This window comes from Aminobacter sp. GW821-FHT11F06 (genome assembly GCF_058808215.1).
On sequence record NZ_JBXARL010000007.1, the window covers coordinates 54,067 to 281,692 of the forward strand.

207 protein-coding genes and 3 tRNA genes (1 of these 210 cut by a window edge) are annotated in these 227,626 nt (G+C 62.3%); 84 read left to right on the plus strand and 126 right to left on the minus strand.

Features of this window, described 5'->3' with window-relative positions:
• Window positions 1-78: 78 nt before the first annotated feature.
• The gene (locus tag AC1RTB_RS17630; RefSeq protein ID WP_492880242.1) at window positions 79-822 is read right to left on the minus strand and encodes an SDR family oxidoreductase; all 744 of its coding nucleotides are present in this window, start codon (window positions 820-822) and stop codon (window positions 79-81) included.
• 98 nt (window positions 823-920) lie between these two features.
• Here AC1RTB_RS17630 and AC1RTB_RS17635 point away from each other — a divergent pair, with 98 nt between their 5' ends.
• Entirely contained in the window at window positions 921-1,823 is a 903-nt protein-coding gene (locus AC1RTB_RS17635; RefSeq protein ID WP_492880241.1) for an AraC family transcriptional regulator, read from the plus strand.
• A gap of 52 nt (window positions 1,824-1,875) precedes the next feature.
• Here the strand turns inward: AC1RTB_RS17635 and era are convergent, their stop codons facing one another.
• The 7 genes from era to rpoZ all read right to left on the minus strand — a co-directional run bounded on the left by era (window position 1,876) and on the right by rpoZ (window position 8,538).
• Window positions 1,876-2,805 (minus strand): GTPase Era, encoded by a 930-nt coding sequence (era, locus tag AC1RTB_RS17640; RefSeq protein WP_492880240.1) that lies wholly within the window; start codon window positions 2,803-2,805, stop codon window positions 1,876-1,878.
• Window positions 2,802-3,524 carry a ribonuclease III gene (rnc, locus tag AC1RTB_RS17645; protein ID WP_492880239.1) on the minus strand — a complete coding sequence of 241 codons (723 nt, stop codon included), beginning with the start codon at window positions 3,522-3,524 and terminating at the stop codon, window positions 2,802-2,804. The genes era and rnc overlap by 4 nt, the downstream gene beginning before the upstream one ends.
• 2 nt (window positions 3,525-3,526) lie before the next feature.
• A complete protein-coding gene (gene lepB, locus AC1RTB_RS17650) occupies window positions 3,527-4,273 on the minus strand; it encodes a signal peptidase I (protein ID WP_476798864.1) in 747 nt (248 codons plus the stop codon).
• A gap of 77 nt (window positions 4,274-4,350) precedes the next feature.
• Window positions 4,351-4,767 (minus strand): holo-ACP synthase, encoded by a 417-nt coding sequence (gene acpS, locus AC1RTB_RS17655; RefSeq protein WP_492880238.1) that lies wholly within the window; start codon window positions 4,765-4,767, stop codon window positions 4,351-4,353.
• 265 nt (window positions 4,768-5,032) lie between these two features.
• The gene (pyrE, locus tag AC1RTB_RS17660; protein WP_492880237.1) at window positions 5,033-5,611 is read right to left on the minus strand and encodes an orotate phosphoribosyltransferase; all 579 of its coding nucleotides are present in this window, start codon (window positions 5,609-5,611) and stop codon (window positions 5,033-5,035) included.
• A 36-nt stretch (window positions 5,612-5,647) separates the two neighbouring features.
• A complete protein-coding gene (locus AC1RTB_RS17665) occupies window positions 5,648-7,873 on the minus strand; it encodes a RelA/SpoT family protein (protein ID WP_492880236.1) in 2,226 nt (741 codons plus the stop codon).
• Window positions 7,874-8,142: 269 nt separating this feature from the next.
• The gene (gene rpoZ / locus AC1RTB_RS17670; RefSeq protein WP_492880235.1) at window positions 8,143-8,538 is read right to left on the minus strand and encodes a DNA-directed RNA polymerase subunit omega; all 396 of its coding nucleotides are present in this window, start codon (window positions 8,536-8,538) and stop codon (window positions 8,143-8,145) included.
• 268 nt (window positions 8,539-8,806) lie between these two features.
• Between rpoZ and AC1RTB_RS17675 the strand changes: the two genes are divergently transcribed.
• On the plus strand, window positions 8,807-9,388 hold the full coding sequence (locus AC1RTB_RS17675; RefSeq protein ID WP_476785869.1) for a LabA-like NYN domain-containing protein: 582 nt from the start codon (window positions 8,807-8,809) through the stop codon (window positions 9,386-9,388).
• Window positions 9,388-10,053, plus strand: a complete 666-nt coding sequence (locus AC1RTB_RS17680; protein ID WP_492880234.1) for a uracil-DNA glycosylase — start codon at window positions 9,388-9,390, stop codon at window positions 10,051-10,053. Before AC1RTB_RS17675 ends, AC1RTB_RS17680 begins: the two co-directional genes overlap by 1 nt.
• 76 nt (window positions 10,054-10,129) lie before the next feature.
• Here the strand turns inward: AC1RTB_RS17680 and AC1RTB_RS17685 are convergent, their stop codons facing one another.
• Entirely contained in the window at window positions 10,130-11,869 is a 1,740-nt protein-coding gene (locus tag AC1RTB_RS17685) for a sensor histidine kinase (protein ID WP_492880233.1), read from the minus strand.
• Window positions 11,870-11,998: 129 nt separating this feature from the next.
• On the opposite strand from AC1RTB_RS17685, the gene AC1RTB_RS17690 reads away from it, so the two are divergent.
• The 14 genes from AC1RTB_RS17690 (at window position 11,999) to AC1RTB_RS17755 (ending at window position 24,977) form a co-directional block, all read left to right on the plus strand.
• Window positions 11,999-12,658, plus strand: a complete 660-nt coding sequence (locus AC1RTB_RS17690) for a response regulator (protein ID WP_492880232.1) — start codon at window positions 11,999-12,001, stop codon at window positions 12,656-12,658.
• Between the two features lie 166 nt (window positions 12,659-12,824).
• The gene (locus AC1RTB_RS17695; RefSeq protein ID WP_492880231.1) at window positions 12,825-13,442 is read left to right on the plus strand and encodes a LysE family translocator; all 618 of its coding nucleotides are present in this window, start codon (window positions 12,825-12,827) and stop codon (window positions 13,440-13,442) included.
• A gap of 223 nt (window positions 13,443-13,665) precedes the next feature.
• The gene (locus AC1RTB_RS17700) at window positions 13,666-14,247 is read left to right on the plus strand and encodes a DoxX family protein (protein WP_492880230.1); all 582 of its coding nucleotides are present in this window, start codon (window positions 13,666-13,668) and stop codon (window positions 14,245-14,247) included.
• A 505-nt stretch (window positions 14,248-14,752) separates the two neighbouring features.
• Window positions 14,753-16,291 carry an ABC transporter substrate-binding protein gene (locus AC1RTB_RS17705; protein ID WP_492880229.1) on the plus strand — a complete coding sequence of 513 codons (1,539 nt, stop codon included), beginning with the start codon at window positions 14,753-14,755 and terminating at the stop codon, window positions 16,289-16,291.
• Window positions 16,292-16,430: 139 nt separating this feature from the next.
• A complete protein-coding gene (locus tag AC1RTB_RS17710; RefSeq protein ID WP_492880228.1) occupies window positions 16,431-17,372 on the plus strand; it encodes an ABC transporter permease in 942 nt (313 codons plus the stop codon).
• Window positions 17,372-18,235 (plus strand): ABC transporter permease, encoded by an 864-nt coding sequence (locus AC1RTB_RS17715; RefSeq protein WP_492880227.1) that lies wholly within the window; start codon window positions 17,372-17,374, stop codon window positions 18,233-18,235. The genes AC1RTB_RS17710 and AC1RTB_RS17715 overlap by 1 nt, the downstream gene beginning before the upstream one ends.
• A gap of 6 nt (window positions 18,236-18,241) precedes the next feature.
• Window positions 18,242-19,465 carry an amidohydrolase/deacetylase family metallohydrolase gene (locus AC1RTB_RS17720; RefSeq protein ID WP_492880226.1) on the plus strand — a complete coding sequence of 408 codons (1,224 nt, stop codon included), beginning with the start codon at window positions 18,242-18,244 and terminating at the stop codon, window positions 19,463-19,465.
• A gap of 8 nt (window positions 19,466-19,473) precedes the next feature.
• Complete coding sequence (locus tag AC1RTB_RS17725) at window positions 19,474-20,481, plus strand: ABC transporter ATP-binding protein (protein ID WP_492880319.1); 1,008 nt, start codon at window positions 19,474-19,476, stop codon at window positions 20,479-20,481.
• A complete protein-coding gene (locus AC1RTB_RS17730; protein ID WP_492880225.1) occupies window positions 20,478-21,473 on the plus strand; it encodes an ABC transporter ATP-binding protein in 996 nt (331 codons plus the stop codon). The genes AC1RTB_RS17725 and AC1RTB_RS17730 overlap by 4 nt, the downstream gene beginning before the upstream one ends.
• A 14-nt stretch (window positions 21,474-21,487) precedes the next feature.
• Window positions 21,488-21,970 (plus strand): RidA family protein, encoded by a 483-nt coding sequence (locus tag AC1RTB_RS17735; protein ID WP_492880318.1) that lies wholly within the window; start codon window positions 21,488-21,490, stop codon window positions 21,968-21,970.
• A 33-nt stretch (window positions 21,971-22,003) separates the two neighbouring features.
• A complete protein-coding gene (locus tag AC1RTB_RS17740; RefSeq protein ID WP_492880224.1) occupies window positions 22,004-23,203 on the plus strand; it encodes an aminotransferase class V-fold PLP-dependent enzyme in 1,200 nt (399 codons plus the stop codon).
• 63 nt (window positions 23,204-23,266) lie between these two features.
• Window positions 23,267-24,088 (plus strand): IclR family transcriptional regulator, encoded by an 822-nt coding sequence (locus AC1RTB_RS17745; protein ID WP_492880223.1) that lies wholly within the window; start codon window positions 23,267-23,269, stop codon window positions 24,086-24,088.
• Window positions 24,089-24,403: 315 nt separating this feature from the next.
• Window positions 24,404-24,613 (plus strand): cold-shock protein, encoded by a 210-nt coding sequence (locus AC1RTB_RS17750; protein WP_476783785.1) that lies wholly within the window; start codon window positions 24,404-24,406, stop codon window positions 24,611-24,613.
• Between the two features lie 139 nt (window positions 24,614-24,752).
• Window positions 24,753-24,977, plus strand: coding sequence for a hypothetical protein (locus AC1RTB_RS17755; protein ID WP_492880222.1), 225 nt, complete (start codon window positions 24,753-24,755; stop codon window positions 24,975-24,977).
• Window positions 24,978-25,170: 193 nt separating this feature from the next.
• Here AC1RTB_RS17755 and AC1RTB_RS17760 read toward each other — a convergent pair whose 3' ends face one another.
• The 3 genes from AC1RTB_RS17760 to dapA form a co-directional block, all read right to left on the minus strand.
• Window positions 25,171-25,584 (minus strand): hypothetical protein, encoded by a 414-nt coding sequence (locus tag AC1RTB_RS17760; RefSeq protein ID WP_492880221.1) that lies wholly within the window; start codon window positions 25,582-25,584, stop codon window positions 25,171-25,173.
• Window positions 25,585-26,436: 852 nt separating this feature from the next.
• Window positions 26,437-26,916 (minus strand): SsrA-binding protein SmpB, encoded by a 480-nt coding sequence (gene smpB, locus AC1RTB_RS17765; RefSeq protein ID WP_492880220.1) that lies wholly within the window; start codon window positions 26,914-26,916, stop codon window positions 26,437-26,439.
• A gap of 154 nt (window positions 26,917-27,070) precedes the next feature.
• Window positions 27,071-27,952, minus strand: a complete 882-nt coding sequence (gene dapA / locus AC1RTB_RS17770; RefSeq protein ID WP_492880219.1) for a 4-hydroxy-tetrahydrodipicolinate synthase — start codon at window positions 27,950-27,952, stop codon at window positions 27,071-27,073.
• Between the two features lie 230 nt (window positions 27,953-28,182).
• Here dapA and AC1RTB_RS17775 point away from each other — a divergent pair, with 230 nt between their 5' ends.
• Together AC1RTB_RS17775 and AC1RTB_RS17780 are read left to right on the plus strand one after the other, a co-directional pair.
• Complete coding sequence (locus tag AC1RTB_RS17775; protein ID WP_492880218.1) at window positions 28,183-30,225, plus strand: lytic transglycosylase domain-containing protein; 2,043 nt, start codon at window positions 28,183-28,185, stop codon at window positions 30,223-30,225.
• 97 nt (window positions 30,226-30,322) lie between these two features.
• Window positions 30,323-31,204, plus strand: coding sequence for an alpha/beta fold hydrolase (locus AC1RTB_RS17780; RefSeq protein ID WP_492880217.1), 882 nt, complete (start codon window positions 30,323-30,325; stop codon window positions 31,202-31,204).
• 203 nt (window positions 31,205-31,407) lie between these two features.
• Here the strand turns inward: AC1RTB_RS17780 and AC1RTB_RS17785 are convergent, their stop codons facing one another.
• Both AC1RTB_RS17785 and AC1RTB_RS17790 read right to left on the minus strand, forming a co-directional pair.
• On the minus strand, window positions 31,408-32,520 hold the full coding sequence (locus AC1RTB_RS17785) for a porin (protein WP_492880216.1): 1,113 nt from the start codon (window positions 32,518-32,520) through the stop codon (window positions 31,408-31,410).
• 147 nt (window positions 32,521-32,667) lie between these two features.
• Window positions 32,668-32,758 (minus strand) — tRNA-Ser (locus AC1RTB_RS17790).
• Window positions 32,759-33,210: 452 nt separating this feature from the next.
• Here AC1RTB_RS17790 and AC1RTB_RS17795 point away from each other — a divergent pair.
• The 10 genes from AC1RTB_RS17795 to AC1RTB_RS17840 all read left to right on the plus strand — a co-directional run bounded on the left by AC1RTB_RS17795 (window position 33,211) and on the right by AC1RTB_RS17840 (window position 44,052).
• Window positions 33,211-34,356 (plus strand): porin, encoded by a 1,146-nt coding sequence (locus AC1RTB_RS17795; protein ID WP_492880215.1) that lies wholly within the window; start codon window positions 33,211-33,213, stop codon window positions 34,354-34,356.
• Between the two features lie 313 nt (window positions 34,357-34,669).
• Window positions 34,670-35,545, plus strand: a complete 876-nt coding sequence (locus AC1RTB_RS17800) for a tyrosine-type recombinase/integrase (RefSeq protein WP_492880317.1) — start codon at window positions 34,670-34,672, stop codon at window positions 35,543-35,545.
• Window positions 35,546-35,784: 239 nt separating this feature from the next.
• Window positions 35,785-36,894 carry a pyridoxal phosphate-dependent aminotransferase gene (locus AC1RTB_RS17805; RefSeq protein WP_492880214.1) on the plus strand — a complete coding sequence of 370 codons (1,110 nt, stop codon included), beginning with the start codon at window positions 35,785-35,787 and terminating at the stop codon, window positions 36,892-36,894.
• Between the two features lie 131 nt (window positions 36,895-37,025).
• Entirely contained in the window at window positions 37,026-37,670 is a 645-nt protein-coding gene (locus AC1RTB_RS17810; protein ID WP_492880213.1) for a TetR/AcrR family transcriptional regulator, read from the plus strand.
• A complete protein-coding gene (locus AC1RTB_RS17815) occupies window positions 37,636-38,799 on the plus strand; it encodes an isovaleryl-CoA dehydrogenase (RefSeq protein ID WP_492880211.1) in 1,164 nt (387 codons plus the stop codon). Before AC1RTB_RS17810 ends, AC1RTB_RS17815 begins: the two co-directional genes overlap by 35 nt.
• 68 nt (window positions 38,800-38,867) lie before the next feature.
• Complete coding sequence (locus tag AC1RTB_RS17820; protein ID WP_492880209.1) at window positions 38,868-39,257, plus strand: AbrB/MazE/SpoVT family DNA-binding domain-containing protein; 390 nt, start codon at window positions 38,868-38,870, stop codon at window positions 39,255-39,257.
• On the plus strand, window positions 39,254-39,637 hold the full coding sequence (locus AC1RTB_RS17825; RefSeq protein ID WP_492880208.1) for a type II toxin-antitoxin system VapC family toxin: 384 nt from the start codon (window positions 39,254-39,256) through the stop codon (window positions 39,635-39,637). The genes AC1RTB_RS17820 and AC1RTB_RS17825 overlap by 4 nt, the downstream gene beginning before the upstream one ends.
• A 119-nt stretch (window positions 39,638-39,756) precedes the next feature.
• On the plus strand, window positions 39,757-41,364 hold the full coding sequence (locus AC1RTB_RS17830) for a carboxyl transferase domain-containing protein (RefSeq protein ID WP_492880207.1): 1,608 nt from the start codon (window positions 39,757-39,759) through the stop codon (window positions 41,362-41,364).
• 14 nt (window positions 41,365-41,378) lie between these two features.
• On the plus strand, window positions 41,379-43,334 hold the full coding sequence (locus tag AC1RTB_RS17835) for an acetyl/propionyl/methylcrotonyl-CoA carboxylase subunit alpha (protein ID WP_492880206.1): 1,956 nt from the start codon (window positions 41,379-41,381) through the stop codon (window positions 43,332-43,334).
• A gap of 103 nt (window positions 43,335-43,437) precedes the next feature.
• Window positions 43,438-44,052 (plus strand): YitT family protein, encoded by a 615-nt coding sequence (locus AC1RTB_RS17840; RefSeq protein ID WP_492880205.1) that lies wholly within the window; start codon window positions 43,438-43,440, stop codon window positions 44,050-44,052.
• 49 nt (window positions 44,053-44,101) lie between these two features.
• On the opposite strand, the gene AC1RTB_RS17845 is transcribed toward AC1RTB_RS17840, so the two are convergent.
• From AC1RTB_RS17845 to AC1RTB_RS17855, 3 genes are all read right to left on the minus strand, one after another.
• Window positions 44,102-44,764 (minus strand): peroxiredoxin, encoded by a 663-nt coding sequence (locus AC1RTB_RS17845; protein ID WP_476784885.1) that lies wholly within the window; start codon window positions 44,762-44,764, stop codon window positions 44,102-44,104.
• Window positions 44,765-44,920: 156 nt separating this feature from the next.
• Window positions 44,921-46,039 carry an ABC transporter substrate-binding protein gene (locus AC1RTB_RS17850; RefSeq protein WP_492880204.1) on the minus strand — a complete coding sequence of 373 codons (1,119 nt, stop codon included), beginning with the start codon at window positions 46,037-46,039 and terminating at the stop codon, window positions 44,921-44,923.
• Between the two features lie 370 nt (window positions 46,040-46,409).
• Complete coding sequence (locus AC1RTB_RS17855) at window positions 46,410-46,676, minus strand: SEL1-like repeat protein (RefSeq protein WP_476784883.1); 267 nt, start codon at window positions 46,674-46,676, stop codon at window positions 46,410-46,412.
• Between the two features lie 427 nt (window positions 46,677-47,103).
• Between AC1RTB_RS17855 and AC1RTB_RS17860 the strand changes: the two genes are divergently transcribed.
• Complete coding sequence (locus AC1RTB_RS17860; RefSeq protein WP_492880203.1) at window positions 47,104-47,448, plus strand: DUF2147 domain-containing protein; 345 nt, start codon at window positions 47,104-47,106, stop codon at window positions 47,446-47,448.
• Between the two features lie 130 nt (window positions 47,449-47,578).
• Here the strand turns inward: AC1RTB_RS17860 and AC1RTB_RS17865 are convergent, their stop codons facing one another.
• Window positions 47,579-48,301: a glutathione S-transferase family protein gene (locus AC1RTB_RS17865; protein ID WP_492880201.1), complete on the minus strand. Its 723-nt coding sequence runs from the start codon at window positions 48,299-48,301 to the stop codon at window positions 47,579-47,581.
• Between the two features lie 173 nt (window positions 48,302-48,474).
• On the opposite strand from AC1RTB_RS17865, the gene AC1RTB_RS17870 reads away from it, so the two are divergent.
• The 3 genes from AC1RTB_RS17870 to AC1RTB_RS17880 all read left to right on the plus strand — a co-directional run bounded on the left by AC1RTB_RS17870 (window position 48,475) and on the right by AC1RTB_RS17880 (window position 50,423).
• Window positions 48,475-48,603, plus strand: a complete 129-nt coding sequence (locus AC1RTB_RS17870) for a hypothetical protein (protein WP_492880200.1) — start codon at window positions 48,475-48,477, stop codon at window positions 48,601-48,603.
• Between the two features lie 58 nt (window positions 48,604-48,661).
• Window positions 48,662-48,856, plus strand: a complete 195-nt coding sequence (locus tag AC1RTB_RS17875) for a hypothetical protein (RefSeq protein WP_492880198.1) — start codon at window positions 48,662-48,664, stop codon at window positions 48,854-48,856.
• Between the two features lie 64 nt (window positions 48,857-48,920).
• Complete coding sequence (locus AC1RTB_RS17880) at window positions 48,921-50,423, plus strand: AMP nucleosidase (RefSeq protein ID WP_492880196.1); 1,503 nt, start codon at window positions 48,921-48,923, stop codon at window positions 50,421-50,423.
• A 152-nt stretch (window positions 50,424-50,575) separates the two neighbouring features.
• Here the strand turns inward: AC1RTB_RS17880 and AC1RTB_RS17885 are convergent, their stop codons facing one another.
• Both AC1RTB_RS17885 and AC1RTB_RS17890 read right to left on the minus strand, forming a co-directional pair.
• On the minus strand, window positions 50,576-51,106 hold the full coding sequence (locus AC1RTB_RS17885) for a dihydrofolate reductase family protein (protein WP_492880195.1): 531 nt from the start codon (window positions 51,104-51,106) through the stop codon (window positions 50,576-50,578).
• A gap of 166 nt (window positions 51,107-51,272) precedes the next feature.
• Complete coding sequence (locus AC1RTB_RS17890) at window positions 51,273-51,875, minus strand: DUF922 domain-containing Zn-dependent protease (RefSeq protein ID WP_492880194.1); 603 nt, start codon at window positions 51,873-51,875, stop codon at window positions 51,273-51,275.
• 229 nt (window positions 51,876-52,104) lie between these two features.
• Here AC1RTB_RS17890 and AC1RTB_RS17895 point away from each other — a divergent pair, with 229 nt between their 5' ends.
• On the plus strand, window positions 52,105-53,136 hold the full coding sequence (locus tag AC1RTB_RS17895; RefSeq protein WP_492880193.1) for an endonuclease/exonuclease/phosphatase family protein: 1,032 nt from the start codon (window positions 52,105-52,107) through the stop codon (window positions 53,134-53,136).
• Window positions 53,137-53,204: 68 nt separating this feature from the next.
• Here AC1RTB_RS17895 and AC1RTB_RS17900 read toward each other — a convergent pair whose 3' ends face one another.
• The gene (locus tag AC1RTB_RS17900) at window positions 53,205-54,887 is read right to left on the minus strand and encodes an electron transfer flavoprotein-ubiquinone oxidoreductase (protein WP_492880192.1); all 1,683 of its coding nucleotides are present in this window, start codon (window positions 54,885-54,887) and stop codon (window positions 53,205-53,207) included.
• 416 nt (window positions 54,888-55,303) lie between these two features.
• On the opposite strand from AC1RTB_RS17900, the gene AC1RTB_RS17905 reads away from it, so the two are divergent.
• The 3 genes from AC1RTB_RS17905 to AC1RTB_RS17915 are packed head-to-tail and all read left to right on the plus strand — an operon-like array spanning window position 55,304 to window position 57,485.
• The gene (locus tag AC1RTB_RS17905) at window positions 55,304-55,900 is read left to right on the plus strand and encodes a hypothetical protein (RefSeq protein WP_492880316.1); all 597 of its coding nucleotides are present in this window, start codon (window positions 55,304-55,306) and stop codon (window positions 55,898-55,900) included.
• Between the two features lie 36 nt (window positions 55,901-55,936).
• Entirely contained in the window at window positions 55,937-56,785 is an 849-nt protein-coding gene (locus AC1RTB_RS17910; protein ID WP_492880191.1) for a uracil-DNA glycosylase, read from the plus strand.
• 46 nt (window positions 56,786-56,831) lie between these two features.
• Complete coding sequence (locus AC1RTB_RS17915) at window positions 56,832-57,485, plus strand: glutathione S-transferase family protein (RefSeq protein ID WP_492880190.1); 654 nt, start codon at window positions 56,832-56,834, stop codon at window positions 57,483-57,485.
• Window positions 57,486-57,527: 42 nt separating this feature from the next.
• Here the strand turns inward: AC1RTB_RS17915 and AC1RTB_RS17920 are convergent, their stop codons facing one another.
• On the minus strand, window positions 57,528-57,926 hold the full coding sequence (locus AC1RTB_RS17920; protein ID WP_492880189.1) for a hypothetical protein: 399 nt from the start codon (window positions 57,924-57,926) through the stop codon (window positions 57,528-57,530).
• A 136-nt stretch (window positions 57,927-58,062) separates the two neighbouring features.
• Between AC1RTB_RS17920 and AC1RTB_RS17925 the strand changes: the two genes are divergently transcribed.
• Window positions 58,063-58,860 (plus strand): helix-turn-helix domain-containing protein, encoded by a 798-nt coding sequence (locus AC1RTB_RS17925; protein ID WP_492880188.1) that lies wholly within the window; start codon window positions 58,063-58,065, stop codon window positions 58,858-58,860.
• Here AC1RTB_RS17925 and AC1RTB_RS17930 read toward each other — a convergent pair.
• The 3 genes from AC1RTB_RS17930 to AC1RTB_RS17940 all read right to left on the minus strand — a co-directional run bounded on the left by AC1RTB_RS17930 (window position 58,854) and on the right by AC1RTB_RS17940 (window position 63,184).
• Window positions 58,854-59,864 (minus strand): stealth family protein, encoded by a 1,011-nt coding sequence (locus AC1RTB_RS17930; RefSeq protein WP_492880187.1) that lies wholly within the window; start codon window positions 59,862-59,864, stop codon window positions 58,854-58,856. The genes AC1RTB_RS17925 and AC1RTB_RS17930 overlap by 7 nt on opposite strands.
• Before the next feature lie 72 nt (window positions 59,865-59,936).
• Window positions 59,937-60,878 carry a DMT family transporter gene (locus tag AC1RTB_RS17935; RefSeq protein WP_492880186.1) on the minus strand — a complete coding sequence of 314 codons (942 nt, stop codon included), beginning with the start codon at window positions 60,876-60,878 and terminating at the stop codon, window positions 59,937-59,939.
• Entirely contained in the window at window positions 60,875-63,184 is a 2,310-nt protein-coding gene (locus AC1RTB_RS17940; RefSeq protein WP_492880185.1) for a xanthine dehydrogenase family protein molybdopterin-binding subunit, read from the minus strand. The genes AC1RTB_RS17935 and AC1RTB_RS17940 overlap by 4 nt, the downstream gene beginning before the upstream one ends.
• A gap of 150 nt (window positions 63,185-63,334) precedes the next feature.
• On the opposite strand from AC1RTB_RS17940, the gene pepN reads away from it, so the two are divergent.
• Both pepN and AC1RTB_RS17950 read left to right on the plus strand, forming a co-directional pair.
• Entirely contained in the window at window positions 63,335-65,980 is a 2,646-nt protein-coding gene (gene pepN, locus AC1RTB_RS17945; RefSeq protein ID WP_492880183.1) for an aminopeptidase N, read from the plus strand.
• 219 nt (window positions 65,981-66,199) lie between these two features.
• Window positions 66,200-68,530 carry a PAS domain-containing sensor histidine kinase gene (locus AC1RTB_RS17950; protein ID WP_492880182.1) on the plus strand — a complete coding sequence of 777 codons (2,331 nt, stop codon included), beginning with the start codon at window positions 66,200-66,202 and terminating at the stop codon, window positions 68,528-68,530.
• An 82-nt stretch (window positions 68,531-68,612) separates the two neighbouring features.
• On the opposite strand, the gene AC1RTB_RS17955 is transcribed toward AC1RTB_RS17950, so the two are convergent.
• The 32 genes from AC1RTB_RS17955 to AC1RTB_RS18110 all read right to left on the minus strand — a co-directional run bounded on the left by AC1RTB_RS17955 (window position 68,613) and on the right by AC1RTB_RS18110 (window position 97,816).
• Window positions 68,613-69,077 carry an EF-hand domain-containing protein gene (locus tag AC1RTB_RS17955; protein WP_492880181.1) on the minus strand — a complete coding sequence of 155 codons (465 nt, stop codon included), beginning with the start codon at window positions 69,075-69,077 and terminating at the stop codon, window positions 68,613-68,615.
• 69 nt (window positions 69,078-69,146) lie between these two features.
• Window positions 69,147-72,107 carry a bifunctional [glutamine synthetase] adenylyltransferase/[glutamine synthetase]-adenylyl-L-tyrosine phosphorylase gene (locus AC1RTB_RS17960; protein ID WP_492880180.1) on the minus strand — a complete coding sequence of 987 codons (2,961 nt, stop codon included), beginning with the start codon at window positions 72,105-72,107 and terminating at the stop codon, window positions 69,147-69,149.
• Entirely contained in the window at window positions 72,108-73,559 is a 1,452-nt protein-coding gene (locus tag AC1RTB_RS17965) for a sensor histidine kinase (RefSeq protein ID WP_492880179.1), read from the minus strand. It lies immediately after the preceding gene.
• The gene (locus tag AC1RTB_RS17970) at window positions 73,559-74,233 is read right to left on the minus strand and encodes a response regulator transcription factor (RefSeq protein WP_476787533.1); all 675 of its coding nucleotides are present in this window, start codon (window positions 74,231-74,233) and stop codon (window positions 73,559-73,561) included. The genes AC1RTB_RS17965 and AC1RTB_RS17970 overlap by 1 nt, the downstream gene beginning before the upstream one ends.
• Window positions 74,234-74,422: 189 nt before the next feature.
• Window positions 74,423-75,961: a Do family serine endopeptidase gene (locus AC1RTB_RS17975; protein WP_492880178.1), complete on the minus strand. Its 1,539-nt coding sequence runs from the start codon at window positions 75,959-75,961 to the stop codon at window positions 74,423-74,425.
• Window positions 75,962-76,079: 118 nt separating this feature from the next.
• Window positions 76,080-76,547: a cytochrome c-type biogenesis protein gene (locus AC1RTB_RS17980; protein ID WP_492880177.1), complete on the minus strand. Its 468-nt coding sequence runs from the start codon at window positions 76,545-76,547 to the stop codon at window positions 76,080-76,082.
• Complete coding sequence (locus AC1RTB_RS17985) at window positions 76,544-78,532, minus strand: heme lyase CcmF/NrfE family subunit (protein WP_492880176.1); 1,989 nt, start codon at window positions 78,530-78,532, stop codon at window positions 76,544-76,546. Before AC1RTB_RS17985 ends, AC1RTB_RS17980 begins: the two co-directional genes overlap by 4 nt.
• Window positions 78,533-78,550: 18 nt before the next feature.
• On the minus strand, window positions 78,551-78,991 hold the full coding sequence (gene ccmE / locus AC1RTB_RS17990; RefSeq protein WP_492880174.1) for a cytochrome c maturation protein CcmE: 441 nt from the start codon (window positions 78,989-78,991) through the stop codon (window positions 78,551-78,553).
• Window positions 78,992-78,993: 2 nt separating this feature from the next.
• Entirely contained in the window at window positions 78,994-80,130 is a 1,137-nt protein-coding gene (ccmI, locus tag AC1RTB_RS17995; protein WP_492880315.1) for a c-type cytochrome biogenesis protein CcmI, read from the minus strand.
• A 100-nt stretch (window positions 80,131-80,230) separates the two neighbouring features.
• A complete protein-coding gene (locus AC1RTB_RS18000; protein ID WP_492880172.1) occupies window positions 80,231-80,668 on the minus strand; it encodes an RT0821/Lpp0805 family surface protein in 438 nt (145 codons plus the stop codon).
• 98 nt (window positions 80,669-80,766) lie between these two features.
• The gene (locus AC1RTB_RS18005; RefSeq protein WP_492880314.1) at window positions 80,767-82,143 is read right to left on the minus strand and encodes an ATP-binding protein; all 1,377 of its coding nucleotides are present in this window, start codon (window positions 82,141-82,143) and stop codon (window positions 80,767-80,769) included.
• 46 nt (window positions 82,144-82,189) lie between these two features.
• Window positions 82,190-82,855 (minus strand): response regulator transcription factor, encoded by a 666-nt coding sequence (locus AC1RTB_RS18010; RefSeq protein WP_492880171.1) that lies wholly within the window; start codon window positions 82,853-82,855, stop codon window positions 82,190-82,192.
• 66 nt (window positions 82,856-82,921) lie between these two features.
• Complete coding sequence (locus AC1RTB_RS18015) at window positions 82,922-83,218, minus strand: hypothetical protein (protein ID WP_492880170.1); 297 nt, start codon at window positions 83,216-83,218, stop codon at window positions 82,922-82,924.
• 76 nt (window positions 83,219-83,294) lie between these two features.
• Window positions 83,295-83,507 (minus strand): hypothetical protein, encoded by a 213-nt coding sequence (locus AC1RTB_RS18020; protein WP_492880169.1) that lies wholly within the window; start codon window positions 83,505-83,507, stop codon window positions 83,295-83,297.
• A gap of 33 nt (window positions 83,508-83,540) precedes the next feature.
• Window positions 83,541-87,440: a baseplate multidomain protein megatron gene (locus AC1RTB_RS18025; protein WP_492880168.1), complete on the minus strand. Its 3,900-nt coding sequence runs from the start codon at window positions 87,438-87,440 to the stop codon at window positions 83,541-83,543.
• A 15-nt stretch (window positions 87,441-87,455) separates the two neighbouring features.
• Window positions 87,456-87,902 (minus strand): NlpC/P60 family protein, encoded by a 447-nt coding sequence (locus AC1RTB_RS18030; protein WP_492880167.1) that lies wholly within the window; start codon window positions 87,900-87,902, stop codon window positions 87,456-87,458.
• Entirely contained in the window at window positions 87,899-88,780 is an 882-nt protein-coding gene (locus tag AC1RTB_RS18035) for a phage/gene transfer agent baseplate hub protein (protein WP_492880313.1), read from the minus strand. The genes AC1RTB_RS18030 and AC1RTB_RS18035 overlap by 4 nt, the downstream gene beginning before the upstream one ends.
• 2 nt (window positions 88,781-88,782) lie before the next feature.
• Window positions 88,783-89,421 (minus strand): phage distal tail protein, Rcc01695 family, encoded by a 639-nt coding sequence (locus tag AC1RTB_RS18040; protein WP_492880312.1) that lies wholly within the window; start codon window positions 89,419-89,421, stop codon window positions 88,783-88,785.
• Between the two features lie 18 nt (window positions 89,422-89,439).
• Window positions 89,440-90,015 carry a phage tail tape measure protein gene (locus AC1RTB_RS18045; protein ID WP_492880166.1) on the minus strand — a complete coding sequence of 192 codons (576 nt, stop codon included), beginning with the start codon at window positions 90,013-90,015 and terminating at the stop codon, window positions 89,440-89,442.
• A complete protein-coding gene (locus tag AC1RTB_RS18050) occupies window positions 90,008-90,187 on the minus strand; it encodes a phage tail assembly chaperone (RefSeq protein ID WP_476785537.1) in 180 nt (59 codons plus the stop codon). Before AC1RTB_RS18050 ends, AC1RTB_RS18045 begins: the two co-directional genes overlap by 8 nt.
• Window positions 90,188-90,231: 44 nt before the next feature.
• A complete protein-coding gene (locus AC1RTB_RS18055; protein WP_492880165.1) occupies window positions 90,232-90,573 on the minus strand; it encodes a gene transfer agent family protein in 342 nt (113 codons plus the stop codon).
• Window positions 90,570-90,986 (minus strand): phage major tail protein, TP901-1 family, encoded by a 417-nt coding sequence (locus tag AC1RTB_RS18060; RefSeq protein WP_492880163.1) that lies wholly within the window; start codon window positions 90,984-90,986, stop codon window positions 90,570-90,572. The genes AC1RTB_RS18055 and AC1RTB_RS18060 overlap by 4 nt, the downstream gene beginning before the upstream one ends.
• 49 nt (window positions 90,987-91,035) lie before the next feature.
• A complete protein-coding gene (locus tag AC1RTB_RS18065; protein WP_492880162.1) occupies window positions 91,036-91,449 on the minus strand; it encodes a DUF3168 domain-containing protein in 414 nt (137 codons plus the stop codon).
• Complete coding sequence (locus AC1RTB_RS18070; protein WP_492880161.1) at window positions 91,430-91,618, minus strand: hypothetical protein; 189 nt, start codon at window positions 91,616-91,618, stop codon at window positions 91,430-91,432. The genes AC1RTB_RS18065 and AC1RTB_RS18070 overlap by 20 nt, the downstream gene beginning before the upstream one ends.
• Entirely contained in the window at window positions 91,615-91,950 is a 336-nt protein-coding gene (locus AC1RTB_RS18075; RefSeq protein ID WP_492880160.1) for a phage head closure protein, read from the minus strand. The genes AC1RTB_RS18070 and AC1RTB_RS18075 overlap by 4 nt, the downstream gene beginning before the upstream one ends.
• A complete protein-coding gene (locus AC1RTB_RS18080) occupies window positions 91,950-92,519 on the minus strand; it encodes a head-tail connector protein (RefSeq protein WP_492880159.1) in 570 nt (189 codons plus the stop codon). Before AC1RTB_RS18080 ends, AC1RTB_RS18075 begins: the two co-directional genes overlap by 1 nt.
• 103 nt (window positions 92,520-92,622) lie before the next feature.
• Entirely contained in the window at window positions 92,623-93,879 is a 1,257-nt protein-coding gene (locus AC1RTB_RS18085) for a phage major capsid protein (RefSeq protein ID WP_492880158.1), read from the minus strand.
• Window positions 93,876-94,565: an HK97 family phage prohead protease gene (locus AC1RTB_RS18090; RefSeq protein ID WP_492880156.1), complete on the minus strand. Its 690-nt coding sequence runs from the start codon at window positions 94,563-94,565 to the stop codon at window positions 93,876-93,878. Before AC1RTB_RS18090 ends, AC1RTB_RS18085 begins: the two co-directional genes overlap by 4 nt.
• Window positions 94,555-94,911 carry a DUF6107 family protein gene (locus tag AC1RTB_RS18095; protein WP_492880155.1) on the minus strand — a complete coding sequence of 119 codons (357 nt, stop codon included), beginning with the start codon at window positions 94,909-94,911 and terminating at the stop codon, window positions 94,555-94,557. The genes AC1RTB_RS18090 and AC1RTB_RS18095 overlap by 11 nt, the downstream gene beginning before the upstream one ends.
• A gap of 27 nt (window positions 94,912-94,938) precedes the next feature.
• Window positions 94,939-96,114 carry a phage portal protein gene (locus AC1RTB_RS18100; protein ID WP_492880154.1) on the minus strand — a complete coding sequence of 392 codons (1,176 nt, stop codon included), beginning with the start codon at window positions 96,112-96,114 and terminating at the stop codon, window positions 94,939-94,941.
• A 12-nt stretch (window positions 96,115-96,126) separates the two neighbouring features.
• Window positions 96,127-97,407: a DNA-packaging protein gene (locus AC1RTB_RS18105; protein WP_492880310.1), complete on the minus strand. Its 1,281-nt coding sequence runs from the start codon at window positions 97,405-97,407 to the stop codon at window positions 96,127-96,129.
• Window positions 97,361-97,816, minus strand: coding sequence for a hypothetical protein (locus tag AC1RTB_RS18110; RefSeq protein ID WP_492880153.1), 456 nt, complete (start codon window positions 97,814-97,816; stop codon window positions 97,361-97,363). Before AC1RTB_RS18110 ends, AC1RTB_RS18105 begins: the two co-directional genes overlap by 47 nt.
• 280 nt (window positions 97,817-98,096) lie before the next feature.
• Here AC1RTB_RS18110 and AC1RTB_RS18115 point away from each other — a divergent pair, with 280 nt between their 5' ends.
• The 4 genes from AC1RTB_RS18115 (at window position 98,097) to AC1RTB_RS18130 (ending at window position 103,062) form a co-directional block, all read left to right on the plus strand.
• On the plus strand, window positions 98,097-100,253 hold the full coding sequence (locus AC1RTB_RS18115; RefSeq protein ID WP_492880152.1) for a transglycosylase domain-containing protein: 2,157 nt from the start codon (window positions 98,097-98,099) through the stop codon (window positions 100,251-100,253).
• Window positions 100,254-100,365: 112 nt separating this feature from the next.
• Window positions 100,366-100,950 carry a DUF1214 domain-containing protein gene (locus tag AC1RTB_RS18120; protein WP_492880151.1) on the plus strand — a complete coding sequence of 195 codons (585 nt, stop codon included), beginning with the start codon at window positions 100,366-100,368 and terminating at the stop codon, window positions 100,948-100,950.
• On the plus strand, window positions 100,943-101,485 hold the full coding sequence (locus AC1RTB_RS18125; RefSeq protein ID WP_492880149.1) for a DUF1254 domain-containing protein: 543 nt from the start codon (window positions 100,943-100,945) through the stop codon (window positions 101,483-101,485). The genes AC1RTB_RS18120 and AC1RTB_RS18125 overlap by 8 nt, the downstream gene beginning before the upstream one ends.
• 575 nt (window positions 101,486-102,060) lie before the next feature.
• Window positions 102,061-103,062, plus strand: a complete 1,002-nt coding sequence (locus AC1RTB_RS18130) for a DUF2336 domain-containing protein (protein WP_492880148.1) — start codon at window positions 102,061-102,063, stop codon at window positions 103,060-103,062.
• Here AC1RTB_RS18130 and AC1RTB_RS18135 read toward each other — a convergent pair.
• From AC1RTB_RS18135 to AC1RTB_RS18145, 3 genes are all read right to left on the minus strand, one after another.
• On the minus strand, window positions 103,049-103,396 hold the full coding sequence (locus AC1RTB_RS18135; RefSeq protein ID WP_492880147.1) for a DUF1491 family protein: 348 nt from the start codon (window positions 103,394-103,396) through the stop codon (window positions 103,049-103,051). The genes AC1RTB_RS18130 and AC1RTB_RS18135 overlap by 14 nt on opposite strands.
• Window positions 103,397-103,481: 85 nt before the next feature.
• Window positions 103,482-104,285, minus strand: a complete 804-nt coding sequence (locus AC1RTB_RS18140; protein WP_492880146.1) for a peptidoglycan-binding domain-containing protein — start codon at window positions 104,283-104,285, stop codon at window positions 103,482-103,484.
• Window positions 104,260-106,035 (minus strand): sensor histidine kinase, encoded by a 1,776-nt coding sequence (locus tag AC1RTB_RS18145; protein WP_492880145.1) that lies wholly within the window; start codon window positions 106,033-106,035, stop codon window positions 104,260-104,262. The genes AC1RTB_RS18140 and AC1RTB_RS18145 overlap by 26 nt, the downstream gene beginning before the upstream one ends.
• A 454-nt stretch (window positions 106,036-106,489) precedes the next feature.
• Here AC1RTB_RS18145 and AC1RTB_RS18150 point away from each other — a divergent pair, with 454 nt between their 5' ends.
• The gene (locus AC1RTB_RS18150; protein ID WP_492880144.1) at window positions 106,490-106,834 is read left to right on the plus strand and encodes a DUF5330 domain-containing protein; all 345 of its coding nucleotides are present in this window, start codon (window positions 106,490-106,492) and stop codon (window positions 106,832-106,834) included.
• A gap of 110 nt (window positions 106,835-106,944) precedes the next feature.
• A complete protein-coding gene (locus tag AC1RTB_RS18155) occupies window positions 106,945-107,373 on the plus strand; it encodes a SufE family protein (RefSeq protein WP_492880143.1) in 429 nt (142 codons plus the stop codon).
• A gap of 6 nt (window positions 107,374-107,379) precedes the next feature.
• Here the strand turns inward: AC1RTB_RS18155 and AC1RTB_RS18160 are convergent, their stop codons facing one another.
• Together AC1RTB_RS18160 and AC1RTB_RS18165 are read right to left on the minus strand one after the other, a co-directional pair.
• On the minus strand, window positions 107,380-108,186 hold the full coding sequence (locus AC1RTB_RS18160; protein WP_492880142.1) for a DUF6456 domain-containing protein: 807 nt from the start codon (window positions 108,184-108,186) through the stop codon (window positions 107,380-107,382).
• A 1-nt stretch (window position 108,187) separates the two neighbouring features.
• A complete protein-coding gene (locus AC1RTB_RS18165) occupies window positions 108,188-108,586 on the minus strand; it encodes a helix-turn-helix domain-containing protein (protein ID WP_492943831.1) in 399 nt (132 codons plus the stop codon).
• 92 nt (window positions 108,587-108,678) lie between these two features.
• On the opposite strand from AC1RTB_RS18165, the gene AC1RTB_RS18170 reads away from it, so the two are divergent.
• Entirely contained in the window at window positions 108,679-109,182 is a 504-nt protein-coding gene (locus tag AC1RTB_RS18170; RefSeq protein WP_492880140.1) for a hypothetical protein, read from the plus strand.
• A 19-nt stretch (window positions 109,183-109,201) separates the two neighbouring features.
• Here AC1RTB_RS18170 and AC1RTB_RS18175 read toward each other — a convergent pair whose 3' ends face one another.
• The 8 genes from AC1RTB_RS18175 to AC1RTB_RS18210 form a co-directional block, all read right to left on the minus strand.
• Window positions 109,202-109,627, minus strand: a complete 426-nt coding sequence (locus tag AC1RTB_RS18175) for a Ros/MucR family transcriptional regulator (protein ID WP_476787493.1) — start codon at window positions 109,625-109,627, stop codon at window positions 109,202-109,204.
• A gap of 265 nt (window positions 109,628-109,892) precedes the next feature.
• Window positions 109,893-110,267 carry a monovalent cation/H(+) antiporter subunit G gene (mnhG, locus tag AC1RTB_RS18180; protein ID WP_492880139.1) on the minus strand — a complete coding sequence of 125 codons (375 nt, stop codon included), beginning with the start codon at window positions 110,265-110,267 and terminating at the stop codon, window positions 109,893-109,895.
• Window positions 110,264-110,581, minus strand: a complete 318-nt coding sequence (locus AC1RTB_RS18185; protein ID WP_492880138.1) for a cation:proton antiporter — start codon at window positions 110,579-110,581, stop codon at window positions 110,264-110,266. Before AC1RTB_RS18185 ends, mnhG begins: the two co-directional genes overlap by 4 nt.
• Complete coding sequence (locus AC1RTB_RS18190; RefSeq protein WP_492880137.1) at window positions 110,578-111,051, minus strand: Na+/H+ antiporter subunit E; 474 nt, start codon at window positions 111,049-111,051, stop codon at window positions 110,578-110,580. The genes AC1RTB_RS18185 and AC1RTB_RS18190 overlap by 4 nt, the downstream gene beginning before the upstream one ends.
• Window positions 111,048-112,610 (minus strand): Na+/H+ antiporter subunit D, encoded by a 1,563-nt coding sequence (locus AC1RTB_RS18195; protein ID WP_492880135.1) that lies wholly within the window; start codon window positions 112,608-112,610, stop codon window positions 111,048-111,050. The genes AC1RTB_RS18190 and AC1RTB_RS18195 overlap by 4 nt, the downstream gene beginning before the upstream one ends.
• 4 nt (window positions 112,611-112,614) lie before the next feature.
• A complete protein-coding gene (locus AC1RTB_RS18200) occupies window positions 112,615-112,992 on the minus strand; it encodes a Na+/H+ antiporter subunit C (RefSeq protein ID WP_492880134.1) in 378 nt (125 codons plus the stop codon).
• Window positions 112,992-113,411 (minus strand): Na+/H+ antiporter subunit B, encoded by a 420-nt coding sequence (locus AC1RTB_RS18205; RefSeq protein ID WP_492880133.1) that lies wholly within the window; start codon window positions 113,409-113,411, stop codon window positions 112,992-112,994. The genes AC1RTB_RS18200 and AC1RTB_RS18205 overlap by 1 nt, the downstream gene beginning before the upstream one ends.
• Before the next feature lies 1 nt (window position 113,412).
• Window positions 113,413-115,731 carry a putative monovalent cation/H+ antiporter subunit A gene (locus AC1RTB_RS18210; protein WP_492880309.1) on the minus strand — a complete coding sequence of 773 codons (2,319 nt, stop codon included), beginning with the start codon at window positions 115,729-115,731 and terminating at the stop codon, window positions 113,413-113,415.
• Between the two features lie 246 nt (window positions 115,732-115,977).
• On the opposite strand from AC1RTB_RS18210, the gene AC1RTB_RS18215 reads away from it, so the two are divergent.
• Complete coding sequence (locus AC1RTB_RS18215; RefSeq protein ID WP_492880132.1) at window positions 115,978-118,077, plus strand: S9 family peptidase; 2,100 nt, start codon at window positions 115,978-115,980, stop codon at window positions 118,075-118,077.
• A gap of 45 nt (window positions 118,078-118,122) precedes the next feature.
• Here AC1RTB_RS18215 and AC1RTB_RS18220 read toward each other — a convergent pair whose 3' ends face one another.
• From AC1RTB_RS18220 to AC1RTB_RS18235, 4 genes are all read right to left on the minus strand, one after another.
• Window positions 118,123-119,076, minus strand: coding sequence for a cytochrome c (locus AC1RTB_RS18220; RefSeq protein WP_492880131.1), 954 nt, complete (start codon window positions 119,074-119,076; stop codon window positions 118,123-118,125).
• Window positions 119,077-119,086: 10 nt separating this feature from the next.
• Entirely contained in the window at window positions 119,087-119,524 is a 438-nt protein-coding gene (locus AC1RTB_RS18225) for a c-type cytochrome (RefSeq protein ID WP_492880130.1), read from the minus strand.
• 170 nt (window positions 119,525-119,694) lie between these two features.
• A complete protein-coding gene (locus AC1RTB_RS18230) occupies window positions 119,695-120,291 on the minus strand; it encodes a superoxide dismutase (RefSeq protein ID WP_492880129.1) in 597 nt (198 codons plus the stop codon).
• Between the two features lie 108 nt (window positions 120,292-120,399).
• Complete coding sequence (locus AC1RTB_RS18235; protein WP_492880128.1) at window positions 120,400-121,278, minus strand: branched-chain amino acid aminotransferase; 879 nt, start codon at window positions 121,276-121,278, stop codon at window positions 120,400-120,402.
• A 143-nt stretch (window positions 121,279-121,421) separates the two neighbouring features.
• Between AC1RTB_RS18235 and AC1RTB_RS18240 the strand changes: the two genes are divergently transcribed.
• Window positions 121,422-122,084 (plus strand): haloacid dehalogenase type II, encoded by a 663-nt coding sequence (locus AC1RTB_RS18240; RefSeq protein WP_492880127.1) that lies wholly within the window; start codon window positions 121,422-121,424, stop codon window positions 122,082-122,084.
• Between the two features lie 181 nt (window positions 122,085-122,265).
• On the plus strand, window positions 122,266-123,015 hold the full coding sequence (locus AC1RTB_RS18245; RefSeq protein WP_492880126.1) for a L,D-transpeptidase: 750 nt from the start codon (window positions 122,266-122,268) through the stop codon (window positions 123,013-123,015).
• Between the two features lie 42 nt (window positions 123,016-123,057).
• Here AC1RTB_RS18245 and AC1RTB_RS18250 read toward each other — a convergent pair whose 3' ends face one another.
• Entirely contained in the window at window positions 123,058-124,611 is a 1,554-nt protein-coding gene (locus tag AC1RTB_RS18250) for a helicase HerA-like C-terminal domain-containing protein (protein WP_492880124.1), read from the minus strand.
• A 222-nt stretch (window positions 124,612-124,833) separates the two neighbouring features.
• Here AC1RTB_RS18250 and AC1RTB_RS18255 point away from each other — a divergent pair, with 222 nt between their 5' ends.
• Window positions 124,834-125,055, plus strand: a complete 222-nt coding sequence (locus AC1RTB_RS18255; RefSeq protein ID WP_492880123.1) for an AbrB/MazE/SpoVT family DNA-binding domain-containing protein — start codon at window positions 124,834-124,836, stop codon at window positions 125,053-125,055.
• On the plus strand, window positions 125,052-125,441 hold the full coding sequence (locus AC1RTB_RS18260; protein ID WP_492880122.1) for a type II toxin-antitoxin system death-on-curing family toxin: 390 nt from the start codon (window positions 125,052-125,054) through the stop codon (window positions 125,439-125,441). The genes AC1RTB_RS18255 and AC1RTB_RS18260 overlap by 4 nt, the downstream gene beginning before the upstream one ends.
• Here AC1RTB_RS18260 and AC1RTB_RS18265 read toward each other — a convergent pair.
• The 4 genes from AC1RTB_RS18265 to AC1RTB_RS18280 form a co-directional block, all read right to left on the minus strand.
• Window positions 125,438-125,905: a GreA/GreB family elongation factor gene (locus AC1RTB_RS18265; protein WP_492880120.1), complete on the minus strand. Its 468-nt coding sequence runs from the start codon at window positions 125,903-125,905 to the stop codon at window positions 125,438-125,440. The genes AC1RTB_RS18260 and AC1RTB_RS18265 overlap by 4 nt on opposite strands.
• Before the next feature lie 57 nt (window positions 125,906-125,962).
• Complete coding sequence (locus tag AC1RTB_RS18270) at window positions 125,963-126,976, minus strand: asparaginase (protein WP_492880119.1); 1,014 nt, start codon at window positions 126,974-126,976, stop codon at window positions 125,963-125,965.
• A 72-nt stretch (window positions 126,977-127,048) separates the two neighbouring features.
• Entirely contained in the window at window positions 127,049-127,777 is a 729-nt protein-coding gene (locus AC1RTB_RS18275; protein ID WP_492880118.1) for an SDR family NAD(P)-dependent oxidoreductase, read from the minus strand.
• Window positions 127,774-128,937: an acetyl-CoA acetyltransferase gene (locus AC1RTB_RS18280; protein ID WP_492880117.1), complete on the minus strand. Its 1,164-nt coding sequence runs from the start codon at window positions 128,935-128,937 to the stop codon at window positions 127,774-127,776. Before AC1RTB_RS18280 ends, AC1RTB_RS18275 begins: the two co-directional genes overlap by 4 nt.
• A 180-nt stretch (window positions 128,938-129,117) precedes the next feature.
• Between AC1RTB_RS18280 and betI the strand changes: the two genes are divergently transcribed.
• From betI to betB, 5 genes are read left to right on the plus strand one after another with little or no spacing between them, the layout of a single operon-like run.
• The gene (gene betI, locus AC1RTB_RS18285; RefSeq protein WP_492880116.1) at window positions 129,118-129,708 is read left to right on the plus strand and encodes a transcriptional regulator BetI; all 591 of its coding nucleotides are present in this window, start codon (window positions 129,118-129,120) and stop codon (window positions 129,706-129,708) included.
• Complete coding sequence (gene betC, locus AC1RTB_RS18290; RefSeq protein ID WP_492880115.1) at window positions 129,708-131,234, plus strand: choline-sulfatase; 1,527 nt, start codon at window positions 129,708-129,710, stop codon at window positions 131,232-131,234. Before betI ends, betC begins: the two co-directional genes overlap by 1 nt.
• The gene (locus tag AC1RTB_RS18295; RefSeq protein WP_492880114.1) at window positions 131,234-132,235 is read left to right on the plus strand and encodes a threonine/serine dehydratase family protein; all 1,002 of its coding nucleotides are present in this window, start codon (window positions 131,234-131,236) and stop codon (window positions 132,233-132,235) included. Before betC ends, AC1RTB_RS18295 begins: the two co-directional genes overlap by 1 nt.
• Window positions 132,228-133,880 carry a choline dehydrogenase gene (betA, locus tag AC1RTB_RS18300; protein WP_492880113.1) on the plus strand — a complete coding sequence of 551 codons (1,653 nt, stop codon included), beginning with the start codon at window positions 132,228-132,230 and terminating at the stop codon, window positions 133,878-133,880. Before AC1RTB_RS18295 ends, betA begins: the two co-directional genes overlap by 8 nt.
• A 58-nt stretch (window positions 133,881-133,938) precedes the next feature.
• Window positions 133,939-135,402: a betaine-aldehyde dehydrogenase gene (gene betB, locus AC1RTB_RS18305; RefSeq protein ID WP_492880112.1), complete on the plus strand. Its 1,464-nt coding sequence runs from the start codon at window positions 133,939-133,941 to the stop codon at window positions 135,400-135,402.
• A gap of 31 nt (window positions 135,403-135,433) precedes the next feature.
• Here betB and AC1RTB_RS18310 read toward each other — a convergent pair whose 3' ends face one another.
• Window positions 135,434-137,674 carry a mannose-1-phosphate guanylyltransferase/mannose-6-phosphate isomerase gene (locus tag AC1RTB_RS18310; RefSeq protein ID WP_492880111.1) on the minus strand — a complete coding sequence of 747 codons (2,241 nt, stop codon included), beginning with the start codon at window positions 137,672-137,674 and terminating at the stop codon, window positions 135,434-135,436.
• Window positions 137,675-137,683: 9 nt separating this feature from the next.
• Window positions 137,684-139,204, minus strand: coding sequence for a phosphomannomutase/phosphoglucomutase (locus tag AC1RTB_RS18315; RefSeq protein ID WP_492943832.1), 1,521 nt, complete (start codon window positions 139,202-139,204; stop codon window positions 137,684-137,686).
• A 202-nt stretch (window positions 139,205-139,406) separates the two neighbouring features.
• Between AC1RTB_RS18315 and AC1RTB_RS18320 the strand changes: the two genes are divergently transcribed.
• Window positions 139,407-139,483, plus strand: a tRNA-Pro gene (locus tag AC1RTB_RS18320).
• A 200-nt stretch (window positions 139,484-139,683) separates the two neighbouring features.
• Window positions 139,684-140,448, plus strand: a complete 765-nt coding sequence (locus tag AC1RTB_RS18325; protein WP_492880109.1) for a metallophosphoesterase family protein — start codon at window positions 139,684-139,686, stop codon at window positions 140,446-140,448.
• 3 nt (window positions 140,449-140,451) lie between these two features.
• Here AC1RTB_RS18325 and AC1RTB_RS18330 read toward each other — a convergent pair whose 3' ends face one another.
• From AC1RTB_RS18330 to AC1RTB_RS18355, 6 genes are all read right to left on the minus strand, one after another.
• The gene (locus AC1RTB_RS18330; protein ID WP_492880108.1) at window positions 140,452-142,839 is read right to left on the minus strand and encodes an AAA family ATPase; all 2,388 of its coding nucleotides are present in this window, start codon (window positions 142,837-142,839) and stop codon (window positions 140,452-140,454) included.
• Between the two features lie 164 nt (window positions 142,840-143,003).
• Window positions 143,004-143,897: a UTP--glucose-1-phosphate uridylyltransferase gene (locus AC1RTB_RS18335; protein ID WP_492880308.1), complete on the minus strand. Its 894-nt coding sequence runs from the start codon at window positions 143,895-143,897 to the stop codon at window positions 143,004-143,006.
• Window positions 143,898-143,955: 58 nt separating this feature from the next.
• Window positions 143,956-144,906 (minus strand): glycosyltransferase family 2 protein, encoded by a 951-nt coding sequence (locus AC1RTB_RS18340; RefSeq protein WP_492880107.1) that lies wholly within the window; start codon window positions 144,904-144,906, stop codon window positions 143,956-143,958.
• The gene (locus AC1RTB_RS18345) at window positions 144,896-145,825 is read right to left on the minus strand and encodes a glycosyltransferase family 2 protein (protein ID WP_492880106.1); all 930 of its coding nucleotides are present in this window, start codon (window positions 145,823-145,825) and stop codon (window positions 144,896-144,898) included. The genes AC1RTB_RS18340 and AC1RTB_RS18345 overlap by 11 nt, the downstream gene beginning before the upstream one ends.
• Window positions 145,822-146,808 carry a glycosyltransferase family 2 protein gene (locus AC1RTB_RS18350; RefSeq protein WP_492880105.1) on the minus strand — a complete coding sequence of 329 codons (987 nt, stop codon included), beginning with the start codon at window positions 146,806-146,808 and terminating at the stop codon, window positions 145,822-145,824. The genes AC1RTB_RS18345 and AC1RTB_RS18350 overlap by 4 nt, the downstream gene beginning before the upstream one ends.
• A gap of 28 nt (window positions 146,809-146,836) precedes the next feature.
• Entirely contained in the window at window positions 146,837-147,997 is a 1,161-nt protein-coding gene (locus tag AC1RTB_RS18355) for a glycosyltransferase family protein (protein ID WP_492880103.1), read from the minus strand.
• Window positions 147,998-148,165: 168 nt separating this feature from the next.
• On the opposite strand from AC1RTB_RS18355, the gene AC1RTB_RS18360 reads away from it, so the two are divergent.
• Entirely contained in the window at window positions 148,166-149,551 is a 1,386-nt protein-coding gene (locus AC1RTB_RS18360; RefSeq protein ID WP_492880102.1) for a polysaccharide pyruvyl transferase family protein, read from the plus strand.
• Here the strand turns inward: AC1RTB_RS18360 and AC1RTB_RS18365 are convergent.
• From AC1RTB_RS18365 to AC1RTB_RS18405, 9 genes are all read right to left on the minus strand, one after another.
• Window positions 149,453-150,913: a lipopolysaccharide biosynthesis protein gene (locus AC1RTB_RS18365; RefSeq protein WP_492880101.1), complete on the minus strand. Its 1,461-nt coding sequence runs from the start codon at window positions 150,911-150,913 to the stop codon at window positions 149,453-149,455. The two genes, AC1RTB_RS18360 and AC1RTB_RS18365, sit on opposite strands and share 99 nt — an antisense overlap.
• A complete protein-coding gene (locus AC1RTB_RS18370; protein WP_492880099.1) occupies window positions 150,910-152,091 on the minus strand; it encodes a glycosyltransferase in 1,182 nt (393 codons plus the stop codon). The genes AC1RTB_RS18365 and AC1RTB_RS18370 overlap by 4 nt, the downstream gene beginning before the upstream one ends.
• 39 nt (window positions 152,092-152,130) lie before the next feature.
• Window positions 152,131-153,210: a glycosyltransferase gene (locus AC1RTB_RS18375; RefSeq protein ID WP_492880098.1), complete on the minus strand. Its 1,080-nt coding sequence runs from the start codon at window positions 153,208-153,210 to the stop codon at window positions 152,131-152,133.
• Window positions 153,207-154,574 (minus strand): UDP-glucose dehydrogenase family protein, encoded by a 1,368-nt coding sequence (locus tag AC1RTB_RS18380; RefSeq protein ID WP_492880097.1) that lies wholly within the window; start codon window positions 154,572-154,574, stop codon window positions 153,207-153,209. The genes AC1RTB_RS18375 and AC1RTB_RS18380 overlap by 4 nt, the downstream gene beginning before the upstream one ends.
• 63 nt (window positions 154,575-154,637) lie before the next feature.
• The gene (gene exoK, locus AC1RTB_RS18385; protein ID WP_492880096.1) at window positions 154,638-155,444 is read right to left on the minus strand and encodes an endo-1,3-1,4-beta-glycanase ExoK; all 807 of its coding nucleotides are present in this window, start codon (window positions 155,442-155,444) and stop codon (window positions 154,638-154,640) included.
• Window positions 155,445-155,589: 145 nt separating this feature from the next.
• Window positions 155,590-155,958 carry a hypothetical protein gene (locus tag AC1RTB_RS18390; protein ID WP_492880095.1) on the minus strand — a complete coding sequence of 123 codons (369 nt, stop codon included), beginning with the start codon at window positions 155,956-155,958 and terminating at the stop codon, window positions 155,590-155,592.
• 34 nt (window positions 155,959-155,992) lie between these two features.
• A complete protein-coding gene (locus tag AC1RTB_RS18395; RefSeq protein ID WP_492880094.1) occupies window positions 155,993-157,018 on the minus strand; it encodes a glycosyltransferase family 2 protein in 1,026 nt (341 codons plus the stop codon).
• 292 nt (window positions 157,019-157,310) lie between these two features.
• Window positions 157,311-157,583, minus strand: a complete 273-nt coding sequence (locus AC1RTB_RS18400) for an exopolysaccharide production repressor protein (protein WP_492880093.1) — start codon at window positions 157,581-157,583, stop codon at window positions 157,311-157,313.
• Window positions 157,584-157,964: 381 nt separating this feature from the next.
• Window positions 157,965-158,186: a hypothetical protein gene (locus AC1RTB_RS18405; protein ID WP_492880092.1), complete on the minus strand. Its 222-nt coding sequence runs from the start codon at window positions 158,184-158,186 to the stop codon at window positions 157,965-157,967.
• Between AC1RTB_RS18405 and AC1RTB_RS18410 the strand changes: the two genes are divergently transcribed.
• The 5 genes from AC1RTB_RS18410 to AC1RTB_RS18430 all read left to right on the plus strand — a co-directional run bounded on the left by AC1RTB_RS18410 (window position 158,185) and on the right by AC1RTB_RS18430 (window position 164,251).
• Window positions 158,185-158,859, plus strand: a complete 675-nt coding sequence (locus AC1RTB_RS18410) for a sugar transferase (protein WP_492880090.1) — start codon at window positions 158,185-158,187, stop codon at window positions 158,857-158,859. The genes AC1RTB_RS18405 and AC1RTB_RS18410 overlap by 2 nt on opposite strands.
• Before the next feature lie 98 nt (window positions 158,860-158,957).
• Window positions 158,958-160,208, plus strand: a complete 1,251-nt coding sequence (locus tag AC1RTB_RS18415; protein WP_492880089.1) for a polysaccharide biosynthesis/export family protein — start codon at window positions 158,958-158,960, stop codon at window positions 160,206-160,208.
• A 19-nt stretch (window positions 160,209-160,227) separates the two neighbouring features.
• Window positions 160,228-161,490 (plus strand): O-antigen ligase family protein, encoded by a 1,263-nt coding sequence (locus AC1RTB_RS18420; protein WP_492880087.1) that lies wholly within the window; start codon window positions 160,228-160,230, stop codon window positions 161,488-161,490.
• 394 nt (window positions 161,491-161,884) lie between these two features.
• Window positions 161,885-162,496, plus strand: a complete 612-nt coding sequence (locus AC1RTB_RS18425) for a TadE/TadG family type IV pilus assembly protein (protein ID WP_492880086.1) — start codon at window positions 161,885-161,887, stop codon at window positions 162,494-162,496.
• Window positions 162,497-164,251, plus strand: coding sequence for a pilus assembly protein TadG-related protein (locus tag AC1RTB_RS18430; RefSeq protein ID WP_492880085.1), 1,755 nt, complete (start codon window positions 162,497-162,499; stop codon window positions 164,249-164,251).
• 88 nt (window positions 164,252-164,339) lie between these two features.
• Here the strand turns inward: AC1RTB_RS18430 and AC1RTB_RS18435 are convergent, their stop codons facing one another.
• From AC1RTB_RS18435 to AC1RTB_RS18500, 14 genes are all read right to left on the minus strand, one after another.
• On the minus strand, window positions 164,340-165,956 hold the full coding sequence (locus AC1RTB_RS18435; protein ID WP_492880084.1) for an ABC transporter ATP-binding protein: 1,617 nt from the start codon (window positions 165,954-165,956) through the stop codon (window positions 164,340-164,342).
• A gap of 1 nt (window position 165,957) precedes the next feature.
• Window positions 165,958-167,076, minus strand: coding sequence for an ABC transporter permease (locus tag AC1RTB_RS18440; RefSeq protein ID WP_492880083.1), 1,119 nt, complete (start codon window positions 167,074-167,076; stop codon window positions 165,958-165,960).
• Window positions 167,069-167,992 (minus strand): ABC transporter permease subunit, encoded by a 924-nt coding sequence (locus AC1RTB_RS18445; RefSeq protein ID WP_492880082.1) that lies wholly within the window; start codon window positions 167,990-167,992, stop codon window positions 167,069-167,071. Before AC1RTB_RS18445 ends, AC1RTB_RS18440 begins: the two co-directional genes overlap by 8 nt.
• A gap of 63 nt (window positions 167,993-168,055) precedes the next feature.
• Complete coding sequence (locus AC1RTB_RS18450; protein WP_492880080.1) at window positions 168,056-169,648, minus strand: peptide ABC transporter substrate-binding protein; 1,593 nt, start codon at window positions 169,646-169,648, stop codon at window positions 168,056-168,058.
• Window positions 169,649-169,837: 189 nt separating this feature from the next.
• A complete protein-coding gene (gene bglA / locus AC1RTB_RS18455; RefSeq protein WP_492880079.1) occupies window positions 169,838-171,472 on the minus strand; it encodes a beta-galactosidase BglA in 1,635 nt (544 codons plus the stop codon).
• Window positions 171,469-173,484, minus strand: coding sequence for a glycogen debranching protein GlgX (glgX, locus tag AC1RTB_RS18460; RefSeq protein WP_492880078.1), 2,016 nt, complete (start codon window positions 173,482-173,484; stop codon window positions 171,469-171,471). Before glgX ends, bglA begins: the two co-directional genes overlap by 4 nt.
• A gap of 217 nt (window positions 173,485-173,701) precedes the next feature.
• Window positions 173,702-175,330, minus strand: a complete 1,629-nt coding sequence (locus tag AC1RTB_RS18465; protein WP_492880077.1) for an alpha-D-glucose phosphate-specific phosphoglucomutase — start codon at window positions 175,328-175,330, stop codon at window positions 173,702-173,704.
• Entirely contained in the window at window positions 175,331-176,776 is a 1,446-nt protein-coding gene (gene glgA, locus AC1RTB_RS18470) for a glycogen synthase GlgA (RefSeq protein WP_492880307.1), read from the minus strand.
• Between the two features lie 3 nt (window positions 176,777-176,779).
• Complete coding sequence (gene glgC / locus AC1RTB_RS18475; protein ID WP_492880076.1) at window positions 176,780-178,042, minus strand: glucose-1-phosphate adenylyltransferase; 1,263 nt, start codon at window positions 178,040-178,042, stop codon at window positions 176,780-176,782.
• A 14-nt stretch (window positions 178,043-178,056) separates the two neighbouring features.
• Window positions 178,057-180,273: a 1,4-alpha-glucan branching protein GlgB gene (glgB, locus tag AC1RTB_RS18480; RefSeq protein WP_492880075.1), complete on the minus strand. Its 2,217-nt coding sequence runs from the start codon at window positions 180,271-180,273 to the stop codon at window positions 178,057-178,059.
• 52 nt (window positions 180,274-180,325) lie between these two features.
• Window positions 180,326-182,791 carry a glycogen/starch/alpha-glucan phosphorylase gene (locus tag AC1RTB_RS18485; protein ID WP_492880074.1) on the minus strand — a complete coding sequence of 822 codons (2,466 nt, stop codon included), beginning with the start codon at window positions 182,789-182,791 and terminating at the stop codon, window positions 180,326-180,328.
• 158 nt (window positions 182,792-182,949) lie between these two features.
• Window positions 182,950-183,735 carry an ATP-binding cassette domain-containing protein gene (locus AC1RTB_RS18490; protein WP_492880073.1) on the minus strand — a complete coding sequence of 262 codons (786 nt, stop codon included), beginning with the start codon at window positions 183,733-183,735 and terminating at the stop codon, window positions 182,950-182,952.
• The gene (locus AC1RTB_RS18495) at window positions 183,735-184,817 is read right to left on the minus strand and encodes an ABC transporter permease (RefSeq protein WP_492880072.1); all 1,083 of its coding nucleotides are present in this window, start codon (window positions 184,815-184,817) and stop codon (window positions 183,735-183,737) included. The genes AC1RTB_RS18490 and AC1RTB_RS18495 overlap by 1 nt, the downstream gene beginning before the upstream one ends.
• Before the next feature lie 102 nt (window positions 184,818-184,919).
• A complete protein-coding gene (locus tag AC1RTB_RS18500) occupies window positions 184,920-185,951 on the minus strand; it encodes a sugar ABC transporter substrate-binding protein (RefSeq protein WP_492880071.1) in 1,032 nt (343 codons plus the stop codon).
• 191 nt (window positions 185,952-186,142) lie between these two features.
• On the opposite strand from AC1RTB_RS18500, the gene AC1RTB_RS18505 reads away from it, so the two are divergent.
• The 4 genes from AC1RTB_RS18505 (at window position 186,143) to AC1RTB_RS18520 (ending at window position 190,139) form a co-directional block, all read left to right on the plus strand.
• The gene (locus AC1RTB_RS18505) at window positions 186,143-187,393 is read left to right on the plus strand and encodes an ROK family transcriptional regulator (RefSeq protein ID WP_492880069.1); all 1,251 of its coding nucleotides are present in this window, start codon (window positions 186,143-186,145) and stop codon (window positions 187,391-187,393) included.
• 2 nt (window positions 187,394-187,395) lie between these two features.
• Window positions 187,396-187,842, plus strand: a complete 447-nt coding sequence (locus tag AC1RTB_RS18510; RefSeq protein ID WP_492880068.1) for an RbsD/FucU family protein — start codon at window positions 187,396-187,398, stop codon at window positions 187,840-187,842.
• Window positions 187,839-188,762 carry a carbohydrate kinase family protein gene (locus tag AC1RTB_RS18515; protein ID WP_492880067.1) on the plus strand — a complete coding sequence of 308 codons (924 nt, stop codon included), beginning with the start codon at window positions 187,839-187,841 and terminating at the stop codon, window positions 188,760-188,762. The genes AC1RTB_RS18510 and AC1RTB_RS18515 overlap by 4 nt, the downstream gene beginning before the upstream one ends.
• Window positions 188,763-188,996: 234 nt before the next feature.
• Complete coding sequence (locus AC1RTB_RS18520) at window positions 188,997-190,139, plus strand: DegT/DnrJ/EryC1/StrS family aminotransferase (RefSeq protein ID WP_492880066.1); 1,143 nt, start codon at window positions 188,997-188,999, stop codon at window positions 190,137-190,139.
• A gap of 14 nt (window positions 190,140-190,153) precedes the next feature.
• On the opposite strand, the gene cysQ is transcribed toward AC1RTB_RS18520, so the two are convergent.
• From cysQ to cysD, 3 genes are read right to left on the minus strand one after another with little or no spacing between them, the layout of a single operon-like run.
• Window positions 190,154-191,008 carry a 3'(2'),5'-bisphosphate nucleotidase CysQ gene (gene cysQ, locus AC1RTB_RS18525; RefSeq protein WP_492880064.1) on the minus strand — a complete coding sequence of 285 codons (855 nt, stop codon included), beginning with the start codon at window positions 191,006-191,008 and terminating at the stop codon, window positions 190,154-190,156.
• Complete coding sequence (gene cysN / locus AC1RTB_RS18530) at window positions 190,959-192,896, minus strand: sulfate adenylyltransferase subunit CysN (RefSeq protein WP_492880063.1); 1,938 nt, start codon at window positions 192,894-192,896, stop codon at window positions 190,959-190,961. The genes cysQ and cysN overlap by 50 nt, the downstream gene beginning before the upstream one ends.
• A 2-nt stretch (window positions 192,897-192,898) precedes the next feature.
• Window positions 192,899-193,804, minus strand: a complete 906-nt coding sequence (cysD, locus tag AC1RTB_RS18535) for a sulfate adenylyltransferase subunit CysD (RefSeq protein WP_492880062.1) — start codon at window positions 193,802-193,804, stop codon at window positions 192,899-192,901.
• A gap of 270 nt (window positions 193,805-194,074) precedes the next feature.
• On the opposite strand from cysD, the gene AC1RTB_RS18540 reads away from it, so the two are divergent.
• Complete coding sequence (locus AC1RTB_RS18540) at window positions 194,075-195,526, plus strand: DUF2793 domain-containing protein (RefSeq protein ID WP_492880061.1); 1,452 nt, start codon at window positions 194,075-194,077, stop codon at window positions 195,524-195,526.
• A gap of 12 nt (window positions 195,527-195,538) precedes the next feature.
• On the opposite strand, the gene AC1RTB_RS18545 is transcribed toward AC1RTB_RS18540, so the two are convergent.
• Both AC1RTB_RS18545 and AC1RTB_RS18550 read right to left on the minus strand, forming a co-directional pair.
• Window positions 195,539-196,546 carry an NAD-dependent epimerase gene (locus AC1RTB_RS18545; RefSeq protein WP_492880060.1) on the minus strand — a complete coding sequence of 336 codons (1,008 nt, stop codon included), beginning with the start codon at window positions 196,544-196,546 and terminating at the stop codon, window positions 195,539-195,541.
• Window positions 196,547-196,629: 83 nt separating this feature from the next.
• Window positions 196,630-197,223 carry a biotin transporter BioY gene (locus AC1RTB_RS18550; RefSeq protein WP_492880059.1) on the minus strand — a complete coding sequence of 198 codons (594 nt, stop codon included), beginning with the start codon at window positions 197,221-197,223 and terminating at the stop codon, window positions 196,630-196,632.
• A gap of 123 nt (window positions 197,224-197,346) precedes the next feature.
• Between AC1RTB_RS18550 and AC1RTB_RS18555 the strand changes: the two genes are divergently transcribed.
• Complete coding sequence (locus tag AC1RTB_RS18555) at window positions 197,347-198,255, plus strand: MBL fold metallo-hydrolase (RefSeq protein WP_492880058.1); 909 nt, start codon at window positions 197,347-197,349, stop codon at window positions 198,253-198,255.
• A 2-nt stretch (window positions 198,256-198,257) separates the two neighbouring features.
• On the opposite strand, the gene AC1RTB_RS18560 is transcribed toward AC1RTB_RS18555, so the two are convergent.
• The gene (locus AC1RTB_RS18560; protein ID WP_492943833.1) at window positions 198,258-199,010 is read right to left on the minus strand and encodes a DUF1499 domain-containing protein; all 753 of its coding nucleotides are present in this window, start codon (window positions 199,008-199,010) and stop codon (window positions 198,258-198,260) included.
• A gap of 204 nt (window positions 199,011-199,214) precedes the next feature.
• Window positions 199,215-200,852 (minus strand): fatty-acid--CoA ligase, encoded by a 1,638-nt coding sequence (locus AC1RTB_RS18565; RefSeq protein WP_492880056.1) that lies wholly within the window; start codon window positions 200,850-200,852, stop codon window positions 199,215-199,217.
• 163 nt (window positions 200,853-201,015) lie between these two features.
• On the opposite strand from AC1RTB_RS18565, the gene AC1RTB_RS18570 reads away from it, so the two are divergent.
• A complete protein-coding gene (locus tag AC1RTB_RS18570) occupies window positions 201,016-201,666 on the plus strand; it encodes a hypothetical protein (RefSeq protein WP_492880055.1) in 651 nt (216 codons plus the stop codon).
• A 42-nt stretch (window positions 201,667-201,708) separates the two neighbouring features.
• On the opposite strand, the gene AC1RTB_RS18575 is transcribed toward AC1RTB_RS18570, so the two are convergent.
• Complete coding sequence (locus AC1RTB_RS18575; protein ID WP_492880054.1) at window positions 201,709-202,446, minus strand: polysaccharide deacetylase family protein; 738 nt, start codon at window positions 202,444-202,446, stop codon at window positions 201,709-201,711.
• A gap of 184 nt (window positions 202,447-202,630) precedes the next feature.
• On the opposite strand from AC1RTB_RS18575, the gene AC1RTB_RS18580 reads away from it, so the two are divergent.
• Window positions 202,631-203,641, plus strand: coding sequence for a nucleotidyltransferase family protein (locus AC1RTB_RS18580; RefSeq protein ID WP_492880053.1), 1,011 nt, complete (start codon window positions 202,631-202,633; stop codon window positions 203,639-203,641).
• 58 nt (window positions 203,642-203,699) lie between these two features.
• Here AC1RTB_RS18580 and ppdK read toward each other — a convergent pair whose 3' ends face one another.
• A complete protein-coding gene (ppdK, locus tag AC1RTB_RS18585; protein WP_492880052.1) occupies window positions 203,700-206,366 on the minus strand; it encodes a pyruvate, phosphate dikinase in 2,667 nt (888 codons plus the stop codon).
• Between the two features lie 206 nt (window positions 206,367-206,572).
• On the opposite strand from ppdK, the gene AC1RTB_RS18590 reads away from it, so the two are divergent.
• Together AC1RTB_RS18590 and AC1RTB_RS18595 are read left to right on the plus strand one after the other, a co-directional pair.
• Window positions 206,573-206,908: a VOC family protein gene (locus tag AC1RTB_RS18590; RefSeq protein WP_492880051.1), complete on the plus strand. Its 336-nt coding sequence runs from the start codon at window positions 206,573-206,575 to the stop codon at window positions 206,906-206,908.
• 201 nt (window positions 206,909-207,109) lie between these two features.
• Window positions 207,110-207,184, plus strand: a tRNA-Gln gene (locus AC1RTB_RS18595).
• 148 nt (window positions 207,185-207,332) lie between these two features.
• On the opposite strand, the gene AC1RTB_RS18600 is transcribed toward AC1RTB_RS18595, so the two are convergent.
• Window positions 207,333-210,416: an efflux RND transporter permease subunit gene (locus AC1RTB_RS18600; RefSeq protein ID WP_492880050.1), complete on the minus strand. Its 3,084-nt coding sequence runs from the start codon at window positions 210,414-210,416 to the stop codon at window positions 207,333-207,335.
• The gene (locus AC1RTB_RS18605; RefSeq protein WP_492880049.1) at window positions 210,413-211,576 is read right to left on the minus strand and encodes an efflux RND transporter periplasmic adaptor subunit; all 1,164 of its coding nucleotides are present in this window, start codon (window positions 211,574-211,576) and stop codon (window positions 210,413-210,415) included. Before AC1RTB_RS18605 ends, AC1RTB_RS18600 begins: the two co-directional genes overlap by 4 nt.
• Before the next feature lie 152 nt (window positions 211,577-211,728).
• Here AC1RTB_RS18605 and AC1RTB_RS18610 point away from each other — a divergent pair, with 152 nt between their 5' ends.
• Window positions 211,729-212,277, plus strand: a complete 549-nt coding sequence (locus tag AC1RTB_RS18610; RefSeq protein WP_492880048.1) for a TetR/AcrR family transcriptional regulator — start codon at window positions 211,729-211,731, stop codon at window positions 212,275-212,277.
• 165 nt (window positions 212,278-212,442) lie between these two features.
• Window positions 212,443-213,210: a glycosyltransferase family 25 protein gene (locus AC1RTB_RS18615; RefSeq protein WP_492880047.1), complete on the plus strand. Its 768-nt coding sequence runs from the start codon at window positions 212,443-212,445 to the stop codon at window positions 213,208-213,210.
• Between the two features lie 13 nt (window positions 213,211-213,223).
• Here the strand turns inward: AC1RTB_RS18615 and smc are convergent, their stop codons facing one another.
• From smc to AC1RTB_RS18630, 3 genes are all read right to left on the minus strand, one after another.
• Window positions 213,224-216,682 carry a chromosome segregation protein SMC gene (smc, locus tag AC1RTB_RS18620; RefSeq protein WP_492880046.1) on the minus strand — a complete coding sequence of 1,153 codons (3,459 nt, stop codon included), beginning with the start codon at window positions 216,680-216,682 and terminating at the stop codon, window positions 213,224-213,226.
• Between the two features lie 60 nt (window positions 216,683-216,742).
• Window positions 216,743-217,483: a DsbA family protein gene (locus AC1RTB_RS18625; protein ID WP_492880045.1), complete on the minus strand. Its 741-nt coding sequence runs from the start codon at window positions 217,481-217,483 to the stop codon at window positions 216,743-216,745.
• A gap of 143 nt (window positions 217,484-217,626) precedes the next feature.
• Entirely contained in the window at window positions 217,627-218,124 is a 498-nt protein-coding gene (locus AC1RTB_RS18630; RefSeq protein WP_492880044.1) for a DUF721 domain-containing protein, read from the minus strand.
• A 58-nt stretch (window positions 218,125-218,182) separates the two neighbouring features.
• Here AC1RTB_RS18630 and mutY point away from each other — a divergent pair, with 58 nt between their 5' ends.
• Both mutY and AC1RTB_RS18640 read left to right on the plus strand, forming a co-directional pair.
• Entirely contained in the window at window positions 218,183-219,295 is a 1,113-nt protein-coding gene (gene mutY / locus AC1RTB_RS18635; protein WP_492880043.1) for an A/G-specific adenine glycosylase, read from the plus strand.
• A gap of 7 nt (window positions 219,296-219,302) precedes the next feature.
• Entirely contained in the window at window positions 219,303-219,914 is a 612-nt protein-coding gene (locus tag AC1RTB_RS18640) for an HAD family hydrolase (RefSeq protein ID WP_492880042.1), read from the plus strand.
• A gap of 156 nt (window positions 219,915-220,070) precedes the next feature.
• Here AC1RTB_RS18640 and AC1RTB_RS18645 read toward each other — a convergent pair whose 3' ends face one another.
• A complete protein-coding gene (locus AC1RTB_RS18645; protein ID WP_492880041.1) occupies window positions 220,071-221,204 on the minus strand; it encodes a site-specific DNA-methyltransferase in 1,134 nt (377 codons plus the stop codon).
• Window positions 221,205-221,398: 194 nt separating this feature from the next.
• On the opposite strand from AC1RTB_RS18645, the gene AC1RTB_RS18650 reads away from it, so the two are divergent.
• Entirely contained in the window at window positions 221,399-222,088 is a 690-nt protein-coding gene (locus tag AC1RTB_RS18650) for an HAD family hydrolase (RefSeq protein WP_492880040.1), read from the plus strand.
• Between the two features lie 73 nt (window positions 222,089-222,161).
• Here AC1RTB_RS18650 and AC1RTB_RS18655 read toward each other — a convergent pair whose 3' ends face one another.
• A complete protein-coding gene (locus AC1RTB_RS18655) occupies window positions 222,162-222,758 on the minus strand; it encodes a hypothetical protein (protein ID WP_492880306.1) in 597 nt (198 codons plus the stop codon).
• A 126-nt stretch (window positions 222,759-222,884) separates the two neighbouring features.
• Between AC1RTB_RS18655 and thrC the strand changes: the two genes are divergently transcribed.
• The 4 genes in view from thrC to AC1RTB_RS18675 are tightly spaced (at most 50 nt apart) and all read left to right on the plus strand, a layout consistent with a single transcriptional unit that may run on beyond the window.
• Window positions 222,885-224,282, plus strand: a complete 1,398-nt coding sequence (gene thrC, locus AC1RTB_RS18660; RefSeq protein WP_492880039.1) for a threonine synthase — start codon at window positions 222,885-222,887, stop codon at window positions 224,280-224,282.
• Between the two features lie 12 nt (window positions 224,283-224,294).
• The gene (locus AC1RTB_RS18665) at window positions 224,295-225,587 is read left to right on the plus strand and encodes a M16 family metallopeptidase (RefSeq protein WP_492880037.1); all 1,293 of its coding nucleotides are present in this window, start codon (window positions 224,295-224,297) and stop codon (window positions 225,585-225,587) included.
• 15 nt (window positions 225,588-225,602) lie between these two features.
• Window positions 225,603-226,199: a GNAT family N-acetyltransferase gene (locus AC1RTB_RS18670; protein ID WP_492880036.1), complete on the plus strand. Its 597-nt coding sequence runs from the start codon at window positions 225,603-225,605 to the stop codon at window positions 226,197-226,199.
• A 50-nt stretch (window positions 226,200-226,249) separates the two neighbouring features.
• Window positions 226,250-227,626, plus strand: partial view of an EAL domain-containing protein gene (locus tag AC1RTB_RS18675; RefSeq protein ID WP_492880305.1) — the beginning only. The gene runs 1,464 nt beyond the window's last position; the window shows 1,377 of its 2,841 coding nt (coding positions 1-1,377); it begins with the start codon at window positions 226,250-226,252; its stop codon lies off the right edge, out of view.

Here is a 227,626-nt window from a genome sequence, read left to right on the forward strand (position 1 = left end):
GCTGTGAGAACTTCGGCCAAAGGAACGCGGCAATTTGCGATTGCCGCGTGTGTTGGCGGCGCCGTGGGCGCGCCGGTTTCAGCTTGCACGCGCCAACGCCACGGCGTCCGGTCCTGCCGGAAAGCGGAGCTGTCCGGATACGTCGTTCGCAGCCTGCCAAACGGCTTCGGCCACGTCGGTTTCTTTCGTCACCATCGCCGGTGTCGCGAATTCGGCAAAAATTGGCCGCGCGAACGAAGCATACGCGTCAGGAATCAGGTCTTCGACGCGCAGTTCGGTATTGTGCGCAAAGCGCGTGCTTGGGGCATAGCCAGGCTCGACAAGCTTCACCTGGACATCGAAAGCGCCGAGTTCATGCGCCAGCGATCCGGTGAAACCTTCGATCGCCGTCTTGCTTGCGGTGTAGGCGGCGGCGAGCGGCATCGGGGCAAGCGTTACGCTGGAAGTCACGTTGACGACGACGCCCGACCGGCGCGCGCGGAACTGCGGGATCACAGCCTGGGTCATCGCCATCACGCCGAAGGTGTTGGTCTCGAACAGCTTGCGCACATGCTCCATCGTCATGGCCTCGAATGCGCCGACGAGGCCGATGCCGGCATTGTTGACGAGCACGTCGATAGGCCCACTGGCAACGAGCGCTGCGGCAATGCTCTCGTCGTCGGTCACGTCGAGCGGCAGCACGCGCATCCGTTCCGATCGAGGCAGGAGGTCCTCGCGCGGGGTTCGCATGGTGGCAACGACGTTCCAACCCTGGGAATGGAAGTGGCGGGCGGTCTCGAGGCCATAGCCTGACGAGCAGCCGGTGATCAGTACGGTTTTCATGAACGGGTCCTCATTTGTTGTTGACGCCGTGAAAATACAGTCCAAAATCAGGACTATCATCAATCTAAAGTCCTAATTTTGTTTGCAGCAGCCCTGAAATGACCGACCCGCTCGCCCAGATCATCGAACTGCTCCGGCCGCGCGCGGTCTTCTCCAAGGGGATCAGTGGCGCCGGGCGCTGGGGCGTTCGCTATTCCGAATTCGGCCAGCCCGGCTTCTGCGCGGTCATCGAAGGTGCTTGTCGCCTCGCCGCCGATGGGGAGGCGCCGGTCACGCTCGAGCGGGGCGATTTCGTTCTGTTGCCGGCAACCCCTGCCTTCACCATGTCCGGCTTCGAACCGGTGACGCCTGGGCGCATCGATCCCAAGTTGACGCCGGCGCCCTCGGAGGAGGTTCGCCACGGCCGTCCGGACGGGCCAGCCGATGTCCGCCTGCTCGGTGGCTATTTCGTTTTCGATTCTCCCGATGCGGCATTGCTGGTGTCGCTTCTGCCGGCAATGGTTCACGTGCGCGGCATCCAGCGGCTTTCCACGCTGGTGCGCCTCGTCGGCGAGGAGGCGAGCCAGCAGAATGTTGGCCGCGATCTTGTGCTGGCGCGTTTCGTCGAGATCCTGCTGATCGAGGCTTTGCGGGCAACGCAGCCCAAAGGATCGCCGCCCGGCCTTTTGCGGGGTCTCGCCGATGCGAGGGTTTCTGGCGCGATACGGCAGATACACGGTGACCCAAGGCGAGCGTGGACGGTGGCCGAGCTTGCCGGCGCGGCCGGCTTGTCCCGCTCGGCCTTCTTCGACCGCTTCACGCGCACCGTCGGGCTGCGGCCGATGGAATACCTGCTCGGTTGGCGCATGGCACTTGCCAAGAACCTGCTTGGCGGCAAGGAGATCGCGCTCGACGAGGTCGCGCGGCAGGTCGGCTACGGTTCGGCGAGCACCTTCAGCACCGCGTTCAGCCGCCATGTCGGGCAATCGCCGGGCCGCTACGCCCGCGACGACCGGGCATGACGAAGGAAAAAGCTGAGCTGACGCAGCGCTGCGCGCTCAGCCCTGCCCTTGTCTAGTGCGGGAAATCGAGGCCCATTTCGCGGTAGCGCTCGGGGTCGTCGCCCCAGTTCTCGCGCACCTTGACGAACAGGAACAGGTGCACCTTCTGTTCCAGAATGCCGCCGATTTCCATGCGTGAGGCCTGGCCGATGGCGCGGATGGTCTCGCCCTTGTGGCCGAGCACGATCTTCTTTTGGCTGTCGCGCTCGACGTAGATGACCTGCTGGATGCGCACCGAGCCGTTGGGCATCTCTTCCCATTTCTCGGTCTCGACATGCGACGAGTAGGGCAGTTCCTGGTGCAGCCTGAGATACAGCTTTTCGCGCGTGATCTCGGCGGCGAGCTGGCGCATCGGCAGATCGGAGATCTGATCCTCGGGGTAGTACCAGGGACCTTCGGGCAGGCGCTTGGCCAGGAAGTCGAGCAGGTCCTTGCAGCCAGAGCCGGTCAGCGCCGACACCATGAAAGTGCGTTCGAAATCGACAGCCTCGTTGGCGGTCGCAGTCAGCTTCAGCAGCTTTTCGGGATCGACCCGGTCGACCTTGTTGAGGATCAGGATCTTGGGCTGGCGCACGTCCTTGAGACGTTCGAGGATGGCGGCGGCATCACCCTTGATGCCGCGCTCGGCGTCGATCAGCACCAAGATCAGGTCGGCGTCCTTTGCCCCGCCCCAGGCGGTGGTCACCATCGCCGTATCGAGACGCCGCTTCGGCTTGAAGATGCCGGGCGTGTCGATGAATACGATCTGGGCGTTGTCGTGGGTGGCGATGCCGCGCACGATGGCGCGCGTCGTCTGCACCTTGTGGGTGACGATCGACACTTTGGCGCCGACAAGCTGGTTGACCAGCGTCGACTTGCCGGCGTTCGGCGCGCCGATCAGCGCGACGAAGCCCGAACGGGTGGCACCCGTTTCAGGCGTTGCGGTCTCAGGGGCATCGGTCACGATGCGGTCTCCTCATGCTTCCATACGCCCTCACGCACCAAAAGGGCGGAGGCTGCGTTCTGCTCGGCCTCGCGCTTGGAGCGACCGGTGCCGGTGGCGGGCAAAAATTTGCCGACCCGCACGCTCACCGAAAAGACGGGGTCGTGGTCAGGGCCGGTGCGGCTTTCAATCTGGTAGGCAGGCACTGCTGTCGACGCCTGATGCGCCCATTCCTGCAACTCGGTCTTGGGGTCGCGGCGTGCGGCACCCGCAGCCTCGGCGCGCGGCTTCCAGTATTTATGGATGAAGCGCTTGGCCGCATCCAGCCCGCCGTCGAGATAAATGACCGCGATCAGCGATTCCAGCGCGTCGGCGCGCAGGTTGACGCGCTTGCGATCGGCAAGATTGCGCACTTCGGAGCCCGCGCGGATCAGATCGGCGAGGCCGATCTCGTCGGCGATCTGGGCAAGTGCCTCGGCATTGACCAGCGCGTTGAGCCGGACCGAAAGCTCGCCTTCGGGCGCTTCGGGAAAATCGGCAAGCAGCATGTCGGCGACAGCAAGCCCAAGCACCCGGTCGCCCAGGAACTCGAAACGCTCATAGTCGACGCCTGCGTTCGCGCTGCGCGCGCTGCCATGCGTCAGCGCCCGCTGCAGGCGCTGATGGTCGCGGAAGATATGGCCGGTGCGCAGTTGCAGCGCATCGGCGAGTTCCGTGGCGGTGAGCCTTTTGCCTGCCATGCCTATCGGACGAAGTTGAACAGGCGCGAGCCGCGCATCTCGGTCGGCCACTTCCAGATTTCCAGCGGGCTTGCGCCGTTGGCGATCGAGAAGAAGATGATGTTGGCGCGCCCGACAAGGTTCTCGGCCGGCACGAAACCCACGTTGAAGCGGCTGTCGGTCGAGTTGTCGCGGTTGTCGCCCATCATGAAGAAATGGCCTTCGGGCACGAGGAACTCACGCGTGTTGTCACCGATCGAGTCCGGCGTCAGGTCCAGCGTGTCGTAGGAAACACCGTTCGGCAGGGTCTCGCGATAAACGTCGACCGGGCGGTTGACCTCGGTGATGTCGGGGTTGTCGATCTGGCCGACTTTTTCGCGCGGCACGGCGGTACCGTTGATGTAGAGCTGGCCTTCCTTCATCTGGATGCGGTCGCCGGGCAGGCCGACGACGCGCTTGATGTAGTCGAGCGAAGGATTGGGCGGGAACTTGAAGACAACGACGTCGCCGCGCTCGGGGTCGGAGCCGAAGATACGGCCCGAAAACAGGTTGGGCGACAAAGGCAGCGAATAGCGCGAAAAGCCATAGGCCCATTTGGTGACGAACAGATAGTCGCCCTCAAGCAGCGTCGGGCGCATCGAGCCCGATGGGATCGAGAACGGTTGGAACAGCAGCGTCCTGATCACCAAGGCGAGCAACAGCGCCTGGACGATGACGCTCACGGTTTCGCCAAGCCCGCCGGACTTCTTCTGTTTTTCAGCCACGCTCATGTCGTCCTCGATTGTAGGTCGCGATGGGTATAAGGGCTCGCCGCCGCCGGGGCAATGTCTCAGCCGCCGCCAAAACCCTAAGATAGTGGCGGTTGTTCGACGGGCACCGCCTCGATGATCACAAAGGCTTGTGCCAGCGGAAAATCGTCGGTGATTGTCAGGTGAAGCACCGCGCGATGGCCTTCAGGCAACATCTCGCCGATGCGCCGCGCGGCCCCGCCGGTCAGTTCCATGGTCGGCCTGCCGCCCGGCATGTTGACCACACCCATGTCGCGCCAGAACACACCTTCGGCAATGCCGCAGCCGAGCGCCTTTGAGCAGGCCTCCTTGGCGGCGAACCGCTTGGCATAAGAGGCAATGCGCCCGCGACGCCCCTCGGCGCGCTCCTGCTCGACCTCGGTGAAGATGCGCTGGATGAAGCGCTCGCCGTGGCGGGCGATCGATTTTTCGATCCGCCTTATGTCGATCAGGTCGCTGCCGATGCCGAGGATCATGGGTGCAACCTCCGCCCCTCGTCCCGATCAAGATGCATATGAATTTCACTGGAGAGGCACGACGTGGACGCCCCCCTCTCCCCGTTCTTCACGGGGAGAGGGTAAGGGTGAGGGGCAATCTGGTGACGTTTGCGCCGCCCCTCATCTGCCTGCCGGCATCTTCTCCCCGTGACGGACGGGGAGAAGACGGCCGTCCGCAGCGTCGCGCCCCATTCGGCACCGATGAAAAAGTGTTCTGCCGCCATCAGGCTCACCGCCGCCCGCCTCAGATGTTCCGGCTGCCCGGCTTGATCGCCGGGATCGCCGCCAGTTCCGGCGGCAGCTTGTCGGCCGGATAGGCGGGCACCTCGTATTCGGCGAGCGCGATCAAAGGCACGCCGACATCGGACTTGCCGGCCGAACGGTCGATGATGCAGGCGGCAGCCACAACCTCGGCGCCGAGTTCGCGCAGGCACGCGATGGTCTCGCGGATCGACAGACCTGTGGTGACGATGTCCTCGACGATGACGACGCGAGCACCCTTTTCGATCTCGAAACGGCGCAACCGGAAAGTGCCCTGCTCGCGCTCGACCCAGATGGCCGGCACTTTGAGATGCCTTGACGTTTCGTAGGCCGGGATCAGTCCACCGATCGCGGGCCCGACGACATAGTCGATGTCGCCCTTCACGTCAGTGCGGATCTTTTCGGCCAGCGCCTTGCACAGCGTCTCGGTCTTGTCGGCATGCATGAACACGCGTGCCTTTTGCAAAAACACCGGGCTGCGCAGGCCCGAGGTCAGGATGAAATGCCCTTCCAGCACCGCACCCGCCGAACGGAAAATGTCCAGAACTTCGCTCGTCTGCATCTTAGTCCTTCCTGTCGTCAGCCCAGCGCCCTCGCCTCACCCGTTGACGCGGCGGGCATCGCTGACGCTGGAGTTGTCCTTGAGCTGGGAGATCAGCCGGTTCAAGTGCTTCAAATCCCAGACTTCGAGATCGAGCAGCATTTCAGTGAAATCGGGCGCTGTGCGTATCATCGACAGCGTATGGATGTTGGCGTCGTTGGCAGCCACCACCTGGGCGATGTCGGCGAGCGAGCCCGGCGCGTTGATCGCCGTCACCGAAAGCCGCGCCGGAAAGCGCTCCTTCGAGCCCTCGTCGAGGTCCCAACGCACGTCGATCCAGCGCTCCGGCTGGTCATCGAAGGCCATCAGCGACGGCGACTGGATCGGATAGATGGTGATGCCCGAGCCCGGTTGCATGATGCCGACGATGCGGTCGCCGGGCACGGCCCCTTCGGGTGCGAAGCGCACCGGCAGGTCGCCGCCGACACCACGGATCGGCACGGCAGCCCCTTGCGCCTTGCTTTCCTTGCGTTGCGCCGACGAACGGCCGGGGATCTGGAACAGCATGCCGGCGGCATTGCGGATCTTCGACCAGCCTTCCTCGCGCGGCTTCGGCGGGTGGGTGACACGCTCTTCCTTGTAGTCGGGAAAGACTGCGCGGACGACGTCATTGGACGCCAACTCGCCGCGGCCGACGGACGCCAGCACATCTTCGATGTCCTTGCGCGCCAGCCGGTGCAGCACCGACTTCAGGCTGTCCTTGGAGAATTTCTTGCCGGCACGCTCGAAGGTGCGTTCGAGGATGCGGGTACCCAGCCCCGAATACTGCTTGCGGATGGCGTTCTTGGTCGCCCTGCGGATCGCCGAACGCGCCTTGCCGGTGACCACGATCGATTCCCACGCCGCCGGCGGCACCTGGGCCTTGGAGCGGATGATCTCGACCTCGTCGCCGTTCTTGAGCTCGGTGACCAGCGGCATCACCCGGCCATTGACCTTGGCGCCGACGCAGGTGTCGCCGACATCGGTATGCACCGCATAGGCAAAATCGATCGGCGTAGCCCCGCGCGGCAGCGCGATCAGCATGCCCTTGGGGGTGAAGCAGAAGACCTGGTCCTGGAACAGCTCGAGCTTGGTGTTTTCGAGGAAATCCTCGGAGTCGCCATCGGCGAGCTGCTCGATCGTCCGCCTGAGCCAGGCATAGGCGTTGGTTTCCTTGGAGATTGAGTGGGCAGCGCCGTTGGTCTTGGTGACGTTGTCCTTGTAGATCGAGTGCGCGGCAACGCCATATTCGGCGATCTTGTTCATCTCGCGGGTGCGGATCTGCAGCTCGATGCGCTGGCGCGAGGGGCCTACGATGGTGGTGTGGATCGAGCGGTAATCGTTCTGCTTGGGCGTCGAGATGTAATCCTTGAAGCGCCCCGGCACCATCGACCAGGTGGTGTGGATCGCGCCCAGCGCGCGATAACAATCGGCGACGGAGTCAACAACGACGCGGAAGCCGAAAATGTCCGACAGCTGCTCGAAAGACAGCGCCTTGGTCTCCATCTTGCGGAACACCGACCATGGCTTCTTCTGCCGGCTCGTCACATCCGCCTTGATGTCATATTTCTCAAACTGCGCCGACAGCGCCTTTTCGATGTCGACAAGCACGCCCTTGCTGCGCTCGGACATTTCGGCGAGCCGTTCGGTGACGGTGCGGTAGGCCTCGGGATTGATGTAGCGGAAAGCGAGTTCTTCGAGCTCCTCGCGCATGCCCTGCATACCCATGCGGCCGGCCAGCGGCGCATAGATGTCCATCGTCTCTTCGGCGATGCGCAGGCGCTTGCCTTCCGGCACATGGTGCAGCGTGCGCATGTTGTGCAAACGGTCAGCGAGCTTGACCAAAAGCACGCGCACGTCTTCGGAGATCGCCAGCAAAAGCTTGCGCAAATTCTCCGCCTGCTCGGCCTTCTTGGAGACGAGGTCGAGCTTCTTGAGCTTGGTCAGCCCCTCGACCAGCTTGCCGATGTCGGGGCCGAACAGCTCGTCGATCTCGTCGCGGGTCGCGCTCGTGTCTTCGATCGTGTCATGCAGCAGGGCGACCGCGATCGTCGCCTCGTCGAGATGCATGTCGGTGAGGATCGCCGCCACTTCGAGCGGGTGCGAAAAATACGGATCGCCCGACGCACGCTTCTGATGGCCATGCTTTTGCATGGCGTAGACATAGGCCTTGTTGAGCAGCGCCTCGTTGACGTCAGGCTTGTAGCGCTGGACGCGCTCGACAAGCTCATACTGACGCATCATGGGCAGCTTCCTGGAACTCGAAATGAATCATGCGCCGCAAGGGCTTGCGACGCATGTCATAGATAACCACTGATGTGGCGGCGCGGAAGTGCCCGTTGGCCGGTTTGGCGCGCGTTTTGACGCGACGCGAGACCTTTTTGAGAATTCGCCCTGCCGAGTCAGATGGCGTGGCTTTCGAGAACCGGAGCGGAGCGGACTTTCGGTCCGTGAGCACCGGAAGCGCAGAAAGCCGCGTCAGGTGGCCGGCAGGGTAGAATTCTCAACAGGTCTCAGTAGTCGTCGCTCTTTTCGGGCGCGACAAGGCTCTCGATGCCGGCGAGCAGGTCTTCTTCCGACATGCGGTCGAAGTTGATGTTTTCTTCGGCTTCGTTGCTGTCGGCGGCGGAAGCTGTGGCCTGGTCGGCGGGCTCGGGAGCCTCGGGCTCCGGCTCGTCGATTTCGACATGCTTCTGCATCGAATGGATCAGGTCTTCCTTGAGATCGTCGGGCGAAAGCATTTCTTCGGCGATTTCGCGCAGCGCGACAACCGGGTTCTTGTCGTTGTCGCGAGGAAGGGTGATCTGCGCGCCCTGCGAGATCTGGCGGGCGCGATGACCGGCGAGCAAAACGAGCTCAAAGCGGTTGTCGACCTTGTCAATGCAGTCTTCAACGGTTACGCGGGCCATGAAGTGCCCCTTTCATGCATGGATTTGACGGAAAGCTGGCGCGTGCCTTAACCTGAAAGGCTGCGCAATTCAAGCATGAAGCCTGCAGTGCCGAAATCCTGACCTCCATCCACCCACGATTTATTTACTGCTCCACACCCCTCCCCCTCTTGGAATGACTCGCCACGGGCGATATTTCCGGCATTGGGGCAAGGCATTGATTTGGGGGGAAACGGGCGCTCGGTTCAGCGTATTTGGCGACAGCCTATTTCAACAAGGATATTTTCCTATGTTTGATCCTCGCGAGAAAATCGCACTTTTTATCGACGGAGCCAATCTCTACGCGACCTCCCGCGCTCTTGGCTTCGACATCGACTACCGCAAACTGCTTTCCAGCTTCCAGAAGCGCGGCTATCTGCTGCGCGCCTATTATTACACAGCACTCGTCGAGGATCAGGAATACTCCTCGATCCGCCCGCTGATCGACTGGCTCGACTATAACGGCTTCAAGGTCGTCACCAAGCCGGCCAAGGAGTTCACCGACGCCACCGGCCGGCGCAAGATCAAGGGCAACATGGACATCGAGCTGACTGTCGATGCCCTGGAACTCGCCGATGTCGTCGACCACTATGTCATCTTCTCGGGCGACGGCGATTTCCGTACGCTCGTCGAAGCGTTGCAGCGCCGTGGCCGCAAGGTCTCGGTGATCTCGACAATGGCTTCGCAGCCGCCGATGATCTCGGACGATCTGCGCCGCCAGGCCGACCACTTCATCGATCTTGTGACACTCAAGGCCGAGATCGGCCGCGAGCCCTCCGAGCGACCGGTCCGCAAGGTCGACCCGGTCGAACCGACGCCAGAAGACATTTGATGCACAATCCACAATCCGCTCTCCCTGTCGATCCCGACAGGGATTGCCCGCTTTGCCCGCGCCTGCATGATTTCATCGCCGGTTGGCGCGAGCGTGAACCGGGCTGGTACAACGCGCCTGTGCGTTCCTTCCTGCCGCCGGAGGGTGAAGACGCCGTGCGTTTCCTGATCGTTGGGCTGGCACCTGGCGTTCGCGGGGCCAACCGCACCGGGCGGCCTTTCACCGGCGACTATGCCGGCGAGCTGCTCTACTCGACGCTCAAGCGCTTCGGCATGGCGCGCGGCGAGTTCGAGGCGCGGCCGGACGACTCCCTGGAACTGATCGGCACGGCGATCACCAACGCCGTGCGTTGCGTGCCGCCAGACAACAAGCCGGTGGGTGCGGAGATCAACACCTGCCGCACTTTCCTGGTGCCGACCATTGCGCGCTTTCCCAATCTGAAAGCGATCCTGACGCTCGGCTCGATCGGCCATCAGTCGACGGTGCGCGCGCTCGGTGCCCGTGTCGCGGCCGTGCCCTTCAAGCATGGCGCGCGCCACGATGTCGGCAAGCTTGCGGTATTTTCGAGCTATCACTGCTCACGCTACAACACCAATACCGGCGTCTTGACGGAACAGATGTTCGTCAATGTTTTCCGTGACGTTGCAGAATTCTTGGAGAAATAGCGCCTTCGCAGACGGGCTGGAACCCGGATTTGTCTCGTCTGCTTGCATCGAAGATCGCGAAAGAACGTCCTCGCCTTCAATCCAGGGCGGCAGTAACCGCTTCACGAAGCTCCTCACCAGCGATCGGCTTGTGCAGAATACGGCTGCCGCTCGCGCTCACCTCCTGCAGGCGCGATGGCGAGGTGTCGCCGGTAACGATGATGGCGGGGACGGCGCGGCCGAGGAACGTGCAAAGCGTCTGGATCGCCTCGATGCCGGTAGCGCCATCCGCCAGGCGGTAATCGGAAATGATGAGATCGACAGGCGCTTTGCCACGCGCCATCGCTTGCCTGTAGGTCTTTTGCACCTCGACGGCGGAGCGGCCGGCGTAGACACGGTGGCCGTCGAGCTCGAGCAGCATCGCCATCGCCTCGAGAATATCGCTCTCGTCTTCCACAACCATGATGCCGGCGCCCGTCGCTTCGAGCATCGGCTCACCACGACGTTCGGGCGCTTTGGCGGTTCGGACGATCGGCACGGCGATGGAAAACATCGAGCCGCGCCCGAGCGCGGATGTCAGTTTCAGCGGGTGTTTCAGCAATTCGGCGGTGCGGCGAACGATGGCGAGCCCGAGCCCAAGGCCCTGGGTGCGATCCCGCGCCGGGTTCTGCAGCTGCACGAATTCCTCGAAAACCGTAGCGTACTGATCGACAGGGATACCCGGGCCCCTGTCCCAGACCTGGATTTCCACGAAATCGCCGCGCCTGCGGCAACCCAGCAGAACCCCACCGTCTTTGGTGTAGCGAAAGGCATTCGATAGCAGGTTGTTGAGGATGCGCTTGAGCATCATCGGGTCGCTTTCAACGGACAGGTCGCTGTCGACCACCCGCCATTGAAGACCACGCTGTTTTGCCTCCGCGGCAAATTCGTCGCGGAAATCGCGGAAAAGCTCGCGCAGCCCCACCGTTTCCTTCGCGACCGTGACGATACCGGCGTCGAGCTTGGAAATATCGAGCAACGCGTTCAACAGCCCGCTCAGGTTGCCGATGATGGATTTCGCCCTGCCCGCCAGGTCGCGAGCCTGGCTGGAGGGCACGTCGCCGCGCTGTCCCAGCATGGCGACGGTGGACACCAGCAGGCTCAAGGCATGGATCGGCTGGCGCAGATCATGGCTGGCTGCCGCCAGAAAACGTGTCTTGGCGCGATCCGCTGCCTGCGCGCGGTCGCGTTCCTCCTGCAGGTGTTCGACCAGCCTTTCATTTTCCAGGCGCAAGCCGATGGTCTCGCGCAGCATGCGGTATGTGATGCGGCAATAGTAGAAGTTGATGACCACAAGCGACACGAGCAGAAACAGGAAGCCCCCCGATATGCTGCTTCCGCTGGTGATGACGCGCGCGGCGACCGGCAAGACCGTGGCGAGAATCGAACCGATGAGTGCCGGCGGAAAGGCCGACAGCGACGGCACCGTGCCGCAGACCAGGCCGGTCAACACGACAACCGTGAAAGAAAGCAAAAGGGGCGCTTCGGGAAGGAAACCGACCCAGCCGAATATGCCCCACAGCAGGCCCGAGACCGAGGAAAATGCAGCTGCGAGCCATGCCCACCGCAAGATGGAGGCCGAATCGCGCGTGCGGCTGAAAAAGCGGCGGGACGCGAACACGCGAATGGCCGTCAGCAGATACAGCGCACCGAGCCATCCGGCCAGCCAGGTCGTGGAAACGCCGCCGCTCAAGACATAAACGGCTGCGAGCGAAATGACGATGTTGGAGATGACGACGCCATAGGAGTTGCGATACAGAAGCTCAACGAGAGCCTGTCGTATCTTGTCTTCCTGCATTGGCCCCTCCAAATGCCGGACGAAGCTCATCCAGCGGTACGTCCCAAGGACTGTTGATCTAAGGGAAATTTGTTTCCCATACATTGGCAATCATGGAACTTGTGCCGCTGCCTCATGAATGGTGACCAGATGAACCGCCCTCTCACCTTCATTCTCGCCGACGACCACGCCATCGTGCGCGAGGGGTTGAAGCTGCTCGTCTCGACGATGGAGAACATGTCGGTGGTGGCCGAAGCAGCCGACGGTGAAGCTTTGCTTGGGCTTGTGCGCAGCGTTCGCGCGGACGTTTTGATTCTCGATCTCGGCATGCCCGGCGTTGCCGGAATCCAGTTCATCGCCGACATCGGCGAACTCGCACCTCGGCTTAAGATCGTGGTTCTGACCGCCAATATCGAACCGAGAACGGTGCGCGCCGCGCTTGAGGCCGGCGCCAGCGCCTACCTGACCAAGGACGGCGATCCCGAGGAACTCGGTGCGGCCATCGATGCGGTCAAGGGCGGAGGGACCTATCTGGCGCGAACCGTTCGCTTCGCGATCAGCGAGCCGACCCGAAGCAGCAGGCCGTCGGCAGCGCAGGAAATCCTCTCGCCGGTCCCGCTGACACGACGGGAGCGGGAAATCCTGATGCTGGTGGCGCAAGGGCAGACGGCGCGTGAAATCGCCGAGCGGTTGGGCATCAGCCCGGCGACGGCGCGCAAGCATCGCGAAAACCTGATGGGCAAGCTCAATCTCCATAGCGCCGCCGAACTGACCGCTTATGCGGTTCGCTTGGGATTGCCCACGACATGACAGCCGCGCGCTGCTTGCGCAGCCGCAATCCCGTGTAAACATCTGCTTAACCAACAACAGATTAGCGACAACCGAACGCGATCCAAATACGGCATCTGCCGTATGTCTTCTCGCAACAGCCGAGCCTATTCCTCCCCACGGTTTGGATCATCCGGGAGGAGCCGTGATGCCGTCGCTGGAGCTGTGGATTCCGTTCGCTGTCGCAACGCTTGCCTTCGCTTGCATGCCAGGGCCGGCGATATTGTACATGACCGCCCAGACAGTCGCCCTTGGCCGCAAGGCTGGATTGATGGCGGCACTTGGCGTTCACATCGGCTGCTATGCCCACATCATCGCTGCCACCATCGGCCTCGCTTCGCTGATCGAACAAGCGCCGATGGCCTATGCTGCAATCAGGTTCGCTGGCGCTGCCTATCTGGTCTGGCTCGGCCTCACCATGTTCCTTGGCTGGAGCAAGACCGCCAATGAAGCCGCCGGCCCGGCTTCGAACACCTTGCGCGACAGCATCGTTGTCGAGGTTCTCAATCCAAAGACGGCGCTGTTTTTCCTGACCTTTCTTCCGCAATTCGTCGACCCGGCTGCCGCTTTTCCGCTTTGGCTGCAGTTCCTGATGCTCGGCATCTTCGTCAATTTCGTCTTCTCGATCGCCGATGTGGCGGCAGTCGGCATCGCCTCGCTCACCCTTGCCCGCTTTGCTTCGGGCGGAGCCGGCTGGATGGTCCCCAAGGCCTGCGGTTCGATCCTCATTGGACTTGGCGTGGCGCTCGTCAGCCATCAGATATGACCGAATGCGGCGACGCAAAAATGTGCTTTGCCGATGTTTCACCTTCGACAGGACGTGAGCCGCGAAGATCAGCAAAAAAGAAATCCTCATCGGTTCAGCTTTTTCGAACGGTTCTCTAGTAGGGTCGCGTTACGCGCGAAGAGCGTTGAGCCCTTGACCCAGGTCAATGTTGCTCTGCTTCATTTTGCTTAACTGAAAACGCAACCCCGCAGGAGCTGAAACCATGAGCAATGCCTCGAATTCAGATCATTCATCCACCCGCCTTGTCATTCCAGCGTTCGCTGCGCTCTATGAAAAGATTGCCCAACCGCTGAGCTGGGTTGTTCTTCGCGTGTTCGTCGGGGGTGCCCTGGTCGTGGAGGGATGGCCGAAAATCCTGGCCCCCTTCGCCCAGACGGGCTTCGTCGAGAGTGTTGGCTTCTACCCCGGCTGGCTTTGGTCGCCCTTGCTTGCCGCGATGCAGTTCTTCGGCGGAATAGCGCTTGTGCTCGGCTTCCTGACACGTCCGGTGGCCCTCGCAAACGCCGTGATGTTGGCCGTAACCTGGTGGTTCCACTACACGCATCCTTACGGTGACGCCTTCCTCACCCAGGCCGGCATCGATGCCTTGAAGGCAGGGGGCGACACGCTTTTCACGCCAGATGGCGTCAAGAGATTGGCAGACGGCGGCACGGCACTCCTGCATCAGGTGCAAGACAAGGCGGTGTTCCTGTCAGCCATCTGGACTGTGGCTGTCTTGTTGTTTGCGGGATTTGGCGGAGGACCGCTCTCCGTGGATCGCAACCTTCTCAAGCGAGAATTCTAAGAAACGCAGCGACGCACGATCTGATCGTCAGCGCCGCACAATGACGCGACAGCGTCGCCCGCATTGCGGGCGGCGGGCTTCACCTTCGGCGCGGTCGAGCTTCGGCTGGAGCGCTGCGACCGCGACATATGCCGCGCCCTGGCACCTGGCTGTTCAGCGTGCGCTGCTGCCGAAGCTCTGAATCTCAAGAGCGACCGCGCCGACATCGCTCTGGCGCGTACCCGGATGGGGTAGCCTGTCCCTTCCAGGACTGGCCCGCTGCATAATTCAAAACCAAAGTGAAACAGCGCTGCGCTGCAGGCGTCGCATCGCGCATGCGAAGTGACGCCGTTGCCCGCAAACCCGCGAACTGTCCTCAAGCTTACGCCTTTCATCCCACCGCGTCTGCGAGCTTGAGCGGGACAGGACCTGCCTCCCCTTGACGAAACACAATGGGAATGAGAAGGTGATCCATAACTAAGACATAGATTACATAGTAATGTAACAACTGGGAAGGGGACCAAGCATGAAACACATGACAAAGATCGCCATTTCGCTGGCTGCAATGTTGCTGCCCGCGACAGGCGCTGCGTGGGGACAGGCGAAGGGTGGCGTGATCGACGTCGCCACCATCGGCGAGCCGCCGACGCTCGATCCGATGGCATCCACCGCCGACCTGGTGGGCATCGTCACCCAGCACATCTACGAAACGCTCTACACATTCGATAAGGATTGGGGCGTCACGCCGCTGCTCGCCGCCGACATGCCGCAGATTTCGGCAGACGGCAAAACCTACACCATCGCGCTGCGCACCGGCATCAAGTTCCACGACGGCTCGGACATGAATTCCGCCGACGTGGTCGCTTCGCTGCAGCGCTGGATGAAGGTCGCGACGCGCGGCAAGCAGACCGCCGAGACCGTGAGCGCCATCGAAGCCGTCGATGACAACACCATCAAGATCACCCTCAACAAGCCGTTCGCGCCGCTGCTTTCACTGCTGTCGCTGAACAATGCCGCGGCGATCATCATCCCGTCGGAAGTTGCCGCACAGGACCCGCTGACCAGCTTCGTTGGCACCGGCCCCTATATGCTCAAGGAGCGCAAGCCCGACCAGTTCATCCAGCTTGCACGCTTCGACGGCTACAAGTCGCGCGACGGTGAATCGAACGGTTATGGCGGCGCCCGCAAGCAGTATCTCGACGAGATCCGCTTCGTGCCGGTGCCCGATCCAAACACCCGCATCGAAGGCGCGGTTTCGGGCCAATTCGCTTATGTCGACTCGCTGCCGGTGGAGTCCTTCCAGAAGATTTCCGGCGGCAAGACCACGCCCGTCATGCTCAAGCCGTTCGGCTGGCCAGTGTTTTTCATGAACACCAAGGAAGGGCTGAACTCCGACATCAAGATCCGCAAGGCGATCCAGGCAGCGCTCGCACCCAAGGACATGATGCTTGCGGCGTTCGGTTCGGAGGACTTCTTCTCCATCGACGGCGCCATGTATCCTGAAGGCTACAAGTGGCACAGCGAGACCGGCACCGAGCCCTACAAGCCCGACGGCGATATCGAAGCGGCCGCCGCCCTGCTCAAGGAAGCGGGCTACGACGGCTCGAAGCCGCTGCGCATCCTGACCAGCCGCCAGTACGAATTCCACTACAAGCTGGCGCAGGTGGCAGCGGAATATCTGAAGGCCGCGGGCTTCAAGGTGCAGTTGGACGTAGTCGAATGGGCAACGCTGACCAAGAACCGCACCGACCCGGCCCTGTGGGACATCTACATCACCCACAGCCCGTTCCTGCCCGAACCGTCCTTGACCGGCTTCATGTCCGATACCGCGCCGGGCTGGTGGGTTTCCGACAAGAAGCATGAGGTTCTCGGTGCTTTCAACGCGGAATCCGATCCGGCCAAGCGTATAGCCTTGTGGCCGGCCGTGCAGCAGGCGTTTTATGACGAAGTTCCCGCTTTCAAGGTCGGCAACTTCAACGCTTTGGCCGCCCAGGCACCCAATCTCAAGGGTGTGACGCCGGCACCATGGCCTTACTTCTGGAATGCCTATCTCGAAGCCAAGTGACGGGCTTCCACAACCGTCGAATGGCACTGCCGACACTCTATGGTCGCTTCGCGGCCACCTCTCTCCTGCTCGACGGGGGAGAGGAAGAGCGTCGCTCGCTTAACCGAAAATGCGACTGAAGCCAGGGCGTGAAAAGACAATGCTGCGTTCGATCATCAACAGACTGCTTGGCATGATCGTCGTTATGGCGATCGTCGTCACGATCGTCTTTGTCATTGTCCGCGTCACGCCGGGCGATCCTGCCGCAGTCATGCTGGGTCCGGAGGCTAACGCCGCAGATATCGCGGCGCTGCGCACCAAGCTCGGCCTCGACGGGTCCATCCTCGAACAGTTTGGCCACTACGTCTTTGGCATCATGCAGGGCGATTTCGGCCAGTCGATCTTCCTCAACCAGCCTGTCACCGAGGCACTTGCCCAGCGCGCCGAGCCGACTTTTTTCCTGACCATCTTTTCGCTGCTGATCGCCACCGCGATCGCACTGCCGGTCGGCATTCTGTCGGCCTACTGGCGCGGCTCGATTTTCGACCAGGTGGCAACGACCGTCGCCATGTTTGCCGCCAGCATTCCGAGCTTCTGGCTTGGCCTGTTGCTGATGCAGTTTTTCGCCGTGAAACTCGGCTGGTTCAACACCTCGGGTTATGGCGGGCCAGGCGCCTCGCTCGGCGAGCGGCTCAACCATCTTGTGCTGCCGGCACTAGCGCTCGGCCTCGTCAGCTCGGCGCTGATCACCCGCTTCACCCGCGCCTCGATGCTGGATGTGCTGAATGACGACTATGTCCGCACCGCCCGCTCCAAAGGCATGAGCGAGTGGCGCGTGGTGCTGAAGCATGCCTTCAAGAACGCCCTGATCCCGATCCTCACCGTGCTCGGGCTGACCGCGGCACTGCTGATCTCCGGTGCGGTGGTGACCGAGACGGTGTTCGGCCTGCCGGGCGTCGGCAATCTCGTTGTTTCAGCCGTGCTGCGCCGCGACTATCCCGTCATCCAGGGCGCGCTGCTGGTTATCGCCGGGCTCTATGTTCTGGTGAATTTCGGTATCGACATGCTCTATCTGCTGGTCGACCCAAGGGTGCGCTACTGATGGCCTCGATCTCCACTCCATTGCAGGTTGAACCCGGCCTGCTGTCACGCCTGATCACCCGGCGGACCTCGCTGATCGGCCTCATCATCCTCGCCATTCTTGCGCTCGCGGCGATCCTGGCACCTGTCATCGCGCCCTATTCGCCGACGAAACTGTCCATCGCCAACCGGCTGCATGCGCCCAGCTTGCAGTTCCTGTTTGGCACCGACGATCTCGGCCGCGACGTCTTCACCCGCATGCTCTATGCGGCGCAGGTTTCGCTGTCGGTCGGTTTCGCCGTGGTCGTGCTGGCCTCGGTCATCGGCATCGTTTTGGGGCTGACGTCAGGTTTCTTCCGCAAGGCGGACGCGCCGGTCTCCCGCCTCATCGACGCGATGATGGCCTTCCCTGATATCCTGCTGGCCATAGCACTTGTCGCGGCACTCGGTGCTTCCGCCACCAATGTCATCATCGCGCTCGGCATCGTCTACGCACCGCGCCTGGCGCGTGTCGTGCGTGCCTCGACTTTGGTCATCCGCGAACTGCCCTATGTCGAGGCCGCGCGCGCTCTTGGCGTGCCGACGCCGGTGATCCTGGTGCGGCACGTGCTGCGCAATGTCACCTCGCCGCTTCTGGTGCAGGGCACCTTCATCTTCGCCAACGCCATTCTGGCTGAGGCCGGCCTGTCGTTCCTCGGCGTCGGCATTTCGCCTGATGTTCCGACCTGGGGCACCATGATCAGCGTCGGCCGCCAATATATGGATCAGGCACCGTGGATCATGCTGTATCCCGGCGGCGCCATCGTCATCACCGTTTTGTCGCTGCAACTGGTCGGCGACGGGCTGCGCGACCTCCTCGACCCGCGCCTGGCAAAGGACATCTAGAGCGACATGATCGGCAATCGTTTCCCCAAGGCCGAACGGCCACTGCTCATCAAGGGTGCGAAGCCCATCGGCTTCGGCACGGCGTTCGACCAGCCTGTCGATGTCCTGATCGGCACGGACGGGCGCATCGCCGATATCGGCGGATCGATCGCCGCCAGTGACGATGCCCGCACACTCGATGCCAAAGGCGCCTGGATGTCGCCGGGATGGACCGACATCCACGTCCATGTCTGGTATGGCGGCACCGACATTTCGCTGAGACCCGCGCAGTGCGGCGCAGCACACGGCGTCACCACCATGGTCGATGCCGGTTCGGCCGGCGAAGCCAATTTCCACGGCCTGCGCGAATTCATCATCGAGCCGGCCCAAGAAAACATCTACGCTTTCCTCAATCTCGGCTCGATCGGGCTGGTCGCCTGCAACCGGGTCAGCGAACTGAGCGACATACGTTCGATCGACTTCGACCGCATCATCGCCACAGTCGAAGCCAACCGCGATGTCATCGTCGGGCTGAAGATACGCGCCAGCCATGTCATAACCGGCGGCTGGGACCTGACGCCGGTCAAGCTCGGCAAGAAGCTCGGCCGCATCCTCAAGCTGCCGATCATGGTGCATGTCGGCGAACCGCCCCCGCTTTATGACGATGTGCTCGACCTGCTGACCGAAGGCGACATCGTTACCCACTGCTTCAACGGCAAGGCCGGCAGCTCGATCCTCGAGGACGAAGACCTCTACCGGCTCGCCGAGCAGGCAGCCGCGCGCGGCATCGTGCTCGATGTCGGGCATGGCGGCGCCTCGTTCTCCTTCGACGTCGCCAAGGCCGCGCTCGAGCGCGGCCTGCCGCCGAAGACGATCTCGACCGACCTGCACAACCGCTCGATCGACCGCTCGGTGTGGGACATGGCAACGACGATGTCCAAGCTGCTGTCGCTCGGCATGAAGATGGAAGACGTGGTGACGGCTTCCACGACGGCGCCGCGCCGCGCCATCGGGCTCAACGCCGACGGGCTGTTGCAAAAGGGCAAGCCGGCCGAATTCACGCTGTTCGACGTCGTCGACGCCGACGTGACCGTGAAGGATTCGCAAGGGGCCACCAGCACCCTGCACCGCATGTTCGAACCGCGCCACGCCATCCTTGGCGCCGAGCCTGTCGTCGCGCATCGCTACATGCCGCCGGCGCGCGGCGGCACCGAGCCGCACGCCTGTCCTCATTGCGGATGGAATTCATGACCGGAGAGATCGCGCCCGACACCATCTTGTCCGTGCAGGATTTGAAGACCTGGTTCGTGACCAAGCGCTTCACGGCCAAGGCTGTCGACGGCGTGACCTTCGATCTCAAGCGTGGCCAGACACTGGCCGTGGTCGGCGAATCCGGGTCCGGCAAGTCGGTGACCAGCCTGTCGATCATGGGGCTTTTGTCGAAGCCGGGCGCGATCGCCGGGGGCAAGGTCCTGTTTCGCGACCGCAAGGAGCAGGTACACGACCTCGCTGCCTTCGCGCCGAAGGAGTTCCGCAAGATCCGTGGGCGGGAGATCGCCATGATCTTCCAGGAGCCGATGACCAGCCTCAACCCGCTCTACACCGTCGGTGACCAGATCGGCGAGATGATCGCGCTGCACGAACCCGTCAACCGGCGGGAAGCGCGCAGCCGGGCGCTCGCCATGCTCAAGCATGTCGAGATACCGGACGCGGCCTCGCGTCTCGACGACTACCCCCACCAGATGTCCGGCGGCATGCGCCAGCGCGTGATGATCGCCATGGCGCTCGCGTGTAGCCCCTCGCTGTTGATCGCCGATGAGCCGACAACAGCACTCGACGTCACCATCCAGGCCCAGATTCTCGACCTGCTGCGCCGCCTGCAGGCCGAGTTCGGCATGTCGATCCTGTTCATCACCCACAATCTCGGCGTCGTCGCCGAAATCGCCCATGACGTCGTCGTCATGTATGGCGGCCGCGTCGTCGAACAGGCGCCGGTCAACGACCTTTTTGCCCATCAGCGGCATCCCTATACCAAGGGCCTGCTTGCCTGCACGCCGAATGCCGCGCGCGACATCGATGCGACCGGCGAGCGCCACGCGCTCTATTCGATCCCCGGCAGCGTGCCGCCGATCACGGCACTTCCGGCAGGCTGCGCCTTCGGACCGCGTTGCGAATATGCGCTGGATGCATGCCGTGCAGCGCCGCCAGCGCTGGTTGCCGCCGGACGTGCCGGCTTCTCCCGTTGCATCCGGAGCGCCGAGCTATGAGTGCCGACATCTTGAAGCCCGAAGCCAGCGATCAGAAACTGCTGCTCAGCGTCCAGGGCCTGACCAAGCATTTCCCGGCCCGCAATGGCCGCATCGTCCATGCCGTCGAAGATGTCAGCTTCGATGTCTGGCGTGGTTCGACTGTCGGGCTGGTCGGCGAATCCGGTTCCGGCAAGACGACGGCGGGCCGCTCGGTGCTGCGGCTTGTCGAGCCCACTGGCGGCAAGGCGATCTTCGACGGCGTCGATCTGTTCACGCTGTCGCCGCGCGAGATGCGCGCCTATCGCCAGCGCCTGCAGATCGTTTTCCAGGACCCGTTCTCCAGCCTCAATCCGCGCATGCGCATTTCCGCGATCATCAGCGAGGCGCTCGATGCGCGCGGTTTTCCGCGCGGCAAGGCGCGCGCTGAGCGCATCGCCGAACTTTTGACGCTTGTCGGCCTGTCGCCGGACCACGCGACACGCTATCCGCATGAATTCTCCGGCGGCCAGCGCCAGCGCATCGGCATCGCGCGAGCGCTCGCGGTGGAACCGGAATTCGTCGTCGCCGACGAGCCGGTCTCCGCACTCGACGTGTCGGTGCAGGCGCAGGTGCTCAACCTGCTCGGCGAATTGCAAAAGAAGCTCGGGCTGACGCTGCTGTTCATCGCGCACGACCTGTCGGTTGTCGAATATCTCTGCGACGAGGTCGTGGTGATGTATCTCGGCCGTGTCATGGAGCGAGGCCCAAGCAAAAAGGTCTACGCAGCGCCCCGCCATCCCTACACCAGGGCGCTGCTTGCCACGTCGCCGGTGCCCGATCCGACGCGCCGGCGTACCCATGTTCCGTTGCAGGGCGACATTCCAAGCCCGATCAACCCGCCCTCGGGCTGCGTCTTCCGCACCCGCTGCCCGGAGGCGATCGCCGCCTGCGCCGAAATCATCCCGCCGGTCGAGCATGTCGGTGGCGGACATCATGTGGCCTGTATCCGCCACAACGAACCGATTGCCTGAGTGGAGTACGCATGATGACTTTTTCCGAGCGTCCGGAAAACACGCCCTATGACCGGCTCAAGGCGCTTGGTATTACGCTTCCCGATGCACCGCCGCCGATCGCCAATTTCGTCACCCATGTGCAGGAGGGCAAGCTTTTGTTCCTGTCCGGCCAGGGGCCGACCGAAGGCAACGGGCGCCAGCATACGGGCAAGGTTGGCGGCGATGTCGGCGTGGAGGCAGCCTATGGGCATGCCCGGCTGACCGGCATCAACCTGCTCGCCGTCATGCATGCAGCACTTGGCGATCTCGGCCGCGTGCGGCGTGTGGTGAAGCTGCTCGGCATGGTCAATGCGACACCCGACTTCGCCGATCACCCGTCGGTGATCAACGGCTGCTCTGATCTCTTCATCGAAGTCTTCGGGCAAAGCGGCGTCCACGCACGCTCGGCGGTGGGGCACGGCTCCCTGCCCGGGCAGATCACCGTGGAAATCGAAGCCATCGTGGCGATCGACTAAGGGTTCTTGATGAATATCCGGGAGGGAAACACCATGCCGAAAGACGATATCCGCAGCCGGCTCGGCTTGAGGCCGGTGATCAACGTTTCGGGCACTATGACCTCGCTCGGCGCCTCGATCGTGGTGCCGCAGGCGGTCGAGGCTGTCTCGGCGATCCTCAGCGAATTCGTCGAGCTCAGCGACCTGCAGCGCCGCGCCAGTGCCGTGATCGCCGATCTCACCGGCGCCGAGGCAGGCTTCATCACCGCTTCCTGCTCGGCGGCGATCAGCCTTGCGGTTGCGGCCGCCATGACCGGGCCCGACCTCGCGGCGATCGAACGCTTGCCGGATACGACCGGCCTCAAGGACGAAGTGCTCATCCAGTCCGGCCATATGGTCAGCTACGGCGCGCCGGTCGAGCAGGCGATCCGCCTCACCGGCGCCAAGGTCGTGCCGGTCGGCCAGGCGACGAGCGCCTCGGCCTACCAGTTGCGCGGCGCCATCACCGAACGTACCGCATGCGCGGTCTATGTCGTTTCGCATCACGTCGTCGACTATGGCCAGATCCCGCTGAAGGTGTTCGCCGCCATCGCCCATGAGCGCGGCGTGCCTGTCATCGTCGATGCGGCTTCCGAATACGATCTCGCCGGCTTCCTCGCCGATGGCGCTGATCTCGTGCTTTACTCCGGCCACAAATTCCTCGGCGGTCCGACCTCCGGCATCGTCGCCGGACCAAAAGAGAAGGTGCGCGACGTCTATCTGCAAAACCGTGGCCTTGGCCGTGGCATGAAGGTCGGCAAGGAAGGCATCGTCGGCACGCTGGCTGCCCTTCAGGCCTGGAAGACGCGCGACCATGACGGTATCCGCGCCCGCGAGAAAAAGGCCCTCGACTGCTGGGTCGAGGCGCTGGATGGCAGGGCCGGCGTCACAGCCACGATCGTTGCGGACCCGACCAACAACCCACTCGACCGGCTGATGATTTCAGTCAATCCGGCTGAGGCTCGCGTCACCGCCTGGGATCTGGCCGACAGGATGGGGACCGGCGACCGTCCGGTGATCGTGCGCGACCATGAGGTCGAACACGGCTATTTCTATCTGGACCCCTGCAACCTGCATCCCGATGAGGAATTTGTCGTGGCGGAGCGGCTTGCCGAGGAGCTGGACCGCGCGCGCGGTTCCAACGAGATCATCGCAACGCCTTTCGACGAAAGGCTGCTGGCGCGCGAGGCGGCGATCCTCAAATGGCCGGATTGACGGCGCCCTGTTCGCCAGGGCGCGGACATCTTACAGTGCTTTCAACACGAATCCCGGGTTCCCATGCCGAAAACCGTTGCAAAGCATGACGATAGCGCCGCTGGCGGCGCCGAACCGCGCCGCTCGCGCACCAGCGGCATCGACCGGGCGCTGCAGATCCTCGATTATCTGCAGAAGACCGAGCGGCCGGCAACCGCCTACGAAATCGCCCGCGATATCGGCGCGCCTTTGTCGACCATCTACGTGATCGTCGACGATCTCGTCGAAAAGGAGCTGCTCGACCGCCAGGATGGCGGCCTTTTGTGGCTTGGGCCGCGCCTGTACCATTATGGCCTGACCTATGCCCGCACGCTCGACCTGCTCAATGTGGCGGTGCAGGAGATGCACGAGCTCGCCGCGAGTTCGGGCGAGACGATCCAGATCTGCGGCCGCGACGGCGATCAGATGGTCGTCCTTGCGATGGACGAGGGCAAGGACCATTTCCAGGTCACCTCGCGCGTCGGCACCCGCAGCCCGCTCAACTGGACCGCGTCCGGGCGCATGCTGATCGGCCATCTGCCGGAAGCCGAGCGCCGCGAGATATTCGCCCGCTCGGCAACTGTCTCGCCAACCGGCCGCGCCGAAACCGACAAGGACGTGCTGGCCAAAACCGCCGCGGCAGCACTCGAAGAAGGCCTTTCGATCCAGGCCGGTGAGTCCGATTTTTCCGTGGCCTGCATTGCCGCCCCGGTCTGCGACAACCAGGGCGCCTGCCGCGCGACGATCTCGATCGTCGTGCCTGACATCAAGCTGAGGCAGAAGAACCCCGACCTGATCGCTTTGGTGAAGGCAAGCGCTCGACGCATCGAGGCGCGGCTTGGCTGGCAGTCCAGTCGATCGCAGTGACCGATTGCCTTGCCCGGTCGAGCGTGGCACGCAGTCGGATCAGAGGTGGGCCGGCTGCCTAAACAGCCTGCGTGGCTTCGCTAAGTGGATAGCCAACTTTCCATCGCTAGCGTCGCTCTCATCATGGATAGAATAATAAAATTGACATTGCCGTTTGATGAAGGTATCTATTAACGGTCGATATTTGCTTGTTTGATTTTTGTTATTGCACAATGACACTGTGCGTCGACGAACTTCCCTTCAAATAAAATCGCGATGTAACCCGCCGTGCAGTCGCATGGCGGTCGATAAATATTGCCACGAAAGGGGTTTGTCATGACCACTGGCACAGTGAAATGGTTCAATGCTACCAAGGGCTTCGGCTTCATTCAGCCTGATGATGGCGGCGCGGACGTGTTCGTCCATATCTCCGCTGTCGAGCGGGCCGGCATGCGCGAAATCGTCGAAGGCCAGAAGATCGGCTACGAGATGGAACGCGACAACAAGTCGGGCAAGATGTCCGCAGGCCAGCTGCGCGCTGCCTGAACGGGATTTGCGCCCTTCGGTGACCACGGATGTACTGGCACCGTCTTAGGGCGCGACGACCAACGAAGGCCAGGCAGTTTGCCTGGCCTTTTTCTTGACAGCGATCAGGCCTCTTTTCGAAACAGCAGGGATAACAAACATGACCCAGTCCCAGAGCAAGGCTCGAGAGCAGGCAGAGTCGGCCTTTGGCAAAACCCAATCGCAATCTCTCGCCCGCAACCGCATCATCTCCGAGATCGACGCTGTCGTTCAGGAACGCGACGAAAAGACCATGCGGTTACGCGCTTTGCGAATGGAAAAAGAAGCGAGTGAACTTGCCGCCGGCGCTTCGTCCGCTCGCGCCAAGGCCGTCGCCAAGCGTTAAAGCGCCGCGCATCCGTCGGGCGCACGGCGCTCCAGGTTTGCATCGAAGGATCGCAGCTTCCGAAAATCGACTCCGATTTTTTGGCCGGCGCTTATGGCCGGCGGCTATAACGAAGCGCTCGCCGCCGATCCGAAGTTCCGTAGCAGCCGATTGAAATTGGGCATCGGCTTGAATTCAGACCCCCACCCAAATCTCATTTAGGGTCGAAAATAGAACGCTTGTTCGAATTTTTGCCCCCTTGGCCGTTGCCGAGGGTGGACTTTTTGACTCCCAGGATCAGCAGGACAGTCCCGCTCTGGGTCGTCTGGCTGAGTGCAGGCTTGGCTGTTGTCTTTGCCACCATCGGTGCTGCGGCAATTGCCGCCGGCGTGATCATCAGCGACACCAATGCCGCCGTCATGAACGTCTTCATCGCGTTGTCTCCTTCATTGGCCACCTGGCCATCAACAAGCGCTGGATGGCACCGCCCCCCGCCTGGTGCCGAACCGCGCCTGCGCCAAAACGCGGTCTGCATGGTGAAATGCACGCAAATTCCGGACTTGGGCATACGGCAGATGCCGTATTTCGCACCGGAGGCCGGCGCGGTTTCGGCAACTTGGTTAGCCAATGGTTTTCAGAATCGAACGGCGTCGCGGCGTCTGAGGCGCGTTGTGACCTTGGGCGGCTCTGTCGCAATCGGTCGGCTTCTGCGGCCGGAAACCCTGTGTTCTTGTGCCTGAACGTGAAAGACTTTTCCACGGTTGGCACATTTTTTATGCCTGAATCAGAAGTCGGCATCTCTGAACCGCCTCATTCCTTCGCACCCCCCTCTGGCCTGCCGGCCATCTCCCCCACAAGGAGGGAGATTAGTCGCTCCGACGGCGGCGCTCATTCTGCGAATTCGCAAGGATCGGCTTTGCAACGTTGGTGATTGGCCGGGACACTGTTGAAGGCCTGATCTCCCTCCTTGTGGGGGAGATGGCCGGCAGGCCAGAGGGGGGTGCGAAGGATCGCGACCTACAGGATTTGCCTTGCAAGGCACGAGCGACTGTCACCCCTTGTCAGCAACCATCGTGGATAGCCGCCCCCGTTTTTCCACGCCCTCTCCACCTCCCGTATCATCACCTCGCGATCTTCCACGGGACCCCGGTGCGCACCGGGCAGCGGGGGGGGGGGAAGCGCCGGTGCCGGGCTGGCGGGAGGTCGGATCTCCTGCTGGGTGATGAGCCCCCAAGCCCGGGCCTTGCGGCGGCTGGCGGCGCGAAAGCGTTGAGGCGACTGAGCGGGGCAAGAACATCGGGCGGGGCGCGAACGTCGCGCCACATAATTACTAATCGGAAGGCACGGCCTCGCGCCCCGCTTCCCGAACTACCTCCTGCAAGGGAGTGCTCTTTGACAATGGCCAGGCGCGAAAGCGAGCGTGGCAGTAAATGAGTTTGGCCACCCTCTCGCAATAAACGGGGCGAGGAGAATGTCGCCCCTACCCCCGCTCTTTGAGCAAACGGCCTTTTTCGCGATTCCAGTCGCGCTGCTTTTCGGTCTCGCGCTTGTCGTGCAGCTTCTTGCCGCGACCGACGGCGAGCAGCATCTTGGCCATGCCGCGATCGTTGAAATAGAGCTTGAGTGGCACCAGCGTCATGCCCTCGCGCTCGATGCTCTGGGCAAGCTTGGCCATCTCGCGCTTGTTGACCAGAAGTTTGCGGCGCCGCCGCGTCTCGTGGTTGAAGCGGTTGGCCTGCAGATATTCCGGCACGTAGGAATTGATCAGCCAGAGTTCGCCGCCTTCGAAAGAGGCGTAGGAATCCTGGATGTTGGCCTGGCCCAGGCGCAGCGACTTGACCTCGGTGCCGCTCAGCACCATGCCGACCTCGAGCGTGTCGAGCACCTCATAGTTGAAGCGCGCCTTGCGGTTTTCCGCGGCGACCATGTTGTTGGGGTCGGATTTCTTGCCCTGGCTCATGATGTTGAGGCCCGTTCTGCAACTCGCATGCGCGAGTCATATGTTGGTGTTTCCGAGAGCCGGAACACAGCGAAGTATCCGCCGCGAACACGGCAGCGCGAAGACGCCTTCAGATGACCGCGAAAGCGGATTGTCCGAAAGGGTTTCGCGCGGCTCAGTTGATGAGGCCGGCGTGCTTCATCGCCGCGTCGATCTTTTCGGCGGTCGACGCCTCGATGGTCATCAGTGGCAAGCGCAGCACGTTTTCGATCTTGCCAAGCCGCGACAGCGCATATTTGGCGCCGGAAGCGCCGGGCTCGATGAAGATCGCCTTGTGCAGCGGCATCAGGCGGTCCTGCAATTCGAGCGCCTTGTCCTTGTCGTTGGCAAGACTTGCCTGCTGGAACTCGGCGCAAAGCCGGGGCGCGACATTCGATGTCACCGAAATCGCACCGACGCCGCCATGGGCGTTGAAACCAAGCGCCGAAGCGTCCTCGCCCGACAGCTGGATGAAATCCTTGCCGCAGGTGATGCGCTGCTCGGAGACGCGCTCGACCTTGCCGGTCGCGTCCTTGACGCCCCTGATGTTCTTGAAGTCATGCGCAAGGCGCCCCATCGTCTCGGGCATCATGTCGATGATCGAGCGCGGCGGGATGTTGTAGATGATGAGCGGCAGCGTCGTTGCCTGGGCAACGGCTGCGAAATGCGCATAAAGGCCACGCTGCGTCGGCTTGTTGTAGTAGGGCGTGACCACCAGCACGGCGTCCGCACCGACGCTTTCGGCAAACTTGACCAGGCCGATGGCCTCTTCGGTGTTGTTCGAACCGGCACCCGCGACAACAGGTACCCGGCCACGCGCAACCTCGACGCACATCTTCACGACCTGGCGGTGCTCGTCATGACTCAGCGTCGGCGACTCGCCCGTGGTGCCGACCGGCACAAGACCCGTGGTGCCCTCGGCGATCTGCCATTCGACGAGTTCGCGAAAGGCTTTCTCGTCGAGACGGCCATTCTTGTCGAATGGTGTCACGAGCGCGGTAAGTGAGCCTCTCAGCATGTCGTCCAACTCCAGCAACCCTACGGTTTCGCAGCTTTTTGATATCGCCGGCTTTCTAGCCGAAAGCAGGGCCGCGCACCATAGTCTCGACACCAATTTGCGGCAAGTATGGCCGGTACTTATATCACTTCGAATCGAACGACCGCGCTAACCTTTCATTAACCCGCTCTTCACCAGATCAACCTAGGCTCACGATACACGCCTCTGACTGTCACCCGTAAGGATAAGGAATGGCCAGGATCATTCCGGCTGCCAGGCCGCATCATATAGCGCTTTTGGGCGCCTTTATTGCCCTGGTGCCCATCCCCGCCGGCAGTTCCAGCCTCGACCCGCAGGCAACCTCGGCCATCCCCTTCGCCAGCATCGGCAAGGCCGATGCCGCGCGCGCGGCCTTCGGCACGCTCGACCGGTTGAAGAACGGGCTCGATGCGCTGTCGAGCGGCGATCTGGCACAGGCGCGGACCATCCGCGACGCCCTGCCCGCGACCGCGCTCGACCGCCACATCCTGATGTGGGCGATCGCCATCAATGGCGGCGACAAGGTGCCGAGTGCCGACATCGCCGCAGCAGCGCAGGCCCTGCCCGGCTGGCCGGGCCTTGCCACGCTTCGCCGTAACAGCGAACGCGCCATGGCGCGCGAAAACCCCGGCCCCAACATCGTCGTTTCGGCCTTCGCCGCCAGCGAGCCGCAGACCATCGAAGGTGCGTTGCTGCTCGCCCGTGCCCAGATGGCGCTCGGCAACGCCAAGGCGGCGCTGGCTGTGTTGCTGCCCTACTGGCGCAACGAGAAGCTGGAGCCCAAGGACGAAACCGCTGTCGTCAAGGAGTTCGGCAGTCTCATCCCGGCCGCAGACCACCGCATCCGCATGGAAAAGATGCTCTATGCCGACCGGGTCAGCTCCGCGGCGCGGGTCGCCGACATGGCCGGTGCCAAGGCCTTGGCCGATGCCTGGAGTGCTGTGATCAAGGGCGACAAGAAGGCATTAGCGCTGCTCGACGCCGTGCCGGTGAACCAGCGTTCGGCGGGTTATTTCTTTGCCAAAGCGCGTTTTCTGCGCAAGCAGGAGAAGTTCACCGACGCCGCGGCCATGATGCTGAAGGCGCCAAAGGACCGCGCCGCACTGGTCGACCCGGACGCATGGTGGATGGAGCGCCGCGTCCTGTCGCGCGAGCTGCTCGACGAGGGCGACGTCAAGACCGCCTACCGGATCGCCGCAGCGCACTCGGCCGAAAGTGCGACCAACGCCGCCGACGCCGAGTTCCATGCCGGCTGGTATGCGCTGCGCGGCCTCAACGACGCCAAGCTTGCTGCGGGCCATTTCGAGCGTATCGCCAAGATCGCCGGCAGCCCGATCTCGCTGTCGCGCGCCTATTACTGGCTCGGCCGCGCCGCCGAAGCCGGCGGCCCCGGGAATGCGAAGGATTATTACGCGCGCGCCGCCACCTACGGCACGACCTTTTACGGCCAGCTCGCCGCCGAACGAATCGGCAGCAAGGCGCTCAATGTCGTCTATCCCGCGCCGACCGCCGCCGACCGCCTGACATTTTCGCAGCGCGAAGCTGTCAGCGCGATCACGCGGCTGGAAGGCTCGGGCTATGCGCCCTATGCCGAGATGCTTTACCGCGACCTCGCCGGCCAGCTGAACAGCCCGGGCGAGCTCGCGCTGCTCGCTGCCATGGCCGAAAAGCAGGACAATCACTATCTGGCGCTGCGCGTCGGCAAGATCGCGGCACAGCGCGGCCTCGACATCGGTGCCTTGTCGCATCCGATCGGCGTCATCCCCGCCTCGGCCAATATTTCGGGCTCAGGCAAGGCGCTGGCCTACGCCATTGCGCGGCAGGAAAGCGAGTTCAAGGTTTCGGCCGTCTCGGGTGCCGGCGCACGCGGGCTGTTGCAGCTCATGCCAGGCACGGCCAAGGACTTGGCGAAGAAGGCCGGCTTGGCCTATTCGCAAGACCGACTCACCACGGATGCCGGCTACAACGCCACTTTGGGCGCGAATTTCCTTGGCGAGCAGCTCAGCCGCTTCAACGGGTCGTATATTCTGACCTTCGCCGGCTACAACGCCGGGCCGCGCCGTGCCGATCAGTGGATCGCTAGATATGGCGACCCGCGCGGCAAGGATCTCGACACCGTCGTCGACTGGATCGAACGCATCCCGTTCTCCGAGACCCGCAGCTACGTCCAGCGCGTCATGGAGAACTATCAGGTCTACAAGATGCGCCTTTCGGGCAGCTACGACATCAATGGCGACCTGGTGAACGGCCGCTGACGCGGCTTCTTTGGCCCACGTTTGACCTGCCGCAACCGCACCTGTAGCTAATTCAGGCCGGTGCGACAGGCGCATTGTGCGGGGGAGAAGCGACGCGATGTCCAGCGAAGACGGCTTTTCGGACTTCTTTTATGCATCGCCGGACGGCCTGAAGCTGCATGCGCGGCTCTATGGAGCCGATAATCCCGGCCTGCCGGTCGTGTGCCTGCCCGGCCTCACCCGTAATAGCAGGGATTTTCACGAGCTCGCGCTCCATCTCGCCAACACCCCCAAAAAGCCACGCCGAATCATATGCTTCGACTATCGAGGTCGTGGCCAATCGGCCTACGACCCGAACTGGCAGAACTACAATGTCGGCATGGAAGCTGCCGATGTCATCGCGGGCCTGGACGCACTCGGCATCGATCAGGCGGTCTTCATCGGCACGTCGCGCGGCGGATTGATCATCCATGTGCTCGCCGCCATGCGCCCTGCCCTGATCAAGGCAGTCGTGCTCAACGACATCGGCCCGGTGATCGAACCAGCCGGCCTTGCCCATATTCGCTCATATCTGGAGAATTCATCGCGCCCGGAGGATTTCGCTGACGCGGTGCGGATTCAAAAAAGCGTCCACGGCGGGGCATTTCCGGCCCTGACGGAGGCCGACTGGAACAGTTTCGTCCACGCCATCTATCGCAATGAGGATGGAAGGCCAGTCGCCGACTTCGATCCTGCGCTGATCAACACCGTGCTGGCAATGGATCTCGACAAGCCGCTGCCGGATTTATGGCCACAGTTCGAAGCCCTCGCGTCAGTGCCCATGCTCGCCGTCCGTGGCGCGAACTCGCGGTTGCTGTCGGTTGCAACGCTTGAGGAGATGCACAGGCGCCATCCGAGGCTCGGATCGATCACCGTCGAGGGTCAGGGCCACGCACCGTTTCTGGAGACAGGGGAGCTGCCGGACAGAATCGCGGATTTCTTGCGGGGAGCCGACGCTTAGGCAAGCTCGGCGGCACGCGAAGGTAGAGCAACCGCACCAATTTCAGGACCGAAGAGCCGGCAAAAATGCCCTGCCACGATTGCTGCGACGACAGTAGTCGCCGGGCGGCAATGGCATTCGCCACCACTGCAACTGTAGCCGCACCAAACGAAAAAACCCGGCGGTTGCCCGCCGGGTTTTCCTCAGATCAGCTGTAGAGCCGATTAGAACGAAGCGTCGAGACGCAGGAAGCCAGCGAAACCGCCGCCATTGCCCTTCGGAAGGTTGTCGAAGCTATCGCCATCGAAGTAGTTGAGGGCGAGCTTGGCATTGAGGTTCTCGACGATCTTGTAGTCGATGACCGCGCCGAGCGAGTAGTCGTTGAAGCCGCCGTTGGCAATGCTGCGGTTGTCATCATGCGCATCGCCGAAGTACTGACCGCCGAAGCCGACTGCCAGCTTCTCGTTGACCTGGTACTTCAGGTAACCAGCGAGCGTCCAAGCGTAGCCGTTGTAGACGCCGCCCGTGAAGCCGTCGACGGAACCGGTCGGGTTGATGGACCAGTAGGTCGGGCCCGACTCGTAGCCTGCCAGAATCTGCAGGGTGAGAGCGTCGGTTGCCTTGATGTTGGCGATTGCCTTGAGAGCGAACTCTTCATAGGCATTGTCATAACCAGCATACAGGTTGAGCGAACCCCAGCCCTGATTGATGGCAACCTTGCCGACGACCAGCGGGACGTAGTCGAAGTTGTCCGACTCTTCTTCCAGGCCGAGCGACACGGCGATGCCGTTGCCGGCGTCGAAGGTGTAGCGGATCTGGTTGACGCGCTCACCGCCGCCAGCGTCGAACTCGCCGTCGAGATCGCCGTCGAACAGGGTGTCGGTGTGACCGACGAGCAGGCCGCCGAGTTCGAAGTAAGCGTGACGCAGAGCCGTCTTACCTTCGCTCTTGAGACCGCGCCAGCTGTTCGTATCTGTAACATCGTCGTGGACCCAGCCGGCATCGCCACCAATGCCTGCCTGGAACTCGATGTAGCGGCGGAACGTGCCGTATTCGGTTTCCGAACGCGCATCCAGCTTCAGACGCATAAGCGCGCCCTTGTTCCAGCCGTTGTCGCCGATGTGCTCAGCAAAGCCGATCTCGTAACGAACGAGGCCGCCGATCTTGAGGCAGGTCTCGGTGCCGGGGATGTAATAGAAGCCCGCGCCGTAAACGTCGCAGATGCGGACGTATTCCATGGGCTCCGGCTCAGCAACGACGACAGCGTCGGCCGCACGAGCGCCGGAGACTGCGAGCAGAGCCGCAGCGGAGCCGAGAAGTAGGCTCTTAATGTTCATTTTCTGACCTCCAGTCAGAATCGCGACCGAAAGCCGAAAAACATGTCCGCAAAGCCGTGGAAAATGAACCGCATTGCCAGCGGCAACGGCGCAAGCGACTGAAATATTTGGTGATTTTTGATTTCGGTGGAAATGGCGGCCTAAGGCTGGCGGAGAGGATGGGATTCGAACCCACGAGAAGCTTTTGACCTCTACTCCCTTAGCAGGGGAGCGCCTTCGACCACTCGGCCACCTCTCCGTTGCGCCGCTGGATAAAGAAAAGGAGCGGCACAATCAACAAGCCTTTGCGACAATATACATAAAAAGCGTCGCCAGGTGGTCGCAGCCAACGAATCGTCGGTCTCTGCGAGACGCCCATGGACGCCGGATCGTTCACGACTCGTCGCCATGACATCTCAGGTAGATGCGCTGGCGAGCGGGAAAGCAGCGGTCAAACGGCGCCATATCTTAATGACTTCTTTATAGGGGGTATCAAATCGTGTCTTTTGTGCAACATCGCCTGTCGATAGCACGCCCGGAGCCCCTTGCGGATTGCGTTGGTTGTTGAACCGCGGCGGCTCATGGGTAATGTCGGTGTCGAAGAGGGAGCGCGGTGCGCATCTTTTTCAAACGGGGATGGGGCAGGGAACGCTGTCCTTCAGCAAAAAATACCCAGACCCTTTTATGAAACTTTTGACTGGAGGTCAGAAAATGAACATTAAGAGCCTACTTCTCGGCTCCGCTGCGGCTCTGCTCGCAGTCTCCGGCGCTCGTGCGGCCGACGCTGTCGTCGTTGCTGAGCCGGAGCCCATGGAATACGTCCGCATCTGCGACGTTTACGGCGCGGGCTTCTATTACATCCCCGGCACCGAGACCTGCCTCAAGATTGGCGGCCTCGTTCGTTACCAGATCAGCAATGCTGAGCACATCCTGGAAGACGGCTGGAACAAGACCGCTCTTATGCGTCTGAAGCTGGATGCGCGTTCGGAAACCGAATACGGCACGTTCCGCCGCTACATCGAGTTCCAGGCGAGCACCCAGAACAATGGTGGCTGGGAGCAGACCGATACGGTTGATCCAGTCACCGGTCTGGATGCTAGATGGACCGGCCTCAACGGCGAAAGCGGCACGGCTCTGCGTCATGCCTACTTCGAACTCGGCGGCCTGCTCGTCGGTCACACCGACACCCTGTTCGATGGCGATCTCGACGGCGAGTTCGACTCGGGCGGCGGCGACCGCATCAACCAGATCCGCTACACCTTCGACGCCGGCAACGGCATCGCCGTGTCGCTCGGCCTGGAAGAAGAGTCGAGCAACTTCGACTACGTGCCGCTGGTCGTCGGCAAGGTTGCCATCACGCAGGGCTGGGGTTCGCTCAACCTGTATGCTGGTTATGACGACGCCTATGGAGAGTTCGCTCTCAAGGGTATCGCCAACATCAAGGCAACCGACGCACTCACCCTGCAGCTTCTCGCAGGTTACGAGTCGGGCCCGACCTACTGGTCGATCAGCCCGGTTGGTTCGATTGACGCCCTCAGCACCGAGTATCGGGGCTACGCTTGGACGGTTGCGGCTTACCTGAAGTACCAGGTCAACCAGAAGCTGGCAGTCGGCTTCGGCGGTCAGTACTTCGGTGACGCGCACGACGACAACATCGCGTCCCTCGTCCCCGGTGGCATCAACATCAAGGGCGGCAACAACGACTACTCGCTCGGCGCGGTCATCGACTACAACATCGTCGAGAACCTCGATGCGAAGCTCGCCCTCAACTACTACAACGGCGACTCCTTCGATGAAGACAATGGCGGCAACGGCGGTGGTTTCGCTGGCTTCCTGCGTCTCGACGCAGCTTTCTAATCAGCTGACGTTGTAAGCAAAAAGGCGGCCCGGGTTTCTTTTTGAGACCCGGGCCGTTTTTCTACCGGCGGCAGCGTCGGGATATCGAACTGAACGAAGGAGCTGGACGGACGTTGTAGACAAGTGCGATCCGAAGCCGGGAACCATTGCCCCTGCCGAATTGTCATGAGTTGTATGAACATTGTCGTCGCCTTGCCGGCCACCATATCGTGGAGTAGCGTTAGCTGCTTTTCGTCGAAAGGTTGCCGGAAAATTTATGAAGAAAGCAACTTCAAAGGACCATATTGTGAGCGGCCATCATTCTGCCGCCCTGATGACGAATTGCAAGGTAACTTACAGCTTCAATAATATTAAAGAAGTAAAGTCATTTAGGGTTTTAGAGCTTTTTGCGTCCTACAAAGACATTCTATGGGACGACGGAAAGCATAAATACAACGTCAGCTCCTTCCTCGGTGAGATCGACGAGATTCTTCTAGGCGAGCGCTTCAGCGCTTTTTCCCAGGAGGCGCTCGACGGCCTGATAGGCTCCCTGCGTCAACGCGGTAACAGCAACGCGACCATCAATCGAAAGATGGCCGCATTGAGCAAACTACTGCGCAAGGCCTACAAGATGGGAGATGTCCACAGCCTGCCCGAGTTCCGCCGCCAGAAAGAGCGGGCGGGACGAATCCGCTTTCTCGAACCCGAGGAAGAGGACAGGCTTTTCGCCGCCATCAAATCCAGAAGCGAAGATGCCTACCGGCTCTCGGTGTTTCTTGTCGACACGGGGTGCCGCCTGGGCGAGGCGCTTGGGCTGATCTGGAACGACATTCAGGACACGCGCGTCAGCTTCTGGATCACCAAATCCGGCCGCAGCCGTACCATTCCGCTGACCGGCCGCGCCAGGGAAACCGCAAAGTGGCCACCCGAGCGCGGACCGCGCCCGAAGGGGCCGTTCGCCATGCTGACGCAACCGCAATTCCGCGCGATATGGAACGACGCCAAGGCCGAAGTGGGCCTCGCCGCCGATGATCAGGTGGTGCCGCACATCCTGCGCCACACCTGCGCATCACGCCTGGTACAAGGCGGCATCGACATTCGCCGCGTGCAGATGTGGCTCGGTCACCAGACGCTGACGATGACGATGCGTTATGCCCACCTGGCCACCAACGACCTCGACCGCTGCGTGGTGGTGCTGGAGCGTCACTGACAAGCGATTCGAGAGCGGCACGCGCCAGTCATCTGGCGCGTGAGGCGAATCGCAAAGGCACCATGCGGGGGCCGATCCATGCTGACTTTCGGGCACCCTGACTGGCGCCGAGCTTGCTGCGGAAACTCTGGCTGCCACCACAAACCGCATGCAAGCCCCGCCCTTTTCGTCGTATAGGCGGGGTCTTTCAAGATTTCCGCGCGCGGTTCGGGCCGGATCGCGCCAATGAGTATGTTGCCATGACCAAACGCCCGCTTCTGACCCCCGTCATCCGCGCCCTGCCCGTCACCGTGCCTTTCGTTGGGCCCGAGGCTCAGGAGCGCGAGCGCGGCAGGCCGTTCCGGGCTCGCATGGGCGCCAATGAGAGCGGTTTTGGCCCCTCGCCCCGCGTCGTTGCGCGCATGCAGGAAGCCGCAGCCGACATGTGGAAATATTGCGATCCCGACAATTACGATCTCAAGCTCGCATTGGCCCGCCATCTCGGGCTTGATGCCGACAATGTCGTGGTCGGCGAAGGCATAGACGGCCTGCTCAATCTTGTCGTGCGCATGTACGCCGCCGAAGGCGATCCTGTCGTCACCTCGCTCGGCGCCTACCCGACCTTCAATTTCCATGTCGCCAGCGTCGGCGCCCGGCTGGTGCCGGTGCCGTTCCGCAACGACAAGGAAGATCTCCAGGGCCTGCTCGACGCGGTGAAGCGCGAGAACGCGCCGATCGTCTATCTTTCCAACCCGGACAATCCGATGGGCAGCTGGTGGGAGGCGGACGACATCCTGCGCTTCATCGAGGCACTGCCAGAGACGACGACGCTGATTCTCGACGAAGCCTATGGCGAGACGGCACCTGCCTCGGCGCTACCGCCTGTCGATGTCTCGCGACCCAATGTCGTGCGCATGCGTACCTTCTCCAAGGCCTATGGGCTTGCCGGCATCCGCTGCGGCTATGCCTTCGGCGATGCCGAGGTGATCGCCAGTTTCGAAAAGGTGCGCAACCACTACGGTGTGAGCCGCATGGCGCAGATCGCCGGCGAAGAGGCGCTCGCCGACCAGGCCTGGCTGGCCGATGTGGTGGCCAAGGTGGCAGTCGGGCGCGAGCGCATCGCCACGATCGCCCGCAACAATGGGCTCAAGCCCCTGCCCTCGGCGACCAATTTCGTCACCATCGACTGCGGCAGCGACGCTGCGTTCGCGCTTGCCGTGATGCGCAACCTGCTGGCTCGCGATGTCTTCATCCGCAAGCCGATGGCGCCGGTGCTCGACCGCTGCATCAGGGTCAGTGTCGGGCTCGACCACGAGATCGACATTTTCGCCGAAGAATTGCCCGGCGCGATCGCCGCCGCGCGCGGCTGAGCCGGCACATAAAGCTTGAACCGATAGTGGGCGCGGAGTTGCTTCGCGCCCTCATCCACAGCTGCCATGGATGCCTCTTGAATTAATTAAACGTTCGTTTTATTAATTGGCCATTCGGGAGGAATGGCTGAATGGCGCGAACGGCAGGTTCGGACGGCGAAAGAACCGAAGCGGCGATCCGCGACGCAGCTGTGCAGTTGATCGCGCGCCATGGCTTCGAGGCCGTGACGATGCGCCAGCTGGCGGCTGAAGTCGGCGTCCAGGCCGCAGCGCTCTACCGCTATTTTCCGACCAAGGAAGATTTGCTCCACACCTTGATGCGCGAGCATATGGTGGAGCTGGCCGCCACCTGGCAAAGCGCCCGCCCCGACAATGATGATCCAGTGGCGCGGCTGACCAGCTTTGTCGCCAATCACATCCGTTTCCACGTCGAGCGCCGCCACGCCACCCATGTCTCGAACATGGAGTTGCGCAGCCTTTCGCGCGATAATCTGACCAGCATCCTCAAGCTCCGCACGGCCTATGAGAAGGAGCTCAGGACCATCCTGCGCGATGGCGCGGACGCGGGCGTGCTGGAGGTCGACGACACCGGGCTGACCGCCATGGCGATCATCCAGATGATCACCGGCGTCATCGTCTGGTTTCGTCCCGATGAAAGACTGTCGGTCGATGAAGTGACAGCGACTTATCTGGCCATGACGATGCGCCTGACGGGCGCCAGGCCAAACACGGAGGACAGGCATGTACGACAAGACGCTGAACTTCGGGCTTGGTGAGGATGTCGACAGCCTGCGCGAGATGGTGCGCCGCTTCGCCCAGGACCGCATCGCGCCGATTGCCGCCGACATCGACCGCGACAACGAATTTCCCGCGCATCTGTGGCAGGAGCTTGGCGCGCTCGGCCTGCTCGGCATCACCGCCGACCTAGAACATGGCGGTTCGGGCATGGGTTATGTCGCCCATGTCGTTGCGGTGGAAGAGATTTCCCGCGCCTCGGCCTCGGTCGGCCTGTCTTACGGTGCGCATTCGAACCTGTGCGTGAACCAGATCAAGCGCTGGGGAACGGCTGAGCAGAAGGCTAAATACCTGCCCAAGCTGTGCTCGGGCGAGAATGTCGGCGCGCTCGCCATGTCGGAGAGCGGCTCGGGTTCGGATGTCGTGTCGCTGAGGCTGAAGGCCGAAAAGCTGAATGACCGCTATGTGCTCAACGGCTCCAAGATGTGGATCACCAACGGCCCCGACGCCGACACGCTGGTGGTTTATGCCAAGACCGATGCCAACATGAAATCGCGCGGCATCACCGCCTTCATCATCGAAAGGACGATGAAGGGATTCTCAGTCGCGCAAAAGCTCGACAAGCTCGGCATGCGTGGCTCGAACACCGGCGAACTGGTGTTCGACAATGTCGAGGTGCCGTTCGAAAACGTGCTGCATGAGGAAGGGCTGGGCGTCGAGGTGTTGATGTCGGGGCTCGACTATGAGCGCGTGGTGCTGGCCGGCGGGCCGATCGGCATCATGGCGGCATGCCTGGACGTCGCGGTGCCTTATGTCCACGACCGCAAGCAGTTTGGCCAGCCGATCGGCGAGTTTCAGCTCGTCCAGGGCAAGCTTGCCGACATGTATTCGACGATGAATGCCGCCCGCGCCTATGTCTATGCGGTGGCGGCAGCCTGCGACCGGGGCCAGACGACACGCAAGGATGCGGCCGGCTGCGTTTTGTTTGCCGCGGAAAAGGCAACGCAGTGCGCGCTCGACGCGCTCCAGCTGCTCGGTGGCAACGGCTACATCAACGACTATCCAACGGGGCGACTGCTGCGTGACGCAAAGCTCTATGAAATCGGCGCCGGCACCAGCGAAATCCGACGCTGGCTGATCGGCCGCGAGATCATGGCGGATGGGGTTTGACCGCGATTTGCCGCAAACTTGGAAGAATGGCATAATTTCATTTCCTGCCACAGATCGAGGTGATTGCCATGACTGCGCCAGAAGGGCCGAAAGGTTTCGCCGAAGAACCCAAGCAGTTCGAAAGTCTGGAAACGGGCCTCGCGTCAGTCGAATATGTCAGGCTGAAGATTGGTGACGGCGGCCGCATTGTCATTCCGGCGGGAATGCGCGCAGCGATGTTCGTCAAACCCGGGGACACCGTGACCGCACGTGTCGTCGACGGAGAGTTTCGTATCGTGTCGCCTGATGTAGCCTTGAAACGCGTTCAGGCAGAGGCACGGAAGTTCAAGGCGAAAAATCCCGAGGTAAGCGTGGTCGACGAGTTTATCGCAGAGCGACACGAAGAGGCACGCCGAGAGACCGAGGAAGCCAACACCTGGCGCAGGGAGCGCGGATTACCTCCGCTTGAGGCCGAGTGAGCGGCTACGTCCTCGACTCCTCGGCGATTTTGGCGGTTCTGCTCGGCGAAAACGGCCGCGACCTGGCAGCCGATCTGGCCAAGAATGCGCTGATGTGCAGCGTGAATCTTGCCGAAGTCGTCACCAAGTGTGTTGAATACGCTTATCCAGAGGACATCGCGTTACAGTATGTGAGGGACAGCAATATCGAGATCGTCGCCTTCGATGCCGAACTCGCAATTCTCGCGGGCGAGCTGCGCAAGAATTGCGGCAAAGGCGTGCTTTCGCTCGGAGATCGAGCCTGCATCGCCACGGCTGCGAGACATCAAGGAACCGCCGTCACTGCCGATCGTATCTGGTCCACGCTCGACCTCGGCTGCCAAATCGAACTGATCCGCTAGGTCCGAAGCAATGCTGGACTTCACCGAAATTACGAGGCTAGTGCGTTAGATTCGCCCCCCACCATGACTGCTTCGCGCCTTGGGCGCAGCACCGCATGGGTATCACTCCAAGAGGAAAAATGCCGACGCTCAACTCCCAGATCTCGCCCTCCACCGAAAGCTTCAAGGCCAATGCCGCACGCCTGCGAACGCTGGTGGCGGATATACGCGACAAGGCAACAACGGTGGAGCGCGGTGGGTCGGATGAGGCGCGCAAGCGGCATGCCTCGCGCGGGAAACTGTTGCCGCGCGAACGCCTCGCGCAATTGCTCGACGCCGGCTCGCCATTCCTTGAGGTCGGCCAATTTGCCGCTTGGGGCCTTTATGGCGGCGACATCGCATCGGCGGGGCTGATCGCCGGCATCGGCCGGGTCGAAGGCACCGAGGTCATGGTGGTGGTCAATGACGCCACGGTGAAGGGCGGCACTTACTACCCTTTGACGGTGAAGAAGCATTTGCGCGCGCAAGAGATCGCGCTGCAGAACAATCTGCCCTGCATCTATCTTGTCGATTCCGGCGGGGCGAACCTGCCCAACCAGGACGAGGTTTTTCCCGACCGCGATCATTTCGGCCGCATCTTCTTCAACCAGGCCAACATGTCGGCCGCCGGCATTCCGCAGATCGCCTGCGTCATGGGTTCATGCACGGCGGGCGGCGCCTATGTGCCGGCTATGTCGGACGAAACGATCATGGTGCGCAACCAGGCGACGATCTTCCTGGCCGGCCCGCCGCTGGTGAAGGCAGCAACCGGCGAGGATGTCAGTGCCGAGGAACTGGGCGGTGCCGATCTGCACACGCGTGTCTCCGGCGTCGCTGATCACTATGCCGTGGACGACGAGCACGCGCTGGCGATTGTCCGGCGCATCGTCAAGAACCTGAATCGGAAGAAGGACATCGGGCTCGTCCTGAAGAAAACGATTCCGCCTGTTCATGCACCTGAAGAGGTCTATGGCGTGATCCCTGCCGACCTGCGCCAACCCTATGACGTGCGTGAAGTGATCGCGCGGGTGGTCGACGGTTCGGAATTCGACGAGTTCAAGCAGAACTACGGCACCACGCTGGTGACGGGCTTTGCCCATATCCACGGCATGCCTGTCGGCATCATCGCCAACAATGGCGTGCTGTTTTCGGAGAGTGCGCTCAAGGGCGCGCATTTCATCGAACTGTGCTGCCAGCGCAAGATCCCGCTGGTGTTCCTGCAGAACATCACCGGCTTCATGGTGGGGGCGAAATACGAAGCCGGCGGCATCGCCAAGGACGGCGCCAAGCTGGTGACGGCGGTGGCGACGGCGCAGGTGCCGAAGGTGACCATCATCATCGGCGGCTCGTTTGGCGCCGGCAATTACGGCATGTGCGGGCGGGCCTATTCGCCACGCTTCCTGTGGATGTGGCCGAATGCGCGCATCTCGGTGATGGGCGGCGAGCAGGCGGCGACAGTGCTCGCCATGGTCAAGCGCGAGGGCATCGAACGCAAGGGCGGCACATGGTCGAAGGAGGAAGAGGCCGAGTTCCGCGCGCCGATCCTCGAGAAATACGAACGCGAGGGCCACCCGCTCTACTCCTCCGCACGACTGTGGGACGACGGCATCATCGACCCGGCGCGAACGCGCGAGGTGCTGGCGCTCAGCCTGTCTGCCGCGCTCAACGCGCCGATTGCCGACACCAAGTTCGGCGTGTTCAGGATGTGATGGGGGATCAAGGCATGTTTTCGAAAATCCTCATCGCCAATCGCGGCGAAATCGCCTGCCGCGTCATTCGTACCGCCCGCAAGATGGGTGTGAAGACAGTTGCCGTCTATTCGGACGCGGACGCGCGCGCGCTGCATGTGTCGATGGCCGACGAGGCCGTGCATATCGGCGGTTCGCCCGTCAACGAAAGCTACCTGCGCGGCGACGTCATCATCGCCGCTGCCAAGGCGACCGGTGCCGAGGCGATCCATCCTGGCTATGGCTTCTTGTCGGAAAACCCCGACTTCGTCGACCAGGTGACGCAAGCCGGCCTCGTGTTCATCGGACCATCGGCGGATTCGATCCGCGCCATGGGTCTCAAGGATGCTGCCAAGCGGCTGATGGAAAAGGCCGGCGTGCCGGTTGTTCCCGGTTACCACGGCGAGGCGCAAGAGATCGTCATCCTGGCCAGCAAGGCGCGCGAGATCGGCTATCCCGTGCTGATCAAGGCGCGCGCCGGTGGCGGCGGCAAGGGCATGCGCCGCGTCGACCATCCGGATGATTTTCCCGACGCGCTGTCGGGCGCGCGCCGCGAGGCCAAGGCTGCCTTCGGCGACGATCGCGTGCTGGTCGAAAAATATGTCGACAAGCCGCGCCATATCGAGGTGCAGGTGTTTGGCGATAATTTCGGCAACGCGGTGCATCTGTTCGAGCGCGATTGCTCCGCCCAGCGCCGCCACCAGAAGGTGATCGAGGAAGCCCCCGCCCCTGGCATGACGGCTGAACTGCGCGCGGCGATGACCGAAGCCGCGGTGAAAGCCGCCAAGGCGATCGGCTATTCCGGCGCTGGCACGATCGAGTTCATCGTCGATGCGTCCGAGGGGCTCAAACCCGACCGCTTCTGGTTCATGGAGATGAACACGCGGCTTCAGGTCGAGCACCCGGTGACCGAGATGGTGACCGGCGTCGACCTTGTCGAATGGCAGTTGCGCGTGGCCGCTGGCGAAGAACTGCCTTTGGGCCAGGATGGCATCGGGCTCGATGGCCATGCTTTCGAAGCACGGCTCTATGCGGAAGACCCGGCCAAGGGATTCCTGCCGGCGATCGGCACGCTGCATCACCTCAGTTTCCCGACCGAAACGGCTGCTGGCACTGAGATCCGGGTTGAAACCGGCGTAAGGCAGGGCGACGCGATTTCGCCTTTCTACGATCCGATGATCGCCAAGGTGGTGACGCATGGGCCGGACCGCGCCACAGCACTCGATGCGCTGGCCGAGGCGGTGACCCACACAGAAGTGGCGGGATCGACGACCAACGCGGCGTTCCTGGCAGCGTTGGCACGGGACGTCGACTTCGCCTCAGGCGATGTCGACACCGGTCTTATCGGGCGCAAGCAGGACGAACTCACAACGACCGCCGCGCCAGGCAGCCGTGCCATCGCGCTTGCCGCATTGGCGGCCACTGGTGCAACCGCATCAGCAACCTCCAACGATCCGTGGTCAGGCCTCACCGGCTACGCCCATTTCAACCCGCTGGCCCGGCGGGCGTCGCTGTCGTTTGGCGGTGCGGAGATCGTCGCCCACATCACTGCGCGGCCGGACGGGCGTTTCGACGTCAGGCCCGATGGCGGTGAAGCCTTCGTGCTTGCGGCCGGGACGAGCAACGCCGGCGCAACTGTTGCCGCCTGGCCCGGCCATGTCACGGTATTCGAAAACGGCCGCTCCTTCGACTTCGTCATCAGCGATCCTTTCGCCCGCGCCGCCGAGATCGGCGAAGGCACGTCAAGCATGCGCGCGCCGATGCCGGGCCTGGTCAAGCTTGTGCGTGCCGCCAAGGGCGACAAGGTGAGCAAGGGCCAGCCGCTGCTGGTGCTCGAAGCGATGAAAATGGAGCACACCATCACCGCCACACATGACGGCGTCATCTCCGAGATCGCCACCGAGGGCGCGCAGGTGACGGATGGAACGGTGCTGGTGCGCTTCGAGGAGTGACGGGTTGAGGGGAGTAAGGCAGTAGGGGAATAGGGCAGTAGAGAAGCCACTGCCTTACTGCCTTACTGCCTTACTGCCCTGCTGCGGCAAATCGGATATCTCCATGGACATCAACAGCGACGCCGTACCGCACCACCTTTATGAGGACGTGCTGGCGCTGCTCACCGGCACGATGCTGGTGGCGCTTGGGCTGGTACTCTACACCCAAGCAGGGCTGATCACAGGCAGCTCGGCAGGACTGGCGCTGCTCATCCAATATGTCACCGGCTACGGCTTCGGTGCCGTGTTCTTCGTCATCAACCTGCCGTTCTATTATCTTGCGGTGAAGCGCATGGGCTGGCCGTTCGCGCTGCGCACCTTCGCCGCGGTGGCGCTGATTTCGGTGATGTCGAAGCTGACGCCCGACTGGATCGGCATCGGGAACCTGAACCCGCTCTATGCGGCGATTGCCGGTGGCGGGCTGATGGGCATGGGGCTGTTGGTGCTGTTTCGCCATCGCGCCGGTCTCGGCGGCTTCAACATCCTCGCGCTCTACCTGCAGGACAATTACGGCATCCGCGCCGGCTATTTCCAGCTCGCGGTCGACCTCACCATCCTGGTCGTGTCGCTGTTTTACATCGAACTCGACAAGGTCGCGCTGTCGGTGGTGGGTGCCGCGGTGCTCAATCTGATCATCGCCATCAATCACCGCCCTGGCCGCTATGTCGGCATGAGCTGAAGAAAAGCCGCGCCAGATAGCGCGGCTTCCCATGGCGATTGTCGGCCATTCAGTTCGCGGTCGGCTGCTTGGTCTTCCTGAGATAAGGCAGCACGCGTTCAAACGAGCCGAAACGCTTGATGGCGTCCTCGTCCGACACGGCGGCGGTGACGATGACGTCGTCACCCTGCTTCCACTGCACCGGTGTTGCGACCTGATACTTGGCGGTCAGCTGGATCGAATCCAGCGCGCGCAGGATCTCATCGAAATTGCGGCCGGTCGACATCGGATAGGTCAGGGTCAGCTTGACCTTCTTATCCGGGCCGATGACGAACACCGAACGCACGGTGGCATTGTCTGCGGGCGTGCGCCCCTCCGAACTGTCGCCAGCACTCGCCGGCAGCATGTCGTAGAGCTTGGCGACGGCAAGCGTGGGATCACCGATCATCGGATAATCGACCTTGTTGCCCGACAGTTTTTCGATGTCGGCCTTCCATTTGTGATGGTTTTCAACCGGATCGACCGAAATACCGATCATCTTGGCGTTGCGCTTGGCGAAATCCGCCTTCAGCCCGGCCATGTAGCCGAGTTCGGTGGTGCAAACAGGGGTGAAATCCTTGGGATGGGAAAACAGAACCGCATAACCGTCGCCGATCCAGTCATGGAAGTTGATCGGGCCTTCCGTGGTGTCGGCTTTGAAATCCGGGGCGGTGTCATTGATGCGAAGGCTCATGGCGGTTCCTCCTGAATTCGACGCACACGCCTTTTACCGGCCAGAACGGCCCGGGTTCAGCGTCCGTGTGCGAATGCGCCATCTTGCGCCAAGCCCATGAAAACGACAATGGCCGGGACATGCCCGGCCATTGAAAGCGCTTATCCGAAACCAGGCTTACTGCTTGATCGGCGCGTATTTGCCGTCATGCCACTGGTTGATGTCGTAGCTGGCGTTCTTGAGGTCGCCCTTCTCGTCGAAGACAACATCGCCAACGACGGTGCTGATCGGCTTGCCGTCCTTCAGCGCCTCGGCGACCTTCATCGGATCGTCGGTACCCGCACGCTCGATGCCCTGCGCGAAGGCCTGGATCGTGGCGTAGGAGAACAGCGTGAAGCCTTCCGGCACGAAGCCGCCGGCCTTGATCTTGTCGACCGCTTCCTTGGCTTCGGGCTTGGCCTGCGGATCGGACGGGAACACGAACATCGTGCCCTCACCGGCCGGGCCGGCGATCTGCCAGAATTCCGGCGAGGCGATCGAGTCGGGCATGATCAGCTGGAACTTGAAGCCCTGCTCGGCCGACTGGCGCAGGATGAGGCCGGCTTCGGGGTGATAACCGCCGAAATAGACCACGTCGGCCTTCAGTTCCTTGAGCTTGGTGACGAGTGCTGAATAGTCCTTTTCGCCGGCATTGATGCCCTCGTAGAGGATTTCAGTCAGGCCGCCCGTGTTCATCGTCTTTCTGACGGCATCGGCCACGCCCTGGCCGTAGGCGCTCTTGTCGTGCAGCACGACGACGTTCTTGCCCTTGTACTTCTCGGCGATCCACGGCCCGATGAAAGCGCCCTGGGCGTCGTCGCGTGTGTACAGACGCATGATCGTCGACCAGCCCTTGGCGGCTGCGTCGTCGGTCATGATCGGATTGGACGAGGCTGGCGACATCATCAGCGCGCCGCTCTCGGCATAAACGGCGGATGCCGGGATGCTCGAGCCCGAGCAGGCATGGCCGTCGATGAACTTGATGCCGTTGGCAACGATGCGGTTGGCAACCGAAACCGCCTGCTTGGGATCGCAGACGTCGTCTTCGACCGAAAGCTTGAGCTGGCGGCCCATGACGCCGCCCTTTTCGTTGATCGCCTTGACCGCCGCTTCAGCACCCTGTTTGAACTGGTCGCCGATATTGGCGAGCTGGCCGGTCATCGGGCCAACGACGGCAATGCCGATATCTTCCGCGAATGCCACGCTGGCGCTGAGCGACAGCGCGAGCAATGCGCCAATAGAACGTTTCAAATACATTGTTTCCCTCTCCCTTGGACGCGTTGGACATGCCGGATTCGCGCCACACGTGCAATCGTCGAAAGCTGTCAGCGCGGCCCGGCCTTGTCTTGGCGCATGGGCGACAGGATATTGTGCCTGCAATCGCTGATGCAACCAGCGTTTGCCGCCAGATCGATACAAAAACGAAAAAGCCGCGCCGATCTTGTATCGATCGGTCGCGGCCTTTTTCATGGAAACTCCGCGAGGCATCTTTGGCCTTCTCGAGAGTTCACCTGCCCTGTTTATTCCTGGTCATTTCTGGCGCGCCTCGCCCGTCCTTCAGACCGTCGCGCTCTTGTTGTTGGAAGCCGCCACAAAGGCGACCTCGATCTTCCCCCCGGAAGAACTATTAGTGCATCGTCATCCATTCGCGCGCTTCGCGCAGCGCCTTGACGATGTCGAGCTTGGACATCGAGCCGGACAGCTCCGAGCGCAGCTCGGCGGCGCGGGCGGAACCCTTGATCGCGGCGATGTTGAACCATTTGTGGGCGGCGACGACGTCGACTTCGCAATCGCGGCCGGTCGCATACATCATGCCCAATTCAAGAAGAATGTCGGCCTGAGCGGTGGAACCCATCGCGCCGAAGCCAGCCTCAAAGATTTCGAAACGTGCCATTTTCTTATCCCCTGCCTGTCTCCTGAGAGCGGGCTCGGTGGTGTCCCCAAGAGCTGCTCTTTCGATGCTTTCGAGAATGCCGTGGAGCTTTGAATCCGGCGTTAAATGGCGTGCTTAACTCGAAGAAAACAAAACTAAAACAAAGGGTAAAGCTTGGAATTCATTAAGGATAGGAGTCCTTGGGCCGGCTGGGATTTCCAGAAAATGCGATGAAAATTCGCCAGTGCGCGGCTAAGTCTTTGATAACCACGCGACGCATTCACCTCAGGCAATCGATGAACATTCTGGCTTGAAAGGCGCATTCGGGCCGTCAAAAAATGCGTGCAGCTTCCCTAGCGGCACCGCTTTCGCTTTCGCGGCGGCTGCATTACGCTTACGTTTGCGTAAACGTCAGGCGCGGGAGAGCGCCTCAACCGGGAGGATTTCAATGCTTCGCAAGATGAGCCTGGCCATGGCGGCCACCTTGATGCTGGCGGGTGCGGCCTATGCCGACCCGATCGAAGGCAACTGGAAGACGGAAGCGGGATCGACGGCAGCGATCGCCCCCTGCGGCAGCGGCTTCTGCATCACGCTGAAAGACGGCAAACACGCCGGCAAGAAGATCGGCACCTTCAACGCCGATGGCGACAGCGCCTATTCGGGCAAGATCACCGATCCGGCCAACGACAAGACCTATACCGGCAAGGCCTCGGTGGCCGGCTCGAGCCTCAAGATGAAGGGCTGCGTGCTCGGCGGACTGATCTGCAAGACGCAGAACTGGTCGAAAATTTGAGCGAATAGCGAATAGCGAATAGCGAATAGCGAATAGCGAATAGCGAATAGCGAATAGCCGACTCACAACGACCTCTGTGGTCAAGAGCCCTCTACTCACTACTCACTACTCGCTACTCCCTATTCGCTGCTTATGCCCTGGCCTTCTGGCCGAACAGCACCTTTTGGGCTTCCTTGTCGTCGGCGAGATTGCGACGATGGTCTTCGCCGACCGCCAAGCCGCGGATGACCGCCGGACGGGCCATGAGTGTTTCGAACCAGCGTTTGAGATGGGGGAAGTCGTCGATTTCCTGGCCCTGGTTCTTGTAGGGCTTCACCCAGCCGATCGAAGCGATGTCGGCGATCGAATAGTCGCCGGCCAGGAATTCGCGGTCGGCGAGGCGCTTGTTCATCACGCCATAGAGGCGATTGACCTCATTGGTGTAGCGGTCAATGCCATAGGCGATCTTCTCCGGCGCATATTGGCGGAAGTGGTGAGCCTGGCCGGCCATCGGCCCGAGACCGCCAACCTGCCAGAACAGCCACTGATCGACTTCGGCGCGGCCGCGCTCGTCTGTGGGGTAGAGCTTGCCGAACTTGCGGCCGAGATATTGCAGGATGGCGCCCGACTCGAAGATCGAGATCGGTGCTGCGCCCCATTTGCCGTCGGCGGTCGGGCCTTCGGGGTCGATGATGGCCGGCATGCGGTTGTTGGGGGCGATTTTGAGGAATGACGGCTCGAACTGCTCACCCTTGCCGATGTTGATATATTTGACCGTGTAGGGAACGCCGAGTTCCTCCAGCATGATCGAAATCTTCCAGCCGTTGGGCGTGGGCCAATAATAGAGTTCGATCGGCAATGTCTGGCTGGTCATTCCGCAGTCTCCGTTGGTAAGCGATGCTCTGGAGATATGCGCAAGCGGGCAAAACACAACCCTGCGTACAGGCTACGCGCTGTCAATAAATTTGAACCGAAGATGAACGGAGGTCTCAGAACCCGTTCAGTCGCAGCCAGGCATAGTCCGATCCATTGAAGGGGAAGACACCAATGCTCGCTCGCCGGTTCACCATCGTCTGTCTGCTCAGCGCCCTGTTCGGCATCATGTTTGCCACCCTCGTCGCCGAGACAAGCCGCCCCGCCCGCTCCTGGGAACTAACGTCTTCGAAGAAGACCTGACCTGCAAATCTCCGCCCGCAACGACATCAACAGAGCTCCAAAAGCAAAGCCAACGCCCATGACCCGCACCGCAACCCAGATCATCAAGATCCTCCGGCTCCTGCCGCGGGCTTTGCTGATCCTGATGGTTCTCGCCGCCCCGGTGCTGGCCGTGCCGCAGCTGCGCGGCGACTCGGGCTCGACCATCGAGGCGCCCGCGGCACGCAATGGCGGTGTTGGTTTCGTCCTGCTTGTCAGCCTGCAGCGCGGCTAAAGGAATTTACAGGACCACAACACGGCCCCCTCGCAGCCGTCATAATTGATCTCTATAATAGGTCATGGAAAAGCGAATCTATCCTCAGCCCATCGAATCCATCTCCTCGCCGCTGCCGTTTCCACGGCAGAGCTTCACCGATGCCACCGAAGCGGTGGCGGCGTTGCAGAAGCTTTATGAGCGCAATACCTTGTTCTTGCGCGAGGCCTTTGCCTCACTTGCAGCCGGTGCGGACACCAATGTGCGGTTCCGTGCGTTTTACCCAGAAATCGGCGTCACCACGACGTCCTACTCCCAGGTCGATTCCCGCCAGGCCTACGGCCACATGCCGACGCCGGGGCATTTCTCGACAACGATCACCCGCCCGGACCTGTTTGAAAGCTACCTCACCGAGCAGTTACGCCTGATCATGCGCAACCATGGCGTGGCGATAACCGTATCGGAGTCGACGACACCGATCCCGCTGCATTTCGCCTTCCTCGAGGGCACTCATGTCGACGGTGCCGCCGCCGACCGCATCCAGCGGCCGATCCGCGACCTGTTCGACGTGCCCGATCTCGACGGCACCGACGACCATATCGCCAACGGCACCTTCGAGATCATGCCGGGCGAATCCCGGCCGCTGGCACCCTTCACCGCCCAGCGCATCGACTATTCGCTGCACCGGCTGGCGCATTACACGGCAACCACGCCGCAGCACTTCCAGAATTTCGTGCTGTTCACCAACTACCAGTTCTATATCGACGAGTTCGTCGTGCTGGCCCGCGAGCTGATGGCCAAGGGCGGCGGCGGCTATACGGAGTTCGTGGAACCCGGCGGCGTGGTGACGAAAGCCGGCGACACGGCGCCATCGGCGGGAACGCCGGCGGCACGGCTGCCGCAGATGCCGGCCTACCACCTGAAGAAGGAGGGCCATGCCGGCATCACCATGGTCAATATCGGCGTTGGCCCGTCCAACGCCAAGACGATCACCGACCACGTCGCGGTGCTGAGGCCGCATGCCTGGCTGATGCTCGGCCACTGCGCTGGCCTGCGCAACACCCAGGCACTCGGCGACTATGTGCTGGCGCATGCCTATGTGCGCGAGGACCACGTGCTCGACGACGACCTGCCGGTATGGATTCCGATCCCGCCGCTGGCCGAGGTGCAGGTGGCACTTCAGGAGGCGGTCGCCGAAGTGACCGGGCTATCCGGCTACGACCTCAAGCGCATCATGCGCACGGGAACCGTGGCGACCATCGACAACCGCAACTGGGAACTGCGCGACCAGCGCGGCCCGGTGCAGCGCCTGTCGCAGTCGCGCGCGATTGCGCTCGACATGGAATCGGCAACGATCGCCGCCAACGGCTTCCGCTTCCGCGTGCCCTACGGCACGTTGTTGTGCGTCTCCGACAAGCCGCTACATGGCGAACTCAAGCTGCCGGGCATGGCTACCGAGTTCTACAAGCGGCAGGTGGCGCAGCATCTGACCATCGGCATACGCGCCATGGAAAAGCTCGCCGAAATGCCCAATGAACGGCTGCATTCGCGCAAGCTGCGCAGCTTCGCCGAAACCGCGTTCCAGTAAGGCTGGCTTTCGTCGCGCTTGAAGCGCCGCGCGTCCTCTTGGACGCGCGAAGGACGCTGGAACAGTTTGGATCGGTGGTCAGAATCCCAACAGCGAGATGACGTGAACCGACCCAAAGCGGACCTGACGCACCGGCGCAGTCCATCGCGCGATCAAGCAGGAACGTAGGTCAACCTGATCACGTCCTCGCCCATTGGATCGCTGGCCATAAGGCGGAGCCGTGGCTGGGGGCCGGCGAAGAATGGCTTGCCGCGACCGAGCACGACGGGGTGGAGGTAGAGGCGATACTCATCAATAAGACCAAGGTCGGTTAGGCTTCGTGCCAAGTCTGGTCCGCCAACTTGAATCTCCCCAACGAACTGAGCCTTGAGCCCGCGTATCGCCGCCTCGACATCATTGTCGACAAGTGTGGCGTTGGGGCCGACTGACTTCAAAGAACGCGACACGACCCACTTCGGTTGGCGCCGCCACGCAGCCGCGAAGTCGCGCCGCGCCGCGTCCCACTCGGGATGATCCTCGTCCCAATAACGCATGACCTCGTACAAGCGGCGACCGTACACGCTCCCCACCTGGTCGCGCGCCTGCTCGATGAAGTGATGGAAAAGCGTTGGGCTCGGCGCAAACGCCATGTGGTCGACGTAGCCGTCCAAGGACTGGTTCATTCCAAAGACGAGCTTCGCCATGATGCAAATCCTCCGCCTGAGCTTCTTTAGAATAGCTTGAACCGACGATGCGTAGAAGTGTTGTGGAACAATCCGCGCGCCGCTTTGCCGGAGTGGCCATTGACCGGAGGTCCGCTTTCTACCGGTCCCCTGTCAGTTCCAGTCGTTCGCGATGTTGGGCGCACTGCTATTGCCCGTTGACGAAACCGAGGATCAGGCGGTGGACGTTGCCGCCATCGCCGAGTTCGACGCGGTCGAAGTCGCGGCTTTTCTCGCGTTGCGCCAAGGATGCCTCCGACAGCGGCTTGATGATCTCCTGCCTGACCTTCTTGCAGTTCGGGTCGCCGGCGACCGACACGCCGATGGTGGTCTTTTCGATTGTCGCGACCATGTCCTTGATCATCTGGCCATGCACCAGCTCATGGCGCCGGACACCTTCGTAAAAGACATCCCAGCGCTGCTGCAGTGCTGCCGGCAAACGGTCGGACGGCTTGGGCAGCGTGTAGGTGATGATGAGCTTGGGCTTGGCTGAAACCAGCGTGCAGGCGCCATCTTTCGGCTCGTATTTGCGCTGCCAGGTGAGCTTGAAATTGGTGTGGGCGATGGCGCGACCGACGCTGGCTTGCGGCCCGCGCTCGCCGATCGAGGCATAAAGCTCAGCTGCCGTGGTGCCCGATATGGCGTAGGTCTTCACCTGTTCGACAGTCTGGCCTTCGGCACGGGCGGCCGAAGGCACGACAGCAAGCACGACCGCACATGCCCGCAACCAATGATGGGCGGCTTTGTTCATTCCATTCTCCGCAAGACAGTCGCAGCGTTCACGAAAGACAGCTGCAACACCGATGAGCCGCATTTGTTCGGCCCATCGGTCTCACGGTTCGTGTCGCATTTCAACTGAGGTTGCCGCCACGGCACCGCCGAATGGTCGTGCCTGGGTCACTTTGCAGCAACGATCAAGCGGCACATAATCGATCATCAATGGGCCGCAATTCTGGCGACATGAAGCTGATATGACGACCATGGCTTTATACAATTCCGGCAAGATCGCCTGCTTCTTGGCGATGATGCTGCTGTCGCTGCCGCTGGTGGCGGGGTTCTTCGGCACCTGGCATCCAGCACTCGATTCGTTTGCGCATTTTCGGGTGCATCTGGCCGTGCTGATGATGGTGGCGGCGGTGCCGCTGCTGTTCACGTCGCTGCGCTGGCAGGCGATTGCCGCGCTGGCGTTCGGGGCGGCAGCGCTGTCGACGACCTCCAGCGCGCTTCCCCTGCCCGGCCTTGGCCCGGTGCATGCGGCATTCCAGCCGCGCACTGACGACCGGCCGATCTACAAGATGCTGCAGATGAACCTGCGCTTCGACAACGCCTATCCCGAAAAGGTGCTGTCGCTTGTCGGCCGGATGCAGCCTGACGTGATCACCTTCGAGGAAGTGTCGGAGATGTGGGCGGGCAAGCTGCAACCGCTGTTTGCGCGCTACCCCTACCGCATGCTCTGCGGCTATCCGAACGATGTATTCGGGGTCGCCATCCTGTCGCGCCGGCCTTTTGCGGAAGGCACGCAGCCGCAATGCTTCGGCAACGGTGCGCTGGCGACCGCCACTGTCGACTTCGGCGGACGCGCGACCGATGTTGCGGCCCTTCACCTCGGCTGGCCGTGGCCTTACGAGCAGTCGAGGCAGGTAACCGCACTGAGCGGCAATTTTGCCTCGCTCGGCGACAACGCGCTTTTGGGTGGTGATTTCAATGCCACGCCGTGGAGCGCCACCGTATCGCGGGTGGCCAAGGCCGCCGGGCTGACGCTGATGCCCGCGGCCGGACGCACCTGGCTGACGTTCTCGTTGCCCGATTTCATGCGCTTTGCCGGGCTGACCATCGACCATGTCATGGCCAAGGGCGACATTGAGGTGCACTCGGTGACAATGGGCGAGGATGCCGGCTCGGACCACAGGCCGCTATTGGTCGAATTCTCGTTCCGCGACGCGCCGGCTCCCGCCGAGGAAGCCGAAACCGAGACGGTGTCTTCGCAGACCGCTACAACGCCTCGCGGATAAACAAACGGCCCGAAAATCGCGATGATTTCCGGACCGTTGCGACTGTCAGAGCGCGAAACCGCGCGCGATCACATATTCGGATAGACCGGCCCCTCGCCGCCCTGCGGCGGCACCCAGTTGATGTTCTGGTTGGGATCCTTGATGTCGCAGGTCTTGCAGTGGACGCAGTTCTGCGCGTTGATGACGAACTTCGCATCGGCATGGCCGGGCTCGCCGGCGATCGAATTGCCGTCGGCATCGACCCATTCATAGACCCCAGCCGGGCAATAACGGCTCGAAGGCCCGGCGAAAATCTCGTATTCCGAACGCTTCTGCAGATCCATGTCCTTGACCTGGAGGTGGACCGGCTGGTTCTCCTCGTGATTGGTGTTGGACAAAAACACCGAGGATAGGCGGTCGAAAGTCAGCACGCCGTCAGGCTTGGGATAGTTGATCTTCTTGTGCTTTGACGCCGGCTCGAGCGACTGGGCGTCTGATTTGCCGTGCTTGAGCGTGCCGAAGGGCGAAACACCAAACAGCGTGTTGAGCCACATGTCGAGACCGCCGAGGCCGACGCCGAGCAGCGTGCCGAAGCGCGACCACAACGGCTTGACGTTGCGGACCCTCTTGAGGTCCTTGCCGATATCGGTCGAGCGCCATGCGGCTTCATAAGAGGCGAGCTCGTCATTGGCACGGCCAGCGGCAATCGCTTCGGCGACATGTTCGGCGGCCAGCATGCCCGACAGCACGGCGTTGTGCGACCCCTTGATGCGGGGCACGTTGACCAGCCCGGCCGAGCAGCCCATCAGCACGCCGCCGGGGAAAGACAGTTTCGGCACCGACTGGTAGCCGCCCTCGGTGATGGCGCGCGCGCCGTAGGACAGCCGCTTGGCGCCGTCGAAGGTGTGGCGGATCGCCGGATGCGTCTTGAAGCGCTGGAACTCCTCGAAGGGCGCGAGATAGGGGTTCTTGTAGTTGAGGTGGACGACGAAGCCGACCGCAACCATGTTGTCTTCGAGGTGATAGAGGAACGAGCCGCCGCCGGTCTTGAAATCGAGCGGCCAGCCGAAGGAATGCTGGACAAGGCCCGGCTTGTGATGTTCGGGCGCGACCTGCCACAATTCCTTGAGGCCGATGCCGAATTTCTGCGGCTCGCGGCCGGAACTCAGGTCGTATTTCGCGATCAGCTGCTTGGCGAGCGAGCCGCGCGCGCCCTCGCCGATCAGCACATATTTGCCCATCAGCGCCATGCCGGGCGCGAATGACGGGCCATGCGAACCATCGCGCTCGACGCCCATGTCGCCTGTGACGACGCCGGTGACGGCACCTTGGTCATTGTAGAGCAGCCCAGAGGCGGCAAAGCCGGGATAGATTTCGACGCCGAGCGCTTCGGCCTTGGTCGCCAGCCAGCGGCAGACATTGCCGAGCGAAACGATGTAGTTGCCGTGATTGCTCATCAAGGGCGGCATCAACATGTTCGGCAGCTTGACCGAGCCGGCCGGGCCGAGGATCAGGAAATGATCGTCGGTGACGGGCGTCTTGAAGGGATGATCAGTGTCCTCGCGCCAGTCGGGCAACAGCCGGTCGATGCCGATCGGATCGACGACGGCGCCCGACAGGATATGGGCGCCGACCTCGCCGCCCTTTTCGAGCACGACGACCGAAAGCTCGGGATTGACCTGCTTGAGCCGGATCGCCGCCGCCAGTCCCGCTGGGCCTGCGCCAACGATGACAACGTCGAATTCCATGCTCTCGCGTTCGATATCGCTCATCAATCCCTCCGCGTGGCTAGCCCCTGTCCCAAGGGCAATCTGTAGCTAGGCGCTGCATAGCGCATCATTGGCAAACGTCAAACCGGACCGATCCGCACATCGGCTGTTTGAGCTAGAGTCTATTTCATTCCGATCAAACCCGAATGGGCCAATCATCCTGTTTGAACGTCATTTCGTCCGAAAACCGGCACCCGCTGTTCGCTACGCCGACCTTCGGTTCCGGATCATGTTTCCAGAAGACGACAAATTATCTTACGTTAACGTAAAGGTCAAAATATTTCACCTTTCGGCTGTGCCTCATGGCCCGTACTGTCACAAAACAGGTGTTGTCCAACAGCCTATTCGCCCATTGATTGTTCATGCGCCAATACGTGCCCTGCAGGACCGGACTGAAGCGTTCGCACCCCACACGCCACATGCTGGCCGGGGCTGCCCTTCTTATTGCGACATGTCTGAGCAGCGAAGGTCGTTCGCAGGAGACCGAGGCCGGCCAAAAGGTCTGGACCAGCGGCGCCTATTCGTTTTCCGACGAGCTTGGCGGCTTTCGCATCACTGGGGTGTCGGGCAGCGGCACCAGGGAAGACCCGTTCGTGGTTCGGGAAGAACTCGAATCCTCGTCACCGGTGACGCTGACGATGCGCACGATCCGGCCTATACGGCCTTTCGACAATTCGGGCTTTTACGCCAACGGCATCATGTTCATGCGCATCGAGGCGCTGAACAACAGCGGCCAGGCCTGGGTCGAATTCGAGTTCGAATTGCAGGAGATCGAGGGCAAGCCAAGCGATTTCGGCGACGGGCTCTCCTTCGATCAACGGCGCACCGACAGCGCCAACATCTCGTCGGACAGTTTTGCCAAATACAACCGCGACTTCGAACCTTATGACCGGCTGCGCTTCACCGACGGCAAGGTCGATCCCAGCGAGGTCGCCGATTTCAGCTTCCTTTTGACCGACTATACGCCGCGCTGGCGCTTTTATCTGGTGCAGGACCCGCGCATTCCCTCCTCATGAACTTGCAAATGTGAGCGGTAACGCCGAAACTGGACCATGGCCTCAATTTCGGGAAACGAACGTCCGGATCTGCGCGATCTGCTCGCCTTCTATGCGGCGGCGGGTGTCGATGACGCGCTTGTCGACGATCCGATCGACAGATTTGCCGAAAGCGCGCAACGCCAGGCGGCACCGGTACAGCAAGCGGCACAGCCGAATGAGGCGCCTCGCACCGGATCGACCGCAACGCCGCCTCCCCCGCGCCCTGCTGCATCCGCCGCCGTGCCCGACGAAGCACAGGCTGCCGCCGCGCGCGAGCTTGCCTCGAAGGCCGCGACGCTCGACGAGCTGCGCCAGATCATGGAGGGGTTCGACGGCTGCAATCTGAAGGCCACGGCTAAAAGCATGGTCTTTGCCGACGGAAGCCCAGACGCGGACCTGATGCTGGTGGGCGAAGCCCCCGGCCGCGACGAGGACCTTGAGGGCCAGCCCTTTGTCGGCCGCTCGGGGCAATTGCTCGACCGCATCCTTGCGGCGATCGGGGTCGACAGGAAATCGGCCTTTGTCACCAATGTGATTCCGTGGCGGCCACCGGGCAATCGCACGCCGACGCCGCATGAGACCGAGATATGCAGGCCGTTCATCGAACGCCAGATCGCGCTTGCCAAACCCAAGGTGCTGGTGACGCTGGGCGGGCCCTCGGCCAAGCTTCTTGCCGGTTCGACGGAGGGCATATTGCGGCTGCGCGGCAGCTGGAAGAACCATACCACCGCCGACGGGACGGTCATTCCTGTCATGCCGACGCTGCATCCAGCGTATCTGCTGAGAAATCCCGCCCACAAAAAACTTGCGTGGCGTGACTTCCTGGAGGTCAAGGCGAAGTTGAGGGAACTGGGCGGCATCTAGGGTCTGCCCCTGTTGAACCGGCGTGGGTCAAGGGAGGTTTCCTTCGGTGACCATCACCATCACTGCCTTTGAACGGTCGCCCGATGGCGGCAAGGGACTGGCGCGCGATACGCGCGTTCGCTGGGCGCTTGAGGAAGTCGGGCAACCCTATGAGGTACGCCTTGTTTCGTTTCATGCGATGAAGGAGCCCGCGCATCTGGCGCTTCATCCTTTCGGCCAGATTCCGACCTATGAGGAAGGCGATCTCGCCCTATTCGAGACAGGGGCGATCGTGTTCCACATCGCCGAGCGCCATGCGGGCCTGCTGCCGGACGATGCCAATGCCCGCGCCCGGGCGATCACATGGATGTTTGCGGCGGTCAACACGGTGGAGCCGCCGATCCTTGAACTCGGAACCGCGAGGCTGATCGAGGGCGACAAGCCCTGGACCAAGGAGCGCTTGCCTCTGGTCGTGGATCGCGTTCGCAGCCGGCTGAAACAACTTTCTGCTCGCCTGGGCGATGCCGACTGGCTCGACGGTACGTTCAGCGCGGGCGATCTGATGATGGTGTCGGTTCTGCTCAGGCTAAAATCGTCGGGCATTGTGGACGAATATCCGAACTTGGCCGCCTATCTCGCCCGCGGCGAAGCGCGGCCCGCCTACAAACGGGCATTCGCCGCGCAATTGGCGGCGAATGCTGGCGAGCCACCGACCGGCTAATGTCAGTCCTGGGCTAGAAGGCGCCGACCCTAGCCAGCCACTTCAGGCGGTCGCCGCTGCCGCGCGACGGATGCCGACGAATTGCAGTTCGGCGAACACCGCGACCGTCAGTGCCTGGGCTACGACGAAGGCTACGCCGAGCAGGTTCGGCTGGACAATGCCCGAAACGAGCAAGCCAAAGCTGCCGACCACCCACAGCGCGTTGATGGCGATGATGTCGATCATCAGGAGCTTGGACACTGTAGCGCGGCGAGCGATCACCACCAGCATGGCGATGAACGGCACCAACACGATGCCGGCCCAAAACAGCAATTGCGCGGGCAATTCGAGCAACGGCGCAAGCATGGATGCGCCCAGCATCATCAGGATACCGGCTGCGCCGCTGACGAGCGCATCGGTGAAAAGGACGTTGCGGAGGAAAGGAGTGACGGTGATGGACATGGTGCAAGCTCCTGGCTCGGGTTGTGGAGGCCGTCTGTGACCGCCTTCCTGAAACCGAACATCTCACCAGGCCTGGACCCAAGCGATTACGCTGGAGGTAATAGCAATCAGAATTCCGTCTGCTTAGTGTAGCGGCATGACAACGACACAAAATCCCGTAGGCGACCTCCTCCGCGAATGGCGCACCAGGCGCCGCATGAGCCAGCTCGATCTCGCCATGGAGGCCGAAATTTCGCAGCGGCATCTGAGCTTCATGGAGAGCGGACGCTCAGTGCCCTCGCGCGACATGGTGCTGCATCTGGCCGAACGGCTCTCCATCCCGTTGCGCCAGCGCAATCAGATGCTGCTGGCTGCTGGATTCGCGCCGAGCTTCAGTGAAAAGCCGCTCAGCCACCCCTCGCTCGCACCGGCCATGGACGCGGTGCGCATGGTACTCAAGGGCCACGAGCCCTACCCGGCCATCGCCGTCGACCGGCACTGGAACCTGATCGAGGGCAACGCAGCACTTGGGCCCATGCTTGCAGGCGTGGAGGATGCCTCGCTGCTCGAACCGCCGGTCAATGTGCTCAGGCTCAGCCTGCACCCCAGGGGCGTGGCACCGCATATCGTCAACCTGCACGAATGGCGCTCGCATCTGATCGAGCGGCTGAAGCACCAGAACGACACTGCCGGCGACCCGGTGCTCGAAGCGCTGGAGAAGGAACTCTTGACCTATCCGGACGGGCCGCGCGCGGGACGCCCGATGCAAGCCGATCCGCTCGCGATCGCGCATCCGCTCAGGCTGCGCATGGGCGATGCGGTGCTGTCCTTCATCAGCACGATCACCGTGTTTGGCACACCACTCGACGTGGCCTTGTCGGAACTTGCCATCGAATCGTTTTTTCCCGCCGACGAAGAGACGGCGGCGCGGCTCAGGGCGCTGGCCACTCAATAGACGCCTACACTGCGCAGACCAGCATGTAGCGCGCTGCGGCGATCCTTTTCGAACGGCGCTGGTCTTGGAAAGATCGCGGCAAGCGCGGCCTGCATCTCCGCTGCCCTGACTGCCGCGCGGGCATCGTCGTCGATCTCATCGTTGAGGCAAAAGAAGGCGGGCGGACTATCGACAAGTGCGGCCAGCGACCGGCTGAACTCGTCGGTATCCCGCACGGCCACGACATGCTCGCAGGACAATTTCACCTGCCGGGCGCCGCCGGCGCGCTCGCGGTCGCGCTCGGAAATGGCGTTGATGTAGAGCACGCGCACCAGCGCATCCGTTCGCTGGCGAAAGCGGTGCTTTGCTGTGCGGCGCAGCCAAAAGCCGAATCTGTCGTTCAGCCAGGCCAGATCGTCGAGATCGATCATCAGCGGCAGGTGTGGCGGATAGGACCAGCGCTTGCGGCGGAAGGCCAACGTCAGCAGAAGGTTGTTGAAGCCAAGTACATGCATATAGCGATCAGCACGCAGGCGCAGCGACGGCAGGCGGAACGCCATTGCATGCAACCTGGCACTTCCATCAGGTGCCACGAATTCGCCGCGCGGCACCGGCTGGCCGACGAAGAAGTCGTCGTTGAAAAGCAGAAACCTGTTGGCGACGCCTGCCCTGCCAATACGGTGCAGATTGGCCTCGATGGTGCTGGAACTGAAAACCGGCAGGCCAGAAGGATCGGCGAAGAAGTCGCCATGGGTGACGAGATTGATGCCGGGATGATCGAGATCGAGCCATGGCGGCACCTGGCCGTTGGTGACAAGGTGGATGGTTCGTACCCACGGCAGATTGTGGTGGATCGACCGCAGTGAATAGCGCAGTTCACCATTTTCGCGAAAACGATAGCGCGCAGGCCTGAGCCAAGGCTGCTTCGGCCATAAGCGCGCAAGGCTCGCTTGATGCGCGGGATCGTTGCCGTCGACCCACGGCATGACGACATCTATCGGGTCGGAAGTTTTGAACTCTATCATGTGCCCTCGACCGAAAAATCGGTCGCCTCAGATCATTCTGAGGAGCGGGCAGGCTCCAGATTTGCAAACCGCCTATTGCGGCGACGACGCCTTCTTGACGGCGCGGCGCTCCAGACCAAGGCGCTGTTCGCGCCAGATGATGAAGATGCCGGCACCGATGACGATGGCGCCACCAACCAGGGTGTAAATGGTCGGCAGGTCGCCAAAGACGAAATAGCCCACCGCGATGCCGAGGATCAAGGAGGTATATTCGAAGGGTGCCACCGTCGACGCCTCGGCGTGGCGGTAGGCTTCGGTCATGAACAGCTGCGCGATGCCGCCGCAGAAGCCGGCAGTGATCAGCAGTGCCGTCTGTTCCCAGCTCAGTGCCTGCCAGCCGAAAGGAATGCTGAGCAACGCCATGACGCTGGCTGTCAGGGAAAACCACAGCACGATTGTCGAGGTGCGCTCGGTGTGGACGAGGTTGCGCACCAAAAGCATCGCGACCGCCGACATCGCCGCCCCCACCAAGGCCGCGATGACACCGAGCGTTTCTTCATCGCCGAGGCCGGTGCTGAGCAAAGAGAGGTTCGGCCAAGAAACGATGACGACGCCCAAAAGGCCGACGGCGACAGCGGTCCAGCGGTGGATGCGAACGGTCTCGCCGAGGAAAAGCGCGCTGAAGACGACGACCAGCAGCGGCTGGGCATAGTTCAGCGTGATCGCCTCGGGCAGCGGCAGCCGGGTCAGCGCGAAGAAGCCGAACCCCATGGCGGTGACGCCGACGACACCGCGCGCGACGTGGTTCAGCGGGCGCTTGGTGACGACGGCGGTGCGCAGTTCGCGATGGAAGGCGAGAAAGATCAGGATCGGAAAGACAGCGAAGAACGAGCGGAAAAAGACGATCTGGCCGGCAGGGACATCGCCGGCCGCCTTGATGCTGGTCGACATGCCAACGAAGATGGCGACCGAAATGATCTTGAGTGCAATGCCCGTAAGCGGCGACGACGCGCCGTGTACCACCTGATGCTTCACTTGTGCCGGGCCGCCTCTATCGCTGCCCAGACACGCGCCGGGGTCGCCGGCATCTCGATATGGGTAATGCCGTAGGCTCTATAGAGCGCGTCGGTGACGGCGTTGAGTGCCGCCGGTGTCGCACCGATGGTGCCAGCCTCGCCCGCGCCCTTCATGCCCATCGCATTGGTGGTCGAAGGCACGTTACGGGTTTCGAAGTGGAAGGACGGCACGGTGTCGGCGCGCGGCATTGTGTAATCCATGAAGCTGGCGGTCAAAAGCTGGCCATCCTCGGCGTAGACTGCTTCTTCGGCCAATGCCTGTCCGATCCCCTGCACCACGCCGCCATGAACCTGGCCGGCGAGCAGCACCGGGTTCACCGTGACGCCGAAATCGTCGACGATGGTGTAGGCGATGACCTCGGTCGTGCCCGTCTCGGGATCGATCTCGACTTCGCAGATATGCGTGCCGTTGGGATAGGTCGCTTCGTTCTGAACAAACTCGCCCATCGCCTTGAGATCGCCGGGGTTTTTGGCCGCCGCATGAAGGGTGGCGAAGTCGATCACGCGGTCGGTGCCAACGATGCGAGCCTCGCCATTGTCCAGTTCAATGTCGGCGGCGGCAGCCTCCAGTTCGTCGGCGGCGAGTTTCTTCAGCTTCTCGGCCAGGGCCTCGCCGGCACGGGACGCCGAGACGCCGCCCAGGGGGATCGAACGCGAACCGCCGGTGCCGCCACCATTGGCAAGCTGGTCGGTGTCGCCCTGATGGACGCTGATTTTTGCCACATCGAGGTTGAGCTTTTCGGAGACGAACTGGGCGTAGGCGGTGGCGTGGCCCTGGCCATTGGACTGGGTGCCAATGAAGACCGAGACCGTGCCATCGGCATTGAGCTCGACGCGCGCCGGTTCGGAACCGGCAAAGGCGCAGGCCTCGATATAGGTCGCCATGCCGATGCCGCGAATCCGTCCGCGCGCCTTCGCCTCCGCGAGCCGGTCCGCAAAACTGGCCCAGCCGGCACGCTGCATGGAAAGGTCCATGTGTGCCTGGAATTCGCCGACGTCGTAGAGCCGGCCGGTCTGGGTCCGGTAAGGAAACTGCTCGGGGCGGATGAAGTTGCGGCGGCGAATTTCGTCGACCGACAGGCCGAGATCGTGGGCGCAGGCATCGGCCAGTTTCTCCACCAGAAGGGCAGCTTCCGGGCGCCCTGCCCCGCGATAGGCATCGACCGGGCAGGTGTTGGTGTAGACGCCTGCTATCGTCACATCGAGCGCCTGGATATCGTAGACGCCGGTCGACATGCTGGCGCCGATGTAGGCGATAATCGGGCCATATTGCGAGATGTAGGCGCCGACATTGGAGATCAGATCGACGCGCAGGCCAAGGAAACGGCCATCGCTGTCCATCGCCATCTCGGCCTTGACGACATTGTCGCGCCCTTGCGCATCGGTGAGGAAGTGCTCCGTACGGTCGCTCGCCCATTTAACCGGCTGACCAAGCCGCTTGGCGGCTTCCAGCACAAGCGCATGCTCGCGATAGACAAAGGCCTTGGTGCCGAAGCCGCCGCCGACATCTGGGGTGATGACACGCAGCTTGTCTGCCCCGATGCGGAAAACCTGGCCGGTCAGCATGTCGCGCATCGAATGCACGCCTTGCGAGCCGGTGGTCAGAACGAAGCGGTCCTCGTCCTTGCGCCACTCGCCGATGGCCGAGCGCGGCTCCATGTAGTTGCAGATCAGGCGGTTGTTGATGAATTCGACGCGGGTAACGTGGGCCGCCTTGGCGAAGACCGCTTCGGTCCTGGCCTTGTCGCCGAGATGGTAGGTGAAGGCGCGGTTGGTGCCGAGTTCGGGCCACACCAGCGGCGCATCATCATCGAGCGCGGTCGCCGTATTGGCGGCCGCGTCCTCGCCGTCATAATCGACGTCGATCAGCTCGGCCGCGTCCTGCGCCAGCGCGCGGGTGTCAGCGACGATGAAGGCCACCGCATCGCCGACATAGTGGACGCGGTTGCGGCACAGGATCGGGATGTCGCGGGTCGGCGCGCGGGTGCCGTCCGGCTGCTTTTGCATGACGGAGGACTTGAGAGCGCCAAGATGAGCGACATCGGCACCGGCGAGCACGAGATGCACGCCAGGTGCGGCACGCGCGGCATCAAGCGAACCGATCTTGAAACTGGCCTTGGCGACAGGCGAACGCAGGACATAGCCGTGCAGCTGGGCGGCCGGCGCGATATCGTCGGTATAGCGGCCCTTGCCGGTGATGAAGGCCCCGTCCTCGACGCGCAATACGGACGCGCCCATTCCGAATTTCGGCGTGACGACTGTCATATCTGCCTCGTGAGGATTGTTGAGGAGCGCAGCAATTGTGCGGTCCCCGACAGTTTTGCCGAGGGGGCGTTTCGTGTAAAGAGCAGCGGCCGCATATTTATTCTACCAGCGTGCATCATGCGTACGGAAGTCGACAGGAAGGCCCATCACATGCGTACTGATACCGGACAGGTGTTTCGTCTCGAGGACTACCGGCCGAGCGACTACCTGATCCCCAGGACCGAGCTCGATTTCCGGCTCGGACAGGACAGCACCAAGGTGGTGGCGCGGCTGACCATCGAGCGGCGCGCGGGCATCGACAAGCCGGTGCAGCTCGAACTCGACGGCGACGGGCTGACGCTGCGCCGCATCGAGATCGACGGCGAAACGCTCGATGCCGCCGACTTCGACGCCACGCCAGACCAGCTGGTCATCTACAGTCCACCCGCCTCGGGCCGCTTCACGCTGTTGATCGAGACCGAGCTTGCGCCATCGCGCAACGAGGCGCTGATGGGGCTCTACCGCTCGAGCAAGGTCTATTGCACGCAGTGCGAGGCCGAAGGCTTCCGCCGCATCACCTATTTCCTCGACCGGCCCGATATCCTGTCGGTCTACACCGTGCGCATCGAAGCACTGCGCTCGGAAGCGCCGCTGCTGCTCGGCAACGGCAATCCTGTCGAAGCGGGAGATCTGGCCGACGGCTGGCACTTCGCCGTCTGGCACGACCCCTTCCCCAAGCCGTCCTATCTCTTCGCGCTGGTCGCCGGCGACCTCGGCTGCATCAAGGACCGTTTCGTCACCGCCTCGGGCCGCTCGGTCGAGCTTGGCATCTATGTCGAGCACGGCAAGGAAAACCAGGCTGGCTACGCCATGGATTCGCTGCGCCGCTCGATGAAGTGGGACGAAGAGGTGTTCGGCTGCGAATATGATCTCGACGTCTTCAACATCGTTGCCGTGTCGGATTTCAACATGGGCGCGATGGAAAACAAGGGGCTCAACATCTTCAACGACAAGTATGTGCTTGCCGACGAGGAGACCGCGACCGACGCCGATTTCGCCAATATCGAGGCGATCATCGCGCATGAATATTTCCACAATTGGACAGGCAACAGAATCACTTGCCGCGACTGGTTCCAGCTCTGCCTGAAGGAAGGGCTGACGGTTTTCCGCGACCACGAATTCTCCGCCGACCAGCGCTCGCGGCCGGTCAAGCGCATCGCCGAGGTGCGTACGCTGCGCGCGCACCAGTTCCCCGAAGACCAAGGTCCGCTCGCCCATCCGGTCCGTCCGCGGCGCTATCGCGAGATCAACAACTTCTACACCGCGACCGTCTACGAAAAAGGCTCCGAAGTGGTGCGGATGATCCGTACCGTGCTGGGCGCAGCGCTGTTCCGGCAGGGCATGGACCTGTATTTCGAGCGTCATGACGGCGACGCCGCAACCATCGAGGACTTCCTCAAGGTGTTCGAGGATGTGTCGGGCCGCGACTTGGCGCAGTTCGCGCTCTGGTATCACCAGGCCGGCACGCCGAATTTGAGCGTAACCACGGCGCATAATCCGGCGGCCGCTCAGTTCACCATCGAGATCGAGCAGTCGGTGCCGCCGACGCCGTCGGAAAGCCGCAAGCGGCTGATGCATATTCCCCTCGCTTTCGGGCTTGTCGGTTCAGACGGCAAGGACATGGCCTTCGACGCGGCCGAGGGTGCGACGGTCGAAAACGGTGTCATCCATGTCCGCAAGCGCAAGCACGTGGTGACGTTTTCGGGAGTTACCGAACGGCCGGTGCTGTCGCTCAACCGCGGCTTCTCGGCGCCAATCACACTCAGCATCGAGCAGCGGCAGGAAGACCAGATCTTTCTCGCCTCGCACGACAGCGACGCGTTCTCGCGCTGGCAGGCATTCAACACGCTCCTGACCGACGCAACGATCGGCGCGTTCAAGAACATCCTCGGCGGCAAGCAGCCGCAGTTCGCAGGCGCGCTGACCGCGCTCGCCGGTCGCATCGCTGGCGACAACGCGCTGGAGCATGCGTTCCGGGCGCTGGCGCTCGCCCTGCCGGGTGAAGCCGACATCGCCCGCGACATCGGCAAGAACATCGATCCCGACGCGATCTTTGCCGGACGCGAGGCGCTGGCTAGGAAGATCGCGGAGAGCAATAGCGGAGTCTTTTCGCAGCTTTACGAGGATTTGCGCATGTCGGGCGGCTTCTCGCCGGATGCGGCAAGCGCTGGCCGGCGCGCCTTGCGCAATATCCTGCTGGATTACCTCGCCATCCTGCCGGGCGGCGCGGCTCTCGCCTCCGAGCATTTCGCTGCCGCAACCAACATGACCGACCGTGCGGCAGCCCTTGCGGTGCTGGCGCATCGCCACGCCGGCTCGGCCGAAGCCAAGGCAGCGCTGGCCGAATTCGACAAGCGCTACCGCGCCGATCCACTGGTCATGGACAAGTGGTTCATGATCCAGGCAACGGCGCCGGGCGCCGGAGCGGTCGACGCGGTGCGAGCGTTGATCGAGCATCCGGCGTTTTCGATCGCCAACCCCAACCGGGTGCGCTCGCTGATCGGCGGCTTCGCCAGCGCCAACCAGACAGGCTTCCACCGTGCCGATGGTGCGGGCTACACCTTCTTTGCCGAAACCGTGCTGACGGTCGAAAAGCGCAACCCACAGGTCGCGGCACGCCTGGCCACGGCGCTTAGATCATGGCGCTCGCTCGAGCCGAAACGCCAGGCCAAGGCGCGCGCGGCACTGCTTTCGATCCAGGCCAAGGAAGGTCTGTCTGCCGACCTGCGCGACATCATCGAGCGCACGCTGGCCTGATCCGGGCCAGCCAACTCTTTCGGCGGCTTCCGAAATGTCGGGGCCGCCGTTTGGCTGGTGCGATACGCCAAACCCAATTCGGCTGTCTTTTAGCCGAATTTTAATCTTTTTCACCCAGCCCACTGGACAAGGCGAATCAGCTTTGATTCTTTAGTGACGATTCGGAAGTTCGGTGTATGCCGGATCAGCTACCAGGAAACGGGATTTGGGGAGCCATTTATGGCAAAGGCGGACGCGTGGAGCGCGCCCGATGAGACTGCTTTTGGCCGTCGCAGGCAGGCGCGTGGCGCTGGTCTGTCGGGCAATGCACGTCTTATCGCCGAGCCCGCCTACCGCCGGCTCCTTGCCGCCGAACCGCTGCTCCGCCGCTCGATCCCCACGCTGATCGTCATCTTCCTGATCGTCGTTGCCGGCACACGCTTCCTGTCGATGATGGCCTTGCGCGACGACGTCGAGCGCAACGCCAAGGCGATCCTGTCGCTCGCCGCCGGCGAGATGGTCAATTCGATGATGGTGGGTGCCGCGACCGACGTGCCGCGCGCCACCGCTGGCCAGGAGCTGCTTGAACGCACCAGCCAGCGAGGCACGCTCAGCCGCAGCCACGTCATTGCGCTGACCGACCAGAACTTCCGCGTCATCGCGGTGAGCCCGCAGTCAACCGGCTGGCAAGGCCAGGCGCTCGACGCCATCATCTCGGGCGGCCAGCCGCTGTTCATGTTTGGCGACCGCGCCGGCGTGATGGACGTTCGCATCGGTGGCCAGGACTGGCTCGCGGCCGTCAGCCTAGCCGACGGCAAGCGCGCCGCCGCTGCCGCCCTTGTGCCGCAAGACGCGGTGTTCGCCGAATGGCGCAAGACGGTGTCGCTCAACGTCGCGCTGTTTGTGATGACAGCCGGCATCCTGATCCTCATCCTCTACGCCTATTTCAGCCAGGCGGCGCGCGCCCAGGCCGCCGACGGCATCTATCTCGAAGCGCATGAACGCATCGACCTCGCCCTTGTGCGCGGCAAATGCGGGCTGTGGGACTGGGACATGGTGCGCGGCAAAATGTACTGGTCGCGTTCGATGTATCAGCTGCTCGGCTACGAGGCCTGCGAGGCCATGCTTTCGTTCGGCGAAGTGGCACGCATCATCCACCCAGAAGACGGCGACCTGTTCGAGCTGGCCAATCAGGTGGTGGCGCGCGAAGTCGACCATATCGACCGTGTGTTCCGCATGCGCCATGCCGATGGCCGCTGGGTGTGGATGCGCGCTCGCGCCCAGGTTATCGATCCCGAGGCGCCCGAAATCCAGATGACGGGCATTGCCGTCGACATCACCGAGCAGCGCCACCTCGCCTTGCGCTCGGAGGCTGCCGACCAGCGGCTGCGGGCGGCAATCGAAAACATCACCGAGTCCTTCGTGCTTTGGGATGCCAACGGCCGGCTGGTGATGTGCAATTCCAAGTATCAGCATGACAACGGCCTGAACGACCGCGACGTGCTGCCGGGCACAGCGCGTCAAGACCTTGAAGCGCGCATGGTCGCCTTCGCCTCGGAGCGGCGGCTGGCCAGCGCCAATGGCCCGCGCGCGGGTGCGACCTATGAGCGTCAGCTGGCCGATGGGCGCTGGCTGCAGGTCAACGAACTGACCACGCGCGATGGCGGCCTAGTGTCGGTCGGGTCCGACATCACCCAGATCAAGCAGCACCAGGACAAGCTGATGGAGAGCGAACGGCGCTTGATGGCGACGATCCACGATCTCAGCCTGGCGCGGCGTTCGGAAGAAGAGCGTTCGCACGAACTTGTCGAGCTCAACCGCAAATACATGAAGGAAACCGAGCGCGCCGAGGCGGCCAACCGCGCCAAGTCGGAATTCCTCGCCAACATGTCGCATGAGCTTCGTACTCCGCTCAATGCGGTCATCGGCTTTTCGGAGCTGATGGAAGGGCGCCTGTTCGGACCGATGGGTTCGCCGCGCTACGAGGAATATGCCCGCGACATCAATTCCAGCGGCAAGTATCTTCTGGGCGTCATCAACGACATCCTCGACATGTCGAAGATCGAAGCCGGCCAGTTCTCGATGGACCGCGAGGAGATCGATCTTTGCCCGCTGATCCGCGAGACCGTTCGGGTGGTTTCGCTACAGGCTGCGCAAAAGTCGATCACGGTGGAGACGCAGATCGCCGATTCCATGACGCTGTTCGCTGACCGCCGGGCGGTCAAGCAGATCGTCATCAACCTGTTGTCGAACGCGGTGAAGTTCACCGGCGAGGGCGGCCGCATTTCGGTGCGGGCGCGCAACGCCTCGGGCGCCCTCACGCTCAGCATCGAAGACAATGGCTGCGGCATTCCGAAACATGCGCTGAGCAAGCTCGGCCGGCCGTTCGAACAGGTGCAGAACCAGTTCTCGAAGAACCATGCCGGCTCGGGCCTGGGCCTTGCGATTTCGCGTTCGCTGGCCGAGCTGCATGGCGGTGCGCTGAAGATCAGGTCGACCGAAGGCGTCGGCACGATTGTGTCGGTGCGCATTCCGGTGCGCCGCGTCGAACGCATGGCCAAGGCCGCCTGAAGGGCGTCCAGCAGCCACAGCTTGAATTGGCACTTGCCCTCTCGGGGAATTGCTCCCCCGAGAAGGCCGACAAGCGCCCAGCTTACTTCATTTCGCCGCCGTCACGACCGCCGCGGCGGCCCTGACCGTTGTGACGCGGCAGCTCGTCCTGGGAGATCTTGCCGTCATCGTTGCGGTCCATCAGCGTGAACATCTTCTTTTCGCGCGCCTGGATGGCGTCGGTGGTTAAGGTGCCGTCGCTGTTGGCCGCGTAGCGCGATATGATACGCTTGGCCATCTCCTCGAAACGCGCCTTCTCGAGCGCCGCCGCGAGCTGTTCCACGGTGACCTTGCCGCCATTGTCGGCGACGATCTTCTTGATCCGCGTGTCCATGGCCGCAGAGAACTGGTCGAAGGTCAGGCTGCCACCGGCATCCTTCATCGCCTTCTGGAGCCGCATCTTGCCCGGCCCTCGCATGCCATCGCCGTCATCTTGCTGAGCGTAGGCAGTGCCGGCAACGCCGGCCAGGGCGATGAAGGCGAGCGCGAGTGTGGTGGACGTTTTCATGGTACTTCTCCTGTTGCACCGTTTACCCCCGATGCAGTTGGAAACGAGCCCGGCTTCCCACCGCCGGCATCATCGTTTCCCACGAAGCAGACGGTCGAAATGCGTTCTGACCTTCTGCGACGTCTCGTGAAGGTGCGCCTCGAGCACGCCGAAATCGGGAAGGTCGGTTGCTGCAAGCAGCAGGTCCGACAGTCCTGGCGGAACGTCGTTCCGCTCGAACGCACCGGTGAGGCACAGCCTCGTCATCTGTGTGATTGCCGAATAGAGCGCATAGGCGTCGACAAGGTCCTGGCGCGTCTGCGCGTCGGCAAAGGCAGGCGCGAGCCTGTGGAGCGTGTCCGCCGTGCCGGTGGCATGGCCCTGCCCTTCGATCTTGCCTGTCAGCACCGCCACCTGGGCGATGAACTCCAAGTCGATCAGCCCGCCAGGCACCAGCTTGATGTCCCAGATATCCTGCGGCGGCTTTTCGTCCTCGATCATCTGGCGCATGTCGCGCGCCTCGGCGGCAATTTTGGCCGCATCGCACGGCAAGGCAATGATGGCAGCCACCTGGGCTTCGACCTCGGTGCACAGCGAAGCATCGCCGGCGATAGGCCGGGCGCGGGTCAGAGCCATATGCTCCCAAGTCCAGGCGTCCTCGCGCTGGTACTTGCGGAACGACGAGATATGGGTCGCGACCGGTCCCTTGTTGCCAGACGGACGCAGCCTGAGGTCAAGCTCGTAGAGCACACCTTCTGCGGTAGGCGCGGAAACGGCGGCGATCAAGCGCTGGGTCATGCGCGAAAAATAGTGCGACGGCGCCATGGGCTTGTCGCCGTCGGACTCTTCCGCATGCTCGTCGTGATCGTAGAGCAGGATCAGATCGACGTCGGAGCCGGCGGTCAGCTCGCGGCTGCCGAGCTTGCCCATGCCAAGGATGGTCACACGCCCGCCCGCGACCTTGCCATGACGCCGCGCGAACTCGGCTTCGACAGCTTCAAGAGCGGTGCCCACTGTCAGGTCGGCGAGGTCGGAAAAGGCCTTTCCTGCGCGTGCGGAGTCGATCGCGCCGGCAAGCAGCCGCACACCGATGAGGAACTGCTGCTCGGCGGCGAAGATGCGCAGGCGATCGAGCACCTCCTCATATAGCCGCGTGCTTTCGAGGAAGGCCGACAGGCGCGCGGCAAGGTAAGCGCGATCAGGCAGCTCGGACAGCAGTGCGGGGTCGAGCAGACCGTCGAAGACATGCGGGCGGCGCGTGATGATGCCGGCAAGGCGCGGTGCCGCCCCCATGATGGTGGCCAGGAGCTTGAGCAGCGCCGGGTTGGACTGAAGCAGCGAAAACAGCTGGATACCGGCGGGCAGGCCAGCGAGGAATTCGTCGAAGCGCATCAGCGCCTCGTCGGCGCGGCGGGTCTTGCCGAAGGCTTCGAGCAGAGCCGGGGTGAGTTCGGTTAGCCGCTCGCGCGCTTCGGCCGACTGGGTGGCGCGGTAGCGGCCGAAATGCCAGCTGCGGATGACGCGGCAAATGTCGGACGGACGCTGGAAGCCGAGCTGGCGCAACGTGTGCAGCGTATCGGGATCATCGACATCGCCGGTGAAGACAAGATTGCCGACGCCTGAGGAAAGCTCCGGTGCGGCCTCAAACAGCGCCGCATAATGCCGCTCGACCTCCTGCAGCGACGCACGAAAAGCCTTTGAAAAGGCCTCGGCATCCGCAAAGGCAAGCATATGGGCGATGCGGGCCAGGCCTTCGTCGTCTTCCGGCAAGGTGTGGGTCTGCTCGTCGGCGACCATCTGAATGGCGTGCTCGACCCTACGCAGGAACCAGTATTGCCGCTCCAGCGCGTCGCGGGCTTCCATCGTGATCCAGCCGCGCACCGCAAGCTGGTCGAGCATCGGCACAGTGGCACGGCCACGCAGTTCGGGGAAACGACCGCCGGCGATCAGTTGCTGCGTCTGGACGAAAAATTCGATCTCGCGGATGCCGCCACGGCCAAGCTTGACGTTGTGGCCTTTGACCGCGACCTCGCCGTGGCCCTTGTGGGCGTGGATCTGGCGTTTGATCGAATGGACGTCGGCGATGGCCGCATAGTCCATGTATTTGCGCCAGACATAGGGCTGGAGCTCTTTCAGGAAGGCCTCGCCGGCAGCGATATCGCCGGCGACGGGACGCGCCTTGATCATCGCCGCGCGTTCCCAGTTCTGGCCGCGGCTCTCGTAATAATGCAGCGCGGCATGGATCGAGATCGCCAGCGGCGTCGAGCCCGGATCGGGGCGCAGGCGCAGATCGGTGCGGAAGACATAGCCGTGTTCGGTACGGTCCTGCATGATGCGGACCAGGCGCCGGGCGAGGCGCGCGAACAGTTCGGTTGCTTCGTATGGGTCGATGATCGCCGGTGCTTCGGGATCGAAGAAGACGACGAGATCGATGTCGGAGGAAAAATTCAGCTCATGGGCACCCAGCTTGCCCATGCCGAGCAGGATCCAGCCGGAGCCGACGGCCGGGTTTTCGGGATCGGGCAGCTTGAGCTTGCCCTGCCCATGCGCATCCCTGAGCAGGAAGTTCACCGCCGCACCGGTGCACAGGTCGGCAAGATCGCTCAGGCGGCGCACGCTGACCGAGGCATCGGCCTCGCCTGCGAGATCAGCGAGCGCGATGAGGAAATGTGCTTCCGCCTTTTGCCGGCGCAGTTGCATCATCAAGGTGGCCTCAGTAACCCCCTCTTCGCGCGGTGACGCGGCAATCACGTCGCCAATCGCCTGAAGCCGTTCCTCGACGCTCTGATCGAACAGCTTGTCGAGCATTTCCGGCTGCCGACGGGCGCCGGCACGCATAAATTCGGAAAGGTCGAAAACCGCGGCCAGGAAATCCTGCGTGGGGCCCTTGGCCTTCAGGAAAGCGGCAAGCCGATCAAGCCCCTCCTCCTTGGCGAGGCTCGCCAGTTCGGAGAGCTCGCGCCGGGCGCGTTCAGGGTCGAGCGGCACGACATCAGCCGTGAGCGCCAGCTGCCATTCGGTCGCATTCTTCCTGGCCGCCGCGCTTTTCATCTATTCGTCCTTCGATCCGGGGAAGCCCATCAGGACCGATAATCCGGGATTGCCGGGCAAAAGATCAAGGTGCCCGTTGTGAAACTTCATCACGGCTTTGGCGAGACTGAGCCCAAGCCCGGAACCTGGCTGCGAGCGGCTTTGTTCCAGCCGCACGAAACGCTCGGTGGCGCGCATGCGATCACCTTCATCGGGAATGCCAAGCCCATTGTCGGCGACCTGCAGGCGAATCTCGTCGCCCTCGCGCTTCAGTGTCACGCTGACATGCGGCGCCTCGACCGAGCCGGCGGAATACTTGATGGCGTTGTCGACGACGTTGGACAGTGCCTGGGCGATCAGCTCGCGATTGCCGTTGATCATGAACTCGCCGACAACCGTCGCCTCAAGACCAACACCCAGTTCTTCGGCGACCGGCTCATAAAGCTCGACAACGTCGTGAACGACGGCGGCAAGGTCAACCTTGGCCAGGGATTCGGCGGAATAGCCCGCCTCAAGCCGCGAGATCATCAAGATGGCGTTGAACGTGCGGATGAGCTGGTCGGATTCGGCGATCGTGCCTTCCAGCACCTCGCGGTAATCAGCTCCCGTCTTTTTTCCCGACAGTGCTGCCTCGGCCCGGTTGCGCAGGCGCGTCAAAGGCGTCTTGAGATCGTGGGCGATGTTGTCGGACACCTGTTTCAGCCCATCGTTGAGATGGGCGATACGGGTCAGCATGACGTTGAGGTTTTCGGCAAGCCTGTCGAACTCATCGCCCGCACCGGTGACCGGCAGGCGACCGCTCAGATCGCCGGCCATGATGCGCCGGCTGGCCTCCGAAACACCGTCGATGTGCTTGAGCGCGCGACGGCCAACGAAATACCAGATCAGCAGGCCGCCAAAGCCCATCATGCCAAGCGCGACCATCAGCGCCTTTTGCACCACTTCGCGGAACCGCTCCGGTTCGCCGAGATCGCGGCCGACCATCAGGATCATCTGGTTGGGCAACCGCAGCACCACCGCGATGGCGTTGTGCCTCTCCTCGGTCACGGTTTCCGTCACTGTTTTTTCAGAGGCGGGCGGCGTACGCCCGCTGGCGACCTCACCGTAGCGTTCGTAAGAGAATGGCAGCTCGCTCCAACCTTCGCGCTGGAGCACGCCGGGCTGGATGCCCTGGACGTTGCCCGACAGGATCTGGCCGTTGGGGTCGGCAAGCAGGTAGAGGTTGGCGCCCGGCTGCCTGGCACGCTGTTCGACCACCCGCACCAGCGAGGGGATGCCGCCGCGCTGGTAGGCGCGGGCGAGACCGAGCACTTCTTCGTTGATGGTTTCCTGCGTCTGCGCCGTCAGCATGCGCGCCGACAGCGATGTCATGTAAAAGACCAGAAGGACCGCGCAAAGCGCGAAAAGCAGCAAGTAGAGCGCCGAGAGGCGCGCTGCCGTGGTCTTCATGATGGCCGGCAGTCTGAGCGCCATCAACCTGCCTTGAGCATATAGCCGGCGCCGCGAATTGTGTGCAGGATCGGCGTTTCAAATCCTTTTTCGATCTTGCCGCGCAGCCGCGATATGTGGACGTCGATCACATTGGTCTGCGGATCGAAATGATAGTCCCAGACGTTTTCGAGCAGCATGGTGCGGGTCACCACCTGGCCGGCATGGCGCATCAGATATTCGAGCAGCCGGTACTCGCGCGGCTGCAGCGTGATTTCCTGGGAACCGCGGCGCACCGTGTGGGACAGCCGGTCAAGTTCGAGATCGCCGACGCGGTAGACCGTCTCGGATTCGCGCGCGGGGGCGCGCCTGTTGAGCACTTCGACACGCGCCAGCAGTTCGGAAAAGGCGTAGGGCTTGGTGAGATAGTCGTCGCCGCCGGCGCGCAGGCCCGTCACACGGTCATCGACCTCGCCAAGCGCCGACAAGATCAGAACCGGCGTTGTGTTGCCGCGCGAGCGCAGCCCGGCGATCACCGAAAGACCATCGCGCCTCGGCAGCATGCGGTCAACGACCATGACGTCGTATTCGGCAGCATCGGCAAGGGCGAAACCTGAATCACCGTCGCCCGCGACATGGGCGGTATGGCCAGCTTCCGCGAAAGCCTTTTGCATGTAGTCGGCGGCTTCACGGTCATCTTCGATGACAAGAATCTTCATGCCGTCGTTATACGCGATTTTACCGGATATCAGAGGCGACATGTCGTTTCCTCCAAAGATTGAAGCGGCAGCGAGCTATGGGAGCCCGCTGCCGCCGGGGCCGGAATCGAAGACTGACAAACTATCCGGCGCCGTCATCTCCCATCGGGCGGCTCGGGGGTGATGAAACCGCCCGGCGGGAGTGATCGGTCAGCCCTGATTGACAGGCAGGGCCACGAAGCGATTGCTGTTTTCGCGGCTGATCTGAAAGAGAACGGCCTTGCGGCCCGCCTTTTCCGCCTGGCTGAGCGCCTGCGTCACATCGGCAGGCGACTTGACTTCGGCCGAATTCACCGCGGTGATGATGTCGCCGGCCTGGATGCCACGATCGGCGGCATCGCTGGAGGGGTCGACATCCGTCACCACGAGGCCCTTGCCATCTTCCGAACGCGTGACCGTCAGGCCGAGATCGGCAAGCGAGCTGGGTTCGCCGGGGGCCGAAGGCTGGTCCGCCGAGGCCTGCTTGTCCGAACCCGGAAGCGTACCGAGGTCGACGCTGACGTTTTCGGCCTTGCCGTTGCGCCAGACGGTGACGGCAACCGCCTTGCCAGGAGTGACAGCGCCGATCAGACGGGCGAGTTCCCTCGGAGAGGCGACCTCTTGACCGTTGACCTGGGTGATGACGTCACCAGCGACGATACCCGCCTTCTTGGCCGGGCCGGTGTCCTGGGCGCTCGAAACGAGAGCCCCCTTCTCGCTGTTGAGGCCGAGGGACTCCGCAATGTCTTTGGTTACAGGCTGGATCTCCACACCGAGCCAACCACGCTGGACGCTGCCATTCTTCATCAGATCCTGGACCACCTGCTTGGCGGTAGAGGCCGGGATCGCAAAGGCGATGCCGACGCTGCCACCCGACGGCGAGAAGATGGCGGTGTTGATGCCGACCACTTCGCCATTGAGGTTGAAGGCAGGGCCACCCGAATTGCCGCGATTGACCGCGGCATCGATCTGCAGGAAGTCGTCGTAGGGGCCAGCGCCGATATCACGGCCGCGCGCCGAAACGATACCGGCGGTGACGGTGCCGCCGAGCCCGAACGGATTGCCGACGGCAACGACCCAGTCGCCGACCCTGATCTTCGCGTCGTCCGCAAAGTTGACATAGGTGAACTTTGTCGGGGCATCGACCTTGAGCACGGCAAGGTCGGTGCGCGGATCGGTACCGATCAACTTGGCGTCATATTCCTTGCCATCGTTGCTGACGACGGTATAGGCGGTGCCATCGGCAACGACGTGGTTGTTGGTGACGAGATAACCGTCGTCGGAGATGAAGAAGCCCGATCCTTGGGCGACCGGCCGCGGCTTCTGGCTACCATCGCGGGGGCTAAAGCGCTGGGCACGGTTCTGGTTGCCGTTGCCGTCTTGCCCATACTGGCGGAAGAAGCGCTTCAGCGGATGATTGTCCGGCAGATTGTCAAATCCCTGCTGGCCGGAGAAGGGCGAAGAGCCCGTGTCGGCAGCCGGATCGATCCTGGCCTTGACCTGAACGCTCACCACGGCCGGCGAGACATGCTCGACAACATCGGCGAAGCTCGGAACCTGCGGTGCAGTGACATTTACTGCATCGGCGTAAACTGGGAGGGTTCCACTGGTCATGGCGCCGAAGCCAATCGCACCTACGAGGGCAAGGGATGCGGCGGCGGCCAGGAGACGCTTGCGCGAACGCGAAATGGAATTTGGGGCGGTGCTCATTGTCTCTGATCCTCTTGAACGGGATGCCTTGGTTCCGCATCCGATAGATCAAGAGATAGAGGGACTCACATTACGGCACCATTTCCGACGGATGAAACTTTCGTAATGTTGAGCTTACTCACGCATCCTTGCGCAGAATAGTTTCGAGAGCTTCTTGCTCGTCCTTCGTCAAAGCTTCCGGCTCCTGCCTGCGCCGCGAACGGGCCGACAGGAACACAAATGTGCCACCACCGAGCAGCAGCAGGACTGGCGTGCCCCAAAGCAAGGCATTGCGCAGGTTGAAGCGCGGCTTCAACAGGACGAACTCACCGTAACGGGAGACGATATAGTCCATCACCTGTTCGTCGCTGTCGCCAGTGACAAGCCGCTCGCGCAGCAGCACGCGCAGATCGGCGGCCAGCTCGGCATCGGATTCGTCGATGGACTGGTTCTGACAGACCATGCAACGCAGCTCTTCCGACAGCAGCCGCGCGCGGGCCTCAAGCTTCGGATCGGCGAGCATCTCGCTTGGTTTCACCGCAAGCGCCGTTCCCGCAAAGAGGAAAGCGGCCAAGAACCCCGCGATTGCCGGCAGTTTCGTTTTCATGAGGCGACCGGGATGGGTTTGGCCTGGCCGGACTTGCGCCGCGCCGGCGCGCCAACCCGCAGGCGGCGGTCCAGCAGCGAGACGAAACCGCCGAACATCATCACCAGCGCGCCGCCCCAGATCAGTGTGACCAGCGGCTTCCACCAGACACGAACGACCACCGAGCCATCGCCGGTTTCGTCGCCAAGCGAGACATAGAGCTGGCTCAGCCACATCGTCTTGATGCCGGCTTCGGTCGTGGGCATCTGGCGTACCGGATAGAAGCGCTTGGACGACAGGATCTCAGCGAAAGGCTGGCCGTTGGCGCCAAGCAGCGAGAAGCGGCCCTGGTCTTCGGTGAAGTTTGGTCCACGCATGGGGGTGAGCCCGTTGAACCGCAGGTGGTGACCGGAAATCTCCAGCACCTGCCCCGGCTTCATGACCAGGATTGCCTCTTTCTGGAATGACAGGACCCCAACGATGCCGAGCAATGTCAGCCCGAGGCCAAGATGCGCGAGTGACGTACCAAAAACCGAACGCGGCAGGCCAAGAAAACGACGCAGCGCCACATTCGGCGCGACGTTTCCTATGCCCGCCTTCAACGCGAGATCAGTCAACGCGCCAAGGATGAGCCAGGCCGCGAGGCCAGCGCCAAGGGCGGCGAACACCGAGGCACCATCGATGAACAGGTAGGTGACCAATACAACCAGCAAAGCCGCGCCAAACGCAAACATCAGCCGCTGCGCGACAGCAGCGACATCGCCACGCTTCCAGGCAAGCAGCGGTCCAAACGGCACGACGGCCAGAAGCGGCAACATCAGCGGGCCAAAGGTCAGGTTGAAGAAGGGCTCGCCGACCGAAATCTTGTCGCCGAACAGCGCTTCGACCACCAGCGGATAAAGCGTTCCGATCAACACCGTTGCGGTTGCGGTGGTCAAAAACAGGTTGTTGAGCACCAGCGCGCCTTCGCGCGAGATCGGGTGGAAGATGCCGCCAGCCGTCAGCGACGACGCGCGCAGCGCAAACAGCGCCAGCGAACCGCCGATGAACAGCGTGAGAATGCAAAGGATGAAGACACCACGGCTCGGGTCGCTGGCAAAGGCATGCACCGAGGTCAGTACGCCCGAACGGACGAGGAAAGTGCCGAGCAGCGACAGCGAGAACGTCAGGATGGCAAGCAGCAGCGTCCAGATCTTCAGCGCCGAGCGCTTTTCCATTACGATGGCCGAGTGCAGCAGTGCGGTGCCGGCAAGCCAGGGCATGAAGGAGGCGTTTTCGACCGGGTCCCAGAACCAGAAGCCACCCCAGCCAAGCTCGTAATAAGCCCAGTACGAGCCCATGGCGATACCGCCGGTCAAGAACACCCAGGCGGCCAGCGTCCATGGACGCACCCAGCGCGCCCAGGCAGCATCGATGCGGCCCTCGATCAGTGCGGCAACGGCAAAGGAGAAGCTGATCGAAAAGCCGACATAACCGAGATAGAGCAACGGCGGATGGACGGCGAGGCCGATGTCTTGAAGGATCGGATTGAGATCCTTGCCTTCGATCGGTGCTGGCACCAGGCGGGCAAACGGGTTCGACGTGATCAGGATGAAGAGCAGGAAGGCCGTGCCGATCCAGCCCTGGACCGCAAGAACATTCGCCCGAAGCGTCGCCGGAAGATTGCCACCGAATGCCGAGACCAATGCGCCAAAGAAGCTGAGGATCAACACCCACAGCAGCATCGAGCCCTCGTGGTTTCCCCAGGTGCCGGTGAACTTGTAGATCAGCGGCTGCAAGGAGTGGGAATTCTCCCAGACATTGACGAGCGAGAAGTCCGACTGGACATAGGCCATCGTCAGCACGGCGAAAGACAGCGCGATCATGGCAAATCCGGTGACTGTCACCGGCCCGCCAACCGCCATCAGCCTGGCGTCGCCCTTGTGCGCTCCGTAAAGCGGCACCAGCGACTGCACCAGCGACAAGGCGAGCGCCAGGACAAGCGCGAAGTGACCCATCTCAACCATGTCAGCGCGGTCCGACGTTCATTTTGTGGTTTCCTGCCAGACGCCCTTTGCCTTCAGGCTGTCGGCGACTTCCTTGGGCATATAGTTCTCGTCGTGTTTCGCCAGCACGCTATCGGCGACGAACTCACCGTCGGAGCCAAAACTGCCCTCGGTGATCACGCCTTGCCCTTCCCGAAACAGATCGGGCAGGATGCCAGTGTAGCGCACTTTCACCGTTTTCTCGGAGTCGGTCACGCCGAATTCGACCTGGGTTCCCTGCCCACGCACGATGCTGCCATTCTCGATGAGGCCGCCAAGGCGAATACGTTGACCCGGCTGCAAGGTCGCCGCCTGCAAATCCGCGGGCATGTAGAAATAGGATGCTTTCTGGCCAAGCGCGTAAAAGGTCAGTGCCGTTGCCGCACCCAGGAAGGCCAGCGCGCCCGCAATCACCGAAAGCCGCTTTTGTTTGCGTGTCATGCCTACTCCGTGACCTTCAGGCCAAGCGAGCCAGCCAGTTCGGTAAGCTTGCGACCGTCTTCACTATCACGGCCAAGCGCAGCATAAGCGCGGCCAAGCGCGTCCTGGGCCAGGTCGGTCTTGCCAAGCACCTGATATGAACGCACTAGCCGCAGCCATCCTTCCGGGTCGCGCGGGTTCTGGCGCAGCTTCTCGTCCAGCGTGGCAACCATGCCTTCGATCATCGCCGTGCGATCGCCCGACGACATGGACGCTGCAGCATCGATGTCGTCCTGCTCGGGTCCGGGACCGCCAGCCGTTTCATTGGCCGGTGCGGTGCGACCTTCGGCCTGGGCGATTGCCTGTTCAGTCGCCGGTCGCCAAGGCGAGTCAGCTGGCAGGCCTTCGGCCATTTGGCGCCAGGCGGTGGCAGCCTCGGCAACCTTGCCCTCCTGGGCGAGGGCCAAGCCAAGGAAATAGCGGGCCTTGGGATTGGCTGGCTCAAATTTGAGCGCAGCTTCGAAGGCCATTCGCGCGTCCGCAGTAACGATCCCGCCCGACGAACCGGCGATGGCTTCGCCAAGGCCTGCCTCGCGGGCCGCTGTCGAGCCCTCGATACGGATGGCGTTGCGATAGGCTGTGACCGCGTCATCGGCGCGGCCCATTCTGAGGTAGACGGGTGCCAGCACGTCCCAGCCGCGACCGTCCGACGGGTTGGCGACAAGATGCGCCTCGGCGCGGGCGATCAATTCGTCGACGGAACTGTCCGCCGGCTTTTGCGAAAGGCGCGCGCTCAAAGGCTGCGAGGGCACGTCCGGCGAGCCGATCGCGGTGTAGATGCTCCAGCTCAGCAGCGGTATGGCAAGCACTGCCGTAACGCCAACCAGCCGCGAAGCGAACTGGGATCCGTTTTTCGATTTCGGCGCGCCATCGGCATCGAGCTTGATGATACGGCGTGCGATCTCGGCACGCGCCTGTTCTGCGTCGGATGGCGCAATGAGCCCGCGCGCGGCATCCTTGTCGACTTCGCCAAGCTGGTCGCGATAAACCTCAAGGTCGTGGCTGTTGTCGGCTTCACCTTCGGCCTGCCGCGTCAACGGCAACAGAACCGCAAGGCTCGCACCAAGTGTTAAGACAGCGGCTATGACCCAGAAAAACATACTCACCTAAATAGCCAGCAGGCACCAAGGTGCCAACATCTCCGTCCTGCGGCTTATTGACGGTTCACGTGTTTTTGCCAAAGCAATAACGCGTGAGAACTTAGGTCAGCGGCGTCCAGCTGCCATCGGCGTTGCGGCAGGCGGTTCCGCGCGCAACCAGCGGCGTCCCGGTGGTGAACACGGTCTGCGAATATTGACGGCAGTCCTGGGAGCCGACGCGATATGGCTGTGCTGCCACAACTTCGCCCGAGCGTCCCTCGCCCTTCCAGGCAAGGGTCTGTCCGCCCTGGCCGTATTCCAGCGTGCGATACTCGGCTTCGAGCGCCTTGCGCCGGTCGCCGTCGCTCAAGCCGGTGCCGATCGATCCGCTGATCAAGCCACCGTCCATGGCATTGATGATGCGCGTTGCAACCTTGCCGCTGGATGCTCCGTCGCCACCACCAAGCGACGGCACAATTCCGCCGCCGCTGCCCAGACCTGTGGTTGTGCAGCCTGAGCCGGCCAGCAGTCCCGCAACCAGTGCCACCCGTAGTCTCATGCTCATCACCGGTCCCGAATTTGCGTCCGCTTACAAGGGCTTGGCGCCGCGTTAGATTGCATCTTTGGCCGAAATGGGGCCGATTCGGCCAGCCATTTCTATTGCACGCCGCGCAACTCTACGACGGCCTTCAATCCACCCATCGCCGATCGCTCCAATCGAAGCGTACCGCCATACTCCTTGACCAGATCGGCGACGATTGCGAGACCCAGGCCTGTGCCCGGTTTGGTCTCATCGAGACGCTTGCCGCGCTGCAGCGCCTCGCGTGCCTTGTCCTCCGGAATCCCCGGTCCGTCATCCTCGATCAGGATCGAAAACCGTGGTGGCTCCTCGGCCACGGGCACCGCTGTCTCGACCGAAACCTTGACAGCACTGTGCGCCCATTTCATCGCGTTTTCGAGCAGGTTGCCGACAACCTCCTCGAGATCCTCGCGCTCGCCCGCGAACACAACCTCTGTCGCCGGCAGTTTCAGGGAGAAAGTTGCGCCACGCGCGAGCTTGTCCATCACCCGCACCATGCGTTGCAGCAGCGGCGCGACCGGCGTGCGATAGACAACGCTTTCCCGTTGCGCGGCAACCCGAGCCCGCTGAAGGTAATGATCGATCTGCATTTGCATCGCGGCGGCATGGTCAGCAATGAGCTGACCTTTGGGGCCGCCCAGAGCACGCCCCTCGTTGAGCATCACGGCAAGCGGCGTTTTCAGCGAATGCGCGAGATTGCCGACCTGGGTTCGCGACCGCTCGACGATACGGCGGTTGTTCTCGATGAGCGCGTTGGTCTCATTTGCGAGCGGCTGGATCTCCGCCGGGAAACGTCCCGTGAGACGCTGGGCGGTTCCTTCGCGAACCATGGCAAGCGCATTGCGCACGCGCGTCAGTGGTTGCAGGCCAAGCAGAATGGCAATCGCGTTGATTGCGATCATGCCAAGTCCGAACAACGTCAGGTAGGTGAACAAGCGCCATTCGAAGCCGCTGATCTCATCTTCCAGCTCGGTGCGATTGCCCATGACGCGGAAGCGCCCGATGCGGTTTTGCGAATCCAGCACGAACTCGCTCTCGAACACCTCAAGTTCTTCGCCGCCGATGCCCGCGACACGGTAATGGCGCTGAAACTCGGCGTTGAACGGCACTTCATCTGCACCAGGCGAAGCGATCGGCTCGGTCATGGACGAAGAACGCAGCTGGCCGACAAGCCCCTTGGAAACCGGCTCGACCGACCAGTACCAGCCCGATTCCGGTTCGGAGAAGCGGAGGTCGCCGAGATCCGGCCCCCCGGTCAGCGTGCCGCTGTCGGACACGCCGACAGAGCCGATGAGATTGAAGAGGTGCGCCGACAGCAGGCTGTCGAAACCGCGTTCACTGGTCTGACGATAGAGCGAGCTGATGACGGTGAAGATCAAGGCGAACGCCAGGATCGCCCAGAGCGTCGAAAAGGCGATGACGCGAAACGCCAGCGAACGCGGGCCAAGGCCCAGCACGTAGCGCTTCCAGCGACCTAGTCGTTTGCGAAGCTTTTCCGCCTTACGCCTCCGGCTCGCGCATGCGGTAGCCCATACCGCGGACGGTTTCGATCATGTCGATGCCCATCTTCTTGCGAAGGCGACCGACGAACACCTCGATAGTATTGGAATCCCTGTCGAAATCCTGGTCGTAGAGATGCTCGACCAGCTCGGTGCGGGAGACAACGTCGCCCATATGATGCATGAGATAGGCGAGCAGCCGGAATTCGTGCGATGTCAGCTTTAGCGGCACGCCATTGACGTCGGCCTTCGAGGCCTTGGTGTCGAGCCTCAGAGGGCCGCAAGAAAGCTCCGACGAGGCGTGGCCGGCGGCGCGCCGGATCAGCGCCCGCACCCGTGCCAGCACTTCTTCGATATGGAACGGCTTGGTCACGTAATCATCGGCGCCAGCGTCGATGCCCGCAACCTTGTCGCTCCAGCGGTCGCGCGCGGTCAGCATCAGAACCGGCATCTTGCGGCCTTCGCGGCGCCAGCGCTCGACAACGCTGATGCCGTCCATCTGTGGCAGGCCAATGTCGAGCACGATCGCGTCATAAGGCTCGGTATCGCCGAGAAAATGCCCTTCCTCGCCGTCAAAGGCCTTGTCGACGACATAGCCGGCATCGGTCAGCGCCTCGGATATCTGGCGGTTCAGGTCCTTGTCATCTTCGACGACGAGTATGCGCATGCGGTTTTGCGACCAGTGGAAAGATTGCAGAGATATAGGCGATTCCGGCCTGACGGGAAATGCAGGCTAGTTGGCCGGCACGACGACCTCGACGCGGCGCGGCCGCTGGCCGTCCTTGGCGGGCACCAGCACCACGATCACGCAGACAGACTGTCCGCCCTGATTGGACTCGGACGCCCTTGCCAACGTGCCGCCCTGCTGGTCGGCCACCTGCTGGCCAATCGAGTAACAATCCGCGGCCGCCACGACATATTCACCCGTCTCCGCCGTCAGCAACGGTGCGGCCTGCGCGGAAGCCGCAAGCAGGCCTACCGTGCAGAGCGCAGTCGTGGCTGACCCGAATATGGAGCGAAGCGTTTTCATGCTGCGATTTCTAATACACGAGTGCTGAACGTGGAATGAACGATGAATTCATGCAAATGACGCTATTGCAAGCCTGCTAAATTTTGCCGATGCGCTGTTTGGCCGACACCCGGCCGATGATCGCAATCAACCCTGAAAGCGCAGTGATCGCCTGCAAAACCGTATCGGTCAACGCGGAATTGTCGACGCCGTCCACAGGCATGCCGGCAAGGCCGGCCACGCCCAACAGCATGGTCACGACAGACGCCCAGATGGTACGCGAGAGATACCAAGGTTTCAGGTTCAACATGTTCTGATCCTTTCCGGTGAAAGTCTGCTCGCCTCAGGTCAGCCCAAAGCGGCGCGATGCCGGCATGCCCCAGCCGGTGGCGACGCTGAGCTGGCGAACGGTGATGTCGACAGCAGCCGGCGGCACGCCAAAATCAGTTGCAATATCAGCCGCCGCATAAATCCAGGCCGACGTCGAAACCGTCATTGACCGCACGATCGAGCCACCTACGGACGCAACGTCGATGCGGTATTCCTCGCGCTCCTCGCCGAGCGGAATGTCGCTCGATTCCCAACTGTCCGCGTCAATGCGCCCGCGCCTGATCCATGAAAGCGACAGGTCATTGTTCCCAGTCAGCCTGCCCCGCAGATGCGCAGGGGAAAGCGGCATCAGCGCCCGCTTGCCGCCGGTCTCTTGATGCGCCGAAAAGCTGGCACTGGAGAAGTCGCCGCCTAGCGGACCGACCCGCCAGTTGAGCAGCAGCCCCACCTCACCGGGCCTCAGACCGGCGGGCACAACGGCCGCATCAAGGACAACGAACGACGCGCCCACGCCCGCGCCAACGGCAGCCGCATCGCCGGAGCCGAATTGCCCGCGCAAAAGGTGGCTCAATCGCCAGACCCCGGGCGCGATCTCTTCAGCCGTCTCGAACTGCAGCACCTCCCAGGCACCGGCAGATCGCACCGCCGCAAAATTGGCGCCGTTGAGAAGCTGCAAGCGGCTGACGCTTGTCAGTTCGCCCCCGTAAAGCTCGACCGTCAATATGGCCGCACGATCGACCCTGCCCTCCCGGCCAGGCGAAAGCACCGCCGTCAGCCTGCCCATGTCGGCACGGCGACCGACCGATCCCCGCAACGCAAAGCCGGTATCCTCGGGTGAAACGAACAGCGCCTGGCTCCGCCAGGGCTGCTGCGTCACCGCGACCCTGAAATGATCCTGCGCCAACGCCGATCCGCCCGCCATCATCGGCAGATCGAGGAAGACTGCATATGGCTGGCCAACCGCGATAGGCGGCACCGGTTCCACATCGGGATTGGAAGAACTCCAGGGTGCCGGAACCGCGCGCGACAGCTGGCGCGCCGTCACTTTGCGCACCAGTCCCTGCTCGATCTCCGTCACCAGGAATTCGGAACGGCTGCCCGAGGCCGGTAGCTTGACGATGCTACCCGGACCGATGTCCGCACGCGGCTCGGCGAGGGCAAAGCTCACGCGTTCCCGTTCCTGCCAGATCCGGCGCATCCAGTCTTCGGCCAGTGCGCTCGCCTGCCCCGCCTCCAGCATGCCGGGGAACGAAATCACGTGTTGCCGGCTGTTGGACGCGGCGAACCTGGTGCTCCTGGCCGACGCCGACTGGTAGTTCGCAACGGGATCGACATAGCTGATCAGAGCCTCAGCCGGCAAATCATGGTCGGGCGTGCGCACAGTCTCGACCACAGCGCTTCCGCCGTCGAATGCCAGTTCGCTCAGTTCGATTGCCGCATCTTTCGAAGCAGCCGTTTGCCTGAACACCAGCCCGCCCGTCTGTTGGCGGACCGACAGGCCAAACAGGTCGACCAACGGTTCGAGTGCGGCCCTGGCCGAAGTCGGGTCGGAGATGACGTAGCCGCTCACTGTGCCTTCGACACCCGCCACCTCGGCCGCTGGCAGGCCGTGATCGGCCAGTATCTCGTTGATGAGTTCGGACACATCAGGGCCAGCGAAGCGGCCATTCAACCAATGACCACGGTACCATGCATCGCCATCCGACCAGACCCATGACTGCAATGGAAAGGCCGGATAGGGCCGGGCGTCCCACGCCCAGACATAGCTGCGCGCCATGTCGACCATGCGCCCGCCATAGACCGGCGACAGCGGATTGTCCGCCTCATTGAAGCCGGTGGCAGCCGAATCCCAGTGCGCCGCATGCGCCTCCAATAAGCGCCGTTGCGCGATGTCTGACCGGCCGCCATTGGAAAAATGTGGAGCAGCACTTTCGGATGATTTGATATCAGGAAACATGTTGGGTTGGTTGGGCCCCTTGTCGACTGCGGGGCATCCGAGCTCTGTGAACCAGATCGGCTTGCTGCGCGGCACCCATGGGGTGGGCGACGCCGCCTCCACGCCGGCGGCCCGGTTGTAGTGCTGGTTGGCCCACCAGCCGACAAGATCCTTGTAGCGAAACACCCAGGGCTTGCCATAGGCGCCGTCGGTGATCGGAGTTCTCGATCGGGCTAGCCGTGCCGCCAAGCTTGCGTAGTACCAGTCGAAGCCTTCGCCACCGGCGACAGCGGAACCGAGGCCTTTGGGATCATATGGCGAAGCAAATCCATCAGGGTTGCCGCCCGCATAATCAGCGTCGCGCCAGTCCGACAAGGGCATGTAATTGTCGATGCCGATGGCATTGATCGCCGGATGCGCCCAAAGCTGGTCGAGATGGAAATAGACATCCCCACTTCCATCGCCCGGCTGATAGCCAAAATACTCGCTCCAATCGGCACCATAGGTGACGCGGCACGCCGGACCGAGCACGGCGCGAACATCAGCCGCCAAGGTGCAAAGCGCCTCGACGAATGGGAACGCATTCGCACCATCTCGCAGCGTCGTCAGGCCGCGCAACTCGGTGCCAACCAGGAAGGCATCGACACCGCCGGCAGCCATAGCCAAATGCGCGTAGTGCAAGATGAAACGCCGGTAGCCCCAGTCGTCAGGGTTGCCGGCAAAAATGATGCTGTCTCCTGCTGCTGAAAACTGGGTCCGCAGCGCCGAACCGCAAAACGCGTCAATCTGGCTCCGTGCCGCCGCGGTGCGGTCAGTCGTGCCGGCAAGCTGCGGTGCAGGCATGCAAGTGATGCGACCGCGCCAGGGATAGCTCGGCTGGCTGGCGCTGCCGTAGGGATCGGTCAGACTGTTTGCCGCCGGGATATCCATCATGATGAACGGGTAGAGCGTCACCTTCAGGCCACGCGCCTTGATCTCGGCAATCGCCTCCTTGACGCTTTTGTCGGACGGCGTGCCGCCATAGGCGGGGCCACCAGCATGCGTCGAAACCAGCATGGCGTCCGGCCGGGTTATGCCTGACACGCGCCAGGGAGCCGACAATCCCGAGGTCGAGGCGTTGGTCACCGCCGGCCTCAATTTGCATTGGCCGGCCCTCAGATCATTGCCGAACCAGGTCACCACGAGCGCGACGTTCTCTAGGTTCGGACAGATCATTTGCAACTCGTCGAGCGAAGCCGCGATGTCGGTGCCGGCGTAGAGCACGTGGCGGTTGAGCGCTTCGGTATCACCGGGCCGCTTCTGCCGCGTGACAAGGCTTGTCGACAGACCATATTCGGTCGCGCCGGGGATCAGCGTGACCGCGCGGACACGTTTGCGCAACTCGCCGATTGGCCGGATCACCTCGAACTGCATCTGCGGGATGCGGTTGCCGTATTCGCCAATGTCGAGGCTCTCGACCACCACATAGGCAACACCGCGATAGGCCGGCGCATTGCCGGCACCCTGCTTGGCCGCAATCAGCGGATCGACGGCCTGGCCCTCGGTGCCGCGATGGATGCGCAATTCGATCGTCTCGCGATCGATCTCGCGCCCATCCGCCCAGACGCGCCTGACACCGGCGATCTCGCCTTCGCACAGCGCAAAGGCGGCATTTCCATAATACGCATATTCGGTCACTTTCGGGCCAAGCTTGCCCTGCCGCCGGGTCGAGCGCGTTTCCTTGAAGCGCGTCGCCCAGATCAGCGTCCCGCCAACGCGTGCCGTGCCGTAGATCCTTGGCAGCGACGCACCCTCTTCCGCGGTGAAAGGCCGGGCACCCGTAAGCCGTGGTCCCTCGATCCTTCTGGTGCCGTTGATCAGCGCCCGGTCGATGGCGTAGCCGGCCAGTGCACCGGCAGCGGTGCCGATGGTGCTGCCGATCGGGCCAAGCATGCCGCCGAGAAATGCCCCGGCAGCCTGCAGCAGAATGGTCGCCATCAACGATCTCCAGGATCAGCTATGCGTCAAGCTTGGAAAGGCAAAGGCAGCCGCGATGCGTCGACGCCATTGCGGCACTAGGCGGGTCAGCACCACGCCATGGTCCTGATAGGCATGCACGAAACAGTCCGGCTCGGTCAGTATCCCCACATGTTTCGCCGGCAGATGCGGGCGCCAGCGAAACACGATGAGGTCGCCGGCGGCCATGGCCGCAACGGGCTTCTCCAGCAAGTGTTTTCGCAGTCCATCGAGCAGCCGTTCCTGTTCCGTGGCTTCGGCCCAGTCAGGCGCGTAAGGCCCCGGATGCTCCAGCTCGTGGCCGTAGATCTCGCGCCAGACCCCAAGCACCAATCCAAGGCAATCGCAGGCCACGTCCTTGCGGCTGCCCTGGTGACGATATGGTGTGCCGACCCACGTCAGCGCCTCCGCCACGACAGACGCCGCAACATGTCCACCGCTCATGGCACGATTGGCCGGCCGTCAAAGACGCCGCCTTCCGTGACATAGGAATAGCCCGCGTCGTTGCCCGGAAGATGCGGAAAGCCACGAAAATTAGGAGCGTTGGCGAACTTCGCCTTGCAGGTTGCAAATGTCTTGTCGCATCCGGCGCGGACGGAAAACGTATCACCTGCCATGACCGCCGCCCCCGCACTCGGGCCAATGATGACCGTCACTCCAGAAGCCTCCCGGCGATGGGCGACGATCCGTTCGCTGCGACCGCTCCTTGCCCCGGCGGTCCAGGTCAGCGTGCCATGCGTAAACCATCCCGACGTGAAGCCACCGAGGCCCGACACAGTCAGCAGATCGGGCTCGGCATGGGCCGCTACGGTTCCGCTGCCCGAAAACTGCGGCTGGTTCAGCATCACGCCGCACCTGGCATCACCAAGCTCGGCGTCACAGGCGCGATTGACATAGCGCCCCCTCGGCTGGTCGAGCGCATGCGTGGCACTTTCCAGCTCGGCCACAAAACGCTGGTCGCTGCGCGTGATCTTGCCAATGGTCGCGGTCCGCAACAGGGCAAACTGCTCGGGCATCATCCAGTTGACCAGGAAGGTTTCCACCTTGGCATTGTCATAGAGCCCGGCAGCGATATCCGCGTCGCGGATGCGTTCGGACGACAGCGCACCTTCGACGTCGACGGTGTCGACCGCGAGACCAAGCGAACTGCGCGCCTCACTTGCGGCGAGGCCCGTTTCCGGCTCGAATGTCGTGCCATCCAGCACCAGTGGACGGTCATGATCGGTAAAGCCGGTCACGGCCCCGTCGGCGCGTGTCAGTCGCCAACAATGGCACACGCTGGTCACGGGACGGCCGAGATGATTTGTCAGTGCCGAAGACATCGTCACAGCAGCACCTCCACGAGGGGAATCGACGGGATCTGCCCGGCTTTGAAGGCCGTGAGGCTCAGGGACAGGCGTTCGACATCGAAGCGCACCGGCACATGGAATTCAAAACCCGCTGTCACCCCCAAGCCCATTGCCGGGATCGAACCCGCTGCGAAAACCACCTCGCCGGTAGCACCATCGAATGAGAATGCCGACGCTGGCTGCGCTGCACCGGCAATGGCGATCCTGAGACTCCCCGCAACCGGTTTGGAAATCAGGCGCTGGTAAGCGTCGGTGCCGGTGCCATAGGTTTTGATCAGGGCAAACCGCGCCTTTACGCCATCGCCCGTCCCCAAGACCTGATCCAGAATGTCGGGAGCTTGGCTCGGCCGGCATGACTTCATGTCGAACGGATCGCGGAACCTGAATGCGTGCAGCGAGCCGCGCCGCGCTTCGAAAAACGCCAGGACGTCATGAAGATCGTCGAGCGACTTCACGCCGGTTCCAGCGTCATAGTAGTGCCGCGACTGGGAAAAGCGCAGGTTGCGTTTCTCCCGCCCCGAAGTCAGCGAAACGATTTCGTTGCGCCGCTCCGGCCCGCCCGTCGCGCCGAAGGACACGGCGAGCGGAAAGACCTCGTCATGGAAACTGGCCAGCTCCGACACGATCCCTCCTCAAAATGTTCGCGTGCCGCGCGACACGGCGCGCGCCAGCATGCCGGTGATCTGCGCTTCGGATTTTCGGAATGACGCCGCGTCCTGCGCGGTCACGTTGAACACGACATTGACGGCGCCACCGCCGCCCGGTGCCGCAACGCCCAAGGCGCCATCAGCCCCACGGCGCAAGGGCAGGATCGCCTCGGCACCGGCCTCGCCCATCAGGCCGAGGTTCTTGCCGTTCGGAAAATAGGTCGGCGACGACACCACGCCGCCGGATGCAAACGGCACAACGCCGCCCGTCACACCACCCTTGGCGAAGGGCAGCGCTTTCTGCAGGCCCTGCATCAAGCCCTGGAAGAGTGATCCGCCCAGCGACTGAAGCGGCTTGAGGCCTTGCCCCAGCGCCATGCCGGCGATGTTCATGCCCAGGCCTCTCAGCACGTCCTCGAGTTCGCGTCCGCCGACGGTCGCCAATTTCAGCGCGCTTGTGAGATGAGCGCCGAAACTATCGGCCCGCTTTTCCAGCGACTTCAGCGTCGAGACAAACGAGCTGTCGTCCGCTTCGATCTTGACGATCACACCATCAGCCAAATTGGTTCTCCGTCCGGTCGGGAAACATTTTCATCAGCTCAACGAGGTTCTCCTTGCCGGGCGCTCCGGTTCGGGCCACGCCGAGCACGCTCATCGCGCGCTCCAGCTCGCGCGGCGTCATGGCCCAAAAGTCCCTCGGCGATAGCCGCAACAGGCCAAATCCCATGGCCATCACGCTGTCCCAGGGGAATTCCGCGCCGGTACCTGCTGCGGCGACTAAGGGTTTTGGCCATTCTCCGCCTTGGGCATTGCGCCGAAGGTCGTGGTCAACAGGTCCGCGACAATCGTCGCAAAGCCTGCGACGCCGCCTTCAGCGCGCATGCCGCCGACATCGTCGTCGGAGAGCTCATGCCCGGCACCGCGCAAACCTGCCCCAATGACACGGATGATGTCGGTCGCCGACAGACGCCCACTCGAAAACCGTTCCACCAGCGCCGCAAGATCGGCTGCGGCATAGCTCGCTTCAAGCTCAGCCAGTGCCCCCAAAGTCAGGCACAGCCGGTGGCTCTTGCCATCCAGTTCGGCGGCAATCTCGCCGCGCCGTCTGTTCGCCGTCATGGCGTCACCGTGAAGCCGACGACGCCAGCAGATTCGAGCGCCACCTCGAAGGTCACCTCGCCATCATGGTTGCCGGTATATTCCAGCGCGGTGATCTGGAATGGCCCGTCGACGACGCCGAAATCAGGCACGGCAAGCTGCCACCTCAAAATCTCGCCGCCAAAGAAGCAGCTGCGGATCCTGGCGTCGGATTGCTGGTCCTTGAAGATGCCGGAGCCGCTCACCGCCGCCCGTTGCACCCCGCTTCCGGCCAGAAGCTCGCGCCAGCGTCCCGCCGACTCCGCATCGGTGATGTCGACCGTCTCGCTGTTGAAGGCGATGCGCTTGGAGCGCAGGCCCGCAACCGTCACAAAGCTGCCCAGACCGTTGCTGTCGATCTTGAGCAGAAGGTCCTTGCCCTTCTGTGCGACCATGAATTGGCCTCCTGAAATGTCTTGAGAGATGTTGTCGGCAAGCCGGGCGTCAGACGCCGATCGGCTCGGTCACCGCGCGAAAGCGCAGCAGCCCGTGCTGCAGCGAAAGTCTGTCGTCGAAACGCGTCTCGGAGAATTCGAGCCGCATGCTCACCAGATGCTGCGTGCCCAGATTAAGCGTTGCGTCGTCAAGCAGCGTGCGCACGACCTCCATGATCTCGAGTGCCTCGCGCTTACCTTGCGATTTCGACCAGACATGGACCGAAAACAGCTGTTCGGTGCCACTCTCGGTGTCCGTGCTCCAGTCATAGACGCTCGTCTGGCCAAAGGTCAGATAAGGAAAGACCACATTGGCCGGCGCCTGGTCGTGGATCTTTGGCCCACCCAGAAGTGCCACCAGCGGCGCGTTGCCGCGAAGTGTGGCAAACACCGCCTTCTGCAACTCAGCGGCCGGGGCGGTCATCGTCTCGCTCCCTCATCCTGCGCGGATTTACCCGCCTCGGCGGTGCCGCTGCCTCCCCACCGGAAGCCTCGCCACGGTAGCCCTGTTCGACATCTTCCGCCAGTTCATGCGCCTTCCAGCGCAGCGCCCGCTTCAGTCCGTCGAGCGTCAGCTTCATCGTCACATTCATGCGCCTTGCTCCCTTGTGCGACAAACGAGGTAGCGCTGCGTTTCGTCCGGATCGTGAACGGTAATGATGTCCAGCACACGCTGGTTCCGGCGCAGCCGCATCCCGCTTTTCAGCTCGCCCCGCCATCGCATGGTGACACGATGCGTCGCCGTCTCCAGCGTCTGGTCCGCGCCAAACACACTTTGCGCCGACACCGGTTCGACCAACGCAAACAGTGTCGCCAGTTCGACCCAGCTTTGTGTATGGCCGCCAAGGGCGTCCGGCGTCGTCACGCATTCTTCCAGCGCAAATTCGCTACGCAACGCGCCAGGATCGATAAAGCTCATGCGCATCAGAGCCTCCGTGCACGATAGCCGGAAAGCAGGCGATCATATCCGCCGGGATAAGACACCGGCTGGTCGTCCGGGCCGAAGCTCGAGCGAAACTCGTACCAATGCGCCACAAGCAGCAGCATCGCCCGCTTCAGCAGGTCAGGCACATCGGTGCCCACCTCACCAAAGCCGGCGCGAAAGTCGATCTCAACGCCGTTCATCGCGCGCAGCCGCCCCGGCGCGCTGTCGAAATGGATGCGGGCGGGTCGCGAAAGCGTATCCAGCTGGTATGCAGCCGGATTAACGATGGACGCCGCGCCCTCGCTGCCGAAAATCGTCACCGAAAGCACCTGCCGCACCGGATGCCGCGCCAGCATCACGACATTGTCGGTCGGCCAGCGGTCGAGCAGCAGCCGCCAGGTCTGGTCGATCAATGCGATGCCCGTCGTGCGCTCGACATCTTCGCGCGCGGCGCGGATCAGGCCGCTTATCAGCGCATCCTCGCTGGTGTGGGTGATGCGCAGATGCGCCTTGGCGTCGACCAGCGTCACGGGCTCCAGCGCCGGCGCGCCGGTTCTGATCAGGGTCATTCATCACCTGTGTCTTTATGGAAAAGGAGCGGCCCCGGTGGGGAGGAACCGGGGCCGCGACGGCACTGAGCGGCGAACGGACGCGAGGCCCGTTCACGCCGGCTTACGCGGTGCCGTATTTGAGCAGCTTGATCGCGCTGAAGTCCTGGACCCCACCGCCAACACGCTTGGTCGTGTAGAAAAGCACGTAGGGCTTGGCGGAATAGGGATCGCGCAGCACCCGCACGCCCGTGCGGTCGACGACAAGATAGCCGCGACCGAAATCGCCAAACGCGATCGGCGTCGCGTTGGGTGCCGCATCCGGCATGTCTTCGGCTTCGACCAGCGGGAAGCCCATCAGCATGGCACGCTGGCCAGGTGCCGAAGGCGGCTGCCAGAGATAGTTGCCGTCGGCATCCTTGAGCTTGCGGATCGATGCCTGGGTCTTGCGGTTCATCACCCAGTTGGCATTCTGCCGGTAGCCCGCCTTCACTGTGTAGACGGTGTCGATCAGGATGTCCGAAGGACTCGACGCCGGCAGAGCGCCAGACACACCAGTCACCACATAGCCGATATCGCCCCAGGCCCAGCTCGCCTCGGCCACCTTGTTGTAGTCGAGGAAACCCTTGGGCTTGTTGACGCCATTGCCATTGACGAAGGCCGTGCCTTCCTGCTCGGCAAAGGCCGTCTCGACCTCGGAGGCGATCCACTGGTCGAGGTCAACGACGCTGTCTTCAAGCAGCGAGGCCGTCGCCGCCGGCATGGCGTAGAGTTCCATCGTCGGAAACTGCAGCTCGGCCAGGACAGGTGTCGCCGTTTGCGGCCGCACCGCCGTCTCCGCCACCCATCCGACCGCTGGACCGGAGACTGTAAACGGCTTTTTCAGCACGGCGGCTGACACCTGGCGAACCGAAGCGATCGAACGCAGCGGCGACAAAGTCGACAGCCGGCGCCCGATTTCGGCTTCCGTCTCGCTCGGCACCAGATAACCGCCGTCCTGGCCGGAGCCATAAGACATCGCCTTGGTGTCGAGCGATCGCAGCTGCCGGTCGTCACCGCTGCGCATATAGGCCTCGAACGCGTCCTTGTGCTCGCTTGGCATCGAACGGCCGTCGCGCCCAAGGGCCGGTCGCAGCCGCTTCAGCGACAGGCCGTCGAGGGTGCGTTTCTGCTCGTCGAGCGCGCGCGAGATGCGGTCGACCTTGTCGGAGGTCACCACATCGGCGCCCAGCTTGCCTTCCAGCTGCGCCAGACGTTCGTCATTGCTGTCCTTGAAGGCCTCGAAGGTGGTCATGAACTCGCCGAAGGCATCCTTCAGGTCGAGTGTATCGCCAGCTGCTCCCTTGATTTCGGGGGCGCGCGGCGCGTGGGTCTCGTTCATACGCTGCTTCCTTTTTGTTTGATCATGCGTGTGGCCTGCCTGATACGTTCGGCGAGGCCGCTCTCTGATCCCCATGCGGCGTCCCGCTTGCGCACAAGGCTGGCGAAACCCTCGGCGATGACCGCCCGGGCGTCGCTCCTGGTCAGCCCCGCATCCCGCGTGAGCCAACCTTCGAATTGTCTGGTTGTCGGCAACCTCCCGCGCCCCTTGACCGTGTCGATGCGCGCCTCGGGCAGCATCGGAAAGGTGACGATCGAGATCTCCCAGAGATCGGCCTCAAGGATATGGCGCACACCGCTCACTTGTTCCTTGCGCGCCTTCACGGCGCGGAAACCAATCGAAAGGCCGTCGAGCGCGCCGCCACGCAAAAGATTATGCACGTCACGGGCGCGGGCAACGTCCTTGGCCAGCCTGCCGCGCACGAACAGGCCGCGGTTGTCCTCCTTCAATTCCGTCCAGGTACCAATCGGCTGGTTGGGATCGTGTTGGAACAGCATGCGAATGCCGGCAGCACCCCGTGTCCGCAGCGATTTGGCAAACGCCCCGCGCTCAACCACATCCTTGCCGAGATCGACACGCCCAAACAGGCTGGCATAACCCGAGAAGGTGCCGTCGACAGCGACCTCGTCGAGCACCAGGTCAACGAATTTCCGTTCGCCATTCCGCATCGTTGCCTCATGCATCATGAGCGCCACTCCTCTTGCGTCTTTGCTCGATCCAGCGGCCGATACGGTTGCCTTCAAAGGCGCGCATGACAAAGCCAAGCGCCCACCACGCGCACAGGCTTGCGGCGGCCGCTCCCATCATGGTCATCTCGGTCGGGCTGATCAGTTCTTCGATGCCGAGCTCAGCCGCGATCTTCAGGCCGACAGTGCCACCAAACACCAGCCCGCAGACCACGCCCACTGAGAACCGCACTGCGGCCTCGCGCCGCCCTTGCGGCAGGATGTATGCGAGCGAGATCGCCGAGCCGGCAATCGCACCCGCGCCCTTGGCCAGCCACAGCCAGCCGGGGTCGGATATGTACGTCATTGCTCTTCGGTCCTGTGTTTCGGATGTTCAGCCGCGGGGCGGATAGCCCACCGCCTCGCGCTTTTCGTCGTCGCTCAGGAAGTTTGCGGCTTCGACCCTGGACCACAGCGCGTCGCGTTCGCCGGCAAGCCCCTCGACCTGGTCGGCGTCGTACCAGAGCCGCAAGCCTTCGCCGAAAGCCGGCGCCAGCCAGGCCGAAAGCTCCCTCGCCGTCCGCGCCACCAGCGGCAGCACGGTCAGGCGATAAAAGGCGCGGTTGGCCTCCTGGTAGTTCGCGTAGGTATTGTCGCCAGGAATGCCGAGCAGCATCGGCGGCACGCCAAAGGCGAGTGCTATGTCGCGGCTCGCCGAATGCTTGGCCTCGATGAAATCCATGTCCTTGGGCGTCAGCCCCATCGCCTTCCAGTCAAGTCCCCCTTCGAGCAGCAGCGGCCGGCCGGCGCGGGTCGTGCCCGAATAGCCCTCCTCCAGCTCTGCCTTCAGCCGGTCGAACTGCTCATCGCTCAGATTGCCGCCGTCCTTGGGCGCATAGACCAAGGCTCCGGAGGGCCGCGCCGAATTGTCCAGCAGCGCCTTGTTCCAGCGCCCCGCCGCATTGTGCGTATCGAGCGCGATCAGTGCGGCTTCGAGCGGCGGAAACCCGTAGTGATCGTCGAGCGGATGAAACAGCGTCAGATGCGCCGCACCGCCCTGTTCGCTCAGGCCGAGGCCGATACGACGGCGCGCACTGCCCTCGCGATATTCAAGCGCCGTCGGCCAACCGCTCGCATCAGCTGCCACAGCGACCCTGTCGGGCCGCAGCAGGTGCAGCTCGCGCGCCCCACCGCCCGCCTCGACCAGTTCGACATAGGCATTGCCCGAAAGCAGCAGGTGCCCGTACAGCGCTTCCATGAAGCTGCCGCCGGCTTGCCGCTCATTCGGCCGCTCGAACAGCTTCAGCAAGGCGTGGTCGTCCAGTTCGCTGGCGCCCTCATAGAGCAGCCAGGGAATAGCCGACGCCGTCTCCGAGATCAGGCGCACCGAGCGATGCACGATCGGATTGCGCATGAAACCTTCGCTCGCAAGCCCGGCATAATCACGCCGCGTCCAGCGCGCCTCGCCTTGCGCATGGATGGCGACAAAGCCAGTCGGCCCGCCGCTCTTGCGTTCAGGCACGGCGCTACCCCTCCCAGTCCGCCAGGACCAAGGCCAATTCAAAGCCATATCGTTTCCTGTTCAGAGAAAATCGCGGATTCGCGGTTCGGTCGACCAGTCCGGCATCAGTTCGCCGATTGCCCAGACCAGCGCATCGACGCGGTCGGGAGAACGGCCATTTGACAGCCCATTCGGGCCGAAGTCGCACATTTCGTCTTCAAGTGCTGAAAAGCGGCCGGCATGCCGAACCTTGCCTTGCGCATAAAGTGCGGCAATCGGCTCGGCGCGCAGCCATTTCGACCGCCGCGCCCGTACCGCCTTCACCGGCAACGCCGGATCGACAGTGCGGATCACCGCCGTCACCATCTCGCCGCCCTGATTGGTCTCGGCGACAATGCAGTCGGCTTCCAGGCGGTGAAAAAGCCTCACCGCCGTGCCTGCCCAGTCCTGCGGTTTCGCTGCCTGGACCGTGGCATCGGCCAGCACCACCGCCCGGCCTGCGCCATCCAGCCCGACCGCGACAATGCCGCAGGCATCAGAGGTTTTGCGCGAACTCGCCGGCGGATCGACCGCAACCACGATGCGGCGCAAGTCGCTCGCTTCCGCGACCAGGGCCGCCTCAAGCATATCGCGCGACCACAAGGCATCGTCGCGATCCTCGATCAGTTCGCCGTCCAGTTCCTGCCGCCCGAGCACGCTGCCGCCATAACGGCTGCGGATCGCGCCCAGAAAGCCGGGCGCGAGGTTCGCGCTGTTTTCGTCCGACCGCATGCGGGTCACTACAACCTCCGGGTCGGCCAGCAGCCGCTTCAAAAGCGGCACCGGACGTGGTGTCGTGGTGATGATCTGCCTCGGCTTGTCGCCAAGCCTGAGCCCGAACTGCAGCATGTCGAAACAGGCCTCGGCATGCTTCCACTTCGCCAGCTCATCGCACCACGCCGCCTGAAACTGCGGCCCGCGCAAGCTGTCGGGATCTTCGGAGGAAAATATCTGCGCCACAGCGCCGCTGTCCCAGACCAGCCTTTTGCGGCTCGGTTCGAAACGCGGCCGGTTATGGCGCGAAATCGTTGCGATCCCGGACGGCCCTTCGATCATCACTTCGCGAACATCGGCCAAAGTCTCGCCGACCAGCGCAATGGGTGAATGACGACGGTTGGCAAAGGGCGAAAGCCCGCGCACCATGCTGTTGACCCATTCCGCCCCCAGCCGCGTCTTGCCCGCTCCACGTCCGCCGATAACCAGCCATGTCGCCGGCTCTGCTTCGAGCAGATACTGAGCGATACGGGCTGACCAAAACCACTCCTTGGCGATCAGCTCACCTTGGCGAGGGATCAGGCTCTTGGGCGCCCAGCACCCGTGCATAGTCTCGAGCAAGCTCAATGATGCGTCGGTCGATCCTTGCAAGCACGTCCGCCATTTCTGCATCTTTGTTCGTCTGGCTCACCTTGGCTGCATCGCCTCCCCGCATCAGCTCGCTGATTTTTTCGACCGTCCTGACGATCGAACCGACCATGTCGACCTGGGCCTTGTCGAGACCGCCTTCGTTTTCCAGCCGAAGTGTTTCGACCTGCCCGACAAGGGAATCGGCAAGCCGCGCCAGCCGGTCGTCAAAATCACCCGCAATCGGGCTCACCCAGCCGTCCCGCAGCATGCGCCTGCCGATAGACGACAGCGCATAACCGCTTGCTGCCGACAAAAGTTCGGCGTCGACCTTCGCACCTTCAAACAGGGCGCGCAGTGCTTGCCATCGCTCGTCCGCTTTCGCGACCAACGAAACCTCCATGATAATGTCTTGGGAAACTGCCTGTCGGTGCAGCCGGTTTGGCTACACTTCTTTGACGATAGCCAGACACTATCAAAGCACCGTCACGCTGTCAAGAATATATTCCTATCATGGCGCATTTTTCGTAATCCCCCAGCTGTGTCCAACTGCCTCTTGTCGTACCGGCAAAAATCGGTGACAAGTCAGGCATGGGCCGAGGGACGCGCGCCCTGTATTCGCCAGCAATAGTATTTTGGTATAAGCTGCAGCACGCCCGGGCTCGTCTCGAATGGAAAATCCCACCGAACCACGCAAGAAGAGAGGCCGCATCGCGGCTGGCCTGCTGGCCATCGACGCATGGCTCGACTCCACGCTCTACGAACTGCGTTTCAGGGCGCAGCAGTTCTGGGAAAGCGCCACGATCTTCTTCCGCCGCTTTCGCGTCAAAGGCTGGCGCCGCGGCGTCATCGAGATGTTGAGCGAGTCATTCACCATGGCAGCCGGCGGCTCGGTGGTCATGCTCGCGCTCGCCATGCCGGCCTTCCAGGAAACCACCGGCAACTGGCGCAACCAGGACGACTTCGCCGTCACCTTCCTTGATCGTTACGGCAACGAGATCGGCCAGCGCGGCATCATCCAACGTGACTCGGTGCCTGTCGACGAAATGCCCGACCATGTCATCAAGGCAGTTCTCGCGACCGAAGACCGCCGCTTCTTCGAGCACTACGGCATCGATTTCTTCGGCCTGGTCCGCGCCATGTCGGAAAACATGCGCGCCAATTCCGTCGTTCAGGGCGGTTCGAGCATCACCCAGCAGCTCGCCAAGAACCTGTTCCTCACTAATGAGCGCACCGTCGAACGCAAGGTCAAGGAAGCGTTCCTGTCGCTTTGGCTCGAATCGAACCTGTCCAAGAAGGAAATCCTGCAGCTCTATCTCGACCGCGCCTATATGGGCGGCGGCACATTTGGCATTGCTGCGGCCGCCGATTTCTACTTCGGCAAGCAGGTCAAGGATCTCAACCTCGCTGAGGCGGCGATGCTCGCCGGCCTGTTCAAGGCGCCGACCAAATACGCCCCTCACATTAACCTTCCTGCTGCGCGCGCTCGGGCAAACGTCGTGCTCAGCAACCTTGTACAGGCGGGGTTCATGACGGAAGGCCAGGTGCTGTCAGCGCGGCTGCATCCCGCCGACATCGTCGATCGCGGCGACCGCAAGAGCCCCGACTATTTCCTCGACTGGGCCTTCGACGAGGTCAAGAAGATCGCCGCGAAGTCGGGCATCCACTCGCTGGTCGCCCGCACGACGATCGACATGAACATCCAGAAGGCAGCCGAAGAGTCGGTCGAGTTTCATCTGCGCCAGTTCGGCAAGGAATATCACGTCACCGAAGGCGCGGTCGTCGTCATCGAGACCAATGGAGCGGTTCGCGCCATTGTCGGTGGCCGCGACTATGGCGCAAGCCAGTTCAACCGCGCCACCAGGGCCCAGCGCCAGACCGGCTCCTCGTTCAAGCCTTATGTCTACGCCACCGCCATGGAAAACGGATTCACGCCTGAATCAGTCATTTCGGACGGGCCGATCAGCTGGGGCACCTGGTCGCCGAAAAACTACACGCGCGGTTACTCCGGCCGCATGACGCTGACAACAGCACTGGTCAAGTCGATCAACACAGTGCCGGTGCGGCTTGCCAAGGATCACCTTTCCATCCCGCCAATCAAGGCGATGACCGAGGCGATGGGTGTCGAATCTCCGGTCAGCTCCCACAAGACCATGGTGCTTGGCACGTCGGGCCTGACGGTCATGGATCAGGCGACCGGCTATAGCGTGCTGGCGCAGGACGGCATGGTCGGCACGCGCCACGGGATCACCCAGCTCGTCACCCATTCAGGCCAGCTCGTCTATGACTACAGCAAGGACGCGCCGCCGCCCCACCGCGTGCTGTCCGAACAGGCAGTCGTGTCGATGAACTCGATCATGGTGCAGATTCCCGAGGTTGGCACGGCGCGCAAGGCTGCCCTTGCCAACATCCGCTCCGCCGGCAAGACCGGCACCACCCAATCCTACCGCGACGCCTGGTACATCGGCTACACCGGCAACTACACGGCTGCCGTCTGGCTTGGAAACGACGATTTCTCGCCGACCAACAAAATGACCGGCGGTTCGCTGCCGGCGATGATCTGGCAGCGGTTCATGGCCTATGCCCACCAAAACATCGACCTGAAGCCCATTCCGGGCATCAAGAACCCCTTCGTCGACCCGGCCGCGATCGCCAAGGCCAAGGAGGCCGAGAAGAACGGAGCCCAGCCCGCAGTAGCCGACACCTCCGATCGTCCTCCCGTCTTGTCGAGCACGACCACGCGCGCGCTGCGCGACATCGCCGACTTCTTCCACAACGCGCCTGCCATCGAGCCGCCGGCCGAACCAGAGACGCTGTCGGCGCTGTGACGTTGCAAGGAGCTCGCCAGCAATCAGTCCCGTACCGGTTGCAGCCGTTCCCCGCTTGCCTTCCTCTCACATGGCGGGATATTCCTCCGCCAACTCCATCCTGCGGCGGCTCATGCTGAAACAATCGCTCCTGATAGCTCTCGCCCTTGCCGTCGCGGTCGGCGGTGGTGCGGCGAGCGTCGGCATGGTGCTCAATTCGCAAGAGGGCATCGGTGCCGTTTCGGTCGGCCCCTGGACCGCGTTTCCCGACATCGGCACGCCGGATGCCGATCCCTATTCCAAGGCGCGCGTGGCGCGCGACGGCATCCTTGCGCTTGGCCGCGCCGAAGGTCTCAGTTTCGTCGCCGATCGCGACTCCAGCGGGGTCACCCTGAAGAGCGAGTGCAACTATCGCGTCGAAGGATCGTTGCCGGTCGCCAGATTCTGGACGCTCTATGCCACCGACAAGGCGCACACGGCGCTCAAATCGGGCATGCGCCGCGACCAGGCATTGCATTCGCTGGAGGTTCTGCGTCAGCCAGACAATTCCATCGAGATTTCGGTCGGCAAACGGCCTGAGCCCGGCAATTGGCTCGCGGTTTCGGGCGTCGGCGAAATGAACCTGGTGCTGACGCTCTACGATACGCCCATCGCCAGCAGCACCGGCCTGTCCGGCATCGAAATGCCCCGCATCGTCAGGGTCCAGTGCAATGCGTAGGTTGTTTCACGCACTGGCTATCGGGCTGATCGGCGCCGGCATCGCCCACATCGTCATTCTGCTGCTCGTGCCCAATTTTTCCGAGCGTGATGCGTGGTCGCGTCTGGCAATGGTAGCCGGCCCCAACAAAGTCGTCCGCCTCGACCAGGATGTCGGCGGCGCGCCAGTGGTGAAGTCGCTCGATCCGTCCTTCGACGAAGCCGCCTGCCGCTTCGACCTCACCGAAGGTGTCGTGCGCATCGACAACGCCGGCAAGGTTCCCTACTGGTCGGCCTCAGTCTATGACCGCAGCGGGCAGAACATCTACAGCTTCAATGACCGCACCGCGACCGACGGCAGTCTCGACTTTGTGGTGCTTACCCCGGCGCAGATGATCGACCTGCGCAAGGAGTTGCCGCCGGAATTCGAAAAGTCGATTTTCGTGGAAACGCCGATCGACGAAGGTATCGTCGTCGTCCGCGTCTTCGTTCCCGACGACAGCTGGAAGCCGATCGTCTCGCGCTTCCTCGACGGCATCAACTGCGAAATTCAATAAGGCGCCGCGCCAATCAAGCCTGCAAAGACGGGCATGCGACCCAGAACCCCTTCGCTGCGGTCAATGTCTCGGAACCGGATCGTTCCGGCGAGGAAGGTCATTGCGCTCCGCATGATCCCCCACTGCCGAAGCAGTGCTCTTGGTGCGCTCGTAGCGCACACCCGGAAAAATGATGATGGATGCAGTCGTTTCCGCTGTTTGCGAGGACCGGCGGATGGCCGCACGACGCGGCATGAATGACACTATGCTGCCCATGGTTGGCGATTCCCTCTCGGTTCAACCGGAGTAAGCACGCAACGCCTCCATCACGATAAGGCCAGCAGAGCGTTAACAGTTCGTTACCGCCAAGCCTTCGATTCAATTCCCAGCCATTGCCGCCCCAACCGTGCGACAGGAGCAAAGCAGGGAGAAACGTCGTAACCTTTTGTTAATCAACGCATTTCTTAACGGCAAAGTTAACAGTCCGCTAACAAATCCGCGCTAAGTTTATCTTCATCTTCGGGACATCCAGGACGGGCACAGCGGCGCCCGGCCGCTTCCGAGACAATGTCGAATTGTGTCAGGCGTAACCGTTCGTGTCAGCATCGGACTTCAGGCAAATCGCCATCGGACGCGAAACCGGAAAGCCCGAACGGCTGTTCCGGGCGGCGGTCTCTGCGTTTTGCGCCCTGCCCCGCCCTTCGCGCCGCGAAATCGCGCAACTTGAAGATCTGACGCTGCCGCTGTTCGACAAAGTCTCGGTGGAAGCCCGCCGGTTTGTCGCGGCCGCCCTTTCCGAGAGCGAATATGCGCCGCCTGGCCTTGTCCGCCGCCTTTGCGACCAGAGCGTCGATATCGCCGCACCGCTGCTGGTCCGTTCGCCCGTCTTGTCAGACGTCGCGCTCATCGCGCTGATCGGGCGCCATGGCCTGCCGCATGCCCGCGCCATCGCCCGCCGCCCAAACCTCAACAAGACCATCGCCGACCTGATCAGGGTGCTCGAACGCCCGCGCCTGGTTTATCCCGAGGGCGCAGCGCAACAACCGGAAGCTGCCATCGATACCAGCCCGGCGGTGGCTGCTCCGGCACCAGATGTGTCCACAGCCCCGGTTCCCGGCCAACTCGCCGAAAATGTCCGCCGCCGGCTGCGCTCGATGATGACGCCCAATGCCCCGCATCAATCGGGATCGAGCGAGGGGCTGCCCGGCGCGCAGGCCTATGACAGGCTCAAGACAACCGCCCTGACAGGCAATAGCACTTTCTTCCAGACAGCCCTTGCGGACGCGCTGGAGATCGATTTCCAGACGGCCCGTTCGATCACTGAAAAAGCGGGCTACTCCTCGCTCATCGACGCGCTCAAGGCGCTCGACCTGCCGGAAGAACAGGCTTTTCTACTCGCCGCCACGACTTTCCCGGGCCAGTTTGCCCATGCCGAGGCGATCAGGCTGTTCCTTGAACGCTACCGCCTGCTGCATCGCGATGTAGCACTTGATCGCGTGCGCGACTGGAAGGCGGCCTCCGTCGGAGCCCGCATCCGCAGCAACGCCGAACGTCTTCGGCCACAACCGAAGGCTGACGGGTCCCTCAGGGCGTCGTAAGCGAAACCAGATCCTTGATCTCGGTCTTGCCAGGTTCGATCTCCACTACCCAGATGTCAGGGTCGAAGCGACGCTCGCGCTCAAGCCGCTTGTCGATCGCCGTGCCGTCATCATCGCTTTCAAGCAGGGAGAACTGGCGTTCGTCCGGCCGTGCCATGTCGTAGCTTGTCTGGGGTGCCGGCCCATAAAGGTTCGAGCGGCCAAAACGATCGCGGGTCATGATGAAGACCGCTCCTGCCTCCAGCGCTCCCCGGTTGAGAATGGCGCCAAAGCCCCCTTCGCCGAAGACCCGCCGTAAGAGGGCCGATACCCAAAAATCCGTGGTTAAGCGCATTCGTCCGGCCCGATCGCAATTTCGATCCGGCCTCTATAGCGGCTTGCAGGCAAGGCGCACAGGTCATTCGGCCCGGGTCCGTCCGTCAGTTGGTCAGGCCGATCTCGCGCATCTTGACGTAGACCGCAGGGTCGGGCTCACCCGTTTGCGGCAGGCCGAATAGGGACTGGAACTCGCGGATTGCCGCCTTGGTCCTGCCGCCAGGGACGCCATCGATCTCGATGCCGTCATTGCCGAAGGCCTTCAGCCCGGCCTGAATCTTCATGATCCGGGCGCTTATGCCTGCCTCACTCGTCGGTTCGGTGCGAGCAGGTAGCGGAGCCGCTTCGACGCGCGGCGCGGGCGTAGGAGCAGGCGTTGCCTGCATGCGTGGTGTCGGCTTGGGAGCGATGCCCGCGGTTGTTTCACCAGCGCCGAGTTGTTCGAGCAGCGCAGGATCGATTTCGCCGGTCGCGGCAAGGCCAACCTTCTTTTGATAGGCTTGGATTGCAACGCGCGTGGCAGGCCCGTTGAGCCCGTCAACCGTTCCGTCGTAAAAAGCCAAGTCTTTCAGGATGCTCTGGACCTGTTCGATCCGTGGATCGCCCTGCGGTCGAACAACTTCAGCCTGCGGCCTCTCGATCTTGATCGTGGTCTCAGGCGTATTCTCGTTCATATCAGGGAATTCGACCGCCTCGCGGGTCGAGAAGAACGCCCCCTTATGCGCATAGGGCTGGTACCACAACGCATTGGCCGAGACGTAAAACAGCGCCACCAGAAAGGCTGTCGAGCCGCCGACAAGGACAGGATTGCGCGCAATCAGTCCGCCGAGCGCAAGGACGCCCTCTTGCAGGGGACTGCGGTCTTCGACGACGACCTGCTTCCTAGCTTGCTTTGCGGAGCGAGCCATTGCGCATCTCCTTGTTCCTGCTCGCCGGCAGCCGCATCAGTTCGCCCTTTGTCGGCTCTGGCCGCAAGGCTGGCCCTTCGATCGGCAGGCTGATGGTCACAGTCGTTCCCTCGCCCGGCGCGCTCTCGATCGACATGGTGCCATCGTGCAATGCGACCAGTCCCTTGACCAGAGAAAGCCCCAGGCCCGTGCCTTCGAAGCGGCGGGTGTAGTCGTTCTGAACCTGCATGAAGGGCGTACCCAACCGCGGCAGGTCCTCCTGGGCGATGCCGATGCCGGTATCCGACACCCAGAAGTGCAGGCGCGAGCCAAGGCGCTTGGCGCCGATCTCGACCCTGCCGCCCTCAGGCGTGAATTTCAGCGCATTGGACACCAGGTTGATCAGGATCTGCTGCACGGCGCGCCGGTCGGCCTTGACCTCACCTGTACCGGCAGCCACTTCGATAGCCAGGTCGAGCGCTTTCGCCTCAGCCTGCAGCGCCAGCATCGAGGCGCACATGTCGACAGCCTCGCGGAACCTGAACGGCTCAGGATTGATCGCATAGCAGCCCGACTCGATCTTGGTGACATCAAGGATCGAGTTCACGACCTCAAGCAGGTGCTGGCCGGAATCGCGGACGATGCCGACATATTCCTTCTGGCGCGGCTCCTGGAAGCCACCGAACATCTCGTGCAGCAGCATGTCGGAGAATCCGATGATCGCGTTCAGCGGCGTCCGCAGCTCGTGGCTCACAGCGGCGAGGAAATTGCTCTTGGCAAGCTCCGCGCTCTTCACCGCATCGGCTGCCTTGGCCAGTTCGTCGCGCAGGTCGGCGACCGTGTCGTTGTCGCGGATGATCGCAACAAACGATTGGCCTTCGCCCTTCATAAACTCGAGCGTAAACGGCCTGAAATTGTCGCCGGAAGCGCTTTCGTTCTGCCGGGGCAGACGCAGGCGCAGTTCGACCTGGCGGAACTCGGCACCGTCGCGCATGTCGGCCAGCGCGCAGAGATAAGCAACACGATCCGCAACATGGATGCGGTCGAAAAGGGCTGTGCCGAGCAAAAGCTCAGGCTGCAACCGCAGCATGGTCCGAGCCTGCTCCGAAACATCGGTCACTTCGCCATTATGTGCAACGCGCAGCACCACTGCCTTGAGCACCTTTTCCAACGCATTGGTCGGAGCGACATCGTGCTCGACGCGGCGATCCAGAAACGCGCTGGCGCGAACTGCAAAGGTTGCGAGCCAGGCAACGGGCAGCAGCCAATGCCAGGCCGACACCGCGGCACCTTCGGCAAATGGCATCGAGCCGAGAAAGCCTTGAGACAGCAGAGCTGCAACGGCCGCGACCGCGCCAAGCATGGCCGCCTTGCGTGTGCGCCAGACCCACAGCGCTTCGAGCGGCAGCGCAGCCACCAGCAATGTGGCCGGCGAGGTCACCCCACCCGCGGCAGCTATGATCGCAGCGATCGCGGCGGTTCCGGCAACCAGCGATGCCACACCAATCTGCGTGGCCTTGCACGTGGCGGCAACCAGGAGCGCGGCAAGCCAGCTCAAGCTGAAAGCTGCGAAAATGACGGCAAAGGTGGCCGCCGCGCCAAGATTGGCCGAAACCAGGACCACGCCCGCCCCGGCGACAAGAAAGGGGGCTGCCAGCAACAAGCCGACAAGGCGACGTTGCAGCGACCGCGCGGAGCCATCGATCAGCGGATGGACCAACCGGTCGCAGCCAGCGGCCACCGCGCCGGAAAACTCACCGTATCTGGTCATGACAAAACTCAACGCTACGCACTCTTCCGTGGCTCGCTTGCGGCTCTTTTGTAGTTGTCCCCAAACTCGCACCGAGCCTTTAATGAAGGAATAAAGCAGGGCGACCGAAACCCGGCCGCATGGCGAATATCGGGATCACAACGCCGACATTCGAGAACAGTTGTCGCCATGGTAAACGGAGGGTTATTTGCCGACTTGGGGTCCGCGAATCTGGCCAGAACCCGCCCTCACGAAATTTCGCAATTTAAATCAATTGCTTACGAGTCCCATGACAAATTACGTGGGCGAACATGTCAGCCGCTCGGGCCAGTCCGTTAAACTTTGGTGAAAAGCTTTCGAAAAATGCCATCTTTCGCAGCAAGCGCTCCTTTGCTCATTGATGCCATTGTCGACCCTACAAGTTGCGTGGCCGCCTAAAGACAGGCCGGCCCCGCCAGACCGCAAGAGGCATCCCATGGGCTTTCTCATCAGAACCGCATTCTGGTTCTCGCTCGTCCTGCTGCTGCTGCCGCTCGGCACCGGCCCCAATGGTGAAAACAGCGTCAGCCCGCTGCAGGCGATCTTCGCCGCGCGCGAAGCGGTCGGTGACATCGCCGGCATCTGCGAGCGTAAGCCCGAGGTTTGCGAGACAGGCAAGGCTGCGATGCAGACCATTGGTGTCAGGGCACGCGAAAGCGCCCGCATGGCCTATGAGGCGCTCGACCAGCAGTTTGGACAACCAGACACCGCCACCCAGACGGGCAGCGTGCCGGCGACGGACGACGAACCGGCCATCAAAGCCCCAGCTCCCGCAAACTGAACTCCATTTGGCCAATGCGTAGGTCCACCGCAGGTCGCCCGCCTCCGACACCTCAAGTGCCTTTCTTTTTTCGTGACGGGCAGCCCTACTGCCACTATATCCAAATCACCATGACGACCTTGATCGACACCATCCGCGACGACTTCACATTCCTGGACGAATGGGAGGATCGCTATCGCTATGTCATCGATCTCGGCGAAGCGCTTCCACCTTTCCCCGAGAGCGCTCAAACCGATGCCAACAAGGTGCAGGGCTGCGTCAGCCAGGTCTGGTTGGTGACCCATCAGGGCGACGGAGCCGATCCGGTCATCCGCTTCGAGGGCTATTCCGACGCCCATATCGTGCGTGGGCTGGTCGCCATCATGCTTGCGCTGTTCTCCGGCCATCGTGCCAGCGAGGTCAAGGCAATCGACGCGGAGGCGACCTTGAAAGAGCTCGGCCTCAACGAACACCTGTCGCCGCAGCGCGCCAATGGCCTGCGCGCGATGGTCAAGCGTATCAAGCGCGACGCCGAGACCGCACTGCACCAGATCGCCTGAGCCACCTCAGCCCAATTTCGGGCGATAATCTTCCGCTCCCCAATGCAGGACCTTGCGGCCGCGATTGATGCCGGCACCCGGATTGTAGTGGCGCGCCAGCACACCCAGTGCCGATTTGAGCACGATTTTCGCCGAGCGCACCGGCCAGCAGCGCTCTGCCTCCACCAACTCCAGGCCCTTGAGAAAACAGCAGACGTCGATCAGCACACCTGAAAGCTCCGGCCCAACAGCATCGATCGCCATGTCGACCCGCTGGCGCGCGGCAAGTGCCGCGTCAGTCAGATCGACCAGCCCGCCGCCAGCACCGCGCTTGCCTGACGACACACTCGCCACCCAATTTGCGCCCATGCGCGGCATGATCTGGCCGCGCGTGTAGTCGGAGCGCAACCGTTCGCCGGCGGCAAATTCGCTCCGGCTCAGAAACGGCTCGCCCGCCTTGGTCTTGCGCCGGACGAGTTGGCTCAGCGGCGATTCCGACAGGTTGATCAGAGCCGCATGCTGCCCCGCCACAGTATCGACAATGATCGTTTCCAGCTCGCGGTGCTGGCCCTGGAACGGATCGACCGTACTCGCCTCGCGCCGCGCAGCCGCCCTCCCCTCCGGCGACAGTCGCACCGTTTGTGAACTGCGGCTGACTAGGCCCTCGCGGGCAAGTGCCGCCAGAACCTTCGCGTCGACGGCTATCCGCTCGGCCCTGTCATTTTCGAGCAGCACCTTGCCGCCACCTGCAGCCGGCTCGCACGCGGCAGCTCCCTTGGCCAATAGCGTGAGTACGCGCTTCCGCAGCTTTTCATCCACCAGATCGTTGCCCATCTCAGCGCTCCAGCCTGTCGCGAAACGCCGCGATCGCCACCCGCTCGGCAAGGGCAACGATCCGGTCGAAGTCGGTATCGTCGCGCAGATCTTCGACGGTATGGCAGGCATAGAGCACCGTCGTGCGGTCGCGTCCGAAACCACGGCCGACCTCGCTCATGGTGAAGCGGAAGACAACGTGCGCGACATACATCGATATCTGCCGAAGGCGGCTGATGTCGTTGCCCGTTCGGCCAAGCCGCCGCAGCTCCTTGCTCGGCACGCCAAAAAGCGCGGCCATCAGGTCGATCATCGCATCGCATCGCTCGACCACCTCGTCGCGACGCATTTCGGCAAGCAACTCGAGCGACGAGCGCTCGTCCCTGGCAGCGGCTTCGCGCGCCTCGTTCTGCCGTTTCACCAAGAGTGCCGATGTGGATCCCACCAAACTCGTTCCTTCCAGAGATAGGAATAAGTTCTTATATCCGTGGTACCGCAGGGTGTGAACAAAAAATGAACACTTGGATCGCGACAAAATCATCAAACAACTGGAATCGTTCAACTTTATATTTTCAAATGCGGAAATTTGCGCGAAGTTTCTCCCCACCCCAAAAACCGCCCGCATCATTGTCCGATCACTTCACAGCAGGCAGGATCGCGATGCGGGATTTTTCAGGTGAAATTGCAGCGTTCAAGAGAGACAGGCTGACCGAGCTCATGGATGCCAGGCAACGAGCCGCCTTGCAGCTTTGCTGCGGGATCGAGCTTTCGAATGCCCTGTCCGGAGAGCCGACACCGACATTGGCGCTACTCAAGCGTCTCGAGCGCGCGATCGAGCGCGAGCGGCTCAGAGGCGTCAATCGCCATTGGAGCTACGATCTCAACCGCCACATCGCGCTCAAGCAGGTACGCGACCGGCTGAAGGGCGTGTTTCCCGATCAGCCTGGACGCCTGTCGCTCCGGCCGCGCCGACACCGGCCAAAACGCAAAGCGGCGCCCGAAGGCGCCGCACGCTGAATGTCATTCGAAGGGGCCGTTACTTGGCCTTGCGCTTGCGGCCCAGGCCCATCTTCTTGGCCAGCTGCGAGCGCGCAGCCGCGTAGTTGGGCGCCACCATCGGATAGCTGGCATCAAGGCCCCACTTCTCGCGATACTGGTCCGGCGTCAAATTGTAGTGCGTCATCAGGTGACGCTTGAGCGATTTGAACTTTTTACCGTCTTCAAGGCAGATGATGTAGTCATCATGCACCGAGCGCTTGGGATTGACGGCAGGCTTCTGCTTGTCTGCCGGCGGTGTCTCGGCGACGTTGCCAACGCGGCCCAAGGCTGCGTGAACATCGGCGATCAGCCCCGGAAGCTCTCCCACCGGGACCGGGTTATTGCTGACGTAAGCTGCCACCACATCGGCGGTCAGTTCAATCAGTGTGTCGTTGCTAGCTGCAGGCGTTTCGGAAGTATCCATATGCTTCAGGCCCCAATGTGACTGGATGTTTTTTTGCCCGACATTTCGACGGGATGCGGCGCGTTCTTGTATCGCAATTTACCACTACGACTCGCGTTCCATCACTTTAATGAGCCTGTCGCCATAACAAGTCAATTCACTATTCTTTGCGAATGCAAGAACAATGAGTTCAACACTTCTCTAACAAATGAACCTTTTTGATAGGGCAATGCCATCAAGTTAGATCAAGTTACGCAACGCTGAAAGTTCTGCCCGAGGGTCATTGTCAGCGATCAGTTACCACATGATCGTTCTTCTTTGCGGGATCGACAGTTTTCGCCAGATCGTCGCTTACCGAGCCCGGCCACATGCGATATCCGGCAGCATATGCCGCCTTGGCAAGCAAATGAGCAGAAATCGGCGCAGTCAGCAGAAAGAACACAACACCCGCCAGCGCGCGAAGTGCTGTAGCGGATTCACCGATATGCACGGCAAGTGCGATCAGCATCAAGCAGGAACCCACAGTTCCCGCCTTCGAGGCTGCATGCATACGTGTGTAGATATCGGGAAGGCGCAACAAACCTATGGATGCTGTCAGCGCAAACAACGCGCCAACCACGATAAGAGTTCCGGCAAGATAATCGCCGACACCGTCAATCATGGCCGCTCCTCTTCGGCTTCGTCTTCCTTGGCATCGACACCGCCGCTCATGACAAAACGCGCGAAGGCCACAGTGGCCAGGAAACCAACGAGACCAAGCGCTATGGCGACATCGACGTAAAGTGTGAAGCCGGAACGCAGGCCGAGAACGGCGATGAAGCCGATCGCGACCGCGACAAGCATGTCGAGCGCAAGGATCCGGTCAGGCAGCGACGGGCCCTTCACCACGCGCACCACCACCAGCAGGAACGAGATGGTGAGAAGACCAAGCGCGAAGTTCGCGCACATATTCAGGAAAGCTGCTCCAGACATCATCTGAATGCCTCCAGTATTCTGCGCTCGAAACCCTGGCTGATATCGCGCCGCGCCTGTTCGGGATCCGAGCAGTCCATGCCGTGCACGAACAGCGTGCGCCTGTCTTCGGAGACATCGACCGACAGCGTGCCCGGCGTCAGCGTGATCAGGTTGGCGAGCAAGGTGATCTCGAAATCCCGGTCGACCTTCAACGGATAGGCAAAGATACCGGGCTTGATCTCCATGCGCGGCGACAGCACCAGCCTGGCCACCCGGAACGCAGACAGGAGCAGTTCCTTGATGAAAAGGCCGATGAGCAAAAGCAACGCCCAGGGCCGAATGACTGTCCTTGACGCTAGACGCTGATCGCGCACCAGAAACAGGACGATCCAGCCAATCGCAAAGCCAAAGACCAGATTGGGGATCGAGTAGCTGCCCGAAATGGCGACCCAGACCAGGGCCAGTATCAGCTCGTTGCGGTACGGGATCATGATCCGCCTCCCCTGGGGAAGACCGCGTGAACATAGGCCGAAGCATCGAGCAGCCCGCTCGCGGCGGTCGCTGAGACACGAATGAACGGCTCGGGCACGACACCCATCGCCAGCATCGCCAAGGTCAGGATCACCAAAGCGCCGCAACCCAATGTCGACATGGTGCCGGAAGCCGCCGCTTGAACGCCTGGTATTCCGACGCGCCAGAACGCCAGGATGAACACGCGGCCGAGCGCAATGGTGGCAAGGAAGCCGCTGAGCAATATGGCCGCGGCGATCTGCCAGGCGCCGCTGTCGAGCGCGGCACGCACCAGCATCACCTTGGGCCAAAGTCCCGAGCCCGGAGGCAAGCCGGCCACAGCAAGCGAGATGATGAAGGCGAGCAAGGCGAGAAACGGGCTTGCGCCATAAAGGCCAGACAGCCGGTGGAGCGAAAAACTGCCGCCGCGCTGGCGCATCAGCCCGCCAAGCAGATAGAGCGCCGACAGCGCCAGCATCGAATGCAAGGCGTAGAATATCGCCCCAGAGAGCCCGCCATTCCCGCCGAGCGCGATACCGCCAAGCATGATGCCGACGCCCGATATGACGAGGAAGCCTGCGATCCGACGAATATCGGACTGCGCCAAGGCACCGAGCGCGCCGACCAGCATTGTCGCAACCGCCACCCAGCCGATCACGCCTGCGAGTGCCGCGCGCTCGACGGCAAAGATCATCACCAGCGTGCGCAGCAGCGCATAGATGCCGACCTTGGTCAAAAGCCCGCCGAACAGCGCGCCGGTGATCACTGGCGGTGTGTGGTAGGAGGCCGGCAGCCAGAAATTGACCGGAAACGCCGCCGCCTTCATGCCGAAAGCGAGCAGGAAGAGCGTCGCCAGCGTCATCAGCGGTGCTGCCTCGCCGATCTGCCCGGCCTTTGTCGCCAGATCGGCCATGTTGAGCGTACCGAAGGTTCCGTAGAGGTAACCTGTCGCGATCAGAAACAGCGTCGTGCCGACGAGATTGAGGATCGCATATTTGGTGGCGCCGTCGATCTGCGCCTTCTCGGACCCAAGGATCAGCAGGCCGAAGGACGAGATCAAAAAGACCTCGAACCAGACATAGAGATTGAAGATGTCGCCGGTCAGGAAGGCGCCGCTGACACCTGCCATCATCAGCATCAGGAACGGATAAAAGCCGTAGCGCCGGCCAGTCGCGTCGACATCGCTTACCGAATAAGCACAGCAGACAAGTGCAACGATCGACGCCGTCAGCGAAAAGGCAGCACCCAGCGCATCGACGGTGAAGGAGATGCCGAAAGGCGGCAGCCAGCTTCCCATCGTCATCGAGATGGGACCTTCGGCCAGCACACGCCGCAGCAAAAGACCGTTCGTGCCGACCATGACCGCGAGCACGGCGAGCGCCAGCACCGCATGCCAACGGATGCTGTGCCGGATCATCAAAAGCACCGCACCCGCGATGATCGGCAGCAATACAGGTGCGATGATCAGCCAGTCGGCCGCAGCCACTGGCGCTGCGATCATCGCTGCGGTCTTGTCGATGATCTGACCTTGCACGGCCATTGGCTCAATACCCCATCGGCGGCAGGCCGTCGTCGACGGGCTCGGCAACACGCATGCCGTCGGTGTCGTCAGTGCCGATCTCCTGGTAGGCGCGGTAGGCAAGCACCAGAAGGAAGGCAAAGAACGAAAACGAGATGACGATCGCCGTCAGGATCAGTGCCTGCGGCAAAGGATTGGCGACAGCCCCCGCCGGCACGTCGAGGCCGTCGGCGATGATCGGCGGCACCTCGCGCATGAGGCGGCCATTGGTGAAGATCAAAAGGTTCACCGCATTGCCGAACAGCACCACGCCGAGCAGGATGCGGATGATATGCCGCGACAGCATCAGGTAAATGCCCGCCGCGAAGAACAGCCCGACGAGGACGGCGAAGACGGCTTCCATCAATCGTGCTCCCGGTCTTCGAGGGCGAGCGCAATTGACGTGAACGACCCGACAACGACCAGATAGACGCCGATGTCGAAGACCATGACGGTCGACAGGTCGACGCTGATGCCCAAGAGGCTTGGCGCGCTCCACAATCCCGTCAGGAATGGCACGCCGAACAAAAGCGACGGCAGCCCGGCAACAGCGGCGGCAAACAGCCCGAAGCCGGCAATCGCCATGGGATGGAAATAGAGCGCGCGGCGCACAGCCGGCACGCCAAACGCGATGCCATGAATGGCAAAGGCCGATGCGGCGATCAGCCCACCGGTGAACCCACCGCCTGGCTCGTTGTGGCCGCGCAGCAGCACGAACACTGAAAACATCAGCATCAGGCCAGTGAGATAGGGCGCGGCGGTCCTGAAGATCAGCGTCTGCATGCTACGCCTCCTCCGCAACGGTCGCACGCGCTTCCGTCTTTTTCGAACGGATGCGCACCAGGGCCAGGATCGCCAGGCCAGTAACCATCACCACGGCGATCTCGCCCAGCGTATCGAGGCCGCGGAAATCGACGATGATGACGTTCACGACGTTGCGGCCATGCGCGATCGTCTTGGAATAGGTGCTGAAGAACTGCGACAGCCGGTCGTCGAACGGCAATTGCGTCACCTTCAGGAGCAGTAGTGCGAAGCCCGTGCCGCACGCGGCGGCAATTGTCATGTCCAGCAGCTTCTGCCCGCGCGGCCGGTGGTCGGAGGGCGCAAGCCTGAGCCGCGTCATCACCAGGGCCAGGATCACCACCGAAAGCGTCTCGACCATGAACTGGGTGAATGACAGGTCCGGCGCGCCAAAGAGCATATAGAGCAAGGCGACGGCAAATCCCTGGATGCCGAGCGAGACGATCGCAGTCAGGCGGCTGCGCGCCTGAACAACCGCCGCCACGCCGATCACGGCAATGGCCAGAACGCCCCATTCGTAGAAACGGAAGTCCGGCAGGCTGGGGACATCAGGCAGTTCATCGAACAGCACCATCGGCAACAACAGCGCTGTTGCCACCGCAATGAATGTCACCGTCATGTAGATGTCGAGGCGGCCATTGTGGATGATGCGGGTCACACCCGTTGCGAGCCGCAACAGGCCGCGCAGCGTCTGGTCGAAACCTTGATCCGGTCCCCAGCCGATAGCCTTGAGTGCGCCAGCCATCGCGGCGCGCAGACCGTTCTGCGCCAGATAAGCTGCAATTCCCAATGCTATCGTTACGACGGACAGAAGCAGGGGCAGACCAAGATGCGGCACCACGGAAATCTGCACATCGATCGCCTTGCCGGCCACTGCACTCGCCGTCGGCGACGATAGCAGGCGATGCGCCAGCGGGAATGCCAGCGACAGGCCAAGACCTGACAAGCCCAGAACCATCGGCCCGAGCCACAGCGCCAGCGGCCCCTCATGGGCCGGTTTCGGGGTCTTGATCGCAGCGCCCAGGAACGGCTTCAGCGCGACGACGAAAGCCACGGCGAACATCAGGGCGTTGCCGACAACGACCACCGGCAGAGCTATGCCATTCCAGGCATATGACGAGCCAAGTGCCGCGTAGATCTCTTCCTTGGCGAGGAACCCGAAGAACAAAGGTGCGCCGCCCATGGACAATGCGGCCATCAAAGCTGCTGCGAACGTAATAGGCATGGCGCGGCGCAGGCCGCCCAGCTTGGTTACATCGCGGGTACCCGCTTCATGGTCGATCAAGCCAGCGACCATGAAAAGCGCGCCCTTGAACATCGAATGTGCGATCAGATAGAGCGCCGCCGCCTCGACCGCCTTGTCCGATCCAAGGCCAGTCAACATCACCAACAGGCCGAGCGAGGCTACGGTGGTGTAGGCAAGCATCAGTTTGAGATCGGTCTGCCTGACAGCGAGCAGCGTGCCTATGGCAAGCGTTGTTCCGCCAAACAGCGGCAGGATCGTTTCCCAGGCCGTGGTATCGCCCATGACCGGGTTGAGGCGCATCACCAGATAGACGCCGGCCTTCACCATCGTTGCGGAATGCAGATATGCCGAAACCGGTGTCGGTGCCTCCATGGCGTTGGGCAGCCAGAAGTGGAACGGAAACTGCGCCGATTTGGTGAAGGCGCCGCCGAGCACCAAAACCAGCGCTGCGAGATAGAGCGGGCTGTTGCGCAAGACGTCGCCGGAACCAAGCAGCGCCGAAAGCTCATTCACATCAGTCGCTTGTGCGATCACCAGAAGTCCTGCGAGCAGCGAAAGCCCGCCCAAGCCGGTCACCAGCAGCGCCTGCAACGCCGCGCGCCGCGAGGCTTCTCGCGCATGATCGAAACCGATCAAAAGGAACGAGGTGATCGACGTCAGTTCCCAATAGACAAACAGCATCAGGAACGAATCCGAGACCACCAGCCCCAGCATTGCGCCCATGAACAGCAGGATGAACGAGAAAAAACGCCCCTGTTGCGGGTGTCCTTTGAGATAGCCGCCGGAATAGATGACGATCAGCGTGCCGATGCCTGAGATCAGCAGCGCGAAGGTCAAGGACAGGCCGTCGAGATACCAGGAAAATCTCAGACCAAGGCTGGGCGCCCAGTCAAACCCGTTTGAAACAGCAATTCCGGAACTCACCGTTTCGAGCATTCCGGCGAAATGCACGAATACAAGCAATGGAACCGCAGCGAGCAGCCAGCCGGCATTGTGTTTCATCACGCGGGTCAGAAGCGGAGCAAGGAGCGCGCCGACAAATGGCAGCATGAGGATAAGGAAGGTCAGCGGACGGGCCCTCTTTGCATCTCACGTCATTACCGCTAGGGGCATAGACGCCCAGCAACGCGGGGGCAAGCCACAACCGATCTTGTCAACGACTCGTGTCGCCGCTGCCTCTTGTCGCAAGAGTTGGATGGGCCTCCCCTTCGGCAGATCAGACGAACAATGCAACTCTGCCCTTGAACCTGCCCTGATCGGCGTGTTCATTCGCCATTCGAGATTCATCTTATGCGAGACGCAATGACCAGACCTGCCATTTTCGCCGATATCGCCGCTCCCTCGACGGAGCGCCGGCCCGTTTCCGACACCCATCACGGCATCACCCGCACCGACGAATATGCCTGGCTGCGTGCCGACAACTGGCAGGAAGTGTTCCGCGACCCGACCCTGCTCGATCCGGCGATCCGCAGCCACCTCGAAGCGGAGAACGGCTACCAGGCCGAACTGATGGCGGATACCACTGACCTCAGGAAGACGCTTTTCGAGGAAATGAAAGGCCGCATCAAGGAGGACGATTCCTCTGTGCCGATGAAGGACGGCCCCTTCGCCTACGGCTCGTCCTACAAGAAGGGCGGCGAGCAGCCGCGCTATTTCCGCATTCCAAGCGAAGGCGGCCCAGAGGACATCATTCTCGATGGCGACAAGGAAGCCGAAGGCCATGCCTATTTCCGTTTGGGCGGGCTCGACCACTCATCGGACCATGCCCGCCTGATCTGGGCGTTCGACGACAAGGGATCTGAGTTCTACACCCTGCGTGTTCGCGACCTGTCAAACGGCAACGACCTCGGTGACATCGTCGGTGATACCGGCGGCTCGGGTGTGTGGGATGCCGCCAATGCCGGTTTCTTTTATTCCCGTCTCGACCCCAACCATCGCCCGTCCAAAGTTTTGTACCATGAGCTTGGCACCGACGCCGCTTCCGACCGGCTGATCTATGAAGAAACCGATCCCGGCTTCTTCATGAATGTCGGCGGCACGCGCGCCAACGACTGGATCATGATTTCGATCAGCGATCATGAGACCTCGGAATACCGTCTCTTCCCGGCCACCGATCCCCTCGCCGCGCCGAAGCTTGTGGCGGCGCGCGAGATCGGGCTGCAATACGATCTCGAAGAAGGCGGCGACATCTTCTTCGTTTTGACTAATGCCGACGGTGCCAAGGACTTCAAGATCATGACCGCGCCGGTCAACGATCCGGTCCGCGCCAACTGGAAGGAACTGGTCGCCCACGAGCCGGGCCGCCTCATTCTGTCGGTCATCGGCTTCAAGGATTTCATGATCCGCCTCGAACGCAAGGAAGGCCTGCCGCGCATCGTCGTGCATGAGCGCGCCACCGGCGCCGAGCACCACATCTCCTTCCCCGAAGAGGCATTTTCGCTCGGGCTGTCGGGCTCGTATGAGTACGACACCGACATGATGCGGTTTTCCTATTCGTCGATGACCACCCCGACACAGCTGTTCGACTACAACATGCGGACGCGCGAACGGGTTCTGCTCAAGACCCAGGAAGTGCCTTCGGGCCACAATGCCGAAGACTACGTCACCCGCCGCCTGATGGCCCCTGCTCCTGACGGCGAACTCGTGCCGATCTCGCTGATTCACCATCGCGACACACCACTCGATGGCACCGCACCTTGCCTGCTCTACGGCTACGGCTCCTATGGCATCGCCATTCCGGCGGCGTTCAATACCAACTGCCTGTCGCTGGTCGACCGTGGCTTTGTCTATGCCATCGCCCATATCCGTGGCGGTAAGGACAAGGGCTACGCCTGGTACGACGACGGCAAACGCGAAAACAAGGCCAACACCTTCACCGACTTCATCGCCACGGCCCATCACCTGGTCGCGGAGCGTTACACCTCGCACGACCGCATCGTCGCGCAAGGTGGCTCGGCCGGTGGCATGCTGATGGGTGCGGTCGCCAACATGGCGCCGGAAGCCTTTGCCGGCATCATCGCCGAAGTGCCCTTCGTCGACGTGCTGACCACCATGCTCGACGACACCTTGCCGTTGACGCCACCGGAATGGCCCGAATGGGGCAATCCGATCGCCTCGGAAGCGGACTACAAGACCATCGCTGCCTACTCGCCTTACGACAATGTCGCCGCCCTCGACTATCCGCCGATCCTGGCGGTCGCGGGCCTGACCGATCCGCGCGTCACCTATTGGGAGCCGGCCAAATGGGCGGCACGCCTGCGTGAGCGCAAGTCGGGCAACAGTCCGGTATTGTTCAAGATCAACATGGATTCCGGCCACGCCGGCGCTTCAGGGCGCTTCTCGCGGCTGGAGGAAGTCGCGTTCAACTACGCCTTTGCCTTGAAGGTGGTCGGGCGCGCCTAGCGACTGCAAAGGGAGCCGGCGGTCGCAATGGCCGCCGGCTCTCGCTCAACCGGCCGGCTTCGGCTGCTGCGCCGGGTAGCCATTGGCGTGCCCGGGAATAGCCTTGAGATAAGCGGCGATCGCCGCGCGGTCTTCGGCGGTCAGCCTGGCCATGTTCTTTTGCACTTCGACCATCGTTCCACCGACCGAATCGAATTCCGGGGTGAAGCCGGTTTCGAGATAGCTGGCGATATCGCCTTCCGACCAGCCGCTTATGCCGCGCCCTTCCGGCGTGATGTTGGGCACGACACCGTCGCCTTCGGCAGCTTTTGCGCCGGCCAGCCACTGGGCCTTCTCAGTCCCGCCGGCAAAGCTGCGCGGCGTATGGCATTCGCCGCAATGCCCCGCCCCTTCCACAAGTTCGCGCCCATGCAGGACCTTTTCCGGTGTGCCGTCGGTCAATGCGACGACAGGCGCATCGCTGAGGTAAAGCTGCTTCCAAAGCCCCACCCCTCGGCGGATGTTGAATGGAAATACAAGATTGTGGTCAGGCGCCTTGCCGGCCACCGGCGGCAGCGTCTTCATGAAGGCGTAGAGGTCGACGACATCAGCCGGCTTCATGCGGGCGTACGACGCATAGGGGAATGCCGGGTAAAGATGCTGCCCTTCGCGCGCCACGCCCTTGAGCATCGCATTGGCGAAGTCTTCGAGTGACCACGCGCCGATACCGTCTTTAGGATCAGGGGAAATGTTCGGAGCCACAAAGGTGCCGAATTGCGTCTTGAGTTCGACGCCGCCCACAAGCTGCAAACGCGCGTCGCCCTCGGATTTTGGCTTGGCGTGGCAGGAGGCGCAGCCACCCGCATCAAAAATGCGCTGGCCTCGGGTCGCGTCACCGCTTCCCAACGCCGCCAAGGTCTCCGGTCCCAATTTCTCGGGAACCGTCAGCCACCAGACAGCCGCGGCCCCGGCGCCGCCAAGCGCCAGAGCCGTGATCGCGAGTTTCCTGAAAACAGCCATCCGCTAAGGGTCAGCCCTTCTTCACACGGAACGCCTCGTGGCAAGTGCCACAGGTCTGGCCAATCGCACCGACCTGCGCTTTCAGCGCATCGAGATCCTGGGCGGGATTTGCCACCGCCGCGGCCGTGACAGCCTTGAACTTGTCGACTTGAGCCTGGAATCCAGCGGGATCCTCCCAGATTTTCGGGGAGGCGGTCGTGTCGCCCTTGTCGCTGCCGGCAGGGAATGACGCGGCAACGTCGATCTTCTGGACATTGTTGTTGAGGGCCGTCAATGCCGCCAGAACGGCGGCTGCGTCGAACGGGGTTTCACCCTTCACCATCTTCACCAGCGTGCCGACATCCTTGGCATTTTCCTTCATGACCGCCTGGCGATCGGCAATCACGTCGGCAAATGCTGCAGTAGTAGCAAGCGCAAGCGCTGCAACGGTAAATACGAGCTTTCTCATAAGGTCCTCTCCGGGTTGCGATATGCTGCCTAGGGCCAACGGGGAAACTGGCCGAATTCGTCCCGATATTCTCCTCACGCTTCCGTGATCTGGGCGGTTAATTTCCCTGCGCCTCCCGAAACGAAAAAAGCCCCGGACATGCCGGGGCTTTCCTCGTTCAATAATTATGCTCAGGCCTTTTCGTACAGCTCGAGCACGTAGTCCCAGTTGATCAGGCTGTCGACAAACGCCTCGAGGTATTTCGGGCGGGCGTTGCGATAGTCGATGTAATAGGAATGCTCCCAGACGTCGACGCCGAGAATCGGGGTCGCGCCGTGGACGAGCGGGTTTTCGCCATTCGCGGTCTTAGAGATGGCGAGCTTGCCATCCTTGACCGACAGCCAGGCCCAGCCCGAACCGAACTGGGTCGTGCCAGCTGCGATCAGATCCGCCTTGAACTTGTCGTAGCCGCCGAGATCGGCGTCAATCGCCTTCTGCAGCGCGCCGGGCAGCTTGGTGCCGCCGCCGCCCTTTTTCATCCACTTCCAGAAGTGGACGTGGTTGTAATGCTGGGCAGCGTTGTTGAACAGGCCGGCATTCTTGCCGAACGACTGCTTCACCACCTCTTCCAGCGACAGCTTGTCCATGCCTGCTTCCGCAGCCAGCTTGTTGCCGTTGTCGACATAGGCCTTGTGGTGCTTGTCGTGGTGATATTCGAGCGTTTCCTTCGACATGAAGGGCTGCAGCGCCTCGTAGTCGTAGGGCAATTCGGGCAATTCAAAAGCCATGGATCATACTCCCTTGCTGGCAATTTCGCGGCATGACTATGCCGTCTACAGATAGGTCGTCATCATCGTGAGACAACAGATGAGAGGCGCTGTTTTTTCTTGCTACACTCAGGCCTTAGCAGTCGAGTGCGCCCACTCCCAATATAGCTCGCGCGATTTTTTTGCTACCGGTCCCGGCTGCAGAATTCGATCTTCGATGCGCGTGACCGGAACGACCTTGGAATGGTTGCCGGTGGAGAAGATTTCGTCGGCTTCAAGGAATTCGCGCACCGACAGCGTCTTTTCGACGACCGTAACGCCCTGCGAGGCAAGAAGCGAGATGGTGCGGCTGCGCGTGATTCCGGAAAGGAAAGTTCCATTAGGTGCTGGTGTGAACACCTGGCCGTTCTTGACCAGGAAGATGTTGGACGAGCCTGTCTCGGCGACATTGCCCAGCATGTCGAGCACCAGGGCGTTGTCGAAACCGCGCATCTTGGCTTCGAGGATCGCCCGGCCGTTGTTCGGATAAAGACAGCCTGCCTTGGCATTGGTCGGCATGGTTTCCATGCTCGGGCGGCGGAAGGGCGACAGGCCGATCGAAAATCCCGTCGGTGGCTGCATGGGCGATTCGTACAGGCACAGGCAGAACCTTGTCGAAGCCGGGTCCGCCGGCACGCCCATATAGCCGCCATGCTCGGCCCAATACATCGGCCTGATATAGACCGCCGTCTTGCCGTCGAATTTCTTCAGCCCATCCCAGGTCAGCCCGACGATCTGCTCGGGGCTCATGGTCGGCTTCAGGCCCAAGGCAATGGCCGAGGAATTGACGCGGCGCGAATGCGCTTCAAGGTCGGGCGATACCCCCTCAAACCAGCGGCCGCCGTCGAACACGCTGGAACCGAGCCACATAGCATGACTGCGCGGGCCAATGATGGCGACATTGCCCTCGTGCCAGTCGCCGTCGACAAAGGTCCATGTCGGTGATTGTGCAGCCGCCGCGAGCGTCATGATATCGTTTCCCGTCGCATCTTGTTGATCCTTGGTATGGAAGAGGCTTTGGCCCCCCTCGTCAACCAGCAAGAAGCCGAAATGTTGGAGCCAGCCGATAGTTGCGCTTGCGCTCGACGCCAAGCCGTTGGAAAACCACAGGCATGCGCCACGCCGCCTACATATTCGATGCCTATGGCACGTTGTTCGACGTGCATGCGGCCGTTCGTCGCCATGCCGCCGACATCGGACCCGACGGCCAGCTTCTGTCGGAGATATGGCGGGCCAAGCAGCTCGAATATTCCTGGGTTCGCACGCTGATGGGCGCCTATATCGACTTCTGGCAGCTCACCGAGCAAGCACTCGACTTCGCCTTCCGAAAAGTACCCTCGGTCGACCCGGCGTTGCGAGCCAAGCTGCTCGACGCCTACTGGCGGCTCGACTGCTATCCGGAGGTGCCTTCGGTTCTGCGCAACCTGAAGGAAAATGGGGCGCGGCTTGCGATCCTCTCCAATGGTTCGCCCGCCATGCTCGAAGCCGCTGTGCGCTCGGCCGGGCTCGACCTGATCCTCGATGAAGTGTTTTCCGTCGACAGTGTGCGGCGCTTCAAGACGGACCAGTCGGTCTACGATCTCGTCGCCAGCAGCTGGCGCCTCTACCCGCAAGCGATGTCGTTCCAGTCGTCCAATCGCTGGGACATTGCAGGTGCCGCGAAGTTTGGTTGCCGCACCGTCTGGATCAATCGCTCCGACCAGCCGGACGAGTATCGGGACTTCCCGCCCTCGCTGATCCTGCCGTCGCTGGAAGGTTTAGTTACAATTGGTTAGCTAACCTTAGGTCAGCATTGTTGCCATAACGCAACAGTGATTGGCCTGTCACGGCTTCGCCATGCTTTGTCCACCCTAAGGTCAGAATTAGGCCCGCCTATCGGCACGAGCGTTAAGGGGGACGCAGTCAGTTTCCTTTAAATCCACCATTTCTTTCGAACTGGAATCCTAGATCGCAACCATGCCCACATTCATTGATTCGTCCCGCCCGCTCAGCCGGCGCGGCTTTCTAAACTTGGCAGCGGCAGGCGCTGCCACAGCAGCGCTTTCCGCCTGCTCGACCGTCAGCGGAGGCAGCACGATCGTCGGTGCCCCGGTGATGGTACCGCCACCGCCAGCACCACCGGCCATTGACCCCGCCTTCGGCGACTACGTCAACATGTATGCCCCCGTCAGCGACGAGGGTTATGACGTTCCCGGCATCCCGATGAAGAAGGTGAAGCCCCAGTTCCTTCGCCAGATCGTCGCCGATCCGACCGGCGAGCGTCCAGGCACGCTCGTCGTCGACACCTCGACACACTACCTCTACCTGGTTCGCGAGAATGGCGAAGCAATCCGCTACGGCGTCGGCCTCGGTCGCGCCGGCTTTGCCTGGTCGGGCCGCGCCGTTATCCAGTGGAAGCGCAAATGGCCGAAGTGGACGCCGCCGGACGACATGATCGGCCGCGATCCGAAGCTTGAGAAATACAGCGTCCGCAACGGTGGCATGGCGCCCGGCCTGAACAACCCGCTCGGCGCGCGTGCGCTCTACATCTTCCAGAACAACGAAGACACGCTCTACCGTGTCCACGGTTCGCCGGAATGGTGGACGATCGGCAAGTCGGTGTCGTCGGGCTGCGTGCGCCTGATGAACCAGGACATCATCGATCTTTACGATCGCGTGCCCTCCAAGACGCCGATCCTGGTCACCAGCGGCCTCGGCATGGCCTGATCAGTTCTAATGGCGGCGCGTCCATGACGCGCCGCCTCAAGCCTATCTTTTCAGACTTCCTAGAATTCCGCGAACCAGCGCGCGACCAACCGACGAGCCGACAGAGCGCACCACCGACTTGAGGGCCGCCTCGGTCACAGACTGACGGTTGGACGTCCGCGGCCTTGGCGCGTTGCCTGTCGTGCGACCACCCGCTGACGTCGTGCTGCCGCTATCATTGCCGAAGCCGGGGATGGTCCATCCGCCGCCACCGGTATTCGCCTGCTGCGCTTGTTCCTGCGCCTTTTGTGCGTCGAGCGCCTTCTTCTGCAACATTTCGAATGCCGACTCGCGGTCGACAGTCTGGTCGTACTGCCCGGCCACCGGGCTTTCGTTGATCAGCTTCCGGCGCTCCTCAGGCGTGATCGGTCCAAGCCGCGACGCCGGCGGACGGATCAGCGTTCGCTGCACCATCGACGGAACACCCTTGGCCTCGAGCGTCGACACCAGCGCCTCGCCGGTGGCCAGCTGGGTGATTGCCTTGGCGCAATCAAAATCCGGGTTCGGGCGGAAGGTGTCCGCCGCCGTCTTGACCGCCTTCTGCTCGCGCGGTGTGTAGGCGCGCAGTGCGTGCTGGACGCGGTTGCCCAGTTGCGCCAGCACGGTTTCGGGAACATCGAGCGGGTTCTGGGTGACGAAATAGACGCCGACGCCCTTGGAGCGGATCAGGCGGACGACTTGCTCGACGCGGTCGACAACGATCTTGGGGGCTTCGTCAAACAGCAGATGCGCTTCGTCGAAGAAGAACACCAGCTTCGGCTTGTCGGGATCACCGATTTCCGGCAGCACTTCAAACAGTTCGGAGAGCAGCCAGAGCAGGAAGGTTGCGTAAAGCCGCGGGTTCATCATCAGCTTGTCGGCGGCAAGCACGTTGATCGCGCCGCGCCCGTCGCGCGTGGTGCGCATGATGTCGGAAATCTTCAACGCCGGCTCGCCGAAGAAATGGTCGCCGCCCTGCTGTTGCAGCACCAGCAGCGAACGCTGGATCGCGCCGACCGACGGCCTGGTGACATTGCCGTAGCGCGCGCCGATTTCTTCGGCACGCTCGGCGACGTTGGCGAGCAACGCCTGCAGATCCTTCATGTCGAGGAGCAGCAGCCCCTCCTCGTCGGCGATGCGGAAGGCGATGTTGAGCACGCCTTCCTGCGCGTCGGTGAGGTTCATCAGCCGCGACAGCAGCAGCGGGCCCATCTCCGAGACGGTTGCGCGGATTGGATGGCCCTGCTCGCCGAAAAGATCCCAGAAGATCACAGGGAACTCCTGGAATTCGTAAGGATCAAGCTTGATCGCCTGGGCACGGGCGGTGAGGAAATCCTTGGCTTCGCCCATCATGGCGATGCCAGAAAGATCACCCTTGATGTCGGCGCAGAACACCGGAACGCCGGCGTTGGAAAAACCCTCGGCCAGGATCTGCAGCGTCACCGTCTTGCCGGTGCCGGTGGCGCCGGTGACGAGGCCATGGCGATTGCCGTATTTCAGCAGCAGCTCTTCCGGCCGCTGGTAGCTGTCGTCCGGCTTGCGGCTGGCCCCAATGAAAATGCTTTCGTCCTGCGCCATGGGCTGTCTCTCCGGCAACGGCAATGCTCTTTTCGACCGCATCGGCGATCACATGAAAGGTATAGTGGGGGCGCTGCGGTGCGACAATGGCGCTCGGCCAAAATGAGCTACGCGAGCCGACATGCCAATCGATAGCGAACCCATCCTACTTGCCGTCAAAAGCTTGTCTTGGATGGCCGCGCTTCATATGTTATACGCAAGTTATAACATGGAGACGCAGCCATGAACGTGACCGTTCGCAAAATCGGAAATTCGGAAGGTGTCATCCTGCCGAAGGAAGTGCTCGAAAGGCACAATCTGAGAGCCGGCGATACGCTGGAGATAGTCGAATCCAAGGACGGCCTGACCCTGAAGCCGACCGACGACGTGTTCGAGCGACAGATGGAGGCGGCAGGCAAATTTATGGACAAGTACAAGGTCGCGCTTCAGAAGCTCGCCGAATGAGCCCGTTGTTTCTGACACGACGGGTGGTTGAGGCAATGCACGCGGAGCAGTTGCGTCGACACGGGGGAGCAAATGGCCTCCGCGATGAAAATGCGCTGGAGTCGGCACTTGCCCGCGCCGAAAACAAACTCGCCTATGGTGATCCTTCGATCATCGAACTGGCGGCAGCCTATCTCTTCGGAATCGCGCGCAATCATGCCTTCGTCGACGGCAACAAACGCACAGCGATCGTGGCTGCGGGTACATTCCTGGCAGTAAACGGCTACGAACTGACAGCCGACGACGGGGCGCTCTATTTGTTTGTCATGGGCGTCGCTGCCGGCGAGATCGATGAGGCAGGTGCGGTCGCTTTCTTCCGCGACCACACGGTGCCGATCGAAGCCTAACTGAGTTCGACGATTTCCCACTCGTGTCCGTTGACGGATGCGACCTCACCGACAGACTTGCCGAACAGCGCAATCGCCATTGGCGAGGCATGGGAGATACGGCCGCTGGCTGCGTCAGCCTCGTCTTCGCCGACAATCTGCCAGACGTTGCGCTTGCCCTTGTCATCCTCGACCACGACCTTCATGCCGAAGCGGACAACGGTGCTGTCAGGCTCGGGAATCGAAACTTCGGCTGTTTCCCGGCGGGACTGCCAATAGCGCAGGTCGCGCGACACGGTCGCGATGCGCTCGCGGTCGGCATCGGCTTCCGCCTTGGCAAGATCCTCGCGCAAGCTCGCAAGCTGGGCCTCGATATGGGCCAGCCCCTGCTCGGTTACGAGATTTCGCGACGCACTGACCGGGCGCTCGCCAATGTCAGCGATCACATTTTCACTGTCGTCTTCACGGGTGAAAGCTCTGCTCATGAACTGAACCTAGGTGTTCGTTGCTCCGATAACAAGCCAGCTCATCTGGCCGGTCAATTAAGCTTTTAGGCCAAATGCAGAGGTTGGTCGAAGTGAGGCAACCTCAATCCCGTTCCAGTTCCTCAGCACCGGCCTGGCCGCCTTGTTCAAACGGCCCGCCAACGCCCGGTCATCCGCCAAAAGCCTGGCCAGGACCGCCGCGATCATGACCTCGGCAGCCCTACCCGCGCCGTCGTCGCATTTGAGCGCGATGCCGAACCCAAGTTCCGGCACGGCCGCGCAGAAAACGCCCTCGGCGCCGACCTTGACGAAGATCCGTCCGGGTGCAGCCTGCATCAACTCCGTATCTGCCCTGTCGGTTCCAGCGACGAGAAAAGGTTCGGCCATGCAGGCAGACATCAGCCGCCGCGCCGCTTTGGCCCGCTCCGCTCCAAGGCCATTCCCGGTGACCATGCGCGCGAAGCCAAGGGCCAAGTTTTGCAGCGGCACGGCAAATGTCGGGATCGAACAGCCATCGGTGCCCCGGTTGGTCTCGTTGTGCGGAGCCCCTGTCACGGCTTCCATCGTCTCGCGGATCATCTCCTGGAAACGATGTTCTGGCCGGACATAGCCCTGATGCGCGATGCCGAGATGGTGGCAGGTGCAGACGAAACCGGCATGCTTGCCCGAGCAATTGTTGTGCAGCGCGCTCGGCGAAGCTCCGGTTCGCGCCAGCGTGATCATTGCAGCCTGGTTCGAGGGCCAGTGGGCGCCGCATTCGAGCGCATCAGCCTCAAAGCCGGCCTTGGCGAGCATGGCTTTGGCGAGTTCGGCATGAGCCACCTCGCCGGAATGCGAGGAGCAGGCAAGCGCCAGTTCACGCTCGCCGAAGCCATATGCGTCGGCCGCGCCGCTTTCGACAAAGGGCAGCGCCTGGATCGACTTGACGGCCGAACGCGGAAACACCGGCTGGTCAGTATCGCCCATCGCGAAAACCTGTTCGCCCACACTATCGACGACGACGATCGCACCGCGGTGCACGCTTTCGACGAGTGTGCCGCGCAGCACCTCGGCCAGAACCGGATTTGTCATTGTTTTGAGAGCCTTCATGCACGTGCGGTCAAAATTCGGTCTATGTCCGCGACCTTAAGAACCGGTCCGGCATCATGAACCATCTCCCGATAGCCCGGCTGCGGGAAATCCGCCATCCACAGCGAGCGTATGGCCGTTGACGTAGCTTGCTTCGGGAGAAAGCAGGAAGGCGACAGCGGCAGCAATTTCCTCGGGCTCGGCAAGCCGCCCCGGCGGCATGTGGCGCCGGTCGATCCCGCCATTGCCGGCGGCTTCGACAGCGGTCGGCCCGGCAGCGATCGCATTGACGCGCACGCCGCGATTGCCGAACTCCAGCGCAAACACTTCGGCCATGAGCTTGAGGCCCGCTTGCGACGCGGCGACGGCGAGTTGGCCACGATGGCCACGCAGGCTGGCGACCGACCCGACATTGACGATGGATAGCGAAGCCCCCATCCGCTCAAGTGCCGCCTTGGCCGCGATGAAGGGCCCGACGAGGTTCACGTCGAGCGCTTCGCGCAGCATTTCGGCACTCGTGTCTTCGGCGCTGGCCAGTCGTCCAAATCCCGCGACCGCGACCAGCCCGCCTATGAGGCCGAGACTATCCACCACCTGGTCGAAAGCCTCGGCGACATTGTCTTCGTCGGTCGGATCGGCCTCGATGAAAACGACGTCGTCATTGCCGATGGCGTCCTCCGCGGCGGCAAGCGCCACCCCATCGCCATCGATCATCGCCACCGGCCATCCATCCGCGATCAGGCGCTCGGCCACTGCAAGGCCGACGCCCGACGCGCCACCGATGACAACGGCCGATTGCCTCATCTAATGCGGTCCAGGATCGACACGTAGTTGGCGACCGCGGCACCACCCATGTTGAAGATGCCGCCAAGCTTGGCATCCTTGACCTGGATGCCGCCGGCCTCACCCGTAAGCTGCATCGAGGTCAGCACATGCATCGAGACGCCCGTCGCTCCGATGGGATGGCCCTTTGCCTTGAGCCCGCCCGAGGGGTTGACCGGCAGGCGGCCGTCCTTGGCCGTGATGCCTTCCATCGCAATCCTGGCACCCTCGCCACGCGGCGCGAGCCCCATCGCCTCATATTCGATCAGTTCGGCGATGGTGAAGCAGTCATGCGTTTCGACGAAAGACAGGTCGTCGAGCGTCACGCCCGCCGAATTCAACGCCTTGGCCCATGCCACTTCGCAGCCCTCGAACAGAAGGATGTCGCGCTTCGACATCGGCAGGAAATCCTGCACATGCTCGTTGGCTCGGAAGGCCACGGCGCGACGCATACGCAATGCCGTTGTGCTGTCGGTCAAAACGAGTGCTGCCGCGCCATCCGAAACCAGCGAGCAGTCGGTGCGCTTCAGCGGGCCGGCGACAAAGGGGTTCTTCTCGCTCTCCTGCCGGCAGAACTCATAGCCGAAATCCTTGCGCATCTGGGCGTAGGGATTGTCGACGCCGTTCTTGTGGTTCTTGGCGGCGATCATCGCCAAGGCGTCCGACTGATCGCCATAGCGCTGGAAATAGGCCTGGGCGATGTTACCGAACACGCCAGCGAAACCGGCAGGCGTATCGCCGTCCTCCGGCAGATAGGATGCCTTGAGCAGGTTCTTGCCGATCTCGGGCCCAGGCGTCGTCGTCATCTGCTCGGCGCCGACAACCAGTACGATGCGCGAGCCAGCGTTTACCGCTCGGATGCCCTGGCGTACCGCTGCCGAACCTGTGGCGCAGGCGTTTTCGACCCGCGTTGCTGGCTTGAAGCGAAGCCGGTCATCGGCCTGCAGAACAAGGCTCGCGGTGAAATCCTGGGCGGAGAAACCGGCGTTGAAATGGCCAAGCACGATCTCGTCGACATCGTCGGGGCCGATGCCTGCGTGCTCGAGCGCCTCGCTGGCGACCTTGGTGATGAGGCATTCGAGCGTCTCGCCCTCAAGCTTGCCGAAACGCGAATGCGCCCAGCCAACGATGCACGCGGTCATTTCTGCCTCCAATCGCAGGGCGCATGTTGCGCCATTTCAGGGGTGAATCCAACGCCCCTATTAAGTTCAATATTGAACAGATTCCTTCCACTTTCAACGTCGGAAATAGGGCATTGGGCGGCGGAGTTTTTATTGATTGATGGCTCAATTAAAAATAAGTTCGGCAATGGAGGAACCTGAATGCCCAAGATCGGAATGGAGCCGTTGCGCCGCAAGGCGCTGATCGACGCGACGATCTCGGCGATCGGCGAACGCGGCACGCTCGACGTGACCATGTCCGAGATTGCCGGACGTGCCGGCGTGTCCGCCGCACTGGCGCATCATTATTTCGGCGCCAAGGAAGACCTGTTGCAGGCAACCATGCGCTATCTGCTGTCCGAACTGAATGCCGATTGCCGCACAGCGCTCAAGGCAAGCGCCACCCCACGCGCCCGGGTTTCCGCCGTCATTTCGGTCAACTTCTCCGAAAAGCAGTTCCAACCTGAGACGATCGCCGCCTGGCTCGCCTTTTACGTCGAGGCGCAAAAGTCGCCTGCCTTGCGCCGCCTTCTCAAGGTTTACGCGCGGCGCCTGCATTCCAATCTGATGAGCGGGCTATCGGCCCTTCTGCCGCGTTCGGAGGCGGAGCGGGTCGCTGAAACCACAGCCGCGCTGATTGATGGGCTCTACATTCGCCGGGCGCTCAAGGACGGCGTGCCGGATGCGACGACCGCCGCAGCACTGATCGAGGACTATCTCGAAACGAAACTCGCTGACGCAAAGGCTAGCTGATGACGGAGCGGCCCAACATCCTGATCGTCATGGTCGACCAGTTGGCCGGGACTTTCTTTCCCGACGGCCCGGCCGATTTTCTGCATGCACCGCACCTCAAGGCGCTGGCCGCGCGCTCGGCGCGCTTCCGCAACAACTACACCGCCTCGCCGCTTTGCGCGCCCGGCCGTGCCAGCTTCATGACGGGGCAGCTGCCCTCGCGCACCCAAGTCTACGACAACGCCGCCGAATTTGCCTCGTCGATCCCGACCTACGCCCATCATCTGCGCGCCGCCGGCTATCACACCTGCCTGTCTGGAAAGATGCACTTTGTCGGCCCCGACCAGTTGCACGGCTTCGAGGAGCGGCTGACCACCGACATCTACCCGGCCGATTTCGGCTGGACGCCTGACTATCGCAAGCCGGGGGAGCGCATCGACTGGTGGTATCACAATCTCGGCTCGGTCAGCGGCGCCGGTGTCGCCGAGACCACCAACCAGATGGAATATGACGACGAGGTCGCCTTCCACGCAACGCAGAAGCTTTACGACTTCGCCCGCGTATCGGATCAGGCCGAGCGCCGGCCATGGTGCCTGACCGTCTCCTTCACCCATCCGCACGACCCCTATGTCGCGCGGCGGCAATACTGGGACCTCTACGAGGATTGCCCTGCGCTTGATCCCGAGGTCGGCTTCATCGCAGCCGAGCAGCAGGACCCGCATTCACAGCGGCTCTACCACGCCAGCGACTATGCCAGCTTCGACATCACGCCGGAGCAGGTGCGCCGCTCCAGGCGCGGCTACTTCGCCAACATCTCCTATCTCGACGACAAGGTCGGCGAACTCGTCTCTGTGTTGGAACGCACGAGGATGCTCGACGACACGATCATCCTGTTTTGCTCCGATCATGGCGACATGCTCGGCGAGCGTGGCCTGTGGTTCAAGATGTGCTTCTTCGAGGGTGCGGCGCGGGTACCGCTGATGATCGCAGGCAAGGGCATTCCGGCAGGATTGATCGAAGCGCCGACCTCCAATCTCGACGTGCTGCCGACGCTGTGCGATCTCGCTGGCATCGACCTTGGCGCGATCATGCCCTGGACCGACGGCCAGTCACTTGTCCCCTTGATCCATGGCGAACAACGCACCGCTCCGGTGTTGATGGAATATGCCGCCGAGGGCTCTTACGCCCCGCTGGTGGCGATCCGCGAAGGCCGCTTCAAGTTCGTCCATTGCGAGATCGATCCGCCGCAACTGTTTGATCTGGAATCGGATCCGCTCGAACTCACCAACCTCGCCGCCGACCCGGTTCATGCCGATTTGGTCGCCACTTTCACAGCGAAGGTGCGGGCGCGCTGGGACATGTCGGCCTTCGACGCGGCGGTTCGCGAGAGCCAGGCACGGCGCTGGCTCATCTACCCCGCGCTCCGCAACGGCACCTACTCTCCTTGGGAATTCCAGCCCATGCAGAAGGCTTCCGAGCGCTACATGCGCAACCACATGGATCTCAACGTGCTCGAAGAGAGCAAGCGGTTTCCGCGAGGCGAATGATGACCAAGACGACCGTTCCCACACTCGACCACCTCAGGCAGGCATACGCCGAAACCTCCAAGGCGACGCAGCTGACGCCGCTGCTGGAGTCGGCGGCACTCGCCCGCGAAACCGGTGCCAGCCGCGTCTTCGTCAAGGCGGAGTCGCTGCAATGGGCCGGCTCGTTCAAGGCGCGCGGCGCCTATTGGCGGCTGAAGAAGCTCTCAGGCGAAGAAGCTCGTCGCGGCGTTGTCGCCTATTCCTCCGGGAATTTCGCCCAAGGGCTGGCCGCAGCCGGCCAGGCGCTTGGCATCCCGGTCACCATAGTCATGCCGATCGATGCGCCAGCCGCCAAGCGCGAGGCGACCAAGGGTTATGGCGCGCGCGTTGTGCTCACCGACCATGGCGACAGCGCCCGCGAGGAAGTTGCGTCGGCCAAGGCGCGCGAGATATCGGAGACCGAAGGTCTCGTTCTGCTCCATCCCTTCGACGACCCCGAGATTGTCGCCGGCCAGGCAGGAGCCGGCCTCGAAGCGCTCGAGCAACTGGCCGCCAAGGGCGTCAGCGCCAACATCGTGCTTTGCCCGGTCGGTGGCGGCGGGCTGATCGGCGGTGTGGCCCTCGCCTTCCACTATCTGTCGCCTGAAACCCAGGTGTTTGCCGTCGAGCCGGAAGGCTTCAACGGCATGGGTACTTCGCTGGCCCATGGTGCCCAGGAGACCATGCCACTCGGGCCGAAATCCATCTGCGACGGGTTGATGGCGCGCCGGCCCGGCGATGCGCCCTACGCTGCCGTCACCACCGCCGGCGTGCGCGGCCTGGCCGTCGACGATGCTGCCGTGCGGCGCGCCATGAAGGTCGCCTTCGAACGGCTCAAGCTGGTGCTCGAACCCTCCGGCGCCTCGTCGCTCGCCGCGCTCCTTGAAAAGAAGGTCGATGTGTCAGGCAAGACTGTCCTCCTCATAGCCACCGGCGGCAACGTTTCGCTCGCCGATTTCATGGTCCATGTGAACAATGCTTGAAGCAGATTTTGTCATCATTGGCTCCGGCTCGGCCGGCGCGGCCATGGCCTATCGCCTGTCCGAGGACGGCAAGCACTCGGTGATCGTCATCGAATATGGCGGCACCGATTTCGGCCCGCTGATCCAGATGCCGTCGGCACTGTCGTACCCGCTCAACATGAGCCGCTACGACTGGGGCTACTCCAGCGAGCCTGAGCCGCATCTCGGCGGACGCGTGCTCGCCACCCCGCGTGGAAAAGTGCTCGGCGGGTCATCCTCGATCAACGGCATGGTCTATGTCCGCGGCCACGCCCACGACTTCGACCATTGGGCCGAGCAAGGTGCCGCCGGCTGGAGCTATGCCGACGTGCTGCCCTACTTCAAGCGCATGGAGCACGCCAAGGGTGGCGAGGACGGCTGGCGCGGCACCAAGGGGCCGCTGCACATACAGCGCGGCCCGCGCAAGAACCCGCTCTATCAGGCCTTCGTCGAGGCCGGCCAGCAGGCCGGTTTCGAGATGACCGAGGACTACAATGGTTCGAAGCAAGAAGGCTTCGGCGCCATGGAGCAGACAATCCACCATGGCCGGCGCTGGTCGGTCGCCAACGCCTATCTCAGGCCGGCGCTGAAGCGTGGAAATGTCCGTATTGTCAATGGCTTCGCCCGGCGTGTGGTGATCGAGAATCAACGCGCAATCGGCGTCGAGATCGAAGTTCGCAAAAAGATTCAGGTTGTTAAGGCACGACGTGAAGTGATCGTCGCTGCCTCCTCGATCAACTCGCCGAAGCTGCTCATGCTGTCGGGTATCGGTCCTGCGGCGCACCTTAGGGCGCATGGCATCGACGTGGTCGCCGACCGGCGCGGCGTCGGCCAGAACCTGCAGGACCATATGGAGCTCTACATCCAGCAGGAGGCGACCCAGCCGATCACCTTGCACTCGGTGTTCAACCCGTTCTCCAAGGCGCTGATCGGCGCTGAATGGCTGCTGTTCAAGACCGGGCTTGGCGCGACCAACCATTTTGAGGCGGCGGCCTTTGTGCGCTCGAAAGCCGGTGTCGACTATCCCGACATCCAGTTCCACTTCCTGCCGGCAGCCGTGCGCTATGACGGTAAGGCGGCGGCCAAGTCGCACGGCTTCCAGGCCCATGTCGGGCCGATGCGTTCCAAGTCGCGTGGCGCGATCACGCTGCGGTCGAACGATCCATGGGCCAAGCCGGAGATCCGCTTCAACTACATGTCCCATCCAGACGATTGGGCTGACTTCCGCCACTGCATTCGGCTCACCCGCGAGATCTTTTCGCAATCCGCCTTCGATCCGTTCCGCGGGGCCGAGATCTCGCCGGGCAAAAACGTGGAGACCGACGAGCAGCTCGACACTTTCATCCGCGAACATTCGGAAAGCGCCTACCACCCGTGCGGCACTTGCCGCATGGGCCGCGCCGACGACCCGACAAGCGTCGTCGATCCCGAATGCCGGGTCATCGGGGTCGATGGGCTCAGGGTCGCCGACTCCTCGATCTTCCCGAGGGTGACCAACGGCAACCTCAATGGGCCTTCAATCATGACCGGCGAAAAGGCCGCCGACCACATACTTGGCCGCACGCCGCTTGCCCCGTCCAACCAGGAACCCTGGATCAATCCGCGCTGGCAGGTCTCAGACAGATAGAGCATCATCCGGCCCGACCGGATATGACCGCCACGACATGCACAAATTGGAGCCACGAATGCGCGCCCAACCCAAAGCCTCGCACTATGTAAACGGCCGCTTCGTCGACGATGAACGCGGCGCGGCCATCCCGGTCATCTACCCGGCAACTGGCGAGGTGATCGCCTCGCTGCACTCGGCCACCGCCAACATCATCGAGCTCGCCGTCGAAGCCGCGCGCGCCGCCCAACCGGCCTGGGCACGGCTGAAGCCGGTCGAGCGCGGCCGCATCCTGCGCCGCGCCGCCGACATATTGCGCGCTCGCAATGCCGAATTGTCGCGGCTGGAAACGCTCGACACCGGCAAGCCGATCCAGGAAACGCTGGTGGCGGACGCCGCCTCTGCAGCCGACTGCCTTGAATATTTCGCTGGCGCGATCGCCGCCTTCAACGGCGAATATGTCGATCTTGGCGGCCCCTTCGCCTACACCAAGCGCCAGGCACTTGGCGTCTGCGTCGGCATCGGCGCATGGAACTATCCGATCCAGGTTGCCGGCTGGAAGTCGGCGCCCGCGCTCGCGATGGGCAACGCCATGGTATTCAAGCCGTCCGAAAACACACCGCTTTCTGCGCTCGCCCTTGCCGAGGTCTATTCGGAGGCCGGCCTTCCCGACGGACTGTTCAATGTGGTGCAAGGCTATGGCGACGTCGGCGCGGCACTTGCCTCGCATGAAGCTGTCGACAAGATTTCGCTGACAGGCTCGGTACCGACTGGCAAGAAGGTCCTGGCGCTCGCTGGTTCGCATATGAAGCACGCGACGATGGAACTGGGCGGCAAGTCGCCGATCATCGTCTTCGACGATGCCGACCTCGAAAACGCCATTGGCGGCGCCATGCTCGGCAACTTTTACTCGACGGGCCAGGTCTGCTCGAACGGCACCCGCGTCTTCGTCCAGAAGGGCCTGCACGACCGCTTCGTCGAGCGTCTGGTCGAGCGCACCAAAACCATCCGCATCGGTGATCCACTCGACCCCGACACCCAGATGGGCCCACTCGTCAACAAGTCGCAGCACGACAAGGTCACCGACTACATCGCCGTCGGCAAGGCCGAAGGTGCCACGCTGCAGACCGGTGGCGGCGTGCCTTCGCTGCAGGGGTTCGAGGGTGGCTTCTTCGTCGAGCCGACAGTCTTCACCAGCGTCACCGACAACATGCGCATCGCCCGCGAGGAGATTTTCGGACCAGTGATGAGCGTGCTGTCTTTCGACAGCGAAGACGAGGTCATTCAGCGTGCCAACGACACCGAATTCGGGCTTGCCGCCGGTGTCTTCACCAGGGACTTGCCCCGCGCCCATCGCGTCATTGCCGAGCTTCAGGCCGGAACCTGCTGGATCAACACCTACAATCTGACGCCGGTGGAAATTCCCTTCGGCGGCTTCAAGCAGTCGGGCATCGGCCGCGAAAACTCGCTTGCTGCCCTCCAGCATTACTCCCAGCTCAAGTCGGTCTATGTCGAGACCGGCGACGTCGCGAGCCCGTACTGACCCCTCCAACTGAGCCGGCTATGCGACCGGTTCAGTTGGCGAATTCTTCGGTCTTGTCGAGATACTGCGTCAGCGCCGTCACCAGATGATAAAAGATGCTGGCAGGAACTTCCTTGGCGAGCGAGCGGCCGCGCTCGTCGATCTGGTCGATCCACAGCCCCTGAGGTGCCGGGTCGATGTGCCAGCGGAACAGGCGACCGACACGTGCTTCGATCTCGGGCTTGAGGTCAGGCCCGCCGGTGCCGTCAAGCGCGACAGCTGCCTTGATCGCCTCGGTCTGTGGCCAACTGCGCGAGATGTTGTCGAGCGGCAGCCCCTGCCGCGACACCGCCCCATAGGCCAGCCCCGTCGCGCGGTTGAGGCCATTGGCGATGGCTGAGGCATAAAGCTTGCGGCCGTAAGCGACCAGATCCTTCTGGCCGCTCTTGTCGGCGAAATCGACAAGCAGCGACGCCCATTCGAAATGATGCCCGGGCTCGGTCCATTGCCCCTTCTCGCCGGGTGCTGGATGCCAGTCGCGGTCGAAGAACTCGCCCAATGTCCAGCTGTCGACCTCGAAGAAATGACTGCGGAACAGGTCGATGATACGAGCCGCGCGGCGCAGATATGCACGGTCGCCTGTTACCGCATGCCAGGCCAGGAACGCTTCCAGAAGATGCATATGCGGGTTGGATCGCCGCACACCTTCTCCATCGGGGCTTTCAAGGAAGCCGGTTAGTCTCTCGTCTTCGAGATGCTGGTCGAGGAAGGCGAATGTCTCGGTCGCGAGGCCCAGCGCCTCCTTGTTGCCGGAGCGATGGGCATGGGCAAGCGCCAGCAGAACGCAGGCATGATCGTATGCATCCTCGAGCGGATCGGCGACACTGCCGTCGGGGTTCAGCGTACGCACCCAGCCACCGCGCTCGGTGCGCCCCTTGTCGGCCATGAAGCGGATGCCGTGATCGATCAACGCATCGGCCCGGCCGCCCCAGCCGCGCTGCTTGGCGACTGAAAAGGCGTAGACCTGGCGCGCCATGGTGCGCATGCGCTTGGGCTTGGCAAGCGGCCGCCCATCGAAACCGAGCGCCTCGTGGAAACCACCGAAATGATCATCGACGCCTGCGGTCGACCACAGCGGCAGTGTTTCCTCTAGAAGCCAATGCTGCACCCGCCGGCGCCAGGCGCCATTCGCCAAAACGCGGCCATGTGCGGGGGTGAACTTGGTCTCCAGTCGCCCGCTCTTTTCGAGCTGCTCGACGATCTTCTTGACGTTTTGGCTATGGCTGACAGGTGCGACGAATGTCGCGTCCGAAGTCGACACGATGGCCACGTCCTTGAGGCCGATCGCCGACAGCAGCCGGCCTTCGCCCCTGAGATAGGAATTCTCGCAGTCGATGGCGACGACGTCGCCGACAATCACGTTGCCATCCTTGTCGGAGGGGCTGACATCAAGCAGCGACTGCCACGAACCGAGATCGTTCCAGCGGAAGCTCGCCGGCACCATGGCGATACCGCTGGTGCGTTCCATGATCGCATAGTCGATCGAAATCGAGGGGATCCCGGCATAAAGCTCCAACGGCATGTAGACGCCGGAGAGGTCGCTGGTCGCCGCCTTGAACGCCGCTTCGGCACCTTGCCAGATTTCCGGCTGATGCTTGAGGAAGGCGTCGCGCATCGCGCTCGCCTTGAACAGGAAAATACCGGCGTTCCAGAAGAAATTGCCTGCCGCAAGATACCCTTCGGCTGTGGCAAGGTCCGGCTTTTCGACAAAGCGGGTGACATCGGAAACACCGCCGCTTTCGCCGCCGACTTCGATGTAGCCGTAACCGGTCTCAGGCGTCGCCGGCTTGATGCCGAACACGACAAGGCGCCCCGCATTGGCAGCTGGTACGCCGCGCTCGACCGTATCCCAGAACTGGCGCTGGGTGGAAATCTCATGATCAGATGGCACCACCAAAACGATGCCGTCGCCATAAGCCTTGAGCGTTTGCAGCGCAGCGATTGCCACTGCTGCTGCCGTGTTTCGTCCCGTCGGCTCGAAGATCGCGCCGCCGCCGGAAAGATCAATTGCCGCCAGATCGGCACGGACGCGCGCCGCGTGACGTTCCGAGGCAATCAGATAGATCGGCGTCTCGCCCTGGTCGCGCGCAGCCAGGCGCTTCAGCGTCTTGACCAGCATCGAGCCGTCGCCGGACAGGTCGTGGAACTGCTTGGGATTGTCTTCGCGCGACAGCGGCCACAGCCGCGAGCCAACGCCGCCGCTCATGACAAAACTGACGATCCGTTCAGCCATATCAGCCCCTCAAAATGTCTGGTTATAGGCGCCGACCGACGGGTTGCGCCTCAACACCGCATCGACGCCCTCGAACATTTCGCGCCGCCGCTCCGATGAAACGGGGCTTTCGACAACAACCACCAGTTCCGGCTTGTTCGAAGACGCCCGCACCAGCCCCCAGGTACCATCTTCAGCCACCACGCGCACGCCGTTGACGGTGATCAGGTCGACGATCTTCTGGCCGGCGAATATCTCGCCGTTGCGCTTCATGGCTTCGAAGTCGGCGACCACCTTGTCGACCACTCCATATTTGATCTCGTCGTCGCAATGCGGCGACATGGTCGGCGTGCCGTAGGTCAAAGGCAGTGCGCGGTAGAGATCAGCCATCGACTTGCCGGGATTACGGTCAAGCATCTGGCAAACGGCAATCGCCGTGACGATGCCGTCGTCGTAACCGCGGCCGATCGGCGGATTGAAGAAGAAATGGCCTGACTTCTCGAAACCGGCGATCGCGCCCAGTTCGGCGACCCGGCGCTTGAGATAGGAGTGGCCGGTCTTCCAGTAATCGGTCTTGGCGCCGTTTGCGGCAAGCACCGTGTCGGTGTTGAACAGGCCGGTCGACTTCACATCGACGACGAAGGTCGAGTTCGGATAGAGCGCCGAAATATCGCGCGCCAGCATCACGCCGACCTTGTCGGCGAAGATTTCGTTGCCCTCATTGTCGACGACGCCGCAACGGTCGCCATCGCCGTCGAAGCCCAGGCCGACGTCAGCGCCCGTCTCCAGAACCTTGTCGCGGATGGCATGCAGCATCTGCATGTCCTCGGGGTTCGGGTTGTAGCGCGGGAAGGTGTGGTCGAGCTCGACATCGAGCGGGATGACCTCGCAACCGATGCGCTCAAGTGCTTCGGGCGCGAACGCTCCAGCCGTGCCGTTGCCGCAGGCGGCGACCACCTTCAGTTTGCGGCCAATACGTTTGCCGGCCACCAGATCGTCGAGATAGACCTTGCGGAAATCCGGCACGAATTCATAGGAACCGCTGCCGATCAATTCAAAGTCGCCATTGAGCACAATGTCCCTAAGCGCCGACATCTCGTCGGGCCCAAAGGTCAGCGGACGCGCCGCGCCCATCTTCACGCCCGTCCAGCCATTTTCGTTGTGCGAAGCGGTGACCATCGCCACCGAGGCGGTGTCGAGCGCGAACTGCGCAAAATAGGCCATCGGCGACAATGCCAGCCCTATATCCCTGACGCGTGCGCCGGCGGCCATCAGGCCCGACACCAGCGCCAGCTTGATCGACATCGAATACGAACGGAAGTCATGGCCGACGACGATATCCGGTCCCGCGCCCAACCGCCGAATCAGGGTCCCGATGCCCATGCCGAGCGCCTGCACGCCGATGAGGTTGAGTTCCGGCTCCTTGGTCGAGTTCGGATGACCGAACCACCAACGCGCATCGTATTCGCGAAAACCGGTCGGCTTGACCAGCGCAAGGGTCTCGAACTCGAAGGTGTTGGGGGTTGCTTGAGCAACGGGCTTGATGTTCACGACTGCACTCCAGCACGCAAATCTGCGCATAGATTCTCTTTGGGACCGAATACCGCAAGATTGAGACGCTGTCCCCTACCCCAGCGGCAGCACAAAGGCTTAAAAGCTCAACAAGATAACTCACTTGCGAAAAATCGCACCAGCTAAACCTTTGCCGCTTGCAGGAAGCAAAAGCGGCAGCTATAAGCCCGCCCACTGGTCACGGAGTGTAGCGCAGCCTGGTAGCGCACATCGTTCGGGACGATGGGGTCGCAGGTTCAAATCCTGCCACTCCGACCAGTTGAAACAAAGACTTAGCTTTTCCCGAAAAGTCTCTCTCCCGAATTGACGTGCAGGCCAAGAGCCGGCGAGTTAGGCCACTCGGCATCGAGCGCCTCTGGCAACAGCCAGCGCCAAAAAACGCGCCACACCGCGCGGCGGCAACTATAGTCCCGCCTGAAGTCAGAACGGCACTCGATTTGCACCTAGAGGATAGTCTGGTGAGCTTCCTGAATTTCCGCGCGCAGAAGCAGATAGCGAAGCGTGAGCGCGTCGAAATCGACCTCACCGATACTGTCGTTTACGCGGTCGGCGACGTACATGGCTGCTTCAGAGAATTGCGCGCGCTCGAAGACAAGATCGTCGCCGATGCCGCCGGGCTGCCCGGACGAAAACTAATCGTCATGCTGGGCGACTACATCGATCGCGGTCCGGATTCGGCCAGGGTGCTCGACCATCTTCTGGCAGCGCCCCCGGCCGGCTTCGCGCGCATCTGCCTCGCCGGCAATCACGAGACGCAGATGCTCGACTATCTCGACGGCAGGCTGTCGCTCGAACGCTGGCTCTCCACAGGCGCACGAGCCACCCTGTTTTCCTATGACATCGACGCCGAGCATCTGGCCGATCTCTATGGCGGCGGCAACAGGCTCGACGACTACATCCGCGCCACCATCCCGCGCGAGCACATCCAGTTCCTGCGCGACCTGCCGATCATGGTGTTCTCGGAGAGATACGTCTTTGTTCATGCCGGCATCCGGCCGGACGTGCCACTGCTTGAACAGGAAGAACACGACTTGCTCTACATCCGCGAGGAGTTCTTCGAGGCCTCGCGGCGGCTTGGCCGCTGGGTGGTGCATGGCCATACCCCGGTCGACCACCCGCGCATCGACGGCCGCAGGCTTGGCATCGACACCGGCGCCTTCAAGACCGGGCGGCTGACGGCGGCGCGGATCGCAGGCAAGCGCGGCCGCCTGCTGTTTTCCTGAACCTCAGACCTTCACCTTCGCCTCGCTCTTGTCGACATAGTAGCTCGAATATCTGTCGAGGAACTGCTCCGATGCGCCATGGGCGCCGTAACGCGGCAGCTTCTTCAAGTCGACCTTGTTGAGCACCAGCCCAAGGATCTTGTTGGCGATCTGGGGCTCGGCATTGAGTGCCGAACGGACCAGCGGGCGCGGCGTCGCACCCCATTCGGCCACCAGCACAAAACCGTCGGCGAGCGGCGCGAACGCTTTTGCATCGACGACCGGGCCGAGCGGCGGCAGGTCGACGATGATGTATTCGAACGTTGCCTTGGCATCTTCGATGAAACGCCGCATGCCGGCTGACGAAAGCAGTTCGCTGGTGTGCGAGAACCGGCCTCGCACCACCGCCGGAACGATCGCCATCTTGGTCTGGCGGTCGACCTTGACCACCGACTGCCAGCCCTTGTCTTCAACCACAGCTTCGACCAGCCCCTGGTCGGCATCGATGCCCAGGCCGCGGCTCAAGCCGGGATTGCGCAGATCGGCATCGATCAAGAGAGTCTTGGCGCCGTTGGCGGCCAGCAAGCCGGCAAAATTGGCGGCAACTGTCGACTTGCCCTCGCCGGGCAGCATGGAGACAACGCCGATCACCTTGCAGCCGATGATGTCCTGAAGCACGATGTCGCCGGCGATCTTGGTGCTGCGCAATGTTTCAGCGAACATCGAGGCAGGAGCGTCGACGGCGACGCGCATCTTCGCCCGGCGTTTGGCAGCCTCCGAGGCGCGTGCCGACGGCGGTGGAGGCGGCGTGCCCTTCTGGGCTGTCTTGGCCTCCTCCTTCTTGTCATCGCTCGACCCGAGCAGCGGCAGATAACCGAGGAACTTGACGCCGAGTCGCTCGCGGACATCCTCGGCGGTGCGGAAGAAGCGTTCGTTGAACTCGTTGAGCGCACCGAAGGCCGCGCCCATGAGGATGCCGAGCACGAGCGCCAGTCCGAACACCATCGAGGTTCGCGGGCTCGACGGGCTGCGCGGCATCGTCGCTTCCGAAATCACCCGCACCTTGGCGATGGGGAACGAACGCTGTTGCGAGGCCTCCTCATAGCGCGACAGGAAGGTCTGGTAGAGCGTGCTCAGCGCGGTTGCCTGCTGCTGCAATTCGCGCAGGCGCACCTGGGCCTGATTGGCGCTGGAGTTCTGGCCAGTGGCCTCCGACACGCTGTTGCGCAGCGCTGTCTCGCGCGACTGCGCCACCTCATATGCGTTGCGATAGGTCTCAGACAACTGGCTGAGTTCACGCAGGATCTGGTTGGACAGGTCGGCCTGTTCCTTGCGCAGGGCCACGGCCTGAGGATGGTTGGCGCCGAAACCCGACGAGATCTCCTGCTCGCGCTTGGACACGCTCGAATAGCGTTTCTTGAGCTCCGAAATCAGCGGGTTGCCGGCTTCGTCCGCCGACAGGGTCGAATTGCCGACAGCGGCTTGCGGTCCGCTTTCAACGATGATGCGGTACTGCTCATAGCGGGCCCGTGCCTTGGCCGTATCGGCCTGGGCAAGGATCAACTGAGCATTGAGGTCTGAAAGCTGCTGCTCGGCGATGGTTTCGCCGCGCGCCGCTGCAAGGCCATTTTCAGAGCGGAATTTTTCGACCTCGAGCGCTGCCTTTTGCGAACTGGTGCGCAGTTCTTCGAGCCGGCCCTGGAGCCAGACGGCAGCCCTTTCCGTCGCATCGAAACTGGCATCCAGCTGGTCGGCGACAATGGCGTCGGCATAGGCCTTGGTGACATCAGCCGCCAATTGCGGGTCGTGCGATCGGTAGCCCAGCGAGATGACATAGCTGCGCCCGGAGCGCTCGGCCATGATGTTGTCCTGCAGCATCGACACCGCCTGTTCCTTGCGCCGCGCATCGGCCATCGCATTGCGCTGCGCCTCGGTCAGATCGCCGCTGCCGACGGCAATTTCCGGGCTGGAGCGGAATATCTGCAGGAAGCCCCTGGCGTAACCGACCAATGTCGACAAAAGCGATTTCGGCGGCTGCATGAAATCGGGATTTTGATCGAGCTTCTGCTTGTCGACCACCACAGCGGCCAGACGCGCCGATTTGATGATCTCGATCTGGGAGAGGATCGCCGCATCGGTCTGCATGTTGACCGGCGTCGCCGAAACCTCGTCGACCATCTTGTTCATGCCCTCGTCGATCAGCACGCTTGTGCCGGCGGTGAAGGTCGGCGGGGTGGTCTGCAGATAGATCAGCCCGAGCAGCAGCCCGACAACAGCGCCGATGCCCACCACCTTGGCCTGGCGCTTGGCCATGGCCAGCAGGCGTTCCAGGTCGATGAAGTCGCTACCCTCCCGCGCGTCCTGCCGAGACGCGGGAATGCGGTTGTTGAAGGGGAAGCTGGCGTAGTTCATCTGCGTTCCAGTTCTTTCCTGAGCCACCGCTCGAAGGGTTCTGGCGCGAAGCCGATTTCAGCTACGCAACTGGCGTGCCCGCAAGGGCATGCATCATTGAAGGCACTGCCGAAACGCTGGTGGAGGCAAGCGCTTCACTTGCCTCCACCAGCGCTCCTGTTCATTCAGGCCGCGGCGACGTGATCGTACTCGGCGACCAGCTCGCGGATGGCATCGAGCACCGAGTCGCGGATGTCGGCCCGCTTCAGCGCGAACGCCACATTGGCCTGGATGAAACCATCCTTCGAGCCACAGTCGAACATGCGGCCGCTGAAGGGCCGGGCGAAAAAGGCCTGGCTGGCGGCAAGGCGTACCATCGCGTCGGTCAGCTGGATTTCGTCACCGGCCCCGCGCTTCTGGGTACCAAGCACATCGAATATCTCGGGCTGCAGGATGTAGCGGCCGTTGATGTAGAAGTTCGATGGTGCCACGGCCGGCGCTGGCTTTTCGACCATCGCTGTCACCTCAAAGCCGGTGCCGACTTCGGCACCCTTGGCAACGATGCCGTATTTGCTGGTTTCGTTGGGGGCGCACTGCTCGACGGCAATCACGTTGCCGCTCGTCTGCGCGTGCAGCTCCATGATTTCAGCAAGGCAGCCGCGCTTGCCGAACGAAACCATGTCGGGCAGCAAAAGCGCAAAAGGCTCGTCGCCGATGATGTCGCGGGCGCACCAGACGGCATGGCCAAGGCCGTGCGGCGCCTGCTGGCGGGTGAAGCTGGTCGCGCCGGGGATCGGAAGCAAGTTCTCAAGCGACCTGAGCTGATCGACCTTGCCGGCCTGTTCGAGCGTGCCGATCAGTTCGGGGTGAAGGTCAAAATAGTCCTCGATGACCGCCTTGTTGCGGCCAGTGACAAAAACGATGTGCTCGATGCCAGCTTCCAGTGCCTCGTCGACGGCGTACTGCACCACAGGCCTGTCGACCACGGGCAGCATTTCCTTGGGCATGGACTTGGTCGCCGGCAAGAACCGTGTGCCGAGACCCGCCACAGGAATAACCGCTTTCCTGACTTTCTTCATCGTGCCGATCCTCTCACTCATTTCAGTCTCCTCGTAGGTGCTGGCCAAGGCAGAAGCCTCACTTGCCCGACCAGTATGCGAATTGCCGGGCAACCCGGCGCAGCCGGACCGCTATCGGCATCCGCAAATGGCGAACCGCCGCCGGGTCCCCCAGGGCGGTTCTCATCGCCTTGAACGGCGACCGCTGTTTGATGTGCTCCACCAATGACAGGAATGTGGCAGCCTGCCTGAGGCTGCGGGTACGGCGCGTGAACGCTTTTTGGGCCACGGAATCGAGCAGATTGGACGCCTCGAAGACGGCATCGGCGCGCTGCATCGCTTCGACGTGATGCTGTTCCAGAACCCGTGAGATCGAGCCGCTACGGACATGATAGGCATAGCCTACAGCGGGTTCGACGGCGCAGCGCCCGCCCCTGGCGAGTGCGCTGGCAAGCAGGATATAGTCCTCGCCGATGCGCAGGCTCTCATCGTAGCGAAGGCCGTGTTCGCGGAGATAGCTCGCCATGAATATCGGCTTCATGTAACCAAAATTGAACGTCGACTCGAAGACGACATTGCCGTCGATGAAGTCGGCCAGGGACAATTCCGCGAGATTTTCGAGATAATCGCTCGGGAACATCACTTCCGGTTGTGTTCCGTCTTCTCGAATCACTTCGATGTTGTCGACCACCATTGGCGCGCCACTTCGCTCGGCGCGGGAAATCAATGTGACGAGACGATGGGGCAGCACGGTGTCGTCGGAATCGAGCACCGCCACCCAGCGGCCCCGGGCGACATCGAGACCAGCATTGCGCGCCCCGCCGGGGCCGCGATTCGCAGCCAGGGCCAACACGCCCACGCGCTCGTCGGCATAGGACCGCGCAAGCGCGAGCGTCGCATCCGACGAGCAATCGTCGACGACGATTACCTCGACAGTGACGCCGCGTTGTCCCAACGCACTGTCGATCGCACGACTGAGCGTCGCTTCGGCATTGTAGGCGGCGATGACGAAGCTGACGTCAGGCTGCATCCTGGCTCCCCTCGCTGCCATAGAGGCGCAGTTCGCGAACCCCGACCAACCCGCTCAAAACGCCTAGATGCATGACGCCTCTCAGCAGGCTGCGGTTGCGGCTGACCGGCTGGAATGCGGCAATGCCGGCGGCAGCGAAGCAATAGCTGGCCTTGGCCGACGCCCGGGCCAATTCACTCGCAAGCCGAACGCCAGGGCGCTTCGAACCGAGCAGCCGGCCATGTGTCTGGCCGACACGGAAACGCCGCCTGGTGAGCCAGCCGAAAGAGGCGCGTGCCTGAGGCACGGGTTCTTCCACCCAGGCCTCCGAAGAATAAGCAATGCGGCCGCCGGCTCCAAAAACCTGGTCGAAGAACTCCGTATCCTCCCCACCCGACTGGCCGCGTGCCAGGGAGAAGCGGCGTCCAGCAATGCTTGGGGAATTCATCCTGAGCAAGGCGTTGCAGGTGTAGCCGGTGCGGATTTCGCCTTCGACGAAAACCGGATAGGTCGAATGGAAATCGCCGACCCGCATCCAGCCCGGCGCCCCTGCCCCGTAGCGCGCCTTGACCGGGCCGAGCACCACGTCGGCGCTGGTCGTCTGCGCGGTTTCGACAAGCCTTTTCAGCCACGAACCTGTCGCCTTCTCGTCGTCGTCGATGAAGGCGACGAAGTCCGCCGAACTGGCGTCGAGGCAGGCGTTGCGGGCGATCGAGATGTTGCGCGCCGGGCAATGCACATAGCGGATCGGCAGCGGCAGCTCCCGCGCAAGATCGGCCACCAGCTGCGACGCGCTCGGCGCTTCGTCATTGTCGGCGACGACGATGCCGATCCTGAATTCCTCCGGCAGCTCCATCGCCGCCAGCGAACGCAGCGTGTCGGCAAGTTCCCTGCGCCTGAAGGTGCAGACGCAGATGTCGATGCTGTTGCCAGCGCTCATGCAGTGCGCCCCTTGGTTCCCGCATCGATCAACTGCAGCCAGAAACCGAGCGACCAGGCGAAATGCATGACCATGGCTGAAACACCGGCGAGCGCGCGTTTGGGCGCGCCCGCGCGCAGCCCGAGAAACAAGCCGTAGCCAAGACAGACGGCGGCCCATTGACCAAACGGCACGGCAAAAACCCAATGCAGCGGGGAAAGCACAGTCAGCAGCGCTGCAGGCACGACCATCAGCGGCACCATCTGCCTGAGCTTGGGAATGATCCGATGCTTGAGCACGTTCTTCGCCCTACCCCGCCCATAACCGAGATACTGACGGTAGAGGCCGGACAGCGAATTGCGCGGATAGTAAGTCATGCGCGTGCGACCGCTCATCCAGATGCGGTAGCCGGCCTGCCGCAGGCGGTGATCGAATTCGGCGTCCTCATTGTGGCTGAAGCTCTCGTCATAACCGCCGAGCCTGCGGAACACGCTCACCCGCATCAGCGCGTGATGGCCATGATCGACCCATTCGCCGCTGGAGCGGTGCCTGTGTTTGGAGCCGCCAGTGCCGAGCTTCGAGTTCTGGGCCGCGGCGACTGCCTGCTGCACCAGGCCAGCCCCCTTGGTGAGCATCGACACGACGACCGAGTCAGCACCCGTTTCCCGCGCCTCCTCCAGCAGCCGGTCGCAGAAATCGTCGGGATAACCTCCATGCGCGTCGATGCGGATCAGATAGTCCACGCCGTCGCCGAAGCGCTCGACAGCGAGGTTGATCGCGGCACTTTGGATACGCTTCGGGTTGTCGATCAGCATAACGTTGGCGTCTTCCGCAGCTGCCTTGGCGGCAATCGCTCGGGTGGCGTCGCGGCTACCGCCGTCGGCAACGATGATCCGCGCGGAAAGCCGCCTCGCAGCCGGCCGGAGCTGGGCGAGCAAGGCGCCGATGTGGCGCTCTTCGTTCAGGCACGGGATGATGATGATGCAGGAAGGGGTTTCAGGCATTGCGTCGCTTTGCTGTGTGGTGGGTATGTCAGGCAGCGATGGCGCCGATTTCGGCGTCGCCGGCGATGCGCTGGAGCCTTGCCACCAGCGCGCGACAATCGGAGCGGCTGCAGCTCCAGGTCCTGGGATCGCGGGCGAGCACGCCCCGATGCAGGGCCTCGTAACGCTCCGCCGTCATGGGCGAAAACGTCGCCATCAGTGCGTCCACTGACGGTTTTGCAAGGATCAGTCCGACGCGCTGCCGTTCAAGGAACCCGGCGGTTTCGGTGTCGGCCATGGCAATCGGCACCGCACCGAAGCGGCATCCTTCATAGAGCCGGTTGGGCAACAGCCATCTCGAGTTCTGGCCCTCTTCGAAGAAGTCGATCGCCCAGGAGAAATGCCCCTCCCGGTAGATCTCGGCCATGTCCTCAGGGTTTCGATAAGCACCTTTAAAGGACAAATAGGGCTCGGATTCGACGAAACCATGGAAATCCGGGAACTCGGAAAGTGCCGGTCGGCCGCGCATGACGACCTCGAACTGCCCTTTCATCCTGCGGGTGAAGTCGGCGAGCAGTTCGAGCGACTTGCGGCAGCGCAGCGCCCCGAACCAGCCAATGCGCCAAGGCGGCCCATCGGGTGCCCTCGGCAATACAGACCGAAGCCCAGGCGTCAGCTCGAGCAGCTTGTTTTCGACCAGTTCGATAGGCGCATCGATCTGGCCGTATCTGTCGAAATAGTGCCTGACGAAGGCTGGCGAGCTGGTCAGCAGCAGTTTGACGTTGCGCCCAAGCAGCCGTTCGGCACCACGCATGCCCTTGCCCAGCAGGTCCTCGCGCAGCACCAGCCGATGGATATCGAGGCACTCGTAGACGATCGGCACCGAGCCTGCGAACGCGCTTCGCGCACGCTGCGCCAGTGCCAGCATTTCGAGGTTGCGGGCGATGATCAAATCCGGAGCCGGCATGGCGCCCAGCGAGCCCGACATGCGCGCCAAAGCCTTTGCCACCGCCGAGATTCGTTGCGTGAACCGGCCATCGCGCGTGTGCCCGAGGTCGATCGGCCTAAGGCCCTCTATGTCTTTTACCGGCTCATCAGTTCGCCGGAATCCGGCCAACACAAGACGCGCACCACCGGCCTTGAGCATGATGACCCGCCGGCGAACTGCTGGATCGGAAACGTCATGCACAAGGTACAGCACATGCAGCATGAGATTACTCTCGCTGTTTGGCCCACCGCGTCACGATGCTAGGGAAGCATTTGCTGCATCGCAACAATTACTGACCCATTCCACCTCAACTTTTGTTGCGTCGCAAAATAGCCCGTTTGATCTGTCATGACTGGCGTGGGCGGGCCTATGCGACGGAGACGCAGTTCCATGAAGAAGATCATTGTCGAAAACACCGTCTGCCTGAACACCGGCGACGCTGCGATCCTCCTTGCGATCCGGCATATCCTGAAATCAGCCTATGCCAGCGACATCCAGTTCCAGGTGTTCGACAGCCAGCCCGAGGTCGCCTCGCGTCTCTATCCCAGGCAGGCCTATCCCGATATCGAGATCCGCAAGCTGCTGGCCGAATCGATCTTCAAATACCCCTATGACGACAACCGGCTGAAGAACCTCGCCAAGCCGATCTATAACCGGCTCGCACTGAGCGCGCTGCGCCACTACGGCAAGAGCACGGCGCTGGACGAGACGATGTTCGGCGCTGAAGACCGCCGCAGCCTCGACATGTACCGGCAGGCCGATCTCGTCATCACGACCGGCGGCACCTACCTGGTCGAAAACTACAATCTCGAACGCCGGCTCAACCAGTTCCGCATCGACGCCGCCTTCGGCAAGGATCCTGTTTTCTTCACCCAGTCGCTTGGGCCCTTCGCCAAGGACTACAATCGCCGCGAGTTGAAGCCGGCTTTCGACCGCAGCCCTCTGATCCTGTTGCGTGACGAACGCTCGCGCGGCCATCTCTCCGGCCTCGTCGAAGATACGGGCAAGTGTCATGTCGTGGCCGATTCGGTGTTCGCGCTGGCCGACAAGGCGCGCATCGAAGGGCTCCTGTCCGCCAGCGAGCCGCCCCGGCCAACCGGCCACGTCGGCATCTCGGTACGGCACTGGAATTATGTCAGCGAGGGCGCCAACGGCATGCGCCGCTACATGGACTCGATCCGCTATATCGCGACCACACTCGTGCGCGACCACGGCAAGCAGGTGACCTTCGTTTCGACCTGCCAGGGTGTGCCTGAATATGCCCATGACGATTCGAAGACCGCGCGCGTTATCGTTGCCGAACTGGCGCCTGACATCGCCGCCCAGGTCACCGTCGATGCCAACTTCCACACGCCCGAACAGCTGATGGAACTGGTCAAGGGCTTCGACTTCGTCGTCGCCACGCGCATGCACATGATGATCATGTCGCTCTGTGTCGGCGTGCCGGTGCTGCCCATCGCTTATGAATTCAAGACCAGGGAACTCGCCAAGCGCGTCGGGCTTGCCGATCTGCTGCTCGACATCGACACGGTGACCCCCGAGGAAGCCGGCCAGAAGCTGACGAGTTTCACGGGCAATCTCGACCGACTGAGGGCAACGACCCTTGCCGCGGTGCTCGAAGAACATGCCTCGGCGATGTCGGCGGCCGATCTGATCAGGCCGCTGCTTGAGGACGTCTCAGCGGATGTTGCGGGCGATGGTCTTCCAGGCCTCGACAAGGGCACGGCGCGACTGCGGCACGGCGACCATGAAGACGAGCGCAACCGCGTAGCTTAGGATCGCAGCAGTCACCGCGGCGACGAGATTGGACTGTGCTGTCAGCGATGCCGGCAGGTAGCCGTAGCCAAGCCAGGCGACGGCTGCCGCCACAATCAGCAGGCCCTGGACCATCAGGAAGTCGAGCGCCGAGACCGGCCCCGTCCGCCCCAACATCACCGCCAGCACCGGCAGCCGCAATACGTAACCACTGATCGCATAGGCTGCGGCGACACCGACAGCGCCCCATTTCAGCCCGACGGCGAAGGACAGCACGGTGGTCGCCGCCGAATAGACACCCCAGCGGAACATCGTTGCCGTCTTGCCCTGGCAGATGAAGACCCAGCCTGTCGTGCTCGACACCGGCTGCATCAGCCCGGCAATGCCGAGCCAAGCAAAGATCGGCGCCACCGCCAGCCAGCGCTCGCCAAACAGGATCGCAACGACAGGCTCGGCGGCGATGGTAAGCGCGGCTATGCCGGGCACTGTGATGAAGGCAAGCAGCCAGTTGGTGCGGAGATAGAGCTCGCGAAAGCGCGGCTTGTCATGCTGGATTCGGCTGAGCAGCGGTACCATCAGGCGCGACAGCGGCTGGTTGATGTTCTGCAGCGGAAACAAAAGCAGCTTGTAGGCACGGTCATAGTAGCCGAGTTCGATCGGTCCCGAAAACTTGCCAATCAGGATGTTGTCGAGGTTGCGCGAGAAGAAATTGACCAGATTGAAGCCGGTTAGATTGGCGCCGAACGACAGGATCTCGCGCTCGACCCTGAGGTTCGGTTTATCAGGCTTCCAGCGCGTGGCGAGCCAAGCGCCCAGCAGAGTCACGACCGCGCCAGCGGCCGGCCCGATGACCAGTGCCCAGTAGCCGAGACCTGCATAGGCAGCGGCAATCGCCGCCACCAGACCGGCCAAGGCCGTCACCACATCGTTGATCGCGAGCTGACCGAACTGCAGATTGCGGTTCATCAACGCCAAAGGCAGCGCGGCAAGGCTTCCCAACAACAGCGGCGTTGCGGCGGCAAGGGTGATGCCGGTCATGCGGGCATCGCCGTAAAAGGCTGAAACCGCAGGCGAAAGTGCTGCGATCACGATGGTGCAGATCAGGCCGGCGAGCGTACTGATCCAGAACACCTGGTTGAGCTGCGACTGGGCGATCTCCGGCCGCTGGATCACCGCCTGCTGGAGGCCGAGATTCTGAAACAGCCCGACAAAGGCGATGATCGGTCCGACCGAGGCGACAAGGCCAAAGTCCTCAGGTGCCAGCATCCGCGCCAGCACCACCACCGACACGAACTGGATGGCGATCTTGATCGCCTGCGCTGCACCGGTCAGCGCCCCGCCCCTGAGCGCGATGCGCCCCAATTGCTGGGCTTGAGCCGTCATGCCGCGGCCCTTGTCGCGGCAAGGCGGAACAGCGTGTCGGCGAAAGCATCGTTGAGCCTTGTCGAATCGAAATCGTCCTCGACCTTGCGCCGCGCGGCTAAGGCGAGCGTCTCGCAGGGGCCGGGGTTTTCGGCGATCCAAATGAGTTTCTGTGCCAGCGTAGCCGCGTCCCTTTCGGGCGCGAGCAGCCCGGTCCTGCCATCCTCGATCAGTTCGGGGATGCCGGAGTGATAGGTGCTGACCACGGTCAGCCCGGCAGCCATGGCTTCCATGAGCGCGACCGGAATGCCTTCGAGGTCGCCATCGCTGGCCTTGACGGAGGGCAGGACGAAGACATGCGCCTGGCTCAGCCGCTGCTTGACCTCGCTATGCGGGCGCGGCCCAAGGAAGGCGACCCGCTCGGCAATGCCCAACCGTGCCGCAAATTGTTTCATCTCATCGAGCAATTCGCCGCCGCCGATGATCGTGTAGGACCAGTCGATGTCGGGGCGGACGGCCTGCACTTCGGCAAGCGCGCGCAGGGCGAATTCGATGCCCTTCTTCTCTGTCAATCGGCACACCGAGATCAGCGCCAAACTGGTGTCGCCCTGCCTGCCGGTGCGAAAGTCGATCTCGTCGGTGTTGACGCCCATATGGTGTACGGCAACGCTGCCGGGTGTGGCACCCGCCCCGATCAACGCGTCGCGGAAGAAGCCGTTGACCGGCAGTTGCAGGGCGCCCTGTTGGAACACGACTTCGTAACGCGACAACGTGCCGTCATGCATCGGGGCACCGACATCATGACCGTGAAAGATGGTCACCAAGGGTGCCGCGATCTGCCGCTGCTTCATCGCTCTTGCGACGCGCAGGCCATTATTGCCGAAATGGGCGACGATGACGTCGTATTTCTCGAGCTTGCCGGCAAAGGCGATGTCGAGCGCCGTCGACGCTTTGTCCCACAGCCGTCCCGACCATTTGCGCAGCGAAGGGCGCAGCGGCCCAAGCGCGCCCCACCATTGTTCGACCCCGCCGGGCAGGTTGCGCCAGCGCGGGTCATCGATGTTGTGTTCCTTGCCGAAGGTCGTCTCGTTGCAGACGACACCGACCTCGATGCCGCGTTCGAGGCATCCGGCGATCTGGTCGAGAACGAAGGTCTCGGAAAGCGAGGGAAACTTGTCGACGACAAAACAGACTTTCATCGATCCGCGCTCCTGAAACTTCGCAGGGCAAAAGCCAAGTCAGGCCGCCCGGTGGAGGCTGCCTGCCGCCGCACGATCGAGCACCGCCATGAAGGTGGCGAACTGGGCATCGGGGTCGAGCTGCGGACGATGTGAGAATTCGCGCGCGGCCGTCGACAGGCGCTCATATTCGGCCCTGTCGTCCCACAGGCATCGTACCGCGCCAACCCACGCATCAAGCGGCGCATCATAGTCGAGGACCACGCCGCCCTTGCCGATCGCCTCAGGCAATCCGCCACGACGCGAGCCGACGACGGGAATACCACTGCAATGGGCTTCGGAAGCGACACGGCCCCAGGCCTCTTCCCATTTGCTCGGCGCAAGCAGGATTTTGGTGCGACCGTAGACCGTCTTCATGTCGTTGGTTCGACTTTCGAGCCTGACATTGCCAAGCGGTGCGATGATCTCTTCGATACGCGCGCGGTGGTCATCGGCAAGCTTCCAGCTTTCGACAAACAGGAAGGGAATGTCGGGGCAGCGCCCGGCAACGCGCACGGCGAGTTCGAAGCCCTTTTCCTCATAAGGATTGATCAGCGTGACGTATTCGCCTGTCGTGGGCGTGTTGTAGTGCCCCGGGTTGATCGTTGGCGGAATGACGATCGATTCAATGCCGAACCGTTGCCCGTAGGTGCGCGCGGTGAATTCCGAATTGGCGATGTATTGCGCCGACCGAAGTTCGCTGAGGTCGCCACCCAGCTCATGGAACTCCACATTCCTGAGATAGACGACCAGGGGTATGCCCTGGGCCTCCAGCGCCTTGCCGATCGGCACCGACTTGTGACACTGCACAACCGCGACGTCAGGTTTCAGCTTCTGCACGGCGAAGCCGGCAGCTTCCCACGGGAACCAGGCGCGGACCACCGGATAGCCGGGAAACGTGTCGATGACGGCGCGCTGCCCGAGCAGCTTCATCTTGGCCCTTGCCTTGAAGCCGAACATGCCGCCGCCGAACAGGGCGGCGAGCACGGAGGCCTCGTGGCCATGCGCTCGCAACTGTTCGACCAAGTGATGCGTGCTCGACTGGACGCCACCGCTGAATTCGGGTGTGTAACCATTGCCGCCGGCAAAAAGGACCCTCATGCGGCCAGCTCCTTTGTCGCTCGCTCGGCCTGTTCGCCGGCCTTCCTGCCGATGCTGATATAGTCGATGCCGTGGCGGGCAAGCACACGCGGGTCGTAGAGATTGCGGCCGTCGAAGATGACGGGGGTTGCAAGCGCCTGCTTGATCACCTCGAAGGACGGTGCGCGGAAATTCTTCCATTCGGTGGCGATCAGCAGCGCGTCGGCGCCGCGCAGCGCCGCCTCCTTGGTGCCGCACAGCAAAAGATCGTCGCGCTGGCCGTAGACGGTCTGCGCCTCGTTCATCGCTTCGGGGTCATAGGCCTGGACCTTGGCGCCGGCGGCCCACAAAGCCTCCATCAGCACGCGGCTTGGTGCCTCGCGCATGTCGTCGGTGTTGGGCTTGAAGGCGAGCCCCCACAAGGCGAAGGTTTTTCCCGCCAACTCGCCGTTGAAATAGGCCGACAGCTTGTCGAACAGCACCGCCTTTTGGCTGTTGTTGCGCTCTTCGACCGACTTCAGCAGCGTCGCATCAAAGCCTATGCCATCGGCGGTGCGGATCAGCGCGCGCACGTCCTTGGGAAAACACGAGCCGCCATAGCCAAGGCCGGGATAGATGAAATGGTAGCCGATGCGCGGGTCCGAGCCGATGCCCTTGCGCACCTCCTCGATGTCGGCGCCGAGCAGCTCGGCGAGGTTGGCCATCTCGTTCATGAAGCTGATCTTGGTCGCCAGCATGCAATTGGCGGCATATTTGGTGAACTCGGCCGAGCGCACGTCCATCACGACCATCTTCTCGTGGTTGCGGTTGAACGGCGCGTAGAGCTCGCGCATCACCAATTCGGAGTCTTCGCTTTGGGTGCCGATGATGATGCGGTCGGGCTTCATGCAGTCGGCGACCGCCGAGCCTTCCTTGAGGAACTCCGGGTTGGAGACGACGTCGAAGGCAAGGTCCTCGCGGGCACGACCTCTGAGCGTCTCGGCGATCTTGGCCCGGACCTTGTCGGCGGTGCCGACCGGCACCGTCGACTTGGTCACCACGATCTTGGGGCCAGCCATCTCGCCGCCGATCACCTCGGCCACCGACAGCACATATTTGAGGTCGGCCGAACCGTCCTCGCCCTGCGGTGTGCCGACAGCGATCATCTGGATCTCGCCATGGCGCACGGCCATCGCCGCATCGGTGGTGAAAACGATGCGCCCAGCCGCATGGTTGTCGCGCACCAGCGCTTCCAGTCCGGGCTCGAAGATCGGGATCAAACCCTGGTTCAGCCGCTCGACCTTGGCGGCGTCGACATCGACGCAGACCACGTCATGGCCGACCTCGGCCAAAACCGCCGCCTGCACAAGCCCGACATAGCCAATTCCAAATACCGTCAAGTTCATCCGGTCAAATCCTGTTGATTGTGATGAGGGAAGTCCAGCATCGGACTGCTTGTCGTTTGCGGGTCACTGCAGCTTGCAGGCGACCGATTCGTTGAACTGGCAAGGCTCGCCGAGTGCCGTGAATGCCACCCGGTCGACGGCCATCGTCACCGGCTTGCCGGGATCGACAAACGGCCCCATCCATTCCTTGAGCGTGTCGGTGCCCCAAAGGCTGAAGAATATCTTCTGGGGATGGCTGGGCAGTTGCGAGGCATCGGTCACCTCGTGCACAAGCTTGCCGTTGACATACCAGCGCAGCCGCTCCTTCTCCCAGACGAAGGCATAGTCGTTGAAACCCTGGTCAGCGCCACCGGCAACATCGACCAGCTTCTCGTCGTTCGACTTGCCGCCGACATAGGCGTTGACCTGCACCTTGGAGGGGTCCTTGGTCAAAACCTCGAAGTCGATCTCGTCATGCGGCTGTTTGTGTACCGGGCCGATATAGGTGAAGAACGCGGCGTTGAGCCCCGAGCCGGTGCCGGTCTTCATCCGCGCTTCATAGGTGCCGTAGCTGAAGCGCTCCTTGGTCTGCACTTCGGCGCAGGAATAGTCGCGGTTCTTGAACGGCTTCTTTTCGAAGCTCAGCACCAGATTGCCGTCGGCGAGCTTGAGCTGCTCCTTCGACCAGGTGCAGTTCTGATGCTTGCCATTGTCCCAACCGTCGGAGACGAACCAGCGCGAACTGCTGAAATTGTCGAACGTCTCGACAAACGACTTGCCGGTGGCATCCTGCGCCACCGCGCCACCTGTCACCGCAAGCAGACCGGCGAGCGCGACCGACAGCTGCAAGACGCCGCAGCGGCCGGCAACATGATTTTTGTTTTCGTTCATAGCCAAGTCATCCTTGTGCCTGCATGCCTCCCGCCCGGGAACCACATCCCAACACCCGGCCAGGGTTGCGCCCGGCCGGCAAACTTGTTCCTCCATTGAATTTTGTTGCCGAGTGTTGCCGAAGCGAGATCGCTCCCGCCTGCGGCTACGTCGTCGGCTCTCCCACAGTCTCGCGACCTTCGGCATCAAACATGTCGACCGAATGACGAAGCCCGGCGACAAACTCCGCCTGCCTGCCCAGCACCTCGATACGCCGCAGGCAGTTCTTGAGCGCTTCGGTCAGCCGATCCATCTCCGCTGCCCGCCGCAACGACACCGCTTCGTTGTCCATGGCTTCGACCAGAAACGCGGCATTTGCCGAGACCGCCTCATAGCGGCTCCTGATGCCGGTTTTCTCGGCCTCGATCCCGGAAGCGAGCTGATCAAGCGAGCGCGCCAGCTGTTCAAAACGCGCGCGGTCCGTATCTCGGTCGCGGTCAGGACTGCGGGTGCGGAATGCGAAGATTGATGCCATGCGTGCTGCTCCACGTTGGAAGTCGGGCGTCATTTCAACTAGCGCCCGCGTTCTCGCCGGCAACCGCCGTGCCCGACATCAAATAGTGGTAGCTGGGTTCACCCGTGGAAGGCGCGCGGGACAACACCCGGCGCAGCGGTTCGATCTTGTCCATGACGACACCACCCACGACACCGGCCAAATTCGAAGGGGAGCGAAAAGCAAACGCGGCTGCGTCGGCGAGCCCGCTGGTCGCCTTGAGGTCGAGGAAGCGACGCAGGCGATACTTGTCCCTGACATGGCGTTCATGCCGGCGCAGCACAGCCTTGAACTCAGCCGCAACTTCTGGATTGCCCAGAAGCGAAAGATCCGTGTCGGCGAGCCGCCGCAAATCCTCGGTGCGATGCCGGCCGCTGAGCGAATCCGGGCGCACGACAGCACCGTAGCCGCAGGACCGGATCAGCTTGAAGCGCGCGCCATTCAGCATTGCCCTGGCATAGAGCGCGTAGTCTTCACCCAATCGCAGCGATTCATCGTAGCTCAGGCCATGCGCCTCAAGCACCGCACGCCGGATCACCGGCTTGAGGAAGCCGAGTTCGCCGCGCTGGGCGCCGCGTCGCGAAATGTTCTTCTTGATGAACTGCACTGGATCAATGAACTCCGGGGCGGCGGCGAAGCTGGCCACGTCGCCTGCAAGTACGGCCCGCGAGGCGGCTGTTTGAACAAAGACGATGTTGTCAGCGACAAGATCCCAGTCGGAACCACTCAAGAGCCTGCTGAACCTGCCGGCCAGGAAAAAATCGTCGGCGTCGAGAATACTGATCAGCGGCGCCTTCGATTGCCTTATGGCTAGGTTGCGCGCGAATGAGGGGCCACTATTGACATCGAGCCGCAGCACCAGAAGCCTGCCACTGCCATCTTCGGCGGCGCGCGCCACAGCTTCGGTCGCGTCGGTCGAGGCATCGTCCACGACCACGACCTCAGCCACTTCGGGCTCCCGCAGCGCCGAGGCAATAGCTGTCGCAATCGTCTCTGCCGCATTGTGCGCGGCAATGATGACACAGACGTCGGTTCCGCTCATGTCGGTAGCCTTTCCGTCGTAGTCCCGCCCCGGCCAGAGCTATATTGCACCTGCGAACATGGGAACCCCAACTTTTGTTACGGCGATTCACGTTCCGGCGTGCGGACGGACGGTCTCGGGTCCGCTGGTACGCGGCTTACCAAGGCGTGCAGGCGGATCGCATCGATCACATCCCGCTGCTGCGATTGTCGTAATGATCACAATGCAAAGCAGCGTGTCGGCTCAGGCATGGCCCGGAAAACAACGATGGAACATGGGGCGACAGCGAGCGTTTCCGCCACAGGTCATGTGCTTAGTGAGCGCTGCCTTTAGGGGTGAGATCATCAGCAGGCACGGCGGTAGCGGCTTCCGCCGACGCTTTCGCGCTGTTCTGGCTTTCGGCATGTTTTGGTGCGCTGCGAAGCACCATCGCAAGGATCGCCAGGAAGTATCCGACCTGCAGAATCACGGCGCAGATGACGACGCGCAGCAAGATCATGCTCCAGCTTGCAGCATCCAGATAAGACCACAGCGCAACGATCACGATCACAATCGCCAGACCGAGGGTGAACTTTGGCAACGTCATTTCGTTTGACCGCCTGCCTGAGGCAGCGGCACCAGATTCGTCACGATTTTACTTGCCATGCCTCTAGCCCTCGCAAGCTTCCGCCAGCGCCCATTTCCTGCATTTACCTTGGCGCAGACGTATTGATGGCCGGTCAATCCGAGGAACGTTCTTCCATTATATTGGTCAGCCCGTATCTCAGCAAGCCGAGCACTCTGTCGCAGCTCGTCCTTGAGGGTGCGGGCGCATGTTGCACTGCATGAAATTCAAAATGGCAAGCTGCCCGACAATCGTTGCAATAGAACTGTTTCATCACCCCGTTCAAATTCATCCGTCAAATCCAGAACTCATTGTTCCCAACGGCTGTCCGCAGAGCGAATCGCCAATAAGCGCCGAATTTACTTAGGCGGCACCAAGGCAAACCGGCATATTTGCTTCTTCTGAAATACAGCAGCCGATGACCGAAAAGCTGTCACATTGCGCTTTTTCCGTGCAACCTGCGGTCGGCGATCGACCCTTCATTGGCATCATTGTTTCAAACGCCAAGAAATCGTGTTTTGCAGTGCAGCATTGCGCGGCTATCTTTGCCCTGGGCGGGTCATTGACCAACTGGAGTTGCAGCATGAGGAATATTGCCAAGTCGACCAGCTTGGAATTTCCACACGCGGCCACGGATTTTCCACCGCTGGGTGGCGCAATCAAGCGCGGTTTCGACATCGTTGGCGCCAGCACCGGGCTCATCGTTTTGAGCCCGCTTTTCTTGCTGATCGCCTTGCTGGTCAAGGTTTCCGATGGCGGGTCTGTGTTCTATGGCCATCGCAGGATCGGCCGCGCCGGCCGGATTTTCCGTTGCCTCAAGTTTCGCACAATGGTGCGGGACGGCGATGTGGTTCTTGCCGCGCATTTTCGCGACAATCCCGAGGCCAAGGCCGAATGGGAGACGGCTAGGAAACTCAAGGACGACCCGCGTGTCACACGCGTCGGTGCCGTGCTGCGCAGGCTCAGCCTCGACGAGCTGCCGCAGATCGTCAACATCCTCCTGGGTGACATGAGCATTGTCGGTCCACGTCCGGTGGTACGCGACGAGCTCGAATATTACGGCAAGGCCGTGGTCTTCTACTTCAAGTCGCGGCCCGGCCTGACAGGCCTGTGGCAAGTCAGCGGACGCAACGACGTCTCTTATGACAGCCGGGTGGCGTTCGACCGCCACTATGTCGAGAACTGGTCGCTCGCCGGAGATATCCGCATCATCCTCAAGACGGTTCCGGCCGTCTGCATGTCGCGCGGCAGCTACTGAGTGAGCCGCAATCGAGGCTGCGCTCGGGCGGGAGTGCAGCGTCTCCCCTCGCCCGCCGGCGTCCCCGGATTTCAGCGGCACAGGAACGGACGACAGATTTGAAACTACACCTCGCACCCTTTCCCCGCAGCCGCGCATGGCGACTGCTGAACGGCATCACTTGTCTTACACTGGTCTTTTCGGCATCAGCGGCTTTCGCCGACGACTACCAGCTCGGCACCCAAGACAAGCTGACCATTCGCGTCGTCGAATGGCAGACGGTCGAAGGTGCGTTCCGCGACTGGTCGTCGGTCAGCGGCGATTACACAATCGGACCATCCGGCAAGCTGTCGCTGCCCTTCGTCGGCGAAACGCCGGCATCGGGCAAGACCACCGCCGAGATCGCCGAAACCATAGGCAAGAGGCTGCAGGAAAAGTTCGGCCTTTCCGACCGGCCCGAGGCGTCGGTCGAAGTGGCGCAATACCGCCCCTTCTACATCTCGGGCGACATCAAGACGCCGGGGCAATATCCCTACGCCCCGGAACTCACTGTGCTCAAGGCGATCAGCATCGCTGGCGGCATGCGCCGCGGCACCGAGGGGGCGCGTACCGAGCGCGACTTGATCACCGCCGAAGGCAGCCACGCCGTCCTGTCCGACGAACAGCTCCGCCTGATGGTCACCCGCGCCCGCATCGAGGCCGAACTCGCCGGCAAGACAGAGGTCGAAGCCCCCAAGGACATTGCGTCCCTGCCCGCGGTCCCTGGAATGATCGCCGACGAGACCGCCATCATGGTCTCGCGCCAGAAAAAGATCACGCTCAGGCTGCAGGCTCTTGAAGACCTCAAGGGCCTGCTCGAACGCGAGATCGTGTCGCTGGGCCAGAAATCCGAAACGCAGAAGCGCCAGGTCGAGCTTGCCAAGAAAGAACTCAGCGGCATCGACACGCTGGCCCAGAAGGGCCTGGTGGTGAACACGCGCCTGCTTTCGACCGAGCGCTCCATCGCCGAGATGGAAGGCAAGATCCTCGACCTTGACACGGCGATGCTGCGGGCCAAGCAGGACATCAGCAAGGCTGAGCAGGAAGCGATCGACCTCAAGAACGACAACGAGTCGGAACTTGCCGTCGAACGCCAGAAAGTGGTGGCGGAGCTGAACGCGGTGACGCTCAAGCTTGGAATGCAAAAGGGCCTGATCTCAGAAGCGGGAGGCGTTGCTCCAGCATCTGCTGGTGCCGAACAGGCACTTTCTTACGTGCTTGTCCGCAAGAGTGACGGCAAGACCAAGGAAGTCGCAGCGACCGAGGATACGCCGGTGCTGCCCGGCGACGTCCTGAAGGTCGAGCGCGCTGGCGGGCCTCTCATCCAGTAGCTGCGGCAGGCACACCAAGATGCGGATCAGAAAGGCATTGCTGGTCGATCCCGGCCAAAACACGCTTTACGGCGCCTTCGCGGTCGCCGTGTCGTTTTTCGTCTTCGCCTATTCCTTCCGCCTCGGGCAGATATCGATCCTGATGTATTACGCGGTCTGGCTGCCGCTGATCCTGGTCGATTATCGCTTCACGCTCGGGCGCCTGGCGCGCTCGCCGCAACTTCTCGCCTTCGCGCTGATCGCGTGCCTGTCCTATTTCTGGTCCGACGCGCCTGATGTGACCAGCCGGGCCGCGCTGCAATATCTGTCGCATGTCGTTTGCGCCGTGATCGCTGCCCGCGTGATCGACGCCCGCACGCTGAGCATCGGCGCCATGGCCGGCATCGTCGTGGTGCTGATCTACTCCGTCCTTGTCGGCAGCTCGGTCTACGATGCGCTCGACGGCACCTACAGTTTCGTCGGCGCCTTCGGCTCGAAAAACCAGCTTGGCTTCTATGCATCGCTGGGCGTGCTTCTCGGCTGCTATTTCGGCCTGTTCCTCACCCGCAGCCGCATCGCGCGCCTGCTTGCCTTGGGCGTCGTGCTCCTGTCGGCAGCGCTGCTGGTCATGTCCCACTCGGCAACCTCGATGCTGGCGACGCCAGCGGCCGTCGCCCTGGTGATTGCGATTGCCGGTCTCGAAGCGTTCTCTCCCAGCCACCGCAAGATCTTCTTTCTTGCAGGCTCGGTGCTCGCTTGTGCGGCAGTGCTCGCGGCACTCAATATCGGCGCCGTCGACATGGTGCTCGGCGCTTTCGGCAAGGACACGACTTTGACCGGGCGCACCTATCTCTGGCAGCAAGGGCTCGACGCAGCATCGAGCGCGCCCTGGCTCGGCGTTGGCTACCAGGCCTATTGGGTGCAAGGCTTCTCCGAAGCGGAGCGGCTGTGGAACGAGTTCTACATCGCCTCGCGAACCGGATTCCACTTCCACAACACCTATATCGAGGCGCTGGTGGAACTCGGCTATGTCGGTACAGCAGCGATCATCCTGCCTCTGCTTGCCGTGCTCCGGCTCTGCATATGGCGGCTTCTCAACGAAAACGACTGGACCGAACCGCTGTTGCAGACAGGCCTGCTCGCGCTGCTCGTCATCCGCTCCTTCTTCGAGGTCGACATACTCCAGCCCTACGCGATCGGCTCGTTCCTGCTCTACTACTGCTGGGCTCGCGGCAAGGAACCGGCACCGAGCCGAAGAGCTGCCGGGTCGTCGGCAACGATTCAATTGTCACGGGCGACCTGAAATCTGCGTCGTTGCGGCATCGCGAAATTCGCGTGCCGGTAGCACCTCTCACTTGCTTCGACGCCATGCCTTTCAGCCCGATCGGGAAAAATGTCACGTATTCCGCTACCTAAATCGATGCAGATCTCGATCTCGGCCACGCTTCTTGTTCAAGCCTTGTAGATCGCGATTATCCAGTTTGTTTCTTCACTCGGCACCTCAACAAAACTCGCGCATAAATTGCAGAAGACTTTACTTTGATTGTCGTTTCCGGTTTGAACATTTCTTGAACACGCCGCTTCAAAATGAGGCACATTAGCAAATCTATAATCTTCCAAGCGCAGCCTGTTGTCGATCTTCGAAATCTCTCATCCCTGAGACCGAAAGATCTTGGCAAACGCCAAACAGGTGGCATATGATTAAATATACCTTCCTTGTATACAGACAATATTTTCGCTATCTTTCGCTTCTATCAAGTAATATTCCCAGAAAATGGCGAGCGCTCCGCCAACGCCATAGGTTAGGAGCGGATGGTTCTAAGCCTTTCACCGAGCGGATTTCCCATTTAACCCAATCAACTGGTCCCCAACGCAAAGTTCGACCGCCCGGCCCCAGTCTTTTCCTTCAATCACAATCCGGCACGTCGGCAATCGAATTCGCCATCGTCGCCCCGATCTTCATCCTCCTCGTCTTCGGGATGATTGCTTACGGTATTTATTTCGGCGCCTTGCATTCCGTCCAGCAGATGGCAGCCGACGCAGCCCGCACTGCCATTGCGGGTCTTGACGAGACCGAGCGCAAGACACTTGCGCAAAGATATCTCGATCTCAACGCCAGCGAATACGTCCTCATCGACAGGAAAAAGCTATCCGTCGACGTCAAAGACAGCGACGCGAATGGCGAACAGTTCGTCGTCTCACTGAGCTACGACGCCCGCCAGCTTCCGATATGGAACCTGCTGCCGATGCTGCCGATGCCGGAACCGACAATCAAACGTTCTTCGACAATTCGGGTGGGAGGTATCTGAATGTTTGCGACAGACAACCTACGAACCTTCTGGGCTTCGCAAAAAGGCAACATCGCGACGATGTTTGCCCTGACGCTGCCGATCGGTCTCGCGGCGGCCGCATTGGCGGTCGACGAAGGCGCACTCTATGTCGAGCGCCGCGAGGCACAGTCGCTCACCGACCTCGCAGCCATTTACGGTGCCGCCAACATCGGCAAGGCCGACGCTGCGGTGCTGAAAGTGTTCAGCAACAACAGCCAGGACGGTGTTGCCCTGGTCGGCGACTTCAACGTCCAACCGACGACTGTGGGTTACCGGCAAGTGGCGGTCGAAAAGGGGCGCTATGGGGCCGATCCAACTGTCGAAGCCGGAAAGCGCTTCGTTGTGGGCGCGATGCCTTTCAATGCGGTCCGCGTCACCTACCGCAAGGACGGCACGACCTATTTTGCCAACGCGCTGATGGGGCAACGGACGATCGTCACAAGTGCTGTCGCCAGTGCTCCAGCCGAGGCCGCATTCTCCGTCGGCTCCCGGCTCGCAAGCTTCAAGGGCGGCATTCTCAACGACATACTTGGCAAGTTGCTGGGTACCACGATCTCGCTCAGCGTGATGGACTACGAAGCGCTGCTCGGGGTCGACGTCAACGCGTTGCAGTTCATCGACGCCCTCGCCACCGAACTGCATGTGACGGCCGGAACTTACAACGATGTGCTGAAATCACAGGCGACTGTCGGACAGATCGTATCCGCTCTGGCCACGACGACGAAAGACAAGAACGCCGACATCGCGCTTGCCAAGCTTCTCGGAGCACACATCCCGGGATCGCTGACGGTGCCGCTGTCTCATTTCGTCGACCTGGGTCATATCGGCAAGCTGGCATTGGGGCACGGCGCCGCCGCTTTCGACGCCAATGTCGGCATCATGGAACTGTTGAGCGCGGCAGCCGCTATCGCCAATGGCAAAAATCAGGTCGCGCTGGACGTCAACACCGGCATGCAGGGCCTAGCCGGCGTCGCCTTGAGCATCGCCATCGGCGAACCGCCTCAAGGGGGCACATGGTTCGCCATTGGCGAATCCGGCAAGATCGTCAGGACCGCGCAGACCAGACTGCAACTCGTCGTCACTGTCGGCGGCTCCGGCGGACTTGTTGGAAGCGTTCTGGGCGGTTCAATCAGAGTGCCGCTCTATGTCGAGCTCGCTTACGCCGAAGCACAACTCAAGAGCGTTTCTTGCCCCACCGGCAAGCCGGCCAGTGCGGTCGTGACGGTCGCCGCCCAACCTGGCGTTGCGGAAGTCTGGCTAGGCGACATCAATCCCGCAGACCTCAGGGTCTTTACCAAAAAACCAGTGGTACAGCCCGGGCAACTCGTGAAGCTCAATCCAGTTGGCCTCAACGTGCTCACCGTTGATGTAAAGGGCGCAGCCAACGTGAAGATCGGCAACTTGTCGCCGACGTCACTCACCTTCAACAAGAACGACATCGACACCCGCACCGTCAAGTCTGTGTCGACGCGCAATCTCACGCAGTCTTTGACCGCCTCGTTGCTTGGCGGATTGACACTCAACGTCAAGCTCGATGTCCTTGGTCTCGGTCTTGGCCTCTTCGTGCCGTCCGACGCCGCCGTCAAAACCGCCATCACCGGCCTTTTGTCGGGCGTCACAGCACCCATCGATGACCTGCTCTATGGCGTCCTGACGCTGGTGGGCGTGAAAGTCGGCGAAGCCGACGTCCGCGTCCACGGCGTTTCGTGCGGCAGGTCGGTGCTGGTTCTCTGACGCAATCGGCCCGGACGTCGAAAGCGACATCCGGGCCGATCCAACACTTTGAAAGAAGCGCCTGCGCGAAAGCCTCGCGCAGGCCGTTTCATGCCGACAAGCGGAATTTCGTCTCGTCGATCGCCGCGGCCATCAGGGTCTTGGTGTAGGCCTCGCGAGGCGCATCAAATATCTCCTCGGTCGGCCCCTCCTCGACGATCCTTCCCTGCTTCATCACGATGATGTAGTCGGCCATGGCCCTGACCACGGCCAGGTCGTGACTGATGAACAGATAAGAAAGGTCGTGGTCGGCCTGCAGCTTGCGCAACAGCTCCACGATCTGCTTCTGCACCGAACGGTCGAGCGCCGATGTCGGCTCGTCGAGCACGACGACCTTCGGCTTGAGGATCATCGCGCGCGCGATTGCGATGCGCTGACGCTGGCCGCCCGAGAATTCGTGCGGATAGCGGTTTCGCGTGTCAGGCGAAAGGCCGACCTCGAGCAGCGCTTCCACCGCCCGCTTGTCACGATCCTTGGACGACAGCGATGGCTCGTGCACAAGCAGCCCTTCGGTGATGATCTGCCCCACCGTCATGCGTGGAGAGAGCGAACCAAATGGGTCCTGGAAGACCAGTTGCAACTCCCGGCGCAGCGGGCGCATCTCGCTTTTGTCGGCCTTAGACAAGTCCTGGTCGGCAAAGCGGATCATGCCCTCGCTCGGCAGCAGCCGGAGCAAGGCCCGACCGAGCGTCGACTTGCCCGATCCCGATTCACCAACGATGCCGATGGTCTGGCCGCGCTTGAGCGTCACCGAAATGCGATCGACAGCCTTGAGCAGCATCGGCGGACCGGCAAGGAAGCCACCGCCGATCTTGAACTCCACCTCGACATTGCGCCCTTCAAGCAGGATCGGCGCTGTGTCTGCGGGTGCTGCCTTGCGGCCGGTCGGCTCCGCGGCAAGCAGCATCTTGGTGTAGTCATGATGCGGGTTGGCAAACAGATCGTCCGCCTTACCCTCTTCCACCACCTCGCCATACCGCATGACATAGACACGGTCGGCAAAGCGCCGGACGATGCCAAGATCATGGGTGATGAAGACGATGGCCATGCCGAGCTTGCGCTGCAGTTCGGCAAGCAGCATCAGGATCTGCGCCTGGATCGTCACGTCGAGAGCCGTTGTCGGCTCGTCGGCGATCAGAATGTCGGGATCGTTGGCAAGCGCCATGGCGATCATCACGCGCTGGCGCTGGCCGCCCGACATTTCGTGCGGATATGACTTCAGGCGCCGTTCCGGGTCGGGGATCTTGACCAGTTCGAGCAGCCTCAGTGCTTCGGCACGGGCCTCCGCACCGCTCAGCCCGCGATGCCTACGGATCGGCTCCATCAGCTGGTTGCCAATTGTGTAGAGCGGGTCGAGCGAGGTCATGGGCTCCTGAAAGATCATGCTGATCTTGCGGCCACGGACCTTGTTGAGTTCCGACTTGTCGAGCGTCAGCAGGTTCTTGCCACGATAGTCGACAACGCCGGTGGCCTCGCCATTGGATGCCAAAAGGCTCATCGCCGCCATCATCGTCTGGCTCTTGCCGGAGCCGGATTCACCGACCACGGCAACCGTCTCGCCGGCGTCGACGTGAAGGTTGATGCCCTTCACCGCATCGACAACGCCGTCAAGCGTGCGGAAGCGGACGCGCAGGTCCTTGACCGAAAGGATCGTTTCTCCAGCCATCTCACCTGTCCTTCGGATCGAGAGCGTCACGAAGTCCGTCGCCGATGAAATTCAGCGCGAACAGCGTCGAGACCAGGAAGAAGGCCGGGAACAACAGCAGCCAGTTGGCTGTGCCGATGTTCTTGGCTCCAGCGGAAATGAGCACGCCCCAGCTGGTCATCGGTTCCTGCACGCCGAGCCCCAGGAACGACAGGAAGCTCTCCAGGATGATGACCTGCGGCACCAGCAGCGTCATGTAGATGACCACCGGGCCGAGAAGGTTGGGGATGACGTGCCGCAGGACGATGCCGCGCGACCCGACGCCGAGCGCTTCCGCCGCCTGGACATATTCCTGCCTGCGGATCGACAACGCCTGGCCTCGCACGATGCGCGCCATGTCGAGCCACAGCACCGCTCCCACCGCTAAAAACATCAGCACGAAGTTTCGCCCGAAAAAGACGACCAGCATGATGACGAAGAAGATGAAGGGCAGTGAATAGAGCACATCGACGATGCGCATCATCACCTCGTCTGTCTTGCCGCCCAAGAACCCAGCCGTCGCGCCGTAGGTAACGCCGATGACCACCGCGACGAGACCGGCCAGAAGGCCGATCGCCAGTGAGATGCGGCCCGCCATCAGGGTTCGCGAGAGCAAGTCACGACCGACATTGTCGGTGCCAAACAGGAAATACTGTTGCTTGACCGAGGCGCTCATCACCGCCGTCAAACCGTCTGGCGATGTGCTTTCCAGTTTGCCATCGTCGAAGGTGTCGGAACGATCGAGGTAGCGGATGTTGCGGGCATCGAGCGGCTTTGACGACGTCACCGTAATGAACACGCGCTCGCCTTCCTGCCGCCATTCCTTGACGTCGACACGCATCCGCTTGACGGCGTCACTCATCGCCGTTTCGATCATGTCAGGCTTCGGATAGGCAGAAAAGCTCGGTGGGATTCTTACATAGTCGGGATAGATCGTTGTGTATTGATGCGGCACGAAGAGCGGGCCGACAATGCACACGATTGCCATCGCGATCAGATAAAAGAGGCTGAACATCGCAGCCTTGTTGGCCTTGAGGCGCGCCCAGGCGTCTCCCCAGAGCGAGCGCCCAACGACCGGTGCGGTGATGGCTATATCAGTCATATCGCACCCTCGGATCAAAGAAGGCGTAAAGGACATCGACGATCAGGTTGAAGGCGATTGTAAACAAGGCAATCACCACGACCGTGCCCATCACCAGCGTGTAGTCGCGGTTCAGCGCCGCATCGACGAAGTAGCGACCGACGCCTGGAATGGCAAAGATGGTCTCGACGATGATCGAGCCGGTGAGCAGTGCGGCCGCTGCCGGCCCGGCATAGGACACGATGGGCAAGACAGCGCCTCTGAGTGCGTGCTTGACCACCACAGACCAATCGGAAAGGCCAAGCGCTCTAGCGGTCCGGATGTGATTGGAATGCAGCGACTCAATCATCGAGCCTCGCATCAAGCGAGCAACAATCGCGATCTGCGGCAGAGAAAGCGTCAGAATCGGGCCGATCTTGTTGATCAACGCGCCATCGCCCCAGCCGCCGATCGGCAAGAGCTTCCAGGCCAAGCCAAAGCTCAATTGGATGATTGGCGCAATGACGAAGGTAGGGATCGTGCTGCCAGCCGTCGCCAGCGCGATGACCGTGTAGTCGCCCCACTTGTTCTGGTTGAGGGCTGCGATCACGCCGAGCACGGTTCCAACTGCAAGGGCCAGCAGCAGAGCTGAAAGGCCGAGCTGAATGGAGATTGGCAGGCCCTTGGCGAAGAGCTCGCCGACAGTAAAATCAGGCAGATTGTAGCTCGGCCCGAGACTGCCATGCAGCAAGTTGTTGAGGTAATTTAGATATTGCCTCCAGAGCGGATCACCCAGGCCGAATTGAGCTTCGAGATTTGCCTTGATTTCCGGACTGAGCCCGCGCTCCTGATTGAAGGGGCCACCGGGAGCAACCCGCATCAGGAAGAACGCCAGCGTTACGATTACGAATAGCGTTGGGATGGCGGTCAGTAACCGCCTGAGCACATAGAGCAGCATTTTTTCCCGCCTAGTGTAAGCAGAATCCGCCGCTCCCGAGCGGGAGCGGCGGCTCGGCTAGACTTAGTTTTTGCTTATGAAGCGGGTCGGATGCCGATCCATCGCATTGTCCTCAAAGCCAGCGAGCTTCGGGGAAACAATGTTGTGGTAGTTGTAATAAAGCAGCGGAATGTTGCCGACGTTGTCGATCAGAACCTTCTCCGCATCGCTGAGCAGCTTGTAGCGCTCTTCCGGCTTGCTGCCGGCCGCTGTGGCCGCAGCCATCAGCTCTTCAAACTTCGCATTGTTGAAGTTCGAGTAGTTGTGGCCATCAGCCTTGAGCGAGATTTCAAGGAAGGTTTCCGGGTCCTTGTAGTCTGCGATCCAGCCAGCACGGGCCACGTCGAAGTCACCCTTCTGTTCCAGGTGTCCATAGTGGGTCTTGGTGTCGGTGTTAAGCAGCGACACTTCGATGCCGAGCGGCTTGAGCTGTTCCTGGATAGCAACCGCCGTGTTCTTGTGGTTCTCCGAGGTGTTGTAACGGATTTCCATCTTCAGCGGCTTGTTCGGACCGTAGCCGAGCTTTTCGAGGACCTTCTTGGCCTCGTCTTCACGATCGATCTGTGACTTTTCAGCATAAGCGGCGACCGACGTGGTGTAACCCTCAATGCCCGGGGGCACCATCGAGTAGGCCGGCGCCATGGAATTGTTCCAAACCTTCTCGGCGAGGAAGTCACGATCGATTGCCATCGAGACGGCGTTGCGCAGTTCGACGTTATCCCAAGGAGCCTTGTCGGTCTTGATCGCGTAGTAATAGGTACCGAGATACGGAGCCACGCGGACCTGATCGCCAAACTTCGTCTTCAGATCGGCAAGCTGCTCGGTCGGAAGATCGTCATAGCTGTCGAGCTCGCCGGCTTCATAGCGCTTCATCGCCGACGAACGGTCTTCCGTAGGAATGTAATTGACAACGTCGATCTTGACGTTGGCCGCGTCGTAGAACTTCGGATTTTTGACCAGCTTGATGTGATCGTTCGGGACCCATTCGGCCAAGGTATATGCGCCGTTGGAAACGAGGTTGCCCGATTTAACCCAATCGGCGCCGAATTTCTCGATAGCCGCCTTGCTGACTGGATATGTCGACTGGTGGGTCAGGACCTCAAGAAAATACGGTGTCGGCGCGACCAGAGTGATCTCAAGCGTGTTGGCGTCAATCGCCCTCACACCAAGCTCTTCCGGCTTCTTCGTGCCAGCGTTCACTTCCTTGGCATTTTTGACCTTCTGCAGCATCGATGCGTATTCGGCCGCAGTCTTGGGATCCTGGAGACGCTGGAACGCGAATACGAAATCCTCGGCTGTCACCGGGTTGCCATCAGACCAGGTCGCGCCCTGGCGCAGCTTGAAGGTATAGACGGTGCCGTCGTCTGACACGGTCCAGCTCTCGGCCGCTCCCGGAATGACTTCAGACTTTGCATCTTCCGTCACCAGACCAAGAAACATGTCACGCAGGATGTGGGCTTCGTAGACAGTCGAAGTCTTGTGTGGATCAAGCGATTCCGGCTCCGCCGCGCTGCCGCGATTGTAGACGACCTCGGCAAAGGCCGGCATCGAAATCGCGCCAGTGGCCAATGCAAGCGTCGTAGCAAACACTGTCGCTTTCAGCATGTTCTTCAGCATGTTTTCCTTCTCCCAATTAGGCGTGTTCCCCGTAAACACGGCCTCGCCTGGTTAGCGCCCGAATGCCGGATTTTTCCGGTTTCGTTGAGCGAGCCGGCAGCTCCCTACCGCCAGCGGTGGCTGACACTAGACACGACTTTTTTTATTTTCAACACGACTCGTGCTCACCTAAAGTCAACTTGAGCGAGTTCAAACCAAGCGCGCGATAAAGTAAGCGAGCGGCGCCAATGTGATACGGCCTTCATCGTATTCGCCTGAAGCTCCCGGAAACGCAGATAGGCTCAGGCCGCCAAGCCGTGCAGGAACTGGCCATGACGCGGTTTTTTCGGCAAAATTGAAAATGCAGAGAAGCCGCTCGCCCTCCGACTCCCTGACGAAAGCGAGCACGTCGCCCTCGGCCCCCAGCAGCGCAATCGAGCCGTGGACAAGTGCCGGAAGCGTCCTGCGCGCGGCAAGCACAGCACGGTAACGAGCCAGTACCGATTCCGCGTCGCGTTGCTGACGGTCGACCGCGAGGGCACGATGCTCGGCCGGAATCGGCAGCCACGGCTTGCCGTCCGTGAAGCCGCCCTGCTCGGCCTGCGCCTCCCACACCATCGGCGTGCGGCAGCCGTCGCGGCCCTTGTAGCCCGGCCAGAAGCGAATGCCGTAGGGATCGCGCAAATCCTCGAAGGCAAGCTCAGCCTCCTCGAGGCCAAGCTCCTCGCCTTGGTAGATGCAGATCGAGCCGCGCAAGCAAGCGAGAAGGCCAATGGAGAATTTGGCTGTAGCTTCGGGATCGCCGCCGGGCCTTGTCCAGCGCGTCACATGGCGGATCACATCGTGGTTGGAAAAGGCCCAGCAGACCCAGCCGTCGGTCACCGCCGCCTCGAAATCGGCGATGCATTTGCCGACATGTTCGGCCGAGAATTTCGGGCCCAACAGGTCGAATGTGTAGCACATGTTGAGCTTGTCACCGCCCGACGTATAGGCCGCTACCGTCTGCAGCGAACGCGTGCCGTCACCGACCTCACCCACCGAACCGCGCCCGTCATAGCAGTCGAGCAATGTGCGGAAACGCTTGAGAAAATCGATGTTTTCGGGCTGCGTCTTGTCGAAGAGATGGTCCTGATATTCGTAAGGATTGGGCTCTTCGTTCTCGCCCGCGATGCTCTTCGGCAAGGGCGGGTTGTCGCGCAGCCATTTGTCGTGGACGTAGAAGTTGACCGTGTCGAGCCGGAAACCGTCGACGCCGCGATCGAGCCAGAAGCGCACAGTTTCCAGCAATGCTTCCTGGACCGCAGGATTGTGGAAATTGAGATCGGGCTGCGAGGCGAGGAAATTGTGCTGGTAATATTGCCTGCGCGTCGAGTCCCACTCCCAGCCGGGGCCACCAAAGATCGACATCCAGTTGTTGGGGGCGGTGCCGTCGGGCTTGGGCTGAGCCCAGACATACCAATCGGCCTTGGGGTTGTCGCGGCTGGCGCGGCTTTCGACAAACCAGGGGTGCTTGTCGGACGAATGCGACAGCACCTGGTCGATGATGATCTTGAGCCCGAGCCGATGCGCCTCGGCGATCAGTGCGTCGAAGTCGGCAAGCGTGCCGAACATCGGATCGACATCGCAATAGTCCGAGACATCGTAGCCCATGTCGGCCATTGGCGATTTGAAAAAAGGCGACAGCCAGACAGCGTCGACGCCGAGCGATGCGATGTGCGGCAGGCGCCGTGTGATGCCCGCAAGGTCGCCGCTGCCGTCGCCCGTCGTATCCTGATAGGAGCGCGGATAGACCTGATAGATGACGCAGCCGCGCCACCAGTCGGTTGCGAGCGTTGACGGCGTCATGGCTGTTCTCCTTCATTCGACGAACGTTCGATTGCAAAAGAGACGCTGCGTGCTGGCACCGCGAAGCGTTCGTTCGTCGGCTCCGGCCCATCGATTGCCGGTTGCCACAGGAAGCCGGGACGAACAGGCAGCCGAAAACCAACATCGCGCCGCGCACCATTGACCATCACGGCGAGCCGTCCGCCCAAAGCGTCGCCGTTTGCAATGAGCATCGTCAGGCGATGCCGGTCGGGCTCATGCCAGTTGGCGTCCGACATCGGCCGGCCAGCCTCGGTCAGCCATTCGACATCGGGCATTGGTGATCCGTCACGGGGCGTGCCTGTGAAGAAGTCCAGTTCCGCCAGCGCGGGCACTTCTAGCCTGAGCCTGGAAAGGCCGGCAACGAAGTCTTCAAGCGCGGTGTCGCGGTCGGCCCAGTCGAGCCAGGTCAGTTCGTTGTCCTGCGCATAGGCGTTGTTGTTGCCGCGCTGGCTGCGGCCGAACTCGTCGCCCGCCGTCAGCATGATCGTGCCGCGCGACGCAAACAGCGTCGCCAGCATGGCGCGCATATCGCGGTCGCGGTCGGCCACAATGTCCGGGTCGCGGCTTTCGCCCTCGACACCGTTGTTCCAGGAGAAATTCTCGTTGTGGCCGTCGTGGTTGTGCTCGCCATTGGCCTCGTTGTGCTTGCGCTCGTAGCGAACGATGTCCGCCAGCGTCATGCCGTCATGGGCAGCGACGAAATTGACGGTTCGCGTGTGCGCGCCGCCACCGAAAATGTCGGATGATCCGGCAAGCCGTGTTGCCAAGGCGCCGACAAGGCCACGGTCGCCACGCCAGAAGCGTCTGACGTCGTCGCGGTAGCGGTCGTTCCATTCAAGGAATTCCTGGGGGAAGCCGCCGAGCCGATAGCCATTGTGGCCGATGTCCCAGGGTTCGGCGATCAGGATTCGGTCGCCGATGATCTTGTCGTTCCGCATCGCCTGCAGCAGCGGCGCGTCAGTGGTGAACTCGCCATCGACCCGACCCAATACCGGCGCCAGATCAAAGCGAAAACCGTCAACGCCGGCATGCACGACGAAGTGCCTGAGACTGTCGAGGATCAGCTCCTGTACTGCCGGGTGAACGCAGGCGAGCGTGTTGCCGGTTCCGGTATCGTTGGCATAGCGGCCCGGGTCGTCCACCGCCTCGCGATAATAGGCGCGATTGTCGAGGCCGCGCAGGGACAGCGTCGGGCCGAGCTCGTCGCTCTCGGCCGTGTGGTTGAAGACGAGGTCGAGGATGACGCCGATACCCGCCTCGTGCAGCGCGGCTGTGGTCTTGCGCAGGTCGCCGATGCCCTCTGGCGCCAATCGCGGATCGAGCGCCATGAAGGTGACGGGATTGTAGCCCCACGCGTTGGTAAGACCCAGACGCGGCAGATGGCGCTCGTCCATCGTCGCCGTCACCGGCATCAGTTCGACGGCTGACACACCGAGCTTCAAAAGATGCTCGATGACGACGGGCTCGGCCAGCGCGCGGATGGTTCCGCGAAGCTTCTTCGGAATGCCCGGATGGGTCATCGAACAGGCCCGCACCGGCACTTCGTAGATAAGCCCGCCGAGCCGAAAGATCGGCGGCGCTGACGGCATGGTCCGAAGTGTGGTCGCTACAGCCTTGGGCATCAGATGGGCCGTGTCAGCGCCCTGCCCGCGTGGTGCAGCAAGGCGGGCATCGTATCGATAGGCACGGTCTATCCGGACAGCATATGGATCGACCAGCAGTTTGTCTGGATCGAACCAAAAGCCCTCGTCTGGCGCACAGCGCCCGTCGGCGCGGAAACCGTAGCGGGTTCCCTCCCCCAGTCCGGCAACCGACAGCGCAAAGACACCGTCGCCTTCGCGCAGCAACTCCAGCCGCTCGGTTTCGGCCTTGCCCTCGGCGTCAAAGACCGACACCCACATGCGTTCGGCGGAACTCGACCAGACAGCGAAACGGATGCCACTGTCGGTGACGGTCGCGCCGAGCGCTGTGTTGGCGCGACGCGAGTTCATTGGAAAGCGACGGCGAGGCAGGCCAATCTCCCCCCTTGCGGGGGAGATGTCCGGCAGGACAGAGGGGAGTGCGAGGAAACACACCCGATCCAGGATTGGCGGACTTGTCGCCTTTGGAAGATGCGCACTTCGCGGACCGCAGGCGCCCTACGTTGCCCCCCTCTGTCCTGCCGGACATCTCCCCCACAAGGGGGGAGATCAGCCGTCATCGGCAATCTCACGTAATCACGCTCGGCTTGTCGCGGCCGGTATGGCCACGGATGCCGGCAATGTCCTCTGCCGCCTGGATCAGGTCGGCTAGCGCTGCCTGCGTGTCGAGCCCATGCCGCCTCGGATCGGGCTCGTAGCGTTCGATATAGACGCGCAGTGTGGCGCCCGACGTGCCCGTGCCTGACAGACGGAAAACAACACGCGAGCCGCCTTCGAACAGCACCCGAATGCCCTGGTTCTTGCTGACCGAACCGTCGACCGGGTCGAGATAAGCGAAGTCGTCGGCGCTGGCGATCTTCATGCCTTGCACGCTCGTGCCCGGCAGCGAGGCCAGCTTGCCGCGCAACCCATCGACCAGCGCATTGGCGCGATCGGTTTCGACCTCTTCATAGTCGTGGCGCGAATAATAGTTCTGGCCATAGGTCGCCCAGTGCTTGGCGACAATGTCCTTGGCGCTTTCGCCGCGCACGGCAAGGATGTTGAGCCATAGCAGCACGGCCCACAGCCCGTCCTTCTCGCGGACATGGTCGGAGCCCGTGCCGGCACTTTCCTCGCCGCAGATCGTCGCCATGCCGGCGTCGAGCAGGTTGCCGAAGAACTTCCAGCCGGTCGGCGTCTCGTACATGCCGATGCCGAGCTTCTCGGCGACGCGGTCGGCGGCCCCGCTCGTCGGCATCGAACGCGCTATGCCCTTGAGACCCGACTTGTAGCCTGGTGCGAGATGGGCGTTTGCCGCCAGCATCGCCAGCGAATCCGAAGGCGTGATGAAGATACCGCGCCCGATGATCAGGTTGCGGTCGCCGTCACCATCGGAGGCCGCCCCAAAATCCGGTGCGTTCGGCCCCATCATCTCGTCATAGAGATGCTTGGCATGGACCAGATTGGGATCGGGATGATGGCCGCCGAAATCCTCGAGCGGCACGAAATTGCGTGCCGTGCCGTTGGCAGCGCCAAGCCGCTTTTCCAGGATTTCCTTGGCATAGGGACCGGTCACCGCATGCATGGCATCGAAACGCATGCGGAAGCCCGACTTGAACAGGGCGCGCAACGCGTCGAAATCGAACAGCGTCTCCATCAGCTCGGCGTAGTCGGTCACCGGGTCGACGATCTCGACCTTGATGCCGCCAACCTCGAAGGTGCCCAAGCGGTCGAGATCGACTGCGCCGACATCGGCGATCTTGTAGCTCGATATCACCTTGCTGCGGGCGTAGATCGCGTCCGTCATTTTCTCCGGTGCGGGACCGCCGTTTTCGGCATTGTACTTGATGCCGAAATCTTCGTGCGGGCCGCCGGGATTGTGGCTGGCCGACAAGATGATGCCGCCGAAGGCCTTGCGCTTGCGAATCAGGTGGGAGGCCGCCGGCGTCGACAAGATGCCGCCCTGCCCCACCACCACGCGGCCGAAGCCGTTGGCCACCGCCATGGCGATGACCTTCTGGATCACCTCGCGATTGTAAAAACGGCCATCGCCGCCGACCACCAGCGTCTTGCCGGCAAAACCTTCAAGCGAATCGAACACCGACTGGATGAAGTTCTCGGCATAGTTCGGCTGCTGGAAGACGGGCACCTTCTTGCGCAGGCCTGAGGTGCCGGGCTTCTGGTCGTCATAGGGCGAGGTCGAGACAGTACGAATCATTCAGGCATCCCTTTTTGAGAGAAGCTTGCGGTAAAGTGCGGCATATTTCTGGGCGCTTCGATCCCAGGAAACATCCGATTTCATGCCTTGCCGCTGCAGCGAGATCCAGCCGGCCGGATCGGCATAGAGCGCATTCGCCCGCAGGATAGCATGGTGGAAGGCACCTGCATCTTCCGGCGTGAACTGAAAACCGGTGGCGACGCCAGCCGCCACCGCCGCCTCGTTTGCATCGATGACGGTGTCGGCCAGCCCGCCGGTGCGGGCGACGATCGGCACGCAGCCGTAACGCAGGCCGTAGAGCTGGGTCAGGCCGCAGGGCTCAAACCGCGACGGGATCAATATGCCATCTGCGCCGCCCTGCAGCAGATGCGACAGCCCCTCGTCATAACCGATGACGACGCCAACTCGCCCACGATGGCGGGCGGCGGCGGCCAACAGCGCGCCTTCCAGCCCGGCGTCACCGGAGCCCAGGATCGCCAGCCGCGCGCCGGAAGCAATAACTGGATCGATAATGGAGACGAGGATGTCGATGCCCTTCTGCCAGGTCAGGCGGCTGACCACGCAATAGATCGGGCCATCTTCGCGATCGAGCGTCATGCGCTCCTCGATCGCGCGCTTGTTGGCCTTGCGCCCCTTCAAGGACTTGGCCGTGTAGGTCGCGGCGAGATGTTTGTCGGTCTCGGGGTTCCAGATGTCGTCGTCTATGCCATTGACGATGCCGTGCAATTCGCCGGCGCGCAGGTTGATCAGCCCGTCGAGGCCCATGCCGAAGGCCGGCGACCTGATCTCCTGGGCATAGGTCGGGCTGACCGTGGTGACCGCCCAGGCCGCCTGAAGGCCTGCCTTGAGGAAGCCCACGCCGCCATAATATTCGACGCCGTCCAGCGCCATCGCCTGCTGCGGGAGACCCAATCCATTGAAAATGCTCGCACCAAACTGGCCCTGAAAGGCCAGGTTGTGCACCGTCATCACCGAGGGCACATTCGCCGCTTCGCCGTAGCGCATATAGGCGAGTGTCATTGCCGACTGCCAATCATGCGCATGCACGATGTCGGGCTTGTAGTCCTTGACCGCGCCAGCGGCGATATCGGCACCGACACGGCCGAGTGCTGCAAAGCGCCGCCAATTGTCCTGCCAGTCGGCGCCTGTGGCGTCGCCGTAGGGACCGCCTGGCCGGTCAAACAGCTGCGGCGCGTCGAGCACAAGCAGATCGAGGCCGGCCACCTCGGCGGCGTACAGGCTAGCCTTGCCGCCCTGCAGCGCCACGTACTGATGAACCGGCTTTTTCTTCTTCAGCGCAGCCATCACCACGGGGTAGCCTGGCACCAGGCTGCGCGTGGTGACACCGAGCCCAGCCAGGGCCACAGGCAGTGCACCGGTCACATCGGCCAGCCCGCCGGTCTTGATCAGCGGAAAAATCTCGGGCGTGACCGAAAGCACCTGCACCAATTACAACTCCAGCCTGTTGATCATGTCCTGGGTGATCAGGCAGATGCCCTTTTCCGAGACGCGGAAACGCTTGGCGTCAAGCTCGGGATCCTCGCCGACGACCAGCCCCTCGGGGATGTGTACGCCGTGATCGATGACCACGCGATTAAGCCGGGCGTAGCGACCGACATGGCAGGCCGGCAGCATCACAACATCCTCCAGCGTCGCGTAGGAATTGATCCGCGCACCGGTGAAGATCAGGCTGCGCCGCAGCGAAGCACCCGAAACGATGCAATCGCCCGAGACCAGCGACGACACCGCCGAGCCGCGCCGGCCGTCCTCGTCATGGACGAATTTGGCCGGGGGCGTCAGTTCCGAATAGGTCCAGATCGGCCAGTCGCGATCGTAGAGGTCGAGTTCGGGCGTCACATCGGTCAGGTCGATATTGGCTTCCCAATAAGCATCGACCGTTCCGACATCGCGCCAATAGGCCTCGCCTTCGGTGCTCGAGCGCACGCAGGATTTGGCGAAGCGATGGGCTACGGCTTTGCCGTGCTGGACGATGTAGGGGATGATGTCCTTGCCGAAGTCGCGGCTCGAATCCGGCTCCGCGGCGTCGCGGCGCAACTGCTCCATCAGGAACTTGGTCTTGAAGACGTAGATGCCCATCGAGGCGAGCGCAAAGTCGGGCTTGTCGGGAATGCCGGGCGGATCAGCCGGCTTTTCGATGAAGGAGATGATGTTGTCCTTCTTGTCAACATGCATCACCCCGAAGCCCGACGCCTCCAGGCGCGGTACTTCGAGACAGCCGACTGTGACATCCGCACCGGCATCGACGTGCTGACGCAGCATCAGTTCGTAATCCATCTTGTAGATGTGATCGCCAGCGAGGATGACCATGTATTCGGGGCCATAAGCCTCGATGATGTCGATGTTCTGGTAGACCGCGTCGGCGGTGCCCTCATACCATTGAGTCTCGGAGACACGCTGGCTGGCCGGCAGGATGTCGAAACTTTCGTTGCGCTCTGGCCGCAGGAAGTTCCAACCGCGCTGCAGGTGGCGGATCAGCGAATGCGCCTTGTACTGGGTGGCGACGCCTAGACGGCGGATGCCCGAATTCAGCGCGTTGGAGAGCGCGAAATCGATGATGCGGGTCTTGCCGCCGAAATAGACGGCTGGCTTGGCACGCCTATCGGTCAGTTCCTTGAGCCGGCTGCCGCGCCCGCCCGCCAGAACATAGGCCATGGCATCGCGCGCCAGCGGCTGGTTTCTCTTGATTTCCATGGCACCCTCCCTGCTCAGTCCGCCACAAATTCAAGCATGATCGTCGCCAGCGGCGGCAGAAGCAACGTCGCGGCTGCCCCTCCTCCATCCGTCGGCCGTGCGGTGACCATGCCGCTGTTTCCCTTGCCCGACCCGCCATAATCCAGCGCATCGGAGTTGAAGATTTCCCGCCAGGTGCCGGCCTTGGGCAGCGGCACGCGATAGTTTTCGCGCATGATCGGCGTGAAGCTTGAGATGACGGCGATCGGGGCAGCGCCCGGCGCCTTGCGCAGCCAGGCAAAGACCGAGTTCGCCGCGTCATCGGCGATCAGCCACTCGAAACCCTCGGGTTCGCAGTCGCGCGCGTGAAGTGCTGGGCGCGAGCGGTATAGCTGATTGAGATCGCGCACCAGCGTCTGGACACCGCGATGCGGCGCGAAGTCGAGCAGGTTCCAGTCGAGCGCCCGCGCTTCGCTCCACTCGGCGCGCTGGGCGAACTCCTGGCCCATGAACAGAAGCTTCTTGCCGGGGTAGCCCCACATGAATGCATAATAGGCACGCAGCGTGGCGAACTTCTGCCAGTCATCGCCAGCCATCTTGGTGAGCAGCGTGCCTTTGCCATGCACGACCTCGTCATGGGACAGCGGCAGGACAAAATTCTCGCTGAAGGCGTAGAGCAGACCGAAAGTGATTTCGTTGTGGTGGTGCTTGCGGTGGATCGGCTCCTTCGACAGGTACTCCAGCGTGTCGTGCATGAAGCCCATGTTCCACTTGAAGCCGAAGCCGAGCCCGCCCTCATGCACCGGCTGCGACACCTTCGGCCACGACGTCGATTCCTCGGCGATCGTCATCACGCCGGGATGCGTGCCATAGACTGATGCATTCATCTTCTGCAGGAAACGGACCGACTCCAGGTTCTCGCGGCCGCCAAACTCGTTGGGGATCCACTCACCTTCCTTGCGCGAGTAGTCGAGGTAAAGCATCGACGCCACCGCATCCACGCGAAGCCCGTCGACATGGTATTTCTCTGCCCAAAACAGCGCATTGTTGACCAGGAACGAGACCACCTCACGCCGGCCGAAATTGTAGATCGCGGTGTTCCAGTCGGGATGGAAGCCTTGGCGCGGGTCGGCATGCTCATAGAGTGCGGTGCCGTCGAAATGCGCGAGCCCATGTTCGTCGACAGGGAAATGCGCTGGCACCCAATCGAGGAGAACGCTGATACCGGCCTGATGGGCACCGTCGACAAAGCGGGCGAAGCCATCAGGATCGCCAAAGCGCGCCGAAGGCGCGTAGAGCCCTGTTGTCTGGTAGCCCCACGAGGGATCGTAAGGGTGTTCGGAGATCGGCAGGAACTCGATATGGGTGAAGCCCGTCTCGACGACATAAGGGATCAGCCTGTCGGCCATCTCGTCCCAGGACAGGAAGCCACCATCGTCTCGCCTCTGCCACGAGCCGGCATGAACCTCGTAGATGCTGATCGGCTGGCGGCGATGGTCGGCCGCTTTCCAATAAGCGCGATGCGCATCGTCGGCCCATTCGTGGGCCTGGGGCCGGTCGGTAACCGACGCGGTCGCTGGCCTCAGTTCCGAGCGGATGGCGTAAGGGTCCGCCTTGAGAGGCAGCCTGACGCCACGGGCTCCGATCAGCTCGAACTTGTAGGGCCGGCCGGGGCCGATATCGGGAATGAAGATTTCCCAGATGCCGGTGTCCTGGCGCAGCCGCATCGAATGGCGGCGGCCGTCCCAGTCGTTGAAATCGCCAACGACCGAGACGCGGTGGGCATTGGGCGCCCAGACGGCAAAATGCACGCCATCGACACCTTCATGCGAAATCAGATGCGCGCCGAGCTTGTCGAACAGCCGGAGATGCGAGCCCTCGGCGATGAAATAGTCGTCCATCGGCCCAAGCACGGGACCGAAACTATAGGGATCGGTGAGCCACCAGTCGCCGCCGGCGTTGCGCGCGTGGTAACGCAGCGGCTGGCGCTTGCGGATCGTCAGCTTGCCCTCGAAGAAACCGACATCGTTGCGGCGCGCAAGCTCGCCGCAGGCCTTGCCGTCCAGCGTATGTGCCGTGACGGCTTCGGCATGGGGCACGAAACAGCGCGCGAGAAAGCCCTTGCCCGATTGCTGAAGTCCCAGAACCGCGAACGGATCGCCATGGGTTCCGTTGACGATCGCCTCAACATCGCTGTCCGCCGCTTTTTCAAGCTCCGGTTTCGGTTCGGCGGCGGCGCCGGGCTTCAGCATGTTTCGGTTTCCCCTCCCAGGGTTCTGCGCGAGGTCAGTTCATGCAATCACATCAGGCCGGCACGTTCCAGATTTCTTTGGCATATTGTCGAATGGTTCGGTCGGAAGAGAACCAGCCGACACGCGCGACGTTGCGAATGGCACGCGCATACCAATCGGGACTGTCGCGCCAGACGGCATCGACCTGCCGCTGGGCAGCGGCGTAGGAATCGAAGTCGGCCGCGACCATGAACCAGTCGTGCTGGTAAAGCCCGTCCATCAGCTCGCGGTAGCGCGCCGGATCGTCGGGCGAAAACACGCCGGACGAAATCGCCGCCACCGCCTGCTTGAGTTCGGGTGAACCGTCGATCACCGCACCCGGCTGATAGTCGCCGCTGCGCCGCTGCTCGACCTCCTTGGTTGTCAGGCCGAAGATGAAGATGTTGTCGTCGCCGACATGTTCCTTGATCTCGACATTGGCGCCGTCGAGCGTACCGATGGTGAGCGCGCCGTTGAGCGCGAATTTCATGTTGCCGGTGCCCGATGCCTCCATGCCAGCGGTCGAAATCTGCTCCGACAGGTCTGCCGCCGGCATCAGGATTTCAGCTGCGCTGACATTGTAGTTCGGAACGAAAACGACCTTGAGCAGCCCACGCACCGAGGGATCGCGGTTGATCACCTTGGCCACGTCATTGGCCAGTTTGATGATCAGCTTGGCGTTGTGATAGCTCGGTGCCGCCTTGCCGCCGAAGAATTTTACGCGCGGCATCCACTCGCGCTCGGGATGCGAGCGGATCTGGTCGTAGAGCGCCACCGCCTCGATGATGTTCAACAGCTGGCGCTTGTATTCGTGGATGCGCTTGATCTGGATGTCGAACAGCGCCGACGGATCGACCTTGATGCCCAGCCGCTCGGCGACGAGATTGGCAAGCCGCTCCTTGTTGGCACGCTTGACGGCCGCGAACCTTTCCCGGAACGCCGCATCGCCGGCAAAGCTATCCAATTCCCGGATCGTCTCGATGTCGTCGAGGAACCGGTCGCCGATCGCTTCCCGCACCAATCCGGTCAGGCCCGGGTTGCACTGGATCAGCCAGCGACGCGGCGTGATGCCGTTGGTCTTGTTGTTGATGCGTTGCGGATAGAGGCTGTGAAGGTCGGCGAACACGGTCTCCTTCATCAACTCGGTGTGCAAAGCCGAGACGCCATTGACGCTGTGCGACCCGACAAAGGCCAGATTGCCCATGCGCACGCGCCGCTCGCCGTTTTCCTGAATCAGCGAGATGCGGGTGATCTGTTCGCCGGTGAAGCGGCCGGTCGCCCGCGCCTCCAGCAGCACCTCGGCATTGATGGCGTAGACGATCTGCATGTGGCGCGGCAAAAGCCGCTCGAACAACGGCACCGGCCAGCTTTCCAGAGCTTCGGGCAGCAGCGTGTGGTTGGTGTAGGCGAAGGTGCTCTTGGTGATGCCCCAGGCCGTATCGAAGTCGAGGCCGTGCACGTCCATCAACAGACGCATCAGTTCGGGCACGGCCACTGCCGGATGCGTGTCGTTGAGATGGATCGCCGCCTTGTCGGGCAAGGAATTCAGGTCGCCATACTGGCTCAGATGCCGCTGAAGGATGTCCTGTAGCGAGGCGGTGGAGAAGAAATACTCCTGGCGCAGCCGAAGCTCCTGGCCCGCAGGCGTTGCGTCCGCCGGATAGAGCACACGCGACAGCGCATCGGCCTTGTTGCTCTCGGCGAGCGCGCCGATGTGGTCGCCGGCGTTGAACTTGTCGAGCAGGATCGGGTCGAGCGGCATGCCGGACCATAGGCGCAGCGTGTTGACGCGCGCTCCGCGCCAGCCGACCACAGGCGTGTCGTAGGCAACGGCCAGCACGCGGTCGGTCGGCTTCCAGACGTGGCGCTCAAGCCGCCCGTCCTTGGTGGTGATGGATTCGACCGAGCCGCCGAAACCGACTTCGAAAGCGCGCTCGCGGCGCTCGAACTCCCAGGGATTTCCGTGTTCGAGCCAGGTTTCAGGCAGCTCGACCTGCCAGCCGTCATGGATCTCCTGGCGGAACATGCCATTGGCATATCGAATGCCGTAGCCATGGGCGGGAATGTTGACGGTCGCCATGCTTTCCATGAAGCAGGCAGCAAGGCGGCCAAGACCGCCATTGCCGAGGGCTGCGTCGGGCTCCAGCTTGGCGATGACGTCGAACTCGACGCCGAGCGAGGCGAGCGCCTCGCGCATCGCTTCCATCAGGCCAAGATTGGAAAACGCGTCGCGCATCAGCCGGCCGATCAGGAATTCCAGGGAGAGGTAATAGACCCGCTTGGCGCTCTGGTCGTAGGCCTCCTTGGTCGAGGAGATCCATTCGTCGACGATGCGGTCGCGCACGACCTTGATCGACGCTGTCAGCCAGTCATATTCGGTGGCAACGGTGGCGTCCTTGCCAAGCCGGTATTTCAGCGCGCTCAGGATTTCGGCAGCAAGTGCCTCAGGGCTGGTATCGCCAAGTGGCTGGGGGATATTCGGGGTCACTGCGCGGGTCATGTCGCCTCTCGCATCCTGTTCGGCCACCTAGATGTTTCCTCCCTCGCCGACACCTATCCTCCCGCACTCATGTTAGCCACTCCGAATGCGATCTCAATCGATTTAAACCTTCGCGTCAATATTGCGCGACGCGAAGACTTAAGGTTGTGGTCGAGCGGTCAGGCGGCGGCAAGCACCGCCTCCGGCGGCGCCTTGGCTCCGGTCATGAAGGCCACGGCGTCCGACATGGTATATTCCTTGGGATCGATGACGGTAAGCCTGCGACCGAGCCGATGGATATGGATGCGGTCGGCGACCTCGAACACATGCGGCATGTTGTGCGAAATCAGCACGATCGGCAGCCCGCGCCGCTTCACGTCGAGGATCAGTTCCAGCACGCGGCGGGATTCCTTGACGCCCAGTGCCGCTGTCGGCTCGTCCATGATGACGACTTTTGAGCCGAAGGTGGCAGCACGCGCCACCGCCACGCCTTGGCGCTGGCCACCGGACAAGGTCTCGACCGCCTGGCTGATGTTCTGGATGGTCATCAGGCCGAGTTCGGTCAGCTTTTCGCGGGCACGCTTTTCCATCGCACCCCGGTCGAGCATGCGGAACCAGCTGCCGAGAATACCAGGCTTCCTGATCTCGCGGCCGAGGAACATGTTGTCGGCGATCGACAGTGCCGGCGACAGAGCAAGGTTCTGGTAAACCGTCTCGATGCCGGCGTCGCGGGCTTCCATCGGCGCCTTGAAATTGACCACCTTGCCGTCGAGGCGGATCTCGCCTTCGTCAGGGATAATGGCCCCCGAGATCGCCTTGATGAGCGAGGATTTGCCGGCACCGTTGTCGCCGATCACGGCGAGGATTTCGCCGGGATAGAGGTCGAAATCAGCCTGGTCGAGGGCGGTGACGCGGCCATAGCGCTTGACGAGGCCGCGGGCGGTGAGAAGTGGTTCGGTCGACATTAGCCTGCAACCTTTCTGATCCACTGGTCGATGGCGACAGCGATGATGATGAGCGCGCCGATCAACAGATAGGTCCATTGCGGATCGGTACCGATCAGGCGCAGGCCGAGCTGGAACACGCCGACGATCAGCGCGCCAAACAGCATGCCGAGGATCGAACCGCGCCCTCCGAACAGCGAGACACCGCCGATCACCACCGCAGTGATGGATTCGATGTTGGCGAACTGACCGGCGGTTGGCGAAACCGAGCCGATGCGTCCGATGAGCACCCAGCCGCCGAGCGCACAGATCAGCCCGGAAATCACATAGACGGAGATCAGCACCCTGTTGACGCGCACGCCGGAAAGCTGGGCCGCCTCGGGATCGTCGCCGATGGCATAGACATGCCGGCCCCAGGCGGTATGGTTCAAGACATACCAAAGCACCATGACCAGCAGAACCATGGCGATCACGCCATAGGTGAGCACGGCATTGCCGAGTTTGAGCGTTGTGCCGAACAGTTTGAGGATCGGCGCCTGTGCGTCGATATCCTGGGCGCGGATGGTCTCATTGGCCGAATAGAGGAAGTTCGAGGCCAGCACGATCTGCCACATGCCGAGCGTCACGATGAATGGCGGCAGCCTCATATAGGCAACGAGCACGCCGTTGATCCAGCCGCAGAAAGCGCCAACGGCAAAGCCGCACAGGACCGCCAGCGACGGCGGCAAGCCGTAGCGGAAGGTGAACTGGCCCATCACCACCGAAGACAACACCATGATGGCGCCGACAGAGAGGTCGATGCCCGCGGTCAGGATGACCAGCGTCTGTGCTGCACCGATGATGCCGGTGATGGCGACCTGTTGCAGGATCAGCGTCATCGAGAATGCCGAGAAGAACTTGCCGCCGACAAGGACGCCGAACGCGATCAGCGAGGCGACGAGCACGATCAACGGCACCGCCGCCGGATTTGAATGCAGGAAGTGCTGGATCTTTTCGACGGGCGAGCGTGCGTGCGTGTCGAAGCTTGCCACTGACGTGTCGCTGGCCGAGAGAGCCTTCTCGAACTCCTGCGGTCGCCTGGCATCTGCCGATGCGTCAGACATGTCGAATTCCTCCCAATGAGGGATTTTTATCCCTCTTGTGGGAAGGGCGACCAAGGGGCCGCCCTTCGTCTCAACAGAGTGTCACGCCGTCAGGCGCTCAGATCAACCCCAGCACTTGGCCAGGCCGGTCTTGACGTCGATGGAGTCCACGCCCTTGGCAGGCTTGTCGGTGACCAGCGCCACGCCGGTGTCGAAGAAGGCCTTGCCTTCGGTCGGCTTGGGCTTTTCGCCGGTGTCGGCAAACTTCTTGATCGCCTCGATACCGAGGGCAGCCATGGCCAGCGGATATTGCTGCGAGGTTGCGCCGATCACGCCGGCTTCTACGTTCTTGACGCCCGGGCAGCCACCATCGACGGAAACGATCAGTACGTTCTTTTCCATGCCGACAGCCTTGAGCGCCTCATAGGCGCCGGCAGCGGCAGGTTCGTTGATGGTGTGCACGACATTGACGCTGGGATCCTTCTGGAGAAGGTTCTCCATCGCCTTGCGGCCGCCCTCTTCATTGCCGTTGGTGACGTCATGACCAACGATGCGCGGATCGACTTCGTCGCCGATCTTGTTGGGGTCCTTCACGTCGATGCCAAATCCCATCATAAAGCCCTGATCGCGCAAGACGTCGACGGTCGGCTGCGACGGTGTCAGATCGAGGAAGGCTATCTTTGCGTCCTTGGCCTTGTCGCCGAGGGTCGCGGCAGCCCACTGGCCGATCAGCTTGCCGGCGAGCAGATTGTCGGTGGCGAAGGTCGCGTCAGCCGCGTCGGCCGGCTCAAGCGGAGTGTCGAGCGCGATCACCAGAATGCCCGCATCGCGCGCTTTCTTGATCGCCGGCACGATGCCCTTGGTGTCGGATGCGGTGATCAGGATGCCCTTGGCGCCGTCGGCGATGCAGGTTTCGATCGCCGCGACCTGGCTTTCGCTGTCGCCGTCGATCTTGCCGGCGTAGCTTTTGAGGTTGACGCCGATCTCTTTCGCCTTGGCGGCGGCGCCTTCCTTCATCTTGACGAAGAAGGGATTGGTGTCGGTCTTCGTGATCAGGCATGCGCCAACGTCCGCGGCCGATGCGGGCGCCGCGAAACCGGCAAGTGCTGCCACCGCCGCGCCAAAGACAGTCGTCTTCAGAACTGAAAATTTCATCGGGTACTCCTCCCAAAACCAAACCATGCGGTCCCGTCCGCCGGGCACCGCCCCGGACACTCATGCACTCTTCCCAGTCGAGTATCCGGCATCAACGAAACACCAATCGCAAACGGGAGTCAATAATTAAATCACTCTTATTTATTATTGACAGGATTGCGGTCGAACCGCATTCTGTCCAAAACAACAAGATGGAAATTACGGGGAGGAAGCCGGTGGAGGCCGGGAGTGTGAGGCACGGTTCGCCAGATGCTGTGGAGAGTCCGCAGCCGCGCGGCACCAACCAGAGCGGCATGCGCGATCACAACGAGCGATTGGTGCTGTCGCTGGTGCGGCAGAGCGGTGCGCTGGCCAAATCCGACATCGCACGCATGACCGGCCTGTCGGCCCAGACGGTCTCGGTGATCATGCGCGAGTTGGAGGTTGAAGGCCTGCTGCTGCGCCAGGCGCCGGTGCGCGGCAAGATCGGCCAGCCCTCGATCCCGATGGCGCTCAATCCCGATGGCGCCTACTTCATCGGTCTCAAGATCGGGCGGCGCAGCGCCGAGCTCGTACTTATCGATTTCCTGGGCAAGACGCGCGCGATGCTGCAGAATTCGTACCGCTACCCTACCCCGCGCGACACCATCGATTTCGTCAAATCGGGCATCGCCCAGATGCGCGCCACCCTGAAGCGTGAACAAGACCAGCGCATCGCCGGACTTGGCGTGGCCATGCCTTTCGAACTGTGGAACTGGGTCGACACTGCAGGCGCGCCGCGCGAGATCATGGACGAATGGCGCAACCGCGACATTCGCACCGACCTGCAAGCGCTGTTTGGTTTCCCAGTCTATCTGCAGAACGACGCCACCTCGGCCTGTGGTGCCGAGCTGGTTTTCGGCGACATCGGCACGCTGCGCGACTTCGTCTACTTCTACATCGGCGCCTTTGCCGGCGGCGGCTTGGTGCTCAATGGCAGGCTCTTCACCGGGCCGACCGGCAATGCCGGGGCGCTCGGCTCGATGCCCGTACCTGGGCCGGGCGGCAAGCCGACACAGCTCATCGACGTCGCATCGATTGCCGTGCTCGAAAAGGCGCTGAACGCCAAAGGCATCGACGCCGCCTATCTCTGGACCTCCCCGGAAGAATGGGGCGATCTCGGCCCAGACCTGGATATGTGGATCGCAACGGCGTCGGATGCGCTCGCTTATGCCATCGTCGCTTCGGCATCGGTCATCGATTTCGAATGCGCCGTCATCGACGGCTGGATGCCGCCGACGATCCGCGCCCGCCTCGTCGAAGCGGTACAGGCCGCGATCGGCAAGATCGATGTCGAAGGCCTGCGCATTCCGTCCGTTCGCGAAGGCACCGTCGGCATCCACGCCCGTGCCTTGGGCGGCGCCAGCCTGCCGCTGTCGGAACGTTTCCTCATCGGTTCGTCCGCACCTTCACGAGGGGTCTGAGCGTGCTTATAGGCATTCCCGCCCTACTTGGCCCGGACCTGCTCTTCACGCTGCGCGCCATGGGGCACGGCGACGAGATCGCCATTGTCGACGGCAATTATCCGGCGCTTGAACATGGCCGGCGCGTCATCCGCGCCGACGGGCTGGAATTGATTCCGGTGCTCGACGCCATTCTTCAGGTGCTGCCGATCGACGATTTCGTGCCGCAGGCCATTTTTCGATCCTCGGTCAAGGGCGACCCGGCCCTGTCCGACCCTGTGCACGACGAGATCGAAGCGGTCTGCGCCGCGCGCGCACCCGGCTTCAAGGTCGTGCCGCTCGCCGGCAACACCTTTTATGAACGTGTCAAAGCCGCCCACACCATCATTGCCACCAGCGAGCCGAGGCTCTACGCCAACGTCATCGTCCGCAAGGGCGTCATCTATCCAAAAGGAACCGGCAAGCCATGATCTTGTGCTGCGGCGAGGCGCTCATCGACATGCTGCCAAGGCAAAGCCAGGCGGGCGAACCGGCCTTTGCGCCTTATGCCGGCGGCGCGATCTTCAACTCGGCCATCGCACTCGGGCGGCTTGGCGTGCCGGTCGAGTTCTTTTCCGGGCTCTCCTCCGATCTGTTCGGCCAGCAAATCCGCGAGGTCCTTGCCGCCAGCAATGCCGGCTCCCGCTATGCCGATGTCTCGGCGCGGCCGACGACGCTTGCCTTCGTGCGCCTCACCGACGGACACGCGACTTACACCTTCTACGACGAGAACACCGCCGGGCGCATGCTCACCGAAGCCGACTTACCAGCACTTGGCGATGACATCGACGCCATGCTGTTCGGCGCGATCAGCCTGATCCCGGAGCCGTGCGGCTCAACCTATGAAGCGCTGATGAAGCGCGAGCACGAAAACCGCGTGATGATGTTCGACCCCAACATCCGCCCGGGTTTCATCCAGGACAAGCAAGCCCATCTCGAACGCATGCTGCGAATGCTTGCCATGGCCGACATCGTCAAGCTCTCCGACGAGGACCTTGCCTGGTTCGGCGAGACCGGCAGCCATGACGAAATCGCCGCCAGCTGGCTGCGCAAGGGACCGAAGCTGGTCATCATCACCAAGGGCAGCAAGGGCGCTGTCGGCTACAGTGACAAGCACACGGTTTCGGCGACCTCGGAAAAGGTGGCCGTGGTCGATACTGTCGGTGCCGGCGACACCTTCAATGCAGGCGTGCTCGCTTCGCTGCACGAGCAGAACGTCCTGACCAAAAGCGCCATATCAGAGCTGTCCGAAACAGCCATCGAAAAGGCCCTTTTGCTTGGTGCGCGGGCGGCGGCAGTGACCGTTTCACGCGCCGGCGCAAACCCACCATGGCGGCGTGAATTGGCCTGAAACAGCCGTTTTCGGGCGGTTTGGCCGATCACTTTATGTTTCGCTTCGCCAAGCCGGCTCAGCAGCCTGATCGCGAAATCCCATGTTTTCCGCCAATTTGAGCGCGAAATCGCGTCAACCGAAAGTAACAAGAACCGCAGGCGCGCCATGGATGCCGCAGGGCGGTCGTCTTTTTCGCTTTCGGCAACTCTGCTATCAGCGGCCCGAAGAAAACGATTGGGTTTTGGGGCCATTATGCAGTTCATCGATCTCGGCGCACAGCGCGAAAGAATCCGCGACCGTCTGAAGGCGGCAATCGACAAGGTGGTCGACGACGGCCGCTACATCCTCGGCCCTGAAGTCACCGAGTTCGAAAACCAGCTGGCGAAATATGTCGGCGTCAAGCATGTCGTGGCCTGCGCCAACGGCACCGACGCGCTGCTGTTGCCGCTTCTCGCCTCGGGCATCGGCCCGGGCGATGCGGTGTTCGTGCCGAGCTTCACCTTCGCTGCGACCGCCGAAGTTGTGGCGCTCGCCAAGGCCGAGCCGGTGTTCGTCGACATCGAGCCCGATACCTACAACATCGACATCAACAGCCTCGAAGCTGCCATCGCCATGATCAAGGCGGAAGGCCGTCTCAAGCCCAAGGCGATCATCCCGGTCGATCTGTTCGGCATCGCCGCCGACTATGCGGCGATCGACGCCATCGCCAAGCGCGAGAATCTTTTGGTCATCGAAGACGCCGCCCAGTCGATCGGCGGTTCGCAGGACGGCAAGATGTGTGGCGCTTACGGCCATGTCGGCGCCACCAGCTTCTATCCGGCCAAGCCGCTCGGCTGCTACGGCGACGGCGGTGCGATGTTCACCAATGACGACGCGTTCGCAGCCCGCCTGCGCTCCTTTGCCTTCCACGGCAAGGGCGAGACCCAGTACGACAACATCCATGTCGGCCTGAACTCGCGCCTCGATACGCTGCAGGCAGCGATCCTGATCGAAAAGCTTGCCATCCTCGAAGACGAGATGCAGGCCCGCGCGGTCGTGGCCAAGCGTTATGCCGACGGCCTGGGCGACGTGATCAAGGCGGCACGCGCGCCGGAAGGCGGCCGTTCGGCCTGGGCGCAGTACGCCATCGAGACCACCGGCCGCGACGGGCTCAAGGCGCATCTGCAGGAGCAGGGCATTCCTTCGGTGATCTATTATGTGAAGCCGCTGCACACCCAGGTCGCCTATCGCGACTATCCGCGTGCGCCGGGTGGCCTGCCGGTTTCGGAAGCGGTGCCGGGCACCATCCTGTGCCTGCCGATGCATCCCTATCTCAGCGAAGCCGACCAGGACAAGATCATCACCACGATCCGCAACTATGTCGGCTCCAACTCGGCCAAGATCGCGGCCGAGTAGCGGTGTTTTGCTGATCAGAAGATGAAGGCCGGGTCGATGATCCGGCCGCTCGAGACAAAATGCGGGTTGGCGAAATCCGCATCGTCCGCTTGGTTGCGCTTGCCATAAACAAGCGGCTTGCCGTCCAGCGTATGGGTACTCCCGCCCGCGGCGCGCAGCACCGCATCGCCAGCCGCCGTATCCCATTCCATCGTCCTGCCGAAGCGCGGGTAGAGGTCCGCCTCGCCCGCCGCCACCAGGCAGAATTTCAGCGACGAACCGACCGAAACGATTTCGGCGGCCGAAACCTTCTTGATGAAGGCATCGGTCTCGGGCGTACGGTGCGAACGGCTGGCAACGATGGTGAGGGGTTCGCGGCCCTCGCGCACGTGAATGCGATGACGCTCCGAGACGGCCTTGCCGTCGCGTGCCTCAAAAGCTTCCGCGCGGCCTGGACGACCGGAGAAGAAGCGCCCCGTGCATGGCGCATAAACCACGCCGATCTCTGGCGCGCCGTCCCTGATCAGGGCGATGTTGACGGTGAAATCGGTGTGGCGTCTGACGAACTCCTTGGTGCCGTCGAGCGGATCGACAAGGAAGAACGCCCGGCCAAGCTCGGGCGGAACCACGCCTTCGGCTGTCTCCTCCTCGGCAACGCAAGGCACCTCGGGATAGGCCGCACGCAGGCCTTCGAGAATCACGAGTTCGGCGGCACGGTCGGCCTGCGTGACAGGCGAGGCATCCGCCTTGTCCGTCACCGTTATTCCGGAGTGAAAAACCTCCATGACCGCGCGCCCGGCTTCGAGCGCCAGGCGTTCGAACAGTTCAAGGATCGCTTCGTCAGATGCCGCCGCCGTCGTCGTATTGATGCTCTGCAATGTCCCGCTCATTCAGCCAGCTCTCAACCATCTCGACCATCTCCTCGGGCGTCTTGCCGAGGGTCGCAAGATGAATCTCAGGATTCTCCGGCGTTTCATAGGGTGAATCGACGCCAGTGAAATTCTTGATGGCACCAGCGAGCGCACGCGCATAGAGCCCCTTGGGATCGCGCTTGGCACATTCCTCGAACGGGGTGTCGACAAAGACTTCGACGAACTCGCCCTGCCCCATCATTTCCCGCGCCATCCGGCGCTCGGCACGGAACGGCGAAATGAACGAGACGATGACGATCAGGCCGGCATCGGCCATCAGCTTGGCGACCTCGGCGACGCGGCGGATATTCTCGACCCGATCCTCGTCGGTGAAGCCCAGATCACGGTTGAGGCCGTGGCGGACATTGTCGCCATCGAGCACGTAGGTGTGGCGGCCGGCCGCGTGCAGCTTCTTTTCAAGCAGGTTGGCGACCGTTGACTTGCCGGAGCCCGACAGGCCGGTGAACCACAACACCGCAGGACGCTGGTTCTTGAGGTCGGCGCGGGACTTGCGCGACACGTCGAGCGACTGCCAGTGAATATTCTCCGACCGGCGCAGCGGATGCAGGATCATGCCGGCGCCGACAGTGGCGTTGCTGATCCGGTCGATCAGGATGAAAGCGCCGGTCGTGCGGTTGTCGGCAAAGCTGTCGAAGGCAACCGGCGACTGGGCCGAGATGTTGCAGACGCCGACCTCGTTCATCTCCAGCGACTTCGCCGCCTCATGGGCAAAATCATTGACGTTGATGCGGTATTTGAGATCGGTGACCGTGGCACTCGCCTGATCGGTCTCGGTGCGCAGGATATAGGAGCGGCCGGGCAACAGCGCGTTTTCGTCGAACCACACGACATTGGCCGCGAACTGGTCGGCGACATGCGGCCGCGCGTCGGGCGTCACCAGAACGTTGCCACGCGACACCTCGACCTCGTCATCAAGCACCAGCGTGATCGCCTGACCGGCAACCGCCGTACGCAGGTCGCCGCCATGGGCAACGATGCGCTTGACCGTCGAGGGCTTGCCCGACTTGGCGACGACAACCTCATCGCCTTGCGAGATCGAGCCGGAGGCGATGGTTCCAGCAAAGCCGCGGAAATCCAGATTGGGCCGGTTCACATATTGCACCGGGAAGCGGAACGGACGTGCGACAGCCTCTTCTTCGACCACCACGGTTTCGAGATGCTCGATCAGCGTCGGCCCCGAATACCAGCCCATCTTGTCCGAGCGCCGCGTGACGTTGTCGCCAAAGCGCGCCGACATGGGGATCGGCACGATCGACTTGAAGCCGAGGCTCTCGGCGAAAGCCGCATATTCAGCGGTGATGCGCTCGAACACGTTCTGGTCGAAACCGACGAGATCGATCTTGTTGATCGCAACGACGATGTTTTTGATGCCGAGCAGCGAGGCGATGATCGAGTGGCGCCGCGTCTGGCGCAGCACGCCCTGGCGCGCGTCGACAAGAACGATGGCGAGATCGGCCGTCGAGGCACCGGTCGCCATGTTGCGCGTATATTGTTCGTGGCCCGGCGTATCGGCGACGATGAACTTGCGCTTGGGCGTGGCAAAGAAGCGGTAGGCGACATCGATGGTGATGCCCTGCTCGCGCTCGGCCTCCAGACCGTCGACAAGAAGCGCGAAATCGACATCCTCGCCTGTCGTGCCGTGCTTGCGCGAGTCGCGCTCGAGCGCTGCGATCTGGTCCTCAAAAATCTGCTTGGTGTCCGACAACAGACGTCCGATCAGCGTCGATTTGCCGTCATCGACCGAACCGCAGGTCAAGAAACGCAGGAGCGATTTCTGCTCTTGCGCTGCGAGGTAATCGCGGACGCTTTCGGCGGCCTCGATCTTGGTGGCCATGGCGTGGCGCATTCTCAGAAATACCCTTCGCGCTTCTTTTTTTCCATCGAGCCGGCTTCGTCGCGGTCGATCAAACGTCCCTGCCGTTCGGAGGTACGGGCGGTCAGCATCTCACTGACGATGTCTTCGAGGCTGTCGGCATCGGATTCGATCGCGCCTGTCAGCGGGTAGCAGCCGAGCGTGCGGAAGCGCACCAGCTTGTTTTCCACCACCTCGCCGGGATGCAGCTTCATGCGGTCGTCGTCGCGCAGGATCAGCATGCCGTCGCGCTCGACCACCGGCCGATGCTTGGCGAAATAGAGCGGCACGATGGGGATGTCTTCCTGCAGGATGTACTGCCAGATATCGAGCTCGGTCCAATTGGACAGCGGGAAGACGCGGATCGATTCACCGGGGGAAACGCGGGTGTTGAAGATCTTCCACATCTCCGGACGCTGGTTCTTCGGGTCCCAGGCGTGCTGGGCGTTGCGGAACGAGAAGATGCGCTCCTTGGCACGCGACTTCTCCTCGTCGCGGCGCGCGCCGCCAAAGGCCGCGTCGAAACCGTATTTGTCGAGCGCCTGGCGCAGGCCGACAGTCTTCATCACATGGGTATGCGTGTTCGAACCGTGGTCGAATGGATTGATGTTGTCGCGGACGCCGTCCGGGTTGACGTGGACGAGCAGGTCGAAGCCGAGCTCGCGCGCCATCGCATCGCGGAACTCGATCATCTCGCGAAACTTCCAGGTCGTGTCGACATGGAGGAACGGAAATGGCGGCTTGGCCGGATAGAACGCTTTCATCGCCAGATGCAGCAGGACCGAGGAATCCTTTCCCACGGAATAGAGCATCACAGGCTTGGTAAAAGTGGCCGCGACCTCACGAAAAATGTGGATCGCCTCCGCCTCGAGACGGTCCAGGTGAGTCAGTCTGGCGAGCATTGAAAGCCTTCGGAAATCGTTCCTGGTCGCGGCTTTGGCGCCGAAATGACCTGTTGCGCGTAGTGTCCCCACAAACAGGCGGCGTCTCAAGCAGCGCAAGACCAAATTTGGCGGCCGGCAAAGTCAGTTTTGCCCCCTGTGCCACGTCTTCGGGAATGCAATTCCACCGCGTCTCCAAACAGGGTTCGAAGCGTGGATAGAGACGCCCGTTTTTCCACGTCCTTTCGCACGGCCGTATCATTGCACCAAATCCAACCACAGGAGCCGGACTTGGAACAAACGACCAATCTGAAAATGCCTTTCATCATGCCCTCGCAGGCGCAGAAACACGTCACCCACAACGAGGCGCTGCTGGCGCTGGATGTTGTGGTGCAGCTTTCAGTGCTCGACCGGCATCTGGCCGCACCGCCAGCCCTGCCGGCGGAAGGTGACCGTTACATCGTTGCTGTGGCAGCGACGGGCATCTGGACCGGCAAGAGCGGGCAGATAGCGGCCTGGCAGGACGGTGCCTGGGCCTTTCACCTTCCGGTCAAGGGCTGGCTTGCCTGGGTGGCTGACGAACAACGCATCTTCGCCCATGATGGCACCGGCTGGCAGGATGCTGTGGCGCTCGGCATCAATCCGGCCGCAATGGTCGGCATCAACACCACAGCCGATACCACCAACCGGCTGTCGGTGAAGAGCCAGGCCGTGCTGTTTGACAATCTGGGCGCGGGCCAGCAGGTCAAGATCAACAAGGCGGCCGCCGGCGACAATGCCTCGCTGCTTTATCAGACCGGCTATTCGGGCCGGGCCGAATTCGGCCTCGCTGGCGACGACGACTGGCACGTCAAGGTGTCGCCCGATGGCTCCGCCTGGACCGAAGCGCTGAAGGTCAGCCGCACCGACGGGCGCGTGCTGTTGCCGGCAGGCCTGGCACTGACCGACCAGAACCAGGCCGTGGCGAAGCGGCATGTGCGCGAGATGCTCAGCGCCAACCGGACCTATCATGTCCGCACCGACGGGTCCGACGCCAATGCAGGCCTCGCGAATACGGCTGGCGGCGCTTTTCTGACGATCCAGAAGGCGCTCAACGTCGCAGCGGGCCTCGATATGGCCGGCTTCACCGTTGCCATCCAGATCGGTGACGGCACCTATGCGGAGGCCATGACCATTCCGGCCACACTGGGCCAGACGAGTGCTGCGGGACTGGTTCTCGCCGGCAACAGCGGCACGCCCGGCAATGTGATCGCTACGAGCATGTCGTCCAGCGCGATCACCGCGCGGGCAGGCACACGCTGCCTGGTCAAGGACCTCGAGATCAGGACGACGACAAGCGGCTTTGGCCTGAATGCCGATGGCGGCACGATCCAGTTCCAGAACGTCAGGTTCGGCGCCTGCGCCCAGGCTCACATCATGTGCCAGAACAACGGCGCGGCAATCGCCACCGGCAACTACGCCATCTCAGGCGCATCGCCTTCCCATTGGAACGCGCGCAGCGGCGGGGTGATCAACACCGAGGCCCGCACGGTCACGCTGACCGGCACACCGGCTTTCGCCACCGCCTTCGCGTCTTGTCAGAACGGCCATGTCACCTGCGGCGGCATGACCTTCGCAGGTGCCGGCACCGGCGCCCGCTACAGCGCCACCCTCAACGGCGTGATCAACACCGCCGGTGGCGGTGCTGCCTATCTGCCGGGCAATGCCGCCGGCAGTGCCGCAACCGGAGGCCAGTATGCCTGACCGGTCGCTTCGCTACTGGACGCGGTAGTACCTGCCGTACCAGTCGACGAAGCGAACCAGCCCCTCTTCGATCGGCGTGTGTGGAAGCTCGCCGATCAATGCTTCGAGGTCGCTCACGTCAGCCCAGGTGCTCAGCACGTCGCCAGGCTGCAGCGGCATGAAGTTCTTCACCACCTCCCGGCCCGTCGCGCGTTCGAGAATGCGGATCATCTCCATCAGATGCTCCTTGCGGCGGTTGCCGATGTTCATCACCCGATGCGGTGCCCAGCTGCCCGACGCACCGCCCGCAGCGATGTCATAGTCGGGATCGGCTTTCGGCGGCAGGTCGATCAGGCGCACGATGCCTTCGACGATGTCGTCGATGTAGGTGAAGTCGCGGTACATATCGCCGCCATTGTAGATGTCGATGGTCTCGCCGGCGAAGATGGCGCGGGTGAACTTGTAATAAGCCATGTCGGGCCGACCCAACGGGCCGTAGACGGTGAAGAAACGCAGGCCGGTGGCCGGCACGCCAAACAGATGGCTGTAGGTGTGCGCCATCAGCTCGTTGGCCTTCTTGGTCGCCGCATACAGGCTGACCGGATGGTCGACGCCGTCGCGCGGCGAATAGGGCTGCTTCTTGTTGCCGCCGTAGACCGAGCTCGACGAGGCGTAGATCAGGTGTTTCGGCGGCGTCGCGCGGCAGTTTTCGAGGATGTTGAGGAAACCGGTGATGTTGGCATCGACATAGGCCTGGGGGTGATCGAGCGAATAACGCACGCCTGCCTGGGCCGCGAGATTGATGACGATCTCGGGACGGCATTCGAAAGCGGATTTCACCGCCGCCGCATCGGCAAGATCGGCCTGGATGAAGCGAAAATCGCCATGTTCGGCGAGCATTTCGAGACGCGAGCGCTTGAGCGAAGTGTCGTAATAGTCAGTGACGCTGTCGAAACCGACGACGTCGTAGCCTTCGGCCAAAAGCCGCCTGGCGACATGGAACCCGATGAAGCCGGCCGTGCCCGTGACAAGAACTGTCATGATTTCCGTCTCTTCAAATGCAAAACGCCCCGGCCTTTTTAAAGCCGGGGCGCTGCTAAAACCAGTACTCCGTTGCCGACTGATCAGCTCTTCTTGGGCAGCGGCGCCCAGATCGCAGGAACCACGGCAGCAGCAAGCGCCACCTTGATCAGGTCCGGCACGATGAACGGCACGACGCCGAACTGCCAGGATTTTTCAGCACCGATGAGCAGCGAAAGCCACGAGAAGCCCATTGCCATCATGACGATTTCGGCGACGAGCATGGCGCCGAGCATCTTGACGATGCTGCGGCCCCAGCCGCGATCGACGGCCCAGCCGACGATTGCCGCCATGGCAACGAAGCCCAGGAGATAGCCACCGGTCGAGCCGAGCATGTAGGCGATGCCGAGGCCCTTTTCAGGCGTGCTCTGGAACACCGGATAGCCCATGGCGCCCTGCGCCATATAAAGAAGCAGCGTCGCCACGCCGAGGCGCAGGCCGTAGGCGGCACCGATGCCGAGCACGACGAGCGTCTGCAGCGACATGTCGACGGGGCCGAGCACGACCTTGGTCTTGGCCGACGCGATGAGCAGCAGCGAGCCGGCGACAGCCAGGAGAAGCTGGGTCGCCAAGCGCATCGCACCCTTTTCGGGCAACGCCGCGGAGACGAGCGCGGTGGAACTGGATGCAACAGCCATGTAAATCCCCTTGTGATATGCGCGCCAAAGCGCTGTAGACGTGGTTTTCCCTATATTGTCTTCCGTGCTAAGCGGCAAACGAATTTGCCGTTCGCTCCTCGAACTCACAGATATCGGCTGGCCATGTCCCTCGATTTCGACAAACGCTTCGAACCCGCCTACGGCGAACCTGTTGCCGTCGCAGACGGCGTTGTGCGGCTCACCGCCAACAATCCAAGCGCTTTCACCTTCCACGGTACCAACAGCTACATCATCGGCCACGACACGTTGGCGATCCTCGACCCCGGCCCCGACGATGACGCCCACCTCGAAGCCCTGGTCCGGGCCATTGCCGGTCGCCCCGTCAGCCACATCTTCGTCAGCCATACCCATCGCGACCACTCGCCGCTTGCAGCACGCCTGAAGGCGCTGACCGGCGCTATAACTGTCGCCGAAGGGCCGCATCGCTCGGCGCGCCCATTGCGCATCGGCGAAATCGCCCCACTCGATGCCAGCAGCGACACCGATTTCGTGCCCGACCTGATCGTCGGCGACGGCCAGCTCGTTGATGGCGACGGCTGGCGCATGCGCGCGGTGCTGACGCCGGGCCATGCGGCGAATCACGCCGCCTTTGCGCTTGAAGGTACCAGCATCCTGTTTTCGGCCGACCACGTCATGGCCTGGTCGACCTCGATCGTTGCACCGCCTGACGGGGCGATGTCCGACTACATGACCTCGCTTGAGAAGCTGATCGAACGCGACGACCAACTCTACCTGCCCGGCCATGGCGGCCCGGTGGTGACGCCGCAAACATTTGTGCGCGGGCTGAAGGCGCATCGCGAGATGCGCGAACGTGCGATCCTCGAGCGCCTTGCCGCGGGCGACCGCTCGATCCCTGATATCGTACGCGCGATCTATCGCGATACCGATCCCCGGCTTTATGGCGCGGCTGGCCTGTCAGTGCTCGCCCATCTCGAAGATCTGGTCGGGCGCGGCCAGGCGACCAGCAACGAAGCGCCGGCGATCGACGGCATCTATTCGCCGGCCAGATAGCCCTATTGCTCCGGCTTGACCGTCGTCGCTGTTCCGGCCTGATTGGCGATCTCCTGATCGAGTTCGGTCAGGAAGCCGATGATGCGCTCGGCATTGTCGCCAAGGTCGTGGCGGCCATAGCGCGAGGCGGAGCGCATGTCGACAAAGGTCGAGTCGCCGTCATCCACCAGACGGATCACCACATCAGAAGGCAGCGCCAGGATGAAGGTGCGCGCAACGGCTTCGATGTCCACCTCGCCGATTGCCTGGTCGGCGGCGGGCGGCGGCACGACGATCTCCCAGCCCTGTCGCGCCAAAACAGCGTTCACGCTTTCCAGCACACGGTCGAGCGACAGCTCGTAGCGGCGACCGGCAACCAGTGGATAGGCCTGCGCCTGCAGCGCGCGTTCCCCGGCGGTCGACGGCTCCAGCCGGTTCATGGCCGGCGTGCGCAACGACATTGCCGCGGTCAGTGCGGGCGGGTCTTCGACATCGGTCGAGATGTCGCGCAGCATGGGCATGGTGGCGATCTGGTAAGCGATGAAGCCAAAGGGCGCGAGCACGGCCAACCCGAGCAAGGCGCCTACGGTCAGGTCGTGTCCGCCCCGGTCGCCGAATTTCCACAACCGCGAAAACGCAAAGCCCGAGAGCAGCAGCGCCAAAGCGGCGAGCATTGCGACAATGGCGAGAACCCAGAAAAAGGCAGTGGTATCGACAAGGCCGCGACGATGGCCGAGCACCGCCGTGATCAGCAGAACGGCCGAGAAAGACGCCATGCCCCGGGACAGGCCGGCCGCGCGCGTTGTGCGCTGCTCAAGATATCTCGTCTGAAACTCAACCATAAAACCCGTTACCCGCCCTGCGACCATGGCAGCACCACCGTCCCCACGGCAGAGATCGCTGCGCAAGCAAGCTAGATGGTTTCCGCCAGCGGTTGAAGCGGAAAGGCAGCATTGGCCGCCGTCCCACACATGAACCTGTCAGATGGCAGTGTCGGTGGGCAGCCGATAGTCCTTGAACGTCTCGCGCAGCGCCATTTTCTGGATCTTGCCGGTTGCGGTGTGAGGTATCTCGTCGACGAAGGCGACATCGTCCGGCATCCACCACTTGGCGACCTTACCGTTGAGGAAGGCCAAAATGTCGGTTTTGTCGGGCTCCCTGCCCTGCTTGCGCACGATCACCATCAGCGGGCGCTCGTCCCAGCGCGAATGCTTGATGCCGATCACCGCCGCTTCCTGCACGTCGGGATGACCTACGGCGAGATTTTCAAGTTCGATGCTGGAGATCCATTCGCCGCCCGATTTGATCACATCCTTGGAGCGGTCGGTGATCTGCATGTAGCCATTGGCGTCGATATGAGCGACGTCGCCGGTGTCGAACCACTCGTCGGCGTCGAACTGCTCGGAACTCGCGCCGCCGAAATACGAGGCTGAGACCGCGGGACCACGCACCTTGAGCCGGCCGAACGTCTTGCCGTCCCAGGGCAGCTCATTATTGTCGTCGTCGGTGATCTTCATCTCGACGCCGAACGGCGTATAGCCCTGCTTCTGCTGAATGTTCAGCCGGTCGTTGCCTTCAAGGTCTTCATATTCCGGCTTGATGGTGCACAAGGTACCGAGCGGCGACATCTCGGTCATGCCCCAGGCATGAATCACCTCGACGCCATAGTTGCGTTCGAACTTCTCGGTTACCGCGCGCGGGCAGGCCGAGCCGCCGATCACCACCTTGTTGAGATGCGGCAGTTTCTTGCCGGTCTCTTCGAGATGCTGCAGCAGCATCAGCCAGACCGTCGGCACGGCTGCGGTGAAGGTCACGCGTTCGGTGTCAAGCATCTCGTAGATCGAAGCGCCATCCATCTTGCCGCCCGGCATGACGAGTTTCGCGCCGACCATCGGCGTGCTCTGGGCGAGCCCCCAGGCATTGGCGTGGAACATCGGCACAACCGGCATGACGACATCGCGCACCGAAATGCCCATCGCATCGGGCATCACCGCGATCATCGCATGGAGGACATTGGAGCGGTGGCTGTAGACGACGCCCTTGGGGTCGCCCGTCGTGCCCGAGGTGTAGCACATGCCGGCCGCGTCATGCTCGCCCATCGCTTTCCACGCATAGTCGCCATCGGCCTCGGCCAGCCACTCCTCGTAGGCCACGACATTGGGCAGCGTCGTTTGCGGCAAGTGGGCGGCGTCGGTCATAACGATGATGCGCTTGAGCGAGGGTACCTGCGGTGCGATCTTTTCGACCAGCGGCACAAAGGTCAGGTCAACGAAAAGCGCCTGATCCTGCGCGTGGTTCATGATCCAGACCAGTTGCTCGGGGAAAAGGCGCGGGTTGAGCGTGTGGTAGACAGCGCCCATGCCCATGATGCCGTACCACGCCTCCATGTGGCGGGCGGAGTTCCAGGCAAGCGTGGCGATGCGGTCGCCAACCTTATGGCCGTCGCGCTCCAGCCGTTGCGCGATCTTCAGCGACCGTGCGCGCAGTTCGGCATAGTTGGTGCGGACAATGGGCCCCTCGATCGATCTCGACACGATCTCGCGATGCGGGTGCTGCCGTGCGGCATGGTCAATGATCTTGTGGCATAGCAGCGGCCATTCCTGCATCAGTCCAAGCATATGGTCCTCCCAGATCGTATCTGGCCATTCTGGTCGCAATAGCTGTTTTGTCCAGCCTGACCAAAGTTCAGCCGGCAAGATGCCGGCGGCCATATTGCGGCCACGGTCGCGGTTAACCTTTGTTACCGGCTGGTGTGGTGGGTAGAGTAATGTGAGGGATCACATGGATACGCAGCCGCGCGCGGAGGACGAAGTCCTGCCGCAGCATGAAACGCAATCTGAAGAGCATGTTGCCCCCGAGGAATCCGATACGGCTTCCGGCGCGCTGAAGGCTGCCGACGAGGCGGGTGGCGTTGAAGAGCCCATCGCTGAAAGCGCCGACGACCTTGAGTTGTCGGCGGAAGAGCTGCTTGGCGAAACGGTCGGCACCGAATCCGAAAGCATGGTCGAAGACCTGCCGGAGATGGCGGCCGCCGAAGGGCAACAGCCTGTCGCGGAAGAAATGGCAGCCGAAGAACCGGCCCCTGTCGAGCTTTCGGCGGTCGAACTCTCGGTCGAGCGCATACAGGTCGAGGTTCCGGCCATGGCGCCCAGCGACGTTTCGGAGGCAGAATTCACCCAGATGGTCGACGACGCGCTCGAAGCCGTGGGCGGCATCCTGTTGTTCAAGATGCGCCTTGATGAAGACGGCGACGACAAGCATGTCGCCGCCGCCTCGATCGGCGACGGCGCCCGGCGCCAGTTCCTGCTGCTGTCGCTTCCCGTCAGCGGCGGCAAGCTGAAGGTGGAATCGGCCTCGCGCAGCACAAGCCCACTCGCCAAGCTCGCCGAGGCCTATGTCGGGGTGGTCGAGGCGTTCCGCGCCGCCGCCTGAGCCGCAACAACGCCTTGCGCGTCCAATAGGACGTGCAAGGCCTCAGTTCGTCGTACCGTCCGTGCCGTCGTCGTCGACATCGTCGAGCCGCACGAAAGCGTAGCCCTTTTCCTTGAGCTTCAGCAGCCCCTTGACCAGACCGCCACCGGCGGCGTGGGTGGGCTGGTTGATGTGCGCGATGATGACGTCGCCATCCTTTGCTGACGAAACGCGGCGTTCGGTTTCGCGCGCGCCGAGCAGCGAGCCGCCGTCGCCATTGATCGAATAGCCTGCGATCCTGAAGCCGAGTCCACGGATCAGCGCGATCGAGGTCGGGCTGTATTGCGCGGTCGCACCGCGAAACCATTTTGGCGCCGGCCCGCCGCGCTCAGTCAACGCCAGCGCGCCGGCCTCGACCTCGGCCTGCACGGCCTCGGCACTGCCAGCACTTTTCAGCCCATAGATGCTGCGGGGCGTATCGACAGCTGGAATGTGCCTGGCACCGTGGTTTTCCAGTTCGAACAACTCTGGATGCGCCTTCATGATCGCCAAGGCTTCGGCGTTCCGCTTCAGCCACATGCCGGTGACGAAGATCGTCGCCGGTATCTTGTTGTCGACCAGAGCGGAGAGAATGCGAGCGTCGGTCTTGCCGCCGCAAGCGTCCAAAGTCAGTGCCACGCGCGGGCTGGATTCGCCGGACGGCTTGAGATGCAGTCGGGGTTCGAGCAATGCTGCCGAGGCTGAAGAACTCACCAGCGCCGCAAGGCCGACGCCGATCAAAAACCTGCCAAACATGCGCATGCGAATTTCCGGGGATTTCTGTCTCGAACTGCCGGGCAATGGCACCCCAATTCTGGCGCCATGATGACGGCTTGGGCTATTTTGCGGTGGCATTGGCCAGAGTTGCTGGCGCCGTACCCTACACGAGTTGCTTGCGTAGGGTATATTTTGTACCCTACGCCAAAGATTGACGTAGGGTATCGTCATGCGCTTGCCGCTCTCTGCTCACACTGCCTATCAGGACCTTCTCGAAGCGCATCGAATGCGCGACGTGAAGACCATCGCCGGGTCGCCATTCCTCAAGGAGCTTCCGCAAGGCAAATACTGGTACGCCCGGCAAAAAATCGGCGACAAGCCGGTCGATCGCTATATCGGCCCCGACAGCGAAGACCTCCGCCAGCGCATCGCACGCATGCGGGAAGATATCGAAGACGACAAGAGCTTTGAACGGCACTGCGCATTGCTGGTCGCTCAATTGCGCGCCGCAGGTCTCGTTACTGTTGACCGCCAAACCGGCAGCATTCTGAACGCCATGGCGAGAGTAGGCGTGTTTCGCCTGGGTGGAACGCTGGTTGGAACACACGCATTCCGGCTTTACGGCGCCGAACTGGGATTTGCCTTTTCAGGCACACTCGCAGTTACGCAGGACGTGGACATTGCCGCATTCGAAAACCTCAAACTGGCGATCGACGATCAGGTCGATCCATCTCTCGCTGAAACGTTCAAATCCCTGTCTCTGGAACCCGCACCCGGCCTGGACCCGAAAGGAAGGTCTACGCGTTGGCGTTTGAAAGGCGGCGGAGCGATGGTCGACTTTCTTGCGCCTCGCATGCAGAGCAAAAGCGAGATCGTCAGGCTGGAACCGCTGAACGTCTACGCACAGACGCTTCCGTTCCTGAACTTCCTGATCGCGGAGCCGATACCAGCCGTGGCGCTGTATCGGAGCGGAGTGCTGGTTCAGATACCGAAACCCGAGCGCTACGCGGTGCACAAGCTGATCGTCGCCCAGAGACGAACCGGGCCGGGTTTGGGCAAGGTAGCAAAAGACCTGGCCCAAGCCGAAACGCTGATCCGCGTCCTGGTCGAGGATCGCCCGCAGGAACTGGCAATCGCTTATGAGACCGCTCTGGGTAACGGAACGAAATGGCGCTACGCCATCAACGCGTCGCTAAAGCAGCGGCCCGAAATCGGCCGCCTGCTGAGCCAGATCATCTGATACAGGCGGTTATACCCAATTTGCGAATTGGGTATAACCGATCGCGCTGCAGAGCGCCTTACCGCTTCGCCTTCACCGCTGCCTGTGCCGCCGCCAACCGTGCGATCGGCACGCGGAAGGGCGAGCAGGACACATAGTCGAGCCCGACGCTTTCGCAGAAGCGAATCGAGGCCGGGTCGCCGCCATGCTCGCCGCAGATGCCGAGCTTGATCTCAGGCCGCGTCGCCCTGCCCTTCTCGGCCGCCATCTTCACCAACTCGCCGACGCCTTCGATATCGAGCGAGACAAACGGGTCTTGTTCGATGATGCCCTTCTGGCGATAGGTCTCAAGGAAAGACGCTGCATCGTCGCGCGAGATGCCGAAGGTGGTCTGCGTCAAGTCGTTGGTGCCAAAAGAGAAGAATTCGGCCGCTTCGGCGATGACGTGAGCGCGGATCGCCGCACGCGGCAGCTCGATCATGGTGCCGACGAGATAGTCGATGTTGACGCCCGTCTCCTGCATGACGCTCTTGGCAACGGCATCGATGCGCGCTTTGACGTAGTCGAGTTCCTTCATCAGGCCGACCAGCGGCACCATGACCTCAGGCACCACGGGGCTGCCGGTCTTCTTGCCGGCCTCGACAGCCGCCTCGAAGATGGCGCGCGCCTGCATCTCGGCGATCTCCGGATAGGAGACGGCGAGACGGCAGCCGCGATGGCCCAGCATCGGGTTGAACTCGTGCAACGCTTCGGTGCGCTGGCGCAGCTTGTCAGCCGGCACGTTCATCGCGGCGGCGACCTCGGCGATTTCTTCCTCGGTCTTGGGCAGGAATTCGTGCAGCGGCGGGTCGAGCAGGCGGATCGTCACCGGCAGGCCGGCCATGATCTCAAACAGCTCGATGAAGTCCGAACGCTGCATTGGCAACAGCTTGTCGAGGGCGGTCCGCCTGTCCTTTTCGAGGTCGGCGAGGATCATCTCGCGCATGGCAATGATGCGGTCGCCATCGAAGAACATATGTTCCGTACGGCACAAGCCGATGCCTTCGGCACCGAAGGAACGTGCCATGCGCGCATCTGCTGGCGTCTCGGCATTGGTGCGCACCTTCATGCGGCGCACCGCATCGGCCCATTCCATGATCGCGGCAAAATCGCCCGACAGTTCCGGCTGCAGCATCGGTACGGTGCCCTTCAGCACCTGGCCGGTAGAGCCGTCGATGGTGATGACGTCGCCCTTGCGGAAGGTGTGGCCCATGGTGATCAGCGTGCCGGCGCGATAGTCGACGCGCAGCGATCCGGCACCAGACACACACGGCTTGCCCATGCCGCGGGCAACCACCGCCGCGTGACTGGTCATGCCGCCCCGCGTTGTCAGGATGCCTTCGGAGGCATGCATGCCGTGGATGTCCTCGGGGCTGGTTTCGATACGCACCAGGATGACCTTGCGCCCCGCCGACTTCAGCTCCTCGGCCTCGTCGGACGAGAACACGATCTCGCCGGTGGCAGCCCCAGGTGAGGCCGGCAGCCCGACGGCGATGACCTCGCGCTGTGCCTTGGGATCGATGGTCGGGTGCAGCAGCTGGTCGAGCGAGGACGGGTCGATCCGGCAGATCGCCTCTTCCTTGGTGATCAGCCCCTCTGCGGCCATCTCGGCGGCGATCCTGAGCGCAGCCTTGGCAGTGCGCTTGCCCGAACGTGTCTGCAGCATCCACAGCTTGCCGCGCTCGATGGTGAATTCGAGGTCCTGCATGTCGCGGTAATGCTGTTCGAGGCGATTGGAGATCGCAACGAACGTGTTGAACGCCTCCGGCATCAGCTTCTGCAGCGAGGGCTTGTCTGAGCCGGCGGCGATTCGGGCGGCTTCGGTGATGTTCTGCGGCGTGCGGATGCCGGCCACCACGTCCTCGCCCTGCGCGTTCACCAGGAACTCGCCATAGAGCATCTTTTCGCCGGTCGAGGGATTGCGGGTGAAGGCAACGCCGGTGGCGGAGGTGTCGCCCATGTTGCCGAACACCATGGCCTGGACGTTGACCGCCGTGCCCCAGCTCTCGGGAATGTCGTGCAGGCGGCGATAGGTGATCGCGCGATGGTTCATCCAGCTCGAGAACACCGCGCCGATGGCGCCCCACAGCTGCTCGTGCGGATCCTGCGGGAACGAGCGACCAAGCTCTTCTTCGACCTTGGCCTTGTACAGCGCAATGACCGCCTGCCACTGCGTGGCGGTGAACTCGGTGTCGAGCTCATAGCCCAGACGCGCCTTTTCTTCTTCGAGCAGTTCCTCGAAGACCTCGTGGTCGAGCCCGAGAACGACGTCGGAATACATGGTGATGAAGCGGCGGTAGCTGTCATAGGCAAAGCGCGCATCGCCTGCATCAACGGCCAGTGCCTCGACGGTGACGTCGTTGAGGCCGAGATTGAGCACGGTGTCCATCATGCCCGGCATCGAGGCACGGGCGCCTGAGCGCACAGAGACCAGCAGCAGGTTTTTGGGGTCGCCGAAACGGCGGCCAGTGATCGCGCCTACGTGATCAAGTGCCGAACGAACATCGGCTTCCAGCGTTTCAGGATAGCTGCTGCCATTGCCATAATACCAGTTGCAGGCCGCAGTGGTGATGGTGAAACCGGGCGGTACCGGCAGGCCGAGACTGCACATCTCGGCGAGATTCGCCCCCTTGCCACCGAGCAGGTCGCGGTCGCTCGCGCGCCCCTCCGCTGCACCGTCGCCGAACCTGTAAACCCACTTGGTCATGCCTTCTCCTCGCCGACTGAGTGTGGAGCAGGACGGTGGCCGCCGTCCGCTTCTGGGCCGAGCGATATGATGCTGCGCTGCGAAAGGCAAGGCGCAGTTCCGTTCCGGATTGGCCTACAATCGATTAATGAACCGGCGCTACGACACGCTTGCAGGCATCGATCGCCTCATATAGAACATATCAGGAACAAACTTTGGAGACGACAATGCGCAAAACCGGCAAGCTCGACTATATCGAAATGGCCGCGGTTGGCGGCACGCTCGACCATGTCAAATCCTTCTACAGCGCGGCCTTCGGCTGGACCTTCACCGACTACGGCCCCGACTATGCGGCCTTCGCCGAAGGCCTCGACGGCGGGTTCCAGGCCCAGGTGCCGGCCAAGCCGCTGCCGATTCTCTATTCCGAAGCGCTGGAAGAAACCCTCGCGGCGGTCGAAGAGGCCGGCGGCACCATCGTCAAGCCGATCTTTGCCTTCCCCGGCGGACGGCGTTTCCACTTCGTCGATCCGGCCGGCAACGAGCTTGCCGTCTGGGGCGAATGATCGCCTGACGCATCGGCCCGAAAAGCGGTTTCGATCATCGGAAATCACGATGGCGCCAGCTGCCATTGCGGGACCGATGCTTGGCTTGCCCGAATGGATGCGCGGCACCTCAAGATGATGAGGAAAGCGGCAAAGACGCGATTGTGCTTTTGCCGCGCACTGCATATAAGGCGGCGGTCGATTGACTCGCCTGCGGCTCAATGGGGCGTCGCCAAGTGGTAAGGCATCGGTTTTTGGTACCGACATTCCCAGGTTCGAATCCTGGCGCCCCAGCCATATCTCCCAATTTTTGATATTCAGTCCGCTTCGTTGGAAGCCGACCATTGGCACGATCCGATTTCATCAGCGATCAGGCGGCACAACCCGCCAATGCGAAAGGCCCCGGATCGCTCCGGGGCCTTTCTCATTACATCCTTGGCTCGCCTCAGTGATGAGCCGGCTCGGCCATCTGCTTGGCGTCTGGCTCCTCGACGTGCACGGCCAGGTCCTTGCGGGCGATGAAGCTATAGAACATCGGCACCACAAACAGGGTGAAGACCGTTCCAACGAGCACGCCACAGAAGATCACCAGGCCCATCGAGTAACGCGCGGCTGCACCAGCACCCGAAGCGATGATCAGCGGCACGACGCCGAGCGCCATGGCGGCCGTCGTCATCAGGATCGGACGCAGGCGAACCTTGGCCGAAGCGATGATCGCCTCACGCCGCGACAGGCCGTGCTCCTCGCGCTGCTGGTTGGCGAATTCAACCAGCAGAATGCCGTGCTTGGTGATCAGTCCTATCAGTGTGATCAGACCGACCTGGGTGTAGATGTTCAGCGTCCCAAGCCCGAGATTGAGCGGCACGATGGCGCCGAAGATCGCCAGCGGCACCGACATCATGATGATGAGCGGGTCGCGGAAGCTCTCGAACTGTGCCGCCAGAACCAGGTAGATCACGACGATCGCCAGTGCGAAGGCGATCAGGATGGTGTTTCCCTGCTCGCTTTCCAGACGCGACTGGCCGGCATAGTCGATGAAGAAGCCGGCCGGCAGCAGCGGCCGGGCGATATCCTCGATCGTCTTCAAGCCATCGCCGGTGGTCACACCGGGCACCGGCAGCGCGGAAATCGTCGCCGAATTGAGCTGGTTGAACTGCTCGATCGCGGCCGGCGACGAGTTTGTCTTGATCGTCACGACAGCCGATAGCGGCACCATCTGGCCGTTGACGCTGCGGACATAGAACTCGCCGAGCTTCTCAGGGTTGCCACGGTACTGATCCGGCACCTGCATGATGATGTCGTAGCTGTTGGAATCGCGATCGAACTGGGCGATCGAACCACCGCCGACAAGCAGGCTCAGCGTCATGCCGATGTCACGCACCGACAGGTTGAGGGCCGCGGCCCGGTCACGGTCGATGGTCACGGTGACCTGCGGCGCATCGAAGGACAGCGAGTTCTGCACGACGATGAACCGACCCGAGGCCTGGGCCTTTGCCTTGATCTGCTCGGCCACCTCATAGACCTGGCTCGGATCGCCGGTCGACTGGACGACCACCGAGATCGGCAAGCCACCGCCGGCACCCGGCAAGGACGGGGGTGCAAACACCAGTGCTTCCACGCCGCTGACCTTGGACAGGCGCGCCTGGATGTCCGCCTGGATCTCCTTTTGCGAACGCGTACGGTCGGACCAATCCTTGAGCGCCCAGACGGCGAAGCCTGAATTGGTGCCGCCACCCATGCCGACGATGGAGAAGTTCGTCTTCAACTCAGGCAGATCCTTGGTGAGAGCGCGGATCTGGTCGGTGTAGAGACTGGTATAGTCGGATGTTGCGTAGCGCGGCGCGGTCACCAGCGCGAACAATGCGCCGGAATCTTCTTCAGGCGCCAGTTCGTTCGACGTCTTGAAGAACATGAAGGCGGTGACCGAAACAAGGGCTACGACAATCAGCAACGTCACCGGCCGATAGTTGAGCGAACCCGATACCAGCCGCTCGTAGCGGTTGGCGATGCGCTCGAACGTGCGGTCGACGAATTTTGCAAACCGGCTATGGTTGCCGGCCTTCAGCATGCGCGCCGACATCATTGGCGTGATCGTCACGGCGATGAAGCCGGAGAGGATGACAGCGCCTGCAAGCGTGACCGCGAACTCGCGAAACAGCGACCCGGTGAGGCCACCGGTGAACATGAGTGGAGCGAACACGGCCGCGAGCGTGATGGTCATGGCGACCACCGGCCCGAAGATCTCGCGCATGCCCTTGAACGCCGCCTGCATCGGCGACATGCCGTCTTCGATGTGGCGATGGATGTTCTCCACCACCACGATGGCGTCGTCGACAACCAGGCCGATCGCCAGCACCATGGCCAGCAGCGACAGAAGGTTGATCGAATAGCCCATCATCAACAGGATGAAACAGACGCCGATCAGCGACAGCGGAATGGTCACCACCGGCATCAACACCGAGCGGAACGAGCCGAGGAATAGCAGGATGACGACGACGACGATCGCGACCGCCTCGGCGATAGTCTTGAACACCTCGTCGATCGACGCACTGATCGTCTCGGTCGAGTCATAGACCATCGTAATGGTCATGCCTTCCGGCAAGCTCGCCCTGATCGCCGGCAATTCTTTGATCACCGCGGCAGCGGTGGTCAGCGGGTTGGCCGAAGGTGTCGGGAAGATACCGATGAAGGTGCCCGGCTCGCCATTGAAGTTGACGACGGTATCGGTGCTTTCGGCCGCCAGTTCCACTTGCGCCACGTCACGCAGCCTGACGACATTGCCATTTTCCGACTTGAGCGGCAGCTCGGCAAAGGCCTCCGGCGTCTGCAGCGTCGACTTCATGGTGATCGAATAGGCGACGTATTCGTTCTTGGTCTTGCCCGGTGCGGACAGGAAGTTGGACGCATTGATCGCCTGCAGGACCTCAGGCGCGGTAAGCCCGCGCGCCGCCAGCTTGACCGGATCGATCCAGACCCGCATCGAATACTTGGCCGCACCCAGGACCTGCACCTCGGCAACGCCCTCGATGGTCGAGACGCGCGGCCGAATGACGCGCTCGATATACTCGGTCAGTTGCTCGGCCGTCATGTTGGGGTTCTGCATCGCCAGGTACATGATGGCGAACTGCATGCCCGTACCCTTGACGATCGTCGGGTCCTCGGCGTCGGTCGGCAGTTGCCCGCGCACCTGCTGGACCTTCGACATGACCTCGGTCAGCGCCGTATCCGGGTTGGAGCCGAGCTTCATCTGCACGGTCACGGTGCTGGACGACGGGCTGCTCTGCGACTTGACGTAGTCGATGTTTTCGGTTGTCGCCACCGCGGCGGCGATCGGCGCGGTGATGAAGCCCTGGATAAGGTCAGCACTGGCTCCAGCATAGACGGTGGAGATGGTGATCACCGTCTCCTCGACCTCTGGATATTGCCGGACGGACAGGTTGAACAGCCCCTGGAAACCCAGGAGCAGGATCATGAGGGCCACGACCGTCGAAAGGACGGGGCGGCGGATGAAGATGTCAGAGAAATTCATTTTGCAGGTGCCTTCGCATCGGTCGAGGCAACAGGCGAGACAGTGTTGTCGACCTTGACCGGGGTACCGTTGGAGAGCCTGTTTTGTCCGGCAACGACGAGTTCGTCACCGAAGGAAACACCTTCGGTTATCTCGACACGGCCTTCCGAACGACGGCCAACCTTGACGAATATCTGCTTGACCGCGAGCGCCGGCTCGGCCTGCTCCTTGGCCGGTGCGGCGGCGGCGGCTCCGGACGCTTCGGCCTTTTCGGCAGGGCGCACGACATAGACAAAGTCGCCGTAGAGGCTGGTGGTCAGCGCCGTCAGCGGCACGGCTATGACACCGTCTTCCTCGGGAAGCACGACACGCACGCGCACGAACTGGCCCGGGCTCAGCTTGCCATCCGGGTTGTTGATCTTTGCGCGGACCGAAACCAGGCGGCTCTGCGGGTCGACCTTCGGATCGATGCCGACGACCGAACCAATGAATGGCATGTCGCCTTCATTCACACCGAAACGCACTGGCTGGCCCATCTTCAAAAGGTCAAGCTGCTGCTCGGGAACGGCGAAATCCGCCCGCATCGTGTCGAGATCCTGAAGTGTCGCAACGATGGTCCCGGGCTGAAGATACTGACCAACGTCGACTCTCGGAATGCCGATCGTGCCGGAGAACGGCGCGCGCAATTGCTTCTGGTCGAGCACGGCCTGCAGCTTCTCGACTTGCGAGGCCGAGGTGGAAGCAGCCGCGCTAGCCGAGTCGCGTACGACATCGGAGCCGACACCGCGCTGCTGCAAGGCGACTGCCCGATCAAACAACTGCTGGTCGAGCGCGGCCTGCGTCTTGGCGGCGGCCAGGTCGGCCTGCTGCACGCTGTCGTCGAGCTGAATGAGCACGTCGCCCTTGTTCACGCGCTGGTTTGCCGTGAACTTGATCTCCTTGACGATACCGGTCGTTTCGACGGTCAGGTCGACACCTTGCGACGCTGCGACCGTGCCGATCGTTTCGATGCCGGGCGTCCAGGGAGCGGGCTCGACCTTGGCGGTCGCAACGGTGACCGATGCGACAGGCATATTGGCGAAGAATTGCTGGATTGCGCTGTCGCGGAACATATTGAAACCAACGATGCCGCCGCAAACCAGGACAAGCAATACGATAGCGATGATGAGACGCTTAATCAAAGGAGATCCCCAATCGGTAAGGAATCGGCACAAGGGCGAGCCGTGATGCACATTGGACTTTTTTCTTGGAAAACCCAAGAGTGAGGGGCTTACTGTACCGGCTGGACGGTATTGTCAATCCACGATAATGTGATCCGAACGGAGACACCACAATGTCGGGCCACAGACCAAGCTCTCGCGAAAAAATCCTCGCCGCCGCCGCGGAACTGGCGGATATCGTCGGCCCGGGCCACCTGTCGCTCGACGCGGTCGCCCAGCGCGCCGGCGTCTCCAAAGGTGGGCTCCTCTACAACTTCCCGAGCAAGGCCAAGCTGATGCAGGCCCTGGTCGAGGACTATATTAAGAGCTTCGAGGACGCGCTCGCGGCAAAGGCGGCCAGCAAAAGCGCCGACACGCCCGACAACGGCCTTGCCGCCTATATCGAACTTTCCGCCGAGGAATGCGGGCAGAAGCAGCCATCCGCGGCAGGCGTACTGGCAGCCCTTGCCGAAGACCCTGATTTCCTCAACCCCGTCAGGGATTTCAAGCGCAACCTGCTCGACCGCCTGAAGGAGGAAACGCCCGACCAAGCCAAGCTGATCGTGGCATTTCTGGTCATTGAAGGGCTGCGCAGCATGAAGCTTTTCGACATGGACATTCTCCATGAAGATGAACGCGACATGGCGCTTTCTTATCTGCTCGCCGAAGCAGCCGCATCATAGATCATCGACAGTGATGCCAGCAGGCCTCACGATTTTTTCACTATACGCTGAGCAATTTTTATGAGATTCAAACGCCGCATAAAATATCTTGCATTCGAACGCGTGGTCATGTTGCCCGATGATCGCGCGCTAATTTAGCGGTACACCCTTTAAGTGAGCCACTATATGACTTCGCCTTTGCCCGTCACGTACGTCGTGACAGTGGATGTCGAAGCTGGGCCTCGTCGCAAGTCGGCGCGCGCGCAGCTTTCAGCAATCGCATGGTCTTTCGCATTCGTCGAGGGACTGACGCCGCAATCCACTGAAACCATTGAGCTTTACGACCCAAAGCGAAACCGTCGGCGTTCAAAGCGCCCGCTCGCGCCAGCTGAAGTGGCAGCCTACGCCAGTCACCGCAAGGCAATGCGGGCGTTTTTGGATACCGACGCACCGATAGGTCTGATCCTTGAGGACGATTTCCGTCTGCTCGAGCCGGCAGCCTTCGCCGCGCGCGTCTCAGCGCTGCAACAGGCACCGGTCGAATGGGACATTCTCAAGCTCTTCGACTTCCAGGAGCGCCCGATCGTGGAATCGGTGACGGTGGCGGACATCTCGATCGTGTCGCATGGCAGCCCGACCGCCGGCATGGTCGGCTACCTCATCACGCGGCGCGGGGCGGAGCGCATGCTCAGCCGGCCAACCGTCTACCGGCAGATCGACGAGGACATCAAGTTCTTCTGGGAACTGGAACTGCGTGTGCTGTCGGTGCATCCCAACCTCGTCACCGACGTCAGCCACGAGCTTGGCGGCAGCATGATCGAGGCGGAGCGCACGGAGATCAAGCAGCAGCGCCATTGGACGGTGTCACTCAAGGGTATTGGCCAGACCGTGCTGCGTCAGTTCAACTATCGCCGCCACCGCAAGCGCTACGGCCTCAAGCTCAAAAGCACTTGAACCATAGCAGGGCTTAGCTCGCCTCGCGCAGGGCTTCGGCCGCCTGGAGATCGACCGACACCAGCTGGCTCACGCCCTGCTCGGCCATGGTCACGCCGAACAGGCGGTTCATCCGCGCCATGGTGATCGGGTTGTGGGTGATGACGACGAAGCGCGTCTCGGTCGACGCCGCCATCTCGTCCATCAGATTGCAGAAACGCTCGACATTGTGGTCGTCGAGCGGTGCGTCGACCTCATCGAGCACGCAGATCGGCGCGGGGTTGGTCAGGAACACGGCGAAGATCAGCGCCATTGCCGTCAGTGCCTGTTCGCCGCCTGACAACAGCGTCATCGTCTGCGGCTTCTTGCCGGGCGGGCGGGCCAGGATTTCGAGGCCGGCTTCGAGCGGATCCTCCGACTCGATGAGCTGAAGCTCGGCCGTGCCGCCGCCGAACAGATGGGTGAACAGCCGCCGGAAATGGCCGTTGACGAGATCGAAAGCCGCCAGAAGGCGTTCGCGGCCCTCGCGGTTCAGCCCCTGGATGCCTTGCCGGAGCTTGCGGATCGCCTCGATGATGTCCTCGCGCTCGGAGACGATTGCCTCCAGGCGGTCTGACAATTCCTTTTGTTCTTCTTCGGCGCGCAGATTGACGGCACCAAGCCGCTCACGTTCGATCTTGAGGCGCTCCAGTGTCCGTTCGATCTCGACTGGATCCGGCATCGGGCTGTCGACCTCAAGGCCGGTATGGCGGATGACAAGATGCGGCGGCGTATTCAGCACCTCCTGGATACGCGCCTCGACCTCGCGGCGGCGTTCGTCTGCGGCAGTCAGGCGTTCCTCGGCACGCGCCCTCGCCTCGCGCGCTTCGGCCAATCCCTGAATGGCAGCAGTCGCGGCCTTGTCGAGCACGGCTTGCTTGTTTTCCGCATCCTGAAGTCGGTCGGACACTTCCTTGCGCAAGGCTTCGGCCTGCGTGAGTTGCGACATCAGAGCCCGGCGGCGGGCATCGAGTTCGTCGGGCGCCTCGGCCAGCACCTCGCGCTCGGCCGCGGCTTCCTCGCGCCGTTCGGCAAGCGCTTCGATCTGTTCAGCGGCACTTTCGGCGCGCAGCACCCAGCTCTGGCGCTCGGCGGCGATGGACGTCAGCCGGCGCGCCCTCGCCTCGGCCTCGCGATTGAGGCCGTCATGCACGGCGCGTGCGTCGGCAACCGCCGACCGGTCGCGTGCGACGGCGCCGGAAAGCTGCTCAAGGCGCGCCTGGAGATCGGCGAGATCAGGTGCCGAGCCAAACATGTCCTCGGCCTCGACATAACTTGCCTGTGCCTCCTCATGCGCATCGGCGACACGAGCGCGCGCTTCGTCCAAGGCAGCGCGGCGGCTTGTCAGCTCGCCAGCAGCCTTTTCGGCCTGAGCCAACGCATCGCGTGCGGCACTCACCTGATGTTGCGCATCGCGCCATGCCTGGCGTGCCTGCCGCTCGGCCTCGGTGTTTTCGCGCACGGCATTTTCGGCACGCGCCAGCCCTTCTTCGGCAGCCCGGACCAGAAGCGTCGCCTGAACCGCCTCGGCATCGAGTTCGGCAAGCCGGTTCTTCTGCGCAAGCCGTTGAGCGGCGGCGGTCGGTGCGTCAGCGCTTGCGGTCAGCCCATCCCAGCGCCACAGCCCACCTTCGCGGCTGACCAGACGCTGGCCGGGCGAGAGCAGCGGCTGAAGCCGTGCCGCATCAGCGGCATCGATGACGCCAATCTGCGCCAGACGGCGCGCCAGCTGATGCGGCGCGCGAACCACCTCAGCGAGGCTACGCACGCCATCCGGCAACTTGGGATCGCTTGCGGCTGGCTTGGTATCGCCCCAGTGGACAGGCGCGGCGCGGTCAAGGGCAGCTTCGAGGTCGTCGCCAAGTGCCGCACCAAGGGCCGTCTCGAAGCCGCGCTCGACGCCGATCTGCTCCAGCACGGCCGGAAAAAGATCGCCCGAAGCGGCGTTGATGATCTTGGCAAGCGTGCGCGCCTCGGTCTCGATGCCCGCGAGTTCGGCCTTCGCCTCTTGCAACGGCGCACGAGATGAAGCCTCCGCCTGCCGTGCCTCAATGACAGCGCGCTCGGCCTCGGTGGCGGCGAACTCCGCCTCTTCGAGCGCCTCCTGGGCGGCCTCGGCCAGCATCTGCTTTTCCGCCGGGTCGGCGAGCGCAGAAATACGCGCGGCGATTTCGCCGGCCTCGCGATCAAGTTCGGTTAGCTGGCGGGCAAAACGGTCGCGGCGATCGGCGGCATCACGCATGGCGCGTTCGGCCTGGGTGCGACCGGCAGCCGCCTCGGCGCGCTCGGCTGTCGCGCGACCAAGCTCGGCCTCGGTCAGCGCCAGCGTCGCCATCGCCTCTTCGAAGGCCGCGCGGGTATGCGTCTCGCGATCGGTGGCGCCGGCATTTTCGTCGTTGAGCGCTTTCTCTTCGCCATCGAGGCGCGACAGGATCGCGGCATTGTCGCCGATCATGCGCTGCTCGCGAGCGATGTCGGCGTCGAGCTGCTGCAGGCGCCGGTCGAGTTCGCTCTGGCGTGAATTGATGCGGCCGGCTTCTTCCTCAAGCTGGGAGCGGGCAATGGAAAGGCGCTGGAAGGTCGCAGCGGCCGCAGCTGCGGCATCGCGCATCTCGGGCAGCTTGTGGGCGCCGATGGCCTGATCCCTGGCGGCCGCCATCTGGGCAGCGGCGCGGTCGCCGACAAGAGCGGTGGCAGTGGCAAGCGCCGATTGCGCCTCGCCTTCCTGTACCTTGGCCAGCGTCCAGCGCAGATGCAGCAATGTCGCTTCCGCCTTGCGGATATCGGCCGACAGGTTCTTGAAGCGCGAAGCCTGGCGCGCCTGGCGCTTCAGGCTTTCGATCTGGCTTTCGAGTTCGCCAACGACATCGTCGAGGCGTTCGAGGTTCTGCTCGGCGGCGCGCAGGCGCAATTCAGCTTCGTGGCGGCGCGTGTGCAGGCCCGAAATGCCGGCCGCCTCTTCAAGCAGCGCGCGGCGCGCCTGCGGTTTTGCCTGGATCAGCTCACCGATGCGGCCCTGCCCCACCATCGAGGGCGAGCGCGCGCCTGTCGACTGGTCGGCGAACAGCAGCTGTACGTCCTTGGCGCGGGCTTCCTTGCCGTTGATGCGATAGATCGAGCCAGCCTCGCGCTCGATGCGGCGCGATACCTGCAATTCGTCGGCATCGTTGAAAGAGGCGGGCGCTGTCCGGTCGGTGTTGTCGAGAAACAGCGTCACTTCGGCGGTGTTGCGCGCCGGCCGTGTGCCGGAGCCCGAGAAGATGACGTCGTCCATGCCCGAGGCGCGCATGTTCTTGTATGAGCTTTCGCCCATCACCCAGCGCAGTGCTTCGACCAGATTGGATTTGCCGCAGCCATTCGGCCCGACGATACCGGTGAGGCCGCGTTCGATGACGAACTCGCCGGGCTCGACAAAGGATTTGAAACCGAGGAGGCGGAGGCGCGAAAACTTCATTCGCGCCATTCCGCACGGAAGGGTGCACCGAAGCTGCGTTGCCTCGGTGCTATGAACATATCAGAGCATGCCGTCGATAACCGCCGACATTTCCTCAATCGTCATTGCCCCTTTGTAGACATTCCCGTTGATGAAGAAGGTCGGCGTCGAGTCGACCTTGAAATCCTTCTCGCCGCGGGCGCGCACTGCCCTGATATCGTCCAGAAGCTTCTGGTCAGTCAAGCAGGCTTCGAACGACTCCTGTGTAAAGCCGGCGAGCTTGGAAATCTGCAGCAGAGCGTCCTTGGGGGTCTGCGAAGCCGCCCAGTTCGACTGCTGCTTGAACAGCACGTCGACCATCGGGAAGTAGTTATCCTTCGAGCAGCGCGCAAGCATGAAGCCTGCTTCGGCCAGCGGATCGAAGGGGAACTCGCGGTAGATCAGCCGCACCTTGCCGGTGTCGATGTATTTGGTCTTGAGCTCTGGCAGCGTCGTCTCGTGGAAATGCGCGCAATGCGGGCAGGTCATCGAGGCGTATTCAACGATGGTGACAGGCGCATCGGCCTTGCCCAGCGACATGTCAGGCAGGCTGCCGGCTTCGAGCAGCTTGGCCATGTCGACCGAGCCCTGCGAGACGGGAGCCTTTACAGCAGGTGCCGCTGGCGCAGCCGGCGTTGCTGCCGGGGTCGCCGGTTCGGCAGGCTTGGCAGGCGTTGCTGCGTTGGCCTGCTCGCCGGAGTCGCTGCAAGCGGAAAGCAACGCTGCTGCCGATACGGCTGCGAGCCCGGTAAGTGCGGTCCTGCGAGAAATGGAACGGAGCATACGAATCACCTGACGATGGTTGGATTTTGCGATGTTCAGATACGTGAAAGCGATAGTTGGCGCGAATTAAGGCATGGCTGTCCCCAAACCAATCGCGATTATCCGCACGTGCGATCACAAATACGCGAGAAAGACGGCAAATTCTACTTTCGGCTGCCCAGGATGCTCGCCCCAAGCTTTTCCAGCGAAGCCTTCAGGCCCTCGTCTTCTATGTACTGGACCGCTCCCGCCAGCTTGCCCTGCTCGGCGTCGGTGAGCTTGCGCAGGCGCGGACGAGCCTTGGCCGCGGCCGAAGACACCGGCTTCTGCACGATGCGAATGCGGCCGATGGCGTTGAAGCCGAGATAAGAATTGACCCGGCCGATGATCTCGCCGGTTTCGTGCTGGAGGTGAAGTGCCGCCGGTCCGGAGCAGGCAACGATCAGCACCGCCGGCGCGAACGGGTCGTCCTCATGCATGCGCCGCGGCCATTGGATCTTTTCGGGCCTTGTGTTGTGGGCCAGGCGCGGCCCGACGATCTCTTCCCATGACTGGATAAGCCCGACGGAAATGCCGGTGCGCTTGCGCAGCACCGGATCAAGGATCGCGTTTGCCAGATCGCTGACCGGAACGGGATTGCCCGTCCACCTTTTCCCTGCCATGTCGTTCTCCAGAAATGACCCTGTCGACACGCAACGCCGAAGGCAGTCCAACCCATCAATGGCATCCCGAACCGATCCCCGCAAGCACGCCACGGATATGGACGGCACCATCGCCGCCCTCTTGCTCGGCTGGTATGACGTCCATCATCGCGAGTTGCCCTGGCGCACTGCCCCAAGCGACCTGAAGCGTGGCATCAAACCCGACCCGTACCGTGTCTGGCTCTCCGAAATCATGCTCCAGCAGACCACCGTCGAGGCGGTGAAGCCCTATTTTCGGGCATTTCTGGACAAATGGCCCGATGTCGGTGCTCTCGCTGCGGCCGAAACCGAAGACGTCATGAAGGCCTGGGCCGGGCTCGGTTATTATTCACGTGCCCGCAACCTCAAAATCTGCGCCGAAACGGTGGCGCTTTTGCCCGACGCACGTTTCCCCGACAGCGAAGACGGCCTGCGCGCCTTGCCCGGCATCGGACCTTATACAGCAGCGGCGATCGCCTCTATCGCCTTCAACCGGCCGGCAGCCGTTGTCGACGGCAATGTCGAGCGCGTGGTCACGCGGCTGTTTTCGATCGCAACGCCCCTGCCCCAGGCCAAGGTCGAAATCCGCGCCCATGTCGAACGCATGCTGGCCGTCGCGCGGCCCGGCGATTTCGCCCAGGCGATGATGGATCTCGGCGCCACCATCTGCACGCCGCGCCGGCCGCGCTGCATGCTGTGTCCGCTTCGTCAGGATTGCAGCGCAGTCGTCTCAGGCGATCCCGAATTCTATCCGGTCAAACCGGCCAAGGCGGAACGGCCGCAGCGTCGCGGTGCGGCCTTCGTCGCAGTCAGGAACGACGGCGCGGTGCTTTTGCGCAAGCGTGCGGGCAAGGGTCTGCTTGGTGGCATGACCGAAGTGCCGACGACCGACTGGACCTCACGCGTCGATGGCGCGACCGGTGCGGACAGCGCGCCGTTCGCCGCGAACTGGCAGCGTGCCGGCACAATTTCCCACGTTTTTACCCATTTCGCGCTCGATCTCGACGTGTTTCGCACTGACGCAACCTCGGATCAGGCGCCCGACGGCCACTTCTGGTCGGCGGCCAGCGACCTCGCCGGCGAAGCCTTGCCAAGCGTCATGAAAAAAGTCATCGAAGCTGCCATACCGGGCGCAACGAAACGAGGACGCTAGCCAAACCATGAGCGAAATCCGCCACATCGTCTACGATATCGGCAAGGTTCTGATCCACTACGACCCCGACCTGCCCTTCAGCCATATCATCCCCGATCCGGTCGAACGCCGCTGGTTCTTCGACAATGTCTGCACCAGCGAGTGGAACATCGAACAGGATCGCGGACGCACCTGGGAAGAGGCCGAAGCGCTGCTGATCGCCGATTTTCCCGAGCATGAAAACAGCATCCGCGCCTTCCGGCAAAACTGGCACGCCATGGTGCCGCACGCCTATGACGACTCCGTCGCCTTGATGGCAGGCCTTGTCGACGCCGGCCACGATGTCACCATGCTGACCAACTGGGCGTCCGACACATTTCGCGAGGCCAAAGGTCGCTTTCCGTTCCTGGAAAGACCGCGCGGCGTGACGGTTTCGGGCGACATAGGGCTGATCAAGCCGGACCGCCGCATCTACGATCACCACGTCGCATCCTTCGGTATCGATCCAAAGGCTTCGCTGTTCATCGACGACAGCCAGAAAAATGTCGATGGCGCCATTGCCGCCGGCTGGCAGGCGGTGCTGTTCACAAATGCGAAAACGCTCGAGGCGGACCTCGAGCGTCTCGGGATCGGACGGTGACTGGAAGCCGGCCGATCAGCGAAATCCGGAGCGCCTAGGCGCCCGGAATTCGAATATCTATCGCAGGATCGGGAAGGCGTCTGCAGGGCCAGATCGGGCTAATCATGGAGCCTGTGCGCCGGTTGCCGATCCTGGCCCGGCGCGACGGCTGATCGCTCAGGCCCCAGCCTTTTCCATGCCGACGCGCACGATGCGGCGCAGTTCGTCGATCTCGGTCAGGCCGCCGGCACGCTCATAGTGCCAGAAGGTCCAGCCGTTGCAGGCATCGAATCCTTGGACCGCAGCACCGACGCGGTGGATCGAACCGGCGATATCGCCGACTGCCAGCGTGCCATCGGCGCGAACTTTTGCCGCCCAGCGTTTCTTGGCATCGTAAAGCGTGGCCCCAGGCGCCAGCAGGCCCATGTCGAGCAGGCTGCCGAAAGCGACGCGCGGCTCGGCGCGCTTGCCGGTCAAGACGGTGAGTGAGGGACCGTCGAGCGGCCGCACCGAAGCGATGCGCTCATTGGCGGCGTCGATATAGGCTTGTTCGCGCTCGATGCCGACGAAGTGGCGGCCAAGACGCTTGGCGACAGCACCGGTCGTGCCCGAGCCGAAGAACGGGTCAAGCACCACGTCGCCAGGCTTGGTCGAGGCCATCATGATGCGGGCCAGCAGCGCTTCCGGCTTCTGCGTCGGGTGCAGCTTGTTGCCGTCGTCGTCCTTGAGGCGCTCACCGCCGGTGCAGATCGGAAACAGCCAGTCCGAGCGCATCTGGACGTCTTCGTTCGACGCCTTCAACGCATCGTAATTGAAGGTGTAGTTCTTGCCCTTCTGGTCGCGCGAGGCCCAGATCATGGTCTCATGGGCATTCTGGAAACGACGGCCGCGGAAATTGGGCATCGGGTTGGTCTTGCGCCAGACGACATCGTTGAGGATCCAGAAGCCGAGATCCTGCATCGTGGCGCCGACACGGAAGATGTTGTGGTACGAGCCGATGACCCAGATCGTGCCGTTGGGCTTGAGCACGCGGCGGGCAGCCAGGAGCCAGGCGCGGGTGAAGGCGTCGTAGGCCGCGAAGCTCTCGAACTGGTCCCAGTGATCGTCGACCGCGTCGACCTTCGACTGGTCCGGGCGATGCAGGTCGCCTTCAAGCTGAAGGTTGTAAGGCGGATCGGCGAAAATGATGTCGACCGAATTGGACGGCAGCTTGTCGAGTGCTGCGATGCAATCACCCTTGATGACGGTGTCGAGCCATTCGGACGGCTTGGGCGTGCGGGAAAGTTGATCGAGAGGACGCACTGCTGACATTCTGATACCCGGGATGACGCGTTACTGTTTACTCGCCGTTATGGTTACCGATCAGCGTAAACAATTGATGAAGCGGGCCTTCTAATTTGCGGATCTAGCCAGAATGGTGTAATCGCCGCGCCTTGAACTTTTCCGCCCGCGCCCCGCCCGCGCCCCGGCCGCGCCCCGGCGCCGCCCCCATTTTCCGGACCGTCATGACCCAGCCAGACCTAGTGATATTCGATTGCGACGGCGTGCTCGTCGATTCCGAAATCATCGCCGCCCGCATCGAGGCAGAGCTTCTGACCTCGGCTGGCTTCGAGATATCAGCCGAAGAGATCGCCGAGAGCTATGCCGGCCTGACCTTCAAGGACATCCTGCTCAGGATCGAGGAGAAGTCGGCGATCCCGTTCCAGGCCTCCCTGATCAGCCAGGCCGAGGATTTGGTCGACCGCCGCCTCAAGACCGACGTGCGCGCCATCGACGGCGTGCACGAAGCAGTGGCTGCCGTCACAGCCCCGCGCTGCATCTGCTCCAATTCGACAAGCGAGCGCATCGAAATGATGCTCGAGCACACCCGCATCCTGCCGCTGTTCAAGGGCCGCATCTTTTCGGCACTGGAAACACCCAGCAAGAAGCCGAAACCTTCGCCCGACGTCTTCCTGCACGCGGCAACCACCTATGGCGCCAATCCGGCCAACACCTTCGTCATCGAGGATTCGGTGCACGGCATATCAGGTGCGGTTTCAGCCGGCATGCGTGTCATCGGCTTCACCGGCGGCGCGCACAGCTATCCAGGCCATGCCGACATGCTGACCGAGGCTGGCGCTGAAACGGTGATTCGCCGCTGGGCCGACCTTGGCAGCGTGCTTGAAGCGCTGAGCATGTGGTCGGAAAACGCCTGAAACGAAAGCGCCGGCTTAGAGCCCCATTCTGATTCGGAATGGGGCTCTAAGCCGGCGCTTTGCCTGGTCGAGTTTACTTCGCCTTTTTCGGCTTCTTCTCCGGGCTGTCGTCAAAGCCCGCGAAAATCTGGATGTCGCGCGCGGTCGGAATCGGGATCACGACATTCGGTACCGTGAAGACGAACTGCGTGGCCGTCGACGGATCGGTGACCTGCACGACGTTCTTGTGAAGCTGCGAGTAGAGCACTTCGCTGCCGCGGGTCACCGCAATGCGGATCGGCATGTTGACCGTTCCCGCGCCACCGGCCGGACCGACCACCACCTTGCCGGCCACGCCAACCTTGATGGTCATCTGACCATCGGCGCGCGTGCAGCTGCGGGTGACGTCGGTGATCGCCGATTGGTGGACCAGCTTGGCCGGGTCGTCCTGGCCGCCCTTGGCGTAGCTGTTGAAGAAGGCCGTGCCGTCACGCAACGTGACACCGGGGCAATAAGCGAGCAACTCGCTGGCGAGGATCTTGCCTTCATCGGCCGCAACCTGCTGGGGATCCTTCGGGGTGGGGCTAAAAAAGCCGCCGCTGCCGCCAGATTGGCAACCTGCGACGGCGAGCATAAAGCCGGCGGTCGCCAAAGCCGTCATAAAACGGCCGTCGATCAAACGAAACACCATGAACTGCACTTCCCTCTCGCAAAGCAGTCGTTCTATACCAATCGCGCGGCAAAAATGCGACTGACAGAGCGTAGTTTTCCCGTCCTGCCGTAGGCAGCAGGTCGCATCGCCTTGGAACGGATAGCTATGCACTATGTGAGCACCCGCGGGGAAGCTCCCGCACTCGGATTTTCTGACGCTGTACTTGCCGGCCTCGCCCGCGACGGCGGCCTTTACCTCCCCGCCGTGTGGCCGCAATTCAGCGCGGCCGAGATTCGCGCCATGCGCGGCCTGAGCTATTCCGACCTGGCGATCAGGCTTTTGACCCCGTTCCTCGGCGGTGAAATCAAGCAGGACGTCTTCGAGCGCCTGGTGCGTGAGGCATATGGCACCTTCCGCCACCAGGCGGTGTGCCCGCTGGTCCAGACCGGCGCCAACAGCTTCGTGCTCGAACTGTTCCATGGCCCGACGCTCGCCTTCAAGGACGTCGCGATGCAGTTGCTGGCACGGCTGATGGACCATGTGCTTGCCGAACGCGGCCAGCACGCGACCATTGTAGGTGCCACCTCAGGCGATACCGGCGGCGCTGCGATCGATGCTTTTGCCGGACGCGAACGCACCGACATCTTCATCCTGTTCCCGCATGGCCGCGTCTCGCCGGTGCAGCAGCGCCAGATGACGACCTCGACGGCGGCAAATGTCCACGCCCTGTCGATCGAGGGAAATTTCGACGATTGCCAGGGCCTGGTCAAAGACATGTTCAACGACCACGGCTTCCGTGACCGGGTGCAGCTGTCTGGCGTGAATTCGATCAACTGGGCCCGCATCATGGCTCAGATCGTCTATTATTTCTCCTCGGCCATCTCGCTCGGCGCACCTGACAGGCCAGTCTCCTTCACCGTGCCGACCGGCAATTTCGGCGACATCTTCGCCGGTTATGCCGCCAAGAAAATGGGCCTGCCGATCGACCAGCTGATCATCGCCACCAACGACAACGATATCCTCGCTCGCACGCTTTCGAGCGGCGAATACCGCCAAACCGGGGTCGTGGCGACAACCTCGCCATCGATGGACATCCAGGTGTCGTCCAACTTCGAACGCCTGCTGTTCGAGGCTTCCGACCGCGACGCTGCGCTGGTGCGCCGCTACATGGCGAGCCTCAAGCAGTCCGGTGTCTTCACCATCGAAAACAAGGCGCTCGCCAGCATCCGTGCTGAATTCCAGGCCGGCCGCGCCGACATGAACGAGACAGCGGCAACCATCCGCTCAACGCTTGAAGAAAGCGGCTATCTGCTCGACCCGCATACAGCAACAGCCGTGCATGTGGCAGCCGGCCAGCCCAAAAGCGCAGTGCCGATGGTGGTGCTCGCCACCGCTCATCCGGCAAAATTTCCGGCTGCGGTGAAGGCTGCCTGCGACATTGAGCCCACCCTGCCAAAATGGCTGTCGGGGCTGATGGAACGTAAGGAAAAGTTCACGGTACTTCCATCAGAGATAAAAATGGTGGAAGATTACATTAGCCGCCGTACACGAGCGGCGGGTTAGGGAGTACGCTTAATGGGTGTTGAGGTAAGCCGTCTGTCGAACGGCCTGACAGTAGCCACTGAAACACTTCCAAGCGTAGAGACTGTAGCTCTCGGCACATGGGTCAAGTCCGGCGCGCGCAATGAGCGTGACGACGAGCACGGCATGGCCCACCTGCTAGAGCACATGGCGTTCAAGGGCACCAAGAACCGCACAGCCTTTGAAATCGCTTCGCAAATCGAAAATGTCGGCGGCGAAATCAACGCTGCCACTTCGGTCGAGACGACCTCATTTTATGCTCGTGTCCTGGCCGACGACGTCCCGCTGGCTGTCGACATCCTGTCCGACATCCTCCAGGATTCCGAGTTCGATCCAAACGAACTCGAGCGCGAACAGCACGTCATCCTGCAGGAAATCGGCGCCGCTCACGACACGCCCGACGACATCGTCTTCGACCGCTTCACCGAGACCGCTTTCCGTCACCAGACAATCGGCCGCTCGATTCTCGGCACGCCCGAGACGGTGAAATCCTTCACCTCGGCTCAGTTGCACGATTTCATGCAGCGTCAGTATGGCGCCGAACGCATGGTCATTGTCGCTGCCGGCGACGTCAAGCACGACGATTTCGTCCGCCACGTCGAAAAGCGGCTCGGCAATTTCCGCCCCAAGGCCGAAAGCGCCATCCCTCAATATGCGCAATATGTCGGCGGCGACTTCCGCGAGGACCGCGACCTCATGGACGCGCAGATCGTGCTCGGCTTCGAAGGCCGCGCCTATCATGTCCGCGACTTCTACGCCTCGCAGGTGCTCTCGATGATTCTCGGCGGCGGCATGTCGTCGCGCCTGTTTCAGGAAGTGCGCGAGAAGCGCGGCCTCTGCTACTCGGTCTACGCCTTCCACTGGGGCTTCTCCGACACCGGCATTTTCGGCATCCACGCCGCGACCGGCCAGAGCGACATCGCCGAGCTGATCCCTGTGATCATCAGCGAATTGCAGCGCACCGGCGAAAGCATCCTGCTCGAAGAGCTCGATCGCGCCCGCGCGCAATATCGCGCCGGCCTGATCATGTCGGCCGAGAGCTGCTCCAGCCGCGCCTCGCAGATCGCGCGCCAGCTTCTCCTGTTTGGCCGCCCTATCGCCAAGGAAGAGCTGATGGAGCGCCTGTCGGCACTTACCGTCGAGCGCCTGACCGACCTGTCGTCGCGTCTGTTTTCAACCCGCCCGACGATTGCGGCGGTCGGACCTGTGGGCACGCTGGCGCCCTACGAATCAATCCTGGACACGCTGCCGGGCATGCAGGCGACCACCCGCAAGCTCGCCGTCTGAGCTGCGCTTGCGCGCATGTTTTCGCTCTCGCTTTTCCGCCGCGAAACTCCGGCACTGAAAGGCGAACGCGTCAGCCTGCGCATGCCGACCTGGCGCGACTACCATGAATGGATGGCCCTGCGCGCCGAAAGCCGCTCGTTTCTCGAACCTTGGGAACCGCGCTGGGCACCAGACGAGCTTGACCGCTCGGCCTGGCGTATCCGGATTTCGCGTTACCAGGACGAATATATCCAGGGCACGGCGGCGGCCTTTTTCATCTACGAGAATTCAACCGGCAAGCTCGTCGGCGGCATCACGCTTGGCAACATCCGCTACGGCGTCGCCCAGACCGGGCACATCGGCTACTGGATCGGCGCGCGTTATGCCGGCCAGGGCTTCATGGTCGACGCTCTCAAGCTGGTGGTGCGACACGCCTTCGATACGCTTCGGTTGCACCGGATCGAGGCTGCCTGTATCCCCGAGAATACACGTTCCGTACGCGTGCTTGAAAAAGCCGGATTCCGGCGCGAAGGACTTTTGCGATCCTACCTCAGGATCAACAGCGAATGGCATGACCACTATCTCTACGCCCTGATTGCGGACGATCCGCAAGCTGTCACCTTGAAGGCTTGAACTTGTCGAAGCATTTCCTGCTGGCGCCGTTGTTTGCGCTCATTGTTTCCATGATCGCCAGCGTCTGCGCGGTGTCGCAGGCACAGGCCGTGGAACCGATCAAGATTTCCCGTGACGACGTCGCGCTCAACCTTTCGGGCGCCGTCGAGATCTACCGCAATCAGGGCGAGAACTTTCAGGTTTCGACGGCACCGGGCGTCGACGGCATCGTTCGCCGCATCGAGGTGGAGGCCAATGACAAGCGCTCCACCGGTGACTGGGCGGTGTTCGCGCTTGCCAACACGACCGACCAGGTCATCGACCGGCTGATCGTTGCGCCGCATTTCCGTCTCGTCGGCTCCGGCCTGATCTGGCCCGACCTCGGCTCAAGCCGCATCGCCGCCATCACGCCAAGCGAGGGCTTCGCGCTTGACCGGCAGGCAAGCCCCGACGCCGACGTGTTCCTGGTCACGCTCAATCCGAACTCGGTCGTGACTTTCATCGCCGAGCTGTCCTCGCCCAAGCTGCCGCAGGTCTATCTGTGGGAGCCGGAGGCCTACAAGGACACCGTCAATTCCTACACGCTGTTTCGCGGCATCGTCATCGGCATTGCCGGCCTTCTGGCGCTGTTCCTGACCATCCTGTTCGTGGTCAAGGGAACCTCGATGTTCCCGGCCACCGCAGCCCTCGCCTGGGCGGTGCTTGCCTATATCTGCGTCGACTTCGGCTTCCTCAACAAGGTCATCGAGGTCTCGCCCGGCAACGAGCAGATATGGCGAGCGGGCACGGAGGTGGCGCTGGCCGGCACCTTCGTTGTCTTCCTGTTTGCCTATCTCAACCTCAACCGATGGCACGGCCATTTCAGCTATGGCGCCTTCGTCTGGGTCATCGGCCTGCTCTTGATCGCCGGCGTCGCCATCATCGATCCGGCGGTAGCTGCCGGCATCGCACGCATTTCCTTCGCCGCGACAGCGGTCACCGGTCTTGGCCTGATCGTCTATCTCAGCATCCGCGGCTACGACCGCGCCATCATGCTGGTGCCCAGTTGGGCCATGGTGCTGATCTGGCTGACCGGCTCATGGATGGCGATCACCGGCGTTTTGGACAACGACATCGTCCAGCCGGCACTTGGCGGCGGCCTGATCCTCATCATCCTGCTGATCGGCTTCACCGTCATGCAGCATGCCTTCGCCGGTGGTGGGGCACATCAGGGCCTGTTCAGCGACATGGAACGCCAGGCGCTGGCAATCTCAGGCTCAGGCGACATCGTCTGGGACTGGGACGTGCTGCGCGACCGGGTGGTGACCCGCCCCGACGTTTCGCTCCAGCTCGGGCTCGCGCCCAACAGCCTGGGTGGTGCGGCGCGCAACTGGCTGCCGGTGCTGCATTCCGACGACCGCGACACCTTCCGCACGACGCTCGACGTCGTGCTTGAACATCGCCGCGGC

Bases quoted from the DNA above. Each gene is read 5' to 3' on its own strand.
- AC1RTB_RS17630 (WP_492880242.1), bottom strand. From the start codon at position 822: ATGAAAACCGTACTGATCACCGGCTGCTCGTCAGGCTATGGCCTCGAG.
- AC1RTB_RS17635 (WP_492880241.1), top strand. From the start codon at position 921: ATGACCGACCCGCTCGCCCAGATCATCGAACTGCTCCGGCCGCGCGCG.
- rnc (WP_492880239.1), bottom strand. From the start codon at position 3,524: ATGGCAGGCAAAAGGCTCACCGCCACGGAACTCGCCGATGCGCTGCAA.
- lepB (WP_476798864.1), bottom strand. From the start codon at position 4,273: ATGAGCGTGGCTGAAAAACAGAAGAAGTCCGGCGGGCTTGGCGAAACC.
- acpS (WP_492880238.1), bottom strand. From the start codon at position 4,767: ATGATCCTCGGCATCGGCAGCGACCTGATCGACATAAGGCGGATCGAA.
- pyrE (WP_492880237.1), bottom strand. From the start codon at position 5,611: ATGCAGACGAGCGAAGTTCTGGACATTTTCCGTTCGGCGGGTGCGGTG.
- AC1RTB_RS17665 (WP_492880236.1), bottom strand. From the start codon at position 7,873: ATGATGCGTCAGTATGAGCTTGTCGAGCGCGTCCAGCGCTACAAGCCT.
- rpoZ (WP_492880235.1), bottom strand. From the start codon at position 8,538: ATGGCCCGCGTAACCGTTGAAGACTGCATTGACAAGGTCGACAACCGC.
- AC1RTB_RS17675 (WP_476785869.1), top strand. From the start codon at position 8,807: ATGTTTGATCCTCGCGAGAAAATCGCACTTTTTATCGACGGAGCCAAT.
- AC1RTB_RS17680 (WP_492880234.1), top strand. From the start codon at position 9,388: ATGCACAATCCACAATCCGCTCTCCCTGTCGATCCCGACAGGGATTGC.
- AC1RTB_RS17685 (WP_492880233.1), bottom strand. From the start codon at position 11,869: ATGCAGGAAGACAAGATACGACAGGCTCTCGTTGAGCTTCTGTATCGC.
- AC1RTB_RS17690 (WP_492880232.1), top strand. From the start codon at position 11,999: ATGAACCGCCCTCTCACCTTCATTCTCGCCGACGACCACGCCATCGTG.
- AC1RTB_RS17695 (WP_492880231.1), top strand. From the start codon at position 12,825: ATGCCGTCGCTGGAGCTGTGGATTCCGTTCGCTGTCGCAACGCTTGCC.
- AC1RTB_RS17700 (WP_492880230.1), top strand. From the start codon at position 13,666: ATGAGCAATGCCTCGAATTCAGATCATTCATCCACCCGCCTTGTCATT.
- AC1RTB_RS17705 (WP_492880229.1), top strand. From the start codon at position 14,753: ATGAAACACATGACAAAGATCGCCATTTCGCTGGCTGCAATGTTGCTG.
- AC1RTB_RS17710 (WP_492880228.1), top strand. From the start codon at position 16,431: ATGCTGCGTTCGATCATCAACAGACTGCTTGGCATGATCGTCGTTATG.
- AC1RTB_RS17715 (WP_492880227.1), top strand. From the start codon at position 17,372: ATGGCCTCGATCTCCACTCCATTGCAGGTTGAACCCGGCCTGCTGTCA.
- AC1RTB_RS17720 (WP_492880226.1), top strand. From the start codon at position 18,242: ATGATCGGCAATCGTTTCCCCAAGGCCGAACGGCCACTGCTCATCAAG.
- AC1RTB_RS17730 (WP_492880225.1), top strand. From the start codon at position 20,478: ATGAGTGCCGACATCTTGAAGCCCGAAGCCAGCGATCAGAAACTGCTG.
- AC1RTB_RS17735 (WP_492880318.1), top strand. From the start codon at position 21,488: ATGACTTTTTCCGAGCGTCCGGAAAACACGCCCTATGACCGGCTCAAG.
- AC1RTB_RS17740 (WP_492880224.1), top strand. From the start codon at position 22,004: ATGCCGAAAGACGATATCCGCAGCCGGCTCGGCTTGAGGCCGGTGATC.
- AC1RTB_RS17745 (WP_492880223.1), top strand. From the start codon at position 23,267: ATGCCGAAAACCGTTGCAAAGCATGACGATAGCGCCGCTGGCGGCGCC.
- AC1RTB_RS17750 (WP_476783785.1), top strand. From the start codon at position 24,404: ATGACCACTGGCACAGTGAAATGGTTCAATGCTACCAAGGGCTTCGGC.
- AC1RTB_RS17755 (WP_492880222.1), top strand. From the start codon at position 24,753: ATGACCCAGTCCCAGAGCAAGGCTCGAGAGCAGGCAGAGTCGGCCTTT.
- smpB (WP_492880220.1), bottom strand. From the start codon at position 26,916: ATGAGCCAGGGCAAGAAATCCGACCCCAACAACATGGTCGCCGCGGAA.
- dapA (WP_492880219.1), bottom strand. From the start codon at position 27,952: ATGCTGAGAGGCTCACTTACCGCGCTCGTGACACCATTCGACAAGAAT.
- AC1RTB_RS17775 (WP_492880218.1), top strand. From the start codon at position 28,183: ATGGCCAGGATCATTCCGGCTGCCAGGCCGCATCATATAGCGCTTTTG.
- AC1RTB_RS17780 (WP_492880217.1), top strand. From the start codon at position 30,323: ATGTCCAGCGAAGACGGCTTTTCGGACTTCTTTTATGCATCGCCGGAC.
- AC1RTB_RS17785 (WP_492880216.1), bottom strand. From the start codon at position 32,520: ATGAACATTAAGAGCCTACTTCTCGGCTCCGCTGCGGCTCTGCTCGCA.
- AC1RTB_RS17795 (WP_492880215.1), top strand. From the start codon at position 33,211: ATGAACATTAAGAGCCTACTTCTCGGCTCCGCTGCGGCTCTGCTCGCA.
- AC1RTB_RS17800 (WP_492880317.1), top strand. From the start codon at position 34,670: ATGACGAATTGCAAGGTAACTTACAGCTTCAATAATATTAAAGAAGTA.
- AC1RTB_RS17805 (WP_492880214.1), top strand. From the start codon at position 35,785: ATGACCAAACGCCCGCTTCTGACCCCCGTCATCCGCGCCCTGCCCGTC.
- AC1RTB_RS17810 (WP_492880213.1), top strand. From the start codon at position 37,026: ATGGCGCGAACGGCAGGTTCGGACGGCGAAAGAACCGAAGCGGCGATC.
- AC1RTB_RS17815 (WP_492880211.1), top strand. From the start codon at position 37,636: ATGTACGACAAGACGCTGAACTTCGGGCTTGGTGAGGATGTCGACAGC.
- AC1RTB_RS17820 (WP_492880209.1), top strand. From the start codon at position 38,868: ATGACTGCGCCAGAAGGGCCGAAAGGTTTCGCCGAAGAACCCAAGCAG.
- AC1RTB_RS17830 (WP_492880207.1), top strand. From the start codon at position 39,757: ATGCCGACGCTCAACTCCCAGATCTCGCCCTCCACCGAAAGCTTCAAG.
- AC1RTB_RS17835 (WP_492880206.1), top strand. From the start codon at position 41,379: ATGTTTTCGAAAATCCTCATCGCCAATCGCGGCGAAATCGCCTGCCGC.
- AC1RTB_RS17840 (WP_492880205.1), top strand. From the start codon at position 43,438: ATGGACATCAACAGCGACGCCGTACCGCACCACCTTTATGAGGACGTG.
- AC1RTB_RS17845 (WP_476784885.1), bottom strand. From the start codon at position 44,764: ATGAGCCTTCGCATCAATGACACCGCCCCGGATTTCAAAGCCGACACC.
- AC1RTB_RS17850 (WP_492880204.1), bottom strand. From the start codon at position 46,039: ATGTATTTGAAACGTTCTATTGGCGCATTGCTCGCGCTGTCGCTCAGC.
- AC1RTB_RS17855 (WP_476784883.1), bottom strand. From the start codon at position 46,676: ATGGCACGTTTCGAAATCTTTGAGGCTGGCTTCGGCGCGATGGGTTCC.
- AC1RTB_RS17860 (WP_492880203.1), top strand. From the start codon at position 47,104: ATGCTTCGCAAGATGAGCCTGGCCATGGCGGCCACCTTGATGCTGGCG.
- AC1RTB_RS17865 (WP_492880201.1), bottom strand. From the start codon at position 48,301: ATGACCAGCCAGACATTGCCGATCGAACTCTATTATTGGCCCACGCCC.
- AC1RTB_RS17870 (WP_492880200.1), top strand. From the start codon at position 48,475: ATGCTCGCTCGCCGGTTCACCATCGTCTGTCTGCTCAGCGCCCTGTTC.
- AC1RTB_RS17875 (WP_492880198.1), top strand. From the start codon at position 48,662: ATGACCCGCACCGCAACCCAGATCATCAAGATCCTCCGGCTCCTGCCG.
- AC1RTB_RS17880 (WP_492880196.1), top strand. From the start codon at position 48,921: ATGGAAAAGCGAATCTATCCTCAGCCCATCGAATCCATCTCCTCGCCG.
- AC1RTB_RS17885 (WP_492880195.1), bottom strand. From the start codon at position 51,106: ATGGCGAAGCTCGTCTTTGGAATGAACCAGTCCTTGGACGGCTACGTC.
- AC1RTB_RS17890 (WP_492880194.1), bottom strand. From the start codon at position 51,875: ATGAACAAAGCCGCCCATCATTGGTTGCGGGCATGTGCGGTCGTGCTT.
- AC1RTB_RS17895 (WP_492880193.1), top strand. From the start codon at position 52,105: ATGGCTTTATACAATTCCGGCAAGATCGCCTGCTTCTTGGCGATGATG.
- AC1RTB_RS17900 (WP_492880192.1), bottom strand. From the start codon at position 54,887: ATGAGCGATATCGAACGCGAGAGCATGGAATTCGACGTTGTCATCGTT.
- AC1RTB_RS17905 (WP_492880316.1), top strand. From the start codon at position 55,304: ATGCTGGCCGGGGCTGCCCTTCTTATTGCGACATGTCTGAGCAGCGAA.
- AC1RTB_RS17910 (WP_492880191.1), top strand. From the start codon at position 55,937: ATGGCCTCAATTTCGGGAAACGAACGTCCGGATCTGCGCGATCTGCTC.
- AC1RTB_RS17920 (WP_492880189.1), bottom strand. From the start codon at position 57,926: ATGTCCATCACCGTCACTCCTTTCCTCCGCAACGTCCTTTTCACCGAT.
- AC1RTB_RS17925 (WP_492880188.1), top strand. From the start codon at position 58,063: ATGACAACGACACAAAATCCCGTAGGCGACCTCCTCCGCGAATGGCGC.
- AC1RTB_RS17930 (WP_492880187.1), bottom strand. From the start codon at position 59,864: ATGATAGAGTTCAAAACTTCCGACCCGATAGATGTCGTCATGCCGTGG.
- AC1RTB_RS17940 (WP_492880185.1), bottom strand. From the start codon at position 63,184: ATGACAGTCGTCACGCCGAAATTCGGAATGGGCGCGTCCGTATTGCGC.
- pepN (WP_492880183.1), top strand. From the start codon at position 63,335: ATGCGTACTGATACCGGACAGGTGTTTCGTCTCGAGGACTACCGGCCG.
- AC1RTB_RS17950 (WP_492880182.1), top strand. From the start codon at position 66,200: ATGGCAAAGGCGGACGCGTGGAGCGCGCCCGATGAGACTGCTTTTGGC.
- AC1RTB_RS17955 (WP_492880181.1), bottom strand. From the start codon at position 69,077: ATGAAAACGTCCACCACACTCGCGCTCGCCTTCATCGCCCTGGCCGGC.
- AC1RTB_RS17960 (WP_492880180.1), bottom strand. From the start codon at position 72,107: ATGAAAAGCGCGGCGGCCAGGAAGAATGCGACCGAATGGCAGCTGGCG.
- AC1RTB_RS17965 (WP_492880179.1), bottom strand. From the start codon at position 73,559: ATGGCGCTCAGACTGCCGGCCATCATGAAGACCACGGCAGCGCGCCTC.
- AC1RTB_RS17970 (WP_476787533.1), bottom strand. From the start codon at position 74,233: ATGAAGATTCTTGTCATCGAAGATGACCGTGAAGCCGCCGACTACATG.
- AC1RTB_RS17975 (WP_492880178.1), bottom strand. From the start codon at position 75,961: ATGAGCACCGCCCCAAATTCCATTTCGCGTTCGCGCAAGCGTCTCCTG.
- AC1RTB_RS17980 (WP_492880177.1), bottom strand. From the start codon at position 76,547: ATGAAAACGAAACTGCCGGCAATCGCGGGGTTCTTGGCCGCTTTCCTC.
- AC1RTB_RS17985 (WP_492880176.1), bottom strand. From the start codon at position 78,532: ATGGTTGAGATGGGTCACTTCGCGCTTGTCCTGGCGCTCGCCTTGTCG.
- ccmE (WP_492880174.1), bottom strand. From the start codon at position 78,991: ATGACACGCAAACAAAAGCGGCTTTCGGTGATTGCGGGCGCGCTGGCC.
- ccmI (WP_492880315.1), bottom strand. From the start codon at position 80,130: ATGTTTTTCTGGGTCATAGCCGCTGTCTTAACACTTGGTGCGAGCCTT.
- AC1RTB_RS18000 (WP_492880172.1), bottom strand. From the start codon at position 80,668: ATGAGACTACGGGTGGCACTGGTTGCGGGACTGCTGGCCGGCTCAGGC.
- AC1RTB_RS18010 (WP_492880171.1), bottom strand. From the start codon at position 82,855: ATGCGCATACTCGTCGTCGAAGATGACAAGGACCTGAACCGCCAGATA.
- AC1RTB_RS18015 (WP_492880170.1), bottom strand. From the start codon at position 83,218: ATGAAAACGCTTCGCTCCATATTCGGGTCAGCCACGACTGCGCTCTGC.
- AC1RTB_RS18020 (WP_492880169.1), bottom strand. From the start codon at position 83,507: ATGTTGAACCTGAAACCTTGGTATCTCTCGCGTACCATCTGGGCGTCT.
- AC1RTB_RS18025 (WP_492880168.1), bottom strand. From the start codon at position 87,440: ATGGCGACCATTCTGCTGCAGGCTGCCGGGGCATTTCTCGGCGGCATG.
- AC1RTB_RS18030 (WP_492880167.1), bottom strand. From the start codon at position 87,902: ATGAGCGGTGGACATGTTGCGGCGTCTGTCGTGGCGGAGGCGCTGACG.
- AC1RTB_RS18035 (WP_492880313.1), bottom strand. From the start codon at position 88,780: ATGTCTTCGGCACTGACAAATCATCTCGGCCGTCCCGTGACCAGCGTG.
- AC1RTB_RS18050 (WP_476785537.1), bottom strand. From the start codon at position 90,187: ATGGCCATGGGATTTGGCCTGTTGCGGCTATCGCCGAGGGACTTTTGG.
- AC1RTB_RS18055 (WP_492880165.1), bottom strand. From the start codon at position 90,573: ATGACGGCGAACAGACGGCGCGGCGAGATTGCCGCCGAACTGGATGGC.
- AC1RTB_RS18060 (WP_492880163.1), bottom strand. From the start codon at position 90,986: ATGGTCGCACAGAAGGGCAAGGACCTTCTGCTCAAGATCGACAGCAAC.
- AC1RTB_RS18065 (WP_492880162.1), bottom strand. From the start codon at position 91,449: ATGACCGCCCCGGCCGCTGAGTTGCAGAAGGCGGTGTTTGCCACACTT.
- AC1RTB_RS18070 (WP_492880161.1), bottom strand. From the start codon at position 91,618: ATGAATGTGACGATGAAGCTGACGCTCGACGGACTGAAGCGGGCGCTG.
- AC1RTB_RS18075 (WP_492880160.1), bottom strand. From the start codon at position 91,950: ATGCGCATGAGCTTTATCGATCCTGGCGCGTTGCGTAGCGAATTTGCG.
- AC1RTB_RS18080 (WP_492880159.1), bottom strand. From the start codon at position 92,519: ATGACCCTGATCAGAACCGGCGCGCCGGCGCTGGAGCCCGTGACGCTG.
- AC1RTB_RS18085 (WP_492880158.1), bottom strand. From the start codon at position 93,879: ATGAACGAGACCCACGCGCCGCGCGCCCCCGAAATCAAGGGAGCAGCT.
- AC1RTB_RS18090 (WP_492880156.1), bottom strand. From the start codon at position 94,565: ATGATGCATGAGGCAACGATGCGGAATGGCGAACGGAAATTCGTTGAC.
- AC1RTB_RS18095 (WP_492880155.1), bottom strand. From the start codon at position 94,911: ATGACGTACATATCCGACCCCGGCTGGCTGTGGCTGGCCAAGGGCGCG.
- AC1RTB_RS18100 (WP_492880154.1), bottom strand. From the start codon at position 96,114: ATGGCTTTGAATTGGCCTTGGTCCTGGCGGACTGGGAGGGGTAGCGCC.
- AC1RTB_RS18105 (WP_492880310.1), bottom strand. From the start codon at position 97,407: ATGCACGGGTGCTGGGCGCCCAAGAGCCTGATCCCTCGCCAAGGTGAG.
- AC1RTB_RS18115 (WP_492880152.1), top strand. From the start codon at position 98,097: ATGGAAAATCCCACCGAACCACGCAAGAAGAGAGGCCGCATCGCGGCT.
- AC1RTB_RS18120 (WP_492880151.1), top strand. From the start codon at position 100,366: ATGCTGAAACAATCGCTCCTGATAGCTCTCGCCCTTGCCGTCGCGGTC.
- AC1RTB_RS18125 (WP_492880149.1), top strand. From the start codon at position 100,943: ATGCGTAGGTTGTTTCACGCACTGGCTATCGGGCTGATCGGCGCCGGC.
- AC1RTB_RS18135 (WP_492880147.1), bottom strand. From the start codon at position 103,396: ATGCGCTTAACCACGGATTTTTGGGTATCGGCCCTCTTACGGCGGGTC.
- AC1RTB_RS18140 (WP_492880146.1), bottom strand. From the start codon at position 104,285: ATGGCTCGCTCCGCAAAGCAAGCTAGGAAGCAGGTCGTCGTCGAAGAC.
- AC1RTB_RS18145 (WP_492880145.1), bottom strand. From the start codon at position 106,035: ATGACCAGATACGGTGAGTTTTCCGGCGCGGTGGCCGCTGGCTGCGAC.
- AC1RTB_RS18150 (WP_492880144.1), top strand. From the start codon at position 106,490: ATGGGCTTTCTCATCAGAACCGCATTCTGGTTCTCGCTCGTCCTGCTG.
- AC1RTB_RS18155 (WP_492880143.1), top strand. From the start codon at position 106,945: ATGACGACCTTGATCGACACCATCCGCGACGACTTCACATTCCTGGAC.
- AC1RTB_RS18160 (WP_492880142.1), bottom strand. From the start codon at position 108,186: ATGGGCAACGATCTGGTGGATGAAAAGCTGCGGAAGCGCGTACTCACG.
- AC1RTB_RS18170 (WP_492880140.1), top strand. From the start codon at position 108,679: ATGAACACTTGGATCGCGACAAAATCATCAAACAACTGGAATCGTTCA.
- AC1RTB_RS18175 (WP_476787493.1), bottom strand. From the start codon at position 109,627: ATGGATACTTCCGAAACGCCTGCAGCTAGCAACGACACACTGATTGAA.
- mnhG (WP_492880139.1), bottom strand. From the start codon at position 110,267: ATGATTGACGGTGTCGGCGATTATCTTGCCGGAACTCTTATCGTGGTT.
- AC1RTB_RS18185 (WP_492880138.1), bottom strand. From the start codon at position 110,581: ATGATGTCTGGAGCAGCTTTCCTGAATATGTGCGCGAACTTCGCGCTT.
- AC1RTB_RS18190 (WP_492880137.1), bottom strand. From the start codon at position 111,051: ATGATCCCGTACCGCAACGAGCTGATACTGGCCCTGGTCTGGGTCGCC.
- AC1RTB_RS18195 (WP_492880135.1), bottom strand. From the start codon at position 112,610: ATGGCCGTGCAAGGTCAGATCATCGACAAGACCGCAGCGATGATCGCA.
- AC1RTB_RS18200 (WP_492880134.1), bottom strand. From the start codon at position 112,992: ATGGAAGCCGTCTTCGCCGTCCTCGTCGGGCTGTTCTTCGCGGCGGGC.
- AC1RTB_RS18205 (WP_492880133.1), bottom strand. From the start codon at position 113,411: ATGCAGACGCTGATCTTCAGGACCGCCGCGCCCTATCTCACTGGCCTG.
- AC1RTB_RS18215 (WP_492880132.1), top strand. From the start codon at position 115,978: ATGACCAGACCTGCCATTTTCGCCGATATCGCCGCTCCCTCGACGGAG.
- AC1RTB_RS18220 (WP_492880131.1), bottom strand. From the start codon at position 119,076: ATGGCTGTTTTCAGGAAACTCGCGATCACGGCTCTGGCGCTTGGCGGC.
- AC1RTB_RS18225 (WP_492880130.1), bottom strand. From the start codon at position 119,524: ATGAGAAAGCTCGTATTTACCGTTGCAGCGCTTGCGCTTGCTACTACT.
- AC1RTB_RS18230 (WP_492880129.1), bottom strand. From the start codon at position 120,291: ATGGCTTTTGAATTGCCCGAATTGCCCTACGACTACGAGGCGCTGCAG.
- AC1RTB_RS18235 (WP_492880128.1), bottom strand. From the start codon at position 121,278: ATGACGCTCGCGGCGGCTGCACAATCACCGACATGGACCTTTGTCGAC.
- AC1RTB_RS18240 (WP_492880127.1), top strand. From the start codon at position 121,422: ATGCGCCACGCCGCCTACATATTCGATGCCTATGGCACGTTGTTCGAC.
- AC1RTB_RS18245 (WP_492880126.1), top strand. From the start codon at position 122,266: ATGCCCACATTCATTGATTCGTCCCGCCCGCTCAGCCGGCGCGGCTTT.
- AC1RTB_RS18250 (WP_492880124.1), bottom strand. From the start codon at position 124,611: ATGGCGCAGGACGAAAGCATTTTCATTGGGGCCAGCCGCAAGCCGGAC.
- AC1RTB_RS18255 (WP_492880123.1), top strand. From the start codon at position 124,834: ATGAACGTGACCGTTCGCAAAATCGGAAATTCGGAAGGTGTCATCCTG.
- AC1RTB_RS18260 (WP_492880122.1), top strand. From the start codon at position 125,052: ATGAGCCCGTTGTTTCTGACACGACGGGTGGTTGAGGCAATGCACGCG.
- AC1RTB_RS18265 (WP_492880120.1), bottom strand. From the start codon at position 125,905: ATGAGCAGAGCTTTCACCCGTGAAGACGACAGTGAAAATGTGATCGCT.
- AC1RTB_RS18270 (WP_492880119.1), bottom strand. From the start codon at position 126,976: ATGACAAATCCGGTTCTGGCCGAGGTGCTGCGCGGCACACTCGTCGAA.
- AC1RTB_RS18275 (WP_492880118.1), bottom strand. From the start codon at position 127,777: ATGAGGCAATCGGCCGTTGTCATCGGTGGCGCGTCGGGCGTCGGCCTT.
- AC1RTB_RS18280 (WP_492880117.1), bottom strand. From the start codon at position 128,937: ATGACCGCGTGCATCGTTGGCTGGGCGCATTCGCGTTTCGGCAAGCTT.
- betI (WP_492880116.1), top strand. From the start codon at position 129,118: ATGCCCAAGATCGGAATGGAGCCGTTGCGCCGCAAGGCGCTGATCGAC.
- betC (WP_492880115.1), top strand. From the start codon at position 129,708: ATGACGGAGCGGCCCAACATCCTGATCGTCATGGTCGACCAGTTGGCC.
- AC1RTB_RS18295 (WP_492880114.1), top strand. From the start codon at position 131,234: ATGACCAAGACGACCGTTCCCACACTCGACCACCTCAGGCAGGCATAC.
- betA (WP_492880113.1), top strand. From the start codon at position 132,228: ATGCTTGAAGCAGATTTTGTCATCATTGGCTCCGGCTCGGCCGGCGCG.
- betB (WP_492880112.1), top strand. From the start codon at position 133,939: ATGCGCGCCCAACCCAAAGCCTCGCACTATGTAAACGGCCGCTTCGTC.
- AC1RTB_RS18310 (WP_492880111.1), bottom strand. From the start codon at position 137,674: ATGGCTGAACGGATCGTCAGTTTTGTCATGAGCGGCGGCGTTGGCTCG.
- AC1RTB_RS18330 (WP_492880108.1), bottom strand. From the start codon at position 142,839: ATGAACTACGCCAGCTTCCCCTTCAACAACCGCATTCCCGCGTCTCGG.
- AC1RTB_RS18335 (WP_492880308.1), bottom strand. From the start codon at position 143,897: ATGAAGAAAGTCAGGAAAGCGGTTATTCCTGTGGCGGGTCTCGGCACA.
- AC1RTB_RS18340 (WP_492880107.1), bottom strand. From the start codon at position 144,906: ATGCAGCCTGACGTCAGCTTCGTCATCGCCGCCTACAATGCCGAAGCG.
- AC1RTB_RS18345 (WP_492880106.1), bottom strand. From the start codon at position 145,825: ATGAGCGCTGGCAACAGCATCGACATCTGCGTCTGCACCTTCAGGCGC.
- AC1RTB_RS18350 (WP_492880105.1), bottom strand. From the start codon at position 146,808: ATGCCTGAAACCCCTTCCTGCATCATCATCATCCCGTGCCTGAACGAA.
- AC1RTB_RS18355 (WP_492880103.1), bottom strand. From the start codon at position 147,997: ATGCTGCATGTGCTGTACCTTGTGCATGACGTTTCCGATCCAGCAGTT.
- AC1RTB_RS18360 (WP_492880102.1), top strand. From the start codon at position 148,166: ATGAAGAAGATCATTGTCGAAAACACCGTCTGCCTGAACACCGGCGAC.
- AC1RTB_RS18365 (WP_492880101.1), bottom strand. From the start codon at position 150,913: ATGACGGCTCAAGCCCAGCAATTGGGGCGCATCGCGCTCAGGGGCGGG.
- AC1RTB_RS18370 (WP_492880099.1), bottom strand. From the start codon at position 152,091: ATGAAAGTCTGTTTTGTCGTCGACAAGTTTCCCTCGCTTTCCGAGACC.
- AC1RTB_RS18375 (WP_492880098.1), bottom strand. From the start codon at position 153,210: ATGAGGGTCCTTTTTGCCGGCGGCAATGGTTACACACCCGAATTCAGC.
- AC1RTB_RS18380 (WP_492880097.1), bottom strand. From the start codon at position 154,574: ATGAACTTGACGGTATTTGGAATTGGCTATGTCGGGCTTGTGCAGGCG.
- exoK (WP_492880096.1), bottom strand. From the start codon at position 155,444: ATGAACGAAAACAAAAATCATGTTGCCGGCCGCTGCGGCGTCTTGCAG.
- AC1RTB_RS18390 (WP_492880095.1), bottom strand. From the start codon at position 155,958: ATGGCATCAATCTTCGCATTCCGCACCCGCAGTCCTGACCGCGACCGA.
- AC1RTB_RS18395 (WP_492880094.1), bottom strand. From the start codon at position 157,018: ATGAGCGGAACCGACGTCTGTGTCATCATTGCCGCGCACAATGCGGCA.
- AC1RTB_RS18400 (WP_492880093.1), bottom strand. From the start codon at position 157,583: ATGACGTTGCCAAAGTTCACCCTCGGTCTGGCGATTGTGATCGTGATC.
- AC1RTB_RS18410 (WP_492880090.1), top strand. From the start codon at position 158,185: ATGAGGAATATTGCCAAGTCGACCAGCTTGGAATTTCCACACGCGGCC.
- AC1RTB_RS18405 (WP_492880092.1), bottom strand. From the start codon at position 158,186: ATGCTGCAACTCCAGTTGGTCAATGACCCGCCCAGGGCAAAGATAGCC.
- AC1RTB_RS18420 (WP_492880087.1), top strand. From the start codon at position 160,228: ATGCGGATCAGAAAGGCATTGCTGGTCGATCCCGGCCAAAACACGCTT.
- AC1RTB_RS18425 (WP_492880086.1), top strand. From the start codon at position 161,885: ATGATTAAATATACCTTCCTTGTATACAGACAATATTTTCGCTATCTT.
- AC1RTB_RS18430 (WP_492880085.1), top strand. From the start codon at position 162,497: ATGTTTGCGACAGACAACCTACGAACCTTCTGGGCTTCGCAAAAAGGC.
- AC1RTB_RS18435 (WP_492880084.1), bottom strand. From the start codon at position 165,956: ATGGCTGGAGAAACGATCCTTTCGGTCAAGGACCTGCGCGTCCGCTTC.
- AC1RTB_RS18440 (WP_492880083.1), bottom strand. From the start codon at position 167,076: ATGACTGATATAGCCATCACCGCACCGGTCGTTGGGCGCTCGCTCTGG.
- AC1RTB_RS18445 (WP_492880082.1), bottom strand. From the start codon at position 167,992: ATGCTGCTCTATGTGCTCAGGCGGTTACTGACCGCCATCCCAACGCTA.
- AC1RTB_RS18450 (WP_492880080.1), bottom strand. From the start codon at position 169,648: ATGCTGAAGAACATGCTGAAAGCGACAGTGTTTGCTACGACGCTTGCA.
- bglA (WP_492880079.1), bottom strand. From the start codon at position 171,472: ATGACGCCGTCAACGCTCGCAACCGACTGGTGGCGCGGCTGCGTCATC.
- glgX (WP_492880078.1), bottom strand. From the start codon at position 173,484: ATGAACTCGCGTCGCGCCAACACAGCGCTCGGCGCGACCGTCACCGAC.
- AC1RTB_RS18465 (WP_492880077.1), bottom strand. From the start codon at position 175,330: ATGATTCGTACTGTCTCGACCTCGCCCTATGACGACCAGAAGCCCGGC.
- glgC (WP_492880076.1), bottom strand. From the start codon at position 178,042: ATGGAAATCAAGAGAAACCAGCCGCTGGCGCGCGATGCCATGGCCTAT.
- glgB (WP_492880075.1), bottom strand. From the start codon at position 180,273: ATGCTGAAGCCCGGCGCCGCCGCCGAACCGAAACCGGAGCTTGAAAAA.
- AC1RTB_RS18485 (WP_492880074.1), bottom strand. From the start codon at position 182,791: ATGACCCGCGCAGTGACCCCGAATATCCCCCAGCCACTTGGCGATACC.
- AC1RTB_RS18490 (WP_492880073.1), bottom strand. From the start codon at position 183,735: ATGTCGACCGAACCACTTCTCACCGCCCGCGGCCTCGTCAAGCGCTAT.
- AC1RTB_RS18495 (WP_492880072.1), bottom strand. From the start codon at position 184,817: ATGTCTGACGCATCGGCAGATGCCAGGCGACCGCAGGAGTTCGAGAAG.
- AC1RTB_RS18500 (WP_492880071.1), bottom strand. From the start codon at position 185,951: ATGAAATTTTCAGTTCTGAAGACGACTGTCTTTGGCGCGGCGGTGGCA.
- AC1RTB_RS18505 (WP_492880069.1), top strand. From the start codon at position 186,143: ATGGAAATTACGGGGAGGAAGCCGGTGGAGGCCGGGAGTGTGAGGCAC.
- AC1RTB_RS18515 (WP_492880067.1), top strand. From the start codon at position 187,839: ATGATCTTGTGCTGCGGCGAGGCGCTCATCGACATGCTGCCAAGGCAA.
- AC1RTB_RS18520 (WP_492880066.1), top strand. From the start codon at position 188,997: ATGCAGTTCATCGATCTCGGCGCACAGCGCGAAAGAATCCGCGACCGT.
- cysQ (WP_492880064.1), bottom strand. From the start codon at position 191,008: ATGAGCGGGACATTGCAGAGCATCAATACGACGACGGCGGCGGCATCT.
- cysN (WP_492880063.1), bottom strand. From the start codon at position 192,896: ATGCGCCACGCCATGGCCACCAAGATCGAGGCCGCCGAAAGCGTCCGC.
- cysD (WP_492880062.1), bottom strand. From the start codon at position 193,804: ATGCTCGCCAGACTGACTCACCTGGACCGTCTCGAGGCGGAGGCGATC.
- AC1RTB_RS18545 (WP_492880060.1), bottom strand. From the start codon at position 196,546: ATGACAGTTCTTGTCACGGGCACGGCCGGCTTCATCGGGTTCCATGTC.
- AC1RTB_RS18550 (WP_492880059.1), bottom strand. From the start codon at position 197,223: ATGGCTGTTGCATCCAGTTCCACCGCGCTCGTCTCCGCGGCGTTGCCC.
- AC1RTB_RS18555 (WP_492880058.1), top strand. From the start codon at position 197,347: ATGTCCCTCGATTTCGACAAACGCTTCGAACCCGCCTACGGCGAACCT.
- AC1RTB_RS18560 (WP_492943833.1), bottom strand. From the start codon at position 199,010: ATGGCGTCTTTCTCGGCCGTTCTGCTGATCACGGCGGTGCTCGGCCAT.
- AC1RTB_RS18565 (WP_492880056.1), bottom strand. From the start codon at position 200,852: ATGCTTGGACTGATGCAGGAATGGCCGCTGCTATGCCACAAGATCATT.
- AC1RTB_RS18570 (WP_492880055.1), top strand. From the start codon at position 201,016: ATGGATACGCAGCCGCGCGCGGAGGACGAAGTCCTGCCGCAGCATGAA.
- AC1RTB_RS18575 (WP_492880054.1), bottom strand. From the start codon at position 202,446: ATGCGCATGTTTGGCAGGTTTTTGATCGGCGTCGGCCTTGCGGCGCTG.
- AC1RTB_RS18580 (WP_492880053.1), top strand. From the start codon at position 202,631: ATGCGCTTGCCGCTCTCTGCTCACACTGCCTATCAGGACCTTCTCGAA.
- ppdK (WP_492880052.1), bottom strand. From the start codon at position 206,366: ATGACCAAGTGGGTTTACAGGTTCGGCGACGGTGCAGCGGAGGGGCGC.
- AC1RTB_RS18590 (WP_492880051.1), top strand. From the start codon at position 206,573: ATGCGCAAAACCGGCAAGCTCGACTATATCGAAATGGCCGCGGTTGGC.
- AC1RTB_RS18600 (WP_492880050.1), bottom strand. From the start codon at position 210,416: ATGAATTTCTCTGACATCTTCATCCGCCGCCCCGTCCTTTCGACGGTC.
- AC1RTB_RS18610 (WP_492880048.1), top strand. From the start codon at position 211,729: ATGTCGGGCCACAGACCAAGCTCTCGCGAAAAAATCCTCGCCGCCGCC.
- AC1RTB_RS18615 (WP_492880047.1), top strand. From the start codon at position 212,443: ATGACTTCGCCTTTGCCCGTCACGTACGTCGTGACAGTGGATGTCGAA.
- smc (WP_492880046.1), bottom strand. From the start codon at position 216,682: ATGAAGTTTTCGCGCCTCCGCCTCCTCGGTTTCAAATCCTTTGTCGAG.
- AC1RTB_RS18625 (WP_492880045.1), bottom strand. From the start codon at position 217,483: ATGCTCCGTTCCATTTCTCGCAGGACCGCACTTACCGGGCTCGCAGCC.
- AC1RTB_RS18630 (WP_492880044.1), bottom strand. From the start codon at position 218,124: ATGGCAGGGAAAAGGTGGACGGGCAATCCCGTTCCGGTCAGCGATCTG.
- mutY (WP_492880043.1), top strand. From the start codon at position 218,183: ATGGCATCCCGAACCGATCCCCGCAAGCACGCCACGGATATGGACGGC.
- AC1RTB_RS18640 (WP_492880042.1), top strand. From the start codon at position 219,303: ATGAGCGAAATCCGCCACATCGTCTACGATATCGGCAAGGTTCTGATC.
- AC1RTB_RS18645 (WP_492880041.1), bottom strand. From the start codon at position 221,204: ATGTCAGCAGTGCGTCCTCTCGATCAACTTTCCCGCACGCCCAAGCCG.
- AC1RTB_RS18650 (WP_492880040.1), top strand. From the start codon at position 221,399: ATGACCCAGCCAGACCTAGTGATATTCGATTGCGACGGCGTGCTCGTC.
- AC1RTB_RS18655 (WP_492880306.1), bottom strand. From the start codon at position 222,758: ATGGTGTTTCGTTTGATCGACGGCCGTTTTATGACGGCTTTGGCGACC.
- thrC (WP_492880039.1), top strand. From the start codon at position 222,885: ATGCACTATGTGAGCACCCGCGGGGAAGCTCCCGCACTCGGATTTTCT.
- AC1RTB_RS18665 (WP_492880037.1), top strand. From the start codon at position 224,295: ATGGGTGTTGAGGTAAGCCGTCTGTCGAACGGCCTGACAGTAGCCACT.
- AC1RTB_RS18670 (WP_492880036.1), top strand. From the start codon at position 225,603: ATGTTTTCGCTCTCGCTTTTCCGCCGCGAAACTCCGGCACTGAAAGGC.